Annotated in this window: 199 protein-coding genes, 2 tRNA genes, 7 pseudogenes and 1 CRISPR repeat array (2 of these 209 cut by a window edge); of the genes and pseudogenes, 117 read left to right on the forward strand and 91 right to left on the reverse strand. The window is 68.8% G+C overall.

From position 1 onward, the window contains the following. The 4 genes from EDC02_RS10545 to EDC02_RS10560 form a co-directional block, all read left to right on the forward strand. Window positions 1-357 carry the 3' end of a Rossmann-like and DUF2520 domain-containing protein gene (locus tag EDC02_RS10545; protein ID WP_199757575.1) on the forward strand. 540 nt of this gene lie to the left of the window's left edge, so only the last 357 of its 897 coding nucleotides appear in the window; its start codon lies beyond the left edge, outside the window; it ends in the stop codon at window positions 355-357. A 25-nt stretch (window positions 358-382) separates the two neighbouring features. Next, on the forward strand, window positions 383-2,860 hold the full coding sequence (fxsT, locus tag EDC02_RS10550; protein ID WP_148083393.1) for an FxSxx-COOH system tetratricopeptide repeat protein: 2,478 nt from the start codon (window positions 383-385) through the stop codon (window positions 2,858-2,860). A 116-nt stretch (window positions 2,861-2,976) separates the two neighbouring features. Then, on the forward strand, window positions 2,977-3,261 hold the full coding sequence (locus EDC02_RS10555; RefSeq protein WP_199757576.1) for a hypothetical protein: 285 nt from the start codon (window positions 2,977-2,979) through the stop codon (window positions 3,259-3,261). A gap of 18 nt (window positions 3,262-3,279) precedes the next feature. Then, window positions 3,280-4,588: a CRISPR direct-repeat array (repeat unit 37 nt; unit sequence GTTGCGATCCTCGCCGGACCCGGAGGTCCGGCGCAGC). A 253-nt stretch (window positions 4,589-4,841) separates the two neighbouring features. After that, window positions 4,842-6,062, forward strand: a complete 1,221-nt coding sequence (locus tag EDC02_RS10560; RefSeq protein ID WP_370461441.1) for an IS110 family transposase — start codon at window positions 4,842-4,844, stop codon at window positions 6,060-6,062. 735 nt (window positions 6,063-6,797) lie between these two features. On the opposite strand, the gene EDC02_RS40140 is transcribed toward EDC02_RS10560, so the two are convergent. Further along, on the reverse strand, window positions 6,798-6,965 hold the full coding sequence (locus tag EDC02_RS40140; protein ID WP_158632124.1) for a hypothetical protein: 168 nt from the start codon (window positions 6,963-6,965) through the stop codon (window positions 6,798-6,800). A gap of 739 nt (window positions 6,966-7,704) precedes the next feature. Between EDC02_RS40140 and EDC02_RS40145 the strand changes: the two genes are divergently transcribed. Next, complete coding sequence (locus EDC02_RS40145; RefSeq protein ID WP_158632125.1) at window positions 7,705-7,857, forward strand: hypothetical protein; 153 nt, start codon at window positions 7,705-7,707, stop codon at window positions 7,855-7,857. A 392-nt stretch (window positions 7,858-8,249) separates the two neighbouring features. On the opposite strand, the gene EDC02_RS40150 is transcribed toward EDC02_RS40145, so the two are convergent. Further along, window positions 8,250-8,459, reverse strand: a complete 210-nt coding sequence (locus tag EDC02_RS40150; protein ID WP_158632126.1) for a hypothetical protein — start codon at window positions 8,457-8,459, stop codon at window positions 8,250-8,252. A gap of 1,640 nt (window positions 8,460-10,099) precedes the next feature. Between EDC02_RS40150 and EDC02_RS42330 the strand changes: the two genes are divergently transcribed. Beyond that, window positions 10,100-10,222, forward strand: a complete 123-nt coding sequence (locus EDC02_RS42330) for a hypothetical protein (protein WP_255500149.1) — start codon at window positions 10,100-10,102, stop codon at window positions 10,220-10,222. Between the two features lie 1,169 nt (window positions 10,223-11,391). Here the strand turns inward: EDC02_RS42330 and EDC02_RS40155 are convergent. The 3 genes from EDC02_RS40155 to EDC02_RS10570 all read right to left on the reverse strand — a co-directional run bounded on the left by EDC02_RS40155 (window position 11,392) and on the right by EDC02_RS10570 (window position 13,449). Beyond that, a tRNA-Asn gene (locus EDC02_RS40155) sits at window positions 11,392-11,470 on the reverse strand. An 871-nt stretch (window positions 11,471-12,341) separates the two neighbouring features. Continuing rightward, on the reverse strand, window positions 12,342-12,539 hold the full coding sequence (locus EDC02_RS10565) for a DUF397 domain-containing protein (RefSeq protein ID WP_123601787.1): 198 nt from the start codon (window positions 12,537-12,539) through the stop codon (window positions 12,342-12,344). Beyond that, window positions 12,502-13,449, reverse strand: coding sequence for a helix-turn-helix transcriptional regulator (locus EDC02_RS10570; protein WP_123601788.1), 948 nt, complete (start codon window positions 13,447-13,449; stop codon window positions 12,502-12,504). Before EDC02_RS10570 ends, EDC02_RS10565 begins: the two co-directional genes overlap by 38 nt. A gap of 291 nt (window positions 13,450-13,740) precedes the next feature. Here EDC02_RS10570 and EDC02_RS10575 point away from each other — a divergent pair, with 291 nt between their 5' ends. Genes EDC02_RS10575 through EDC02_RS10585 form a run of 3 tightly spaced genes read left to right on the forward strand, consistent with a single transcriptional unit; the run spans window position 13,741 to window position 14,941 of the window. Further along, on the forward strand, window positions 13,741-13,962 hold the full coding sequence (locus EDC02_RS10575; RefSeq protein ID WP_123601789.1) for a hypothetical protein: 222 nt from the start codon (window positions 13,741-13,743) through the stop codon (window positions 13,960-13,962). Continuing rightward, window positions 13,959-14,207 (forward strand): hypothetical protein, encoded by a 249-nt coding sequence (locus EDC02_RS10580; RefSeq protein ID WP_123601790.1) that lies wholly within the window; start codon window positions 13,959-13,961, stop codon window positions 14,205-14,207. The genes EDC02_RS10575 and EDC02_RS10580 overlap by 4 nt, the downstream gene beginning before the upstream one ends. Then, window positions 14,207-14,941: a hypothetical protein gene (locus EDC02_RS10585; RefSeq protein WP_123601791.1), complete on the forward strand. Its 735-nt coding sequence runs from the start codon at window positions 14,207-14,209 to the stop codon at window positions 14,939-14,941. The genes EDC02_RS10580 and EDC02_RS10585 overlap by 1 nt, the downstream gene beginning before the upstream one ends. Here EDC02_RS10585 and EDC02_RS40795 read toward each other — a convergent pair. Further along, a complete protein-coding gene (locus EDC02_RS40795; protein ID WP_199757577.1) occupies window positions 14,919-16,073 on the reverse strand; it encodes an AbfB domain-containing protein in 1,155 nt (384 codons plus the stop codon). The genes EDC02_RS10585 and EDC02_RS40795 overlap by 23 nt on opposite strands. A 250-nt stretch (window positions 16,074-16,323) precedes the next feature. On the opposite strand from EDC02_RS40795, the gene EDC02_RS10595 reads away from it, so the two are divergent. Together EDC02_RS10595 and EDC02_RS42765 are read left to right on the forward strand one after the other, a co-directional pair. Then, window positions 16,324-16,680 (forward strand): hypothetical protein, encoded by a 357-nt coding sequence (locus tag EDC02_RS10595; protein ID WP_123601792.1) that lies wholly within the window; start codon window positions 16,324-16,326, stop codon window positions 16,678-16,680. Further along, entirely contained in the window at window positions 16,667-17,707 is a 1,041-nt protein-coding gene (locus EDC02_RS42765) for a hypothetical protein (RefSeq protein ID WP_123601793.1), read from the forward strand. Before EDC02_RS10595 ends, EDC02_RS42765 begins: the two co-directional genes overlap by 14 nt. A gap of 33 nt (window positions 17,708-17,740) precedes the next feature. Here EDC02_RS42765 and EDC02_RS10605 read toward each other — a convergent pair whose 3' ends face one another. The 6 genes from EDC02_RS10605 to EDC02_RS10630 all read right to left on the reverse strand — a co-directional run bounded on the left by EDC02_RS10605 (window position 17,741) and on the right by EDC02_RS10630 (window position 24,330). Continuing rightward, complete coding sequence (locus tag EDC02_RS10605; protein WP_123601794.1) at window positions 17,741-18,289, reverse strand: copper resistance CopC family protein; 549 nt, start codon at window positions 18,287-18,289, stop codon at window positions 17,741-17,743. Then, complete coding sequence (locus EDC02_RS10610; protein ID WP_199757578.1) at window positions 18,274-18,891, reverse strand: superoxide dismutase family protein; 618 nt, start codon at window positions 18,889-18,891, stop codon at window positions 18,274-18,276. The genes EDC02_RS10605 and EDC02_RS10610 overlap by 16 nt, the downstream gene beginning before the upstream one ends. A gap of 263 nt (window positions 18,892-19,154) precedes the next feature. Beyond that, window positions 19,155-20,309 (reverse strand): mechanosensitive ion channel family protein, encoded by a 1,155-nt coding sequence (locus EDC02_RS10615; protein ID WP_123601795.1) that lies wholly within the window; start codon window positions 20,307-20,309, stop codon window positions 19,155-19,157. Window positions 20,310-20,341: 32 nt separating this feature from the next. Continuing rightward, window positions 20,342-21,382: a potassium channel family protein gene (locus EDC02_RS10620; RefSeq protein ID WP_158632127.1), complete on the reverse strand. Its 1,041-nt coding sequence runs from the start codon at window positions 21,380-21,382 to the stop codon at window positions 20,342-20,344. 138 nt (window positions 21,383-21,520) lie between these two features. Beyond that, window positions 21,521-21,835, reverse strand: coding sequence for an antibiotic biosynthesis monooxygenase (locus EDC02_RS10625; RefSeq protein WP_123601797.1), 315 nt, complete (start codon window positions 21,833-21,835; stop codon window positions 21,521-21,523). Between the two features lie 29 nt (window positions 21,836-21,864). Beyond that, window positions 21,865-24,330, reverse strand: coding sequence for a phosphoketolase family protein (locus EDC02_RS10630; protein WP_123601798.1), 2,466 nt, complete (start codon window positions 24,328-24,330; stop codon window positions 21,865-21,867). Between the two features lie 274 nt (window positions 24,331-24,604). Here EDC02_RS10630 and EDC02_RS10635 point away from each other — a divergent pair, with 274 nt between their 5' ends. The 5 genes from EDC02_RS10635 (at window position 24,605) to EDC02_RS10655 (ending at window position 27,718) form a co-directional block, all read left to right on the forward strand. Next, window positions 24,605-25,597 (forward strand): helix-turn-helix domain-containing protein, encoded by a 993-nt coding sequence (locus tag EDC02_RS10635; protein ID WP_123601799.1) that lies wholly within the window; start codon window positions 24,605-24,607, stop codon window positions 25,595-25,597. Next, window positions 25,594-25,863: a hypothetical protein gene (locus EDC02_RS10640; protein WP_148083394.1), complete on the forward strand. Its 270-nt coding sequence runs from the start codon at window positions 25,594-25,596 to the stop codon at window positions 25,861-25,863. The genes EDC02_RS10635 and EDC02_RS10640 overlap by 4 nt, the downstream gene beginning before the upstream one ends. A 155-nt stretch (window positions 25,864-26,018) precedes the next feature. Then, window positions 26,019-26,102: transfer RNA gene (locus tag EDC02_RS10645), tRNA-Leu, on the forward strand. A gap of 222 nt (window positions 26,103-26,324) precedes the next feature. Beyond that, on the forward strand, window positions 26,325-26,693 hold the full coding sequence (locus tag EDC02_RS10650; RefSeq protein WP_199757579.1) for an AbrB/MazE/SpoVT family DNA-binding domain-containing protein: 369 nt from the start codon (window positions 26,325-26,327) through the stop codon (window positions 26,691-26,693). Then, the gene (locus tag EDC02_RS10655; RefSeq protein WP_233605852.1) at window positions 26,690-27,718 is read left to right on the forward strand and encodes a site-specific integrase; all 1,029 of its coding nucleotides are present in this window, start codon (window positions 26,690-26,692) and stop codon (window positions 27,716-27,718) included. Before EDC02_RS10650 ends, EDC02_RS10655 begins: the two co-directional genes overlap by 4 nt. 107 nt (window positions 27,719-27,825) lie before the next feature. Here the strand turns inward: EDC02_RS10655 and EDC02_RS10660 are convergent, their stop codons facing one another. From EDC02_RS10660 to EDC02_RS10670, 3 genes are read right to left on the reverse strand one after another with little or no spacing between them, the layout of a single operon-like run. Beyond that, on the reverse strand, window positions 27,826-28,902 hold the full coding sequence (locus tag EDC02_RS10660) for a site-specific integrase (protein ID WP_233605853.1): 1,077 nt from the start codon (window positions 28,900-28,902) through the stop codon (window positions 27,826-27,828). After that, entirely contained in the window at window positions 28,899-29,468 is a 570-nt protein-coding gene (locus EDC02_RS39495; RefSeq protein ID WP_148083395.1) for a hypothetical protein, read from the reverse strand. The genes EDC02_RS10660 and EDC02_RS39495 overlap by 4 nt, the downstream gene beginning before the upstream one ends. A 42-nt stretch (window positions 29,469-29,510) precedes the next feature. Further along, window positions 29,511-30,212 (reverse strand): hypothetical protein, encoded by a 702-nt coding sequence (locus EDC02_RS10670; protein WP_123601803.1) that lies wholly within the window; start codon window positions 30,210-30,212, stop codon window positions 29,511-29,513. A gap of 709 nt (window positions 30,213-30,921) precedes the next feature. Here EDC02_RS10670 and EDC02_RS10675 point away from each other — a divergent pair. From EDC02_RS10675 to EDC02_RS10815, 30 genes are all read left to right on the forward strand, one after another. Further along, a complete protein-coding gene (locus tag EDC02_RS10675; RefSeq protein WP_123601804.1) occupies window positions 30,922-31,911 on the forward strand; it encodes a hypothetical protein in 990 nt (329 codons plus the stop codon). A gap of 124 nt (window positions 31,912-32,035) precedes the next feature. Then, on the forward strand, window positions 32,036-32,374 hold the full coding sequence (locus EDC02_RS10680) for a pilin (protein WP_123601805.1): 339 nt from the start codon (window positions 32,036-32,038) through the stop codon (window positions 32,372-32,374). A 1-nt stretch (window position 32,375) separates the two neighbouring features. Then, window positions 32,376-33,767 carry a hypothetical protein gene (locus EDC02_RS10685; RefSeq protein WP_123601806.1) on the forward strand — a complete coding sequence of 464 codons (1,392 nt, stop codon included), beginning with the start codon at window positions 32,376-32,378 and terminating at the stop codon, window positions 33,765-33,767. Between the two features lie 112 nt (window positions 33,768-33,879). Then, the gene (locus tag EDC02_RS10690; protein WP_148083396.1) at window positions 33,880-34,104 is read left to right on the forward strand and encodes a hypothetical protein; all 225 of its coding nucleotides are present in this window, start codon (window positions 33,880-33,882) and stop codon (window positions 34,102-34,104) included. Beyond that, complete coding sequence (locus EDC02_RS10695; RefSeq protein WP_123601808.1) at window positions 34,091-35,029, forward strand: PrgI family protein; 939 nt, start codon at window positions 34,091-34,093, stop codon at window positions 35,027-35,029. Before EDC02_RS10690 ends, EDC02_RS10695 begins: the two co-directional genes overlap by 14 nt. 1 nt (window position 35,030) lies before the next feature. Further along, window positions 35,031-36,812: a VirB4 family type IV secretion system protein gene (locus EDC02_RS10700; RefSeq protein ID WP_123601809.1), complete on the forward strand. Its 1,782-nt coding sequence runs from the start codon at window positions 35,031-35,033 to the stop codon at window positions 36,810-36,812. 274 nt (window positions 36,813-37,086) lie between these two features. Further along, a complete protein-coding gene (locus EDC02_RS10705) occupies window positions 37,087-39,507 on the forward strand; it encodes a helicase HerA domain-containing protein (RefSeq protein ID WP_123604699.1) in 2,421 nt (806 codons plus the stop codon). Between the two features lie 332 nt (window positions 39,508-39,839). Then, window positions 39,840-40,817, forward strand: coding sequence for a replication-relaxation family protein (locus EDC02_RS10710; RefSeq protein ID WP_123601810.1), 978 nt, complete (start codon window positions 39,840-39,842; stop codon window positions 40,815-40,817). 589 nt (window positions 40,818-41,406) lie between these two features. Next, complete coding sequence (locus EDC02_RS10715) at window positions 41,407-42,069, forward strand: hypothetical protein (protein ID WP_123601811.1); 663 nt, start codon at window positions 41,407-41,409, stop codon at window positions 42,067-42,069. Window positions 42,070-42,306: 237 nt separating this feature from the next. After that, entirely contained in the window at window positions 42,307-42,936 is a 630-nt protein-coding gene (locus EDC02_RS10720; RefSeq protein WP_233606377.1) for a GGDEF domain-containing protein, read from the forward strand. A 62-nt stretch (window positions 42,937-42,998) separates the two neighbouring features. Then, window positions 42,999-43,514, forward strand: a complete 516-nt coding sequence (locus EDC02_RS10725) for a hypothetical protein (RefSeq protein WP_148083397.1) — start codon at window positions 42,999-43,001, stop codon at window positions 43,512-43,514. A gap of 29 nt (window positions 43,515-43,543) precedes the next feature. After that, the gene (locus EDC02_RS40160; protein WP_158632129.1) at window positions 43,544-43,885 is read left to right on the forward strand and encodes a hypothetical protein; all 342 of its coding nucleotides are present in this window, start codon (window positions 43,544-43,546) and stop codon (window positions 43,883-43,885) included. Then, window positions 43,860-44,408: a hypothetical protein gene (locus EDC02_RS10735; RefSeq protein ID WP_148083398.1), complete on the forward strand. Its 549-nt coding sequence runs from the start codon at window positions 43,860-43,862 to the stop codon at window positions 44,406-44,408. Before EDC02_RS40160 ends, EDC02_RS10735 begins: the two co-directional genes overlap by 26 nt. A 183-nt stretch (window positions 44,409-44,591) precedes the next feature. Continuing rightward, on the forward strand, window positions 44,592-45,020 hold the full coding sequence (locus EDC02_RS10740; RefSeq protein WP_148083399.1) for a hypothetical protein: 429 nt from the start codon (window positions 44,592-44,594) through the stop codon (window positions 45,018-45,020). A 142-nt stretch (window positions 45,021-45,162) separates the two neighbouring features. After that, complete coding sequence (locus EDC02_RS10745; protein WP_123601816.1) at window positions 45,163-45,840, forward strand: hypothetical protein; 678 nt, start codon at window positions 45,163-45,165, stop codon at window positions 45,838-45,840. 67 nt (window positions 45,841-45,907) lie between these two features. Beyond that, the gene (locus EDC02_RS10750) at window positions 45,908-46,663 is read left to right on the forward strand and encodes a hypothetical protein (protein WP_123601817.1); all 756 of its coding nucleotides are present in this window, start codon (window positions 45,908-45,910) and stop codon (window positions 46,661-46,663) included. A 98-nt stretch (window positions 46,664-46,761) separates the two neighbouring features. Beyond that, complete coding sequence (locus EDC02_RS40165) at window positions 46,762-47,115, forward strand: hypothetical protein (protein WP_158632130.1); 354 nt, start codon at window positions 46,762-46,764, stop codon at window positions 47,113-47,115. Window positions 47,116-47,182: 67 nt separating this feature from the next. Beyond that, the gene (locus tag EDC02_RS10755) at window positions 47,183-48,202 is read left to right on the forward strand and encodes a DUF4192 domain-containing protein (RefSeq protein ID WP_158632131.1); all 1,020 of its coding nucleotides are present in this window, start codon (window positions 47,183-47,185) and stop codon (window positions 48,200-48,202) included. 351 nt (window positions 48,203-48,553) lie between these two features. Beyond that, a complete protein-coding gene (locus EDC02_RS10760) occupies window positions 48,554-48,892 on the forward strand; it encodes a hypothetical protein (RefSeq protein WP_148083400.1) in 339 nt (112 codons plus the stop codon). After that, the gene (locus EDC02_RS10765) at window positions 48,889-49,197 is read left to right on the forward strand and encodes a hypothetical protein (RefSeq protein ID WP_123601820.1); all 309 of its coding nucleotides are present in this window, start codon (window positions 48,889-48,891) and stop codon (window positions 49,195-49,197) included. The genes EDC02_RS10760 and EDC02_RS10765 overlap by 4 nt, the downstream gene beginning before the upstream one ends. A 394-nt stretch (window positions 49,198-49,591) precedes the next feature. Beyond that, window positions 49,592-50,680, forward strand: coding sequence for an ImmA/IrrE family metallo-endopeptidase (locus EDC02_RS10770; RefSeq protein WP_123601821.1), 1,089 nt, complete (start codon window positions 49,592-49,594; stop codon window positions 50,678-50,680). Next, on the forward strand, window positions 50,680-51,615 hold the full coding sequence (locus EDC02_RS10775; protein ID WP_123601822.1) for a DNA-processing protein DprA: 936 nt from the start codon (window positions 50,680-50,682) through the stop codon (window positions 51,613-51,615). The genes EDC02_RS10770 and EDC02_RS10775 overlap by 1 nt, the downstream gene beginning before the upstream one ends. Window positions 51,616-51,827: 212 nt before the next feature. Continuing rightward, complete coding sequence (locus EDC02_RS10780) at window positions 51,828-53,303, forward strand: hypothetical protein (protein ID WP_123601823.1); 1,476 nt, start codon at window positions 51,828-51,830, stop codon at window positions 53,301-53,303. A gap of 146 nt (window positions 53,304-53,449) precedes the next feature. Beyond that, window positions 53,450-54,739 (forward strand): IS701 family transposase, encoded by a 1,290-nt coding sequence (locus EDC02_RS10785; RefSeq protein ID WP_123604700.1) that lies wholly within the window; start codon window positions 53,450-53,452, stop codon window positions 54,737-54,739. An 81-nt stretch (window positions 54,740-54,820) separates the two neighbouring features. After that, window positions 54,821-55,051 carry a hypothetical protein gene (locus tag EDC02_RS10790; RefSeq protein WP_123601824.1) on the forward strand — a complete coding sequence of 77 codons (231 nt, stop codon included), beginning with the start codon at window positions 54,821-54,823 and terminating at the stop codon, window positions 55,049-55,051. Between the two features lie 173 nt (window positions 55,052-55,224). After that, window positions 55,225-56,337, forward strand: coding sequence for a hypothetical protein (locus tag EDC02_RS10795; protein ID WP_123601825.1), 1,113 nt, complete (start codon window positions 55,225-55,227; stop codon window positions 56,335-56,337). Between the two features lie 152 nt (window positions 56,338-56,489). Continuing rightward, window positions 56,490-57,485 (forward strand): M23 family metallopeptidase, encoded by a 996-nt coding sequence (locus tag EDC02_RS10800; RefSeq protein WP_123601826.1) that lies wholly within the window; start codon window positions 56,490-56,492, stop codon window positions 57,483-57,485. After that, window positions 57,385-58,572, forward strand: a complete 1,188-nt coding sequence (locus EDC02_RS10805; protein ID WP_123601827.1) for a tyrosine-type recombinase/integrase — start codon at window positions 57,385-57,387, stop codon at window positions 58,570-58,572. The genes EDC02_RS10800 and EDC02_RS10805 overlap by 101 nt, the downstream gene beginning before the upstream one ends. Further along, complete coding sequence (locus tag EDC02_RS10810; protein WP_123601828.1) at window positions 58,565-60,970, forward strand: site-specific integrase; 2,406 nt, start codon at window positions 58,565-58,567, stop codon at window positions 60,968-60,970. Before EDC02_RS10805 ends, EDC02_RS10810 begins: the two co-directional genes overlap by 8 nt. Before the next feature lie 75 nt (window positions 60,971-61,045). Then, window positions 61,046-62,143 (forward strand): M23 family metallopeptidase, encoded by a 1,098-nt coding sequence (locus tag EDC02_RS10815; protein ID WP_123601829.1) that lies wholly within the window; start codon window positions 61,046-61,048, stop codon window positions 62,141-62,143. A 417-nt stretch (window positions 62,144-62,560) separates the two neighbouring features. Here the strand turns inward: EDC02_RS10815 and EDC02_RS10820 are convergent, their stop codons facing one another. After that, on the reverse strand, window positions 62,561-63,043 hold the full coding sequence (locus EDC02_RS10820; protein WP_148083402.1) for a hypothetical protein: 483 nt from the start codon (window positions 63,041-63,043) through the stop codon (window positions 62,561-62,563). Between the two features lie 263 nt (window positions 63,044-63,306). Here EDC02_RS10820 and EDC02_RS42335 point away from each other — a divergent pair, with 263 nt between their 5' ends. Together EDC02_RS42335 and EDC02_RS10830 are read left to right on the forward strand one after the other, a co-directional pair. Then, on the forward strand, window positions 63,307-63,642 hold the full coding sequence (locus EDC02_RS42335) for a M23 family metallopeptidase (protein WP_255500156.1): 336 nt from the start codon (window positions 63,307-63,309) through the stop codon (window positions 63,640-63,642). Window positions 63,643-63,808: 166 nt separating this feature from the next. Beyond that, window positions 63,809-64,555 carry a hypothetical protein gene (locus tag EDC02_RS10830; RefSeq protein WP_123601832.1) on the forward strand — a complete coding sequence of 249 codons (747 nt, stop codon included), beginning with the start codon at window positions 63,809-63,811 and terminating at the stop codon, window positions 64,553-64,555. Between the two features lie 148 nt (window positions 64,556-64,703). On the opposite strand, the gene EDC02_RS10835 is transcribed toward EDC02_RS10830, so the two are convergent. The 3 genes from EDC02_RS10835 to EDC02_RS10845 form a co-directional block, all read right to left on the reverse strand. After that, a complete protein-coding gene (locus EDC02_RS10835; RefSeq protein ID WP_148083403.1) occupies window positions 64,704-65,165 on the reverse strand; it encodes a hypothetical protein in 462 nt (153 codons plus the stop codon). A 122-nt stretch (window positions 65,166-65,287) separates the two neighbouring features. Further along, complete coding sequence (locus EDC02_RS10840; RefSeq protein WP_123601834.1) at window positions 65,288-66,403, reverse strand: hypothetical protein; 1,116 nt, start codon at window positions 66,401-66,403, stop codon at window positions 65,288-65,290. 465 nt (window positions 66,404-66,868) lie between these two features. Next, window positions 66,869-67,762, reverse strand: coding sequence for a hypothetical protein (locus EDC02_RS10845; protein ID WP_123601835.1), 894 nt, complete (start codon window positions 67,760-67,762; stop codon window positions 66,869-66,871). A gap of 603 nt (window positions 67,763-68,365) precedes the next feature. On the opposite strand from EDC02_RS10845, the gene EDC02_RS10850 reads away from it, so the two are divergent. The 5 genes from EDC02_RS10850 (at window position 68,366) to EDC02_RS10870 (ending at window position 73,999) form a co-directional block, all read left to right on the forward strand. Further along, window positions 68,366-69,016: a hypothetical protein gene (locus EDC02_RS10850; protein WP_123601836.1), complete on the forward strand. Its 651-nt coding sequence runs from the start codon at window positions 68,366-68,368 to the stop codon at window positions 69,014-69,016. Window positions 69,017-69,430: 414 nt separating this feature from the next. After that, on the forward strand, window positions 69,431-70,177 hold the full coding sequence (locus tag EDC02_RS10855; protein ID WP_158632132.1) for a hypothetical protein: 747 nt from the start codon (window positions 69,431-69,433) through the stop codon (window positions 70,175-70,177). Between the two features lie 147 nt (window positions 70,178-70,324). Beyond that, window positions 70,325-71,821: an ATP-binding protein gene (locus EDC02_RS10860; protein WP_123601838.1), complete on the forward strand. Its 1,497-nt coding sequence runs from the start codon at window positions 70,325-70,327 to the stop codon at window positions 71,819-71,821. A gap of 99 nt (window positions 71,822-71,920) precedes the next feature. Beyond that, entirely contained in the window at window positions 71,921-73,012 is a 1,092-nt protein-coding gene (locus EDC02_RS10865; RefSeq protein WP_148083404.1) for a hypothetical protein, read from the forward strand. Window positions 73,013-73,117: 105 nt separating this feature from the next. Further along, window positions 73,118-73,999: a hypothetical protein gene (locus tag EDC02_RS10870; RefSeq protein WP_123601840.1), complete on the forward strand. Its 882-nt coding sequence runs from the start codon at window positions 73,118-73,120 to the stop codon at window positions 73,997-73,999. Window positions 74,000-74,216: 217 nt separating this feature from the next. Here the strand turns inward: EDC02_RS10870 and EDC02_RS10875 are convergent, their stop codons facing one another. Then, entirely contained in the window at window positions 74,217-74,696 is a 480-nt protein-coding gene (locus tag EDC02_RS10875; protein WP_148083405.1) for a hypothetical protein, read from the reverse strand. Between the two features lie 299 nt (window positions 74,697-74,995). Between EDC02_RS10875 and EDC02_RS10880 the strand changes: the two genes are divergently transcribed. Both EDC02_RS10880 and EDC02_RS10885 read left to right on the forward strand, forming a co-directional pair. Continuing rightward, window positions 74,996-76,339 carry a hypothetical protein gene (locus tag EDC02_RS10880; RefSeq protein ID WP_148083406.1) on the forward strand — a complete coding sequence of 448 codons (1,344 nt, stop codon included), beginning with the start codon at window positions 74,996-74,998 and terminating at the stop codon, window positions 76,337-76,339. A gap of 233 nt (window positions 76,340-76,572) precedes the next feature. Then, window positions 76,573-77,889, forward strand: coding sequence for an ISL3 family transposase (locus EDC02_RS10885; RefSeq protein WP_123601843.1), 1,317 nt, complete (start codon window positions 76,573-76,575; stop codon window positions 77,887-77,889). Here EDC02_RS10885 and EDC02_RS10890 read toward each other — a convergent pair. From EDC02_RS10890 to EDC02_RS10950, 14 genes are all read right to left on the reverse strand, one after another. Then, window positions 77,833-78,471 (reverse strand): restriction endonuclease, encoded by a 639-nt coding sequence (locus EDC02_RS10890; protein ID WP_158632133.1) that lies wholly within the window; start codon window positions 78,469-78,471, stop codon window positions 77,833-77,835. The two genes, EDC02_RS10885 and EDC02_RS10890, sit on opposite strands and share 57 nt — an antisense overlap. Before the next feature lie 25 nt (window positions 78,472-78,496). Next, entirely contained in the window at window positions 78,497-81,646 is a 3,150-nt protein-coding gene (locus tag EDC02_RS10895; protein WP_123601845.1) for a DEAD/DEAH box helicase, read from the reverse strand. Window positions 81,647-81,958: 312 nt separating this feature from the next. Next, the gene (locus tag EDC02_RS10900; RefSeq protein WP_148083407.1) at window positions 81,959-82,378 is read right to left on the reverse strand and encodes a DUF6334 family protein; all 420 of its coding nucleotides are present in this window, start codon (window positions 82,376-82,378) and stop codon (window positions 81,959-81,961) included. Window positions 82,379-82,837: 459 nt separating this feature from the next. Beyond that, window positions 82,838-85,777 carry a LysM peptidoglycan-binding domain-containing protein gene (locus EDC02_RS10905; protein WP_123601847.1) on the reverse strand — a complete coding sequence of 980 codons (2,940 nt, stop codon included), beginning with the start codon at window positions 85,775-85,777 and terminating at the stop codon, window positions 82,838-82,840. Between the two features lie 19 nt (window positions 85,778-85,796). Further along, window positions 85,797-86,228, reverse strand: a complete 432-nt coding sequence (locus tag EDC02_RS10910; RefSeq protein WP_123601848.1) for a pilus assembly protein TadG-related protein — start codon at window positions 86,226-86,228, stop codon at window positions 85,797-85,799. Further along, the gene (locus EDC02_RS10915; RefSeq protein ID WP_148083408.1) at window positions 86,225-88,009 is read right to left on the reverse strand and encodes a hypothetical protein; all 1,785 of its coding nucleotides are present in this window, start codon (window positions 88,007-88,009) and stop codon (window positions 86,225-86,227) included. The genes EDC02_RS10910 and EDC02_RS10915 overlap by 4 nt, the downstream gene beginning before the upstream one ends. Beyond that, on the reverse strand, window positions 88,006-88,509 hold the full coding sequence (locus tag EDC02_RS10920; RefSeq protein WP_123601850.1) for a hypothetical protein: 504 nt from the start codon (window positions 88,507-88,509) through the stop codon (window positions 88,006-88,008). Before EDC02_RS10920 ends, EDC02_RS10915 begins: the two co-directional genes overlap by 4 nt. Window position 88,510: 1 nt before the next feature. Further along, a complete protein-coding gene (locus EDC02_RS10925; RefSeq protein ID WP_123601851.1) occupies window positions 88,511-88,903 on the reverse strand; it encodes a TadE family protein in 393 nt (130 codons plus the stop codon). Then, entirely contained in the window at window positions 88,900-89,103 is a 204-nt protein-coding gene (locus tag EDC02_RS39500; RefSeq protein ID WP_148083409.1) for a hypothetical protein, read from the reverse strand. The genes EDC02_RS10925 and EDC02_RS39500 overlap by 4 nt, the downstream gene beginning before the upstream one ends. 10 nt (window positions 89,104-89,113) lie before the next feature. Beyond that, window positions 89,114-89,998, reverse strand: coding sequence for a type II secretion protein F (locus EDC02_RS10930; protein WP_123601852.1), 885 nt, complete (start codon window positions 89,996-89,998; stop codon window positions 89,114-89,116). Further along, entirely contained in the window at window positions 89,995-90,852 is an 858-nt protein-coding gene (locus tag EDC02_RS10935) for a type II secretion system F family protein (RefSeq protein ID WP_123601853.1), read from the reverse strand. The genes EDC02_RS10930 and EDC02_RS10935 overlap by 4 nt, the downstream gene beginning before the upstream one ends. Window positions 90,853-90,855: 3 nt before the next feature. After that, a complete protein-coding gene (locus EDC02_RS10940; protein ID WP_123601854.1) occupies window positions 90,856-92,148 on the reverse strand; it encodes a CpaF family protein in 1,293 nt (430 codons plus the stop codon). Further along, the gene (locus EDC02_RS10945) at window positions 92,145-92,972 is read right to left on the reverse strand and encodes a chromosome partitioning protein (RefSeq protein ID WP_123601855.1); all 828 of its coding nucleotides are present in this window, start codon (window positions 92,970-92,972) and stop codon (window positions 92,145-92,147) included. The genes EDC02_RS10940 and EDC02_RS10945 overlap by 4 nt, the downstream gene beginning before the upstream one ends. 7 nt (window positions 92,973-92,979) lie before the next feature. Continuing rightward, a complete protein-coding gene (locus EDC02_RS10950; RefSeq protein ID WP_233606379.1) occupies window positions 92,980-93,510 on the reverse strand; it encodes an SAF domain-containing protein in 531 nt (176 codons plus the stop codon). A gap of 156 nt (window positions 93,511-93,666) precedes the next feature. Between EDC02_RS10950 and EDC02_RS40170 the strand changes: the two genes are divergently transcribed. Further along, the gene (locus EDC02_RS40170; RefSeq protein ID WP_158632135.1) at window positions 93,667-93,828 is read left to right on the forward strand and encodes a hypothetical protein; all 162 of its coding nucleotides are present in this window, start codon (window positions 93,667-93,669) and stop codon (window positions 93,826-93,828) included. A 658-nt stretch (window positions 93,829-94,486) separates the two neighbouring features. Here EDC02_RS40170 and EDC02_RS10960 read toward each other — a convergent pair. The 3 genes from EDC02_RS10960 to EDC02_RS10970 form a co-directional block, all read right to left on the reverse strand. Continuing rightward, complete coding sequence (locus EDC02_RS10960) at window positions 94,487-95,044, reverse strand: hypothetical protein (protein ID WP_233605855.1); 558 nt, start codon at window positions 95,042-95,044, stop codon at window positions 94,487-94,489. Window positions 95,045-95,063: 19 nt separating this feature from the next. Then, complete coding sequence (locus tag EDC02_RS10965; RefSeq protein WP_148083410.1) at window positions 95,064-95,345, reverse strand: hypothetical protein; 282 nt, start codon at window positions 95,343-95,345, stop codon at window positions 95,064-95,066. Between the two features lie 180 nt (window positions 95,346-95,525). Then, the gene (locus tag EDC02_RS10970) at window positions 95,526-96,200 is read right to left on the reverse strand and encodes a GPP34 family phosphoprotein (RefSeq protein WP_123601859.1); all 675 of its coding nucleotides are present in this window, start codon (window positions 96,198-96,200) and stop codon (window positions 95,526-95,528) included. A 1,006-nt stretch (window positions 96,201-97,206) separates the two neighbouring features. Between EDC02_RS10970 and EDC02_RS10975 the strand changes: the two genes are divergently transcribed. Further along, window positions 97,207-100,029 carry a BTAD domain-containing putative transcriptional regulator gene (locus EDC02_RS10975; protein ID WP_123601860.1) on the forward strand — a complete coding sequence of 941 codons (2,823 nt, stop codon included), beginning with the start codon at window positions 97,207-97,209 and terminating at the stop codon, window positions 100,027-100,029. Between the two features lie 147 nt (window positions 100,030-100,176). Further along, window positions 100,177-101,409, forward strand: a complete 1,233-nt coding sequence (locus tag EDC02_RS10980; protein WP_123601861.1) for an MFS transporter — start codon at window positions 100,177-100,179, stop codon at window positions 101,407-101,409. 7 nt (window positions 101,410-101,416) lie between these two features. Here the strand turns inward: EDC02_RS10980 and EDC02_RS10985 are convergent, their stop codons facing one another. Continuing rightward, window positions 101,417-102,055, reverse strand: coding sequence for an Imm1 family immunity protein (locus EDC02_RS10985; protein ID WP_370461442.1), 639 nt, complete (start codon window positions 102,053-102,055; stop codon window positions 101,417-101,419). 110 nt (window positions 102,056-102,165) lie between these two features. On the opposite strand from EDC02_RS10985, the gene EDC02_RS41530 reads away from it, so the two are divergent. Then, the gene (locus tag EDC02_RS41530; protein WP_233605857.1) at window positions 102,166-102,372 is read left to right on the forward strand and encodes a hypothetical protein; all 207 of its coding nucleotides are present in this window, start codon (window positions 102,166-102,168) and stop codon (window positions 102,370-102,372) included. A 69-nt stretch (window positions 102,373-102,441) separates the two neighbouring features. On the opposite strand, the gene EDC02_RS10995 is transcribed toward EDC02_RS41530, so the two are convergent. Further along, on the reverse strand, window positions 102,442-102,723 hold the full coding sequence (locus tag EDC02_RS10995; RefSeq protein WP_123601863.1) for a hypothetical protein: 282 nt from the start codon (window positions 102,721-102,723) through the stop codon (window positions 102,442-102,444). Between the two features lie 728 nt (window positions 102,724-103,451). On the opposite strand from EDC02_RS10995, the gene EDC02_RS11005 reads away from it, so the two are divergent. Further along, a complete protein-coding gene (locus tag EDC02_RS11005; protein WP_158632137.1) occupies window positions 103,452-104,786 on the forward strand; it encodes a helix-turn-helix domain-containing protein in 1,335 nt (444 codons plus the stop codon). 2 nt (window positions 104,787-104,788) lie between these two features. Next, a complete protein-coding gene (locus tag EDC02_RS11010; protein WP_123601865.1) occupies window positions 104,789-105,532 on the forward strand; it encodes a creatininase family protein in 744 nt (247 codons plus the stop codon). Window positions 105,533-105,739: 207 nt separating this feature from the next. Here the strand turns inward: EDC02_RS11010 and EDC02_RS11015 are convergent, their stop codons facing one another. Beyond that, a complete protein-coding gene (locus EDC02_RS11015) occupies window positions 105,740-106,672 on the reverse strand; it encodes a DUF6602 domain-containing protein (protein ID WP_123601866.1) in 933 nt (310 codons plus the stop codon). A gap of 458 nt (window positions 106,673-107,130) precedes the next feature. On the opposite strand from EDC02_RS11015, the gene EDC02_RS11020 reads away from it, so the two are divergent. Further along, entirely contained in the window at window positions 107,131-108,921 is a 1,791-nt protein-coding gene (locus EDC02_RS11020) for a diadenylate cyclase (RefSeq protein WP_123601867.1), read from the forward strand. 186 nt (window positions 108,922-109,107) lie between these two features. Here EDC02_RS11020 and EDC02_RS11025 read toward each other — a convergent pair whose 3' ends face one another. The 3 genes from EDC02_RS11025 to EDC02_RS11035 form a co-directional block, all read right to left on the reverse strand. Continuing rightward, window positions 109,108-110,166 (reverse strand): hypothetical protein, encoded by a 1,059-nt coding sequence (locus tag EDC02_RS11025; RefSeq protein ID WP_148083412.1) that lies wholly within the window; start codon window positions 110,164-110,166, stop codon window positions 109,108-109,110. Window positions 110,167-110,258: 92 nt separating this feature from the next. Further along, window positions 110,259-111,479, reverse strand: a complete 1,221-nt coding sequence (locus tag EDC02_RS11030; RefSeq protein ID WP_148083413.1) for a hypothetical protein — start codon at window positions 111,477-111,479, stop codon at window positions 110,259-110,261. 223 nt (window positions 111,480-111,702) lie between these two features. Next, window positions 111,703-112,251, reverse strand: a complete 549-nt coding sequence (locus tag EDC02_RS11035; RefSeq protein WP_148083414.1) for a hypothetical protein — start codon at window positions 112,249-112,251, stop codon at window positions 111,703-111,705. 841 nt (window positions 112,252-113,092) lie between these two features. Here EDC02_RS11035 and EDC02_RS39505 point away from each other — a divergent pair. Next, entirely contained in the window at window positions 113,093-113,419 is a 327-nt protein-coding gene (locus EDC02_RS39505; protein WP_148083415.1) for a hypothetical protein, read from the forward strand. A gap of 95 nt (window positions 113,420-113,514) precedes the next feature. Here the strand turns inward: EDC02_RS39505 and EDC02_RS11040 are convergent, their stop codons facing one another. From EDC02_RS11040 to ltrA (EDC02_RS11090), 11 genes are all read right to left on the reverse strand, one after another. Continuing rightward, complete coding sequence (locus EDC02_RS11040) at window positions 113,515-114,831, reverse strand: ISL3 family transposase (RefSeq protein ID WP_123601843.1); 1,317 nt, start codon at window positions 114,829-114,831, stop codon at window positions 113,515-113,517. A gap of 167 nt (window positions 114,832-114,998) precedes the next feature. Then, window positions 114,999-115,817, reverse strand: a complete 819-nt coding sequence (locus EDC02_RS11045) for an NYN domain-containing protein (protein WP_123601871.1) — start codon at window positions 115,815-115,817, stop codon at window positions 114,999-115,001. A gap of 244 nt (window positions 115,818-116,061) precedes the next feature. After that, window positions 116,062-116,538, reverse strand: a complete 477-nt coding sequence (locus EDC02_RS11050; protein ID WP_123601872.1) for a PPC domain-containing DNA-binding protein — start codon at window positions 116,536-116,538, stop codon at window positions 116,062-116,064. Beyond that, entirely contained in the window at window positions 116,531-117,616 is a 1,086-nt protein-coding gene (locus tag EDC02_RS11055) for an asparaginase (RefSeq protein WP_255500164.1), read from the reverse strand. Before EDC02_RS11055 ends, EDC02_RS11050 begins: the two co-directional genes overlap by 8 nt. A gap of 48 nt (window positions 117,617-117,664) precedes the next feature. Further along, window positions 117,665-119,254 (reverse strand): helix-turn-helix transcriptional regulator, encoded by a 1,590-nt coding sequence (locus tag EDC02_RS11060; RefSeq protein ID WP_123601873.1) that lies wholly within the window; start codon window positions 119,252-119,254, stop codon window positions 117,665-117,667. A gap of 15 nt (window positions 119,255-119,269) precedes the next feature. Further along, window positions 119,270-120,124 carry a thiopeptide-type bacteriocin biosynthesis protein gene (locus EDC02_RS11065; protein ID WP_123601874.1) on the reverse strand — a complete coding sequence of 285 codons (855 nt, stop codon included), beginning with the start codon at window positions 120,122-120,124 and terminating at the stop codon, window positions 119,270-119,272. Between the two features lie 13 nt (window positions 120,125-120,137). After that, a complete protein-coding gene (locus tag EDC02_RS11070; protein WP_123601875.1) occupies window positions 120,138-121,217 on the reverse strand; it encodes a lanthionine synthetase C family protein in 1,080 nt (359 codons plus the stop codon). Then, window positions 121,214-123,970: a lantibiotic dehydratase gene (locus tag EDC02_RS11075; RefSeq protein ID WP_123601876.1), complete on the reverse strand. Its 2,757-nt coding sequence runs from the start codon at window positions 123,968-123,970 to the stop codon at window positions 121,214-121,216. The genes EDC02_RS11070 and EDC02_RS11075 overlap by 4 nt, the downstream gene beginning before the upstream one ends. A gap of 72 nt (window positions 123,971-124,042) precedes the next feature. Then, the gene (locus EDC02_RS11080) at window positions 124,043-124,183 is read right to left on the reverse strand and encodes an FxLD family lanthipeptide (protein WP_123601877.1); all 141 of its coding nucleotides are present in this window, start codon (window positions 124,181-124,183) and stop codon (window positions 124,043-124,045) included. 12 nt (window positions 124,184-124,195) lie between these two features. Continuing rightward, window positions 124,196-125,434: a methyltransferase, FxLD system gene (gene fxlM, locus EDC02_RS11085; protein ID WP_123601878.1), complete on the reverse strand. Its 1,239-nt coding sequence runs from the start codon at window positions 125,432-125,434 to the stop codon at window positions 124,196-124,198. 1,194 nt (window positions 125,435-126,628) lie between these two features. Then, entirely contained in the window at window positions 126,629-127,888 is a 1,260-nt protein-coding gene (ltrA, locus tag EDC02_RS11090) for a group II intron reverse transcriptase/maturase (protein ID WP_123601879.1), read from the reverse strand. A gap of 737 nt (window positions 127,889-128,625) precedes the next feature. Here ltrA (EDC02_RS11090) and EDC02_RS11095 point away from each other — a divergent pair. The 12 genes from EDC02_RS11095 (at window position 128,626) to EDC02_RS11140 (ending at window position 139,525) form a co-directional block, all read left to right on the forward strand. After that, window positions 128,626-129,954 (forward strand): IS4 family transposase, encoded by a 1,329-nt coding sequence (locus EDC02_RS11095; protein ID WP_233605858.1) that lies wholly within the window; start codon window positions 128,626-128,628, stop codon window positions 129,952-129,954. A 481-nt stretch (window positions 129,955-130,435) separates the two neighbouring features. Continuing rightward, a complete protein-coding gene (locus EDC02_RS11100) occupies window positions 130,436-131,119 on the forward strand; it encodes a GPP34 family phosphoprotein (protein ID WP_158632138.1) in 684 nt (227 codons plus the stop codon). A 93-nt stretch (window positions 131,120-131,212) separates the two neighbouring features. Beyond that, window positions 131,213-132,730: an APC family permease gene (locus EDC02_RS11105; RefSeq protein WP_233605859.1), complete on the forward strand. Its 1,518-nt coding sequence runs from the start codon at window positions 131,213-131,215 to the stop codon at window positions 132,728-132,730. Then, window positions 132,727-133,356: a GNAT family N-acetyltransferase gene (locus EDC02_RS11110; RefSeq protein ID WP_158632139.1), complete on the forward strand. Its 630-nt coding sequence runs from the start codon at window positions 132,727-132,729 to the stop codon at window positions 133,354-133,356. The genes EDC02_RS11105 and EDC02_RS11110 overlap by 4 nt, the downstream gene beginning before the upstream one ends. Further along, entirely contained in the window at window positions 133,356-134,231 is an 876-nt protein-coding gene (locus EDC02_RS11115; protein ID WP_123601882.1) for an SAM-dependent methyltransferase, read from the forward strand. The genes EDC02_RS11110 and EDC02_RS11115 overlap by 1 nt, the downstream gene beginning before the upstream one ends. After that, the gene (locus tag EDC02_RS11120; RefSeq protein WP_123601883.1) at window positions 134,231-134,605 is read left to right on the forward strand and encodes a hypothetical protein; all 375 of its coding nucleotides are present in this window, start codon (window positions 134,231-134,233) and stop codon (window positions 134,603-134,605) included. The genes EDC02_RS11115 and EDC02_RS11120 overlap by 1 nt, the downstream gene beginning before the upstream one ends. Beyond that, window positions 134,602-134,778 (forward strand): hypothetical protein, encoded by a 177-nt coding sequence (locus EDC02_RS40175; RefSeq protein ID WP_158632140.1) that lies wholly within the window; start codon window positions 134,602-134,604, stop codon window positions 134,776-134,778. Before EDC02_RS11120 ends, EDC02_RS40175 begins: the two co-directional genes overlap by 4 nt. Window positions 134,779-134,819: 41 nt before the next feature. Next, window positions 134,820-135,119, forward strand: coding sequence for a hypothetical protein (locus EDC02_RS11125; protein ID WP_123601884.1), 300 nt, complete (start codon window positions 134,820-134,822; stop codon window positions 135,117-135,119). Continuing rightward, entirely contained in the window at window positions 135,116-135,283 is a 168-nt protein-coding gene (locus tag EDC02_RS40180; RefSeq protein WP_158632141.1) for a hypothetical protein, read from the forward strand. Before EDC02_RS11125 ends, EDC02_RS40180 begins: the two co-directional genes overlap by 4 nt. A gap of 201 nt (window positions 135,284-135,484) precedes the next feature. After that, complete coding sequence (locus EDC02_RS11130) at window positions 135,485-136,228, forward strand: hypothetical protein (RefSeq protein ID WP_148083417.1); 744 nt, start codon at window positions 135,485-135,487, stop codon at window positions 136,226-136,228. Between the two features lie 208 nt (window positions 136,229-136,436). Further along, the gene (locus EDC02_RS11135; RefSeq protein WP_233605860.1) at window positions 136,437-136,802 is read left to right on the forward strand and encodes a hypothetical protein; all 366 of its coding nucleotides are present in this window, start codon (window positions 136,437-136,439) and stop codon (window positions 136,800-136,802) included. Window positions 136,803-136,900: 98 nt separating this feature from the next. Further along, window positions 136,901-139,525: a tetratricopeptide repeat protein gene (locus EDC02_RS11140; RefSeq protein WP_158632142.1), complete on the forward strand. Its 2,625-nt coding sequence runs from the start codon at window positions 136,901-136,903 to the stop codon at window positions 139,523-139,525. On the opposite strand, the gene EDC02_RS11145 is transcribed toward EDC02_RS11140, so the two are convergent. Next, window positions 139,522-140,016, reverse strand: a complete 495-nt coding sequence (locus EDC02_RS11145) for a response regulator transcription factor (RefSeq protein WP_199757581.1) — start codon at window positions 140,014-140,016, stop codon at window positions 139,522-139,524. The two genes, EDC02_RS11140 and EDC02_RS11145, sit on opposite strands and share 4 nt — an antisense overlap. Window positions 140,017-140,316: 300 nt before the next feature. Here EDC02_RS11145 and EDC02_RS11150 point away from each other — a divergent pair, with 300 nt between their 5' ends. Then, a complete protein-coding gene (locus EDC02_RS11150) occupies window positions 140,317-140,613 on the forward strand; it encodes a hypothetical protein (RefSeq protein ID WP_123601888.1) in 297 nt (98 codons plus the stop codon). 369 nt (window positions 140,614-140,982) lie between these two features. Here EDC02_RS11150 and EDC02_RS11155 read toward each other — a convergent pair whose 3' ends face one another. Then, window positions 140,983-141,924, reverse strand: coding sequence for a restriction endonuclease (locus EDC02_RS11155; RefSeq protein ID WP_123601889.1), 942 nt, complete (start codon window positions 141,922-141,924; stop codon window positions 140,983-140,985). A gap of 256 nt (window positions 141,925-142,180) precedes the next feature. After that, window positions 142,181-142,399 carry a hypothetical protein gene (locus EDC02_RS11160; protein WP_123601890.1) on the reverse strand — a complete coding sequence of 73 codons (219 nt, stop codon included), beginning with the start codon at window positions 142,397-142,399 and terminating at the stop codon, window positions 142,181-142,183. 393 nt (window positions 142,400-142,792) lie between these two features. Here EDC02_RS11160 and EDC02_RS41540 point away from each other — a divergent pair. Both EDC02_RS41540 and EDC02_RS41545 read left to right on the forward strand, forming a co-directional pair. Beyond that, window positions 142,793-143,194, forward strand: a pseudogene (locus tag EDC02_RS41540) (macro domain-containing protein); the annotation flags it as partial. A 53-nt stretch (window positions 143,195-143,247) separates the two neighbouring features. Next, the gene (locus EDC02_RS41545) at window positions 143,248-143,736 is read left to right on the forward strand and encodes a DUF6508 domain-containing protein (RefSeq protein ID WP_233605861.1); all 489 of its coding nucleotides are present in this window, start codon (window positions 143,248-143,250) and stop codon (window positions 143,734-143,736) included. Window positions 143,737-143,839: 103 nt separating this feature from the next. Here the strand turns inward: EDC02_RS41545 and EDC02_RS11175 are convergent, their stop codons facing one another. Beyond that, a complete protein-coding gene (locus tag EDC02_RS11175) occupies window positions 143,840-144,382 on the reverse strand; it encodes an integrase core domain-containing protein (RefSeq protein ID WP_233606380.1) in 543 nt (180 codons plus the stop codon). 138 nt (window positions 144,383-144,520) lie between these two features. Between EDC02_RS11175 and EDC02_RS11180 the strand changes: the two genes are divergently transcribed. Next, a complete protein-coding gene (locus EDC02_RS11180; RefSeq protein ID WP_158632143.1) occupies window positions 144,521-145,852 on the forward strand; it encodes a restriction endonuclease in 1,332 nt (443 codons plus the stop codon). A 202-nt stretch (window positions 145,853-146,054) separates the two neighbouring features. On the opposite strand, the gene hemC is transcribed toward EDC02_RS11180, so the two are convergent. From hemC to EDC02_RS42770, 4 genes are all read right to left on the reverse strand, one after another. Next, entirely contained in the window at window positions 146,055-146,789 is a 735-nt protein-coding gene (hemC, locus tag EDC02_RS11185; protein ID WP_158632144.1) for a hydroxymethylbilane synthase, read from the reverse strand. Between the two features lie 40 nt (window positions 146,790-146,829). Further along, window positions 146,830-148,599 (reverse strand): group II intron reverse transcriptase/maturase, encoded by a 1,770-nt coding sequence (ltrA, locus tag EDC02_RS11190; protein WP_233605862.1) that lies wholly within the window; start codon window positions 148,597-148,599, stop codon window positions 146,830-146,832. A gap of 620 nt (window positions 148,600-149,219) precedes the next feature. Beyond that, window positions 149,220-150,104, reverse strand: coding sequence for an IS3 family transposase (locus tag EDC02_RS11195; RefSeq protein ID WP_199757918.1), 885 nt, complete (start codon window positions 150,102-150,104; stop codon window positions 149,220-149,222). A 5-nt stretch (window positions 150,105-150,109) separates the two neighbouring features. Beyond that, window positions 150,110-150,403, reverse strand: coding sequence for a transposase (locus tag EDC02_RS42770; protein ID WP_370461403.1), 294 nt, complete (start codon window positions 150,401-150,403; stop codon window positions 150,110-150,112). A 95-nt stretch (window positions 150,404-150,498) separates the two neighbouring features. On the opposite strand from EDC02_RS42770, the gene EDC02_RS11200 reads away from it, so the two are divergent. From EDC02_RS11200 to EDC02_RS11220, 5 genes are all read left to right on the forward strand, one after another. Further along, complete coding sequence (locus EDC02_RS11200) at window positions 150,499-151,038, forward strand: hypothetical protein (protein ID WP_199757583.1); 540 nt, start codon at window positions 150,499-150,501, stop codon at window positions 151,036-151,038. Further along, on the forward strand, window positions 151,035-151,670 hold the full coding sequence (locus tag EDC02_RS11205; protein WP_123601895.1) for an AAA family ATPase: 636 nt from the start codon (window positions 151,035-151,037) through the stop codon (window positions 151,668-151,670). The genes EDC02_RS11200 and EDC02_RS11205 overlap by 4 nt, the downstream gene beginning before the upstream one ends. 289 nt (window positions 151,671-151,959) lie before the next feature. Further along, window positions 151,960-152,478: a DUF6624 domain-containing protein gene (locus tag EDC02_RS11210; RefSeq protein WP_199757584.1), complete on the forward strand. Its 519-nt coding sequence runs from the start codon at window positions 151,960-151,962 to the stop codon at window positions 152,476-152,478. A 162-nt stretch (window positions 152,479-152,640) separates the two neighbouring features. Next, the gene (locus EDC02_RS11215) at window positions 152,641-153,444 is read left to right on the forward strand and encodes a DddA-like double-stranded DNA deaminase toxin (RefSeq protein WP_158632145.1); all 804 of its coding nucleotides are present in this window, start codon (window positions 152,641-152,643) and stop codon (window positions 153,442-153,444) included. After that, window positions 153,441-153,878 carry an Imm1 family immunity protein gene (locus tag EDC02_RS11220; protein WP_123601898.1) on the forward strand — a complete coding sequence of 146 codons (438 nt, stop codon included), beginning with the start codon at window positions 153,441-153,443 and terminating at the stop codon, window positions 153,876-153,878. The genes EDC02_RS11215 and EDC02_RS11220 overlap by 4 nt, the downstream gene beginning before the upstream one ends. Window positions 153,879-153,992: 114 nt before the next feature. On the opposite strand, the gene EDC02_RS40805 is transcribed toward EDC02_RS11220, so the two are convergent. Next, complete coding sequence (locus EDC02_RS40805) at window positions 153,993-154,151, reverse strand: hypothetical protein (RefSeq protein ID WP_199757920.1); 159 nt, start codon at window positions 154,149-154,151, stop codon at window positions 153,993-153,995. A gap of 341 nt (window positions 154,152-154,492) precedes the next feature. Further along, window positions 154,493-155,011: a hypothetical protein gene (locus tag EDC02_RS11230; RefSeq protein WP_233605863.1), complete on the reverse strand. Its 519-nt coding sequence runs from the start codon at window positions 155,009-155,011 to the stop codon at window positions 154,493-154,495. Window positions 155,012-155,219: 208 nt separating this feature from the next. Here EDC02_RS11230 and EDC02_RS11235 point away from each other — a divergent pair, with 208 nt between their 5' ends. The 5 genes from EDC02_RS11235 to EDC02_RS11260 all read left to right on the forward strand — a co-directional run bounded on the left by EDC02_RS11235 (window position 155,220) and on the right by EDC02_RS11260 (window position 162,116). Continuing rightward, complete coding sequence (locus EDC02_RS11235) at window positions 155,220-156,209, forward strand: hypothetical protein (protein ID WP_123601900.1); 990 nt, start codon at window positions 155,220-155,222, stop codon at window positions 156,207-156,209. Between the two features lie 11 nt (window positions 156,210-156,220). Next, window positions 156,221-156,889, forward strand: a complete 669-nt coding sequence (locus tag EDC02_RS11240) for a hypothetical protein (protein ID WP_123601901.1) — start codon at window positions 156,221-156,223, stop codon at window positions 156,887-156,889. Between the two features lie 334 nt (window positions 156,890-157,223). Continuing rightward, window positions 157,224-159,149 carry an ATP-dependent endonuclease gene (locus tag EDC02_RS11245; RefSeq protein WP_199757585.1) on the forward strand — a complete coding sequence of 642 codons (1,926 nt, stop codon included), beginning with the start codon at window positions 157,224-157,226 and terminating at the stop codon, window positions 159,147-159,149. Window positions 159,150-159,155: 6 nt separating this feature from the next. Continuing rightward, window positions 159,156-160,916 carry a UvrD-helicase domain-containing protein gene (locus EDC02_RS11250; protein WP_123601903.1) on the forward strand — a complete coding sequence of 587 codons (1,761 nt, stop codon included), beginning with the start codon at window positions 159,156-159,158 and terminating at the stop codon, window positions 160,914-160,916. An 828-nt stretch (window positions 160,917-161,744) separates the two neighbouring features. Continuing rightward, window positions 161,745-162,116 carry a helix-turn-helix transcriptional regulator gene (locus EDC02_RS11260; protein WP_123601904.1) on the forward strand — a complete coding sequence of 124 codons (372 nt, stop codon included), beginning with the start codon at window positions 161,745-161,747 and terminating at the stop codon, window positions 162,114-162,116. A 360-nt stretch (window positions 162,117-162,476) separates the two neighbouring features. On the opposite strand, the pseudogene EDC02_RS11265 reads toward EDC02_RS11260, so the two are convergent. Next, window positions 162,477-163,159 (reverse strand): annotated as a pseudogene (locus EDC02_RS11265) (IS6 family transposase). 232 nt (window positions 163,160-163,391) lie between these two features. Continuing rightward, complete coding sequence (locus EDC02_RS41550) at window positions 163,392-164,426, reverse strand: hypothetical protein (protein WP_233605864.1); 1,035 nt, start codon at window positions 164,424-164,426, stop codon at window positions 163,392-163,394. A 164-nt stretch (window positions 164,427-164,590) separates the two neighbouring features. On the opposite strand from EDC02_RS41550, the gene EDC02_RS11275 reads away from it, so the two are divergent. After that, window positions 164,591-164,944, forward strand: coding sequence for an HNH endonuclease (locus EDC02_RS11275; protein ID WP_199757586.1), 354 nt, complete (start codon window positions 164,591-164,593; stop codon window positions 164,942-164,944). Here the strand turns inward: EDC02_RS11275 and EDC02_RS11280 are convergent. Next, the gene (locus EDC02_RS11280) at window positions 164,941-166,257 is read right to left on the reverse strand and encodes an ISL3 family transposase (RefSeq protein ID WP_123601905.1); all 1,317 of its coding nucleotides are present in this window, start codon (window positions 166,255-166,257) and stop codon (window positions 164,941-164,943) included. The genes EDC02_RS11275 and EDC02_RS11280 overlap by 4 nt on opposite strands. A gap of 185 nt (window positions 166,258-166,442) precedes the next feature. Here EDC02_RS11280 and EDC02_RS11285 point away from each other — a divergent pair, with 185 nt between their 5' ends. After that, window positions 166,443-167,120: a hypothetical protein gene (locus EDC02_RS11285; RefSeq protein WP_199757587.1), complete on the forward strand. Its 678-nt coding sequence runs from the start codon at window positions 166,443-166,445 to the stop codon at window positions 167,118-167,120. 849 nt (window positions 167,121-167,969) lie between these two features. Next, a complete protein-coding gene (locus EDC02_RS11295; RefSeq protein WP_123601906.1) occupies window positions 167,970-168,572 on the forward strand; it encodes a hypothetical protein in 603 nt (200 codons plus the stop codon). Between the two features lie 522 nt (window positions 168,573-169,094). Here EDC02_RS11295 and EDC02_RS11305 read toward each other — a convergent pair. The 5 genes and pseudogenes from EDC02_RS11305 to ltrA (EDC02_RS11325) all read right to left on the reverse strand — a co-directional run bounded on the left by EDC02_RS11305 (window position 169,095) and on the right by ltrA (EDC02_RS11325) (window position 174,792). After that, entirely contained in the window at window positions 169,095-169,856 is a 762-nt protein-coding gene (locus EDC02_RS11305) for a transposase family protein (protein ID WP_199757588.1), read from the reverse strand. A 92-nt stretch (window positions 169,857-169,948) separates the two neighbouring features. Next, complete coding sequence (locus EDC02_RS11310; RefSeq protein WP_123601908.1) at window positions 169,949-171,163, reverse strand: hypothetical protein; 1,215 nt, start codon at window positions 171,161-171,163, stop codon at window positions 169,949-169,951. Next, on the reverse strand, window positions 171,163-172,578 hold the full coding sequence (locus EDC02_RS11315; RefSeq protein WP_158632147.1) for a DUF4365 domain-containing protein: 1,416 nt from the start codon (window positions 172,576-172,578) through the stop codon (window positions 171,163-171,165). Before EDC02_RS11315 ends, EDC02_RS11310 begins: the two co-directional genes overlap by 1 nt. Before the next feature lie 256 nt (window positions 172,579-172,834). After that, window positions 172,835-173,029 (reverse strand): annotated as a pseudogene (locus EDC02_RS11320) (IS630 family transposase); the annotation flags it as partial. Between the two features lie 74 nt (window positions 173,030-173,103). Continuing rightward, window positions 173,104-174,792, reverse strand: coding sequence for a group II intron reverse transcriptase/maturase (ltrA, locus tag EDC02_RS11325; RefSeq protein ID WP_123601911.1), 1,689 nt, complete (start codon window positions 174,790-174,792; stop codon window positions 173,104-173,106). A gap of 103 nt (window positions 174,793-174,895) precedes the next feature. Between ltrA (EDC02_RS11325) and EDC02_RS11330 the strand changes: the two are divergent. Beyond that, a pseudogene (locus EDC02_RS11330) lies at window positions 174,896-176,283 on the forward strand (IS1380 family transposase). Window positions 176,284-177,272: 989 nt separating this feature from the next. Here the strand turns inward: EDC02_RS11330 and EDC02_RS11335 are convergent. Both EDC02_RS11335 and EDC02_RS11340 read right to left on the reverse strand, forming a co-directional pair. Then, a pseudogene (locus EDC02_RS11335) lies at window positions 177,273-178,100 on the reverse strand (IS630 family transposase); the annotation flags it as partial. A 29-nt stretch (window positions 178,101-178,129) separates the two neighbouring features. Further along, complete coding sequence (locus EDC02_RS11340) at window positions 178,130-179,446, reverse strand: ISL3 family transposase (RefSeq protein WP_123601913.1); 1,317 nt, start codon at window positions 179,444-179,446, stop codon at window positions 178,130-178,132. Between the two features lie 189 nt (window positions 179,447-179,635). Here EDC02_RS11340 and EDC02_RS11345 point away from each other — a divergent pair, with 189 nt between their 5' ends. Next, the gene (locus tag EDC02_RS11345; RefSeq protein WP_233605866.1) at window positions 179,636-180,355 is read left to right on the forward strand and encodes a group II intron maturase-specific domain-containing protein; all 720 of its coding nucleotides are present in this window, start codon (window positions 179,636-179,638) and stop codon (window positions 180,353-180,355) included. Window positions 180,356-180,428: 73 nt separating this feature from the next. On the opposite strand, the pseudogene EDC02_RS11350 reads toward EDC02_RS11345, so the two are convergent. The 3 genes and pseudogenes from EDC02_RS11350 to EDC02_RS42775 all read right to left on the reverse strand — a co-directional run. Next, window positions 180,429-181,433, reverse strand: a pseudogene (locus EDC02_RS11350) (IS256 family transposase); the annotation flags it as partial. A 180-nt stretch (window positions 181,434-181,613) separates the two neighbouring features. Next, window positions 181,614-181,799, reverse strand: coding sequence for a hypothetical protein (locus EDC02_RS39510; protein ID WP_148083421.1), 186 nt, complete (start codon window positions 181,797-181,799; stop codon window positions 181,614-181,616). A 371-nt stretch (window positions 181,800-182,170) separates the two neighbouring features. Then, a complete protein-coding gene (locus tag EDC02_RS42775; RefSeq protein ID WP_123604708.1) occupies window positions 182,171-182,512 on the reverse strand; it encodes a recombinase family protein in 342 nt (113 codons plus the stop codon). Between EDC02_RS42775 and EDC02_RS41555 the strand changes: the two are divergent. The 4 genes and pseudogenes from EDC02_RS41555 to EDC02_RS41565 all read left to right on the forward strand — a co-directional run. Then, window positions 182,414-182,632: pseudogene (locus EDC02_RS41555) on the forward strand (glycosyl hydrolase); the annotation flags it as partial. The gene EDC02_RS42775 and the pseudogene EDC02_RS41555 sit on opposite strands and share 99 nt — an antisense overlap. A 451-nt stretch (window positions 182,633-183,083) precedes the next feature. Next, a complete protein-coding gene (locus EDC02_RS11370; RefSeq protein WP_148083422.1) occupies window positions 183,084-184,607 on the forward strand; it encodes a fibronectin type III domain-containing protein in 1,524 nt (507 codons plus the stop codon). A 266-nt stretch (window positions 184,608-184,873) separates the two neighbouring features. Continuing rightward, the gene (locus tag EDC02_RS41560; protein WP_148083423.1) at window positions 184,874-185,359 is read left to right on the forward strand and encodes a hypothetical protein; all 486 of its coding nucleotides are present in this window, start codon (window positions 184,874-184,876) and stop codon (window positions 185,357-185,359) included. A gap of 173 nt (window positions 185,360-185,532) precedes the next feature. Continuing rightward, on the forward strand, window positions 185,533-185,988 hold the full coding sequence (locus EDC02_RS41565; protein ID WP_233606381.1) for a site-specific integrase: 456 nt from the start codon (window positions 185,533-185,535) through the stop codon (window positions 185,986-185,988). 494 nt (window positions 185,989-186,482) lie between these two features. Here the strand turns inward: EDC02_RS41565 and EDC02_RS11380 are convergent, their stop codons facing one another. The 8 genes from EDC02_RS11380 to EDC02_RS11415 all read right to left on the reverse strand — a co-directional run bounded on the left by EDC02_RS11380 (window position 186,483) and on the right by EDC02_RS11415 (window position 197,597). Next, window positions 186,483-187,604 carry a salicylate synthase gene (locus tag EDC02_RS11380; protein ID WP_233605867.1) on the reverse strand — a complete coding sequence of 374 codons (1,122 nt, stop codon included), beginning with the start codon at window positions 187,602-187,604 and terminating at the stop codon, window positions 186,483-186,485. Between the two features lie 86 nt (window positions 187,605-187,690). Next, window positions 187,691-189,235, reverse strand: coding sequence for a (2,3-dihydroxybenzoyl)adenylate synthase (locus tag EDC02_RS11385; RefSeq protein ID WP_123601918.1), 1,545 nt, complete (start codon window positions 189,233-189,235; stop codon window positions 187,691-187,693). After that, window positions 189,235-190,701 carry an ABC transporter ATP-binding protein gene (locus EDC02_RS11390; protein WP_123601919.1) on the reverse strand — a complete coding sequence of 489 codons (1,467 nt, stop codon included), beginning with the start codon at window positions 190,699-190,701 and terminating at the stop codon, window positions 189,235-189,237. Before EDC02_RS11390 ends, EDC02_RS11385 begins: the two co-directional genes overlap by 1 nt. Further along, a complete protein-coding gene (locus EDC02_RS11395) occupies window positions 190,698-191,483 on the reverse strand; it encodes an ABC transporter permease subunit (RefSeq protein ID WP_123601920.1) in 786 nt (261 codons plus the stop codon). The genes EDC02_RS11390 and EDC02_RS11395 overlap by 4 nt, the downstream gene beginning before the upstream one ends. Before the next feature lie 40 nt (window positions 191,484-191,523). Next, window positions 191,524-192,468: an ABC transporter permease gene (locus EDC02_RS11400; protein ID WP_123601921.1), complete on the reverse strand. Its 945-nt coding sequence runs from the start codon at window positions 192,466-192,468 to the stop codon at window positions 191,524-191,526. Next, window positions 192,465-194,006 (reverse strand): ABC transporter substrate-binding protein, encoded by a 1,542-nt coding sequence (locus tag EDC02_RS11405; RefSeq protein WP_123601922.1) that lies wholly within the window; start codon window positions 194,004-194,006, stop codon window positions 192,465-192,467. Before EDC02_RS11405 ends, EDC02_RS11400 begins: the two co-directional genes overlap by 4 nt. Window positions 194,007-194,079: 73 nt before the next feature. Further along, window positions 194,080-195,819, reverse strand: a complete 1,740-nt coding sequence (locus EDC02_RS11410) for an ABC transporter ATP-binding protein (protein ID WP_123601923.1) — start codon at window positions 195,817-195,819, stop codon at window positions 194,080-194,082. Next, window positions 195,816-197,597, reverse strand: coding sequence for an ABC transporter ATP-binding protein (locus tag EDC02_RS11415; RefSeq protein WP_123601924.1), 1,782 nt, complete (start codon window positions 197,595-197,597; stop codon window positions 195,816-195,818). Before EDC02_RS11415 ends, EDC02_RS11410 begins: the two co-directional genes overlap by 4 nt. Before the next feature lie 27 nt (window positions 197,598-197,624). Between EDC02_RS11415 and EDC02_RS11420 the strand changes: the two genes are divergently transcribed. The 15 genes from EDC02_RS11420 (at window position 197,625) to EDC02_RS42340 (ending at window position 220,869) form a co-directional block, all read left to right on the forward strand. Further along, entirely contained in the window at window positions 197,625-198,443 is an 819-nt protein-coding gene (locus EDC02_RS11420) for a TetR/AcrR family transcriptional regulator (protein ID WP_123601925.1), read from the forward strand. Between the two features lie 378 nt (window positions 198,444-198,821). Beyond that, the gene (locus EDC02_RS11425) at window positions 198,822-199,562 is read left to right on the forward strand and encodes a thioesterase II family protein (RefSeq protein WP_123601926.1); all 741 of its coding nucleotides are present in this window, start codon (window positions 198,822-198,824) and stop codon (window positions 199,560-199,562) included. After that, entirely contained in the window at window positions 199,559-200,644 is a 1,086-nt protein-coding gene (locus EDC02_RS11430; protein ID WP_123601927.1) for a Gfo/Idh/MocA family oxidoreductase, read from the forward strand. Before EDC02_RS11425 ends, EDC02_RS11430 begins: the two co-directional genes overlap by 4 nt. Further along, window positions 200,631-201,344, forward strand: coding sequence for a VOC family protein (locus tag EDC02_RS11435; protein WP_123601928.1), 714 nt, complete (start codon window positions 200,631-200,633; stop codon window positions 201,342-201,344). The genes EDC02_RS11430 and EDC02_RS11435 overlap by 14 nt, the downstream gene beginning before the upstream one ends. Next, window positions 201,341-206,782: a non-ribosomal peptide synthetase gene (locus tag EDC02_RS11440; RefSeq protein ID WP_123601929.1), complete on the forward strand. Its 5,442-nt coding sequence runs from the start codon at window positions 201,341-201,343 to the stop codon at window positions 206,780-206,782. The genes EDC02_RS11435 and EDC02_RS11440 overlap by 4 nt, the downstream gene beginning before the upstream one ends. Continuing rightward, on the forward strand, window positions 206,779-207,828 hold the full coding sequence (locus tag EDC02_RS11445) for a saccharopine dehydrogenase NADP-binding domain-containing protein (RefSeq protein WP_158632149.1): 1,050 nt from the start codon (window positions 206,779-206,781) through the stop codon (window positions 207,826-207,828). The genes EDC02_RS11440 and EDC02_RS11445 overlap by 4 nt, the downstream gene beginning before the upstream one ends. Further along, window positions 207,825-208,826: a class I SAM-dependent methyltransferase gene (locus EDC02_RS11450; RefSeq protein ID WP_123601931.1), complete on the forward strand. Its 1,002-nt coding sequence runs from the start codon at window positions 207,825-207,827 to the stop codon at window positions 208,824-208,826. Before EDC02_RS11445 ends, EDC02_RS11450 begins: the two co-directional genes overlap by 4 nt. After that, complete coding sequence (locus EDC02_RS11455) at window positions 208,823-210,220, forward strand: class I SAM-dependent methyltransferase (protein WP_123601932.1); 1,398 nt, start codon at window positions 208,823-208,825, stop codon at window positions 210,218-210,220. Before EDC02_RS11450 ends, EDC02_RS11455 begins: the two co-directional genes overlap by 4 nt. Beyond that, a complete protein-coding gene (locus tag EDC02_RS11460; protein ID WP_123601933.1) occupies window positions 210,207-210,677 on the forward strand; it encodes a methyltransferase domain-containing protein in 471 nt (156 codons plus the stop codon). The genes EDC02_RS11455 and EDC02_RS11460 overlap by 14 nt, the downstream gene beginning before the upstream one ends. 8 nt (window positions 210,678-210,685) lie before the next feature. After that, window positions 210,686-212,503, forward strand: coding sequence for an asparagine synthase (glutamine-hydrolyzing) (gene asnB / locus EDC02_RS11465; protein ID WP_233605869.1), 1,818 nt, complete (start codon window positions 210,686-210,688; stop codon window positions 212,501-212,503). Window positions 212,504-212,511: 8 nt separating this feature from the next. Further along, window positions 212,512-213,732: a cytochrome P450 gene (locus EDC02_RS11470; RefSeq protein WP_199757590.1), complete on the forward strand. Its 1,221-nt coding sequence runs from the start codon at window positions 212,512-212,514 to the stop codon at window positions 213,730-213,732. A 26-nt stretch (window positions 213,733-213,758) separates the two neighbouring features. Then, window positions 213,759-220,040 carry a non-ribosomal peptide synthetase gene (locus tag EDC02_RS11475; RefSeq protein WP_199757591.1) on the forward strand — a complete coding sequence of 2,094 codons (6,282 nt, stop codon included), beginning with the start codon at window positions 213,759-213,761 and terminating at the stop codon, window positions 220,038-220,040. A gap of 46 nt (window positions 220,041-220,086) precedes the next feature. Then, on the forward strand, window positions 220,087-220,257 hold the full coding sequence (locus EDC02_RS40190; RefSeq protein WP_158632150.1) for a hypothetical protein: 171 nt from the start codon (window positions 220,087-220,089) through the stop codon (window positions 220,255-220,257). Then, a complete protein-coding gene (locus EDC02_RS42780; protein ID WP_370461443.1) occupies window positions 220,206-220,541 on the forward strand; it encodes a hypothetical protein in 336 nt (111 codons plus the stop codon). The genes EDC02_RS40190 and EDC02_RS42780 overlap by 52 nt, the downstream gene beginning before the upstream one ends. A gap of 202 nt (window positions 220,542-220,743) precedes the next feature. Then, window positions 220,744-220,869, forward strand: coding sequence for a hypothetical protein (locus EDC02_RS42340; protein ID WP_255500175.1), 126 nt, complete (start codon window positions 220,744-220,746; stop codon window positions 220,867-220,869). Between the two features lie 88 nt (window positions 220,870-220,957). Here EDC02_RS42340 and EDC02_RS11485 read toward each other — a convergent pair whose 3' ends face one another. The 3 genes from EDC02_RS11485 to EDC02_RS11495 all read right to left on the reverse strand — a co-directional run bounded on the left by EDC02_RS11485 (window position 220,958) and on the right by EDC02_RS11495 (window position 225,634). Further along, the gene (locus tag EDC02_RS11485) at window positions 220,958-221,653 is read right to left on the reverse strand and encodes a class I SAM-dependent methyltransferase (protein WP_123601937.1); all 696 of its coding nucleotides are present in this window, start codon (window positions 221,651-221,653) and stop codon (window positions 220,958-220,960) included. A gap of 223 nt (window positions 221,654-221,876) precedes the next feature. Continuing rightward, entirely contained in the window at window positions 221,877-223,622 is a 1,746-nt protein-coding gene (locus EDC02_RS11490) for an ABC transporter ATP-binding protein (protein WP_158632151.1), read from the reverse strand. A 125-nt stretch (window positions 223,623-223,747) separates the two neighbouring features. After that, on the reverse strand, window positions 223,748-225,634 hold the full coding sequence (locus EDC02_RS11495) for an ABC transporter ATP-binding protein (protein WP_123601939.1): 1,887 nt from the start codon (window positions 225,632-225,634) through the stop codon (window positions 223,748-223,750). Between the two features lie 158 nt (window positions 225,635-225,792). Between EDC02_RS11495 and rpmF the strand changes: the two genes are divergently transcribed. The 3 genes from rpmF (at window position 225,793) to EDC02_RS11510 (ending at window position 227,103) form a co-directional block, all read left to right on the forward strand. Beyond that, window positions 225,793-225,972, forward strand: a complete 180-nt coding sequence (rpmF, locus tag EDC02_RS11500; RefSeq protein WP_123604709.1) for a 50S ribosomal protein L32 — start codon at window positions 225,793-225,795, stop codon at window positions 225,970-225,972. A gap of 73 nt (window positions 225,973-226,045) precedes the next feature. Next, entirely contained in the window at window positions 226,046-226,771 is a 726-nt protein-coding gene (locus tag EDC02_RS11505) for a trans-aconitate 2-methyltransferase (protein WP_123601940.1), read from the forward strand. Further along, window positions 226,768-227,103 (forward strand): (2Fe-2S) ferredoxin domain-containing protein, encoded by a 336-nt coding sequence (locus EDC02_RS11510; protein WP_123601941.1) that lies wholly within the window; start codon window positions 226,768-226,770, stop codon window positions 227,101-227,103. The genes EDC02_RS11505 and EDC02_RS11510 overlap by 4 nt, the downstream gene beginning before the upstream one ends. Window positions 227,104-227,139: 36 nt before the next feature. On the opposite strand, the gene EDC02_RS11515 is transcribed toward EDC02_RS11510, so the two are convergent. The 3 genes from EDC02_RS11515 to EDC02_RS11525 are packed head-to-tail and all read right to left on the reverse strand — an operon-like array spanning window position 227,140 to window position 229,591. Continuing rightward, window positions 227,140-228,021: a class I SAM-dependent methyltransferase gene (locus EDC02_RS11515; RefSeq protein WP_233605870.1), complete on the reverse strand. Its 882-nt coding sequence runs from the start codon at window positions 228,019-228,021 to the stop codon at window positions 227,140-227,142. An 8-nt stretch (window positions 228,022-228,029) separates the two neighbouring features. Beyond that, on the reverse strand, window positions 228,030-228,293 hold the full coding sequence (locus EDC02_RS11520; RefSeq protein WP_123601943.1) for a type B 50S ribosomal protein L31: 264 nt from the start codon (window positions 228,291-228,293) through the stop codon (window positions 228,030-228,032). Continuing rightward, window positions 228,290-229,591 carry a GTP-binding protein gene (locus EDC02_RS11525; RefSeq protein WP_123601944.1) on the reverse strand — a complete coding sequence of 434 codons (1,302 nt, stop codon included), beginning with the start codon at window positions 229,589-229,591 and terminating at the stop codon, window positions 228,290-228,292. Before EDC02_RS11525 ends, EDC02_RS11520 begins: the two co-directional genes overlap by 4 nt. A gap of 220 nt (window positions 229,592-229,811) precedes the next feature. On the opposite strand from EDC02_RS11525, the gene EDC02_RS11530 reads away from it, so the two are divergent. Next, a protein-coding gene (locus EDC02_RS11530; protein ID WP_123601945.1) for an ABC transporter ATP-binding protein crosses the window boundary here: on the forward strand, window positions 229,812-230,686 show its beginning. Its footprint extends 973 nt past the window's final position; the window shows 875 of its 1,848 coding nt (coding positions 1-875); its start codon is at window positions 229,812-229,814; the stop codon falls past the right edge of the window.

The following is a 230,686-nucleotide window of genomic DNA, read 5'->3' on the forward strand; positions in this document are numbered from 1 at the left end:
GCGAACAACCTCATCACCCTGCTGGCCGCCGCGATGGAGGCACTGATGACTGCCGGCGTGCCGGAGCCCGGATTCGTGCTGGCCCCGCTGGTGCGTGCCTCGATGGAGAACGCCCTGCGTCATGGGGACCACGCGTTGACCGGGCCGGTACGCCGTGCAGACGTCGGGACGATCGAGGCTCACCTGCGGGCACTGCGCGATCGTGCACCCCACCTGCTGCCGGCCTATCTCGATTTCGGGCTCAACACCGCGCGTCGATCCCGGCGGGCCGCGCTGAACGAGGCGGGCCGGCTCGACGAGGTCATCGCGTTACTGGAAGCAAGATCGGCCGAGGCCCGCGACAACACCGACCGGTGAACGGCCCGCTGCGGTGGGCGGCACGATGAGACGTCGTCGTTGGAGCGTCCGCCCGGGGCGGCGGCTCGATCCGCAGTTGTCGGCATCCGGGATCGTCTGCGTCGCGGCCGCGATCGCAGCCGGCGGGGTGGAGATGCTCGGCGTCCGCATCCCGGTTGTCGACTCGCCGGTACGCCAGTTGCTGCTCGCGGGGTTGGGGCTCGCGCTCGTAGCGGCGTCGGTGTTCGTGACGACACGCGACATTGCAGCGGAGGAGATGACGATGGCGACCGACCGGGTACCGCTTCCGCCCAGCACCCCACGACCGAAGCTCACCCCTCGGTTCACTGGCCGGGTCGGGCTTCTCACCGAGGCGCACGAGTCGCTGACCGAGCAGCGACGGTTGGCCCTCGCAGGGCTTGGCGGGGTCGGCAAGACCCAACTCGCCCTCGCGTACGTGGAGAACTACCGGTCCGAGTACCCGGTCGTCTGGTGGCTACGGGCGGAGAACCGTCTCACCCTCGACGACGACTTTCTCGGGCTGGCCGGCGCGCACGGACTGCCCGTCGATCCGGCGAGTCCGCAACCTCAGCAGATCGACGTCATCCGACACTGGTTGGAGGAGCGCGACAACTGGCTGCTGGTCTTCGACAATGCCGAAGCAGAGGACCTGGTCGACGACTACCTGCCGCAGCGGCGATCCGGGCACGTTCTCGTGACCACGAGGAACCAGCACTGGCGCAACGCCGCCGTCATCATCGTGCCGCCGTGGAAGCGGTCGGAGTCCATCGCGTTTCTGGCGCCGCCGGCCAGCCAGCGCAACGACGCCGACGCGCTCGCCGCCTTCCTCGGCGATCTGCCGTTGGCCCTTGACCAGGCGTCGTCGTACATGCAGGAGACCTCGACGTCGATCCGTGACTACCTGGATCTGCTGCGGTCGCGCACCGCCGACGTACTGGCTCTCGGCTCCCTGTCGAACTATCCGCGCACGGTGGCGTCCACCTGGCTGACGGCGGTGGCGACGATCCGCAAGGAGCTGCCGATCGCGCAGGAGCTGCTGAACCTCTGCGCTTTCCTGAGCCCGGAGGGAATCCCGCACACCATGCTGCGGTCGTGGTCGCCGGAGCATCCACGCCGGCTGCGTCCCCTGCATGACGACCGGATCGTCTACAACCAGGCGGTCAGCATCCTCAGCCGGTACTCGCTGCTGCAGGCAAGCCCGGACGGCCTGACCGTACACCGGCTGGTGCAGACGTTGGCCCGGCAGTCGCTGACTGCCGCTGACCGTCGGCGCTGCGCGGGCATCGCAGCGATCTATGCCGAACACGCGCTGCCGCTCGATGTCACGGCAGCCGACAACTGGCCGGTCAGCGACACTGTCGTCCCGCACGCGCTCGCCGCCGCCAGACACGCCGCCGAGCACAACGTCGCGCTCCGCCAGGTGGTCTCGCTGTACGCCCGGGTCGGCGAGTATCTCCGAATCCAGGGGCAGTACGCGCAGGCCCTCGGCGTCTTGGGCGCGGCCACGGACATTCTGCGCCGGCCGCACGACTTCACCACCCCCGACCTGCCGGAGATCCTGACCCGCACCGGAATGGCGCTGCGGGCGAGCGGACGACTTCCGGAAGCTTTCGCCGCGCTCGAAGAAGCGATCCAGTTGGGGCAAGCCAACCTCGGCCAGGATCATCCCCGGTTGGCGGTCACCCTCAACGCCGCCGGTACGGTCCTGCGGGGTCTAGGTTCGCTTGGCAAGGCGCGGGACTACCACCTCCGAGCGCTGACGATCCTGGAGCGCGCGCTCGGTGGGGATCACCCCGCCTGCGCGACGACGCTGAACAACCTCGGCAACGTGGAACGGCAGGCCGGCGACGCCGACGGCGCAGTTCGAGCGCACGAGCGCGCTGTCGACATCCGGCGGGCCCATTTCGGGGTCAGCCACCCCGATGTCGCCACCTCGCTGAACAACCTGTCGAACGCGTACGCCGACGCAGGAAACTTCGCTGCTGCCCGCCGCTGCGCCGAACAGGCAGTCGAGATCGACACCGAGACTCTGGGCACCCGGCATCCTGCCCTGGCCGCCGACCTGATCAACCACGGTGTGATCCTGCACGAACTGGGCAGGTCAGAGGAGGCGAGCCAGGTGCTGGAGCAGTCACTCGGCATCTACGAAAAGGCGTTCGGTGCCGCCCACCCCGACGTTGCCGTGATCCTCAACGACCTCGCCGCCGTCCGCCAGGCGTTGGGCGAGCCGGAACAGGCAAACGATCTACTCGCCCGCGCGGCTTCCATCCTGGATACGGGGACCGACACCGATCCCAACCTCGCTGCAGTGCTACACAACCTGAGCAGAGCATGCGCAGCGGCCGGCGACAGCGCCGGCGCTCAGGATGCCCTCCGACGCAGCCAGGTCATCCGAGCCGAGCCGGCGGTCACCGACCCACCTGCCGGAGCCGGAGTGATCGACGCGTCCTGGCTGCTGCGGCTGGACAAGGATGTCGCCACCGCCGAGTTCGACCTGGAGTAGACCCGCCGGACGCCATGCTCTCGCCGGAACCAGCCAGCAGGATGAGCCCCACGAGCTATGAGGAACTGCGTCGGCGGGTGGCTGATGAGGGCGGGGTCCTCGGTACGACTGCACAGGTGCTGCGGGACATCGAGGGCGCTGGGCGACTCGGCTCGACCGTACGTGCCGAGATCAGTCAGAAGCTTGAAGCGTACGGACTGCGGCATCTTCCGGCTGATCTGCCCCAATACCAGGAGCAGGAGGTGGTCGTGTACCTGGCCTCTGGTCCTATAGCTGCCGTAGTCAACGCGGTTCTCAACCCCAGCAGGAGCACGGCCAAGGTGTTGCGCCAGCTTGCCGACAACAACGCGCAGGAGACGCTGGACAAGATCCGCCAGCTCGTCGGTCCACCGACCGAATAGTCGACGGACACGTCCGGCGTTGTGATCCTCGCCGGACCCGGAGGTCCGGCGCAGCGCGCGCAGGATGAGCGCCTGGGGTGCGTAGTCGACGACGTGTTGCGATCCTCGCCGGACCCGGAGGTCCGGCGCAGCTCCGACACCACATCCGGATCGACGCCGCCGATTTCGGAGTTGCGATCCTCGCCGGACCCGGAGGTCCGGCGCAGCGATCATCGGGTACGCGTACAAGTTCCGGACGCTGTCACAGTTGCGATCCTCGCCGGACCCGGAGGTCCGGCGCAGCCGCAACGACGGCGGCGGCACGGTGGTCACGCCGACGCAGTTGCGATCCTCGCCGGACCCGGAGGTCCGGCGCAGCGGAGTGACGCCGTGAGCGACCTGATCACCTGGCTGCGGTTGCGATCCTCGCCGGACCCGGAGGTCCGGCGCAGCACTAGCGGAGTCCGGCCGCCGGATGATCATCAATGCCGGTTGCGATCCTCGCCGGACCCGGAGGTCCGGCGCAGCGCTGGTCACCACGTCGATGCGACCCCCGTCGCCGACGCGTTGCGATCCTCGCCGGACCCGGAGGTCCGGCGCAGCGTCCACGGGCATCGTCGAAATCAGATCAGCGCGCAGACGTTGCGATCCTCGCCGGACCCGGAGGTCCGGCGCAGCTCGCAATGCACGTGCACGCCGTTGTAATGCTGATCTTGTTGCGATCCTCGCCGGACCCGGAGGTCCGGCGCAGCTACTGCGTGTTAATCCGGTAGCACCGCGCAGAGATGTTGCGATCCTCGCCGGACCCGGAGGTCCGGCGCAGCGTGCCCGAGTAGGCGTCCCGGCCGATGTTCTTCGTGTCGTTGCGATCCTCGCCGGACCCGGAGGTCCGGCGCAGCCGACACCCCCTGACGGATCGCCGCCAGGATCGGCCCCCGTTGCGATCCTCGCCGGACCCGGAGGTCCGGCGCAGCATCTGTGGTACACCCGGGCATCGGGCGGCGGCACCGACGTCGTTGCGATCCTCGCCGGACCCGGAGGTCCGGCGCAGCGCCGACCCTGGCCGGTACGCCGATCGACCTGTCGCCGGCGTTGCGATCCTCGCCGGACCCGGAGGTCCGGCGCAGCGGCACCTTCCAACCGAGACAGGAGACAGAGATGCGGTTGCGATCCTCGCCGGACCCGGAGGTCCGGCGCAGCCCGATGTGATGATCATCGACGACCCGCACAAGGGCCGGTTGCGATCCTCACCGGACCCGGAGGTCCGGCGCAGCGCAGGTCAGGCACCGCGAGCACCGACGACACTGGGGCGTTGCGATCCTCGCCGGACCCGGAGGTCCGGCGCAGCTACTGGGCGAGGTGAATGTCAAACGCCCCCGTTACCTTTTTGATCGTCCCCAGCCGGGGACGGCTCGGTCGCCCGGCTCGGTATGACTGAATGCCCCTGTCGTACGCATGATCCGGGGGGTGTTGTCGCCGGGCCGGGTGGCGTCGGCGGACCGCTGATAGGGACCCGGCCACCCCGTCGCGGGGTAGGTCTCTCCGTAACGTGGATGCCGGCAGTCCGGCGCCGTGACCAGCGGCCGAGCCAGGCCATCGCCGTGAGGAGGCAAGCTGTGCACGACGGGTTCGGCGTCTTCATCGGACTCGACGTCGGTAAGGAAGGACACCACGCGGTCGCGTTGAACCGCGAGGGCAAGAGGCTGCACGACGCGACCCTGCCCAACACCGAAGCCGGGCTGCGGAAACTGTTCGACAAACTCGCCCGGCACGGCCGGATCCTGGCCGTGGTCGACCAGCCCGCCTCGATCGGCGCGCTGCCGGTCGCGGTCGCCCGCGCCTGCGGCCACCAGGTGGCCTACCTGCCCGGGCTGGTCATGCGCCGGCTGGCCGACCTGCACCCCGGGACAGCGAAGACCGACGCCCGCGACGCGTACGTCATCGCCGACGCCGCCCGTACCCTGCCTCACACCCTGCGTCGGGTCGACACCGGCGATGAGGCCCTGGCAGAGCTGGAGGTGATGGTCGGCTATGACGACGACCTCGCCGGCGAGGTCACCCGCGTGGGCAACCGCATCCGGGGCCTGCTCACCCAGATCCACCCACCCCTGGAACGTGTTCTGGGACCGAAACTGCAGCACCCCGCCGTCCTGGAGGCCATCTCGCGGTGCGGCGGACCCACCGGACTCCGCAGGGCCGGACGGGCGAAACTCACCGAGATCGTCAAGGCCCGCGCGCCACGCATGGGTGCCCGCCTGGTCGAACAGATCTTCACCGCGCTCGATGCGCAGACCGTCGTGGTCCCCGGCACCACAGCCGCCGAAACCGTCCTTCCCCGACTCGCCGACAGCCTGCGTGACCTGCTGCGACAACGCGACCAGGTCGCCGAACAGGTCGAGGGGATGCTTGATGCGCACCCTCTCGCCCCGGTCCTGACCTCGATGCCCGGCATCGGCGTCAGGACCGCGGCCCGCATCCTGCTCGAAGTCGGCGACGGCAGCTCGTTCCCCACTCCCGGGCACCTGGCCGCCTACGCCGGCCTGGCTCCGGTCACCCGCCGCTCCGGCACCAGCATCCGTGGTGAACACCCGCCCAAGGGCGGCAACAAGCAGCTGAAACGCGCGTTCTTCCTGTCCGCGTTCGCCGCTCTCGCCGACCCGCTCAGCCGCGCCTACTACGACCGCAAACGCGCTGAGGGCAAGAAGCACAACGCCGCCCTCATCTGCCTCGCCCGCCGCCGCGTCGACGTCCTCCACGCCATGCTCCGCACCCAACGGCCATACCAGCCCACACCGGCGGACGAACCCCGCCTCGCCGCTTGACACAACCCATAGGGACACCCGTCTGGTTGCGATCCTCGCCGGACCCGGAGGTCCGGCGCAGCCCGTCAGCCCGTACCCGGGCGCTGTCGTGGGCTCGTTGCGATCCTCGCCGGACCCGGAGGTCCGGCGCAGCGCGGCTCCGACTCCGCAGCCCTAGCCGCGCCACCAGTTGCGATCCTCGCCGGACCCGGAGGTCCGGCGCAGCCCACGCTGCATCGCCTGCCACGTCAGCCGCGCCTCAGCGTTGCGATCCTCGCCGGACCCGGAGGTCCGGCGCAGCCACCAAGGCCTACCGGCAAGCCGCCGACCCCGACGACGTTGCGATCCTCGCCGGACCCGGAGGTCCGGCGCAGCGCGTACCAGCGGGCCACCGAGCAGCTTGCGTTCCAGATGTTGCGATCCTCGCCGGACCCGGAGGTCCGGCGCAGCCACGTCAGAGTGCCCACGACATCAGATAGGGCACCTCGCGTTGCGATCCTCGCCGGACCCGGAGGTCCGGCGCAGCGACCGTCGGAGCGGAAGCGCGTGCCTTCGCCGCGCTCGTTGCGATCCTCGCCGGACCCGGAGGTCCGGCGCAGCATCTGTGGTACACCCGGGCATCGGGCGGCGGCACCGACGTCGTTGCGATCCTCGCCGGACCCGGAGGTCCGGCGCAGCCCGGTGGACGGTAGGGCAGCACCGTGCTGCCCCGGGTTGCGATCCTCGCCGGACCCGGAGGTCCGGCGCAGCCACCTACTACCGGTGCCGCTGCGACAGGTGCAGGGCTGCGTTGCGATCCTCGCCGGACCCGGAGGTCCGGCGCAGCAATCTGCCGGACGCCGCGCGCCGGGCGGCCGACATCGTGTTGCGATCCTCGCCGGACCCGGAGGTCCGGCGCAGCCGCCACCACCTGACCAGCACCACGGGGGAACGATGACGTTGCGATCCTCGCCGGACCCGGAGGTCCGGCGCAGCAATATGAATCTGACCACCACTCCGACGGCTGTTTCTGGTTGCGATCCTCGCCGGACCCGGAGGTCCGGCGCAGCTCTCTGCTCCTTTGGGTTGGGGGAACACCTGCTGCTGTGTTGCGATCCTCGCCGGACCCGGAGGTCCGGCGCAGCCCTCCGGCGGTGACGTCGACTGGCGGGCCACCGCAGTGGTTGCGATCCTCGCCGGACCCGGAGGTCCGGCGCAGCCAGCGCCGATCAGCGCCAGTGTTCGCCACCATGGCGTTGCGATCCTCGCCGGACCCGGAGGTCCGGCGCAGCGCGGGTCAGTTGCCCTTGATCACCGCTGGTGGTCAACTGTTGCGATCCTCGCCGGACCCGGAGGTCCGGCGCAGCGTCGGGCTGCAGGTCCAAGAGCCGCGCCATTCCTGCCTGTTGCGATCCTCGCCGGACCCGGAGGTCCGGCGCAGCACGGCACCGCCCGCGCCTGGCGGCAGCGGATGCAGGTTGCGATCCTCGCCGGACCCGGAGGTCCGGCGCAGCTGGCACGGCCTGGCCCGACAGGTCGACGACGGCATCCGCGTTGCGATCCTCGCCGGACCCGGAGGTCCGGCGCAGCCTGGCGGCATGCCCAAGGACTCGGCGACGGAGCCGCCGTTGCGATCCTCGCCGGACCCGGAGGTCCGGCGCAGCGGTGCGACCGGAGGGCGTTCATGATGGCGATGCCGTCGTTGCGATCCTCGCCGGACCCGGAGGTCCGGCGCAGCGTGGTGGTGGATCGCGTCGCCCGTCGCCACGACCGGTTGCGATCCTCGCCGGACCCGGAGGTCCGGCGCAGCGGCCCCCACGACGCCTCGATCCTGTAGTCGACCTGCGCGTTGCGATCCTCGCCGGACCCGGAGGTCCGGCGCAGCTCATCAAGTACTGGGATCAAATCGTTGAGTGGACTAAGTTGCGATCCTCGCCGGACCCGGAGGTCCGGCGCAGCGCCTCGTGCCAGGGATGTTCCGAGTCGGCCGGGATGCCGTTGCGATCCTCGCCGGACCCGGAGGTCCGGCGCAGCCGCCCTCGGTAAGGCCCGAGAAGACGCCAAGCGCGAGTTGCGATCCTCGCCGGACCCGGAGGTCCGGCGCAGCAGCGGCGGCGACCAGGCGGTCCGCGACATCCGCCGGGTTGCGATCCTCGCCGGACCCGGAGGTCCGGCGCAGCCGGTTCGGGCATCGGCGATCCTCGGATCTTCGCCAACGCGTTGCGATCCTCACCGGACCCGGAGGTCCGGCGCAGCCACGATGCTGGGTAGGCCGTCTTGGTGGAGCTGCACGCGGTTGCGATCCTCGCCGGACCCGGAGGTCCGGCGCAGCACGTCGACCGGCGTCACGAGCGCGGGCACGGGCCTGTTGCGATCCTCGCCGGACCCGGAGGTCCGGCGCAGCACCGGCGCGGCAGCACGCCGGTCCGGCTTCACCATCGGCGTTGCGATCCTCGCCGGACCCGGAGGTCCGGCGCAGCGCTCCGATCAGGTCTGCGAGGCGTAGACGGTCGCGATGTTGCGATCCTCGCCGGACCCGGAGGTCCGGCGCAGCCTTCAACCCGGCGCACTCAGACCACCGCAGCCCGGTTGCGATCCTCGCCGGACCCGGAGGTCCGGCGCAGCTGCGGCCGACCACTGACGAGAGGAACCACTGTGCAGTTGCGATCCTCGCCGGACCCGGAGGTCCGGCGCAGCAGCTTTCGATCACTGACCAATGGTCCACCGAAAGCAGTTGCGATCCTCGCCGGACCCGGAGGTCCGGCGCAGCCCGCGTCCATCCGGGCGACGTCGATGACCAGCTCGACCGAGTTGCGATCCTCGCCGGACCCGGAGGTCCGGCGCAGCACCCGCGTGGCCGAGCGGTACGCGGAGATGTTCAAAGGGGTTGCGATCCTCGCCGGACCCGGAGGTCCGGCGCAGCATGTCCCGGATATCGCAGGGGTAGGGGTAGGGGTTGCGATCCTCGCCGGACCCGGAGGTCCGGCGCAGCGGCCCGCCGCCGTCGACGGGCACCTGCCAAGAAGGCAGGGTTGCGATCCTCGCCGGACCCGGAGGTCCGGCGCAGCCGGGGCGGCGCCGCGCCGGTCCGGCTTCACGATCGGCGTTGCGATCCTCGCCGGACCCGGAGGTCCGGCGCAGCCGGCCGAGGAGCTGGGCATGGTGGTCCCGTTGACCGACCACGTTGCGATCCTCGCCGGACCCGGAGGTCCGGCGCAGCAGCGCTGCGCGGCCAGATCGACGAGGTGCTGTGCGGGCGTTGCGATCCTCGCCGGACCCGGAGGTCCGGCGCAGCGACACGGTTCATAATGTTTGCTTCTCCTTCGGGAGGGTTGCGATCCTCGCCGGACCCGGAGGTCCGGCGCAGCCGCCCCTCCTACGATTCGTCGCCCGCGCCGTCCTGGTTGTTGCGATCCTCGCCGGACCCGGAGGTCCGGCGCAGCCCTGTGTTTCGAACTCGGCTGGCCGGTGCCGCCGTCCGTTGCGATCCTCGCCGGACCCGGAGGTCCGGCGCAGCCTGCGGGCGCTGCGCGAGCAGGCTGGCCTGTCACTGCGGGTTGCGATCCTCGCCGGACCCGGAGGTCCGGCGCAGCCGCCCCGATCTCCAGGACAACCGGGTTCAGGTGCTGATGTTGCGATCCTCGCCGGACCCGGAGGTCCGGCGCAGCCAGGGCGACGTCGACGCCGACGCCCTGCACGAAGGTCCGTTGCGATCCTCGCCGGACCCGGAGGTCCGGCGCAGCGCCCTGCGGCAGTTGCCGACCGCCAGCGATCTGGTCGGCGTTGCGATCCTCGCCGGACCCGGAGGTCCGGCGCAGCTCTGCAGCTGTGGGGCAGCGCGGCGGCTGCCGCCCGTTGCGATCCTCGCCGGACCCGGAGGTCCGGCGCAGCCGCTGTGCAACTGGGTGCGCCGCGCAGGCGGTGGAAACGTTGCGATCCTCGCCGGACCCGGAGGTCCGGCGCAGCCGTCTCCGTTGCTCTGGGCTGGCTTGTCGCCGCCAACCGGTTGCGATCCTCGCCGGACCCGGAGGTCCGGCGCAGCACAACCCACCCACCACGCCCGAGGAGGCCACCCCAGCATGTTGCGATCCTCGCCGGACCCGGAGGTCCGGCGCAGCCACCTGCTGCAGGTGTCGTCGCCGCTCGCACCGCACGAGGTTGCGATCCTCGCCGGACCCGGAGGTCCGGCGCAGCACGCGTAGCAGCTCGGCGCGCAGGGTTTCCGGGATGAGGTTGCGATCCTCGCCGGACCCGGAGGTCCGGCGCAGCCCACCGGTCAGCCCGGGGCACGGTGAGCTGCGCAGCGTTGCGATCCTCGCCGGACCCGGAGGTCCGGCGCAGCGGAGGCGCTGATGCAGTGCGGCAACCGCTTCCCCGTTGCGATCCTCGCCGGACCCGGAGGTCCGGCGCAGCCTACTACGCCATCTGGACCGCGACCGACGGCGACGACCAAGTTGCGATCCTCGCCGGACCCGGAGGTCCGGCGCAGCTGAGTCGATGAACCTGCGCCACGACGACGGACGCACGGCGTTGCGATCCTCGCCGGACCCGGAGGTCCGGCGCAGCAGAGCGCGGTTCCAGCCATCCTGCGCGCGCGCCGCTGGTTGCGATCCTCGCCGGACCCGGAGGTCCGGCGCAGCCGTCCTCGTCGAGGCCCAACTGCTTGGCGTGCTCCACGTTGCGATCCTCGCCGGACCCGGAGGTCCGGCGCAGCTCGAATGTGCGCTGCAAGTAACGACTGAGGCTCACTCGTTGCGATCCTCGCCGGACCCGGAGGTCCGGCGCAGCCGGGGTCGCCGGCATGGAATAGCACCCGCTGGTTGAAGTTGCGATCCTCGCCGGACCCGGAGGTCCGGCGCAGCGGGTTGTCGCGGTTGTGTCGGCGGTCGAGAGCGTGCGCGTTGCGATCCTCGCCGGACCCGGAGGTCCGGCGCAGCGTCGGAGTCCTCTCATCGCTGGTCACCCCTGACCCGAGTTGCGATCCTCGCCGGACCCGGAGGTCCGGCGCAGCGGATGTGGCCGGGGTTGAGGGGCCGCCGGACCGCAACGTTGCGATCCTCGCCGGACCCGGAGGTCCGGCGCAGCAACGATCCGGAGTTGCTGCGGGCCGCCTTGGTGGATGTTGCGATCCTCGCCGGACCCGGAGGTCCGGCGCAGCGACTGCCGCACCGCCGCACTGGCGGTATCCGCGACGTTGCGATCCTCGCCGGACCCGGAGGTCCGGCGCAGCTCGGCGCGCACATCCAAACCGGTGACCAGGTCCCAGCGGTTGCGATCCTCGCCGGACCCGGAGGTCCGGCGCAGCCGACAGTTGCAACCCGTCGATTAGGCACGTCGCGGCCGTTGCGATCCTCGCCGGACCCGGAGGTCCGGCGCAGCGACGGGACTCGAACCCGCAACCCGCCCATTAACAGTGGTTGCGATCCTCGCCGGACCCGGAGGTCCGGCGCAGCGGTCGATCGCCACCATCACGACCTACAACACCAAGGTTGCGATCCTCGCCGGACCCGGAGGTCCGGCGCAGCTGGTGTTCCAACAACCAAAACACTACTCTCCCCGTTGTTGCGATCCTCGCCGGACCCGGAGGTCCGGCGCAGCCAACATCAGCACGTATCTAGTCACCGGCGTTGAACCGTTGCGATCCTCGCCGGACCCGGAGGTCCGGCGCAGCGACGGCGGCCAACTCACCCCGCGCGGTGCCGCGTACATGTTGCGATCCTCGCCGGACCCGGAGGTCCGGCGCAGCAGATCGACGCCGTGTTCGTCGGCGGCAGCACCGAATGGTTGCGATCCTCGCCGGACCCGGAGGTCCGGCGCAGCCTGCAACAACACTGGACGTTGCCCCAGATGCTCGTCCGGTTGCGATCCTCGCCGGACCCGGAGGTCCGGCGCAGCGACATAACCGTCTCGGGTCTACTCGGGTCCGGTTCGGCGTTGCGATCCTCGCCGGACCCGGAGGTCCGGCGCAGCACTCCCGTGGCCGTACCGCAGGTGTCCGCACCCGCCTGGTTGCGATCCTCGCCGGACCCGGAGGTCCGGCGCAGCGCCGAACCGATGAGCCTCGACTGGAACGAACTCCAGCAGTTGCGATCCTCGCCGGACCCGGAGGTCCGGCGCAGCGGCTCGCGAGCTGCAAGTATTCATCAATCACGATTGACTTGACGTCGCTCACGAGCAGTTTATGTCCCAATCGTAGGGGTTTGGCGGTTCGGAACCTCACGCTTGGAGCGTGGTCACCGGAGGTTCCTAGATCAACTTCATACGGCGGAATGTACGTATTGGTGGCGGCTGGCCGGGTACGGCCAGCCGCCACCAACAGTCTCAGCGGGCGTCAGGCGTGGGCAGGTGGGTGGTGAAGGTGGCCCACTGGGCGGGCGCGAAGGTCAGGACCGGGCCGGTCGTGTCCTTGCTGTCCCGTACGGCGATGACGTCGGGCAGGTTCGTCGCCACTTCAACGCAGGCTCCGGCGTTGCCGCTGCGGCTACTCTTGCGCCACGTCGCGCTGGTCAGGTCGACCACTGGTCAGTGCCTCCAATGCATTCTCTATCATTTCCCTGGACGAGGCTTCGTCGAGGGCACGGCTTTCGAGGTCGCTCCAGACCAGATCGTAGGCTCGAATTTCCTCGGCCTTGTTCAGGTAGAGCGCCCCGGTCAACGTGTCCACGTAGGCCAACGGTGGTTCGACTGGCTCGGTAGCAAGCGGGGCGTTCGGGAAGCTGAGCAGGGTGAACGTCGAGGTCATTCCCGCGTGCTCCCCAGCCGAGTAGGGCAGGACCCGCACAGAGACGCTGTGCCGTTTCATGGCGTCAAGAATGTGTTCAAGCTGAGCCACCATGACTTCCGGACCGCCAACCAGACGATCGAGAACCGCCTGGTTGATGATCGTACGCAGATGAGGTGGTCGAGGCGAGTTCAACAACGCTTGCCGTTCGAGCCTGATCTTGACTCGTCGTTCGACCTCTTCATCGGTGAGCAGGCCGACCGGTAGACGCGTTACCGCCTCGGCGTACTCACGGGTCTGCAAGAGCCCTGGAACCGACTCGGAGACGAAGTGCCGGATCGTGGCTGCGCTGTCTTCGAGGGAGACGTAGAGGCCGAACCAGGCGGGTAGGGCCGATTCGGTGTAGTCGTGCCACCAGGCACGCCTCGGGGCTTCGCGGGTCTCTCTGGTCATGGTGAGCAGGCGGTGGCGGGTCTCCGGGGAGACCCGGTAGAGGGTGCACATGGCGTCGACGTCGACGTCGCGGAAGCGGATCCGCGAGTCGCCGGCCTCGATGCGCCAGATGGTGGAGGAGCCGCGTTGCAGTGCCCGAGCTGCGGCGTCCTGGCTGATGCCGGCGGACTCCCGCAACACGGTGAGCCAGCGGCCGATGTGTCGGCGGAGCAGGGTTGTGCCGATGGAGCCGGACAAATCGCTCGCCCCCTTCATCCTCTGTGGTGAGTGTAGTCACCCACGTGGCGGACAATCAACTGACGAGCGCCTTCATAATCGTGAAGGCGCTCGGCACTGAAATGATTGACCTCGACCAGGGGTTGCCCATGACGATGAGGGCGCATCGCGCCTTGTCTTATGCATGCGGTCCAACTTAGATAACTGATGCCGGTGCTGTCCATAGTCACCCGCCGCAGTCGGAGAACCCCCCCGTGACCGGCTGCGGCGGGGCCGGCGCATGCGCTCCTGCCCGTACGACTAATTGATCTTCGCTCGGGAGGAAATGAAATGTCCACCGCCCTCGCGTTCATTACCGCCGGCTTTGTGCTCGGCATTCCGCCGGGTCTGCTGCTGTGCCGGCTGCGGCGACGCTGGTGCCCGGCCTGCGGGCAGACGCTCCGCTGCCCCGACTGCGGCTCCCGGCAGTTCGTCACCCTCGACGTGCGGCCGACCACCGGACGGCGCTGGTCGCCCCGGGCTCGGTCGGCGACCCGGGCCGCCGGCCGGTGACCGTCGAGCACGTGGCGGCGCGGCCGTCGTGGCGGTGCCGGGAGTGCCGGGCACCGTGGCCGTGCCAGCCGGCGAAGACGCAACTTGTCGCCGCGTACGACCGGATCGGTCTGTGCATGTACGTGGCTGAGCGGTCCGCGGAGGCCGCCCTCGACCTGCCGGGGCTGACCCCGGCGGCGGCGTACGCCCGGTTCCTCGGCTGGGCGCGGGCCGCCACCCGTTCCGAACCCACTGGAGAGACCTGATGGAATCCGAGATGACCGTCCGGGCCGCCGACGTCACCGACATCGCCGAGCTGTCGGCGCTGCTCGCCGAGGCGTTCGTGACCAACCCGGTGGCCGGCTGGCTGATCGCCGACGTGTCCAACCGGTACACCACGTTCCTGCGGCTGTTCGACGTCGAGTTGACGCACGGGCTGGCGCACGGCGTCGTCCACGTCGCCGGCAACCGGGAAGGGGTGGCGCTGTGGCAGCCGTACCCGATGCGGTTGACGACGGTGACCGACCACGAGCGGGAGGTGCTCGGTGCGGCCGGCATCTACCGGCGGCGGGTCGCGCACCTGCGGGCGGTGCGTGACGAGCACCGGGCGGCGGCGTTGCGGCTGCCGGGCGGGCCGTCGGCCGGGCTGGCGGCCGGGCTGGCGGCCGGGCTGGCGGCCGGGCTGGCGGCGGAGCCGGCCGACGGGTCCGCGCCGGAGCCGGTCGTCGGCCACGAGCTGGTGTACCTGGCGGCGGCGCCGTGGCTGCGCCGCCGCCGCATCGGCGCGGCGCTGCTCGACCACCATCAGCGCACGTTGGACGCCGCCGGGCTGGTCGGGCACACCGTCACCGACCAGGAGTACGCCCGGGACCTGCTGGCGGTGCGGGGTTGGCGCACGCCCGGCCCGCGCCACCTCTCCCCCGGCGGGCCGCCGCTGTGGTCGATGCGCCGCGAGCCCGGCACCCGGCCGATTCCGCCTACAGCGGGGTACGGACGATGAAGGTGGCGTTGGAGGCGTTGGCGCCCTTTCCGATCTCGGCGAGTTTCAGGTATCTGCCGTCGTGGTGCAGGTACTGCTGCGGGTAGTTGTAGGAGCGCAGTGAGGTGTGCTGCCCGGTCAGTCCGGCGACCGGGCAGAACGTGGCGTCGGCCCGGAACAGGGCGCTGCCGTCGATCCGGTGCAGGAAGAAGCGGAAGTTCTGGTGGCGCAGGTAGTAGCCGGGGAAGTTGACCGATTCCAGGGAGATGCAGCTCGACTTGGCCAGGCCGCGGCGGACCACGAACGCGGCGTCGGCCTTGCCGCGCCGGTCGACGATGTCGACGCGGCCCTCGAACTCGAAGTGCCGCACCCGGCGGCCGGCCAGGTTGACCGGCTCCAGCCCGTACGTCCCGCCGACGGTCAGGGTGAGGTGCGCGGGCGCGGTCGGTTTCGGGTCGGTGGCCGGCGGCGGTGGTACCGGTACGGCCGGGGTCGATCCGCCGCCGGGTGCGGCGGCGTCGGGCGTGGTGGTGTGTACGCCGTCACCGACCGGGCCGGCCTGCCCGGCCTGGTCGGTCGGCTCGCCGGACGGCGGTGCGCCGTACGGGCTGGCGGTCGGGTCGGTGCCGGTTGGGTAGTCGTCGGGGCCGGCCCCGGTGTCGACGCCGCTCGGGGCTCCGGCGACGAACTCGCCCCGGATCGGCTCCTGCTGGGCACCCCGGTTGGTGGCCACGGTCGCGGCGATGACGGCGGCGGTGAGCACCGCCACGGCACCGATCGCGGTACGGCGTTGCGGGATCGCCGGGCGGTCGGCGTGGCTGACCGGCGTGGCGGGCAGAGCATGGGCACCGGGTGCTCCGCCGCCCGATTCTCCGCCGCCCGATCCTCTGCCGCCCGGTGCCGTGCCGCCCGGTGCCGTGCCGCCGGCTGCGGTGCCGTCGGCGACCTCGCCGTCGATCGCCGGGGAGGCCGACCAGCTGACCCGGCCGAGTCGGGCGGTGGTCAGCGGCAGTGGGCTCTCCGCCGGTGGCCGGGGCCAGCGTGGGGTGGAGCCGGCCCGCCGGGACAGCTCGCCGCCGGGTGTCCGCTCGCCCTCGGACGTCAGCCAGCGCCCGACGCGCAGCGGATCCTGCTGGGTGTCCTCGTCGGACATCGAAGCCCTCCCACTTTCCGGATCACAGACTGTTCCGGTTTTGTCACTGCATCGCGGCGCATACATTCTCATTTCGCCCCTGGGCTGCGCCAGTACCCGGAGCCACTGAGTTGATCTCTTTTCGGTGTTCGCCGGGTTCGTTGCCGGGGTCGGTTACCGTTACAGGGGTGACCGGTCGACTCACGGTAGCGAAGTCGATCAGGTCGGTCCCCGCAAGTGAACGGGCGACCACGATCAGTAGAGTGGGGACGTGCCTCTGTGGATCGCAGCGACGTGGGGACTGGTCGGCAGCGTAGTCGCCGAAGCGCTCAATCTCTACGCCATGATGCGCCCGACCACCGAGTCGAAGGGGCGTTGGCAGTGGCCGTGGCGCACCCGGGCGGACCAGCCCATCATCATCTTCGCCGTCACGCTGCGGGCCGTCGCGGGCACCGGGCTGGCCGCCGCAGCGGCGGCCGGTGGGGTGGCCACCACGGCGTTCGCGACGTTCGTCTTCGGCGTCGCCGCGCCGCTGTTCATCGCGCGGATGTTCGACCAGGTCCGGGTGGTGGACCGGGGCACGCCGCCATCGATCAACGGGCAGGAGTCTGGCGATGAGAGCCCGTGACGGTTTCCTGTCCCGGCTGGTCGCGGCGCTGGCCGCCCGACCGGCCGAGACCACGACGTCGGTGCCGCTGCCGGCGCGGACCAGGCTGGCGGCGGCGCTCGCCGCCCGGCCGGTCGTCGGGCAGCCGGTCGACCGGCCCGCCGACAATGCCGTCGTCGGCACGGCGGCCGGCGCGGTGTCCGCCGGGGACAAGCTGACCGGCCAGGTCAAGCTGGTCGTCGCGGAGCTGCTGAAAACCACCGTGGACCAGCTGCTGCTGGACTCCGACGGTGACATCGGCATCCGCGCCGGTTCGGCGATGATCCTGGTACGCGCCCAGGAGGACCCGCCGCTGGTGGAGGTCTTCTCGCCGCTGCTGACCGGAGTGCAGCCGTCCGAGACGCTGCTGCGGCGGCTGACCGATCTGACCGTGACGATGCCGGTCGGCCGGATCTACTGCACCGGCGACACGGTGTGGGCGTCGATCCCGGTGCTCGGCGTCGACTTCCAGCCCACCCATCTGCTGCTGGCGATCCGGGCGATGCTGCGCCTGGCCGACGACCTCGACGACCGGTTGCAGCAGGAGTTCGGTGGCAGCCGGGCGGCCGGGCCGGAGTCACCGGGCATGGAGGCGCTGCCAGACCCGACCGGCTACCTGCGGGACCTGGCGGCGGCCGGCGAGTCGCCGGCCGGGCGGATCCTGGTCGACCTGCTCGCCGACCGGGGCCACCTGGACCAGTTGCGGACCCTGGCGGCCAGCGGCGACTGGCATGCGGCGTCGCGGCTGGCGACCCTGCTGTACGCGCGGGGCAAGCAGGCCGAGGCGGAGCACTTCTGGCGGTTGGCGGCCGACAAGGGCGAGCCGTCAGCGCGTACCGAGTTGGCGACGGTGCTGGCCGGTCGGGGCGACGTCGACGAGGCGATCGCGTTGCTGCAGGCCGGGGTGGCCGCCGACGACTGGCACGGGGTGGGTCTGCTGGTGACCCTGCTGGCCCGGCAGGGTCGCGCCGACGAGGCGGTGGCGTTGCTGCGCGACCGGGCAGGCTGAGCCCGGCCGGCTCGACGTCGAGCCGGCCGGGCGTTACCGGGCCCGCCGACGGAGCAGCCAGCCGGCGAGCAGCAGCACGAGCAGTCCCCCGCCGCCGGCGGCGACCCCGGCCAGCAGCGGCCCACTGCCCCGGTCGTCCGACCCGGCGGCGACGCCCGGTGCCGGCAGCACCGCCCGGGCGCAGTCGGCCGGGTCGGCGCTGTCGGTGCCGCCGTCGACGACCTCGAAGTAGAACTTGCCGTTGATCGCGTGCCCGTCGGCCGACGTCGCCTCGTAGGCGAGTGTGTGCACGCCGGTGGTCAGCGGGTCGACGGTGGCGCACAGGGTCTTCGCGTTGACCACGACCGCCTCCCCCACCGCGACGCTGGTGTCGTCGGGGCCGGTGACGGTGATCCGCCGTTCGCCGGTGCCGGCCAGCGGGCCGAACGTCAACGCGATGGTCGCCACCCCGGGGGCGACCTCGTCGCCCGGCCCGGGGGCGGCGGAGACCAGCTCGGTGTGCGCCCACGCGGGAGCGGCGAACGCGACCGCCGCCACCCCCGCGCAGGCCAGGGCCGTGGCGCGGCTCAGAAGTCGGCGCATGCCAGCCGGTTGTCCATGGCTTCCATCGGGTGGATGACCACCGACTTGGCGGCGTCGCCGACCTGCTGCTCGTTGGTGACGGTCGCGGTGCCGGTGCCGTCGGTGGCGGCGGTGAAGCCGAGGTGGACCTCGTTGGGCGGGGTCTCCGGGCCGCTCTCGTCGAACTTGAAGTGCGGTCCGCCGTTGTCGGCGGCGCACTCCTGGGCGTGCAGGTGGCCCATGTACTGCGCGCCGGGTTCCAGCCCGGTCATGGTGACGGTGACCGTCGTACCGTCGTCGGTCTGCGCCAGCCAGGCGGTCCCGGCGGCGTCGTCGGTGCCCGGTGGCCGGGTGTCGAGCAGGGCGAACGTGGCCTCCACCGCACCGTCGATCTGGTCGGCCGGGGTGGCGGACGGGTCGTTCATCATCCCGTCCATCCCGTCCATGCCCTCGGAGTCCATGTTGTCGGACATCGCGGAGGCCGACGCCGTCGGTTCCGGGGTCGCGACGGCGGCGTCGGTGGTGCCGGACGAGTCGTCGCCGCAGCCGGCGAGGACGCCGACGGCAGCGAAGCCGACCACCGCGACAGCGGTACGCCAGCGGTCCGATCCGTTGATCTTCACGTGTCGTGTTCTCCCTGTTCGGATACGAGGGTAGGCCGGCCACCCGGGCGATCCGGTTGCCGGCACATGTCTGACCGTTCGGGCGGTCCGTGCGCTTTTGGGGCCGTCCCTGTATTGAGTCGGACGCGGCCGCGCGGAGGTTCCCGCGAGATCGACTCCGTAGTGTCAGGGTTGTGATGCAGTCGGCTTACTCCTGGTCACGGCACCGTTCCCCGTGCCGACCCAGACACTCGGTGGCGCTGCACGCGACCGTGCAGGTGCCGCTACCGGTGGTCGGCGGACGAGTTCTGGTCGCCGACGCCGGGGGTGGTCTCGACCGCCGAGGGGTCGGACAGGTTGACCCGCTGCAGCGGGGCCGCCGGGTGCGACGTACCGCCGTCATGGCCGCCGACCTCGGCGCGGACCCGGGGCCGCGACTGCGGGTGCTGCTCCTGCACCCAGGCGACCAACTGCTCTCTGACCAGGCACCTCAGGTCCCACAACGCCGAGGAGTTCGCCGCCGACACGAGCGCGCGGGTCCGGATGTTGCCGTCGGTGGCCCCGGTCACCTGCAGCCCGCAGACCCGACCGTCCCACAGCGGCGCGGCCGCCTCCGACTCGACGATGCGGCGCAGTTCCTGACGCATCGTCTCGACCGGCAGACTCCAGTCGACGTCGATCTCAGCGGTGCCGAGCACCGACGACGCGGTCCGGGTCCAGTTCTGGAACGGCGTGGTGGTGAAGTAGTTCGACGGCAGGATCAGCCGGCGTTCGTCCCAGATCTTCACCACGACGTAGCCGAGGGTCATCTCCTCGATGCGACCCCATTCACCTTCGACGACGACCACGTCGTCGAGGCGCAGCGCGTCGCCAAAGGCCAACTGCAGACCGGCGAAGATGTTGCCGAGCATGCTCTGCGCGGCGAGCGCGGCGACCACGCCGACCAGGCCGGCGGAGGCGAGCACGCTGGCTCCGGCGGCGCGGGCCCCCGGGAAGGTGATCAGCATCGCGCCGACGGTGAGGACGCCGACGACGGCGAACGCGACCCGGCGGATCACGGTGATCTGGGTGTGCGCGCGGCGGGCTGCGAGGTTGTCGTTGACCTCGATCGGGAAGCGGCGCAGCGCGGTGTCGGCGGCCAGCCCGAGCAGGGTGGCGACCAGCCAGCCGCCGGTGGCGATGGTGGCCAGCAGGATCGCGTGCTGCACCGGCTCGTGCCAGCCGTTGGTGGTGGCGATGGGGATGGTGAACCGGGCGGCGAGCAGCGCGGCGATGATCGCCGTCGGCCAGAAGGCGCGCCGGGAGATGTCGGTGAGCAGCGTGGAGCGGCGGCCCGCGAAGCGGAGAATGCGGTAGGCGACGGTGACGGCGAGGGCCGCGGCAGCCGCCGATCCGATCACGATCGCGGCGCTGACCAGGGCGTCGGACACGTCCGACATCTCCTTCCCATCGGTTTGTCGGCAGCGGCCAGCTAATCACATCGACCGGCGCCGGCCGGGGACCGGTCGACGTCGCGCAGCGTGACCAACGGCGCGGACCAGCCGCGCAGACCGGCCAGGAACGGCACGGACCGGGCCAACACCACCCCGACCAGCCCGTCCTGAGACGCCGGCTGGTCATACCGGTCACCTAGCTCGGCGGCGAGCCGCGACTGCAGCCGCCGCAGCATCTGGTCGGCGTCGTCGGAAAGCGCGCCACCCTGGCCGCCGGTGGCGCCCTGGTCGACGGTGCCCTCGCCAGCGGCACCCTCGTCCGTGTCACCGTGGCCGGTGCGCGACACGGTGCGGTCCAGGTAGCGGCGGGCGATCGTGTCCTGGGCGCGCAGCAACGCGTACGCCAACTCCTCGGCCCGTGGCCCGAGACCACGCCAGGTGGCGCAGCGGGCGGTGAGCAGCGCGGCGACCGTCGCCTCGATGACATGTTCCAGGGCCGGCTCGAGATCGTAGTCCGGCCGCCGCGGCCGGTAGGTGAGCGCCACCAGCGGGTACCGGCGGACGGTGTCGTCGATCGCGCGCAGATCGGCCGCCCAGTCGGCACAGCGCTGCCGGGTGGCGTCGACCCCTTCGGCGGTCAGGCTGCGGACGATCAGCCCGACGCCGTCGCTGCCGCGGACCTGGTCGTGCACGGCGAGCGCGAACCGGTTCCGCACCGTCAACCCGGTGATCAGTTCGATCAGGTACGTCGCCAGCGCGGCGAACAACGCGAAGCCGAGCGCCGCGACACACACCGCGAGGAATTTCTGCGCCGGGGTGTCCGGGGTGAGATCGCCGAAGCCGAGCACCGTCAGCGTGCCGGCGGAGAAGTACAGGGCGTCGTCGAAACCGGCCGGGCCGTAGCCGGCGACCCGGTGGTAGCCGTCCAGGTGGGGCCACACCACCAACGCGACGCCGACCACCAGCGGCACGATCCAGGCCAGGAAAGTACCGGTCACCAGCACCGGACCGGCCCAGACCAGCAGCGTACGCTCGGGCCGCCGGCGCCGGTTGGCGGCGAACGACGACAGCCGCCACACCGACCGCCGGACCGCGCCGGCGCCGGGCCCTCCGCGTCCGGGTGCAGGATCGTCAGCCAGACGTCGACCACCACCACGGCAATCAACACGCCGCCCGGTATCGCCCACAGCCACGTCATGGGCGCAGGTATACCCCGTTTACCGGCTGGTCGACTGCACCACCTCGAACTCCAGCAGGCTGGCGCCGGTCGCCACCGGCGGGCGGGGCCGTTCGCCGTCCCCGGCGGCGTGGGCCTGCCGGGCCGGGCCGGCCGCCCACGCCTGGTAGGCCTCCTCGCTCTCCCAGCGGGTGTAGACGAAGTAGCGGCCCTCCCCCGCGACCGGGCGCAGCAGCTCGAACGCCAGGAACCCGGGCGCGTTCTCCACCGCCCCCTGGCGGGCGGCGAACCGTCGCTCCAGCTCGCCGCCAGCGCCGTCGGGGACCTCGATCGCGTTGATCTTCACGACTGCCATGTGGACAGCCTAGTCGGGGGTGGGTGCGGTCAGCCCTGCTTGGCCCAGTCGCCCAGGGACCAGTCCCGTACCTCGGGCATGTCCTCCAGATGCTCCACCACGTACGCCTCGTGCTTGGCGAGCTGCTGCTCGCACCAGACCTTCAGGTCGGCGGCGCCGCGCGGCAGCCGCCGGGCGTTGTTGATCGCGTCCATCACCAGGTGGTAGCGCGACGCCCGGTTGCGGACCGTCATGTCGAACGGGGTGGTAGTGGTGCCCTCCTCGATGAAGCCCCGCACCCGGAACCGGTCGGCGTCCGGCCGGCCGTGCACCAGTTGGTGGATGGCACCCGGGTAGCCGTGGAAGGCGAACACCACATCGACCGAGTCGGTGAACAGCTCGGTGAACATCGTCTCGCTCATGCCGTGCGGGTGGTCCTTCTGCCGGGGCAGCCGCATCAGGTTGACCACGTTGACCACCCGGACCTTCATGCCGGGCAGCCGCTCCCGCAGGATCTGCGCGGCGGCCACCGTCTCCATGGTGACCACGTCGCCGGCGCAGGCCAGCACGATGTCCGGCTCGGAGCTGCCGTCGTCGGTGCCGGCCCACTCCCAGATGTCAGCACCCTTGGCGCAGTGTTCGATCGCCTGGTCCATGGTCAGCCACTGCAGCTGCGGCTGCTTGTCGATGACGATCAGGTTCACGTACGACTTGGACCGCAGGCAGTGGTCGGCGACCGACAGCAGGCAGTTGGCGTCCGGCGGCAGGTAGACCCGCGACACGGTGCCGCGCTGGTTGAGCACCACCTGGATCAGACCGGGACCCTGGTGGGAGAAGCCGTTGTGGTCGTTGCGCCAGGCCGTCGAGGTCAGCAGGATGTTGAGGCTCGGCACCTTGGCCCGCCAGGGCAGGTGCGCCGCCTCCTGCAACCACTTGCCGTGCTGCACCGTCTGCGACGCGCTGACCATGGCGAACGCCTCGTAGGTGGCGAACATGCCGTACCGGCCGGTCAGGTTGTAGCCCTCCAGCCAGCCGTGGCAGTTGTGTTCGGACAGCACCTCCATTACCCGGCCGTTGCGGCTGATCGCGGTGTCCGTCGGGTACACCTGCTCCATGAATCCGCGGTCGGAGACGTCGAAGACCGAGCCGAGCCGGTTGCTGTTCGTCTCGTCCGGGCAGAACAGCCGGAACCGGTCCGGGTTGCGGGTATAGATGTCGCGCATCAGCTCGCCGAGTTTGCGGGTCGACTCGGCGCGTAGCCGCGCCGGCTGCGGCACGTCGACGGCGTACTCGCGGAAGTCGGGCATGTCCAGGTCGCGGGTGAGCAGGCCACCGTTGGCGTGCGGGCTGGCGCTCATCCGCAGGTCGCCGTCGGGGTTGACGCCGGTCACCGTCGCGGTCGGCGCGCCGTCCGCGTCGAACAGCTCCTCCGGGCGGTACGAGCGCAGCCAGGTTTCCAGGATCGCCAGGTGGTCGGCGTTGTCCCGGACGCCGGACAGCGGCACCTGGTGCGACCGCCAGGTGCCGGTGACGGTGATGCCGTCGACCTTCTCCGGGCCGGTCCAGCCCTTCGGCGACCGCAGGATGATCATCGGCCAGCGGGGGCGGGAGCCGTCCCAGTCGCCGGAGCGGGCGGCTTCCTGGATCCTGCGGATCTTGCCCCAGGCGTCGGCGAGGGCGGCGGCGAACCGGTAGTGCATGCCGGGCAGGTCGTCGCCTTCGACCTCGATGACCTCGTACCCGTGGCCTTCCAGCAGCGAACGGACCTCGCCGCGGTCCTTGCGTCCCAGCACCGTCGGCCCGGCGATCTTCGCGCCGTTGAGGTGCAGGATCGGCAGTACGGCGCCGTCGTGGGCCGGGTTGATGAACGACACGCCCTTCCAGGAGCCTTCCAGCGGGCCGGTCTCCGCCTCGCCGTCGCCGACCACGGCGATGGCCAGCAGGTCCGGGTTGTCCATCACCGCACCGAAGGCGTGCACCAGGACGTAGCCGAGCTCGCCGCCCTCATGGATGGAGCCGGGGGTGGTGACCGAGACGTGGCTGGGGATGCCGCCGGGGCTGGAGAACTGCCGGAACAGCCGCAGCATGCCGGCCTCGTCCCGGGTGACGTCCGGGTAGATCTCGGTGTAGGTGCCCTCCAGGTAGCCGGCGGCGACCAGCGCCGGGCCGCCGTGACCCGGGCCGGTGAGGTAGATGGTCTGCTGCCCGGTGTGCCGGATCAGCCGGGACACGTGGGCGTAGATCAACGACAGGCCGGGGCTGGTGCCCCAGTGGCCGAGCAGCCGCGGCTTGATGTGCTCCGGGGCGAGTGGCTCGCGCAGCAGCGGGTTGCCCCGCAGGTAGATCTGCCCGACGGTCAGGTAGTTGGCGGCCCGCCACCAGGCGTCCAGCTGCGCCAGCTCGGCGTCGTCGGGCGCGGCGAGGACCCGCAGCAGCCCGTCGTCCACGCCGGCACGGCCGGCCAGGGTCGGGGTGCGCTGATCGGTCACGGCAGTCACGAGCGGATTCCTCCTCATCAAGGGGTACGTCCACGACTGATGGTAGAGGGGCCGCTGAGGTTTTTCGCGGCTCCAGTGCCTGCTGGGCAGGGGCACAACGACCCTTGACATGCCCCTGACGTGCCTCTGGCCGGCCGTTGCGGGCCACCCCCGTCGGCCACGGTGAGCCGGGAAGGCTGCCAGCCGATCGATGTACGGCAGTGTGATTTGTGCGTCCACAGCCAACTCCACCCGGCCCACAGTGCCCGACACTTTTCTTGTCAGAGGAGTTTCGAGTAGGAAGTGATCTGCCGTGCGTACCCTCTACGACACTGGGTCGGTCCATCCTCTGGACCGCTACGAGTACTACCGAACCGAAGCGACGGCCGAGGTGGCGCCGGTGGAAATCCGTGGCCGGTCGTCGCTGTCCCTGACCGCCGCGATGCGGGTCGCCCAGGTCGGCCAATATGAGATTGAGGCGACGAGCTGGCTGTCCGACACCGAAGGCGTGGCCCTCCGGACGCAACGGCTGATCCGGGCCAGTGATCCGGAGTCCTACCGAATCTGCGTCCTCATCAGCGGGGAGCTCGGGGTCGAGCAGAACGGTAACCAGGGATGGTTACGCCCCCGTGACATCGCGCTCTACGACACGTCACGCCCCTGGGACGCCCGACACGTGCCCGGGCGTACCCCTATGAGGTTGGCCATGGTGACCTTCCCCCGGGCTCTGGTACCGGTGGCCGAGACGGCGGTACGGCCGATCGTCGGTACGACCGTACCGAGACGGATGCGGGGACGCGGGCTCGTCGCGGCGTTCCTGGTCGGAATCGCCGAGGCCGCAGATCCGTCGGCGGACCCCCACCTCGCCGACGCTCTCGGCGAATGTGTGGTCGGCATCATCCGGCAACGACTCGGCCTGCGTCCCGGGATCAGCCCCGGCACGCGCCGGATGCTGCACCGCGCCCACGTCACGGCGGTGATCCGCCGGAAACTCGCCGATCCGCATCTCGACGCGGACGGGATCGCCAGAGCCGCCAGCATCTCGCCACGCTACCTGTACAGGATCTTCGAAGACACCGGAACGACACCGATGCAAATCGTCAAGAAACTGCGGCTGACGGAATGCCACCGCAGCCTGCGCGACCCGAAACTGTCGTCGACCGCCATCAACGAGATCGTTTCCGCCCATGGCTACTCCCGTCCGGACCAGTTCGCTCGGGACTTCAAGCAGTTGTTCGGCATGTCGGCCACACAGGTACGTCAGTCGGTCCGAGACCGGTCGGCCGGGAATCGGGACCGGTCATGATGACCGGACGAGGACGGGTCGGACGCGGTGGCCGACGCCGACGCGGCCCCGGCCACCGCGCGGACGTCGGCGGCGATGGCACGGTCGGAGCCAGCCGGGCGGCCCGGCCCCTGCCGCCGGTCGAATTCCACGTCACCGTCCGGGTCGTGTTGAACCGTCGAGGAGCATGGCTGCTGCTCGGTGTGGCGATCTGCCGGCTCGCGGACGCCCCGCTCGACGCGGTGACCGCAGTGGCCGGCACCATCCAGGTGCTCCTGTCCGGTTAGCCGCCATGCCTGCCGACAGCCCGTCAGCACGGTTGTGCATGATCCACTCCCTTCGTGTACAGTCTTGCCCCGTGCGGCCCTCAGCTGCCGGCCCCACGGCGTCGACGTACCAGATGTCGTCGTACCGGATGGGGGCGGTAGAGTGGTTCGGGCAGGTCCGGGTGGCGGAATGGCAGACGCGCTAGCTTGAGGTGCTAGTGCCCGTATAGGGCGTGGGGGTTCAAGTCCCCCCTCGGACACAAGTTTTCCGCAGCTATGCGCAGGTTCACGTGTTCGTGTTCAAGCGTCTTTGAACACCTCATCTACCCTGTCTCGTCCCGATCGCTAATCACCTGCTGCGGGCGGGGGTGGTCGTGGTGACCACCTCGTTCGTGCCGCCGGTGATCCCCAAGGTGGCCTCGGGCGGTGGTGGCGGCACCGGCCCTGCGGGTCGGGCTCGAGGGCCGCTTCCCATACCGGCTTTGGCAGCCGGATACCCACGGGTGTCGGACACCGCGTACGCGTTGAGCGCGGTGGACAAGAGCGGCCGGGTCGCCGATCGCAGTATCGTCCGTGTGCTCTGCTGGATGCCGGGCACCCGGCTGGACATCCGCGAGAAGGCCGGCACCATCGTGGCCCGCCCAGCGGCTGACGCTGTGCACTTCATCGACGATCGCGGCCATCTACACCTGCCGTTGGCGGTGCGTCGGTGGTGCGGCCTGACCCCCGGGGACCGCGTGCTGCTCGCTGCCATCCGTGCCAGCGGTGTGCTGGTGGCGCATCCCCTCGCGGTGCTCGACCGGCTGCTCGCCGATGTTCACGCCGCCGTCGAGGGAGGTGAGGCGTCGTGAGTCGCAGCGTTGCCGGGCGGCCGGAGTTGGAGGCGGCCCGGCTGTTGCTGGAGCGGATGGGCATCGCCCCGTCCGACCTGTTGGAGGTACGGCCGACCCGTCCACCGGCCCCGACATTCGCCGAGTACGTGCCGGTCGTGGCCGCCGCAGTGTCGCCAGGTACCCGGCGTGCGTACGGCTCGTACTGGAACCGCGTCGTACAGGCATGGGGCGACCGGCGCATCGACGAACCTCGCCCCTCTGAAATCGAACAGCTACGCGCCCAGGTGCAGGCCAACGTGGTGGCCCGACGCAACAACCGGGGCGGCCGATCCGCCGCCGAGCACTTGGTGGCCGCGCTGCGCTGCCTGTACCGACGAGCCGTGGCGGACGGGTACCTGGATGCGGCCGACAACCCGGCGCTGAAGGTCGACAAGCCGCGCCGGCTACCCAGCACCCGACGCGCGATCGGAGACGCACGCCTGGCCCAGATCAACGAGGTGGCGGCCAGCACCGGCGATGACCCGGCTCTGGACGCTCTGCTGATCCGGCTGCACACCGAGACGGCCTGCCGCCGCGGCGGGGCGCTGGGGCTACGCCTGAAGGATCTGGACACCGATCAGTGTCTGATCTTCTTGCGGGAGAAGGGCGGCACCTCCCGCTGGCAGCCGGTCTCGCCGACGCTGACGCGACACCTGTTAGCCCACCACGCTGAGCGCGGCGACGGCGACCGGGAGGGGCCGCTGTTGCGCTACCGCGACGGTCGGGCGCTGACCTACCGGCGCTACGACTATCTGTGGGCGCGGATCGGGCAGCATCTGCGGTGGGTGCACACCCAGCAGATCAGCACCCACTGGCTACGGCACACCACCCTGACCTGGGTGGAGCGCACCTACGGTCACGCCGTGGCCAGCGCCTACGCCGGCCACACCGACGGCGGCGCCAGCGGATCGACAGCAACCTACGTGCGGGCAACACTTCACGAGGTCGCGGTGGCGTTGGCCGGCCTGACCGGTGAGGAGCACCCGCTCGCCGCGGAAGCCTAGAGATGATCACGGGTGGCCTCCCTCGCTCGCGGGCAAGGGAGGCCACCCATTTCTGCCGGGGTACAGGGCGGCATCCGAATGGCGCGGGCCGCACCCAGGGGCTGATGTCAATCCGCAGCGAATTGTGCCCTCGGCGGATGATCCTGCCTGCTCGGATCGGAGGCCAGCGGGTGCGGCTCGCCGGTCAGCGCAGCCAGGGCAGCGGCGACTTCCTGAACTTCGGCCCGTACGTAGGTCATCGTCGTACCGACGTCGTTCTTGCCGCTGTGTCCGGCGTAGGCGCGGGCCACGGCATAGCTGAAGGCGCGCTCCACCCAGGTCAGCGTGGTGTGCCGTAGCCAGTGGGTGCTGACCTGCTGCGCCACGACCCAGGGCAGGTGGGTACCGACGCGGCGCCACAGATAGTCGTAGCGCCGGTAGGTCAGCGCCCGACCATCGCGGTAGCGCAGCAGCGGTGCGTTCTGGTCGCCGTCGCCGCGCTCAGCGTGGTGGGTCAGCAGGTGCCGCGTCAGCGTCGGCGAGACCGGCTGCCAGCGGGAGGTGCCACCCTTCTCCCGCAGGTAGACCAGACAGTTGTCCGGATCGAGGTCTCGCCGTCGCAGGGCCAGCGCCCCGCCGCGGCGGCAGGCCGTCTCCATGTGCAGCCGGATCAGCAGGCCATCCAGGTGCGGGTCGTTCCCGGTCGTCGTGGCGATGTTGCTGATCGCGGCCAGCTGCGTCTCGGTCAAGGCGCGTCGGGTGCTGGCCAGCCGGCGGGGCTTGGCGACCCTGGCGGCAGGGTTGTCGGCCTGGCGGATCAGCCCGTCCATGACCGCATGCCGGTAGATGCACCGCATCGCGGCGATCAGGTGTTCGGCTGCGGTACGGCCACCACGGGCGTTGCGCCGCACGACGACGTCGCGGCGGATCTCTTCGGCCAGCCGTTTGATCTCAAGCGGCGTGGGCTCGGTGATACGGCGGGTGCCCCAGTGCTGGCAGATCCGTTGCCAGTACGAGCCGTAGACCCGGCGGGTACCGGGTGAGACAGCCTCGGCAACCTGCCACACGTATTCGTCGAACGTCGGTACCGCCACCGACGCTGCCGTCGTACCGTGCAGCAACTGCTCGGGGGTGATATCAAGCTGCTTGAGCAGGTTACGCAGGGTCTCCAGCTGCGCGGTGCGCTGATCCATCCCCCCGGTCATCGTTCATCCTCGATGTCGCGTGAATGGCGGTATGCATCGACAATGTCATCGAGCACCGCCATCGGGACCACCAGCAGTTCGCCGTGTCGCTGGTTCGCGACGACCAGCACGCGGTCTCCAGGGGCGATCCGACATCTACGGCGTACCGCCAGAGGAAGCCGTAGATAGCCGCGTGGGTTGATGCGGAGGGTACGACCGGTGCGGGCAACCACGATCGGGCCGGGCTCGGTCGTCAAATCCATTGCCTGCCCGGCGGACCACCCCATCAAGGTCACCACCGACCGGGCGGCTAACCGCCCATCGCGGTCGACCGGTGTGACCACCCCGTAGCCCCGAGCCGTGAACGTGGCATCTGCCAGCACCGGAATCGGCAGCCCTGGCGGGGTCAGCCTCTCCGCGCCAGCACCGAGTTGCCGCGGAGAGGCTTGGCGGGAACGTCCCTCGAACAGTGCGTCGTCGGCTTCAAACCGGTCGTTGGTAACAGACCCGTGGGTTGCAGCATGGTCGTTGGCGACTCGCGCTGACTCGCGCGGGTCGCTGCGGCGACCCGATGCGGGTCGCCGCACGTCGCTGTGAATACTCCGTGAGTCGCGGTGTGTCATGGCGGCCTACCGGGTGAATGCGAGCAGGTCGATGTGGCACACACGGTCGGCAGCAGCTGGGTCGTCGGCGGCGTCCGCAGCTTGACCGCTGGTCGCGTGGTACAGGAACTGGTCACCGGTGTCGCAACCGCCGACGGCGACGATCTGCAACACGTGATCAAAGCCGGCCGCCTGGGCGACGGGCAACAGCCGCGCCATGTGCTCGGCGTGACTGGCACCCGCCTGGCCCGGCTCAGCGGAGCGAACGGCGGCGATCACGCAACCGTCCAAATCGGTGATCAGCCGGCAGGCGGCAAACAGCGTGGTCGGCTTGCTCGGCCACACCGCATCGCGGGGCCAGCGCCACACCACCAGCGTTGCCGGCGACATCGACACCTCGTGGTCGCTGAGCAGCGCTGGGCTGGTGATAGCCCGGTAGGTCCGAGCAGCGGCCTCGGCCGCGATGTTCAGATGAGGGTCGCCGTCGAAGTCTGCGACAACCTCGTGCGGGTCTGTGTAGATCTCGATGAGTCGCCGGGCAAGCCGCGACGCGAAGGACGCGTCTCGTTCGCCCTCAGACGAGTCGCCGCTGCTGTCGTCGAGTCGCCACACCGCAATCGGAACCAGCGCGGCGGCGATGGCGTCGTCGCCGAACTGGGCCTCACTGTCCGGAGTGGTACTCGTCGCGTCGGGCTTTGTCTTTCGGGAGTGGTCGTCGCGCGTTGTCATGGGGCTGTGTGGCTCCCGCGCCGACTGGCCGTGTTCGCACCCTCTAAATGCCCAACAACCCAGCCCTGCGCGAGCCCGGGACCCCACCACGGACCCAACAGGCACCCAACAGCACTGCGGCTCTCCTGCACAGAGGCCACCCAACAGCACCAGTCACCACAACAGCCTGTTGGCCAACAGACGCCCAGCTAGCCCAGTACTACCCAACAGTTGCGTCCCGTTATCCAGGAGTCGGCGAGCTGAGCCATCGAGATCAGCAGCCCCTGCTGCGCTTGTTCCACCTTCACAAACGCATTCAGCCGGCGGACAGCGTCTACGCCCGCGAGCCGCGCGGCGGGATCAGTCGTCTGCGCTCGTCAGGCTGCTGCGGAACTGGACCCGGGTGGCTCCCGCAGGACACCTACTCTGTATGTTCCGCCGCTGCCCGAAGGGGTGCTGCTGGCGGGGTGAGTGTCGAGAAGCCCTCGGCTGTGCGGATCTTTCCACCCAACATCCGCCCAACAGGGCCGTGAGCTGCACTGTTGAGCTGCCGCGTCCGACGACGCCGGGTGTCGTACTTCGGCTGCCTGTGGGTGGACATGCCCCCTGAGCAGGCCCAACAGGTTTTTCGTCGCGTCCGCGTGATCGTGGACTGTTCGGTAGGCATGCGCGGATAGGGGTCTCGCACCGCCGACAGGGTGCGGTGCCCGAGCCTCTCGCAAGGGATGCCATGTCTGCTCGATCCTGGCCGTCATCGCCGCTGGCCGCGGCCGAACGCGCCTTCACCCTCCTGGTCCAGCCGCCCACGCACGTCGGATTCGACGGCCGCGGCTTCGATGGTCTGCCCGACGACATCCTGCCGTTGGAGCGGTTACGAACCTTCCTGCTGTCGCCGCAGGCCAGCGCCGAGGTGCGCGACGCCGTGTGGCGTGAACTGGTCATCCGCGCCCGCCGGGACGGCCCCGCCTGGGTCGTGGCCGCGGTAGGCATAGCTATGCCCGGCCTGCGTCACGTCGCCGGGCTACTCGCCGCGGGATGGCGCGGCGACACCAGCGACCTGGACGCCGAACTGCTGGTCGGCTTCGTCGCGCGGCTCAAGACCATCGATTTGGAGCCGGCTCGGATCTGCGGCCGACTGATCGATGCCGGTTTGCGTGCCGCCCGCAAGGCCCGGGACGCCGACTCCGACGCTCAGCTGATCCATATCGACGCGACCGGGCCGATCGCGCCGATCCACCCATGGGACCACCCGGACCTGGTGCTGGCCCGCGCCGTCGCGGCCGGGGTGCTCGACGCCGACGAGGCGAAACTCATCGCCGCCACCCGCCTCGAAAACGCCACCCTCGCCCAGGCTGCGGCGGCGCTGGGCATCAGCTCCAGCTTGGCCTCCTCCTGGCGGTTGAAGGCCGAGCGCCGGCTCCTGGAGGCGATCCGCGAGGGCGACCTCGCGTTCGTACCGCTGCGGCCCCGGCGCCCCCGCCGCCGCTGCGGCGCGACCCAACAACGGGTCGCCGCGACCCAGCAGCACGTCGCAGGCACCCAACAGGGAATCGATGACTCGGACGCGCACCAACAGCGACCGGGTGTTGGGTCGCTGTTGGGTTCGGCTGCGGCGGCGGACGTCGTGTTGGCCGCCCAACGGCAGGCCTTCGTGGGCAAGGCATCGGACCGAGAAGCGGCCGGTGTCGGCGCCCCGGGGATCGGGGCGCGGCCGGCCTGAGTGGCTGTGTTCGCACCCGATCACCCACGGCTGGAAGGAGCGACGCTCCCACGGCTCTGCCCCGGTTCCCGGTGGCGCACCTCACCCATTTCGAGCCCCGTACGCGGGGCGGGAGGTGCCTACCATGTTCCGCCGCAACCTTTACCGCATTGCCGCTGTCACGGTCGTGTTCCTGGCGACCGTGGCCGGCTCGGCCCCGGCGTACGCGGCCGACCCAGAGAACCGGGCGCCGTATTCGCTGCCCGTGATCATCACGAACATCACGAACTGGATCATCGGGATCCTGGTCGGCGTCGCCACCCTGTTCCTCACCATCGGCGGTCTGCGCCGTCTGGCCGCGGGTGGCGACCCGACCGAGATCGAGAAGTCCAACTCCGCGTTCAAGAACGCTCTCCTCGGCTACGCGTTGGCGGTCCTCGCGCCGATCCTGCTCGCGATCGTGCGCAGCTGGATCGGCGGCTGAGATGGGCGACTGGCTCGCCGATCAGCTCATCGGCCCCATCCTCACCTGGTTCGCCGAGACCGTGATCGGCGTACTGAATGCTCTGTGGGACCTGCTGCGGGTCACCGCGTTCGTCAGCCCCGACGTGACCGCACTGCCGCAGGTCACCGCGTTCGCCAGCACCTCGTTGGGCATCGTGAACGTCTGCTACGTGCTGGCGTTTTTGTGGACGGCGATCCTGGTGATGGGCCGCGACACCGTTCAATCGCAGGTCGGGCCAGGTGAGCTGATCCCTCGCCTGGTCATCGGCCTGATCGCCGCGAACTTCGCCATCCCGCTGTCGTCCACGATCATCGGGCTGGCCAACGCGTTGACCGCCGCGTTGACCAGCCAGGACATCACCGCGTCCGGGTCGATGGAACATCTGCGGAGCACCACGGTCGGCGCGTTGAACGGCCAGGTCGGCGCCAGCCCGGTGAGCTTCCTGCTGCTGTTCATCGGTCTGCTGATCGCGGTGTTCGCCGGGATCCTCCTCGTGCAGTGGATCATTCGCATCGGAGTGCTCGTCGTCGCTGTCGGCATCGCGCCGATCGCGCTGGCGCTGCACGGGACCCCGCAGACCGAAGGTGCCGCCAAGCTGTGGTGGCGCACGATCCTCGGCACGCTCGGCACGGTGGTTCTGCAGGCGGTCGCCCTGCACACCACGCTGACGGTCTTCCTCGCTCCCGACAGCAATCTGCAGGTGCTCGGGCTGCCGATACCCGGTGGTGACCCCGCCGCGATCATGAACCTGCTGATTGTGGTGTGCCTGCTGTTCGGCGTGGTCAAGATCCCCGGACTGATGAGTCGCTACATCACCCGGACCCCGTCGAATCCGGTGGGCACGGTCCTGCGCGTCGTACTCGTACAGCAGGTGACCCGCGGGATCTCACGTGTGTTCAATGCCGGCAAGGGTGCTATGACGGCCACCGGCCGCAGCAGCGGCGGTGCCGGCGGTGCCGCCGCTGCCAGCGGGCCGTGGCCGGTGAGTTCGGGCGGCGGAGGCCAGGTGCGTTCTCGTCCCGCCGCGTCGTCTCCGGGGCCCCTTGCTGCCGGTTCCGCGCCCCGACCCTCGCCGCGGCCGACGGGTGCAGGGCCCGGCCGCGCCGGCGCCGCTTCCCCGACCGGCCGCGCCGTACGCCCCTACACCCGCGACGAGATCGCCGGCGGCGTCGACCTCTATACCCGCACCGTGCGGAAGCGGGCCGCACCAGCTGTTCCTGCCTCGGCACGGCCGCAGGCCGTCGCGGAACCGACGCGGTCGGAGCCCTCACCGGTCTCCCCCAGGGTCACCCCGGCGACCGCGATGCCTCGTACCCGGCCCGTGCGCCAGCCGGTCACCGGCAAAGGAAGCCGCCCCGTCCACACCCGCTGACCTGCGCCCCTCGCCCCGCCACGCAAGAACCTCCCATGCCACGACGCGGACGTCTCTCGCCCACGCCGTGCACGGGAATCACCTACCGAACCTGTCTGAAAAGGGAAACATGATGGAGACGCCACAGCACACCGCTGACGCGGCGATGACCGACCCGACTACGTCCCGCCTCCCGGCCGGCAGCGCCGACATTGTCGCGTTCGCCTGGCCGACGAACCGTCCCGTCTACGCCTACACGCCGGAGGAGATCGCCGAAGGTGTGGACCTCTACACCCAGGCGATGAAGGCCCGTGCCAGGGGCGCGCGGGCTGCCGGGGGCGACGATGCGTCCGAGTGATGACGTCACCCCGACCGCCCGCATTCCCACCGACGTCGACACCCCAGACAAGATCGTCTATGGACTGACCGCCCGGCAGTTGGCCATCCTGGCCGTGGCCGGGGTGATCGGCTACGGCATCTTCCGCGCCGTGGGTGACCTGCTGCCGCAGCCGGTCCTGTTCGCGATCCTCACCCCCCTCGCAGGGGCTGCGGTGGTACTGGCCTTGGGACGCCGCGACGGACTGTCCATGGACGCCTGGCTGTTCGCCGCGGTGCGGCATACCCGCAGTCCCAAACGGTCAGCCCCCGCTGCGACTGGCCGACCCGTCGCGGCGCCGGCCTGGGCGCCGGACACCGCCGCGCCCACCACGGCGGTGCCGGTGCTGCGGCTGCCGGCCACCGCGGTCAGCCACACCGGTGTCATCGACGCCGGCTCGCACGCGGTGGCGCTGGTGGCCTGCACCACCGTGAACATCGGGCTGCGCACCGGCGACGAGCAGGCCGCGCTGATCGGAAGCTACGGACGGTGGCTCAACTCGCTGGCCGGGCCGGTGCAGATCGTGATCTCCGCGCAGCGGGTCGATCTGTCCAGCCACGCCCAACGCATCGCCGACAACGCCGAGACCATCGGCAACGACGCGTTGGCCGACGCCGCCCGGGACTACGCCGACTTCCTCTTCGAGGTCGCGGCAGGGCGGGACCCGCTGTGGCGCACGGTCACCATCGCCGTCACCGCAGCCGGCGACACCGGCCGCGACACCGAGGTCCTGCGCCGCGCCGAACACGCGGCGTCCGCGCTGTCCGCGCTCGGCGCGCAGACCGCCGTCCTCGACGGAGGCCGGACCGCCGCCGTGTTGACCTGCGCCACCGACCCCTACAGCCCGGCCGACGTCACCTGGGCCCGTGCCCTGCCCGACGAGGCCATCACCGGACCAGGAGACTGACATGCCCCTGCGGAAGCGAAAGCCCACCACCGGTGTGAGCCCGGCCGACGCGGCCGGCCTCGCGGCCGTCGTCGGCCCGGCCGCGATCGAACACACCCCCCGCTGGCTGCGCGTCGGCGACGGATACGCGGCAACGCTGATCGTCACCGGCTACCCCGCGGCGGTCGGACCCGCCTGGTTGGACCCGCTGCTGGCCTGGCCCGGCCGACTCGACGTCGTCGTCTACATCGACCCCCTCCCCCCACCGATCGCCGCCGCCCGGCTCCGCAAGCAGCGGGCCCGGCTGGAGTCCAACCGACGCACCGACACCGAGAAAGGCCGCCTGATCGATCCGATCACCGAGGCCGCCGCCGACGACGCCGCGGACCTGGCCGACCGGATCGCCCGCGGTCACAGCAAACTCTTCCGCGTCGGCCTGTACCTGTGCGTGCACGCCACCAGCCTCGACGAGCTCGACGACGCGGTCGCGCACGTACGGGCCACCGCCGCCTCGGTCCTGTTGGACACCCAGCCGGCGACGTGGCGACAACTGCAAGGCTGGACCAGCACCCTTCCCCTCGCGACTGACGGGATCGGCATGCGGCGGGTGATGGACACCGACGCCATCGCGACCGCGTTCCCCCTCGCCTCGGCCGACCTGCCCGCGCCGCTACCGGGTGAACCCGGCGCCACCGGCGGCATGCTCTACGGCCTCAACCCCGACTCCAACGGCGTCGTGTGGTGGGACCGGTGGGCACAACACAACGCCAACAGCGTCGTGTTGGCGCGATCCGGGGCAGGCAAAAGCTACTTCGTCAAACTCGAAGTGCTCCGCTCCCTCGCCGACGGCGTGCACGTCGCGGTGATCGACCCCGACAACGAGTACATCCGCCTCGCCGAAGCGGTCGGCGGCGTCACCATCACCCTCGGCGCCGGCGGCGTACGCATCAACCCCCTGGACATCCCGCCCAGCGACCGCCGCCCGCAGGCACGCACCTACCGGGCGTTGTTCCTCCACACGCTGATCTCGGTCCTACTCGGGCAGCAGCCGCCGCCGTCGGAACGGGCCGCGTTAGACAAGGCCATCAACGACGCCTACGACGCCGCGGGAATATCCAACGACCCCGACACCTGGCGCCGGCAGGCGCCCCTGCTGCGCGACGTCGCCGCAGCCCTCACCGCCCAGAGCACCGACGCCGCCGACACCCTCGCCGCCAGATTGACGCCATGGACCACCGGATCGTTCCGGGACCTCTTCGACGGTCCGACCACCACAGTGCCCAGCGGGCAGTTGGTGTGCTGGTCGACACGCCAACTCGCGGACGAGCTACGCGCCCCCGGCATGCTCCTCGCCCTCGACGCGATCTGGCGCGAGGTAGACACCCCGGCGATCCGATCGGCGCACACCCCGCGGCGGCTGGTCGTCGTCGACGAAGCCTGGACACTGCTACGCGACGGCGAGGGCGCCAAGTTCCTCTCCCGGCTGGCGAAGTCCGCACGCAAGCGGCGGGCCGGGTTGGCGGTCATCACCCAGGACGTCGGTGACCTGCTCGGCTCCGACCTCGGACAGGTCGTCATCGCCAACGCCGCCACCCAGGTGCTGCTCCGCCAAGCGCCGCAGGCGATCGACATCGTCGCCGACGTGTTCGGCCTGACCGGCGGTGAGGCACGGATGCTCCTCGCCGCCCGCCGCGGCGAGGGCCTCCTCATGTCCGGCTCCCACCGAGTGGGCTTCCAGGCCGTGGCCTCCAGACAGGAACACCGGCTGTGTATCGGAGACCTGGAGTTGCCCGACGACGAATGAACCCGGCAACGAAACGATACGGCCGGAACCGGCCGTGACCTGAGCAGACACTCCGAAGGGCCGTGGGCCGCCAGTCATGGCGGGTCCACGGCCCTCTTTTTCGTCCTGCAGAGAGGACACATTCGTGAACAGCCCCATCTCCGCCCGGCGTTTCCCCGCTTTCGACCTCACACCAACGCCAGATCCCACCACCCCCTCGGTGCCGTCGGCCCCGCCGCTGCCGGGACCATCGCAGTGGCTTGTCGACACCGTCGACACCGCCATCACCTGGGGCATGGACCGGCCTTGGCTGGCGCTCGTCGCCGTGTCCCTCATCGCTGCCGGCTACGCCGCGCATCTGGTCGTGACCGACCGGCGGCACCGCCGGATGACCCGGCACGCGCAGCTGATCACCGTGAAACCACCGCCGGAGGTCGACCACGCCGGTACCGCGACGTTCTGGACCACCCTCGCGGAGATCCTGCACCCGGGCCGACGGCGCAGACTCCGCGACGGCCGTGCGCACATCGCTGTCGAATACCGGTGGAGCGGCCGTGAGCTGACCATCGCGGTCTGGGTGCCGCGCACCATCCAGACCGGGCCCATCCAGGCGGCGATCCGCGGCGCATGGCCCGGCGCGGCCTGCACCGTCACCGACGCCGGTCCACCGCTCCCGCTGGACGCCGTCGACGTCGGCGGCGCCCTGGCACCGACCCTGCCCGCCTGGTACCCGCTGGAGACCGACCACGACAACGACCCGATGCGCACCCTGATCGTCGCGGCGTCCGGACTGCACCCCGCCGAGTCGGCGTGCGTGCAGGTCCTCGCCCGCCCCGCCACCACCCGGCAGATCCGGCGACTACGCCGCGGCGTGCAGGGCCTACGCACCGGCCGGCCACCGCGCGACCTGATCGACCCCGCCACCTGGCTACGCGTCGCCCTCGACCTGGGGTTGGAACTGTTCAGCCCGACCCGGCGCACCCGTCCTACGGGACGGCAGAGCCCGGTCCCTGGCGCCGACCCGCGACGGGAACGCGACGCCCGCGCGGGCATCGACAAGCTCGCCGGTACCCAGTGGGAAGTGGCCCTACGCTTCGGCGTCGCACACACCAACCCCCGCGGCAGCGATCCCGACGACCTCACACCGCGGCTGGTCACCCTTGCCCACGGCATCGCCTCGGCCTTTGGAGCGTGGACCGGCCGTAACCGGCTCCGCCGGCTCCGCACCGCCCATCCCGCCCGTGTCCTCGACGCCCGGGTGCTGCGACGCGGATTCCTGCTGTCCACCGCTGAACTCGCGGCCATCGCCGCGCTACCCCAGGACATCGCCGTGCCTGGTCTGGACCGGGCTCGCGCCAAGCCGATGCCCGCGCCTGTCGCCGTCGCCTCCGGCGGCCGAGGAACGAAGGTGCTCGGCAAGGCGGACGTCGGTAGCCACTCCGTCGCACTCAACGTCGTCGATGCCCGGCAGCACCTCCACGTCCTCGGTTCCACCGGCTCCGGCAAGAGCACCCTGCTGCTGAACATGATCCTCGACGACATCCACGCCCGGCGCGGCACGATCGTCATCGACCCCAAAGGCGACCTGATCCTCGACCTGCTCGACCGCATCCCGGTCCGTCACGCGAAACGACTCGTGATCATCGACCCGGATCAGCCCGCCGGCACCACCCTCAACCCGTTGCAGGGCGACGACCCGGACCTGGTCGTGGACAACATCGTGAGCATCTTCGGGAAGATCTTCGCCAAGCACTGGGGTCCCCGCATGGATGACGTGCTGCGAGTCGCGTGCCTGACCCTGCTGCGCAAGGCCAACGCCACACTGACCCTGATCCCGTCACTGTTGCAGGATCGGCAGTTCCGCAACGCCTTCACCGCCGATCTCGACGACCCGGAAGGACTACGCGGCTTCTGGCAGTGGTACGAGACCGCACCGGCCCCACTGCGGTCGCAAGTCATCGCCCCGCTGCTATCCCGGCTGCGTAACGTGCTGCTGCGCGAGTTCCCCCGCCGCACGTTCGGGGCCCCGTACAGCTCGTTCGACATGCGCCGCATCCTCGACGGCGGCATCCTGCTCGCCCGCCTACCCAAGGGGCAGATCGGAGAGGAAACCGCCCGGCTGACAGGCTCGTTCATCCTCGCCTCCGCGTGGCAGGCCGCCACCGGGCGGGCACGGCTACCCGAGCCGCAACGTCGGGACGCGTTCGCGTACATCGACGAAGCGCACAACTTTCTCACCCTGCCCGGCAGCATCGGAGACATGCTCGCCGAGGCCCGCGGCTACCACTTCGGGCTCACCCTGGCCCACCAGAACCTCTCCCAGATGCCCAGGGAGACGCAGCAGGCGATCTCTGCCAACGCGAGAAACAAGGTCTTCTTCAGCTGCGCCCCCGAGGACGCCCACCAGCTGGCCCGACACACCATGCCCGAACTCGACGAACACGACCTGTCCCACCTGGACGCCTACCGGGCCGGATGCCGGGTGGTCGTCAACAGCCGCGAAACCGCCGCCTTCACCCTACGGACCAACCCACCCCGGCCGCTGGTCGGCGAGGCGACCGCGGTCCGGCAAGCCGCCGCAGCCGCAGCGACGAGACCGAAATCCGGCGAGAACACGTCGGCCATCGCCCAACTCGCCGGCGTCGCCGACCCACCACCAGATGGCAACGAGGCCGACCCGGCGAACCCAACAACCACCCAACAAGACGTCAGGTAGCCCAACAGATACGCAGCGCGTCGGCTGCGTAACTCCGGTCGGCCGGAGCAATCCATACCGGCGGGCCGGACAGCCGACGCGATGACTGGCGGTCCTTTAGCGACAAGGTCCCTCAGCAGCCACGGGGGGAGCCACTGAGGGACACCCGGAGCGTACGCCCTGTCACCAGCAGTGGCCAGACCGGAGCACACCCCGCCGACGAACCCGTCCGGCGTCTGCCGTCCCCGCCAAGACCCGGTCACCGCAACGGCCACCCGCCCGGCCACCACCCGGCACCGTACTGCCGAGCCTAGGCCGACCCAACCCGCCCAATAGCCCAGCTAGGAGCCGTCATGTCCGCAAGCGCCGAACCCCGACAGTCCCCCACAGGGGAACCCTCCACGGGGAACCCGCCCCCTCTCACCGTCCGCACAACTGGCGTCCGCCGGCCCTCAACCCCCACCCTCATCGACATCTCCCACCGCCTGCGTCCCCGCGACTACACCATCGCCTCCCTCCTCGACGAACTCACCACCCTGACCACCCATCAGCTCACCTCGATCCTGTTCGCCAACCCGACCACCTGCCGCCACCGCCTCCAACTCCTCCGCCGTCTCGGCTTCATCGACCGATTCATCCGCAACCGACCCGGCGCACCAAACCCAGTCTGCTGGCTTCCCGGTCTGCTCTCCGCCCGCTACATGGCCCTGGCCCGCGAGGACAGCCCGCCGACGGCAAAGGCGCTACGGGAACGACAGGACCGGGTCTACTCCAGCCCGACCCTGGACCACCTGCTGGCAGTCAACGACTTCTTCGTATCGCTGCTGGTCCACGCCCGGCACCGGCCCAACGCGGCGCTGACCCGCTTGTGGTCCGAACGCAGCACCACGGGCAGCTTCGGACACCGGATCAAGCCCGACGGACACGGCGTCTGGCGCGACGGCGACCGCGAAACAGGATTTTTCCTCGAACTGGACCGCGGCACCGAACCGATCGGACGACTGATCGACAAACTCACCTCCCACCGCCGGCTGCGCGCCGAAGGCGGCCCGCAGTACCCGATCCTGTTCGCCCTACCCGGCCGGCTCAGAGAACAGAACCTGCACCGCAAACTCGCCGACCGACCCGAGCCAAGCCTCATCATCGCGACCACCTCGCCGGAATCCGGGCCCGACCCGGCCGGCCCGGTGTGGCGACTGGCCGGCAACGGCCGACACCGGCTCACTTTGGCCGACCTACCCAGCAACCACGGCGAGCCCGGCCCACTCAACCCCGGGCCGACGCGCCCCGAGGACCATCCCCTCCGCCTGATCCTCGATCCCTCCGCCTGACCACCTCGGCCGGCGAGAGTCGACATCAGGCCTACCGTCACAGACTGGGCCCTCGCGAGCTGAGCCTGAGGTCAAACCGCCTCTGCCGTCGTACCGGTTCCGGTGCACCTAAAGTCCATAGTGGGTGACTTCACGGCCGCGCTGCAGCCGGCGGTTGTACCCAACAGCGAGCCGAACTACCCAACAGTGCCGCGACGTCAACGGGGTCAGTCGCCGCAGCTATCCAACAGCACAGGTCAACGGTGGTGCCGGCCAATCGGAGGCATCGGCCGGCTGTTGGGTGGCGGGGCTACGGTGAAGGCTCATTCATTGAAACCCCCAAACAGCACCACCCGGGCCGCGCCGCCCACGACCTCGGTTGCAACCGCCCACTCGCCATCCGGCCGGTCGGCCTGCTCCGCCCGTAGGCGCCTCCGCCCACCACCTGCACCACCACAGCACCACCGCGCGGCCTCTACGCGCCCCACGCGGTTCTACCCCGCGTTCTCCTGACCGCTCTGCGGTCGATCCCCACCTACTCCATGCCTCCCCGCGCGGAGGCCGCTCTCGGCATGCCTGCCGACCTACTCAACCCCTTCTGGAGGATCCTGTGCCCAACACGTCCCTGACCATCGTGTGCCTACCCAAAGGCACCCCCACCGATCAGCTGGCCGCCACGGCCAAGAACCGCCTCGCAGGCACACCGCTGATCAGTCTCGGCACCGCCGGACACTTCGCCGTCAGCACCCGTCTTCGTCGCGGAAGCCTCCTCCAGCCTTGGAAGGACACTGCTGCCGGCGGCCCTGTCCGCCTCCTCGACCTCGACACCATGCGCACCGCTGCCCGCAACACCTACGGGTACCGCTGGACCATCTGGAACCAGGTCATCGCCGGCACCCGGCCCGCCCAGCCCTACTGGATCTTCGCCGAACGGCACCTTGCCGACCCGGTCAAGTACCCGGTCTCCAAGGCCCAAGAGCACTATCTTGCCCAGCCCCGCATCGCGAACATGCTCACCTACAACGCGCTCCCCAACAAGATCATGGCGCTACCCACCAGCCACCTGGAGGCCTTCCAGGCTGGCGTACGCGGCTACGCCCACTTCGGTTGGCTCTGCGCCGTCCCCGGCGACGGGCTGCTCTGTCTGGACGGTACCTACCTGGCCGCCGCAAGCGACCAACTGTCCACCCGCCTGTTCTACCTGGCTACCGCCAACCAGCGCATCACCGCGCTCAGCAGCCACGACGTCCTCGTCGCACTGTGCACCCGCTGAACCCCCGCACAGCAACTCCTACACGCCAGGCGAACCGGCTTTCCGGTTCGCCTGTTCTGCGCTTCCACCCCATCCTCTGCCCCAAAAGGAGGCCTTCTCATGATTCCCAGACCATCCGTCGCGGCCCTGCGATGGACATCGGTAATCACCATGTCACTCGTTGAAGCCGCAGCCTTGCATCTGCTGCTGGTTGACCGTGATGCCCTGGCCGCTGTCGTCGCCATGTTCGGCATCGCCATGCTGGCGGCCCAGTTGGCCCTTTTCAACGAGCGGGCCGTCCGCGCCGAGCGCCGTGCCGAAGAGTTGGAGGGTGAGCTCGAAGTGGCACGTACGGACCCCGTCACCGGGCTCGCGGTGCGCCGGGTCGCCGAACAGCACCTGCGCGACACCGCCGGATCCGACGTCACCGTTGCCCTTATTGACGTCGACGATCTGCACGCAATCAACGACGCCATCGGCCACGACGGCGGCGATGTTTTCCTCGCCGCGGTAGCCGAACGCCTCGTGCACGCCGCCGAGCCGGGCGACCTCGTGGCCCGCCTCGGCGGAGACGAGTTCGTACTCATCACCGGCCGCGATCCGCACGAGCTGGCACGGGGACTGTCCGCCGCTATCACGCAACCCGTCACGATCGGCTCGGCGACGCTGCCGATGCACGTCAGCATCGGGATCTGCCGCGTAGCGGGTGGCGACCCGCGTATCGCGTTCGGATGTTCCGACCTGGCCATGTTCACCGCCAAATGGCAGGGCAGCGTCATCGAGCACTACGACCCGGTCCGCGACGGTGTGCCGTTGTCGCACGGCGTCCGCCCGTCGGTTCGGCACCGCGACCGGGGCAGCGGCCGTCGCCCCGACAGCAGCGCCTGACCTCGTTCGACCAGTGGCCGGCCGGCCTCTGTGATCCGTCAACCGCGAGGAGGCGACCCGTTATGGGCGCAGACATGTCCCTGCGCAGTTTGTACCTGCCCCACGGAAGCACCATCAACCGCACCGCCGCCGCCGAGAGGATCCGCCAACTATGCCGCGAGGCCACCATCGACGACCTCACCTGCCTGCTCGACGGCGGTTGGTTCGACGATGAGGTCCGCCGCAGCGAGCAGACCTGGACCGACGACATCGTGGCCGCACACGCGGCCAGTCTGCGGCAGGCCGCCGAGGCCCTACTGCTTCAACTGTTCGACCAGTTCGTCCAATCGCTGGGGCACCGCGACGTCACGTACCACCGCTTCGGCCACGCCGACGAGGCCGGTGTCGACGTCTATGCGACCGGTGGTCTCAGCAGCGGCGACAGCCCGACCGAGGCATTCGACGCCTGGGACATCGTCTACGGCAGCATCCGTCTCCCGGACACCTGGCCCGGCGAGATCGGCGCCGCCGCCGGCCTGCTGCGCCCCTGGGGTGACGGCCCGGCCACCGCCACCGTCAGTTTCCGCGCCTGGGCCTGACACCCGAAACAGAGCAAGGAGGACCGCCGATGAGCAACGTCATTCGCGGCATCGACCGCGGCACCCGCACCGTCGACCACGTCGAGGTGCGCCTCACCGAACTGATCTGGAACGACGACGGTCGCTGCTTCGAAGTCCACCGCACAGACACCGACGTCGACCTCGCCGACGTCTGCTTCGACACCTGGCCCACCGATGAACAGATCGCCGTCCTTGTTCGCGAGCACGACGGCTACTGGTCCTGCCCCGGCTGCGGCGCCGCCATCACCAGCAGCCGAGGCGACCTCATCACCGACCATATCCGCGACTGTGGCCCGACCGGCCGGAACGGGGAGGCCAGCCGGGATGACCGCTGCGGCAACCCCGTCTAGCCCGTTGCCGAGCGACACACCGGTCTGCTCGGGATGCGCAACGGTCAGCGAGCAAGTCCGTGAAGGCCACCCGTGGTGCGACGTCTGTGGCTGGTACCTCGTCTACGACCCCGACCACAGCGACTGGACGAGCTTCGCCGAACGGAAGTACCGCCGGCGAGCCGCGGACTACGAACGGCGCGTCACCGCCAGCGCCGAGCAGGTGCACCGCGCGTCGGCGGCCCTGCGCGACAGGGTCCCCGATGGCTGGCGCGTCTCAGCGTGCCAACACGGCGACGGCGCCATCCACACCGTTGACATCAGGCCACCCACCGGAACCATCGACGCGACGGCATGCCTGACGCCACCCGACGACGACGGCGGCTGGCACGTACGGGTCCACAACCGCGCCCAGAGGATCGACTTCCCGCTCTACCGCGCCGGCGGGGCGCGCGCGGCATCGTTCGCCAGTCCTGGCGACGCCCTTGACGCCGCGGTCAACGCGCTGCGCGTCGAGATCGCCGGGGCCACCACCCGCCGCTGACACCCGCCACCCGCACCGCGCCGCACCCCAGCGACGCCGAACGCGGGTTTCGTCCGCGCCCTGCAAGGCCCCTCCTGTTGTCCATCGGCCGTAGCCCGGCCTGAGCACGCGCGTTCCTGCGCACACCCGGGCGCGGCCGCATGGCCGCGCCCGGGTTCCCTTCTGTCCCCAAAGGAGCCCGTCATGCCTGAGATGTTCGCTCTCCCCTGGAACGTGCCACTGTCCGCCGATCTGCACCTGGGGCAGGCCGTGCACGTCAACGCCCGCGCCGCATGGCTGCCGGCCACCGTCACCTCCATCACCCACACCCGCATCGGCATCGCGTACCTCACGCACCAGCGGCCGATCAGCCCGCTTGTCCCCGCGGTCGCGCCGTGGGTGGTGCGACCAGCCGACGGTGTCCGCCTCCAGCCGGTACACAAGCTGCGCATCGGCGATGTCGCCGTGACCTTCGACGGCACCCCCCTCGCGATCGACCACGTCTGGCAGAGCCGCAGCGGGTGGTGGGTCATCGACTACACCGACGGAGACAGGGCCGCCGTCCCGCCGAAGGCGATCCTGCGCCTGACCGACCCGACACCGACGGTCACCGTCAACGGCCTCCCGCTCTGAGCCGGTCGCGAGACCGGCCATGGACGTCGCACGACGTCGGCCGACAACCAGAACCTCACGACTGCCGACCACCGCGACGAGGAGGGGCCGCAGCCGCCCTCTCCCCCGGCATCGCCGGGGTCAACCTCGGAAAGGCATCCCCATGACCCAACCCTCCACCCTGCAAGCGCCCACCGTCGGGGACGACACGCAGCGCGCACAGGGCACCGAGCCGCAGCCGATCGCGACGTTCGCCGCGTCGGCGCCAGGCCAGGTCGTCACCATCCTGAACGGCTACCTCATCAAAAACGCCGTCGTCCTTGGCCAACGCGACGACGCGCCCAAAGTCCGCGTGCTGGTCGACGGACAGCTACGCACTGTGTCCAGCGACATCACCGCTGTGCCGATCTCCGACCCCGCAACCGGGCAGGCGCTGGCCCAGCAGGCCCTGGCGTGGTTGCTGGCACGGCACCGCCTCATCGAGGACCAGGTACGAGGCCAGACCGAGCAGATTGCCGAGCAGCGCCGTGCATACGACAGCAAGCTGGCGGAGGTCCGTTCCTACGCCATCGACCGCTGCCGCGGAGGCGACCTCTACCGCGATGTGCTCAACGAACTCCTGGCCCGTCTCGGCCTCAGCCCATACCAGCCACGGCAGAAGGTCCAATTCACGATCACCGGCGAGTTCGAGGTCAATCCGGACTCCGACCGCGACACCAGCGACACCGTGTCCGACGTCCGCGACTACCTGCGCATCAACACCGACCAGGTGGACAACGTCGACGAAGACACGATCAACATCTCGATCGAAGCCGACGCCGACGAGATCGACGACGAATGACCACAGAAGACCGCAGCCGGTCGGACATCGCCCCGCTCCGCCCATGACCGATGGAGGAGGACCCTCGATGGGCACGCAAGCCGTCGTCACGATCATCGACCAGTTCGGCGCCACCCGTTCGTTCTGGGGCGCCTGGGCGAGTCCCGAATATCTGATCCCGTACGTGGCCGACTTCCTCACCTGGGTCGACCACGACCAGCACCAGCTCACCACGCACACCTGGCTCACCTATGCCGACACCTTTCCCGGGACGCTGCCCCGGGTGGAGGTCACCGGCACCCAGGCCGCGCTCGACGATCACATCGGTGACCTGGACTACCGGTACCGCCTCAGCCTGCATCAGGACTCCAACGGCGTGCTGCTGCAGGTGTACAACCTCCGGGACACGGCGAGGCACCGACAAGGGGAACCGACGCTCATCGCCGAACTGACCCGCGCGAACCTGTTCGCGGAAGCTGCGCGGCTGTGCGACGTACAGGCCGAGCGGGCATATCGGCAGGCCGATCTCACCGGTAGTGGCCAGCCCTCGGACGGCGATCCTGCCGGGTGGCGGCGGCGCGCCAACCGCTTCCGTGAAGTCCATGCGTCCACGCCGGTGACCGCGCTCAACGCGAACCTCGCCGCTCAGTTCCACCCGGCGACCTACGACGTCCAGTACCCCTCGGTGCGGGTCGCCGGTATCTGGATCTTCGGCTACGTCCACCGGGACGGCACCGTACGGATCGCCGTCCACCTCGACGAGGTCGAACCGTGGCTGCTGCGCCCGGATCGCACGGTACCCATGCGGGTCGCGATCCAGGACACGACCGTATTCGAGGCCTGACAGCCACTCCTTGCGCTCCTGGCCGACGCCCGGCCAACCACCCGCGCCGGGCATGGCCAGACGGTCATGCCCGGCCTCTCCATCGACAGGGGAAGCACATGACCGGCACCACCTTCACCTACCTCGTGATCGCCGAGGACGGCACCAGCCACGAACACCACGCCCGGCTTCGCACCGGCGGGCCCGATGATCTCCTGCGCCGGACGGTCGGCGGATGGCCACAGACGCTCACGCTCCCTGACCCGGACCTGTACGCGTGGCGCGACGGAGACGGCGGACCCACTGCCCGTCAACCCAACCCCGTCGGAAGCCGACTGGTCGCCGACCTCGGCGGTCGACCGCTGCCGATCGTCGGCCCGATCGTCATCACCGGCAGGCGTGGCAGCAGCACGACCAGCCTCACCGACACCCAGGTTGCGGCACTGCTGGCAGCACTCGTTCAGTGCCGCTGACCCCGACCCGACGGGCGGTTCACCGACCCGCCCGGCATCCAATCCAACACCCTCGGAGGTTCATTCCGTGTCCGAGAAAGACCAGATTCGGGTCAAGGACCGTAACGATCTCATCGCCGCTGTTCCCTACCTCCTCGGCTTCCCTCCAGAGGACAGCCTGGTATGCGTCGTCGTCGACGACGACAGGATCCGATTCCTCGCGCGACTCGACCTCTCGGTCGCAGCCGAGGGGCCAGAGTTGCCGGAGGCGACATCCCACCTCGCCGAGCTGCTCGCACGGTACGGCCAACAGGCGATCATCCTCGGGTACGGCACACCCGACCGCGTCGGCCCCGTCGCCGAACTGCTCCGTGCGGCGCTGCTCGCCGCGAACGTCGAACTGTTCGACGCGATACGAGTCACCGACGACCGCTACTACTGCCTGAACTGTGACGGCGAATGCCCACCGGAAGGGATTGCGTACAACCCCTCGACAAGCACACTCCCCGCTGAAGCGACGTACGAGGGCATCGCCCCGATGCCGAGCCGCACAGCGCTGGAAGACCTCATCGCGCCGATCACCGGACCACGCCGAGAGGCGATGCGAACAGCCAGCCTGGCGGCATTCCAACGGCTCCACACCATGCTGTTCAACAGCGCCGCAACCCGCGCCGACGTGACCGACGGAGAGTCGTCCGGATCACCGGCACACGTCCTACAGAACGGCGTCGAGGCCGTGCAGCAGGCCATCGGAGTCGCCGCTCGCGGCGAGCTCCTGTCGGACGACGCTGCCGCATGGCTCACCGCGGTACTCACGATTCCCGAGGTTCGCGACCACGCCTGGAGAGCGATCGACGGCAGCGAACCGCATCGTCGACTGTGGATCGATGTCACTCGACGGGCGATCCTCGAGGCGACTGCGGCGCCCGCCTGCCTGCTCGCGATTGCCGCCTACCTCGGCGGCGACGGAGCTCTGGCGAACATCGCCGTTTACCGGTCGCTGCAAGCCGACCCGGGGTACTCGCTCGCACGGCTGCTCCATGGCTCGTTGATCGCCGGTGTCGCGCCCCAGGTGTGGCGGGACGCGACCATCGGGACGACTGACTGACGCACGTCCGGTGCCCGCAGGGCACCACCGGCATTCCCACCGGCGCGGTGGGGCCACCGCACTCATGAGGTGAGGGCAGCCGGTGGCAGCCGGCTGTCCTCGACACCTCCCACCCAGGGATTGGAGGGCACCAATGTCCACCCCCGCACAGATCGTCGCCGTGATCGCGGCGACGATTTCCACCGCCGAAGTCACCTACCGCCCGCTCAGACGCCGCTTCCACACACGCCGGTTCGCGGCGTTGATCGCAGCAGCGCGCCTGGCCCGACCTGTAACCGCGATGGCGCATCAATCATCCGACCCACGGCAACTGCCTTCGGCACCTGGTAATACCGAGGACGGAGGGACGCGATGAAGGCCCGCAGCTGGATTTGCCCGGTCGGGCCACCCGAAGCAGCAGCGCCGATCGGGCACCATGTGTATGGCCTGGTCGACTGGGACGACACCCCAATCTTGATCGTCGGCCGCAGCGCGGACGCCGTCAAACGGGAAGCGATACGAATCTTCGCCAGCACCGTGGCCAGTGCCGGAGACCTGACCGAGGACGACCCAGCCTGCACCGACCGGTATCCGCTGCCAGACCCGGACGATCCCGCCACCGACATCGACAACTGGCTGGCCCAGCTGCGCCGGGCAACGGCCGACCCATGGTTCGCCATCCCCGACGACGAGGTGGTGATCGCACCATGACCGCCTCCCCCCTGACCTGCAGTCACCACATCGCCGCGTCAGCCCTGCCGCCCATCACCGAACACCCCGTCGAGGTCGCCGACCTGCTCGTCGGTGGTCAACGGATCGCGGTGTGGGCCGACCGGCCGGCTCGCGGACTCACCAAGATCATGCTGGTCGACGCGTCGAGCAATGGCAGTGGCGACGCCACGCTGCACGGCGTGACCCTGGCAGTGAGTCTGCCTGATACCTGGTCTGCCGCCGACCGCGCGGCCGTGACCTGCTTCATCAGCCATTACGTCCACCAGGACGAGGTGAACAGGTGAGGCGCCAAGGAAGCGTCGGTGGCGTCTTGCGAACCGCCGGGGGTCACGCTGATCGCCGCCGCGCTCACGCGGCTGCACGTCTCACTGCCACAGGAACCGTTGTGGCCGGCCGAGGCTTCTGCATCACCGACAGGTGCCCGCCGACGAGGCACCTCACGGCGCGGACATCGCCGAGCCTGCCCCTGCCCCTGCCCGAACTCCTGACCGACCCCGGCACCCGTCCCCTGTAGTTCTCGGACGGTAGGCGCTCCGGCACCCGCCCGGTGCGCTACCGGTGCCGGTCATCTGTCGCGCCTGGCGATGGGCTGCGGCCTCACCTCGTGCCTACGGGCAGGTTGGGGCTGCGGTCCCAACCTGTCCGCCGCCACGAGGCGGGGATAGGAGGGCCACCCTGATGGCCAAGAAAAAGGCAACGGTCACGAGCGGCCGCGACGACGAGCGCGCCGAACTCCTGGTGAAGTTCAAAGCGGACTTCGACGCCCGGCTGGCGCGAATGGCTGCCGAGCCGACGCAGTGGATCGAGTTCATCGACCACGTCGCCACGTTCGGCGCTCAGTACAGCCTCGGCAACCAGATCCTGCTCCTGGTCCAGGCCGAGGAGCGCGGTATCGAGCCGCGCTACTTCCTGCCCTACGGCAACAAGGACGGATCAACCGGCTGGAAGGCCCAGAAACGGTTCGTCCGCGAAGGCGAGTCTGCGTTCAAGATCTGGGCGCCGGTCCGGCGCCGACCGACAGAGGAGCAGGCCAGCGAATGGGCAGCCGCTGGACGCAAGGTCAAGCGGGACCCGTCCGGACGTCCAGCCGTTCAGGTGGTCGGGTTCCGATTGGCCAACACCTTCGAACTGTCGCAGACCGATGGCGAGCCGTTCGAGCCGCCCACCGTGCTGACGCGCCGGCGCGTCCAGAACCGCGGCAAGGTCGGCCCCCAGTTGTTGACCGGGGACGATCCGACGGGTGCCTTCGAGGACCTCGTCACGCTGATCACCGACGAGGGGTACGCCTTCGAGCTCACAGCGCCGTACACCGGTCGCCTCGGCACAGCAAACGGCGTCACGGTCCGCGGTACGGGGATCCGGATGGTGCAGGTCCGCGATGATGTCGCCCCAGCGCAGCGGATCAAGACCACCCTGCACGAGTTGGCGCACATCCGCTGCGGACACCTCGACGACGCCACCGCTCGGGGGAACCTGCATCGTGGCCGGTACGAGACCGAGGCCGAAAGCGTCGCGCACATCGTGCTGCGGGCGCTGGGGATGGACACCTCGGCCTACAGCGACGCCTACGTGTTCGGGTGGGCCGACGGTGACATGGACCTGGTCAAGGAGTGCGCCGAGACAGTCCTGCGGGTCGCCAAGAAGATCCTGCTCGACCTCACGCCTGCCGACGACGTGACGGACCCGACGCGGGCCGAGCCCGGCGAGGCCGAAGTGGCCGGGTTCGCGCTGGCCGGTACGGCAGCGGCTCACGGGCGGGCCTCGTGATGGATGCCTTCCGCGACGAACGGATCGCGCGGGCGACGCTCGGGTGGCTGTCCGAACCCGGCGACGCCCACCTGCGGCAACTGCTGGCCACACACGGGCCGGTCGAGAGCCTCCACATGCTGCCGATGCGGGGCCTGCCGTTCGTTGCTCGGACGGAGATCCGACACCTGTCCGGCGCACGGCTATGGGAAGAGGCTGCGGTCGCCGTGAACCACGCGCAGCGCGGCACCGGACGGGTCGTGATCCCGGCCGATCCAGACTGGCCGACCGGACTCCGTGACCTCGACGGCGCGGAACCGGTGTGTCTGTGGGCGCAAGGACCGGCCCCGATCCCACCGCAGGCGACGTCGGTCACCATCATCGGCTCACGGGCCAGCAGCGACTACGGCAAACACGTAGCCGCTGACCTCGCCAGTCAGCTCACGACGTGGCGCTGGACAGTGGTGTCCACCGGAGGGCTGGGAGTTGACGGTGTTGCCCTGCGGGCCGCGCTCGTCGTGAATGGTGAGCCGGTCGCTGTCCTGCCGCACGGAATCGACCAGATGTTCCCGGCGGCACACCGTCCCCTCTTCGAGCACCTCGCCGACAAGGGGCTGCTACTCAGCGCATGGCCGCCGGGAGCCCGACCCACCCTTCAGCGCATGCGAGCCAACCAGAGCCTGCTGGCCACGCTCACCGCGGGCACGGTCGTGGTCGAGGCGAGCGTTCGCAGCAACGCATTGGAGGTCGTCCGGCAAGCCGTCAACCGGGGCCGCGTCGGCATGGTCGTGCCTGGCCCGGTCACATCCGCCATATCGGCCGGCTGCCACGACCTGCTGCGCGCCGAACCGCGTATCCGACCGGTCACGAACCTGGCCGACATCCTCGCCGACCTCGCCCTCAGACCGCAGCCGACAGCCGGGGGCGCGGATACGACCGGTGCCGGGAACGCCTGACCTTCCGCCCCACACGGTCTGCGACATCTGCACGCTCACCCCCGTTGACCATCCCGACCTGCCAGCTAGCGACTGGTAGCCACCACACCCCACGACCCACCCACTTGACCCTTCCGGGACCACCATGCCGGCCATGTGCCGCAACCCCGGGAGCGACCCCGGGGTGAGGTACGCGGTCCGGCGTGGCGACCCGGTCAACCAGGAAAGGATGCGTGGTCATGATCGAGCCATCCGCGCAGATCGAGTCCCTTCTCACCGCCGTCGCGTTGAAGCCGGGCGCCGCCGAGGGAATGCGAGCGATGATGCAACGGGAGTCCGATTTCCCGAACCCGTTGGAGGCGAAGCTCACCGGTATCGCCCTCGACCCGTACGGCCGCTGTTTCGCTGACCAGGTGTTGGACGCCTACTGGTCCGACGAGCCACGCAAGCAGAACACGTTGAGCTCCATCGGCGTCGAACGCGAGGTCATCATCGGCAGCGGCTTCCACGCCGCAGTGTACGCGGCGGTCCGCGTCCTCAGCGGATACCCGAAACCACTGGTGCTGGAACGAGACGAGCGCGCCGGTGGCACGTTCGCGATGACCACGCGGCCGACGTTCCATCTCAACTCCCGCAACCGCGGAGGAAGCGCGGGGCTGGCGGGCGACCAGAGCGCCAGCCTGAACTACCTGCCTGGCGCGCCGATCCAGGCGGCCAACCTGTCCATGCTGGAGTACCAGACGAACACGGACATGGCGTTCGTGATTCGGTTGGCACTGGCCCAGTACGCCGACGTGGTGACCAACGCGACGGTCTTGTCCGTCTCCCGTTCCGGAACGGGGGCGGAGATTGAGGTCGAGGGCCGTGACCCTCTGATGGCCGGGCGGGTCATCGACGCCAGGGGGTTGGGCGATCCGGACGAGGACGGCATCGCCAATGGCACGACGATCCTCACCTTCCCGCAGTTCATGAAGCGCATGGCCGGCATGTGGCCGCTGCGTGGCATGCGACGCGTTGCGGTTGTCGGCGGCGGGGACTCCGCCAAGTGCGCCGTCGAGGCGCTCCTCGGCATCGGCCCACAGCCGTTCATGGCCGCCGCCGCGCTCGACACCGTGGACCGGATCGACTGGTACTCCGACGCGCTGCCGACCACGTGCGAGGCGTGGCAGCTCGGCATCCGTGGCAGGTACCAGGCCATCGGTCGATACCTCCGGCCGGACCGTCTCGGTGCCCGACGGCTCACCGTGATGGATCGGCGGGCACGGCCCATCGCGCTGCCCGGCACCGGACTCATCGATGGTCGCACCTACGACATCGTTGTCCTCTGCACGGGCAACAAGGAAACACCTATCGAGGGTCTTGGCTTCGACGCGTTCGACGAATTCGAGATTCCGGATGCGAATGTCGTAGCCACCACGCACTACAACCTGCCCGCGTTCCGCATCGGTCCACACGCAAAGCTGCCGTTCACTCGCCGGGAACAAGAGGACGGAGTCGCCGATATCACCGCCAACGCCGTATCGATGTTCCGGACAGCGCCCATGACGGCAGCACTGGCGGCAACGCTTCCGGCACCGCAGCGGGACTGGGGCGGACCCTGCCGGCTGCTGCGTGACGGGGCGCACCTGAACGGCGCCTACCAACGCGGCCGCACGGATTCCGTTCCGAGCTCGTCACCACTAATACGGCAGCCCGGGTTCGTTATGTAGATGACTGGCGATGAGTTCAGCTCGGTCGGGAGTGGTCGGCGTGTCTGCGGGCACGAGGACGGCCGCCGGTTGATCATGCACTGTTTGTGAAGACAAGCGAAGATCGCGCGGCGGCCGCTGGGCACAGCGTAGACGCCGAAAGTTGGCTGACGGAGTTCGACGCCGGGTTCGCGTGGATCGCGGGCCGGTTCGGGCGGGTGGAACCGCGCCGGCAGGCCCGCTCGTTCCTGCTCGGGCTGCTGTCGGATGTGGACACCCGATCGTGCTGGCAGTTGGCGGAGCGGGCGGGGGACGCCTCACCGCACGCGATGCAGCGATTGTTGGGTGAGGCGGTGTGGGACGCCGACGCAGTGCGTGACGACGTGCGTGGGTACGTCATCGACGCGATCGGCGACCCGGGCGGGGTACTGATCCTGGACGACACCGGTGATCTGAAGAAGGGCGTACACACCGTCGGGGTGCAGCGGCAGTACACCGGCACGGCGGGGCGGGTGGAGAACGCGCAGGTCGCGGTATACCTCGCCTACGCCGCCCCGGGCGGTCACACGTTGATCGACAGGGAGGTCTACCTGCCCAAGGCATGGACCGACGACCCGGACCGGTGCGCCGCCGCCGGTGTCCCCGCCGATGTCGAGTTCGCGACCAAGCTCGTTCTGGCCCGGCGGATGCTCACCCGTGCCCTCGACGCGAACGTGCCCGCGGCGTGGGTCACCGCGGACGAGGCCTACGGCGGTGACCGGCACCTGCGCCGCGGTCTGCAGGCCAGGGGGATCGGCTACGTCCTGGCCGTGGCGAAGAGCCACCGGGTCACCGCCCGTCCGGTCGACGGCCCACGGCGTGCTGACCGGCTCGCCGCCGACCTGCCCACCCGAGCCTGGAACCGCCTGCCCGCCGGCGTCGGGTCGAAAGGCTCCCGCTACTACGACTGGGCCTGGATCGCCATCACCGCACCCGCCGACGAGACCTCCGGCCGGCACACCCTGCTGATCCGCCGCCGGATCAGCGACGGCGAGTTGGCCTTCTACCGCTGCTGGTCGGCTCGCCTAACTCCGCTGCGCACGCTCGTGCGCGTGGCCGGGACCCGATGGTCGATCGAGACCTGCTTCCAGACCGGTAAGGCCATCGGCTTGGACGAGCCCCAGGTCCGCCGATGGCACGCCTGGCACCGCCACGTCACCCTCGTCATGCTCGCCCACGCGATCCTGACCGTGATCGCAGCCCGCGAACACCGTGACCGCACCGCAGCCGATCAGACAGTGGTCGCGTTGACCCTGCCCGAGATCCGCCGTCTCTTCGCGAAGCTGATCACCAACACCGTCCACCCGATCAGCCACTGGCTGACCTGGTCACACTGGCGGCGTCGACACCAGGCACGCGCCCGGACCAGCCACTACCGCCGCCGCGACCAGGCAATCCATCAACCAGCATCTACATAACGAACCCGGGCTGCCGTACTAACTGGCCCGATCGCCGCGCTGGCTTGTCGGCTCGCGCCTGCCCTGTAAACAGGAGGCCAATTGACCATTCGTGACCGCAACAGACGATCGCGGCTGGCCGACGGCCAGCTCACCGCCCTGGTGCTGGACCACATGCGCACCTGGCCGCACCTCGACTTCAGCCCGTACGAACTGGGAACCGTGCTGGGCCACTCCCACGGCACGATCCGCCGCACTCTGCTGCGTCTCGCGGAAGCCGGCACGGTGACCCGCACCCGCCAGCGGCCCGCCCGCTTCCGCATCACCGCCTGAAACACCACACCGCCCGTCGCCGGACACCCCACCCGGGTCACTCGTCCTGACGGGACGCCTACGCCCATCTGGGCCCAGCGTCCCGCACCGGGGCGCTGGGCCTGCGTCAACTCGCAGGAGGACCCTATGACCTTCACGTCCGCAACCATCACAGCAGCAGCGGCGGCTGAGCAATGAACCCGACCACCACCCCCCACGACGGCACACCAGGGAACCGACCCCGCGGCCGGGCCGCCGAACACACCGCCTGGGTCTTCTATGTCATCGCCGCGCTCGGCTCCACCATCGGCCAGATCTGGGTCGGCGTACAAACCCCGCCCTGGCCCGACAGCCTCGGCTGGTGGTGGCGCGCCGTCTTCGTTGCCCCGTTCGCCGTCGTCATCGACCTCGGCGGAGCCGTGACGGCAGCGTTCGCCGACTGGCGGCAGCGCCTCGGCGAAACCGCCTACGGCTGGCGGGCCCTGTCGGTCGGCTCGGTCACCGTCGGCGTCGCCATCAACATCATCGGCCACCGCGACGTGCCCTACCTGGCCGTCGTCTTCGGCGGCCTCGGAATCTACGCATACGCGGTGTGGCTACTGCACAGCGCGGCCCGACGCCGCGACGCGCTCCGAGCCGTCGGGAAACTCGCCGTCACCGCACCCGCCTTCGGCATCGCCCAGTGGTGGCGCGAGCCCGCCGTCACCCGCCGGGCCCGATCCCTCGCGGTCGCGCAGCAACTCCCACTCCACCAAGCCCTCGACATCGCCCGACAGCAGATACGTGGCGACAAGCGCCGCGCCGCGCTCGCCATCCACGTGGAGACGCTGATCCGGTCCCAGCACGACAACCCCGCCGTTGCAGACATCGCCGCCACCACGCTCGATCTCGACGCGGTCGCCGCCGCGCTCACCGCCCAAGCCGATGTGCCCGGCTGGGCCCGCGTCATCGGCGCCGACCTACTACCCCCGACCCCACCACACAGCGACGCCGACCCGGACACCGACAGGAACCCCACCGGCCTGCCGGCCGGGCCGATGCCGCCCGCCGACGTGCTCCGCCGGGTGCCACAGGACCAGGCCTCCTACGACCGCTGGCGGCAGCTGTGGACCGAGCTCAAGGCCAACCCCGACCTCGAACTCGCCGAATTCGCGCAACGACACCACATCTCTCTGCGGCAGGTCCAGTGGATCCGCCGCACAGGAGCCAGCGGCCTGCTCGACTCACCGCTCACTCTGATCGACCGCATCGCGCTCATGGCCACCAGCAACGGCCACACCCCGCACGACCCGGCATCCGCCTCATAACCCCCTGCCGCTGGTGGCGGATCACCGACCGGTGTCCGCCACCAGCACGCCTGCCGAGGCCGACGCCGGGACCAACCGGCGCCCGCACGGCAGACCACCGCGGGCACACCACGAAGGGACAACGTCATGCCCGCACACACCCGGCGGCTACCGTGACCAGCCGCGTCATCGCCCTGATCGTTTCCATCGTCGTCGGCGTCGTGTTCCTGTGCGTCGCCGGCCCGCTCGCCCTCACCGGTGCCGCGTCAGGCTGCTCCGTGGTCACCACCCCGAGCGGCACCACCGACCGCTACGACGCCAAACAGCTGCACCACGCGCAGGTCATCGTCACCGTCGGCGCCCGCCTCGGCGTCCCCGTCCGCGGGCAGGTCATCGCGATCGCCACCGCACTGCAGGAAAGCGGGTTACGCAACCTCGGTCACCTCGGCGACCGCAACGACCACGACTCCCTCGGCCTGTTCCAGCAACGACCAAGCCAAGGCTGGGGCACCCCCGCACAGATCATGGACCCCGAGTACGCGGCAGAGGCGTTCTACCGCAAACTCGTCACCGTCCCCGGTTGGCAGACGATGCCGCTGACCGTTGCCGCCCAAGCGGTGCAACGCTCGGCATATCCCGACGCCTACGCCAAATGGGAAAACGACGCGACCGTCCTCGTCGGGCTCGTCTCCGGCCAACCGGCCGGCCCAGGCGGGCCCGGCGAGCAGTGCATCAGCATCGGCGGCTGGATGAAGCCCGTCCAGGGGATATTCGTATCCGGATTCCGGACCGACAGCCGACCCGGCCACGACGGTGTCGACATCGCCGCACCCAAAGGCACCCCGATCCACGCCGCCGCTTCCGGACTGGTCATCCGGGTTGTCTGCAACGCGTACCTGGTCACCGGATCACCGTACTCCTGCGACGTGGACGGCCACCCGGTCAACGTCCGAGGCTGCGGCATGTTGACTGCACCAACGATCCGTGAGCTGCACGTGTATCCGTCATGGACTCTCGCTCGTTCCCTCATCGATGTTCGCGGTTCGAGTGATGGGAGCGGGCGCTGCGATGGGTGTACGCGAGGAGTTGTTGGAGGGCTGTGGTGGGCTGCCGCAGTTGGGCGAGGTGGTGGCTACCGGTCGCGGTTCGCTGCCGTTCGCGTTGGTTGACGCCGCCGGTGCTGAAGTGGAGGTGGTCAGCGGGTTTCTTCGGGATTTGTCGCTGTCGGACTGTAGCCCGTTGACGGTCCGCTCATATGCGATGGATCTGCTGCGCTGGTGGCGGATCCTGGTCGCGTTGCAGGTCGACTGGCAGCAGGCGACGGCGGACGAGGTCGCGGTGATGGTGGGCTGGCTACGCAGCGCGCCGAACCCGCAGCGGCGCCCGACGGCGGACCATGCGGCGGTCAATCCGAGGACCGGCAAGCCGCTGCTGCGGGCGGGGTATGCGCCGGCCACGATCAATCACGCGTTGTCGGTGGTGTCGGCGTTCTACACGTTCCATGCCCAGCATGGTCGAGGGCCAGTGGTCAACCCTGTGCCGGTGTCGTTTCGGCGGAGGGCGTTGTTGTCGCATCGCAGCCCGATGGAGCCGGTGCCGGTGGTGCGGCGGGCACCGCTGCGGCAGAAGCAGCCCGATGCTCCGCCGCGGGCGATCCCAGATCCGTTGTGGGATGAGTTGTTCGCGGCGCTGGCGTGTGTGCGGGATCAGGCGCTGATGGCGCTGTTCGTGTCGTCAGCGGCGCGGGCCAGCGAACTGCTCGGGCTGACTGGTGATCGGATCGACTGGGCCGGTCAACGCTTCTGGGTGGTGTCGAAAGGGTCGCGGCTGGTGGAACCAGTGCCGGCGTCGCCGCAGGCGTTGACGCTGTTGGCGTTGTACTTGGACGAGGCGGGGTTGCCCGCACCGGGGCAGCCGGTATGGCGGACCCTGCGCGGCGAGCCACGCGCGCTGTCGTACTGGGCTCTGCGGCGGATGTTGCAGCGGGTCAACACGCGGCTGGGCACCAACTGGACGTTTCATGACCTGAGGCACACGGCGGCCACCCGGATGGCCAACGACCCGGCACTGACGTTGCCGCAGGTGCAGACGATCCTTCGGCACCGCAACATCGCCGACACCCTGCGCTATGTGCGTACCGACATCGACGAGTTGTTCAGTCGGTTGCAGCAGCACTTCCGCCGACCCCGGGTAGAGCAGATGCGTCCGGCGGCCGGGTACACGGCCGAGGACGTGGCGGTGGTGTTCGGTGGCTGAGCTGACCAGTACCGGTAAGGTGCACCGCACGCTGCCGGTGGATCCGTCGCTGGTCGACGGCAGCCGCTACCGCCGAGGCCGGATAGTCCCCGATGTCCCGGCACCGTCGCCTGCGGCGATGCCCCACGGGAACCTGTCGAAGGCGAACGAGCAGCAGCTGGGCGACCTGGCCGAACAGGTATGGGCCGGACCGCCCCGGGCACTCGCCGAGCGCCGCCGCGACCTGCGAGGGCTGCTGCGCTTCCTCGGCGGGTTCGACGGCGACACCTGGCAGCAGCGGTGGGACGGCTGCGGCTTCGCCGACGGTGGCCTGCCTCGCGCAGGGCTGGAGCCGCTGCCGCAGGCCCGCTTGATCTACGCGTTCAGGATGCTGATCAGCCTCCGTGTCATCCGGCCCCGGCTGGCGGCGGTCAACCGCGCCCACGCGGCCGGGTTCGCCGAGATGTTCCGCCAGGCTCAACGCGATCCTGCGCTGGACGCCTACTTCGCCGCGATCGCCGCAACCGGCTCCAGCAAGGCGGCGAAGGCGACCGCGTTGTTCGATATCGCGCGGGTGCTGGCGGTGTTCGGCATCCCGCTGGCGCAGCTGACTCCGGCAGGGCTTCTGGCCTACTCGTGGCAGTGCCGGGACAGCGGAGCAGGGTTGTATCGCAGCGGCGACCGCAGCAGCTTCTCCGCGCGGCTGGCGTGGGCGATGCTGGCCGAGACCGGCCACTTCCCGCCCGGCACCCCGCCGACGATCAACGCCGCCGGGCAACGCGGCCAGCTCACCGTCACCGAACTGGTCGACCAGTACCCGATCGCCAACCGCGATGTCCGCCAACTGCTGATCGACTACCTGACCCGCCGCGAACTCGGCATGGACTACAGCACCATGCGCAACCTGTCCCGGATGCTGGCCGGCCTGTTCTGGTTGAAAATCGAGCACCTGCTACCCGGAATCGTTGACCTGAAGATCCCCGATCACGTCTATGAGCAGTGGCGGGAGGCGATCCGGCTGCGTGAGGACGGACGGGAACGACTATCGGTCGACCCGATCCTGCTGGCGGTACGCAGCTTCTACCTCGACCTGCACACCTGGTCGGCCAGCGAACCCGATCGATGGGCCCCCTGGGTCGCGCCCTGCCCGATCTCCGGCCGGGAGCTGGCCGGCAGCGCCCGCCGCGACCGCAGACGCATCGAACGCTCCCAGGAACGCACCCGTTCCCGCCAACCCCTACTGCCCGTCCTGGTCGCACACGTCGAGGACCGCCTGACCAACCACCGGCAGCTACTCGCCGCCGCCACCGCGGCGCAACCCGGACAGCGGTTCACCGTCGCGGGCCGCGCCTACGAGCGAGTCTGGACCGACTACGACCAGCAGCGAAAGGCCAACGATCCGATCCGGGCCCGCGACCTTGCCACCGGGAAGATCAGCAACGTCCGTCTGATCGAAGACGCCTGCTTCTGGGACTGGGCCCTGGTCGAGGTGCTACGACACACCGGCTGCCGCATCGAGGAAGCCCTGGAGCTGACACAGCTGTCCATCCGCCGCTACCTGCGGCCGAACGGAGAGACGATCGGCCTTCTGGTAGTCGCCCCGTCGAAGACCGAACGCGAACGGATCATCCCCATGTCCGGTGAACTGTTCGCCGTCATCGCCGCGATCATCCGCCGCCACCAGGACACCACCGGATCGGTGCCGATCCTGCCCCGCTACGACTACAACGAACGCGTCCACACCGATCCGATGCCGTTCCTGTTCTCACGCCGGCACGGCCACGCCCGACAGGTACTGGGCCAACACCAGGCCGTCGCGATGCTGGCCCGTCTGTGCCACGACCTGTCGGCGACCCACCCCGAGTTCGGCCACTCCAGGTTCACACCGCACGACTTCCGCCGCCTGTTCGCTACTGACCTGGTCAACAACGGGCTACCTATCCACATCGGCGCCGCCCTGCTCGGCCACCTCGACCTGAACACCACCCGCGGCTACGTCGCCGTCTTCGACGACGACCTCGTCCGCCACTACCAGACCTTCCTGGCCAACCGGCGCGCCCTGCGACCAACGGAGGAATACCGGCCCGCCACCAAGGACGAATGGCGTGAGTTCGAGACCCACTTCGACAAACGCAAGGTCGAACTCGGCAACTGCGGCCGCCCCTACGGCACCGGCTGCGCCCACGAACACGCCTGCCTGCGCTGCCCCATGCTGCACGTGCACCCCGACGCCCTACCCCGCCTGGACACCATCGAAGCCGACCTGCACGACCGCCGCGCCCGCGCCGAGGCCGAACAGTGGCTCGGCGAGATCGAAGGCATCGACATCACCCTGGACCACCTCCGCCGCAAACGCACGCAGACCATCCGGCTCACCACCGGACCCACGATCCCAATCGGCCCACCCCACGAACCCTGACCCACGCACCGAGGAGACCACCACGACCACCCCTCACCTCAACCCCCGCCGCCCCCACCACGCCCAGAGCCGGCGATGACACCCCTACGCATCGGTATCGCCGCCGGCCTCGGCGGCCTGCTGCTACTCATCTGCACCCCCGCGCTGCTGTTCAGCACCATCGCCAACGCCTGCATCCCACCGACCACTCCGACATCAGCAGCCACGACACCGAGCACGAACCCGCCCAATCTGTCCGATCTAGACGCGCGGCAGGCAGCTAATGCCGTCACCATCCACCAGACCGCCATTGCGCTCAATCTGCCCGCCCGAGCCGCGGTCATCGCCATCGCGACCGCGATACAGGAAAGCAACCTGCGCAACCTCGCCAACAGCAACGTGCCCGCCTCACTCCAGCAGCCACACGAAGGCGTCGGACACGACCACGACTCCGTCGGCCTGTTCCAACAACGCCCCCTGCCACCCGACGGCGACGGCACATGGGGCACCGTGGCAGAACTCATGACCCCCACCATCGCGGCAACCAAGTTCTACCAAAAGATGATCACCATCACGGGTTGGCAGTCCCTGCCGCTGACCGACGTCGCCCAACGCGTTCAGCGATCGGCCTACCCCGACGCCTACGCCACACACGAACCCAGGGCCACCGCGATCATCACCGCCCTCGCTGGCGGCTTTGCCACCTGCGACGACAGCGTGGTCTCGGCCGCCGGATGGACCCACCCGCTGCCCGGCCACCCCATCGTCTCCGGCTTCCGCACCACCGACCGGCCCGGTCACGACGGCATCGACATCACCGCCCCGAAAGAAACGCCGATCCGGGCCGCCGCCACAGGCACGGTCATCACGGTCCGCTGCAACGCCAGCCTCAACGGCAAGCCCTACCCCTGCGACCAGGACGGATCACCAGCCGTGGCCGGATGCGGCTACTACAGCGAAATCCTCACCGGCAGACACGTCCACCGCTACTGCCACCAACTCGTCCAACCCCACGTCACCGTCGGCCAGCACGTCACCGCCGGGCAAATCATCGGTCTCGTCGGCACGTCCGGAAACTCATCCGGACCCCATCTCCACTGGGAGATACACGACGGCAACCCCGCCACACCCGACAACGCCATCGACCCCGTGGCGTTCCTCCGCAGCGTCGGCATCACCAACCCCGCTTCATGAGGCATGTAGGTTCTCATTAGATCTTTCGGTTCCGTCATTTCGTTGAGAAACCGTTGGGGTGGCGTTGTGGTACTCGGTGACCGTTCGGTGAGGATTCTACCGTGTCCACCGCGCTTCGTAGTCGCCCTGCATCCGTTGGAGTGGCGTATCGCCCGCCGATGGAGCGCTGGTAGAGACCACGCTGGAACGGGTTTCGGTTGAGGAGCTGATGAAGGCCAGGCCGGTGTGACTGTAGGTCCTCAGTGATCTTGGCACCGTCCCAACGATTTGGCGCCGAACTTGGCGCTTGCGCCAGATCGCTGCGGACCACGGCGGCGTTGTTGTTGGTTGGCCAGGCTCAGCTCTGACGAAAGGATCTTGTTCATGCTCGACAAGGCGCCGCGAACAAGATCGTCGCGTCGTGAAAACTCCGCAGCCTCACCCTCGAGCGATCGGCGGCCCAGCTGGAGCGGGTGGCACAGCCGGGGCGGCGGCTCGTGAGCGCGCCACCGACAGCACCAACGCCGCGGCGAAGAACGTGACCACCTTGCCGATGGCCAGGATGAGCGCGGTGGTCGGAAGCCAGTTCGGAATCAGCTTGACGAAGACGAACCATCTGAACATGCCAGAGCCGCCAGGATCCGAGTACAAGCTGGCGCCGGTGAACCACCCCGGCGTGAAGAAGGCGGTGCACACCACGATCCCGAGCAGCACCCAGGCGGCGTTCACGGCCGCTGACACGGTGCGCGAGCCCACGAAGTAGTACCACATACCAAAGGCGATCATGAGCACGCTCACGATGATGGTGATGGCCACACCGAAGGTCATCGCCCCCGTGGGGGGACTCCCGTAGTTGCGATCGAACTGCTCGTTGATTGATCCGATCACAGTAGCGGCGACTACCACCACGGCGATGCCCATGGCCGCACTTAGAAAGATGAGCACACTAGCCCAGACCTGGGTGCAAGAGCGGCGCCGTGGAATCAAGGGGCTCGTCATGCGAAGGATCGTGTCACGGCATTGACCCGCGTGGGTAGCCCAACCGGGCGCGCATCGCTTCGTCCACGGCCATCTCGGCGGCGTGGGCGTCGACGCGGACCTTCCGCATCCAGTTCGCTCGGCACTGCCCACACGGCGGTACTCGCGCCCAAAGCGAGCAGCCAAGATCGCGAAACGACACGATCTTGAGAAAATGTCGCCGACGAACAAGCGACAACGATCTTCACGGCCCCGGCTCAGCTGCATCTCCCAAGATCAAGTGCAGAGAAGGCTGGTACCTGGAACTGCTGCACCCCGACTCAACGGTCACCCGCTACTGCCACATGCTCCGCCGCCCGCCCGTCGAAGTAGGCCAGCAGGTCGCCATCGGCCAAATCGTCGGCCACATCGGCAGCAGCGGCAACTCCTCCGGACCTCACCTACACCTGGAAACCCATACCGGGCAGCCCGCGACCGAGTCCAACGCCGTTGACCCCGTTGGCTTTTTCGCGATACGCGGTATCGATCTGACCGCCACGTAAATGTAGGTTCTCAGTGGATCTTTCGGTTTCTCATCGATCTGTCGGTGTACTTGTCGGTTCCGACAGATCGGTGAGAGGCCGATGGTGCGGCGGCGGCAGCCCACCCGGTCCCGGTGAAGTTGGCGGGTTCCAAGGATCCTTGCGTGCAGCACTATAGTTCGGCGACATGGGGCGCATCAAGGGGCACTACGAGTGGGACGACGACGACCTCACCCCGGGACAGAAGAAGGAAGGCGGCCTCCACCAGAACCTCTTCGACAGCGAGGGCAACCTCAAGGGCAGCGCTCGGTTCATCCCCGACGACGGAAGCGAGCCCGAGCCTCTTGTCGTCACCGAGACGGTCTACGTCCCCGTCGAACAGCGCCGCCGAACTCGGGAAGAGGAAGAACTAGCCCAGGCCATCGCTGTCCTGGTCTCCCACTTGATCGACCGTGGGATCGCCAAAGCCAAGCCCCTCGCAGAGCAGTGGTGGCGGGAAACGGCTCGTCCAGCCATCGACGCTCAGCGGGCCAAGATGCTTGAGCGTCGCTCGCGACGCAAGGCACAGAAGAAGGCCCCTGTTATGGAGGGGACCGTTGTCGAGCCGTTTCAGAAACTGACTGAGGCGTCGGAAGAAGACCGCCCCAACATGTCGAGTGCAGAGGCGCAGGCCCGCTACCTAGCAGCCCTCGCTGCTCGAGCATATAGCGACGAGCAGATGAGGCTCATTACTAGCGCCGACATCGTCGATGGCGAAGGCACCGCGGAGTTGAGGCGCTCGCTGGCAGAACTCCCGTCCGATCAGGTCAAGCGCTTGCTCGAGGCAATAGCGACCAACCCCTCCATGCTGGGCGAGAAAACCCTGGCAGAACTGGCAAGCATCCTCGGGCGACGAGACCGCTCGGGATCTGACAAGTTGCGTCAACTTCGCTGAGGCGGATCGCTGGCCCTGCCTCTCGCTCGATCTGACGGCACCGCCAAGAAAACGACAGATCGATGAGAAAGAACGACCGACAAACCGGTGAGAACTCCCGACGCGGCCCAAGGTCAGCCAGCTGTCCGCCGACAAGATCGCCGAGAACCTACATCTCGGTTCCGAGACCCGTCTTTCGCATGTCGATCTCGGCAGTCACGTATCGGATGGTCTGAGCGGCCGCGCGGATGTGGACCATCGATTTCGTCCAATCGCGGTGAAGCTCACGGACGGCCTCCGAGCCGTAGGCGGTCACCAGCGCTTGGACTCGAACCTGCTTTTCCAATGACGGCAGCGGCGGCAGCTCCTGGGGCGGATCCGTATCCATCATCGGGTAGAGCGCCGCACTCCAATAGCCAACGCCCTCGACAACGTCGAGTAGCTCGACATACGCCTCGGATAGGCGCTGCTGCCGACGTGCATCGGCAGCCAGGACCCTCTCGTGCTGAAGCCGCGCGTTCGCCAGCCGCTCCGCGTGCAGATGTCCCATACGGGCCCCCAACAGCGTCCCTCCGACCGCGATCGAGGAGGCCACGCCGGCCGTCACAACCGGAACCCATTCCCAAGCCATGCGGACATCGTCCCGTATCCTGTCCAGCTGGCCAGGTCGGCTACTACGCGAGCGCAGGTCTTCCTCGGCAGTAAGACCCACTTCGCGCTGGCGCAAGGAGCACGAGCCACAGGGAGTCGGCCCTACGCGTCCGCGATAGTGGCCTGCACCTCCTCGCGGAGTGTGTCGAGGGCGGAGATGACATGGGCTTGCACCGCCCACCATGCCTCCTGGTAGTTGGTGATCGGATAGGAGAGGCCGAATGCCGGCAGCGCCTGCGCCGCCTTTCCTGCCGCGCCGACGTGCTGACCGGCATTGCGGAGGTGGGTGACCTTCTGCAACAGGTCCAGCGCGGCCGTCACACGCACCATCGCCTCGTCGGGCAAATGGTTGGGCAGATGGCTACGCAGCCGGTCGAACGGCCCGGCGCCCGTGCCGGGTACGTCCAGGGCCTTGAACATCTCGCCAAGAGCGCTGAGCCGGTCGGTGAACTCGTCCGAGCTGGTGACCTCGAAGACGAGCTTCGCGGCCCGCTCGGTGCTGGGCACATGCACGAGCTTGCGTCCGAAACGCAGCCGCCACACGACATCGAGGTAGTCGAAGGCGGTGACCAGGCCGAGCGGGGACGTCGGCTGCGGTATCGCGGCCGGGGCGGCCGGAGCCAGCCAGTTGCGCATGCGGCTGAGGTAGTCGTTGACGTCGTTGACAGTGCGGAAGCGCCGGATGAACGTGCTGGGCTGGTGGAACCAGCCGTCGTCGTTGGTGCCGCGGGCGCCGATCCAGGTTGACGGCTCACCCTGCAGCAGTTCCGGCAGCAGGTCGACCAGGGGCTCGCCGGTGAGGCCGAGGGTGTCAATGAGCTGACGCCCGGGGACGTCGACGGTGATGACCTTGGTCGGGTCGTAGACCGCTTTGACGCGCTGCTCGGCCAGCTCGCGGACGACCCGCAGGAACATGTCCACAGTCGAGGCCATCGCCGGCAGATGCGCCATACCGGCGATGGTCAGCTTGACCAGCTCCTGCTCGTGACCGGTCCGATCTCGGCGCGCGGGTGCGTACCCGTTGGCCAGGACCGGAAGCCGGCCGAATACCACGTCAATGTCGTAGTCGAGATCGTCGAGCTTGGCTTGGACGTACTGGTAGATCGGCCAGGTGCCAACGGCCAGCACGGCGTCGCCGATGATCTGCAGCAGGGCCTGCTGGTCGGCGGGGAGCGGGGCGTTCAGGGGGTCGATGTGATCACGGGCTTGCTCGGTCATAGTCGTCGCCTCACGTGTGGCGGAAGCGGTCCGCGCCACAGGGCTCGGTTGTCGCTGCTGCCGTCGACCGGGCAGCCGATCAGGATAGCGCCGGCGAGCTCTGTCGGGTGGGGAATTACATCGCAGCGAGCGCGATGGAAAAGGTGCTGGCGCAGCGCGTGGTGGACGTCCTCAACGCGGGTGGCCATCAACCGTGGTTCCCGCCCCATGACGCACTCCTCGTGAAGCACCACGTTCGGTACGCACGAGTCTGAGCCGACCAGCGTCGCCAAGCAGGCGAGGCATGGTCGCAGTGGTGGGAAGCCGACCCGGTTGTCCCGGCGCTGATGGAGCCGACCTGAGGTGAGCGGGCGTCGACATGCCGAACAGCGCCGAGGCCGCGAGCAGCTTGCCGCGCAGATCAATCCGGAGCGTTCGACCCCGGCTAACCTGACTCTCGCCCGCACACGGGCGGTCGCTAGCCTGTCAGGGCCGATGCGGCCTCTCGGCTTCGTCAGCCTCGCGGGCCAACGCGTCCAGGTCCAGCTCTGCCGCCCACTCCGCCATTGCCGCGTCGTCGTAGTCAGGCAATCTTCGCTGCGGCTCGTGCACGTGGGCGTCCGGATCGATCCCCTCAGATGTTGCGATCAGCTGCAGTAGGAACTCCTCGGCGCCTCGCAGTAGGACCGGCTCCTCCGTCCAGAATCCGAACTCCAGACTCCGCCGAGACGCTGCGGTAAAGTTCGCCGACCCGACCCACAGCCGCTTCGCCGTGAACCGAGTGACGTCGGCCGGGCCCAAGTCGTCCTCGTCGTGATCCCACAGCCGGCCGAGTAACGCCAGCTTGGCGTGCAGTAGCGGCGGCATACTCCCGTTCCCGCCGAAACCTTTGCGGAAGCCGATCGTCCGCACCGTTGGGATCGTGCGGTCCTGGTCTGGCAGAGTCCAGCCGGGACCGATGATCGGGGGCTTGCCGTCGACCAGGGTCGTTAGCTGCTCCAACTGGGGAAAGTACTCAACGGGCAGTCCGTGGGTGCGCTTGTTGAACTCAGCGAGGCGCCGCAGCTTATCGGGCAGCGCCGACGGTTGCAGACCCTTGCCCCGAGGCTGCTTGGTGACCACCACACAGGCCGCCTCCAAGCCGGCAATCTCGTCGAGCAACTCCGAGTCGTCCATCCACATCGCGCAGCCCAGCAGGGTAGTGCCAGGCCCGTGATACTGCTCCCAGCGCTCCTGACGGCGCTCCTGGAAGTCCCGGATCCCCTGCACCAGGCCGGTGAGCACCTCCCGGCCGAAGAAGGCCTGGTTGCCCTCAGCGCCGACGTCTACGGCCGCGTCGTACCACTGGTCGAAGTGAGGTGCCGCATCGTCTTCTGCCACTCCAGCAGGCTAGCTGGGTCACCTACTTCGTTGGCTGACGCGCGGCGAAGTCCAGCGAGCTCCGTGAAGGTACGCACGTCAAATTTGCGGATCCAGCGCCTCGAAGCCGACATTGGCGCGCCCATCCTGCAACGAGTACCACACTGCAACGCACCGATGGCTCCCACCAGCCGGGGGCAACACCTGCTCGACTACCTCGCTCGGCCAGACATCCATGAGCTGCTGCACCGCTACGCCGACGCGAACGCCCGCCCCAAATGCGGACCATACAGGCGTTCCACTCAGCAGTAACGCACCCGACAACCGTAACGGATACGCCGCCGCTAACCGCCGGGCGGACAGTCAGCCCTGCGCTCTACAACCTCCGCGCCGGAACAGACCAAGATCACGAGGATTCCGTCAGACCGATGAGAAAACACCACCGACACAACGGCGAGAAACGCCGACTCAACCCCAGCTCAACCAAGCAGGCTCCGCCATCTTCAACGCGAACCTACAGTAAACAATCCAACCGCCTCACCTTACCAGCAGGCTGATCCCCGGTGTCGCCGAACAATCCGCCCTTTTGTATCCGCACGGTTCACAACAATGCAGAGGAGCATCATGCCGACCCTCACCATCTACCACAACTGCGACGCACGATTCATGCCGTACCAGGACGGTCATCAACTCGTCGCAGTGATGTCCCACCGGCTCGCTGCCAGCGTCAGCCGCGACGCGCAAGGAGCGGCCGACTGGGCGTTTCACACCTTCAACATCGACCTCGACCAACTGGAGGCCAGTCGCGACACCCGCGACGGCGAGACCGCTTTCCTCGCCGCCTGCGTATACCGGCTCCTCGGACTCCGGTCACTGTCGGTCGGCGACGTCATCCACATCCAAGGCGAGGGCGAAAATCACTGGCTGGCCTGCGAACCGTCCGGCTGGCGTCGCATCGCCCCGCCATCCACCACACAGGGCCAAACGCTCACCACAGCGGTATACGAACGGATGCGATCACCGCGTACCGATGCCGGGACGACGCAACAGTCCTTCACCAGGGACCAGGTCAACGAGGCCCTCAACCAGGCATCCGACGAAATTCTCGACGCGGTCGACGCCGGTGCTGAAGGCCTCCGCGACGCACTCAACCTCGTCGTCAACGCCACCGCCAGCTATCTCGCCGGTGAAGCCGAGACCCTACGCGAGGTCGTCGAGCAGAACTACAGCGAGGACTACGACACCGTCCTGAGCCAGATCGAAACGGCCCTCTGAGTCGCTCACCGCTCACCGCCGGCCTGCTTTCGGGGGTCGCGACTCAAACCGGTGTCGTCGCTGAGTCGTGATCGACGGACGCGACGCGATCGCAGGTCGCGACGACGGCGCTAGACAACCGCACTGACGGCGTCGCCGCGCGCCTTCGACGCCCACCGCTACGAACGGAGAGGGTTCAGCACCGACGCGTTCTCCATCGACCAGAAATCCCGGCGGCCCGGCCACGACATCGACGCGTTTCGCCGCCCGTCGCACACCACATGACCAGCGCCGTCCGCGCCACCAGCGGAGATCGCTAGGCATTGACGCCACCGCCACACCGACCCACTGAACACCCCTTATGGGCGCTGCGATCGGCTGCTCAACCCTTACGGGCCGGCAGTCGATCGCAGCGTCCATCCGAACAGGATGGACGTGCGAATGGCCGACCGACGGCACCAACCTGAACCCGCTACGACCCAGCCGCCAGACAGCCATGGAAACACCGACGACGACGCGTTGACGGCGTTGATCGCCTCAGTCACCGCAGACGTCACGGGAACGGCCGACATGATGGACTGGGCCGAGGACGAAATCGCGAAAGCCGCCCGCCGTCACCCCGACCAGGCTGACGCGCTGTACCACGCGTTCAGCCTCATCCGTCCCCGCGACATCGGCCCGGGAATGACCAGCGAGTTCGTGTACCGGTCCCACGCCGCCGAACTGCTGGAACGCATCGCCACCGCCGCCGACACGAGACCGGCGACAGCGGCGGAACTGTGCCTGGTCTGCTCGCAGGTAAGCCAGTTCACGCCCATGCACGGCGCCGCCGCCGGACTCTACGTCCGCCTATGGCAGACCGCGTTCCCCCACCACCCGAGCAGTCCCGATATGGCCGACCAGCAGGTGCACTACGAGAAGCTGTTCGGCTCCCGCATCGACGACCTCGAACAGGAGCTACGCCGCAAGTGCGCCGACGCGAACCGGCGGCCGACCGCTATCGATTGCGCTGGCACCCACCACGGTCAGCGCGTCGCCTGCCGCTATGCCACCGCGCCGACGGAGGGCAACCACAGCCGCAACCGCGGACCGTCGAGCCGGCACGGCACTGACGTACCGACCCAGCCGCCGGGGACTACCGGACCGGCGACATCGAGCGCCCCCGCGCCGGACGCCCCGTGACCCGGCGCAGGGACCGGCAGGCCCACGGCGTACCGACCTGGAATCCGCAACCCATAGCCACAAGGCCCCACCGCTGCCGGTTCGGCAGAGGCGCAGGCCTGACGCGCCGCCCCTGACCCACGACCGAACCACGACAGGAGATCAACGGTGAACACACCGAGCCACACGGTGGTGACCGTCCCCACCGTCGCCGCCACCAGCGGCACCGTCCGCATGATCCGCATCCGCGCCAGCATCGGCACCGCGCAGCAGGCCACCGACATCACCGGCCTGCCCTCCGCCAGCCTCGTCCCCACCCTGGACCGGCTCCGCGCAGCCGTGGTCAACGCCGGCCTGCGCTGGCCCGCCACCCCGATCCGGCTCGACGTCTTCCCGACCGATGCGCCAACCGCGGACTTCGGCATCGACGCCGCCCTGGCGGTCGCACTGCTCGCCGCCACCGGCCAACTCCCCACCGACCGCCTGCCGGAACTCGTGGTCCTCGCCGAACTCGGGCCGGACGGCAGCCTACGCACCCCACAGTCCCTACCGGAGCGGCTGGCCTGCGCCGCCGCTGCCGCGTTCCGAGTCGCGGTGGTCGCAACGACCAGCCTGGCCGTCACCACCACCGTCCCCAGCATCACCGCCTGGCCGATACGTCATCTGCGGGAACTGGTCGACACGCTGCGTGCCGCCGCAGGGGAAGACACGCAATGGCCGACGCCAGGCGTGCCGATCGGCGACCTGGCCGACGTGCCCGCAACGCACCACCACGCCCGCCGGGTCCTGGAGATCGCGGCCGCCGGCGGACACCACCTCGCGCTGATCGGCCCGGCGACGGCCGCGACGACGACGCTTGCCCACCGACTGCCAGGCCTGCTGCCCGACCTCGACGACCACACCGGCCGGCAGGTAGCCCACCTTCACCACACGGCCGGACTCCTGCCCCCGCCAGTGCAGGTCCTCCGCCGGCCGCCGTGGCAGGCGCCCCACCACACCAGCACCGCCGCGGCGCTGATCGGCAGCCATCGCCGGCCCGGCGCGATCAGCCTCGCCCACGGCGGCCTGCTGTTCCTCAACGAGGCACCCGAGTTCACCAACCTGGCGATCGAGTCCCTGCTGCCGCCCCTGAGCTCCGGACAGGTCGTACTCACCGGCGCCGGCCGTACGGTCACCCGCCCCGCCAGAACACAACTCCTGCTCGCCAGCCGAGACTGCCCGTGCGGCGTCGCCGACAAATGCGCCTGCACACCGGCACAGCGCCGCCGGCACCTGCGCGGCCTGCAACAGTTACTCGACCGGGTCGCCATCCGGGCGAACCTTTCCCCGATGCCGCCACCCGAGGCCGCGCCGGGAGAACCAACCGCCATGGTCGCTTCCCGGGTGGCACAGGCCCGGGCCGCAGCCGTCGCACGCTGGGCGACCCAGCGCGTCACCGCCAACCACGACGTACCCACCGAGGCGCTGCGAGCCAGCCTGCGCCGGCACGCCATCAGCGACCTCGGGCCGCTACGCGCCCAGGTCGACGCTGGCGCCGTCACCGCACGCGGAGCGTCGCACATCCTGCGCTTGGCATGGACGATCACCGACCTCGCCGGCCGGGAGCGGCCCGAGCACGACGACCTGGTCGAGGCCGTCACCCTGCACACCGGCCGCAGCGCGTAATACGACACCCCGAACGGTCCTCTCCGCACCACACCGACACACGTCGACGCCACCCGGACCCGGGTGGCGTTTCGCATTCCACAAACAGGAGGCATCCTCATGACCTCGAACCCGGCCGACGATCGGGCTTTCCGACGCCGGCTACTCACGCACGTGGACACTCTCGCCCCGACCGTCACCCTCAACCCGGACCGGCCCATCCCGGCATCACGCCAACACCGCGCCGAGAATGCGCCGCGGGCGGTCGCCGCAGCCTGGGTGTACATGTCCTGCGTCGCCGCGTGGGCCGAAGACCACGACCTTGTCCGTCCGCTAATGCGCCGCGCCCCCGACGGCCTGACTCGCGCCCCCACCAGCGGCACCGTCTGGCTGGGCCGCGCGTTCGAGCAACTCGCCCGTCACCCGGCCACACAATGGCTACTGCACCCCGCCTACCAGCCGGCACTGTGGGCAGGCGCGCCAAGCCCGGCGGCGTGCACAACGCTGATCGACTGGTGGGCCGACGAGGCACCCAGCCTCGCCTACCCGGCCACCGGCACAGCACCCGGCTCCATCACCGGCTGGCCCATCGGCGACCTGCTACCGGTCCTGCATGACGACCGGCGGACGTCCAACGCCCTCGTCCAGACGCCGTACTGGGTCGCCGACCTCATCCTCGACGAGACCCTCGTCCCCGCCGTCGACGAGTTCCGCCACGAACGGCTGATCCGCACGATCGACCCGACCTGCGGCACCGGACACTTCCTGATCAGAGCGGTCGACTACCTGTGGCGGTGGTGGACCACCGGCACCATCACCAGCCGCGCCGTCACCACACGTACACCCATCATCGGCGGCGCTGCCCTACCACCCGCGCAGGCAGCCAACCGGATCCTCGCCAGCGTCGACGGAGTCGACATCGACCCACTCACCGCCGCTGTCGCCCGTCTCCGCATGACCATCTACATCGGGCATCTCTTGGCGGAAGCCGACGTCCTGCCGCGTCCGTTGCGGCTCGACCGCATACCCCACACGATCCTGCCGCGAATCGCGGTCGGTGACTCACTGCTGGTCGGCCGCATCAGCCGCCACGAGTACGCACAAGCGCATCCCGCCCTGGCCTCGCTGCCCGGAGCCGCCTTCCCCCTCGACGACTTCGCATGGCCACCCGAACCCGACACCCCACAGTCGAACACCCCGGCCAACCCCTGACCGCACGACACCACTGGTCAACACCGCACCACCATCCCGCCCGCATGGTGCGTCGCCCGCACTGGGCGAGGACGGAACGTCACTCGATGCAAAAGGGAGCCACCGATGCACTACCAACTACCAGCAGAGCAGCCGCCGATCGTGGTGGTCGGACCGGACGACACCACGTTCTGGACCGCGCTCGGCGACGACGCCGCGAACCGACTCGCCCTCGTAATCGGCGACCGGACAGACCTCACCACCGCCACCGTGGTCAGTGGCACACCGTCCGACCTTGTCCGCTACCTCGATACCACACGCGCATCCCTGTACCGGGCCGTCATCGGTCTCGCCGTGCACACCCGCGCCGAAAACCAGCTGGGCCAGCTACATCCCGCACTCACCGAGGCCCTAACCGGTGATCCCTACGAGGAAGTCGACACCGGAAAGCGAATCGCCCTACCCCACAGCGGGCTGCGCGTCCCGGCCGAATTCCGCAACCTGCGGATCTCCTCCTACCGGGCCATCGACACCCCGGACGGTCATGCGTTCAACGCCACCCTCCGGCTCGGTCGCGACGCGGTCGGCACCATCCGCAACAGCGGAGTCGGCGGACCATCCAGCTACGACGCGGAACCACACTCGCGGTTCAGACCGCAGGAACTTCGAGCATTCGTCGCGCTGTGTCGCACCAGATCCAATCGTGAACCCAACGAGGAGGAAGTCCTCGACGCCCTACTCGACGAATACCAGGGAAACCTGCGAGTCCGTCAAGCCACCCGTGCCGGGCTCATCGCCCTGCGAATGCTCGTCCCACTCGGCGACGATTTCTACACCCCGGCGGTAGCCACTGCCAAGCCCGTCCATACCGACGCCGACCGCACCGAACTCGCTCGCCAACTCGACGCCAGCATGCCCGCCGACGACGGCGGCCGATGGCAAATCTGGACCGGCGAGCAATGGGACGACCTCAACACCACACCGCCCCTGCCAAGCGAACCCGAGTAGCACGCCGAGCCCGGTCATGGTGCCAGCGCCAGCGCCGCAACAACCAGCTGACGCACCACCAGGAGCACCGCCCTGCCGATAGCGGGCGCTCTTGAGCGATGCGTGTCCCATGTGTACCAGCGAGAAGAGCTCTCGATGGCAACAGTGATCGCCTACGCCTCTTCCGATCGACCCGACGCACCGCCGCCACCGGCCGATGGAACTGGTACCGCTGACGTCAAGGCGTGACCACCATGTCGTACGCAAACGACATGGTGGTCACCAGTCGCCTCCCGGCTGCAGCCAAGGTGACCGACAGGAATTGCCCCGGGCCCAGCCGGTCGCTGATCGCGACACGACAGTGCTTTTTTGCATCCATGATGACTACTCTAAGCTGGCATACAATCACAAAAGGTGATCTGCTTATGCGGACCAGCAGCTGACGTACAGTCACCGTTCCGGCCCCGGCAGCAGACAGGCAAGCATTGACGTCGATGTCGAAAGCGATCGCCGCAGCGACGAACAGCCGCAGCGTGCCGAACGCGGCGACATGCTTGCTGATGGAGCACGCTGGGAACAGTAGGTCGTGACCAGCAGTCCAGCCGTCACCGTCGGGCCTACCCACCGCGACCCTGATGCTGGGAATCCGGTCGGCTTCCGGAATCACATGAAGCCAGTCCTCTTCAAAGCCCACGGCTCCCGAGTACGCCGCCGGCACGCCACGCTGCTGAATTCAGCAGTCGGGCCGCAACCGCCCACGGAGGGCGACGACCTCCGGAAAGGCGGTCACCGCTGGCGGCATCCGTCTCTCCCTGCCCAAGGCACGGGACGGTGCAGCCGCCGATCAACAGTAGAATGGGCCGCACCACTTCGCGGCCGATCCGGACGTCGTGCCCAGCAGGTCACTACCTCGCAGCACGCTGCAGCCAGAGGATCCGCAGCGGCGAATTCGTTTGCCGACACGGTGAGCTATACCGATGATGCGAATGCCAACCCGTCGGCAGTGCAGGAGGTACGGTGCGCGCCACGTTGATGGATCGCGCGGACAGCGACCAGATCGACGTCATCCTGACGCATCCGGCGCACCAGCAGACCCTGCACGCCTTGATCGACCTGGTCCAGGCGCTACGCGCCTGCCGCTCCGCCGAGGACATGTACCACTTCCAGGGCCGGCTCCGCGGCATGGTTCTCGACACCGAGAAGCACCGCGCCGCGATCAGCCAACAGATCAAACGACTGGATAAGCACCGCAACCTCACAGCCGACGCGCCCGAACTCGGAACTGCCCTCGACCGCACCGACCGAGCATCCTGGGCGTTGGAAGGTGACGTCTACGAGCGAATCTGGCGCCAGCTCAAGTCGATCGCGGACGCGCTTGCCTGGAAGGTCTTCGGCTACCAGCGCAACATCATCGTGGCACTGTCGCGAGCCGACGCCCCCGGCCCGATGTTCGGCAAGACCGGCCTGGCCGCAGAGCTGGAGTTCATCGAGACGGCCTGGCGCGAGAACCGCGAGTTCGTGCTGCACCACGACCTGACCAACGTGATCCGGGTTGGCGACGTCACCGTCCTCGACCGTGACGGCTGGGCTTGGCTCCGGGAGATCAAAACCAACCAGCGATACCGGATTCCCGCCCAGGAGCGGCTGCTGGCCGACACGTCGCAAGTCCTCTCCGACGAGGCAGGCGAGTTGCCCAGCGGCTACGTACCGGTGCGCACCACAATCGACTACCGCAGCAACCTGGCCGGCCTGCGTGACATCCTCGGCTTGGCGCACGCGCGGTCGGGGATCGCCGGCGGCGTGGTCTCATCCGGCCGCGCGGTCGTGGCGGCCAGTCAATTCACCGCCGCCGGCCGGTACACCGCTGAGGAATTCAGCATCCGGTTCAGCGCCGAACTCGCCCGGGTCCGCCGCCGCATCGGCACCGACGACCCCACGCACACGCTGACGCTGCTGAGCATCGACCAGGCCGGCCGTACCCTCGTGCGCCCACCCTGGGCGATTTACCCGATCGCAGCCAACGTCGCGGCCAGCCTCATCGCCGACGGCATGTTCTTCGCCGTCTGCATGAACCCGGACAAGATCATCGAATCGCTGGCCAAGGCCGGTGTCGAAGCTTCCTGGCTGCAGCGCCTCGACGGCACTGAGAACCCCGCGAAGCCGTTGTTGAAGGTCGCCGCACGGTCTGGCAACCGGCTCTGTTCGACGTCGCTGAACCTCGCCGCGATCGCGGAGCTGATGCTTGAGCTGATCGATCTAGGCACCTGGAGCCGGCAGATCGCCGCGATGCTCAGCGGTGAGTTCCCTGCCGGCATCCGGCCCTGGCCGTGCTTCGCCAAGGAGGCCATAGTCTGGGCCTGATCGTCCCGACCGCCAGGTGTTGTCTTGACGCCTTCACCCGCAGATGGGATCGCTCGCGAAGTGTCCTATAGCGCCGTCAGACACGGCTGAGGCCTTGCCTAGGCCGGGGTAATCAGGCTCTTCGAAGTTGAGCGGGGTGCACTGATCGATCCGACCCGGAGATGAGGGCTCGCAGCCCTTCGATGATCATCTGAGTGTCGAGTTCGGATGGCCACAAGTAAAGAGCTGCGAGCATGGTCAACGATACGACCCGGCTGCTGGGCCTGGACGGCCTGGTGGTGGAGCGGGTCGAGCTGCACCCGGACGGTTCCCCCGTCGTTCACCTGTCCACCGGTAGTGAGCAGGCGCAATGCTGCCCTCAGTGCGGTGTCCGGGCCGCCCGGGTCAAGGGCTGGGTGTTCACCCGACCCCGGGATCTGCCGGTGGCCGGCCGCACCACCCGGTTGCGGTGGCGTAAACGCCGCTGGTACTGCGATCAGCCCGGATGCCCGCGCACGTCGTTCACCGAACACGTGCCACAGATCCCGGCACGGGCACGGACCACCGTCCGGTTGCGGCAGGCGGCCGGCGCGGCGGTCGCCGACGGCAACCGAACGATCGTGCAGGCCGCCCGTGATCTGGGCATCTCCTGGCCAGTCGTCGCGGCCGCGTTCACCGCGCACACCGCAGCGGTGCTGCCTGCCGAGCCCGAACCAGTGAGCGTGCTGGGCATCGACGAGGTCCGCCGAGGCAAGCCTCGCTGGAGCTTCGACGAGGTCACCGCGTCGTGGACCACCACCGTCGACCGCTGGCACGTCGGCTTCTGCGACCTCGTCGGCGGGCAGGGCCTACTCGCCCAGGTCGAAGGCCGGACCAGCAAGGCGGTAACCGACTGGCTCACCCAACGCCCCACCGCCTGGCGCCAACACGTCCAGGCCGTCGCGATCGACATGTGCACCGTGTTCAAGGCCGCCGTCCGCGAGGCGCTGCCGCACGCGACGCTGGTCGTGGACCACTTCCACGTCGTCCAGCTGGCCAACCGGGCCGTCACCGAGGTCCGCCGCCGCATGACAGTCACACACCGCGGCCGGCGCGGCCGGGCCACCGACCCGGAATGGCAGCAACGCAACCGGCTGACCAGATCAGCAGCCCGCATGCACGCCGAGCACGTCGACCGGCTGGCCGACACCCTCAGCAACCTGCCGGCGAAGATCGGCGCACCGATCCTCACCGCCTGGAACGCCAAAGAAGACCTGCTCGACCTACTCGCGCTCGCCCGCACCCACCCGAACCGGGAGACCACCGCCCGGCTGCTGCACCGCTTCTACACCCGCTGCGCCGACTCTGACCTGCCCGAACTCCACCGCCTCGCCACCACGATCGAGACCTGGTGGCCAGAAATCCTCGCGTTCCTGCACACCGGCATCACCAACGCCGGCTCCGAAGGAACCAACCGTGTCATCAAGACCGTCGCCCGCGACGCCTACGGATTCCGTAACCCCGAGAACCAGCGGCTACGCACCCGCGCAGCCACCACCCGCCGCCACCGCGGACACCTCAACCCCGCTTAACTTCGAAGAGCCGGTAATCAACGCCGAGCGGGTGTTGTCGGGGCTGCCGGTGAGCAGTGTGAACTCGTAGTCGCCGTCGCCGTCGGGCGTCATCGCGTAGCCGGAGTACGTGCCGGTGAGCACGGGTGGGGCCGTCGTTGGGGTGTGGCGCGAGATGTACGTCCAGGCGTTGTCGACGAGGCGGACGCAAGCGACGCCGTGGGCCTTGGCGAATTCGAGGGCGCCGCTCTGGAATCCGGTGGCGGCCACCACGACGCCCTTCTGCGCGCCGGTGGACTGGAGTTTGGTGAGCAGCACCTGGATATCGGAGCGTTTGACGGGGTCCTTGTGACGCTTGCACTCGAACAGGATAAGGAAGTCCATGCCCGCCAACTGGAAGCGGGCCGTGACGTCCATGGTGTAGGTCCCGTCCAGCCCTTCGACCCGATCGAGGTGTTTGACCTCCCAGCCGACCAGGTCCAGGTTCATCGACTTGGCGATCGCGGCGACCGCTTCCTCGTATGCCTTGGGCGTGATGTCGAACGACGGCCAGTGATCTTCCTCGCCGGCAGCGGTGGTCGCGGCCGGGGTGTCGTCGCTCATGGTGGCGCTCGCTCTCGGTGGGGAGTTAGTCGATGGAGGCCGGTAGCAGGTCGGCGAAGTCAGTGCTGTCGTCGCCGTCACGCGCGGCGCGAGCGGCCTGCCGTAGCGCCTTGAGCTTGCTGGTGTTGCCGTTGAGGCACGGCAGCAGGATGTCATCGTCGGCGTCGAGGACTGCCTCGGGCTCGGTGAGTGACCGGGAGGCGAGCCGCAGGTAGTCCGTCCGGTCCAGCGCGGCACCGGCACGCTGGGCCAGCGACACCAACTCGGGCGGGATGCCGAATTCGAGCTGGACGGGCAGGACGCGGGCGAGGTCGTCGAGATGGGCGTCGGGATGTAGGCACCGGGCGATGTCGATGACGGTGCCGACGACGCTTTGCGTGCGGTCCGCCGAGGCCCGGGTGGCGCCGGCTGCGTCCTTGGAAGGCATGTGCACCATGAGCTGCTGCTCAATGCGGCCGATCGGGACGCCGGCCATCCACCAGATGCAGGCCACCGCCCGTTTCGCCCGCTCGGCGGCCGTCTTGCGCTCCCGGCCGGGCAAAGCCGCCAGCACGGGGCCGGCGAGACCGTGGCGCTGCAACTCGCCGATATAGGTCGTCTGCTCCTTCTGCCATCCTCTTCCGTTGACCGGGGGACGAGCAGTGGCCACCTCGTCGGTCAGCTGGGCCGCAGCGATGATGGTGACGCGATTCAGCGCGCCCGGGTAAACGGCCCGCAGCGCGCGGGCGACCCGCACGGCCGACGACACCCTCAGACCGCTCTGCGAGACGTAGGTCCCGAGCTCGGTCAGCTCGATCCCTGACGGGTCGGATGACAGCAGCCCGGCACCGACGAGGTCGCTTAGGACGGCGGAGACGGTGGCCGCGGGGAACGGGTCCGGTGCGCCCGCCATCCGCTGCTGGTGCGCGGCGAAGCTGTTGGACAGGTACGCGATGACGTCGGCCTCGCTCAGGCCCGTCACACCCTCCCGCCGTGCGGCGACCGCCACGACGCGCAACAACAACGTCGCGGCATCCTGCTGCGGATCCAGCAGTTGCGACCGCAGATCCTCGGGCGTGCCCAGCACGTAGTCGCGCCACCGGTGGTCGCCATCGATGCCGCCGGCAGCGATCAAGACGGCGCGGCCCCCGGCGGTCAGCCCCAGCCGACCGGCCCGCCCGGCGATGTTCTTGTACTCGGCGACCGAGTACGGAGCAGTCTGGGCCGGTCCGGTCGGGTGATCCAGCTCGACGATGATCACGGTCTCGGCGGGCAGGTTGACGCCCTGGGCCAGCGTCGTGGTGCACACCAGCACCCGGATGCCGCTGCCCGTAGCACGGAACTGGTCCTCGATGGCGATCTTCTCGTCCCGGGCCAGGTCGGAGATGTGGAAGGCGACCCCGCCGGCCAGGCATTGGCGCAGGTCCGCCAGTACAGCACTGGGGTCGGCGCCGGCCAAGCTCTCCAGCGCCGCCTTCGCCTCGGGCAGGCCCAGGCTCCGCGCAAGATACCGAGCGCAGCCACGGGTCAATCCCCGAGTGCTGCGGAAGATGATGACCTGCTGATCCTGGCCCACGAGTTTGCGGACTAGCGGAATGATCAGGTCTTGGTTGCGCTGCGTCCATCCGGTCGGCGTGATGAGCCGCTCGGATACCTCCTCGCCGTCGGCGTTGACGTGCCGGTAGATCCCATCGGGGCCGAGTACCCCTTCGAGCAGCGGGACAGGCCGCTCGGTCCGGGCGATGACGTTCGCGTCGAGCCAGCTGTCGAGACCGCCGAGGTCGCCGAGCACCGCAGACAGCGCGACGACCTGCGGTGCGACCCCTTCGGGCCGGCGCGCCTTGAGCACGGTGAGGAGGAACTCGAGGTAGGCGCCACGGCCAGGGTCGACGATCGTCTGGACCTCGTCGATGACGACGACGGAGATCAGCTTGAGCAGGTGCGGGTTCCCCAGAGCCAGGCCCGCGAACTTCTCGTAGGTCAGCACGGCCAAGTCGAACTGCCCCTGAAGCAGCGCTGGCACGTCGTCAGCGGTTTCCCCGGTGGCTCGGATGGTCTGCAACCCGGCCGGCACGTACGTGCGCGTGAACCTCGCGTACTGCTCGTTGACCAACGCGCGGGTCGGCAGCAGGAACACCGACCGCCCGCCCAGCCGGGCAGCGCGGACGGCGGCGAGTTCCCCGATCATGGTCTTGCCGGAGGACGTAGGGGCCGTCACCAGAACGTTCGCCCCGGCGAGCAGCCGCCCTTGATTGATCGTGTCGACCTGAAGATCATTGAGCTCGTCGATGCGCGCCGCCCAGGCGTCCAGCACCACCTGCGGGATGCCGTGACCGCGCAGGCTCGCGAGGTCCCGGGTGACAGGATCCAGCACGGACGACGGGAACTGCGCCGAGTAGAGCGGGCCGGTATCGGTGAAGACCGGCCACTGCAGCTCGCCGTCCATCTGGCCCCGCAGGCTCGGATCCTGCTCGGCGGCCACCGTGCCAGATGCCTTCGCCTTAACCTCGCGGGTCACGAACGCCAGCAGGTCATACAGGCGAACCTGCCCGCCGTCCCCGGCGCCCGCGCCTAGCAAGGCCCGTAGCAGATGGTACGTAAGCAGCCCGTGCCCCAGGTGCGGGTCCTCCCACGCCTCCTGCTCGCCGGTCGCTGCGGCGAGGATCAACCGCCCGGTCCCCGCCATCCGCTCCAGCCGGGCATCCGTGGACTCCGGCAAGCCGGTCACACCGCCGCGTGGCACCAGCGGGGCGTTGAGAACTTTCGCGCCCGCGCCTCCGGCGAAGCAGCAGTCCAGGACCACGACCAACTGCCGAGCCGGGATCGCGCTCACCAGGTCCGTGAACTGGCCAAGCGGCAACGACGTCGAGGGCAAGTTGTCCGGGTCAGCGTCGTGCGTGACCAGCTCGTGGGTCGTACTGCCGTGCCCAGAGAACGAGATCACCACGACGTCCTCGGGCTTGCTGCAGGTCTGGAGCTGCACGAGGGCAGCCACGAGAGCGTCGCGGGTGGCGTCCCGGTCCACCAGCAACGTGGTGTTGGCGTCGCCGAGGTTGTCGGAGAAGACGGCATACAGCGCCTTCGCGTCACGCGCCGCCGACGCCAACCGCCGCACCGACTTGGACCGGTACCGGTTGATACCTACGAAAAGACCATGGAACTGCCGCGCCGAGCCCGTAGCCGGACTGCCCACCATTCAACGCCTCATATGTGGAAGTAGTTTGTGCCGATTTCCGGTGGAAGCTGTGCTCGGCCGCTACCTACGTGGCCGCCTCCAGACTGGTCCATGGCACTCGAATCGAACGATGGCAGAAAAGGCTAGCAGGCGCAGGCCAGATCAAAACCGTCGGGAACGGGGCTAGCGCAAATGGCGAGGATCGCTCATGTTCTCACGCGGTGCCCAGCGGGCACCGGGCACGGACACCTCGCCCGACACCTCTCTGCGGCATGAGAGCACATCGAGGCAGGACCCTGGGCATGGGCACTACCAAAGCTGATGGAGGACCCTCTACGGATTCGGTCCATCGTTCACGTGGCGGAGGTGGAGGCGCGAGGCCATCGCGAGGTACTGCAACGTCGTGGTTGACGACGGTGTGCTCAGTTCAATCTGGAAGGCATCCTCGTATCCCTGCTGATTGCGGAGCACCCACCGCCAGTCGGACGTCATGCCGAGCAGGCCGGCATAGTGCTGATCCGTCGGGGTCGGCACCGAATCTGACACCCAGTGGCGAAGTGGCGGTCGTTGCCGCGGATCGAAGGAAACCTCGACCGTGTCGTCGTCCGGATCAATCTCCACCTGAAGATATCCCTCGTCGAAGCGGAACTGGACCGACACGAGCCAGGAAGGGTCGTTCGTGTACGCCAGATGCATGACTTCGGCCAGATCGGTCAACACGGAGGGCCCAGAGGAAGGCAAGTAGTGCGCCACACGGAGATCATGGCATCGACTGCGTCAGCCGATGCGTCCGCTATTCGGCATGAGCGGAAGCCGAGGGAACGGCCGGCTCAACAACACCAGTCACGCAACGTCACCGACCTGGAGCGCCGCCAGATCAGCGAGCGAGTCGGCGGACGTAGACCCACCGAGCTCGGCGGGTGTGCCTGCAGCCGTACCTACCCCCTGTGCTCGGACCTGTACGTCGACAGCAGCCATCCGAGCGGCGCGATCCGTCCGCGGCAAGGATGATAGCGGCCTGGCAAGTTAGGGCAGGCCCGTTGTGGGGATGGCCGTATGGAAACGCTGAGGGCAAGTACCCAGGCTCGCACGGGTCCGGCTACGGCCGTGGCGGCAATGGCGTAGGCGAGTGCCCGTCCAACGGTCTTGGCCCTTGTTCTGTCCGGCCACGAGTGTGCGGGCGTGGCAGGTCTGGCGTCGGGGCTGGGCTGTTCACGGGTTCGCCAGGTCGCGTAGGAGGCTGGTGGCGAGTTCCTCGGTGTCTGGGTCGATGTCGATGCCAGCGTCGTCGAGTTCGCGGCGCAACAGTCTGAGCCGTTCCCGCACGCCGGGGGCGTCGCCGAGCCGCGCGGCGGTGCGCATCGCCCGGCGGGTTAGTTCGTCGGAGAGTGGGTCGAGCGCGCGGGCGGTGTCGTAGAGGGTGAGTGCGGCGGCCGGGTCGGTGTCGGCTTGCAGGCCCGCCGCGTGGGCGTAGATCTTCACGAGGTGGCGTCGGGCGTGTTCTCGGTCGGTGTCGATCCACTCGTAGTCACTTCCGTCGGCGAGGCCGCCTTTGGCTGCCGCGATCGCGGTGTGCAGGTGGGTCAGGCGGGCGTGGTCGTCGCTGGCGGTGGCGACCCGGGCGTAGGCGTCCTGGACGGTCCACCAATCGACCTGCAGCAGGGTCGGGTCGAGGTGGTAGTGGCCACCGGTGTTGATCACTGGTTCGATCTTCGGAGCGTCGTCGGCCGGTTCGGTGTCCGCCTGGGCGATCGAGCGGATGGTGCTGCGCAGGTTGGCCACGCAGGTGGACAGGCGGTCGCCGGCGCGGGAGACGGTCACGTCGGGCCAGAGCGCTTCCATGATGTCGTCGAGGGCTGCTCCGCTGCGGTGGACGGCCAGGTAGACGAACAGTTCCAGGCTCTTGGAGCGCAGGCCGCGTACGGGCTTGCCGTCGGTGCCGAGGATCGCGGGTTCACCGAGGACTCGGGCGTGCACCGGTGGTCCGGGATCCTGCGGCGGCTCAGCCTCGTCGGCCAGGGTGCCGGGGTCGGGGTGTGGCGGGTCGGCAGGCGCGGGGGCGGGGGCGCTGTTTTCGGTCTCGGTGGATCTGCCGGCTGCGGCTGCAGTTGTTGCCGGTCGGCGCCCGGTGGTGGTGGGCCGGGGCCGGGTGGGGGGTTGGGCGTCGCCGTGGGACTCGGCGAGCATGGTCAGGATGTCGGTGGTCGCGGCGGTGTCGAGTACGGCGACGCGTTCACCGTCGCTGCCGGTGGTGGTGCCGTCGGCGGCGCCGGTCAGCGTGGTGCCTTCGGGCCAGACCCCGATCAGGGTGGTGCCGATGTCAAGGTTCGTGCCGATACGGATGGCGGTGGCCAGTCTGGTGTGCCAGGTCTGGTCGGGGACGTCGGCGATGAGTAGCAGTTGGGGCAGGGGTTCGCCGAAGGTCCACTCTTGTCGCAGGGCGTGGACGGAGGCGATCTCCTGATCGGCGACGATCCGGCTGCGGCGGATGATCTCCTCTTCGAGCAGGGCGAGCGCCGCGGCGAAGGTTGGGGCGACGGTGAGGCGGTGCATCGGGTTGAGGTCGACCGCGGCGACGCCGAGCAGGGTGGCCAGGGTCGAGGCCGGGATGATGACGCGGCCTTGCGCGTGCGGGTCGTCGGCGTCACCGGAGGTAAGGGTGGCGACCAGGAGGGCGCGGGCGGCGTCGAGGGCGGCCGGGCCGTCGAGGCCCAGTCCTGCGGTGACCGGGAGCGCGCCGACGCCGGCCAGGTCGGCGCCGCTGGGCCCGGTTGGCGGCAGCGGGGGTTTCACGTCTGCGGTGACGTACTCGCGGACGGTTGGACCGCGGTCGGGCTTGCGGTCCAACAGGTGAGGCGCGGCGCGGCGAACACCTTGTCGGAGTCGGGTCAACGCTCCGAGGGGTGGTGTCAGGTCGGGGTCGCGTAGGACGGGGCTGGTGATGGGTGTGGGCCGGTACTGATGGCGTCGGCGCTTCCATACCAACGCGGCGGCGTAGATCAGTCCGGTGGCGAGTCCGACGCCCATGGCGCCGCCGGTGATGGCGACCCAGTCCGGTGACGCGGTCGAGGACTCGTCATCGTCCGACTCGGGTGCGGTGTCGTGGAATGTGGAAGGGCTTGATGTGGCTGTTGACGCGGACGGGCTGGCCGAGCTTGCCGGCGGTGAGATGGGTACCGTCGCTGAGGGTGGTACGAAGACTCCGTCGTCGCCCGGTGCTGGTGGGCTCGTCGGTGTGGCGGGGCTTGCCGTGGCCGATGCACTCGGTGCCGGTGGGCTGGTGCTTGGCGCGGGTGGGCTGGTGCTCGGTGCCGTCGTCGGTCCGGTGGTCGGTGGCACGGAGGGCCCGCCTGGTGGCTTCTGGCTGGCGGGGCTTTCCTGCGATGGGGTTGTGGATGGGGCACTACTCGGCATTGTCAGAACCCAGCCGGGGAAGATCAGGTCCGGGTTGCTGAACGTGGTACGGCCGGAGATGTGAGGCCAGTAGCGGCCCTTGTTGAGTTCCCAGATCTCGGTCCACCGGTTGCCGTCGCCGAGGTATTCGTCGGCGATGCGCCACAGGGAGTCGCCGCGGGTCACTGTGTGGTCGACCTTTTTGCCGTCGATTAGCAGGGTGACCGTGCCGACCGGCTTGAGCACGGGCGCAGTCGTTCCGCTGCCGTCCAGGCGTTCGCCGGAGCTGGCCGCCGGGGAGCGCGGATTAGCGTCTGCCTGGATGACGACGGCCGCGGCCGGGGAGGCGTGAGCGGGTGGGTTGGTGAAGGAGGCGGTCAGTGATGCGGCGGGTGCGGCGACGACGATACTGGTGGTGATCCCGGCGATGAGGGCTGCGGCCAGGCCTTGGGCTGGTGCCAGCAGTCGGTAGCGGGGAGCGCGGACGCCGCGGACGGTGGCCCAGATCTCGATGGCGACGGATACCGCGAACAGCAGCCACAGCAGCCACAGCAGGATGGACAGTCCGTTGAGGTAGGTGGCGTCGGTGAGCCAGTCGCGGCTGGTCAACGCTGTGCGGAGCTCGGCCAGGGTGGGCGGGTGGTCGGGCAGCGGTAGGCCGATGTAGTGCAGTTGGGCGAGTGGGACGCCGAGCAGCAGGGCAAGTAGGCCGACGGCGTTGGCGAGCCGCTGACCGGCGCGGGTGGCTGCTGTCCACATGGCGCGCGCTCCTTGCCCTTTATCCGGTGATTGGTGCTGCGGTGGCGGTGGCGCGGACGGTGAGTGTGTCGATGCCGAGAACTGGCACGAGAATTCCGGGTCGGGTGACGGTGACGGTGACGCTGACCTGCTCGGTGGTTGCGGTGACGGTTCCCTGCTCACCGAGTTGGGCGAGGAAGGCGGTGGCTGCGGCCTGCGCGGCGGCGGGGTCGATCTGCACCACGCCGGTGTCGCGCAGCGCGGCGAGGTTCAGTTGGTTGGCGCCAGCGCGGGCGGCTTGTTGGGCGATGTGGGTGGCGTGGCCACGGGCGCTCATGGCGTTACCGCCTTCGAGGATGGCGCCGGCGAGGACGAGGACGACCACGATGAGGAACAGGCCGAAGGCGGTGGCGGAGCCTCGGTCCCGACCTGCTGTGGGTCGCCGAGCTGTCCAGGATGGGGATAGGGTCATAGGTTCTCCCTGGGCTGCGGGCCGGGCCGGTCCGTGGGCTGCCGGTACGAGTCGGTATCGAGCCAGGGGTAGTCGTGGCCGTCGGCGATCCGGGCGCGCGCGGCGCTGACGGCCACCTCGGTGGCCGAGGGCGCGCCGGCCTGCCGATCATCGAGGAGCTGCCACCAGTCGACGGTGACGATGGCGGGGGCGAGATGGTAGTGACCGCCGGTGTTCACGATGGGCTCTGGTCGGAGGCCGTCGGCGGTCTCGTCGCGGTCTGTGGGATTGGCGGACTCCAGTGCGCCGCGGATGACGCCGCGCAGGTTGCTCAGGCAGGTGGACAGCCGCTGGTTTGCCTTCTGCAGGGCGACGTCCGGCCATACCGCGTCGAGGATCTCCATCAGCGGGGCTCCGTCTCGGTGGATGGTCAGGAAGACCAGCAGTTCCATGCTCTTGGCGCGCAGTCCACGGACCGGTTGGCCGGTCGCGTCCAGCACCGCTGGTTCGCCGATGACGGTGATGCGGACCCGGTCACCCGGTGGCAGCCCGAGGCGTCCGGACCACCGGGTTGTGGCGCGGGCCGGTGGACCAGCCTGCGGGGCACCCACTTGGTCGGGGCCGCTGTTGTCGTCGGGCCCGGCGCGCGTGACCGTGCCTTCGACCGTGGACGTCCGGGCCGGCACACCCGGCCGTGTGCCGGACGGTGGGAGCACGGCTCGACCATTGCCCGTTGGGTCACCTGCTGGCGATCGGGCGCCCGTGGGGGACGGCGCCCGCGCCGGCGTGTGGTCCGCGGCTCGCCCGGGGTGGTCCGGTGCGGCGTGCGGTGTCGACAGGTGGTCGGCGTCGGCGACCTCGGCGTGGTGGGCCGGCGGTGTGGGTTCGTCGGGGCCTGCGTCGGTCCCGGTGAGTGTCGGGCGGGCCTGCGCCTGCCGGGCGAGGAAGGCTCGGGCCGCGACGGCGGCGTGGTCGTCGCGGCCGTGGAGGACATGCTCTGCGGTCAGTTCGGCCCCGAGCAGCCCGGTCAGGCCGTCGTAGTCGGCGTTGGCGCGCAGCCGGCGGGCGACCTCGTCCATGTCGTAGGTGAGCACGGCGATGTCAGCCATCCGCTTGCCGGCTGCGGCCCGAATACGGGCGCGCAGGACATCGGCGAGTGCGGCGTCGCGTCGTTCCCGGCTGCGGACGATGAGCGCGGCGTGCAGTGAGCCGTACAGGCCCAGCTGCGGGTACGCCTTGGCGAAGCCGCGTGCTTGAGCGGTGATCAACGGGTGGCGGACCCAGTGGGCCCACAGCTCGTAACGCGGTGTCGGTGCGGGTAGCAGCCCTCGGGCACGCAGCCGGTCGCGGCGCTTGTTCTCCACATCGACCCACCAGCCGACGAACCCGAGCACGCTCATCAGGGCGAAGAAGCCGCCGAGCAGCCGGTTGCCGTGCGTCACGACGTTGAAGGTGGCCGCCGCGGCGGCGATGAGCCCGCCGAGCAGCCACGAGGTGGTGGCGTGCTCGCCGACACGGCGGCGCACGTCGGCGTTGGACAGGAACGTCACCCCGCCAAGCTCCAGTGCGAAGATGCCGCCGATCGCGATCCACCATGGCAGGTCGAACGCGGCGACCGCGCCGGTGGCCGTCCCGTACAGCGCGACGATCAGCACCGCGGCATAGAAGAGCCGGCGCATGAACGCCGCGCGCCGCACCGCCTTGGCGAGGTCGTCATCCAGTTCCTCGGCGACGGCGGTCGCCTTCGGGTCATCGAGCCGGGCCAGCCGTTCCAGCAGCTCCAGGTCCAGCGCAACGATCATGCCGGTCCTCCGACCGGCGGCTGGCCGACGGCTCCCCACGCAACCGACCGGTAGGTGTCGATGGGAGCGGTCGAGGTCGATGAAGAAGTCATTCTTCCGGGGATGACGTTCATCATTGCCAGCGTCGACAGGTCGACGGTGCACGTGACGGTAACGGTCACCGAACCGCCGCGCTGCCACCGGCTGGTGTCGACGCCGACCACGAGGGTGGCACAGGTGATCGACCGGTCGGCCAGGTCGTTCTCAGCGGCCTGCCGGGCGGCTGCGGTCGCCGCGGTGGGACTGCGTTGCAGGGACGCGGCGCGGGCCGCCGCCGCGGAGGCGGAGTCCAGGTCCATGCGGGAGATGGCGAGGTGGAAGGCTGCCGTGACCACGACGATGGCCAGGAGCATGCAGGGGAGAAAGAAGCCGGCCACCTCCACCGACCACGCGCCGCGGTCGCCGCGTGCCGCTACTGCGACGGCACGGCGGAGCCGGACGGTGGTCGGCTGCCTGGACATGTCAGTTGATCCTCTCCACGGGCGCGTGGACGGTGACGGTGACCGGGGGGCGGAATCCGGGAATGACCGGGGTCGCCGTGCCGCGTACGGTGACGGTGACCTCGGTGGCGCCGCGGTCGATGGTGACCTGCGGATCGGTGAGTGCCGCGCCGACCGCCGAGGTCAGGATGGCGGTGGCGTCGGCCTCTCCGGCGGCGACGGTACCGCCGTGGACGCGGGTTTGCTGCGCGGCGTGGTTGGCGGTGTAGCGGGCGCCCAGGGCCGCCCAGCCCCAGGTGACCGCCTGGACGCCGATCATCAGCGCCAGCAGCATCAACGCGGTGTAGCCGGCGACCTCGACGGTGACCGCGCCTCGGTCACCGTCAGGTCGTCGCCGACGCGGTCGCATGGTCATTCGCCGGTGAAGCCGATGGTGTACGAGATGTTCTCGAAGAACGCCTTGAGGTCGTCACGCAGGATCACGCCGACCACGCCGACGATGACGATGACCGCCGCGATCCAGAGCATGACCTCGACGGTTTGGGCGCCGCGGTCCGGCCTCGCACGCATAGCCACGCTGCCTCTGGTCAGCAGCCGGATGAAGGGGTCGCGCATCGGTGCCTCCTTACTGGGTCAGGCTGGCGCTGATCGCGCCCATCGCCGCGTACAGAAGAAAGATCAGGTAGCCGAGGCCGAACAGCATGATCGGGATCGCCATCTGCGCCGAGGCGGCGTGTGCCTGACGTTCCATGTCGGCGGTCATCCGTGCCCGCATGGACCGTGCGACCACGGACATGGTCTCGGCTACCGGTGCCCCGCCGGCGGCCTGTTCCATCGCCGTGGCGAGTTCGGTGAGCTCGTCGACACCGACCTGCGTGCCCAGGTCCCGCAACGCGGTCCAGGCATGGACGCGTTGCCGGCCCCGGGTCTGTGCCGCGGCGGCCAGTTCCCGGCGGATCCGGATGGCGGCCCAGCCGGACAGCTCGTCCATCGTGTCGCCCAGGGACTGCTCGACACCGGCTCCGCCGGACAGGCCGCCACCGACGAGATCCAGCAGGGTCGACAGGGTTTCGCGCATCTCTGCGCGGCGGGCCTCGGCTGCCGTGTGCAGCCGGCTGTGGGTCAGCCGGACGGCGATCGCGGCTCCGAGCAACGCCAGCCAGAGCGGCAGTTGCCCGCCGAGTCCCCACACCGCCGGCAGCGCGCCGAGAATCAGCATGCCGGAGACCGCGATGACGACCTGTTGGGCCAGGTACTCGGCGGGGTCGCGGTCGAGGATCGTGAGATCCCGCAGCGTACGGTCACGGGGCAGGCCGAAGTGGCGCAGCGGCGCGGCGATCGCGACGTCGAGCCGGCGGCGTCGACCGAACGGGGCGACCTGCGGCCGGGAGAGGCGATCGAGGGCGTCGGACAGCGCAGGGCGGGGCGGGTTGAATCCCGAGACGAAGACGGCGAGCCCGGCACCGGCCAGACCACCGGCGGTGACCATGAGGGTCAGAGCGTTGCTCATGCTGTTCCCGTCTCGGGGTCGTCGCGTAGGACCCGGGTGGCCTGCGGAATGCGGGTCAGCCGTTGCAGCCAGACGGCCGCGAGTGTCCAGATCGCGCCGACGATGAGCAGGACCACCTGCCCGGTAGGGCTGTCGAACGGCGCCAGCAGTGGCCGGTTGAACAGGTACAGGCCGACACCGACGACGACCACGATGATGATCACGAGCCGGGCGCTGGCCTTGGCCTCGGTCCGGGCGGTCTCCACCCGCTGCACCGCGGCGACCCGTTCCCGGACCGCGTGGGCGAGCCACCCGAGTTGGGCTGCGAGGTTGCCGGTGTGGCTGCCGGACGCCTTACGTAACGCGGTGGCGACCAGGTCGGCGGCGTGGTGGTCAACGTCGCGTTTGAACCCGGTCATCGCCGCCGGCAGGCGCACGCCCGCGTCGAGCGCGGCGGCCAGGGCGGTCGACTGAGCGTGGATCGGCGGCTTGGCCAGGTCTGCGGTGTCCCGGATTGCCTGCTCGATACCGGCATACGAGCGCAGGCTGCCGCGCAGTGCCTCCGTCCACGACGCGATCGCTTCCAGCTTGGCCAGGGAGGCCGCCTCGGCCCGGCCGCCCCCGAGCATCGACGGTGCCGCGTAGGTGAACATCGCCGCCAGCAGCGCGGCCACCGGCCAGCGGGTGAACCCGGCGACCAGCACGCCGACCGCCACTGCGGCGGCGAGCCGATATCGGTTCCGGTCGGTAATGAACTCACGCAGGCGGGGCGGGCCGCCGGCACGGTCCGGGCGTTCGACGCGGCGTGCCCCGGTGGCCACTAGCCACACGCCGAGGCCCACCGCAAGTCCGCACAGGATGTTGACTCCGGTCACGCGTCACCACCCTCTGCCCAGCGTCGTGGGGTCGAATCCGACGTCGAGCAGCTTGTCGATGGTCACATCGCTGAATCGGCTGGCCGGGACCGCGCGACGGTTCGGTCCCGGCGTGTAGATCTCGTTCGAGCGGACCTGGGTCGCGTCGGCGTCGACGACTTCTCGGACGCCGGTGACCACGCGGGCGCCGTCGGTGGTCTTGCCCAGCTGCACCACGACGTGCACCCCGCCGGAAATGAGCTGGTAGGTGACGTCGAACGGCAGCTGCTCCTTGGACTGGCGGGCGTATCCGGCGATCTTCTTGAACGCCTCCCTCGTCGACGATGCGTGGATGGTCGTCATCGACCCGTCGGTGCCCTGGTTCAACGCGTTCAGCAGTGGAATGACCTCCGAGCCGCGGACCTCGCCCACGATGACCCGGCTCGGGTTCATCCGGGTCGCCCAGCGCACCAGCTCGACCATGTCGATGCCGCCCGAGCCCTCGATGTTCGGATCGCGGGGCTGCATCGGTACCACATCCGGATGGGCGGGGTCGGTGTTCAGGCTCAGCTCGTACGGGTCCTCGACGGTGATGATCCGTTCGTGCGGCCCGATCGCCGAGCACAACGCCCGCACCATCGTGGTCTTGCCGGTGTCCATCCCGCCCGACACGACGATGTTGAGCCGGGCGGCGACCATCGCCTCGAACAGCTGCGCCATCGCCGGGGGCATGGTGCCCAGACCCGCCAACTCGGCCAACGTCAGCTGCATGAACCGGTGCCGGCGGATGGACACGTGCACCCGATCGGTCACCGACATCACCGCGAACAGCCGCGCCCCGCCCGGCAGACGCAGATTCAGCCGAGGCAGGCCCGGATCGAACCGCCGTTCCTGCACGCCCAACGACGCGGCGACCTTGCGCAGCGTGTCGACCAGTTCCTCGTCCGAGAAGGCGACGGGACCCACCCGGACCCGTTTGCCACCAGCAAACGTGACGAACACGTTCTCGGCCCCGTTGACGTCGATGTTCTCGATGTCGGGGTCGTCGATGAGTGGCTGGAGGTCACCGAGTCCGATGAAGGCGTCCAGCAGCGACCGCCGCAGTTGCTCGCGGATCTCATCCGCGACCGCCGGCTGGCCGCGCCGCAACGCGCTGACCGTGTACTCGCGGACCACGTCCGCCACCAGCGCTTCGACGATCGTCACCCGGTCGTCGACCTCGCCACGGCGCACCGCAGCCGCCAGCCGGTTGGACACATCGGCATGCAGCTCGTCGCGCAGCACGGCGACCTGCGCCGGCATCGGGCTCGTCGTCATGACGTGACCTCCAGCCTCTCCCGGACAGCCTGCGTGACGTTGCGTCTGGTAGCTGTGGCGTTGCGTCTGGCGGTGGTGTCCGGTGTGGGCTCCGAGGGACGGTAGGCCAGCGTGAGGGTTCGGGCCGCCGCGAGCAGCGGACGTCGCGTCCAGCCTGCCTCCCGTCGGGCGCCGGGCTGGCCCCACCGCCGGGGCCGCTTGCGCCCGGCAAGGATGTCGGCGGCCAGTGGGTCGTACGGAACCGTGGCCGCGACCTCGATCTGCAGGTAATCGGCGATGTCATCAGGGTGATACGGACCATCACCGACGAGCACCAGACACACAGCCGGACACCGTCGGCTCAGGATCGGAACCCGCATCCGCAGATGCCGCAGTTCCTCCGGGACCGGCCGCGCGACCAGCAGCAACTCGTCGGCCTTGTCGAGGTAGCCGAGCGCCGGTGACCGCGCGTCCAGACGGCCGAGATCGGCGAAGACCGGCCTCACCGCGGCGAGTTCACGCAGAACGCCGGGGCCCCTGGCCCGAAGCTCGTCAACCGTCGCGGCGGCGGCGTCACTCGGCGGGGCCACGATCACATCGGCACCCACCCGCAGATGCTGGGTGAACCATGCGCCGTCGCCGATCGGGCCGGCATGGGAGCCCGACGCCAGGCTCGCGAGCCCTGGTTCGTCGTAGGTGTCCCAGCGGCTTCCCAGATCCCCGCCGGCCGCGTCGACCTCGACCACCACCGGTGGGACACCCGGGTGCGGCCAGCGGGCCGCCATGGCGAGCGCCAGGGTGGTCGTGCCTGGCGAGCCCTTCACTGATCCGAAACACAGCAGCATGCCGGACTCACCGTCCGGGATTCTGCAGGATCAACGCGACGTCACCGGTCGCGGAGGCGATCCGCACCGCGGACTCGGCTGACATCTGCAGCGACACGACCGTGACCCCGGAGCTGTCGGTCAGATCGACCGCCCGGACCACCGCTGGCGCCTGCGGCGGAGTATCGGCGTCACCGCCCTGCGGCACGATGACCACCAGGACCGACGCGCCCGGCGCCAGCGCGGACGGCGCCCGGCCGGTCTTGACCCCGACGGCGATGATCGACTGGCCCGGCGGCGGGTCGGTCGCCGTACCGAGCTGATCGGCGGTCAGCAAGGCGCCGGCGACGAGTGGAACCGCGGCTGTACGGCCCACCACCGTGCTGCGCTCGTCTGCCCGGACCACCCGTAGCGCCTGATCGGGCACGATCCGCACCACGCGCAGATCGGCGTCGCTGAGCTGCATACCCGCTATGACCGGACGCGCCACCGCGAGGACCTCAACCCCGGGATCCGCCCGCAGCCCGATCACCCCGAACGCCACCGCACCCAGCACCACCAGCAACGCGCCACCCAGCAAACGCGGAACCGAACGTCGGCGTCGTGTGCCGGGCGAATCCACCACCGCCCGGTTATCCAGCGGTGGTGGCCTGCGGCTCACGGGCCTGGTTGACGTCGCGGTACTCATCGCCGAGGCGCTCCTCACGAGTTGGTGTTGACGGCCGAGGCTTCGATCACCTGGACCGGGACGCTCGCGGTCGAGGTGAGATCCGGTTCCGTACCTGACGTGCCGCCGCCCGACCAGGTAACCCGCCATGTGATCGTGGCCGTCACCGTGTACGTGCCGCCGGCACTCCCCCGCGACGGCGAGGTGTAGGTGTGACCACAATCAGGCGACGCGCTCGCCGGATCCGCACCCGCAACCCATGGCGTGCCCTTCCCGCACTGCCGGGACCCCCCGTCGCCGGTGGACCACGTCACCCTCGTCGGCGTCGCGATCGCCGTCACGCTCATACCCGGCACCGACGCCGTCGCCCGACGATCACCCCACGTCGAATCGTCCACCCACAGCCACACCGGCACGTGAACTAGCAAACTCGCCGAATCCGGGTTCGTCCGGATCGCCGGAGCGGGAAGTCTCAATCGGGACACCGCCTCCTGCGCCACTGCACGCGGGTCGGTCGTCTCGTGCCAGACCGGCGGGCTCACGGCCATACCCGTGCCGATCTGGCACATCCGCTCGTACCAGGCACCCCCACCAGCACCCACCGGGGGCGATGCCTGCGGCTCGACACGCTCCCAGGTGCAGGTCGGCTCCTGCCCGCCGGTGGAGCCCGAACCAGCGCTGTCCCCGCCGCTGCCGCCGCCGTCAGCGGGCGTACCCGGCGCGCCGACGCTGACATCGCATCCCGGCGCGGTTGGGTTCTCGTCGCAGTCGACGTGGCCCCACCCGTCGCCGGCAAAGGCCGATGACGCCCACAGGGTGTTGCCCGCGATGAGGATCGTCGCTCCGAGGAGCGCCGTCAGTGATCGTCTCAACATGTGCCGACCTCCTGGATCGCGAACCCGGTCACCTTCCAGCCCTCCGTGCCGAGGTTGCTCACCGTGGCCGTCGTGGACCGCCGGCCGCCCGGCTCGTCATCGGCCAGCGCGCCCGTCGTCGTGTAGGTCAGGAAGTTCGTGCCGTCGAGGCAGTCGCTGATGTGGATGGTCGTGGGCTGGCCCGTCGGCGACGCAGAAGTGACGGCAGGGGCGGAGCCATACTCGCCCTTGAGAACCTGCCTCTTGTCCTTGATCGCCGTCAGGCCCTGGCGCAGGGTCGCCAGCGCCCGGCCGCTGGCATACCGCGCCAGATCCGGATCGTGCGGATTCGCGGTCGCGCCCGCCTCGGCGTAGGCGCGCCACATACCGCTGTAGGCGTCCATCGCAAGCTGTTCCGCACTGGCGGACGCCGTGGGCGCCGCTGGCGGCGTCGACGTGACGCCTGCGGGCTCGGCTCCGGCGCAGGCGGCGAGGGTGATCGCCAGGCACGCCAGCGGGCTGATCCTCAGTACACGTACACGATCCGCGCGCGACGCGTTGTCGCTCATCATGCTTGTCCTCCCTGCACGATCAGGTCACTGGGTCGAGAATCCTGCGAAAGCCGCCTTGGTTGAGGGCGAGCTGCTGATGAAACGGTCCGGACCGTGAGGCCCACATCGACGCCGCCGACGCGATGACCACAGGCGCGGTCAGGGACGGCCCGGACGCAGCCAGCACGAGACCGATGACGGCGGCGACGATCTGCGCCCCGGTGCACACCAGCGCGGCGAACGCTGTCGCCAGGGGAACCGACGCCACAACGACAGCGACCCACGCCAGGATCGCGGCGGGTCCGGCGGCGTCGACGGCCATGTTCGGCAGCACCACAACCCCAGTTCCCAGTGCCCCGCTGACGTACAAGACCGTCCCTTGGGCCGCGCTGAACCCGCTCACCGCACATCCCCGACAGCGACGATCAGCGGTCGCCGTCGACACGGGCAACAAGACAACTGCGGACATTGAAACTCCCCTGAGTGGGTAACGGGGGCGGCTTCAGCCGCGCCCCGTGAGAACGGCGCCCACGGCCGCGGCGCGCAGCAGCGCGACGACGTCGTATGCGGGTGGCCAGATGGCCTCGACGACGCGGTCCACATGACGGCGGACGTGCGGTTCCGCGTCCCGCACGAGACGCCGCTCCAGGCCCATGGTTGCGGCCAGGCCGACCAGGAACAGCTCTCGGTGGGTGAGCATCTCCCGTCGACGCAGACGAGTGGCGAGCCAGGCGTGCGGGGTCGCGGCCGCGCACCGGTCGGTCGGCACGTACCTCACCGACCGCCCACCCGGGCCGAGGGTCGACATCCGCTGCAGATGCCCGGCCGCGCGCAACCGCTCGGCGACCATCCCCGGAGCGGTATCCGCAACGCGGACAAGCCAACCGCGCGCATCCACCTGCCGGTTCGCCGAGATCTGCTTCAACAGGACGTAAGTGGTGTCGTCTGGCGCGAAGGGGTACCGGATCGTCACCGTGACGCCGTCGACCCAGACGCCGCCCGCGAAGACCAGCTCGCCGAGCAGCGCGGCAGCCAGACCCAGGCCGGTCAGCCGCACCGACAGCCGGGGCTCGCCCGTCACATCGTCATGCGCCAGCCGCCAAAGGTCGTCCGCGACTGGACGAGCGGACGAAGTCGAGGATCCGGGCAGGAAAAATCCGGTCTCCTGGCTCGTCATAGCGTCCCCTTTTCATCCGACACTGGCCGTACGAGTCCGTCATTTCTGGAACTGGCCCAAGGGCTGGGCCAGCCACGAGCTGTTGGGCAACTAGCGCTTACGGTCCATCGGCGGCGACCATCGCGATGCCGGTCACGGCCGGGCTGCGGCAGGTCATTGCGGCACTTGCTCATGGGGGTGGCCAGCCGCCGAGGGTGTGGTTGAGGACGGCCGCGACGTCGCGGGTCCGGTTGTGTAGCGTGACAAAGCAGCCATTCGGCGTCGTGGTCCGGCGCAGCGGGACTCGTCCACCGCGGCCTGCAGCGCCCGCGTCTGGTCATGGACATGGACATGGGTGAAAGTGCCGGCGTAGGCTGCGCCTGCGTTCTGGACTGGCCTGGCGGCGACGGATGGTGCAGCCGGGTAGGGACACGGTCATCATCGCTCCGATTTGGTGCTTGGGGGATCAGTTCCTTGGTCGGGATCTCGCCGGTCACCATGTAAGGCGTGGCGATGGACCACTCCGTCGAGTTCAAGGACAGTCTCAGCACCCCATAGCCATCCGGGCGGGCGTGCCGTCCCTTCGACCTCCGTACCGCGTCAGCACCTGTAACCATCGACCTGTTCGGATGTAGGAACGTCTCGCTCAGCACTTGACGGACGCTACTGTGGTGGCAGACAGAGCGCCGATCGGTATCCAACAGATTGTCGATAGAGGGTCGCGATTTCTGTTTGGCGCCTCCGGTATTCGCTACTCGCTGCAACGGGCACGACGGTCACGGCGCGGTGGTTGGTTCGTCCAGTCTGGTCCACAACAGGGGTAGCATCGCGCGTCTGAACAAGGCGATGACGATGCGGCCGTGACAGGCACGCTCTCGTGGCAGTGTTGACACACGATTCCGGTATGTCGGAGACTGCGCTGCCCTGAACCACAACCACTTCCGGTCAGAAACATGACCACATCCACCGTTCGGGCATCTGTAGCCTAGCTGCAAGGTTTGTTGACTGGCGTCACTGTTTGGGGGGCATGGTGCGGGTACGGGTGCTCGGGGCGCTGGAGCTGTGGAGCGGGGCGGAGCCGGTGTTGCTGGGCTCGCCGAAACAGCGGACGGCTCTGGCGCTGCTGCTGGTGCGGGCGGGCACCGTAGTCCCCACCGAGGTGCTCGTAGACGAGTTGTGGGAGCAAGCGCCGCCATCCGCGCTGGACAATCTGCGCTCCTACACCGCCAGCCTTCGCCGCCTGTTGAACGCGGCGGCGGACGCGCCGATTGTGGAAAAGCGCGGCGCCGGCTACATAGCGAAGGTCGATCCGGTTCATTTCGACCTTGCGAGCTTCGAGGAACTGGCCACCGCAGGGCGGGCCGCGCTTGATCGTGGTGACCTGCGGGCGGCTGCGGGACGGCTACAGGAAGGGCTGGACTTGTGGCGGGGGCCGGCATTGGCCGACGTGCTGCTCGGCCCGGCGCTGAGCCGATGGCGAGTGGCGGTCCATGAACAGCGGCTGGCCGCGATGGAGGCACACGCCGAGGCGCTGCTCGGGCTGGGCTCGGTCGACCGGGCTGCGGCGCGGGCCCGCGACCTGCTGGCGGTGGAGCCGCTGCGGGAGCGGGCGCATGCGCTGCTTGTCCAGGCACGCCATGCGGCCGGGGATGTGGCAGGGGCACTCGCAGCTTTCGACACGGCGCGACGCAGTCTAGTCGAACAGCTGGGGGTGGAGCCTAGCGAGGAGCTACGCCGGTTGCAGAAAGCGATCCTCAACCGTGAGCGGCCGGCGGTACCCGCAGCATCCTTGCACGTTACCGCGGCCGGAGCACCGCGGCGGGCCGAGTCCGTGGTTCCGCGGCAGCTACCCGCGGACGTCGCTGGCTTCACCGGTCGCTCCGCGTACCTGGAGCGGCTCGACTCGTTGTCCGCCGCCACGCTACCCGATGCTGGCAAGCGACCCGCGACGGTGGTGATCTCGGCGATCGCGGGAACGGCGGGCGTAGGCAAGACCGCCCTCTCGGTGCGCTGGGCGCACCGGGTTGCCGACCGGTTCCCCGACGGGCAGGTGTATGTCAACCTACGCGGGTTCGCCCCCAGCGGAGCGGCCGTGTCACCATCGGACGCCGTACGGACCCTGCTGGAGGCGTTCGAGGTCGCCCCACAGCGGATTCCTGCCAGCCTGGACGGACAGATCGGGCTGTACCGCAGTCTGCTCGCCGGTAGGCGGGTGCTGATCCTGTTGGACAACGCCCGCGACGCCGAGCAGGTCCGCCCCCTACTCCCCGGCACACCGGGCTGCCTGGTGCTGGTCACCAGTCGCAGCCAGCTGTCCGGGCTGATCACCCTCGATGGCGCCCATACGCTCACAGTGGACCTGCTCACCGCCAGCGAGGCATGGGACATGCTCGCCCACCGGGTCGGTCACGACCGGGTCGCTGCCGAGCCCAAGGCTGTCGAGGACATCATCACCTCCTGCGCGCGGCTGCCCATGGCCCTGGCGATCGTGGCTGCCCGCGCCGCAGCCCACCCCGGCTTCCGCCTCACCGCCATAGCCGATCAACTGCGCCAGGCACGGGGAGGACTGGACGGATTCGACAACGGGGACCCCGCCAACATGCGGGCCGTATTCTCCTGGTCCTACCACACTCTCACCCCAGCGGCGGCCGCACTGTTCAGGCTGCTGGGGCTGCATCCCGGGCTCGATGTCACAGCCCCGGCTGCGGCCAGCCTCGCCGACCTTCCGGCACGCCACGTACGCTCGGCGCTGGCCGAACTCGCCCACGCACACCTGCTCACCGAACACGCACCGGGTCGGTACACCTTCCACGACCTGCTGCGCGCCTACGCCGCCGAACTGGCCGAAGAAGTGGACCCCGACACCACGCGACAGGCTGCGGCGCGCCGAATACTCGACCACTACCTGCACACCGCTCACGGCGCCGACCGGTTGTTGCGCCCGGACCGCGAGCCCATCGACATCGACCCGCCGGAGCCGGGCGTCACACCCGAGGCCCTCGGGGACCACCGCGCCGCGCTGACCTGGTTCGCCACCGAGCACCCCGCGCTACTAGCCGCGATCCACCACGCCGCGCATGCCGGGTTCCATGCCCATGCCTGGCGGCTGGCTTGGACCCTGGAGAGCTTCTTCGACTGGCGCGGGCACTGGCACGAACTGGCCGCCACCCAGCGGACCGCGCTGGATGCAGCACAACGCCAAGCCAACCCGGCCGGACAGGCCCACACCCACCGCGGGCTGGCCCGCGCCCACACCCGGACCGGCCGCTACGATGACGCGCTCACCCACCTGAGGCTCGCCCTCGACCTGTTCATCAAACTCGGTGACCGCGCTGGCCAGGCCGCCACCCACCGCAGCCTCGGCATGGTCCTCATACGCCAAGGCCGCCACCAGGAAGCGCTCAACCATGACAAACAGGCACTCGACCTCCACCGCGCCACAGGCGACCTGGCCGGACAGGCGCTGACCTTGAACAATATCGGCCATCATCACAGCCAGATCGGCGACTACCACCAGGCACTCACGTACTGCGAACGAGCCCTGACCTTGAGCAGGGAGATCGGTGACCGGGACGCCGAGGCCCGTACCTGGGCCAGTCTCGGCTACGCACACTCGCATCTCGACAATCACACAGACGCCGTCGCGTGCAACAAACGAGCCGTCGAGCTGTTCCGAGACATTGGCGACCGGACCACCGAGGCAGAGACCCTCACCAATCTCGGCGACGCGCACCGCGCCGCAGGTGACACGACCGCTGCCCGCGCAGCCTGGCGGGAAGCCCTGGACATACTCAACGATCTCGGCCACCCCGACGCCACTCACGTCCGCGCCCGACTCAACGACCGGTGAACGTCAGCCGGCGGACGCCCAGCACAAACCTCACTACCGTCTTCGTCGATTACCCCTCGGTTAACGATCAGGGATCACTGACAGACATCGGGTACGGTCGGCTTCGTGACCATGGGGAGGCGCAACGGAACAGGCCAGGAATCCTCCATGCCCGCACACGCCGGGCCGTTCTCGGTAGCTGAGTTCCGCATCCTGTGGCTGGCGTACGCCCAATCGATCATCGGAGACCAGTTCGCCCGGGTGGCCCTGTCCATCCTCGTGTACACGCGCACCGGCTCACCAGCATGGACGGCCGCGACCTACGCGCTGACCTATCTACCAGCTTTGCTCGGCGGCATACTGCTGTCCGGCCTGGCCGATCGGTTTCCCCGTCGCACCGTCATGGTCAGCGCTGACCTGGTCCGAGCGACGCTGGTCGGCGTGATGGCACTGCCCGGGGTGCCGCTGCCGGTGCTGGCGGGCCTGCTGGTGCTGGTCGAGTTGGCGGAGGCGCCATTCGGCGCCGCACAAGGGGCGACCCTGCCCTCGGTCCTCGGCGGACACCGCTACGAGCAGGGACAACGCGCCATGCTCATCACCTTCCAAGCAGGACAATTGGTCGGCTTCGCCGCCGGCGGCGTCCTCATCGCCTGGCTCGGCATCCACCTGTCGCTCGCCGTAAACGCGCTGACGTTCCTCCTCTCAGCGATCCTGATCTACACCGGGGTTCGGGCTCGTTCCGCGACCGCCCGGTCAGCAGCCACTGCCGCCCGGCACAACGTCGGCTCACAAGTCAGCGCTGGCATTCGTCTTATCTGGACGGACTCTCGACTGCGCACGCTGGTCGGGCTGGCCTGGCTAGCCGGATTCACGATCGTCCCTGAAGGCCTGGCCGTACCCTTCGCCGACCAGGTCGGAGCACAGCCGTCCGCAATCGGGCTGCTCATGGCGGCGAAACCGGCCGGAATCATGCTCGGCGCCTACCTTCTCGGCCGAGCCTGGATCGGACAGGCGCGCAGGTTACGCTGGCTCGGCCCGCTAGCGGTTGGCGCGAGCCTGCCTTACGTCTTCTACCTCCTAGGCCCGCCCCTCGGCGCTGCACTGCTGCTGCTGGCGGTGTCCGGGGCGTGTAGCGCCTACCAGATCACCGCAGGAGCAACCTTCGTCCAGTTGACTCCTGACCACCAGCGCGGCCAAGCACTGGGACTCGCCCGTTCCGGGCTGACCGCGGTCCAGGGAATCGGCATCGTCGCTGGCGGCCTGGTCGCACAATGGACCGGGACAGCAGCCGGGACGATCGGCGCAGCCGGGATCGCAGGAACGCTGTTCGCCCTCATAGCCGCCACCGCTTGGTCACGCGTCAACCCGCAAGGGGTCGCAATGGCCCTCGCACGAACATAGGGGGCCATCATCTGACAAGGGTCATCACCAGCCGTCGCCGCGCATCGAACTCACCTCCCGGGCCCAGCGAGAACAAGCAAAACGTCCCCACATCATCCCGCAACATCGCATCCCCCGCGATCGGCCGGACCGGCGCGATCGCCGGACGGCCGGCTACGGTGGGCGACCGGAACCGACTACAGCATGACGGTGCGGCGGCCGTTGGCCCGTACGGAGAAAACGCGCGGGCGCGGTGCGGGCTAATGCGAGTGCGGTCAGGTGGCACCTCGCTCCAGTCTCGGTCGAAGTCGAAGGCGATCGCCACGGCGGCTGGAGCCAGGTCCGGGCCGATGGCGTGCCGGTTGCCGCTACCGTGGGGTTGGCTGCGGTCAAGCCAGTCGACGAAGGACCGCTCGCGGTGACCAATGCCGATCATGATGGCGCCGTGCCGGCCGGGTCGGTAGATCTGGACCGCGTAGGGCAGGTCCTCGGCAGCCGCTTGCGCGTGGACACGGTCGAGGACCAGGTCGAGCTCCTCGACGGTTGACACCGCGACCTCGTTGCCGCAGTGTGACTCCGCCGCGGAAGGGCCGTCCCAGGCCACGGTGTAGCCCGGCGCCGTCAAACGCACTAGCCGGGCCCGGGAGGCCGTCGTCGACGTCACCACCGACCACGCGCTAGCTGCGATCTACGGCCGGGGCGGTCGCCGGCAAGACCGTGCCTGGTTACCGACACCAGTTCCGGCCTGCTCATTGACTCGCCACCACCGGCCTGCCGGTGGCGACCGAGACCAACCCGCTCCCCGCCTCGTCCGAGCCGGAGGCCGGTGACGGCGAGGAGCCGCCCGAATCGACCGAGTGGTTCGGTGACGACCTCACCCTGCCGGACACCGGTGCCACGGTCGTCCAGCCGCCCGACAGCATCGGCGGTGCCGTGGGCGATGGCATGGGCGATGAGGTCGTCGCGGCGCATCGGCCCGGGTAGGCGGGTGGTGGTGTCTCAGGTCGGTTCGTCAGTGGTCGGCCGGCTCGTTCATCCCGTGGCGCACGATGATCACGGCGGCCAGGATGAGGACGGCGGTGGTGAGGAGCCGGCGGCCCGGTATTTGGCGTAGGCCCAGGTCACGGTGTTGCCGGCGTGGAGGATGGCGAGGGAGATCAGGATGATGCCGACCGCGACGCCGGCGCTCTCGGTCATCGGTCGGTCGTCCAGGGGGGTCGCGGAGACCGTGACGGTGTACGCGTCGGCGATCAGCGGAAGCCCCACCGCGACGACAACGGCGGCGCGGACGATGACGGTGCGGTCCGGCGGGGCCGGCACCATGGTGGTGGTCATGCTGGGGTCACCGCCGTCGGGCCGGTGGTCCGGCTGCGGACGACCAGGAGGGTGAGTAGGGCACCGAACAGTGCGAACGGCGCCAGCGTCGCTCGGGAAATCATCGCCTCCCGGCCCTGATCCACCAGGTTTCGAGCCGGTAACCCATTAAGGGACGTAATGACGCCGGTTCCTCGCGTACTCCTCTTCGTCTCGCTCGCCGGACCCGCACCATCTGGCAGTGCTGGCACGTCCCGGCTTTGTCAGGGCCGCTTCCACCCGCTCCGGCACCACCCGGACCAGGCTGCCCTCGCCTACGCCCACCTGCTGCGACAGGAAGACGGTGACGGTCTTTCACCTCCACTCGAACAACAGCGCCTCACGGCGCACCGGATCAGAAGGTTAGGGTTAGAGTCCCTTCGGGCGCGCAAGATCAACAGGGGTCTGACCTACCAAAACGGCAGTCAGACCCCTTCGCCTTTCCATCCCTTGTGGTCGATTGGGTGCTCCGTGGGTGCTCGTGCGACGAGCATCCCTCACGTCCCGCCCGGTCCGGCCACAGGCGGTCCCGTCCGGCCGGGTTTTGATCATGGCGGGTGGCCGTCGGGGTCCGGAAACCGGGGCGGTGTTTCCAGGGCCCGGCGTGGTTCCCATTCACCCGTCTGCGCGCCGGCCGGTTACGGTGGTTTCGCTCTGCGTCGAACGGTTATCGTGCCCTTCCAACGTGTGGTGGAGAGTCGGGGACTTTCGTGATCGATCCGCGGCAGGTCCAGGACGGCAAACGAGAGCTCGGTGCCGCGCTCGCGCACCGTCGAAGGTCGCGTGGTCTGACACAGGCCGATGTCGCCGGGCGGGTGTACAGCACCCGCAGCACCATCGCCGGAGTCGAACGGGGCCAGCAGATAGCCGATCGGATCTTCTGGCAGCGGTGCGATCAATCCCTGGACGCCGGCGGCGCACTACTCGCCGGCTACGACGCCTACGTGAGACTGAAGCAGCGGTTCGACCACGAAAGGGCCAAGGCGAGGCAGCTTGCCCGTTGGGGCGAGACCGATGCCGGTGTACCGCCGGCACCCGACGCCCTCCAGACGCCAGGGCAGGCGTCAACGAGCGGCCTACTGGCCGCGGCCCGGCCGGTGGCGGTGTCCGCCCTCGATCCGGCTCCCGGCCCGGCGGGTGTCGATCCCGCCCTGGCGCTGCACTGGAGCGAACTGCTACGGCTCCTGGCCGCCTCGCACAACGTCTTCGGCTCACGCCAGGTGTACGGCGCTGTCTGCCGAGAGCTGGCCATCGTCCGCCGCTACCGCCACGAGGCCCCGGACGACCTCACACCACGTCTCCTCGCGGTGGAGGCACGATGGGCGGAGTTCGCGTCCTGGACCGCCGACAACCTCGCCGACGTCAACGCCGCCACCCACTGGCTCAACCACGCACTCACCCTGGCACACCGGGCGGGTGACAAACGGATGGCCGCCTACGTCATCATGCGCCAAGCGCAGCAGGCCGTCGACCGCCTCGACGGCACCCACGCGACGGGACTCGCCGAAACCGCCGAGACACTCGTGCCACTCACCGACCGCGACCGCGCCCTGTGCCTGATCCGCCAGGCCCAGGGACATGCCATCCGCAACGACCAACCGCGGTCTCTCACCGCGATCAAGGCCGCACACCAACTCGTCGACCGGTCAACGGGCCACACCGCCGATGACCCGGACACCATCGGCCGCCACTGCACCCACGCCTACCTCCGCGCCCACGAGGGCTACTGCCTACTCCAACTCGGCCACGCCGCCGCAGCGACCGACACCCTGGAAACCGTCCTGACCGACTGGCCCGGCGACTACCGACAGGACGAAGCGCTCACCCGGAGCTGGCTCGCCCGGTCCTACGCCGCGACGAACCGGCTGGCCGAAGCCGGTGCTGAAGGCAGCCGCGCGCTGACTTTGGCCGCTGCGACCTCGGCGGCCAGGGCGATGACCTCCCTCAGTCACCTCCACGGTCGGCTCGCGGGGACGTCGGGACCTACCGAGGCCATCGAATTCCGCAACGCCTTCTCCCTCGTCGCGTCAACGACCAGACTGTGATCATGGACCTGATCTCCACCGCGACCACCACAGACGAGGCACACCGCGCCGCCGACGTCGCCGTCCTCCCGGTGGGCAGCTTCGAACAACACGGCACCCACCTCCCGCTGGCCACCGACACCATCGTGGCCTGCGCCATCGCGAAAGCCGCCGCGACCGCCTACGACCTGATGCTGCTGCCCCCGGTGACCATCAGCTGCTCCCAGGAACACACCGGATGGCCCGGCACCGTCAGCATCCGCTCCTCCACCCTGACCCACATCATCACCGACATCGCCCAGTCACTAGAGCAGGCCGGCGTCAACCGGCTGATCGTCGTCAACGGCCACGGCGGCAACTACGTGCTGTCCAACATCGTCCAGGAAGCCAACACCAACCGACGGCGCATGGCCCTCTACCCGAGACGACCAGACTGGGAAACCGCCCGCCAACACGCCGGCCTCGACAGCACCAGCCACGACGACATGCACGCCGGCGAGATCGAAACCTCCCTGCTCCTACACCTGTGCCCTGAACTCGTCCGCCCCGGCTACCAGACCGCCGACCACCTCACCGAACGACCCGACCTCCTCGTACTCGGCATGCGCGGCTACACCCACACCGGCGTCATCGGCGCACCATCCACCGCCACCGCCACCAAAGGCAAAGCAGTCCTCGACAGCCTGACCACCACCTTCGCCACCAGTCTCACCGCACTCAACAGCACACCCAACCCTGACCAACCACGCCCGCAGCCGTCAGCTTGACCTCCCCCAACACCTCAACGACCGACGTGCGCTCCAGCGCAGAACCGACCACACAACGATCGGCTGCAGAGACGGGCTCCTGAAGTGCAGCAAGATCACCAGATCACCGTGCACAACGATCAACTATCCGCCGACGCGCTCAGCGTCCGGATCTGCCGAGTTGAGTGCGTCGCGATGCGCAGCAAGGGTTTTACGCGGGAAGATGAATCACTCGAGACTGAATGCCCACTCGTCCCAGCGCCAAGGACGGTTATCGAGGAAATTGTCCGATCGCTCGCGTGCGGCCGCCTCCGTCTCTGACGTCAGTCCAGTCGGGTCCAGATTCGCCGCTCCTCCGAAAGACCTCGACAGCATGCGGGCCAACCTGAAATACTCGGCGAACGGCCGGACGTGCGCATCTTCCCAGCCAAGTCGGATCAAAAGATAGGCCAGTAGTGAGCCGATTGAGGGCGATCCCGTACAAGCAAAGTAGTTTCCAACCAGACATAACAGCTGGTCGGGCGAGTCGCCCGGCAGATTGGTAAGCTTCTTGAATTCAACAGATTTCAATGCAATGCACGTATCCGCTACGCAGACGAGATCGATATTTTCGCGTGGATGGGCTACGTTCTTCATCTCGCCCCGATGAACGTACTCCTGAATCTTTTCTACGGCGGTCTGTGCCGTTGACCAGCTGTGCGAGTGCGCGAGGATTCCGTATACGATTGGACCGACCAACTCCCGATACGGGCTGCCCGTTCGAGGCGCGGCCATTCGGGCGATTTCGGCGGCGGTTCGGGTAGCCTCAGTGATATGCGCGCTAGACAGAGTTAGCTTGCATTCGAATGCTGCAGCCACACCCGATGTGACATAGAGTTTCTTGTCGAGGAGCTTCTTCGGATATCCCGGTCGGAGCACAACAACATCAACCTGTCGGCTGGCGACGCCATCATGAGCTAAGATTCGGCCCTTTGTGCGGACCTCATAACTGGCTGGCAACCATTCCTTGAGCAGTTGCGCCCAGTTCTCTTCCCCCTGGTCGCCGGCCGTGCCGGGATCTTCTAGGGCTCGGGACCTGATCCTCTCGTACTCGCTGGCCATCTCGTTGGTGGTCTGAGTGACCCAGGTGCTCAACTCGTGCGTACGGCCCGGCTCGTCCATCCTGACATTGTGCCAGAGAGACCACCTCTGCTAGGGAATCCACGAGACACATAGCTGCTAGGTTCTCACGCTGACCGCGGGCGGCGAGTTAGAGTCCAGGAACCGCCCGTCGATCCGGATGTAGCACGGTAAACCGCCCCCGAGATGACGTGGCTCCGGCCGCGCTCTTCGATGCCAGGCGCACGAATCTGCCGCCGAACGGGCGCGCCCCGATGGTAATGCCTCCGTCACTCCCGGTAGCCGTCCTGGTTGGCGTCGACCGCCGCAAGGACGCTCAGACCTGCCGAGAGTAGTGCACCGTGCGAGGCTGAGCGGTGCACGACGCTCGGGAACCGGCAGCGTCGATTTTCGGGTCCTCGTGCGCCAGTGCAGGCCGACTGGACTTAGTCGGACGGGTTCTGGATCTGTTTATCGTCAGTGCGGTTGACCCGGCGGGTCCGAACCTGAATGATGGGTCTGTGAGAAGGTCGATTACGCAGTTCATGTGGGGTTTTCAGCCTTACTTCAGAAATGGCATGGAGCGCGTAGCGCGGGACGTGTTCGAGCAGATCGGGTTCGGTCTCGGCGCCCGGGCGTTCCTCGTTGGTTTCGCCGATGACCCGGACCAGGCTTTCCCCGTGTGCTTCGAGCCTGAGCACGACCCACTGGCGGCAGTCGACCTGTCGTCAGTCGCCGCGGACGCACAGCAGCGATACGAGGAGAGCGACGAATCGCGAGTGATGTATGGCAGTCACCGGCACCATGAGCGAATTCATCGTGGCTATCTAGACTCGTTCCGCGCGGAAACTGTCCGGGATGCATTGGCCCGCTCTCCGGAGGGGGCCGGCCTGACGTTCTTCGTGGGTTCGTCGGCGATCGTCGACGGCACCTACGCGGTTCATCCGGTTGTTGCTGTCCCGACGACACGGTGGGAGTCGAAGCCGACTTTGAGCAGGGTGCGGATCGACCGGTACACGGTGGTCCCATCCTTCCAGGACTCGTTGATGCGGGAGCTGCTTGCTGCAGCCACGGCCGACCTCGGTCGCAGCTCTCCGCCGGAGGACTTCTCGATCCGATGGTCTGACCGATCAGAGCTCATCCGGAAGGCAGCGCGTGCGTTTGTCCAGTCGGTGTCAGTGTTCAGCGGGTACGAGTTCACGTCCGAGCTGACTGTCGCCCTCGATGAGATCTCCGTACAGCCGTACGAGGGCCGTTCTGGGTCCGGTGGGTTATTGCTGGCGTCTGAGGCGAACCCACATGTGGAGCCGGTTCTAGAATTCGTGAAGCCAATCCGGGTTTCGGAGACCCGTTCGATGCGCAAGGCGCTCGAGATGGCAGATCCGCAGCATCATCTCTTGTGCGACGGCGAGAAGGTTGTGGGGTTGGCACGTCTGCGCGACACCTACGCACCTGCAGACGAGAACGCGTTCGTGTTTAACGTGATGACGCGGGGCGTCTGGGAACTGAGCCATGACCAGGTGCCGCTGCTTCGAGTATCGAATACGCGGCCGTCACTGCCGCAGCCCAGGTTGGATGCACAGCAACTCAAGTCCGTGGCGCGCCGGGTGTTCCGCGAGATCGGCGAGAGCGAGGCGGATGTCCTGTGGGGCCTCGCTGAATCGGCATCTGCGGCGTCGCACGGAACGATGCTTGTTGTCCACAGGAATGCCAGCGAGGAAGCTATGCGCCTGATCCCACAAGCGCAGCAGGTACGGCCGCAGCTTCTCGGTGCGAAGGTCCTAGCAGCCGTGACAAGCATCGACGGTGCCATCCTTGTCGATCCGACGGGAGCGTGCCATGCCGTGGGCGTCATCCTCGATGGACATGCTTCCGGGAAAGGTGACTCGAGCCGAGGTGCCCGATTTAACTCCGCAGTGCGGTATCACGACACCCAGAGCGGTCAATGCCTCGTGATCATCGTCAGCGAGGACGGCATGATCAACCTGCTACCCAACCTTCGTAGACAGGTGGCAGGCGGATCTGTTGAGTCAGTGGTGCGCCAGCTGGAGGAGTCGCTGACCGATGACCCTGACTACGAGGTCTTCTTCCGGCACTGGGAGCATCTCGAGTCTCTGGCGTTCTACCTGACGGCGGAACAGTGCAACCGGATCAATGTGGCACGGACACGGCTTGAGGAGCACCGCGCCCGGCCAGACCCGGATGACCGCGACCCGAATGAAGGGCCTGTCGGACGCATTACGCACGTTGGGTGGACGCCCTTCGCCCCGGATCCGGAGATGAACGCGAGCTACTTCCTCGACGCCGAATAGGGCGTCCAGCTCGGTGACGATACTGTATGGGTCGACCCTCACGCGAGCGTCTGAGCTGGTCAGTCGGTAATGGTTTCTCTGCCGCGAAATTGGGCTCATCGCCCAAACGCACGCTCATGCCGCGCTGAGCGCGCTTGGGCGACTCGTCCCATGGCGCGGCCACCGGATGCTGACCATGACAATCCTCTAAGGGCTTGCCCCCGTGGTCGACGAATCTGAGTCGACGAGATCTGTGGACCGGCTACACAGCGGCTCGCTCGACGCGCAGCCGGGTGCCTGGTGTCGATATAACTGAACTGGCACCTGACCGCCTCGTCCGGCAATGTCGATCTCATCAACATACATCACGGCGGCGGCAGGTACTGCGCCTCGGCAGTCGACCCCGCACACGCTGCTGAGTCCAATTGGCCGTCCGTGGATCCGGGCCAATACGAAGAGCAGTGCAGCTTCGACGGTGTGCCGATTGACCTCACTGTGGCGGAACTTGACGATGCAACTCCGCGCCCGTGCTTCGAATCGTGCCTGTAGGCCGAGCCCGAGACACCGTGCAATGTCCTCGATAATCTCTGGAGACTTTAGGTAGTCATGCTGACCATCGATCGGATCGAGCGCATGGTCGCGCACCAGCGATGCGTACGGGCCGTGGTGGAACTCACTGGCGAACTTCAGGCGGTACAACCAGGCACCATCTTCAGCGCGCAGCGTCGAGCCGGTTTCGCCTTCAAGATCCTGACGCAGGGCCCTCCACTGAGCAGGGGTCACCTGACCGTCGCACAGGCCGTACAAATCATCCCAGAGCCGGTCGAGGATCGTGCCAAGCGGCAAGATCCCGCCCTGAAGGAACGCATGCGGTCGCAGGACGCAGGTACCATGGAAGTAGTACGCGCCGTCGAAGCTGACGTCGCCGATGTCCACGTCCAGCTCGGCGAATAGCGCCCTTGGAACCGCCACCCACGGATCCTCGTCTTCTGCCCAATCGATCCGGTCCGGGTCGCACGCGAGTAGCACCGCGCGAAGTGTCGCCTCGTCGACGCCTGCCGCTGCGGCAAGCGACCGCAGCGCCGTGTCGACGTCCTCGCAGTCCAGGAAGAGCATCGGCACTCCGATCTCCGAGAAGTCATCGAACCTCGGCGCGGGGAACGTCGCGCCTAAGAGCGGCGCCAGCAACCGAAATCCAGCGATGTAATAGTGCCACGAAGGATGGCCCCAGTTCGATCGTCTGAGCGAGGTCACTTGCCCGCGCACCGGGCCACCCCCAGCCCCAGGTGGTCGACCTCGATCGGCTTCGAACCTCGGCTCGCAGGCTGTCCAGTTGAGTTACGGATGGTCGATTTGAGCTACTGGGTGGTGATGCCGGCGGACAGTCCTCGGGTTGTTGAGGCGCCGGTAGCGCTGGTGGTGAAGGTGAACGGTAGGTAGACGAGCTTGATTGGTTGGGCGGGGTCGCCGGTGGCGTGGTAATGGAAGTTGCTGCGCCACAGGCCGTCTGGCATGTCCTGGTCAACGCAGTTGGTGTGTTCCAGGAGCCACTGCTTGGTCTTGGCGATGACGGTGCTGACTCTTTCGTTGCGGATCAGCAGGACGATCGCTGCCCGGGTGTCGCGGTAGGTCAGGTAGCTGAGCAGTTGGTCGACGCCGTCCTTGAAGTTCTGCTCGCTGCTCCAGTTCTTGAGTTCGATCACGCCGACGACCCTGTCGTTGTGCCGCACGTGGATGTCGTTCTTCCCCTGGCCGTGCAACGTCTCGGCGGTGAACACGCACTCCGGCACTGCGCTCTTCAGGCAGACGATGAGGACGTCGCGGGTGTGTTCCTCCCGTTGGAGGTGAGTGGTCAAGCCGGTGAACGCCTCCAACTCGTGCCCGATCTCGCGCATCGCGGCCACCACGCGCTCAAAGAGGGCATCCAGCTCATCCTCGCTCTGAGCCGAGGGTACGCGCTGAACTGGCGGCTGAGCCGGTGCGGGTGTGCTGGGAACCGGCTGCGGGGCGAGCCGGATCGGCAGTCCCAGCCCTTCCCGCTGCCGCTCGCCGGCTTCATGGGCGGAGCCCATCTGGGCGACCACCGACGTGACTACCTGCATGAGGTCGTCGCGGTACTTAGCCAGCGCGTGTCTCCCGTGCGCGAGGTGTTCGGCGGCGTCCGTCACTCGGGCGTCAATCTTGGCCCTGAGCTGTTCCGGCGGTGTTTGCGGTTCCGTGGTGAACGTCGCCCGCAGCTCCGCGTCCCTGACTCCCCAGGTTGGGGCGTGCGTACAGCTGCTCAGCAGCGCTCTGACGATCTGAGGGTCGCCTTCGAACGGCACGGCGACCGTGTAGTCCTTTCGCCACACGTTAACGGTCCGATCTGGAACAAAGCGATCGGGGACCTGCGCGTTGTGCTCACGCTCGCCGATCAGCTCGAGCGCCTCCACGCGTAGCTCAACTTGCGCCACGCCAAACCTGCTGAGCAGTTCGGCCACGCCGAGGACCGGGCCGGCTACGGTCACCTGTCGGGCTGCGGCCGCCGCCCGACGGAGGCGCTCGCGAAGCAGTTCGCTGACATGCTGGGGCTCGAACACGCCGACCATTGTCTCCCACGGCGTGCCGACGCCCGGAACAGCATGGATGATGGCGGGGTCGTCGACCCGAAAGTCGCTGCAAACGTGCCGACGCCAGGGCATGCCGCAGCCGTCCCAAGGCATCCAAGCGTGCGTCGGCGCGTCCCGCAACAAGACAAGATCACGTTTACGGATCTGCCGCTGATGGTGCGTCAGGACGCGGGAAGACGCCGTAGCGCTGTGATCAGCGGTGGCGGCCCAGTGTGGCGAGGGCGGCTGTCATCAGCAGGTCCTGGCATACCTGGTCGGGGTCCTGCGCGCCGTCGACAGGGACAGCGCCGAGCCGCCGCCAGGTCGCGACAAACCCCTGGTAGCTGGCAATCGCGCTGATCAGCGAGGCATCGGCTCGGCAGACGCCGTCACTCGGTTCGATGTCATTCAACCGCCTCCGCATCGTGGTCTGGTCGATCTCCAGCAGCAGACAGGCGTCGAACCGGTCTCTGAGCTCGGATGCGTTGGCTGACTGGCCACACAGCCACAGTGTCTGCACGCCGCCACGGCGGGCGGTGGAGATGATCTCGTCGAGTCGGTCCGGGTTCCACGTTCGCTGAAGTGGCAGCGGCGAGGAGCTGTTGTTCCGGTGGTCGGGCTGCGGGTCCTGGAGACCGTCGGGGTATGGCCAGGAACAGGTGCTGTTGTCGTCGTCCAAGCTGATGCTCGTGTGGCCCCAGTCAGACAGCTTACGGGCGACGGTCGATTTGCCGGCTGCTGGCACGCCGGTCACCAGAAGCACCAACATGTGTCCACTTTCGCATGTCCCGTAGACCTGCGGTGTACCTCGGCCGCGCTGGCGTCGCTGCCGGTATCGCTCTGGACACGATTCGGGTTCCTTGTCGCCCTTCGGGTGGTGCGTGGCTGCTCTTTCCTGCCGGGGAGTTCAGGGCTGGCGGAAGTGGCTACGAGAAGTAGGAGTACAGGTGCGCCACGTGTTGCCGGGGCCAGCGGGTCCTGGGTGGACCGTGCAGTGTCCATGTCGCGCTGCGGTATGCGATCCGGCGCCTCGGCCAGGCTTGCTGGTTGAGCGGCGGTTCACTGGATCAGTCTATCGGGTGAGGTGGCTGAGCGGTTCACGGTGTTCTTCCGGCAGTGGCTGGATCCGCTGCGTCGGGCGGTGGTGGCGTGAGCGGAGATTCGCGCCGCCGTCGGACATGCTGTCCGTCGTCGCAGCGCTTGACGGCGTAGCGTATGCGCCACCTTCCGCACTCAATGTGCGTGGGTGTCTTCGCCTTCCGCTCGCCCCGTATGATCAAACACCACTCGGGCGTAACCGACTGCCTGTCCCGATCGTTGGACTGGCGGCCGCAACCGCCCCGTCCCGGAGTGACAGTGACCCATCTGTACGGAAACCCGCCTCACGCAGAACCCCCGATCGACCAAGCGTTGGAGGACCTTGAAGCACGCGGATTCAGTATCAGGTGGCGGGCTCGGTGGTATAAGGTCACCTGCCCCTGCGGGGAACACGCCCGGCAGGTCCACCACAACCCCAAGCATCCATCTGACTACGCTACGGAACTGCTGCGCTGGGCGTTCTTCCTTCCCTGTATCGTCCGAGCCGATTGGAGCCGAGGTCAGGCATGCGGGTACGCATCCACGTGCAGTTCGCACCCGCAGGACCAGACGGACAGCAACTACCTGGGCGCGAACTCGACGAGCGAGCCGAGATCCTCATGGATCAACTACTCACCTTCGAGCAGAGTCAAGATCCGGAACTCACGGATGTTGCAACAGCGCATGATGGGATTGTCGGCGTCATCACCGCCGAGGGAACCCTGGATTCCTCAGATCTAGAAGTTCCGGTCGCAATCGATACATTTAGGGACATTCTCGAACGCGCGATCGGAAACGTCCACGATTTTCCTCCCTTCCGTATCAAACGCATACTCGCTGAAGAGCTGACGTGACGGTGGGTTGTTGAAGGTGCAGCAACGCGGGTGGGATCCATCCGGTCGTGGCGGACCCGCAGGTCGCAAAGCCGACCTTTCACGGCTCTTCGAAGTTAAGCGGGGTTGAGGTGTCCGCGGTGGCGGCGGGTGGTGGCTGCGCGGGTGCGTAGCCGCTGGTTCTCGGGGTTACGGAATCCGTAGGCGTCGCGGGCGACGGTCTTGATGACACGGTTGGTTCCTTCGGAGCCGGCGTTGGTGATGCCGGTGTGCAGGAACGCGAGGATTTCTGGCCACCAGGTCTCGATCGTGGTGGCGAGGCGGTGGAGTTCGGGCAGGTCAGAGTCGGCGCAGCGGGTGTAGAAGCGGTGCAGCAGCCGGGCGGTGGTCTCCCGGTTCGGGTGGGTGCGGGCGAGCGCGAGTAGGTCGAGCAGGTCTTCTTTGGCGTTCCAGGCGGTGAGGATCGGTGCGCCGATCTTCGCCGGCAGGTTGCTGAGGGTGTCGGCCAGCCGGTCGACGTGCTCGGCGTGCATGCGGGCTGCTGATCTGGTCAGCCGGTTGCGTTGCTGCCATTCCGGGTCGGTGGCCCGGCCGCGCCGGCCGCGGTGTGTGACTGTCATGCGGCGGCGGACCTCGGTGACGGCCCGGTTGGCCAGCTGGACGACGTGGAAGTGGTCCACGACCAGCGTCGCGTGCGGCAGCGCCTCGCGGACGGCGGCCTTGAACACGGTGCACATGTCGATCGCGACGGCCTGGACGTGTTGGCGCCAGGCGGTGGGGCGTTGGGTGAGCCAGTCGGTTACCGCCTTGCTGGTCCGGCCTTCGACCTGGGCGAGTAGGCCCTGCCCGCCGACGAGGTCGCAGAAGCCGACGTGCCAGCGGTCGACGGTGGTGGTCCACGACGCGGTGACCTCGTCGAAGCTCCAGCGAGGCTTGCCTCGGCGGACCTCGTCGATGCCCAGCACGCTCACTGGTTCGGGCTCGGCAGGCAGCACCGCTGCGGTGTGCGCGGTGAACGCGGCCGCGACGACTGGCCAGGAGATGCCCAGATCACGGGCGGCCTGCACGATCGTTCGGTTGCCGTCGGCGACCGCCGCGCCGGCCGCCTGCCGCAACCGGACGGTGGTCCGTGCCCGTGCCGGGATCTGTGGCACGTGTTCGGTGAACGACGTGCGCGGGCATCCGGGCTGATCGCAGTACCAGCGGCGTTTACGCCACCGCAACCGGGTGGTGCGGCCGGCCACCGGCAGATCCCGGGGTCGGGTGAACACCCAGCCCTTGACCCGGGCGGCCCGGACACCGCACTGAGGGCAGCATTGCGCCTGCTCACTACCGGTGGACAGGTGAACGACGGGGGAACCGTCCGGGTGCAGCTCGACCCGCTCCACCACCAGGCCGTCCAGGCCCAGCAGCCGGGTCGTATCGTTGACCATGCTCGCAGCTCTTTACTTGTGGCCATCCGAACTCGACACTCAGATGATCATCGAAGGGCTGCGAGCCCTCATCTCCGGGCCGGATCGCTCAGCACACCCCGCTCAACTTCGAAGAGCCCCTTTCACCGAGCGATGCTCACTGTGCCAGTTGATTCTGACCGCCGCGTTCAGCCTGCGGTCGTCGAGCTTGGGGCGCTGTCGGTCGCTGAAGCTGCGCGGGATTTCGGAGTCCTTGCTGACGACTGGCGTTTGTCGCGGATGTAGATGACGCCGGGCTTGCCGCCTCCGGGGTTGCGTCGCTCCGTGTCGAACAAGGTGGTCGCGGTGACAAGGTCGCTGAGTTTGCCGTAGCCGTAGCTGCGCGGGTCGAAGTCGGGGCGCTGCTTGAGGATGATGTTGCCGACGCTGGACAAGGATGCCCAGCCGTCGTCGTCGGAGGCGGCCTCGACGGCGTTGCGCAGAAGAGCGACGAGGGCGGTGTCGTTCTTGGGTGGGGCGATGGTCGGAGCGGCTCTCGACGGCGTGATGTCCTCTGGCGAGGGGTCGCCGGTGTAGTTCAGGTTCTCGGTGTAGACGAACTTGTCGCAGGCGGCGACGAACGGTTTCGGGGTCTTGCGTTCGCCGAAGCCGTAAACGGTGAGTCCGGACTCGCGTAGCCGTGACGCCAGGCGGGTGAAATCGCTGTCGCTGGACACGATGCAGAACCCGTCGAAGCGCCCGGAGTACAGCAGGTCCATCGCGTCGATGATCAACGCCGAGTCGGTGGCGTTCTTGCCGGTGGTGTAGGCGAACTGCTGGATCGGCTGGATCGACTGGGACAGCAGCAGCTCCTTCCAGCCTCGAAGGCCGGTGCCGGTCCAGTCGCCGTAGGCGCGTTTGACGTGGGCTGTGCCGTACTTGGCGACCTCGGCCAACAGCGCCTCGATCGCCGACGGTTGCGCGTTGTCCGCGTCGATCAAAACGGCGAGTTTAGCGGCGGTGTCCATCGTGTGTTCCGTTCTGGAGTCTCTCTGAGGCCGGCTACCACCCGGGCCCAGCGCTTCCACCCTGGTGGATGGCTTCCTGGTGATCTGCCACGTCTGTCCGGACGGACCAGCGCGACCCCTCCCGGCGGCTCTCACACTGATCTTTCCACGCGGTCCCAGGAAATCTGCAGTGGGCAACGCGCGTGGGCAGACTCGATGCCTGCATGACTTCACCGGTGGACCGGGGACCTGTGGTCATGTTCCGTCAGTTCCCGTGCCCTGTCGGTCCGAGGTGCAGTTGTGGTACGTCGTACAGGTTGGGGTTCGGTAGCCGGTGCATGGTCGGTGCGGTGACTTCGATGATGAGCATTTCGGTGAGGAACTGGACGGTGGCGTTAAGGAGGTGGCTGGTGTGGGCGGTGGCGCTGTGTTCCTTGAGTCCGACGGTGAGGTGGATGTGGGGTGTGATGGTCCCGGTGGTGTCGTCCCAGGCGATGGTGCCGCCGCCGAGGGCTTCGATGTTGGTGAGGTCGACGTGTGACCAGACGGGTGCGTCGGGGTTGTCGAGGCGTTGGCAGGTGCCGACGAGTTTCGCCTGGCTGAGGCCGGCGATGAACATCGGGATGTAGCCCTGTCGGATGTTGTGGGTGCGGCAGGCGTCGGTGAGGGCGGTGAAGAAGTCGTCGCCGTGGTCGAAGACGACGCCGATCATGCGGCCGGGGGTCAGGTCGTGGCTACGCATCCGTACGGCTCGTTCCCGGCCGGTCGTCGTTGCTGGTGGTGGTCCAGGGCCAGGTGGTGGGTTCGGTGAGTCCACCGGCTGTGGTGACCGCGGCCGCGATGTCGTGTGGTTTCGTGTCGGCGGTGAGGAGTGCGCGGAGCAGGACGCGGGCCTTGTAGGGGTGGAGCCAGCCTGCGGGGATGAGACCGCGGGCGATGAGGTCCTGCTCGGAGCCAGGGAAGCCGTAGGTGTGGGTGAGGGTGGGTCCGGCGGGGGTGCGGGAGGCGAGGACGACGGGGATTCGTCCGGCGAGGGTGGTGAGGGTGTCGACGAGGGGTTCGGGGACGTGGCCGACGCCGAATCCGGCGATGACGAGGCCGTCGCAGTGCCGGCCGATGGCGTCGATGATCGTGGGGTCGTCGTCGAGGGTGACGGTGTGTAGGGCGACGGTGGCGGTGTCTGTCCGGTGCGGGGCGGGGATGGTCAGCCGGTGGGGCACCCGGTTGAGCATCCGTACGGTGCCTTCGAGGACGTAGCCGAGGGGGCCGGTGTCCAGGGATCGGAAGGTGGCGCCGCTGGTGGAGTGGGTCTTGGTCACCCATCGTGCGGCGTGGATCTCGTCGGCGAAGGCGACGAGGCAGCCCTGGTCCCGCGCCTGTGGGGAGGCGGCGGTGTGGATGGCGGCGAGGATGTTCGCGGGGCCGTCGGCGCCAGCGAGGGTGGGGTTACGCATCGCGCCGGTGACCACTATCGGTTCGGGGCGGTGGTGGAGCAGGTCGAGCAGGTAGGCGGTTTCCTCGATGGTGTCGGTGCCCTGGGTGACGACGACACCGGTCGCGCCGTCGGCCAGGGCGTGCGTCGCGGCGGTGTGCAGGTCGGTGAGGTCGGCGACGGTGAGGCTCGCGCCGGGTCGGCGGCGGAAGTCGACGACGTCGACTGCGATTGGCGCGTCCGCGAGTCCGGGTACGGCGTCGACGAGTTGCTGGGCGGTCAGGGTGGGGCTGACCGCGCCGCCGCCGGTGCCGCTGGTCATGGCGATGGTGCCGCCGAGGCCGAACACCACCACCCGTGGCGTGGGCGTTGCCGGAGTTGAGGACACCGGGTTCCTTCCGTACGGACGCTTGTTCGTGGTGGTGTCGGGAGCCTATTACGGCAGGGAGCCGACGAAGCGGCACGCCCGGTCGACGCCGTCGAGGCAGAGCAGGCGGCTGCGGGGGTCGGCGATGCCGGACAGGCCGTGGTCGCCGAGTTCGGCGCACCGGTGGCGCAGGCGGGTCCAGTCCAGGTTCAGGTAGTCGGCGAGGGCCTGCATTCGGGAGCCGGTGGTGTCGCCGGCGATGACGGAGTGGGCCTGTACGTGTGCGGCGGCGTCGCGGTATTCGGCGATGGCGGCGCGCTGGTCGGTGACGTCGACGTGCCATACGCCGTCCGCGCGGAGCCAGGTGGCGACGATCGCCCGCTGGGGGGTGAGGACGAGGCCGGGTAGCGTGCCGTACTCGGGTTCGTCGGTGACCGCGGTGTCGATGCCGAAGGATTCCATCAACGCGACCGCCAACAGCAGGAGTATCCGTTCCGACTCGGTGGAGGCTTCCACAGCGGATCGGGGGACGCAGAACATCCTTGTCGCCCGTTGGGAGCTGGTGGCGGTCCGCGTCGCGGTCGCGTCGAGGTAGCGCAGCTTGTGGCGGAAGAGCAGCCAGGTGCTGGCCTCCTCACCGGTCTGTTCCCGTGTCCAGAAGGTGGGGGTCTCGGTGAGCCGGTCCCATTGGCGGCTGATGTGGTCGGCGCAGAACGCCGAGCCGAGCCACATCCGTGACACGGTGTCCAGGTCGTTGCCGATGTCTGCGCTGACGGCGGACCGGGCGAGGCGGCTGTACTCGGCTGCGGCGGTCCGGGTGGTTTCGAGGCGGGCGTCGTCGAGCAGGAGCGACTGGTCCAGGTTCGCCACGGCCCACAGCACCGCTGCGGTGATGGCGTCGAGCTGGTAAGCGCGGGGAATGAGTAGGCGGACGTCGTCTCCGGTGTCGACCAGCCGCTGCGACGCCTGCCGGGAGTCCAGCCCGAACAGCCCGTCGCTGGTGGACGTGACGGTCCGTCCCGCGACGATCCGGCGCTGCAGCGGATGCCGCCACTGTCTACCGGCATCGGTCCGGGGGATGGTCGCGACGATCCGGCCGTCGTCGGTCGCCGGGTAGATCTCCACCTCGACGGACGCGCCGGGGAAATGCCGTCCGCCTGGTGCGGGAATGGTGTGGTCCGCTCTGGCGGACTGGGCCGGTTCGCCGATCGCTGACGCGATCATCGCCGAGAGATCGCCGCCAGCCGGTTCGGCGGGATGCGACCGTGGGTGGACCGACAGGAGATTAGAGACTGGTGGGCGGTCCAGGGCTGCCTCGGCTGCCGCGCCCCACCGGGCGCGCAGTGCCGCTTCTGATCGCTGCGTCTGGTACTGCTTCTCCAACCGGCGGTAGGCGTCATAGGCGTCAAGCAGGCCACCGCCAGCGTTGAGGATCGTGTCGCACTGCTGCCAGAAGACCCGGTCAACCACCTGCCGGCCGGCTTCCACGTTCGCCACGGTGCTGCGGGTGCTGAAAACCCGCTGCGCGACGTCCTTCTGCACGAGGCCACACGCCGTACGCAGCTCGCGGAGCTTCCGGCCGAGCGTGTGCTTCGCGTCCTGCAGGTGTCGTTGCTCGATGGTCGCGGAGTCCTTCTCGCCGTGGTCGGTCTCGTCCATTGGGCTATCGTCCCGTCAACCGTGGTTGGCGTCTGGTGAGCTGACCGTAGTCAACCGTGGGGCGGGATCCGGTGCTCGGCCCGCCGTCTGCTGGTCGGTTGGCGGTGGCGGGGTGTTGCCGAGGATTGCTTCGGTTGCGGCTTGGGCGAGGGTGGCCTGGCTGGTGGCAGGTAGTCCGATCCGGTTCCAGTGGAAGATCACGTGGTCGGTGATGACCGCCCGTAGTCCACGGGTCAGTGTGCCGGTGGTGCGCAGGTCGCCGAGGGTGGTGCCGGCGTTTGCGAAGGCGTTCTGCCAGTCGCTCGGGTGGCGGGGGTTTCCGAGTAGCAGGTGGCGGACCTTGTCGGTGAACGATTCCCAGGTGGCGAGGTCGGTCCGGACGGCCGGGTGGGGGTGGAGGTGGTCGGCGCGGTGCTGGGCGGCGCGGGCCCAGACGTCGGCTTGTTCGTTGAGGTCGAGTCCGGCGGCGCGCATCAGTGCGGTGTTGAGGATGAGTGAGTGTTCGCGTCGGTTGGTGGGCTGGCCGTGGAGGTAGGTGAGGAGGTAGTGGCTGTCGTGGTGGAACAGGATGTGGGCGGTGTCCATCGCGGCGGGGCCGCCGAAAGTGTGGGTTTCGGGTTCGTAGATGTCACTGGTCCAGGGAACATTCTGGGTGAGGAGGCGGTGTACGGCGTCGGGGTGCTCGGTGGGTGTGGCGGGCAGGTAGCGGATGCGCCAGGGTCCTTTGCGGATGAACCACCATGAGGTGATGAGGCCCGCGGTTTCGGCGGCGGGCAGCACGCTGCGGAGGTGGGGTACGGCGTTGTGTTCGCGTTCGTGGCGGCTGCGGCCGGGGTAGTCGATAGTCACCTGTTTCCAGGCGGTGTCCATGGCGGGCCTTTCGTCAGTGCAAGAGGAGGCAGGCGTCCCACCCGGTCGTGGTGGTCGCTGCGGTGGCGAGTCGGGTGCCGGTGGTGCCGTCGAGAAGTCCGGCGGGTTCCCCGGCTGTGGAGCTGGTGATGTGCTGGTGCAGGCGGGTCAGCGGCGTGACGGGTGTCGGGGTGAGCGCGTCGGCGGCGATGCGTCGGCCGGTCGCGAGGAGGCCGGCGGTGCCGTGGCAGAGGCTGCGGTCGGTGAGTCGGCGGATCTGCGCGGAGTCGTTCACGCAGGTGGTGAACGCGGTGTCAGCGAGGTGCCGTCGGGTTATGTCGTCCAGGGCGATGCCGGCGAGTTGCTGGGCGCGGGCGATGCCGGGGGTGCCGTAGCACCAGGAGGGTCGCAGCGGGTGTCGCTGCGCTGGTGTGCCCCGGTGCAGGTCGTCGAGGGTGAGGGTTTGCGGCCACCAGGTGGCGCTGTCGGTGTGCTGCTGCCACCGGTCCAGCCACCGGCAGATGCGGGTGATCGCGGTGGTGTGTCCGTTGACGCTGATGCCGTCGCGGTGGGTGAGGGCGAGTAGGGCGAGGGGTCCGGTGATGCCGTGGGCGAGGCCGTGGTTGGCGTGGCCTCCGGGTGGTGGCGGCTGGTGGCGGTCGGGTCCGTTGGCGCACCACCAGCCGGGGAGGTCGTCGACCGGTTCGGTGAGGCGGACCAGGTAGTCGAGGACGTGGCGGAGCAGGTCGTGGTCGCCGAGGCGGCGTAGGGCGACGCCGAGTCCGGTCAGGCCACGGATGAGGTCGTACTCGGCGTAGTGCGGCTGCTGGCGGGAGTCGATGCGGCGGTGAGCGGTGTCGAGGCGTCGGCGGGTCACGGTGGCGGTGCCGGTCGCGGCGATGGTTCGGGCCCGCGCGAGGTGGGGGTGGTCGGTGGTGGCGAGGACGAAGGCGAGCGCGGGTGCGCCGTGGAAGAGGCTTGCGCCGTCGGCGATGCTGACGCCGTCGGCGGTGGCTTCCCGCAGGGCGGCGTACGCGGCCGGCCAGTCGCCGGTTTCCAGATGCAGCAGGGCGACCCCGGCGGCGCCGTCGGCGAGTGACTGCCCGGTGCTCATGAGGTCGCCTGGTGGGTGCGGGCGACGGCGCGGGCCAGACGCAGGCAGTGCCGTTCGGAGGCGGTGTCGACGCCGATCATGCGGGCGTGGTGCAGGTGGAGCAGGTCAGCCAGCACCTGGTCGAGGTCGAGGCCGTCCGTGTCGGCGAGGTCCCGGTAGACGGCCAGCGCCGCCGCACGGTCATCGTCGCGGTGTGGGGTGCGGGCGAGGTCGAGTTGGGTGGGGTCGAGTCGCGGACCACTGCGGTGCGGGACCTGGTCGGTGAGCCAGCGCAGCCCGTCGCCGGTGAACGCGTCGGCGATGGCGATCATGCCGGCGGCGGTGACGGCCTGGCGGTCGCCGGTCAACTGCCGTAGCGCTGTGCGGGAGTCAGCGGCGAACACCGCCTCGGCGGCGGCGAGCGTGGGCCCGGTGCCGTGACGGGTCTCGGGCCGGTAGGTGTGCAGGCTGTAGTCGTGCACGACGCCGTCGTGTTCCAGCCGGTGTGTCCACTCGGCGAGGCGTCCCGCGACGTCGGCGAAGCTCGCCGTGTCGGGCAGTGGGATGCGTAGCCGCAGGTGGGGCTCAGGGGCCGGGTAGCGCAGGAACCACCAGCCCACCGGCAGCAGGGGCGCGGTCTGTCGGGTGAGGTCGGTGAGGATGTCGTCGAGCCGCCCGTACAGCCGGGTTTCCAGCCACGGCGACGACGGCGCGGGCCGGTGCGCCGCAGCGGTCACGGCCCGGACCGGCCTGGCGCGCCGGGTGGGGCGGGTGGCGGGTGGGGTGTCGGTGAGGGTGAGCAGGATTTCGGCGGGCCGGTCGCCGATCCAGCCGGCCGGGCCGGGCGCTTCGGTGACGACCGTACGGGGATGCCGGTCGAGGTGTCGGCGCAGCACGACGAGGTGGGTGTCGTCGTCGAGGTTCAGGCGCAGCCGCACGTCATCGCCGCCGACCAGGATCTCGGCGGGGAGCTGGTGCTGGTCGCGGTGCCGCTGCCAGGCGTCACGCCACACCGGCCAGGAGGACCCACCGGGTGGGAGGGCGTGCCGGTCGATGATCCACCGGGCGGGGTGCAGCACGCTACGTCCGCGTCGCACCCGGGGCAGGAACGGCAGGTCGTGTGACTGTCCCCAGTCGAACCTGCCGCAGGGTGCCGTCCACGCCGTCGAGATCTCGGTCAGGAACCGCGTCAACGGCGGCTGCAGATCGGGCAGCAGCACGCTGTTGAACAACAGCGGCTCGACCGGCCTGCCGCTGCTGGCCGATACCAGCCACAGCCGGCGGCCGTCGCCGGTCACCGCGAGATCCGCGACCGTGTACGCCGGGTCGGGGTGAAAGTCCCCGACGGGCAGGACGGGCAGCAGCCCAGGTGCCTGCGCGACCGGGGTCAGACGCGGGTCCAGCGGCGGACCGGACAGCTGCACCACGTCCGCGTCGGGCAACACGGTCGGCAGACTCCGATATACCTGCTGGAACGACGCCAACTCGCCGGGGGTGAGCAGGTGCAGGAACCGGCCGGCGGACACCCCGGCGTGGCGGGCACCGCTGGCCACCGTCAACGTGAACCTGCCCTGATCCAGATCCCGCAGGGCCGCGGCCGCGAGCGTGAACCGCAGCTCCGTGTGCGGCGTCGGCGGCCGGTCGTCGTCTCCCCGTAGCCGGCCCACCAGGTCGTCGTCGAGGACGACCTCCGCCCGGCCGTCCACCGCCGACCGCTGAGCCAGGTGGGCGAGCAGCCGGTCACGGGCAGAGAACACCGCCCGCGCCCGCCGGGTCGACCCCCGGTAGCCGGCGGGAAAACCCAACACGTTCACCACATCCCGCAGCGGCACCGCCGCGCCCGGACCCCACCGTTGGATGAACGCGCCGTGGTACTCCACCCACCCGGGCGCGGGCGGCGCCACCGCCGCCAACGTCGCCGCGGCCCGACCCGCCTCCCGCAGGACCGCCTCGGGCAGCGTCACCGAAGCGTCCAGACGCACATCGGCCGTGACCCGACCGCCGGGGTCGGGAACCGCACCGTGGCGGGCCAGGTGGGCCACCGGGTCGGTGACCGTCATCGCCGGCCGCAGCTCCGACAGCAGCACACCCGACCGCACCAGCGCGGCCAGCATCCGCTCGGCCGCAGCCACCCTGGCCGGCGACGGACCGCCGACCCGCTCCGCCAACACGGCGAACGCGATCGGGCGGGCGGCGGCGGTAATCGCCGCCCGCACCGGCCCGGTCAACCGGACCTCGACGTCCCATCTGCGGTCACCGTCGGCGTGCGCGTAGGGCACCACCCAGACCCCGCCCCGCCGGTACCCCACCGCGTTCGTCACCACCGCCACACCTCGCAGGACGGTCACGTCCTGCTCCGCGCGGGCGGTGATCTCAGCGACGAACTCCCCGTCCGGGCGCACGACCACCCGGTGCGCCCCACCCCACCGCACAGCGGCGTGGGTGCCGAACTCGACCGGCGCCACCCCGGCGAAGACACCGAACGGTGTCGCCCGTGTCGTCCACCGCAGCAGATACCGGACGACCGTCTCCACCAGGCGACGCCACCGGCGACCCGACATCGGATCGCCGGCGACCGCCTGGCCGATCCGTTCGGCGAGCTGCGGCGTGGCGGAGGTGACAGCCGCCGGAAACCCCGGCAACGCCCATACCTGTACCAGCCAAGCCTGCCACCGCTCCGGCTGCTCGGATGTCAGGTCGGGCCAGGCCGGCACGGTCAGCCCGTCCGGGTAGGCGGCGGCTCTGACCAGGGCCGCGCCCGCCGCAGGAACCATGACACACCACCGGAAGAAATTGGGGGCCCGGCGTCCGTGTGGACGCCGGGCCCGAACGGCGTCGAATCCGTGCTACTTGCCGGAGCAGGCGTTCGACCCGGTGTTACCCGAGCCGCAGTTGTCGTCGGTGTTGGTGGCGTACCCGCCCGTGGCGGGGCCGGCGTCGACCAGGGTGATGTCCAGGTCGAACTCCTCGATTTCCGTGGTCTCCACTCGTTTCCCTTCTCATGCGGGGTTGAAGGTGAGGACGACACGGCTGTGCCGCTTGTCCAGCACCGTCCCGGCCGGCAGGTCGCCGTCGGGAGTAGCCGCGGGCAGCACCTGCAACGCCGGGGACGGCTCGCCGCCGTCCACCCAGTCGCGCATGTGCGCCACCATCCGCTCCGCCGCAGCGGCGGCGTCCGGCCCGTGCGCGCACGCACCCACATCGAACCGGCCGTCGGTCCAGGCCAGCGCCGACCGGTAGGAGAAGGTGCCCTCGTGCAGCGCGGCCGGCGTGCCGAACCGCCACGCGGGCGCCACTACGCCCGCGTCGACCGATTCCTGCTGCGCCGACAGCACCACGAACTGATCCACCTCAGCGGACAGATGCACCGCCAGCCACAGATCCAGATCCGCCAGCACGGTACGGGGCGGCAGACTCACCCCTGCCCAGACCTGCTCACGCGGCTGCGGCAGCAACCCGGCGACCGACTCCGCCGTAATCTGCTCGCCCTCATCCAGCCGCAGATGCACCCCGTCGGCGATGTCGACGTACCGCATCTCGTGCGCCCCGGCGCCCTGCATCGCCACGAACCCACACAGACGCTGACTGTGGCTCACCAACCGGTCACCGACCCGACGCAACGCCCACGACCGGGTCATCCCGAACGTCCGCAGCGGCACTACCAACACGCCGTCCTCGGCGAGCTGCGCGATCCACGACTCCGGGACATCCCACGCCCCCGCCGTCACGATGATCAGGTCGAACCGGCGACGCGGCTCGATCAGCTGCTCGGCGTCGGCGCACACCACCGTCACATCGCCGTAGCCCGCCGCCGCCAAACAGGCCACCGCCCGCTCCGTCACATCCGGATCGATGTCCACCGTCGTCACCGAACCCGACGGGCCCACCAGCTCCCGCAGCAACGACGCGTTGTAGCCACCCGAACCGACCTCCAACACGTGCCGACCGAGCAGGCCGCCGTCGAAGGCGTCAGCAGCCTGACCCAGCATCTCCGCGATCAACCACGGCGCCGACACCGAACTCACGGTCTCCGCACCCCGCCGCTTCGTGATGACCGCGTTGTCACCCCGATACGCCTCCTCCAACGCCACACCCGGCGTGTACAACTCACGCGGCACCGCCCGCAACGCCGCCTCCACCTCCGGCCGCATCGTCAGACCCTTCGCCACATGATCAGCGACCAACCCATCCACCATCGCCGCCCGCAGACCCTCGCTGGTCACCATGTCGACACTCATCCGCTACGCCACTCCCCCACCTGTCACGGCCGCCCACCTGGACGACCCGCTGTGTCTGTTGCTGCCCGATCCCGAAGTCAACTCCGGGACCTCCGTCTGAAGCCCCACCGCTCCCGTAGGTCGCGGAGCCCGTGCGCCACAATCCCCAGACGCCGCCGAGACGCTGAATCACTTGAGGTTGGTCGCATCCACTCAACGCCTGAACGTCGATGTCGAACACCCTCGACACGAAACCTCGACAGCCCCGACCGGCGATTGTCCGGGATCTACGCGCCGATCGCGCGACGCGCCGAGCACCCAGCCAAGGATGACCACGCCGCCTACGCCTACCTCGCCGCAGCCGCTGGCTACACCTTCTCACCGAACATCAGGCACGTCACGGGCTGCCTGCGGTCCACGCGAGCGACGGCTGCGCCCGTACGAAGGAACTCGCGGGCGCCACGCGGACGCAATGCGGGCTGATGTCGCGGGCTGCTGCCGCCAGGTGAGTACGGCGAACGCGGCGGCGACGAACCCGGCGAGTGCCGGCCACGGCGGGCCGAAACGGCTGCCGCAGTCCCGGCAGTGGTGGCTGGTGGTGTGGTTCTCGGCCGACTCCTGGAGATCACCCCCGCGTGCGCGGGGGTGATCCCGACGCACCCCGACACGCCCTCGCCGCCGTCAACTGCTCCCAGCGCACGCGGGGGTGATCCCGCCCCGGGTGTACGGCTTCATCGTCTGGGCCGGTCAGCGGCCCCTTCGCCCAGGATGGGATGGCGTACGAGTAGGCAACGTTCAGCTGCGACCAGCTCAGGACGAAAGTGGAGACTTCTCCGGCGCGCTGCAGGCCAACGGTGTAGCTCAACATCCGGCCACAGGCCGCCAACACAGGTTCGGACGAACGCAGGTTCCGGCCGACTCACCGAGCACGAGTAGCCCCGCACTGACGTTCACTATCCACCGCCGTGTTTCGGGCGAGAAGTTGCCGACGATCCTGCCCACCTCCACGTCCGGCATGCCCGGCATCCGCTGCTGTCGAGACTCCTCGACGACGATTCCAGCACGGCCATTTGCCGAGGACACAGACGTCAGCGTCCCTCGACACCTCGCACGTGGACACCCGCTAGACCGCCGAGTAGCCCGGGGGATCTCACCCCCGGGCCCTCACAGAACCGTACGTAACAGTCTCCCGTTATACGGCTCTTGTCGCTCTTGTCACCAGACCGTAGGCGCGTGGGTGACCCACGCCCAGTGGGCGAAGGCCCTCGGGCGTTTCTGGACGGCTCTGTTCCATGCCGAACGGGCTTTCCTCTTGCCCCGCAACCGTTTGTACTTCCGACGGACCCACCGCAACAGGTAGGCGTTGATGCGTTCCAGGAGGGGATACAGGGATGATCGATAGAACGCCCCGTAGTAGTTCATCCACCCCCGCACAATGGGGTTTATCCATTGTGCGAGTTCCGCTTCGGTAAGGCTGGTGCGATGGTGCAGTCGCCATGACCGCACCTGGGAACCGATCTTCTTCAGAGCCTGGTTACTGATCGCCGGGAGGAACGACAGAAACATCACTCCTTCCTTTGTTCTCGCGGATCGCCTCCGAAACCCGTAGCCGAGAAACACAAAGTCGGTGTGTTCGTACGATCCACGCCGATTGTCGTCCTGGCAGTAGACGATCCGGGTCTTTTCCGGATGCAGAGCAAGCCCGACCTCGGTCATCCGTTTCGTGATCTCGGCCAGCACGTAACGCGCCTGCCGTTCACTGACGCAATGCACGACCACGTCATCCACGTACCGCTCGAACCGGACGACGGGGAATACCTTTGTCATCCACGCGTCGAACGCGTAATGGAGGAACAGATTAGCCAGGACCGGTGAAATCGCGGACCCTTGCGGAGTGCCTCGATCTCTTTCTTGAAGAACGCCGTCGGGTAGTTGCAGCGGAGCCTTCAGCCAGCGCTCCACGTACAACCAAACCCAGGGCTTGTCGGTATGCGCAGCGACCGCTTTCAGCAGCAGCTCCCACGAGACCGTGTCGAAGAACTTCCGGATGTCCAAATCGATCACCCAGTCGTTCTGCCAGCACCGCCTCCGGCAGGCAGCTACCGCGTCGGTCGCCGACCGCCCAGGCCGGTAGCCGTACGAGTCCGGATGGAAGATCGGTTCGACCCGCGCTTCCACCTCCCGCGCCGCCACCGTCTGCGCGATCCTGTCCCCGACCGTGGGAACACCGAGCGTTCGCACGCCTCCCCCAGTCTTCGGGATCTCGACCGCCCGCACCGGAGGAGGAAAATACGTCCCTGACGACATCCGATTCCAGATCTTGTAGAGATTGTTTTTCAGATCCTTCTCGAACTCCGCCAAAGACACCGCATCCACCCCCGGCGCCCCCTTGTTCGCTTTCACCTTCTCGTACGCCTCCCAGACAGCCCGCTTCGAAACAACGAACGGCTTGCCTGGTGCTTTCAACTCATCCACACGACTCCTCCCAGCAATCGCCGGTTGATCGGGTAAACCAGCCACGAACGACCCGACCCCTTCGCTCCACCCCCGTTACAGGAGCTTCGTCACTACTACGAGTCGGTCCGCCAGCGCGATCGGCAACGGTACTCAATCCCTCACGGCTTCGGGCCGCCCGGAACGCTCCCTCTCACCCACCAGACCTGCCGTGGGTAGTTTCCTCACGCGCCTTCTCCCGTTCCGCACGAAAGCCGCAGGTCGGGCTCGCGTCGCCTGTATGCCGGACACCACCTGGCCAGTAAACTGGTCCCCGCCAGACTCATCCCGGGATCGCATTGACACCCCGGTTTCGATGTCACCTTCTAATTTTCGACACGTCATCAGCGATTCGCTTTCGCTCGCCTTCCCGACCCCCACCTGACAATCTCGAACGGATTGCCTTTTCCCCATCGTTCACCACAACAGTCTTCAGCTAATGCAGCATGAGGTGGTTTGAAGCCTCCCCCAGCAGGGCGACTCCGAAGGGCCAAACCTTCATCTTCCGTGCAGCATCGCTACCAGACGGACATTCCTACATATTCCTGTCCTTTCGCGTTCGGGACACAACAACGCCGCTCGGTTAAGCCGTTGCGGGGGCGGTCAAGGGTGTGTCGGTCGAACATGGGAAAGCGGAGTTCCTGTAACGAGGTGAGTCACTCCAAGACGCCTCGAGACCAGGAACTCCGCTTTGGTCGATCAGATGCCATAACCGGACGGTGCGGGTAGCCGCAGGTGTGTTCGCGCCGGGTCATCTGGGTGATTTGACCCAGTTCCTGCCCTTCGAGATGGTCGATGAGGTCCTCGCCGCGACCCGTCGTACCCAGCAGCGGGTCCGGCTACTCCCGGCCCGGGTCGTGGTCTACCTCGTCCTGGCAGGCTGCTTGTTCGCCGAACTCGGCTACGGGCAGGTGTGGCGGAAACTGACTGCCGGTCTGACCGGGCTGGATCTGACCGAGCCGTCCTCAGGCACGTTACGGGAGGCGCGTCAGCGGCTCGGGTCGACGCCGTTGCGGGCCTTGTTCGATCTGCTGCGCGGCCCGGCGGTCACCACGGCGACGCACGCCGTGCGGTGGCGGGGCCTGCTGGTGACCGCGACCGACGGGACCACGATGTCGGTCGCCGACGCCGAGGCGGTCCGGGTCCGTTACCACAAACAACGGGGGAACCACGGCGGCGCGGGCTACCCGGCACTACGGCTGAGTGTCCTGCTGACCTGCGGCACCCGCTCGATCATCGACGCCGTGTTCGCTCCACTCGGCACCAGCGAACTCGACCAGGCCCGCTCCCTGGCCCGGAGCCTGGCCGCCGGGATGCTGCTGTTGGCCGACCGTAACTACGCCGCCGCCGACCTCATCCAGACACTCGCCGCCACCAGGGCCGACCTGCTGATCCGCTGCAAGAACGGCCGCCGCCTGCCGGTGATCCGCCGGTACCACGACGGATCCTGGCTGTCGACCATCGGCACGGTACGGGTGCGGGTCGTCGACGCTGAGATCAGCGTCCAGACCATCGACGGCGTCCGCACGGGCAGCTACCGGCTGATCACTACCCTGCTCGACCCACGCACCCACCCGGCCAGCGAACTGGTAAAGCTGTACCACCGCCGGTGGGAGGTCGAAACCGCCTACCTGGAGATCAAATCCAGCATCCTCGGCGGCCGGGTCCTGCGCGCGCGTACTCCCGACGGCATCGATCAGGAGGTCTACGCCCTGCTGGTCGTCTATCAGATCCTGCGTACCGCCATGACCGACGCCACCGACAGCCGGCCCGGCACCGGCCCTGACCGGGCCAGCTTCACCACCGCCCTGAACGCCGCCCGCGACCAGGTCACCCACGCCGCCGGCGTCCTCGCCGACACCGTCATCGACCTGGTCGGTGCCATCGGTCGTGCGGTTCTGGCCCACCTGCTACCTGAGCGTCGGATCCGGGTGAAGACCCGCATGATCAAACGCTCGAACTCCAAGTACCAAGCCCGCGGACCCAACGTAGACCGACGCAGCTACAAAGCCACCATAGCCATCGATATCATTACAAACACTTGCTAACCATCCACCCGCCCTAACCGAGCGGCGTTGCCGCTAGACCAGGCCAAAGTCACACAGCGTCCGCAGCTGAGGTAACCCGGCGTCGAGTATTCGTGTCGAGGCTGTCCGACACCCACCACCTTGCCCAGGCTGTTTGCAGCGGGTCGATCAGCACTCCGCTCGGGCCTACCGCATGCCGCCGACCACGGGCGTCCTTGCGGCGCTCGGGACTACGGCGACCAGCCACGTGCCATCCACGATCGCTGACCACCTCGTCAGACAGCCTGCCGTGCCAGTGCCCCCGTCACCGGCACGGCAGGCCCTACCCATCGCAGCAGCCGAAGAGGTCCTCCATGTTGCCATCCAGCGGGATACCGGCCGCCCTCGCCTCCGCCCCAACCTGCGCGAACGGGCCGGACCGACGCCGATCGGCCGCCGATGTACGCGACCGGCGAGCCGTAGCGCACCGGTCGAGCCCACACTGGACAGGACAGCACCCCCGATGACCGTCTACCGCTCCGGGGCACCTCGGCGGTCGGCGTTGTCGTTGCCGGTTGATCGTCGTCTGTTGGCGGATGAGTTCTTCCTGATGGCGCACCATGACGTGTCGGGTCAGTCGCGGTTGGCGCCGCGGATCGCCGGATTCGGGGTGGCGGCCGCCGTACTGGCGGACCTGGTCGTGGCCGGTGTGCTGACGGTGACACCAGCAGGTCATCTTGCGTGCCCGCCACCGGCGGTGCGGGTGCGCGGGTTCGAACGGCAGGTCGCCGCGTGGGTGGCGGCCGAGCCGGATCAACCGGTCCCGGTCTGGCTCGAGGTTCTCGCCGAGGCGTCGGTTCCCGCCATCGGCCAGCGGTTGGCCGACGCCGGCGTGGTGCGTCCGGTGCGGATCCGGCGGCTGATGACGTCCCGGACGGTGTGGGCGCCGGCGGACATAAACGTGGCGGCGTGGCCGTGGGCCAGGTTGTCGACCCGGATCCGCTGCGGTGAACTGCTGGATCCGTTCGACAGCGCCTTGGCGCGGCTGTGCATCGGCACTGGTGTCGAGGGCCGGTTCCTCGACGGTGAGCCGCAGGCGCGGCAGCGTCTCGACGAGTTGCTGAGTCCGGTGCCAGTACAGGTCGACGCCCTGTTGGTCGAGTTGTCGGCGGCGGTGGGTCGGGCCGTGTTGGGTGGCCGGACCTGACCTCCGTCGACCCGGCTCAGGCGTCTGCCTGAACGCTACCGGCCCGGCTGAACCCCTTCTTCTCGTCTCGCTTGTTCTCCTCGGGAGTGTGTTGTGTCTGTTTCGTATGGTGTGCCGCGTCCGCGTCCGCGTCGGGGTGGGGTCGCCGCCGTCCTGGCCAGGTCGCGGCTCGGGGTGCCGCAGGTGGTGTTCTTCGTGTTGGCGGCCGCGGCGCCGATGACGGTGGTCGCGTCGGCGGTGCCGACGGCGTACGCGGTGACCGGCCTGTCCGGGGTGCCGGTCGCCTACGCGGCGACCGCCGTGGTGATGGTGGTGTTCGCGGTCGGCTACGTCGCGATGTCGCGGCATGTCGTGAATGCCGGGTCGATGTACTCCTACGTCGCCCACGCTCTCGGGCCCGCCAGCGGTGTGGCGGCGGCGTTCGTGGCGGTCGTGGCCTACAACCTGATGCAGATCGGCTTGTACGGGGCGTTCGGTGTCGTCGCGGCCGCCGCCGCGTCGGCGGTGGCCGGCGTCGGCGTGCCGTGGTGGGCGTGGGCCCTCGGAGGCTGGCTGCTGGTCGCTGTTCTGGGGTTGGCGCGGGTCGACCTCAACGGCCGGGTCCTGGGTGTGCTGCTGGTGGCGGAGGTCGCCGTGGTGGTGCTCTTCGACGCGGTGATGGTGGTCGCTGACCCTGCTGGTGGGGTGGTGTCGCTGCACGGGTTGGAGCCGTCGCATCTGGCGGTGCCGGGGATGGCGGCGATCCTTGTCGGCGGGATCGCCGGCTACGTCGGCGTCGAAGCCACCACCGTGTTGGCGGAGGAGACCCGCGACCCGCGGCGGACGGTCGCCTACGCCACCTACATCGCGATCGCGGTTACCGCGCTGTTGTATGCGGGGTCGGCGTGGGCGATGCAGGTCGCGGCCGGCTCCGACCGGGTCGTCGACGAGGCTGTCCGGCACGGGCCGGAGTTGATGTTCGTCCTGGTCGACGGCCACCTCCCACGCCTACTCGTCGACGTCGGCCGGTTGTTGTTGGTGACGAGCCTGTTCGCCGCCCTGCTGGCCTTCCACAACATGGTCGCCCGCTACCTGTTCGCGCTCGGCCGCGAACAGGTCCTCCCCGTCGCGTTGGGCCGTACGAACGGGCGGACCGGGGCGCCGAAACTCGGCTCTCTGACCCAAACCGCCATCGCAGGTCTGGTCATCGCCGGATACGCGCTGGCTGGGCTTGATCCGATCACGCATCTGTTCTTCTGGTTGACCGTCACGGGCGGCCTCGGGGTGCTGATCCTGATGACCGCGACCAGCCTCGCCGTGCTCGTCTACTTCCGCTCCGACCGGCGGGGTGAGAGCCGTTGGTCGATCGCGTTCGCCCCCGGCATCGCGCTCAACCTGCTGGTGTTCATTCTCGGCGGCACCCTCATCGGCTTCGGCGACCTCCTCAACGTCCCTGCCGGATCGGCTGCCCGGTGGACGCTGCCCGGCCTGTACGCCGCCGCCATCGCCTGCGGTGTCGGCTGGGCCGCTGTGCTGCGCGTGAAACGGCCGACTGTCTGGGCGTCCGTCGGCGCGGGAGCCGACGCCGTCATCCACCCCACCGCCCTACTTCGTCAGGAGACCCGCCGGTGACCACCGCCTCCACCACCCTGATCCGTGTCGCCGACCGCAACGACATCAACCCACTCACACCCGTCCTGGTCGACGCGTTCGTCGACACCCCCGACGCCTCCTGGCTCATCCCCGACCCAGACGAACGCCGACGGATCTACCAGCAACTCTGCCCGGCGATCCTCACCCACGGCATCACCGCCGGCACCGTTTACACCAGCGACGACCACGCCGGCGCCGCGCTGTGGCTGCCCCACACCGTCGCCCACAGCCCTGACCCCCACCACGCCGCCACAGTCGACCGCGTCACCGGCCCACACGCTCCACGGTTCGCCCGCCTCGCCGCGCTGCTGCACAACCACACCCCGCCCCGCCCGCACACCTACCTCGCCTACCTCGGCGTCGCCCCCGACCGGCAACGCCACGGCACCGGCACCGCTCTCCTCACCCACCGGCACGCCACCTGCGACACCGCCGGCACCCCCGTCCACCTCATCGCCACCACCCCCGACGCCCGCCGCCTCTACCAACGACTCGGCTACTACGACACCACCCCCACACCGGTACACCTCCCCGACGGCGGACCACCCCTGTGGCCCATGTGGCGCCAACCCCACACCCACACCAACACCCGCAGGGAGCGGTGATGACGGTTCTCCTGCACACCCCACCCGTCCCCACCGAGTCCCCCACCTACCGAGGCACCCCGACCGTCCTGGACACCAACCGGCCTGCCCTCGCCCGGCTGGTGAACTACTGGGCCGGCGGCAAGGACCACTTCGCCACCGACCGCCACCTCGGCGACCAGATCACCCAAGCCCACCCCGACCTGCCCTCCAGCTACCAGGCGGCACGCCAGGCGGCCGCCCGTGCCGTCACCGCCCTCGCCGCCAGCGGAGTACGTCAGTTCGTCGACCTCTGTCCAGGGTTGCCCGACCCGGACGGCACCGACACCCACCTCATCGCCCAACACACCGCCCCGACCAGCACCGTCGTGTACGTCGACCCGGATCCCCTCGTCCTGGCCCACTGCCGCGCCCTGCACATCAGCCACACCGCCGGAACCGTCACCATCATCGACGCCGACCCCACCCAGCCAGCGAACCTCGCTACCGCCGTCACCAACCATCTGGACCTCACCGCGCCGGTCGCCGTCCTGGCCACCAGCCTCGTCCACCACCTCGACGACCACCTCCTCCACAACCTGGTCACCCAGCTGGCACGACGCCTACCCGACGGCAGCCGGATCGTGGTCACCACCCACACCATCCGCCGAGGCGACGACCGCCTCCGCCAGGTCCAGCATCGATTCACCCGCGCTGGGATTCCGTACCACCCGCGTACCCCCGCCCAGATCGCTGACCTTCTCCACCGTTGCGGCCTGACCCCGTCGCCTCATGCCGGTACGCCGCCGACCGCGCCCACCCGGCCAGCCCTCGACGACGGCCGCAGCCCGTGCGTCGACGTCCAGACCGGTCAGATCAACAGCCACACCCCGACCCGCCACCCAAGGCACCGCTGATGGCCGGCGACATCCGTCTGACCAGCACCGCAGGCGTCGCCCCAGCCGAGGTGCCGCAGATCATGCGGCCACTGCACGGAGCCGAGCCCATCGACGCGGCACTCGCCCACGGCCGCCACCGGCTCACCGCACACGCCAGCGGCGTCGATGTCGACACCGTCACCGATCAGGGCGTCCCCGACGCCCAGCTGATGCAGGTGGTCCGCCCCGCCCCCGCCGCCGGCGACAGCCCACCCGACGGCCCCTACAGCGATGCCGCCCTGCCCGGCATCCTCGCCAGGCACCAGACCAGCGCCGCCATCCACCCACAGGACGCATCACACCCGCAGACCCGTGGCACCCGGCAATCACCCCGCCGACAGGCGAGCCCGTGACCGGCCCCTCCGCCGTCGCGGTCGGCATCCTCCTGCTCGCCATCGCCGTACTCCACGCCGGCAACAGCGCGACCTGGGCATACACCAAATACCGGGCCAGGCGGCTCCTCACCGCAGGACTCCTCATCCTCACCGCCGTCGTCATCCTGCGCCACACCACCACAACCGAATAGCCAGCCAACCCCTCCACGCTCCAAAGGACCCGAAACCCCCGATGCACCACCACCCGCCACCGGCGCCGACACCCGGCCGGCCCGCAAAGAAGTGCCCCCGCGCCACCGGTGACAACCGGACCGCGTTGACCGCCGCCCTCACCAGGCGACACCAGGACGGTCACTCCATCCGCCGCATCGTCCGCGACACCCGCCTGTCCCACAGCTACCTGCGCCGCCTGCCACCGGACGCCGACGTGACCATCACCCAGGACCCGACCGACGCCACCACCCCAGGCGACGCACGACGCCCGCAGGCGCGGTCCACCCTGCCAGCAGCCACGCCGGAAGCCACCCCGTGATCGCCCTCGCCGCCGTCATCATCCCGCTCACCTTCGCCGTACTCCACGCAGGCGACAGTCTGACCTGGGCATACGCCAGATTCCGGGTCAGCTGGCTCCTCACCACCGGACTCCTCATCCGCGCCGCCGTCGTCGTCCTGGGTCATCTGGGCGGACCCGAATGAACCCACCTCCACCCGCACACCACACCGCCCGGGCGCCACCAGCACCGCCCGACTGCCCACCACCCGCGCCCCAACCCACCCGACCAGGAACCATGACTCCCTACCTGAAGATCACAACCCGCCGACCGTCGACGCCGGCCCGTCATCCAGACCCCGGTCACCCCCTTCACCCACCCCGCCACCGGCCGCCGCATCGTGGTCGTGTCCACCGCGCACTACGGCGAAGCCGGCTACTACCACACCCTGCTCGACGACATCACCACCTCCATGAACGACGGCTTCACCGTCCACTACGAGAACGCCAACCACCAACGACCCGACGACCAACCCACCCCAACCGAACAAACCGTCCTCGCCGACCTCGCCACCATGCGCGAACTCGCCACGCTACGGATGTCGGCACTCGGCTGGATCCACCAACCCACCCTGCTGCACCACCCCGCCTGGCAGCGACACGACCTCACCGACCTCGACATCATCCGCCAGATCGGAACCGAGACGATGCGCCGCTACACCAGCCGCCGGATCCGGTCACTCACCTGGCCCGACCATGAGCCCTGGCGACTCGCCCGACACCACGCCATGTTCACCGCCGGCAACCGCATCGTCATCCGCCTTCCACCACCCGACCCCGCCCGCACCACCCATGCTGACCCGTTCACCCAGGTCCTGCTCCACAACCGCACCCACACCGCTGTCACAGCGGCCACCGCCACCACCGACAATCTCGTCATGATCTGGGGAGCCCGACACCTCCCCGGCATCACCACCGCCCTCGGCGCAGCCGGCTACCGACCCGACCACGACCAACAGCGGTGGCACACCATCGGACACCTCCCACCCATCGCCGCCAACATCGCCCGGTACCTCCTACGCCGGCCACCCGCACCCCACCCCCGCTACTACCAGTCCGACAACGCCAGCACCCGCGACCCCAAGCCCTGAACCACCACCACGACCGGCCACGTCGCCGGTCGCCCTCTCGACCATGACGCCCTCGCCCAACCTGCCGATATGCTGCACCCGGGCGGCGCGGCACCATCTCCATGTCGATCTCCCGCAAGAGTCGACCGCGCCGCCCCGCACCAACCCGGCGGCATCCACATACCGCCGATCTCGTCGTGTCCGCCGCCGCTCACGCGAGGATGGTCCGGTGGACGAGTTCGTTGACCTTCGCCGGGAGGTGGATCGGCTACGGGCGGAGAACGCCCGGCTGGCCCGGCTGCTGGACCTACACGGCCAGAACACGATGCCGCGACCGGAGCAGCTGTCCGCGCCGGTCGCGGCACCGGGGCTGGTCACCATGGCATCGTCGACGGCGGACAAACTGGCGCTGTTCAGCGACCGGTTCCAGGCCCGAACCGACGTGTACGCCGTACGGTGGGAGAACGCCCGTACCGGCACCGCCGGCTGGATGCCCGCAGTCGCCGGCGGCTGGCGCAAGGGCATCGACCGACGCGGCGCCGGGCCAAGCGGGTCGCGAGATCGTGCCCACCCTGCTTATCGGGCACAGCCGTAGCGGCTCTCACTGGATGCGGCGGTCCCCGCCCTTTATTTTTGCTCCTGTAGCGGCATGATTACCGAATGGCTCGCAGGTGGCGTCGACCGCTGTACGCGGTGTTCGGCCTAGCCGCTCTGACGCTGACCGTCGCCCTCGGGACGCGGTTCGGCTGGTGGCGGGCGTTCGGTGATCCGCAGAAGGGCGCCTGGCCATGGATCGAGGCCGCCAGCTGGATCGTGGCATCTGCTTCCGGCCTCGCCGGCATCGGCGTCGGCGTCGCGTCCCTTGTGGTAGCGCTGCGTTCGACGCGGAACCAGGCCGACCGGCCAACGGCGGCACCGCAGCCACGGGCCGACAGGACCGCTGCGGTACCGCAGCCAAGGCGAGACCCTCTACTTCTGGACCGCGACAGCGAGTATGAGCGCCTCCGCGAACGGCTGACAGAAGGCCCATGGGGCGTCGTCGCCGTCACCGGTCCTCCCGGCATCGGTAAGACCAGACTGGTCGACGCTGTGCTCGACGACGTCATGCACGCCGACAGGACCGTGCAGGTGTACAAGCATGAGGCGGAGCCGTACGGCCGACTGGACGCGCTCACGCTCATCGCGGATATTGAGGGCCGGCACGGCAGGCCCGCCGTGCTCCGGCCCGGCGAGCCGCTGCTCGGCCGCCTGGAAGCGGCGCTGGAGGGGACGGAGCAGAGTCACATCATCATCGTCGTCGACTCCGCCCAGCACTTGGTCGTCCCGGGCGAGCGCAGGTTCGTCGACCTTCAGCTCGACGAGGCACTGGACGCGTTCGCCACCAACCATCGGCACCGCGTGGCGGTGGTGCTCCTCAGCCGGGACCCGCTGGAGGCCGGGGCCGGAGGCGTCTGGTCCACGGCCGATCCACCGATTGCTCTGGGCCGCCTACCGAAGCAGGACTTCACCAGCCTCCTGCGCGCCGCCCTGGGCAAGCGGGGCCAACTCGGGCCGACAGATTTGTCCTCGGCGGACCTGACCATGCTGTACCGGAAGCTGCATGGAAATCCGCGCTGCGCCCAGCTGATGCAGGCGATTGTCATGCACTCCGAGCCCGCCGTCGGCATGGCGTCCCTCCGCGCGAGCGTCGCGCAGATGGAGTCGTCGGACGTGCCGCGGCGCCTCGCCGACCTCCTGTTCCAGCATCTCCCCGACCCCCGCCGCCGCGTCATCGAGGCGCTCGCCGCCTTCGCGACACCAGTCGACGCCGCCGCTGTGGCGGCCGCGCTGGCCAACACGCCCAACCGGCGTGATGTCGAGGCCATCCTGGAGGTGCTGGCCAAGAGCGAGTTCGTCACCGCGACGCACGGCGGGCGCTACCACCTGGAGATGACTGACGTTGACGCGTTGCTGCCCCGAGACGCCGGTGAACGGCGAGCCCTGCTGCGCCGCGCCGCGGACGTGCTGGGCCGACAGCGCGTGACCGAGCCTTCCAGTATCGACGACCTTAATATCCACTTTGCTCAACTACGCGTACTGCTCAGGAGCCACCGGTATCCGGTAGCGCACGAAGTGATCGAGCTGACCGCCGACATCCTGAACCGGTGGGACTGCGGCACCCTCCTCCTCGACCAACGCGTGAAGGTCTGCGGCAAGCTCGGCGATCCCACGTTGGAGATGGCCAACGACAACGTGCTGGGCGACCTCTACGGCCGACGCGGCGACTTCGGCCGGGCCAACCAGGCCTACGGCCGTGCGCTGGACCGAGCCAACGAGATCGGCACGCCCGAGATCCGCACCAGGATCCGCGCCAACCTCGGAGCGATGTACTGGCAGAACAACGACGCGGATAACGCCTACAACTACTACGAACAGGCGCGGTCGGAAGCGGAAGCGCAGGGCGCGTTGGTGGTGTTGATGGGCACGCTCGAAGGCCTGGCCAACTGCCACCGACGCTCGGGACAGTACGATCAGGCCTTCCGCCGAGCGGAGGAGGCACTCGCCATCGCGGCGCGCCCCGACTTCGTGGACGCACCCGGCGCCGCAGACGACGGCTACGCGCGAACGGTTCGCATCGTGTTGCGGCTCGCCCGCTGGCATACCGAGATGAAGAACACCGACCGGGCCGAGAAGTACATCGAGGACGCCCAGCTAATGGCGGCATCCCGCCTGGACGATTGGCAGATGCCCGCCTGCCAGGATGCCCACGCCGACCTCCTGCTCGCCAAGGGCAGCCTCAGCAAGGCGATCGAGATGGCGACGGACGCGGTCGAGCAGGCGGTGCGGGTGCACGATCCGGTAACCATCCTGCAGGCCCGCACCACCCTCGCCATGGCGTATCTGACAAAGGACGAGATCCCGGCCGCCAGGAAGCACATCGAGAAAGCGGGCCGGTACCGGCGGGCGGGGAAGGCCCTCATCGTGCTCGCACTTCAGGCACTCACGACCCGACAGTCGCATCATCCTGCCGCCCGGCAGCTCTTCGACGACCTCGCCGAGCAGGCACGCAAGCGAATCGACCGGAACGCAAAAGACTTCGGAGCGCACCACATGCTCGGATTCGCCATCTGTGGCCAACGCCTGGACACGACCGAGTCCCTCCGCCCCGCCCGCGACGAGTTCACGGTAGCCAACGACCTGACCAAAGCGGCCGCACCGTACCTCCGTGAACGGATGCGGATGCTCGTGAACCGCCTCGACAGTTGCGCTCAGCGGCCCGGCCGGCTGCGGCCTGTACTCGACGCCCTAGCCGACACCGGGTCACGGCCGGCAGGCTAACCAACCGGCGGCGAGAGAAACCATCCAAGCTCCTGCGCCCGCAGCACGGCCTGCGTCCTCGTCCGCACGCCCATGTCCCGGTACAGCGACCGCAGCATCCGGAACATCGCACGCTCCGAGTAGCCGACCTGGCCAGCCAGCTCAGCCACCGTCGAACCAGCCGCGAGCTGGCGCAACCACGACAGCCGATCATCCGCTTTCAGGTCCAGCGAACCACCACTCGGGAGGCTCGCACTGGCCAGCGCGGTGAGCACCTCGACGGGCAGCACGGCTTGACCGCCGGCGGTGGCCTCCACCGTCCGCAAGACCTCCTCTCCTCCGCAGCTGCGGGACAGCACAGACGTCGCCCCGGCCCGTATCGCCCGGACACCGGCCATGCCTAGCGTTCCCTCACCTGCCTGCTCCTCCAGCAGCGCCATGACGCGGGCGGACCCGGCATCGTGCAGCGCGCCGAGCAGCTCCCAGCCCTGCTGGGACGACAGCGTGACCATGACGACCGCGCCCTCGCGGGAACTCGCCCACGCCAGGACATCCTCCGGTGTGTCAACTCGGTGACCGGCAGCGGACAACACCGTCGCCACGCCTCGCCGGAACATCGGAAGCGGATCGACGACCGCGACATGCAGGACCACCGGCAAGAGCTAAGCACCCACAGCCGAAGAACAGCCGGACCGCCGCGCGCAGGCAGGGTCATGCCGCGTTCCACGTCACGATCACGCCGCAGCCTGGCATGGACCGGCATCGAAACTTGCACCTAGCGTGGTCACTGGATTGCCGACCCGGAGGTTTCCATGGTCCATGACGACGACACCAGCGAGCCGGTGCATAACGTCATCCGCGACAGCGATTTCGCGCCGGTCGAGCGACCCGCCGATCTAACGAACGGCAGATACGACTTCATCAAGCACATCGTGGTCAACGAGCCGAGCTGGTGGGCACGGCGAATCCATGAGTGGATCTGTGAGGAGAGAAACAGACACGACATCACCCTCGCGATGATCCACTACGTGCTGAAGCGGGAGCGTCCCGCGATACGGTCGAATATCGCTCGCCATCCGGCCGCTCGGCGGCCAGGTACCAACATTTAAGATCCGGATCTCGGTCGATCAAGGTTTCGCGAAATTGAGTTATGCCCGTTTTGGGTAAATTCTAAGAGTTGTACGTTTCGATACAGTTCTCGGCTGCTCCAAAGCAATCGAGGTAACGCCATCCAGGCGGAGGAGGGAGGACGGTGTTGCGGTAAAGCTGCTATGGTCTCGGGTCCAGCACCGCTGCGGATCTGGCTGCTTCCTCGCAGCAGGCAACGTCGCAGAATCAGTGGCCCTTGCTCTTAAGCGACCAGTACCCGCAAGTCCACGCCGCTGCCCGTTGCCGGTTCCGCCCGATGGACGCGAAGGCCGATCATGACCTAGGCGGTCTAGCCTGGGACCCCAGCCAGCGGCTGGATGGGCGAGGTTTTATGGCCTCTTCGCTCCGACGAGAGCAGAGAGAATGCCGACTGTCAGGGCAACGCCCCCCGACACGGCAAGCCAGGCCAGCCAAGCACCGCCATCGGTAGCCCCGTAGCCACAAGCGGCTAGGGCAAGCGCTCCCAGGCCACCGATCCCCAGACAGCCAGAGGCAGACGGCTGAGGCTGCCGGGAAATGGCGGTTGACTGAAACGTCGGGCTGCGCTGCTCTGCGGCAACTGATGCATCCTGCGGTGCGGGAACCGCCCCCGCCCGCGCGTCCCGCTTCTGACGCAGATTCTGGAACATCTCGCCTTCTTGAAAGGGGTGATACTCAGAGGAGACATGCTCGACGACGGGCGGTGACGGATTGTCCGATCCCCTTCGCTGCTGCCGAGCCGCAGACGAATACCCTCTGGGCTGGGCGCCGGGTGGGCTTTTCTGGTTGGTTCCTGTCGCCGACGCCTCGCTGGTCCGGCTCTTTTGCCGCTGCCGTGGCGGCTCTGTCGGACTCGCTGCGGGATGGGAGCGCCGCTCGCCCGTGCGGCTGCCATCCCTGGCAGATTGGAAGATCAGCCGAGCAGCGCTACTGACAGGCGTGATCATTCCATCAGCCGGAGAGTAGACGAAGGCAGCCATCCCGACCTGCTCGGCGTAAGCCAACGCGGCCTGCGTGTAGCGGTTGTTCACAAAGAAGTAGAGCGTGCCCGGACGGTTCGCTCGCGCGCCCGCGAGTTCGCGGAGCGGCCGTGGACCGACTGGCTTTCCGTACCATTTGACCTGCGCGAAGGCGCCCATCGCGATGGCGTCGATGCCTCCGTCAGCACCCGGCTTCGTCGGATGGGCATCAGGATGGCCGAGCCACTTCATCCACGCCACGGCGTTCGCCTCGGCGGCGGCCCAATCTTCGACCTGTTGCGGCCGGGGCGCACCCTCCGGTCGGCCCTCCATCCCGCCCCTCTCCTATGCTGATCGCGGAACGGTAGCAGGACGCCGATGGTCGCGGCTGCCCTCCTCGGTCTACGGCCGTTTGTGGGGCCTGTATGGTGTCAAATGGGGTTCCGGTCGTTGACCTGCGGATTCGCAGGGCTGCCCATACTCGTTGATCAACGCATGGACGACCGTCCTTGCCGGCACTCGGACGGCACCCAGATCCGTCTTATCGCGACCATCCGTAACGCGTACGCGGACTTCGTCAGATCTCCCGTCAATCTTGGACAGACTCGGCTCGCCCGTGGTTGGCGTCGCGCTGGTCGACGAAGAGCAGCTGCGCCGCCAAGCGCACAACGTCGTCGTCGATATCGTCACTTGCCCACTTGTCGAGCGGCACGGCTTCGGGAAGCTCGGCATGAACGGCATCAACCGCAGCCTGGCTCTCCTTCCATCGCTGGATCTCGTCCCACGCTTCAATGTCACTGGTCGACATGGCTCTCGTACGCTGCCATACCGTCTCCTCGGATGCCACGGAGGTGCCGCCACCGGGCTTCTGACGGACGGCCCGCCTCTACCAGGCCAGGTGGAGGCCGACGACAACGGTGCCCTCAAGGTATTGGCAGGATGCGGTGGTCAGGCAGGGCGGGTGGGTTCGCCCCGAATGGCGGGCGCTTGATCACGTGTCCTCATCTAGCCGCGAGGGGCGCGGTCGCCGCTCGGCGCGTTGTTCGTCAGCTGCGGGGCCCTGAGGCAGTATTGCCGGGCTTCGCGCGCGACCGAGGTGACGGCGGACAGCGCCGCTGGCATGGTCGGCGGTCGAGGTGGGCCGACGGCCCGACGACGGTGCTGAAGACGGTCCGGTCGCTGTCTGACATCCTTCGCAGTCATGCGGATCGTGCTCCAGCGGGGCGACCTGACCGACCAGGGCGTCGATGCGATCGTCAACCCGACCAACGGCAGACTCAGAGGAGCTGGTGGTGTCGACGCGGTGGTCCACCGACGGGGTGGTCCGGCGCTGCGCGCCGACTGCCGGACGCTGCTCGCGGGCCGCTACGGCGACGGGCTGCCGGTCGGGCAGGCGGTAGCTACCACCGGCGGCAATCTCCCGGCCCGCTGGGTTATCCACACAGTCGGACCGGCGTACTCGCCCTCCGAGGATCGCACCGCGTTGCTCGTGTCCTGCTATCGGCAGAGCCTGCAGGTCGCGGACGCCCTCGGCGCGGTCACGGTGTCGTTCCCGGCGATCTCCACCGGTGCTCACCGGTGGCCGGTCGAGGATGCCGCCCAGATAGCGATCGGCGCGGTGCGAGGCAGCGCTACCGGAGTGACCGAGGTGCGGTTGTGTTGGCCAGCGAGGACGTTCATGCGGCGTTCCGCGCCGACCTTGGACCCACCGATGAGGAGATCGCGCTCGCTCTTGCCGCGCATCCTGCCGTCCGATGGCGGAAACTGTTCGCGCTGGCCGACCGGCTCACCCCGCAGGATCTGCGAGTGGAGTGGACTGGTGGCGGCGATCCCGAGTCGGGTGTGTTCCTGCTCCACCACCCGGACTACAGCCCGCTCGTCCGAGAAGTCATCACGATGTTGAGCGAACTCGATGTAGTGGTGCCGTTCAACTGGTCTGACTGGCACACCTCCACCCCGCTGTTCCCGGAGGCGACCGGGTTGGCCGAGGCGCCGGTGGCCGACGCGGCCCGGCTGGCCACGACGTACATCCGCGGCGAACGGTTCGGTGACGGCGCGACCCAGCAGGCCCTACAGAACGGCGCGCTGCTCGCAATCCTCGCCAGGCTACGCCGATGGTTCGAGACCGAACGTCCCGAAGCCTGACATGACCCGACCCCTTCCAACGTCGTTGGACGCAGCTAAGTCCACTGCGTACCTATCTGGCGATGCGGGCAGCGCGATGCTGTCCTTGTACCTGCCGAGAATGTCATCCGGGCAGCTCAGGCAGCATGTTCGTACTCGTGGAGGAGGCTGCCGAGGCAGTCACGTCGGTGGATTTCAGGCGGGCGAGACAGTTTGGGTCGGTGATCGGTTCGGGCAGTGGCGCGAGTGGCCGGACGTTGGCGATGCCCTGATGAGGGCGATGCTCGTTGTAGAAGACCTCGTATTCGCAGAGCGCGTGCCGCAAGTGCAGCTGGTTGAGAATCAGCGTCCGGCCGAGGAGTTCACGCCGGCAGGTCCGGACCCAGCGTTCCGTCACCGCGTTCATCCCGGGTACCCGGACTCCGCTGAGGACCATGTCGATACCGGCGTCGGCGAAGACGGTGTCGAACAGGACCGGGAACTTGCCGTCCCGGTCCCGGATCATGTATTTCACCTGGCAGCCGGCGTCTTCCTTGCTGGTGTTCGAGGCCAGGCGCAGGACCAGCCGGCGGATCGACCGGACGGTTCGTGGCCGCCCGGCCTGGCGGGGCCGGGAACGGCGGGCGATCAGGTCCCGGTGCCAGCGCAACACGGTATCCGGGCGCACCAGCAACCGCAGATGGTTCAGCGCGGACGGCGCCGACAGCGGGCGTCTTGCGGCTTGCTCCGTCAGGGGACCGTGCCCGGCGGCTGGGATACTGACGCGGTGCCCACCGATCCCGGACCGCAGATTAACACCAGTCTCGTGAGCCGGTACGCCGACCTGCGCAAGCAGGTCGGCGGGATGACTGAGTCGGTACGCGGGATGCGGTTCAACAGCCTGCTCGCCGACGCGTTGGTTCGCGACGGGATCGACGCCGAGGCCGATCAGCGGGGGCCGCACGGCGAAGTCGACGTCGCGTTCTGTTACGGCGGCACCTGGTGGCTGCTGGAGGCGAAGTGGTACGCCGACCCGATCACCGACGAGCCGCTACGCCACCTGAGTGATGTGCTGACCGAGCGGCTACCGGGCACCATGGGCATCCTCGCCTCGTGGTCGGGGTTCGCCGCCAGCGCGCTACGCCGCGCCGAACGATCCCGCGACGTCGTACTGCTCGACCGCACCCACGTGGAAGCGTTGATCAGCGGTACCGTGTCCGGACCCGAACTAATCGACGCTGTGAACCGGTCGCTGTCGGTGTTCGGCCACCCGAGCCTGCCGTTGGCGGCGCTTCTGCGCCCACGACGCCCGGACCCGGCACCGCTATGGTCGGGTGCCCCCGATGGCTTCACCCCGGCTGCCGTCGCAGCACCCGGCGCGGTAGATCCCACCGTGACCGCCTACGGCGCCACGATCGCCGGCATCACCGCCGACCACGGCCGACTGCTCATCACCGTGGACGACGGCATCATGAACCTCGCCGTCGGTCGCCGCGCCCAGCCTCGCCGGCGTCTAGAACTCACCGACTGCGTCGGCAGCCCGTTAGCCACGACCGATGGTGACCTCTTCGTGGTCCGCAACGGCGGGGTGCTGCGCCACCGGCAGGACGCCTTGGAAGTGGCCGCAGGCGGCTTCACCCGCCCGCCGATCATCGTCCCCGGCCCGCACGGCACGCCGTGGCTGCTGGACCGCGACACGGTCGGCTGGCCCGGCACCGAGCACGCCAGCCTGGTGCAGATCGGTGACCACCTCGGCGACCAGCAGCGATGGCCCGCAGGGCTCCCGGCGGGCGTCTATCAGGCAGCGTGCTGGCTGCACGAACGCACATTCTTCGTGCTCGGCGACGGGCACAGCGCGATCACCGACGTCGACACCGGCGAGCACCGGTGGATCGAGACCCCGGTCGGCCGGCCACACGGCCTCATCCGTCTCGACGAGCGCCACGTCCTGATCGTCGGTGCCGATCGCCACGTCCTCATCACGGTCCTCGACACCGCCACCGGGCAGGCGACCGAACCCACGCCGATCAACCTGACCGGCCCGGTGCGCGGAGCGGCGCGAATCCGCGATGCCCTGATCATCCTGGCCGGCGCACCTGTCGACCACGCCACCGTCGTGCCGGTAGTCGCTCGACTTGACCTGCCCAGCCTGGTTTAGTTCCCACCCGACAACCGGCGCTGATGACTGCACGGTCACGCCCTCGCGAGCGGGCCGCCGCCTGTCCGACGAGGCGGGCTGGGTACGCGCGAGCGGGATCACCGCCCTGCCCGGTACCGTAGTTCGGGCCCTGCTTTTCCCTTGTCCTGTGGACAGACCAGGCGGACCCGCAGGGCAGAGATTTCGTGGTCCTGCTTCTGTATCAGCTGGCCGCGGAGGCGATGAGGTCACGCGCCCCGGCCCGCAGCAGGGCGTCGGCGACTCGGCGTCCCAGGTCGTCGGCGTCCGAGTGGGGTCCTCGCATGATCGCGGTGACCTGCTTGGCGCCGTCGGGGCTGTAGACGGCACCGTGCAGTCGTACCGCGTTCGACTCGACCTGGGCGAGCCCGCCGATCGGGCTGTGGCAGTGACCGGTGAGCGCGCGGAGCATGGCGCGTTCGGCGGTGGCCGCCAGCGCGGTGGCCGGGTCGGTCAGCTGGGCGACGAGGCGGGTGGTCGCGGTGTCGCTGGTGCGGGTGGTGACCACGATCGTGCCGGCGCCGACGGCGGGCAGCATGTCCTCGACCGGCAGCACCTGGGTGATCCGGGCAGTCTGGCCGATGCGGCGCAGCCCGGCGACGGCGAGGATCATCGCGTCGCACTCGCCTAGGTCGAGCTTGCGCAGTCTGGTGTTCGTGTTACCGCGAACGGCGGTCACCCGTAGGTGTGGCCAGCGGGCGGTAAGTTGGGCGCGGCGGCGCGGCGAGCTGGTCGCCACGGTCGCGTCGGCGGGCAGGTCGTCGAGCGTGCCGCCGTGGCGGGACACCACCGCGTCGTGCACATCCTCGCGCGGCAGGTAGGCGGCGATCGTCAACCCCTCGGGCAGGGCGACGTCGCCGGGGTCGGGTAGCCGGAGCGCATTGCTGCGCCCCGGCCCCCTCAGAACCGTGCTTGCCACTCGTCGCGGCACACGGCTCAAGCGAGCCACGGAGGGCTGCTCAGCCGAGCTTTGCTGCCCTCCCACGTTCGCGGGCCAGGTGGCCGCGATGGCAGGAGGTGTGCACGAGGTGGGTTCGAACGTCACCTGCTGGGCTCCGCCCGCCCCGATAGACGAGGTAGTCTCGCGCGATTGCCTTGCGGGCAACCGCCAGCCACCATCGTTCCCATTCCGCGGGTCCCTGTGGCGGCTGCTCCGGGGTTAGTAGGTGCTCGCCGCACAGTGCGCAGCGTCCGTCCTGGCGGTCGAGCGCGCGGAGCGTGTAGTCGTCGAGCGGCGGTTTGACGCGCCGTCGTCGCTTCTTCCAGTAGTCGGCAAGGGTCGGGTCGTCGGGTGACGCTCCGCCCTTGACCATGGTGTGGCGTTCAATCGGCGTCCAGGAGAACTTCAACAGGTAGGCCCCGGTGTCGTGGTTGCCGAACACCCAGCGGTCGTTGCGGAACTTGTTGAACCTGCCGTAGTGCCGGTCCACGATCCATCGGGTGGGCCTGTTGCGGTGGCTGCGGCGCGCCCAGCTGTAGGTGAGGTGCCACATGTAGTTGTCCAAGGCATTGAAAGTCTTGGACGACACCACCGTCCGGTAGTATGCCGACCATCCCCGGATGATGGGGTTGAGCCTGGCCATGACGGCTGCCGAATTTGAGCCGCGCAGCGTGCGCATTTCCTCGGCGAGCCGTCCCCGGAGTCTCTTGATCGCTTTCTTGCTCGGTTTGATCAGCAGCTTGTCGCCCGTGTAGCGGCGGACATTCATGCCCAGAAAATCGAACCCCTCGGAGGCGTGGACGATGGTCGTCTTCTCCTCGTTGAAGCTGAGCCCACGGGGCGTGAGCCACGTGGCGAGCCGCGCCTTGACCTCTTGTGCCTCCTGCAACGATTGGCAGCAGACCACCAGATCGTCGGCGTACCTGATCAATACCGGGCTGTCGCCCTTGGCCGCTCCGGCCCGCGTTCTTGCTGTGCTGTAGCGGACCCCAGCGACCTCCTCCAGCCCGTGAAGTGCGATGTTCAGCAGCAGCGGCGAGATGACGCCGCCCTGCGGGGTTCCCTCCACCGTCGGGGCGAACCCCTTGCCCGGCTCGAACACGCCTGCCTTCAGCCAGTGCCCGATCATGTCCCGCGCGGGGAACGATCCGATCATCGACATCAGGTGATGGTGGTCGATCAGGTCGAACGCCGCAGCCAAGTCCGAGTCGAGGATCCACAGCCGCGTCGAGTTCTTCCGGCACAGCGTCTGGAAGATGGACTCGATCGCGTCATGGCAGCCCCGGCCCGGCCTGAACCCGTAGGATCGCGGTTCGAAACGTGCTTCCCACTCGGGCTCCAGCGCGTTGCGCACCCGGGCCTGATGGCAGCGATCCGCCATCACCGGGATGCCCAGCGGCCGTAGCTTGGTCTTGTCACGTGCCTTCGGGATGTGCACCCGCTTGACCGCCAAGGGCTTCCATGAGCCGATCGTGGCATGCACCTGCACCGCCAACTCGGCCCTGGACTCGGGAGTCACGGCGATTTTCCCGTCGATCCCGGCAGTCTTGCGTCCAGCGTTGCGCTGCGCGACCTGGCGCACACTGACCAGAGTGTTCGCCCTGCTGCGCAGCATCAGCTTCTGCAGGCTCCTGACCTTCGGCCAGTCCTGCTGCTGAGTCGCCTTGAAGATTCTGCTGCGTAGCTGCTGTACCTGCTGCTCCTGGGTCGGCCAGTGGACCGTCCGCCAGCCCGGGCCGTCGATCGTCAGCGGTGGGTCCTTCGGTCCGTTCACCTTCTCGGTGTCCAACTTGTCCTCGGGTTCCAGCGGCTTCGTCGCGTCGTCGTCAAAGGCTCACCTGCCCACGTCAGCCCTCTTTCGAGGTCAAGCCCTTGGCTCGTATCCGGCCAGTTATACGAAGCGGCCGGGGTAGGTCCGTGTGCTCCGCTTTCCCGCTGCCTTTCGGCCGCCGGCATTAGCTTCTTGGGCATCCTGTGCCCGCCAGGGAACTGAGCCTCCCTCACGGTCGGCCTACCACGCCGTGAGTCACAGCGTGGACCCTGTCGGGGTTTCCATGTTCCGCACGCATGAGATGCGACCGGGTTTGGGCACCCTCTCAGCCCCGGGGACGACGGTGTCCCAGCGAGGGCCACATCGAGCCTCGCCGTCTGCCGCCTTTCAGCGACCGGTCCCTGTTCTCCCTGGTGTTGTTGGTTCCGCCCCAGGGAGTCTAAATCACGAGGTGTCATCAAGGGTTCACTTGCGTTTGCCCGTCCGGCCTTCCCCTCACCTGTAGCTCCCAGACGGAGTGGGCGCCCTTGGGCTTTCCCCCGAGCTTCGCACCTCGCAGTTACCCGCGACGCACGTCGGGGAGGGGACGGATCTGTGAGGGGCCTCGCGTTTTCCGGACAGTGGTTCGGCCGGTTCTTTCACGCCGCGATTTGAAGGTTCTCGAACTCTGCGTGGACTTCCCGGGGAGGTCGGTAGCCCACCGCTGAATGCAGACGCTGACGATTGTACCAGAATTCGATGTAGGCAGTAACGTCCCGACGTGCCGCCTCACGCGTGGGATACTTCACACGCGACACGCGTTCGTTCTTCAGTGCACCGAAGAACGATTCCGCCATCGCATTGTCGAAACAAATTCCGGTCCGGCCAGCAGATCGCCGCAACCTCAGATCCCGAAGCGTTCTGCCGTAGTCGTCCGACATGTAGTTGCTGCCCCGGTCCGAATGAAAGATGGCGTTCTTCCTGAGTTCGCGATTCCGGGCGGCGTTACGGATGGCGCGGGAGATCAACGGCGTCTGGTAGTGGTCGTCCATCGCGTACCCGATGACTTCCTTCGTGCAGCAGTCGATGACGGTCGCCAGATACAGCCACCCCTCGCCGGTCGGGATGTACGTGATGTCGCCGACGAGCTTCTCCCCAGGCGCGTCGGCGGTGAACTCCCGGCCGACGAGGTCAGGCACCGTGCCGGACGACGACTGGGTGAGTCCCCACCGCCTCGGGCGGGGCTGGCACGGCACGAGCCCGAGCTCGCGCATCAGCTGGCGGACGAGTTCCGGCCCGGCGGACACGCCCTGGCGCCGCAGTTGCGCGTGGACACGTCGATGCCCGTAGGTGCCGTCAGACGCGGCGAACACCTCCTCGATGGCCGATCGAAGGTGGGCGCGGCGGGTGGCGGTCGCGGAGTCGGGGCGGGTTCGCCATTCGTAGTATCCGGACCTGGACACGCCGAGTTGTTCGCACATGAAGTCGACGGGGTAGGCGTACTTCGCGGTGTCGAGTCGCATCGTCTCGATGAACTCGTACAAGCTCGTTACCGAGGGTCCTTCGCGAAGTACGCCGCGGCTTTTTTCAGGAAGCTGTTCTCCATTTCGAGTTCCCGGTTGCGGCGTTCGAGTTCCTTCAGTCGAGCGCGCTCGTCGATGCCGATCTGTGGGCTGTTCTGGGCGCCGCTGTTTTCCCGCCGGTACTGGCGGACCCAGGAACGCAGCGTCTCCGGATGAACGTCGATCTCCCGGGCAACCTGCGACACTGGCTTGTTCGACTGTAGAACGAGTTGCACTGCTTCTTCACGGAACTCTGGGGTGTATGAGCTTATGCGTGCCATCGCGCTTCTTCCCTCGACTTTCCTAACAGGGTAACCTTATTGGCTCCCTGTCCGGAATCCTCGGGGCACCTCACCATCCCACCCGCCGCCTGTCCATGCATGGCGACGACGTCGTCCTGATCCTGGACGACACCACCACCGAGGTGAACCCGGACGCACTCGCGGCGGCGCTGCACTCCCCGCGGCGGGAGGCCTGGTCGCCGGTCACCATCACGATGCAGGAAGGCCCTTCTTTCGAGTCACTGCACCTGTGGCTGGCCAGCCAACCCCGGCCCTTCGGCACCCTCGTCGTAGACCGCGAACGCGCCGCCGGCCTGGTCGACCCGCAGGACCGGTTCTTCTGCCCGACCCTGCTCACCGCCGACAGCTTCGCCTACCTCGCGATGCGCAAGCTCGACGACACCACCTGGCAGTTCGGCGTCCACGGCTTCGGACCCGACGCCGACACCCTCACCGCCGACATGCTCGACCTCATCACGGTCTGGGAACACGACCACCGGCACCACCCCGGTCCGACGATCACCGTGCACCCCACCGGCACACACCCGCCTACACCCGATGGACCCCAGCTGCTCGTGACCCGCCGCCACGCCACGACCGCCGTCACCTGGCCCGCCCCAGGCAACCCGCGATGACCGCCGACCCGCCGCGCATCGAACGGTTCTCCCCGCAGTTCCCGACACTCGTCATCGTGCGCGGAAACTCGGCAAGCGGAAAGACGACCGCGGCCAGAGAAGCCCGACACCGATACGGGCGCGGCTGCGCCCTGCTGGAACAGGACTACCTACGCAGGACCCTGCTACGGGAGCACGACAGCACCCACATCCAGCCGGTCGCCCCAGCGTTCATCACCGCGACCGCCCGCACCGCCCTCGACCTGGGCTACCACGTCATCCTCGAAGGCATCCTGCACACCGAACGCTACGCCACTGTCCTGCTCCAACTCATCGACAGTCATCCCGGACCGGTCGCCGTGTTCTACCTGGACGTCTCCTTCGACGAAACCGTCCGCCGCCACCTCAACCGGGCCGAGCCCATCCCCGTGACCCCTGACGAGATGCGCGACTGGTACGCCCATCGCGACCTGCTCGGCGTCCCCGGCGAAACGGTCATCGGCGAAACCAGCACCTTCGAACAGACGGTCACCACCATCCTGCACGCCAGCGGCCTCACCAGGGCGTCATCGCAGACGCCATGCCCCGGGCGTTGCCGGCGCTGCGCCCGCGAATCCGACCAGGCCGCTGCCACCACCGCAGCAGGCGGGTGACCCATCGTGCGGACGGGCGGTGCGTGAGCCAACGATGAAGCCGAGGTTGTCGTCGTCGAGTTCGCGCAGGTTGATCGAGCCTCGACGTGGATGCTAACCGGTTCACAGTGGCCCACGACCCGCCTGCCCTGTCCGCCCCCGGGGCGCCCTGGCCTTGTCTCAGGCCAACATCCTCAGTGTCTGCCAGCGACTCACCGCGACCAACCTACCGCCACCACTGCCCTACCCGTAGCACAATGTGACTCAGCGGAACGAGAGAAAACCGCTACGATTGTTGGGGCGAACCAGGGTGAACGACGAGCTGCGGCATGAGCTGCTAGCCCTTGCGGATGAGGACCAGCATGTCCGGAAGGCCGCAGGTGAGCGGGCAGGGCCCGGTGAGGAGATCCCCGACGACCTCGCCCGGGAGTGGGCGCGGGTCGATGGACGTAACACCGCCCGGCTGGCTGAGGTCGTCGGCGAGCACGGGTGGCCCACCCGCAGTCTCGTCGGCGACGACGGTGCCAACGCCGCCTGGCTGCTGGCCCAACACGCCGACCGCAACCTGGACCGGCAGAAGCGCTTCCTCGACCTCATGCGCGCCGCCGTAGCCGCGAACGAGGCCAGCGCCGTCGACTTGGCCTACCTGACTGACCGGGTAGCCACGCATGCCGGCCAGCCGCAGATCTACGGCACCCAACTGCGCCCCGGCCCAGACGGCCGGCTGACTGCTTACCCGATCGCCGACTCAGACATGGTTGACCAGCGGCGAGCCGCGCTCGGCCTTGACCCATTGGTCGACTACATCGCGGCTAGCCAGCAAAGGTAGGCAGGGCGCCAGGTGGGCACGCGACCCCCGCAGACGCGACGGCCGAGCCGGGCCGACGACGGAATGCCAGCACCACCAACGCATCCAGCAGACCTACCGCTCGTCCTGCCTACGGCCGCGGTAGGAGTCGAACCTTGTGGGACGGGGCGAAGGACGGTACGGGTGGGTCTTGATGAGGTCGCCGCCGGGCTGCAGACCGTGCTCGAACAGATCGCTCGGCAACGCGCCGGTCTGGCCGCCGCCGTGTCCTCGGTCAACGCCGCATCGAATCGGCTACGAGCCGTCACCGCCGGCAGCGGTCACATCCTCGTGCGACAGACTCTCGCGGCGGCGGCCGCCTCCACCACGCGACTACGTGAGGCAGACCGCCAACTTGCCGAAGCAACGATGGCGATCATCGAGTACGGAAAGGCCATCGGCGTCGTCCTCACCCCGCCCCGGGACAGTGCACCGCCGGCGGCGGCAGCATCAACGCGCCCTGAAGCAACGGGTAGCCGGCGTGAGGTCAGCCCGCCAGCGCGGGCGGCGGCTGAGACTGCGTCCGGCCAATCAACACCGACGGGTGACGCCGCGCCGGCTCCATACGTGCCGGGGTTCCTGGAATCCTTGCCCGTGCGCCGGTCGGCGGACGCCCCGACCGACGGGGTCATCACCACGACGGACGGCGAGAGGATCAGTGATGTGCACAGCGGCAAGGGCGGGCCAGGTAAGGGCGGCCCCGGCCTCCGTCCGCCGTTCACGCACTACGTGTCCGCCCTCGACCATGCCGAAGGCCACGCGGCAGCGCTGATGCGCACCCATGGCCTCACGGCGGCCACCTTGTACCTGAACAACACGCCATGCGTGGAACCGATGGGCTGTGACCGGGTCCTACCGTATGTGCTGCCGGAAGACGCGACACTCACCGTCTACGGCCCGAACCGGTATGTCACCGTGTACCGGGGCAACGGAAAGGGGTTGGCATGAGCAGTGAACCGGTCACGGTCTCCTACGATCGCACCGAGCCGATGGCCATCGACCGGCTCGACGACCTCGACGCGCTACTCGACCGGATAGCCGCCACCCCCGAGTACCAGCGGTTCCCCGTCATGGTGTCACTGGAGACGAACGACAGAGAACACGTCCTGGAAGTCTGTCTCGGCCGGCACGACCTCAGCGTCCTGGTCTGGCATCACACGTTCGTCGAGATCGCCACCAGCAAAGGCACCCTCGACCAGCCCGCCGATCTCGCCTACAACTTCGGCGGCTCCCGCACCGACGCCTACAACAATTCGGCCATTCCCGTGACCACCGCGCGGCAGGCCGTACGGGAGTTCTTCACCACCAACGGCCAGCGGCCCACCTGCCTCGGCTGGCAGACACCCAGCTACGACGAGCAGGACGAGCCGGCCAAGGGCTGACGCTCCTCGCAACTGACAGGATCACCGAGGCGAACTGCCTCCTGCACGGTGCCGGACATCGCGTGCCCGGAGAACGGCAGCAGGTGGTGGGCGCACACCGAGGTGAACGGGATGTCACGCGACAGGCACCTGTCCACCGCCCTGCGTCTCGCCACAGCATTCGGTGACAGACAGTTCAGCGCCGAACATCGTCGCTCTACTCGACTCCCCCAAGTCCTCGACCTTGGGGAACGCCGCCTCGTCATCCAGCTTCTCCGGGATCGATGGGTCCACGGTGCCCACCGCCAACGTCGAGCTACCCGACCGACGCCATCTCGACCATCGCATCCTCCGCACCGCAGCCCTTCGCGCCGCCTACTCGGCCTCATGGCGAATCGACCGAATCGGCGCCCGTACGACTGGCGAACGGAAGGATTTCGCCGCGCACAGGCGGAGACGCCCTGGCGACGGCCCTTCAGGGCTCAACCGGGGCTTACGGCGGCTTTCAGCACTGGTACCGGGCATCAGTCCTGCGGGAGTTTCTGTAGATCCGTGGTCATTCGGGTGGCCACGCCAGCGTCCATTTCCGCTCCGAACCCAAACGACCACGCGCCGCTGCGTAGGTTCTCAACGGTTCATGTCAGGGCGCGTCGCGCGTGGACGACGCTCTCGCCGCTCCAGAGGACGGCGACACCGTGGGGTGCCGGGTGGTGCTTCTCCAATGCCTCACCGACGAGGGTCAGCCCGTTGCTCGCATCGTCGAGGACTCCGATCGCATCCCACCTGTCGCTGTCCCCGCGCATCAGCTGCTCGTGGTTCCGGCTGACGCAGCGGACCGCTTGGGCGAGTGACGCCACGAGCCGACCAGTGGCTTCGAGGCCGATCACTGCGGGTGAAGCCTCTGCAACCTCTCGTTTCCGCGCCTCGTCTGCTCGCGCGAGGTCCTCTACCATAGCGGCGACATCAATGGTATCGAGGTAGGTGCGTACGACCGTCTCCTCACGCACGCCGAGACCACTCGCCATGATCTGAACCATGCCGGCCACAGCGTCCTCCGCAGCGGCCGGTGCCAGGGTGAGTCCCTGCGCCCGGCATTCATCTCGAAGTCGTTCGACCATCTGCCGGAACTGCGCACGCTTACGCACCTGCTCCACCCTTCTGAGTGTCCACCGGCGCACGCGATCCCGAGTCGAGGAAACGATCGCCGGTGGCAGTCTGTGGTTTGTCGGCCGTCCCGCCGCCCCTCGCATCAGGACGATCGTCGACACCCCGCACGGGGGGCCGTAGCTCGGGGTGTCGACCAGGATAATGCTCGACGGGGTCCGACGGGGACCCACCGGCAGGACTCGAGAGGACCGGCCCATGCCGAAAAAGCGCACGCCTCGCCAGCGCCTCGCCGCCCAGCAGCGAGCACGTCTACAACGACGTGAACTGGCCAGGCAGGAGGAGTTCCGGGAGCAACACACCCGAAAGGTCCTGGAGCGCCAGGGAGACCCCCGGTTCGTCCAGCGCACACGGCACCCGGACGGCACCGCCACCCTCACCTGGGACAGCGAATCCGGCCTGGGCCAGGAGATGCGCGAAGGGTTCCAGGCCCAGCGCGAGGCGTTCCGCGCGAAGTTCGGCCGAGACCCGGGACCCGAAGATCCGGTGTTCTTCGACCCGGACGCGGACGAGCCCACCCCGATGGGCAAGCGCCACTGGGACGAGGACCCGACCGCGATGATCGCCGCCGCCGAGGAAACCGGGGTCGATCCGGCGTTCATCCACGCCTGGCGGGAGATCGGCTACATCGTCACCAGCGAAAGCGAGCACCTGTTCAGCGCGACCGAGGTACAGGCCTACCACGACGCCGTCGCCCGACACCGAGACGACGACGATGACGAGGAGATCGACTTCGCAGACAGCGTCGAGTTCTCCGCCGAGGGCCTCCGTGAACTCGTCAACGAGACGATCACCATTGCGTCGGACGAGCCCGCCTGGCGGATCCCGGAGGCGCTCGAAGCCGCCGACGACCCGGAGGCCGCCGGCCTGGCCGCCAGCACCATGATCGCGGTGCTGATGATGTGGCTGACCGGGGCGAAAGAGAACGCGAACGGCGACATAGCGGGTCCGGCGATGGAGTGGATCCGGGAGCATCTGGGAGGCGAGGCTGCCGACTATGCCTTCCAACTCGCCGGCCTCCTGGGCAGTCCTCTCGCCCCGAACACCACAGTCGAGGAAGCTTTCAAGCGTTTGGGCGACGCGTTCCTGCCCACGTTGGTGTGGCTCGCCGCGGGCATGGTCGCGACACAGGCGAACGGCGACGTGGAATGGCTCAGCCAGTTCGACCCCGAGCCGAACGCGGATTGAAGCGACACCGTGTGGAGGACCGGCTGATGGTCAACAGCCCATACGACAGCGGGGCCGACCCCGACGATCGTGAAGATCAGGCCAAGGCGGTTGCGGCGGTCGAATCGGTTCTGGGTGGCGCGCAGGTCGAGATCCGAACCGCCGGGGAACTGGCGGCGCTGATGGCGAGGCTGCCGGCGGAGACTCCGATCAGCGTGGCCACCCACGCCCGCGTCGATCGCGACCCGGCGCTCGACGCGGTGGAGGACCGAACCGCCGCCGTGGCGACAGCCATTCCCGTCCTCGTGCCCCAGAACAGCGGCCCCACGGCGCACGCCCGAGAGCACCAAGGTGGGCCGTGGGCCGCAGCCGGCGTCGAACTCGGCGCGGTCATCGTCGCCGAGGACGCGCAGGTGCCAGACCGAACCAGAGCCTTCTGCCCGTACTGGCAGGCCGTGGAAGCCAAGCATGACGACGACGCAGTAGGCCTGTTCGACGCGCACAACGAACTGCTCACCTTCGTCGCCGAAACGTTGGAAGGCGACGTCCAGGCCATCCTGCACGAGCGGGTCCCCGACGACGACCTGCGCCAGCAGATGCGGATTGAGGGACAGCGGCTCCGCCACACCATCGACCGCCTGACCGCGCTCGGCAACAGGGTCAACACCTACCTGCGCGGCGAACGGAGGGAAGCGCGCTGAGCCGACGAAACGGAAAGGCAGCAAACAGCGATGAGGCCCAAGCCAGGCTCGGCACCGTATCCATCCTCGCGGTCACCGCATGGCATGCTGCTCGTCGAGTACGGGTGGCGTACCCGCTCGTCCGGCCGTGCCGTTCGGCCTGGGGTCAGGTGTTCTCGATCGGGACATGCCCGCGAACGTGTACGCCTCATCGCGAACCCGTGCCGGTCGCGTACCCCGCAGTAGACCGGGCGCAAACACGACGGGTCAGCAAGGGCACTGCACTCTTCCGCATTGCGCCCATCTGACACTCATGCAATATATGTCCCCATTTTAGGCGGGAGTTCCGGCCAGCATGTCCGCAGCACCGACCACGCTCAGCGCGCCGACCACGGGGGACGGCATGTATCTCGCCGGCCTGCGGCTCACGAACTTTCGCTCGTGTCGCGACGTGGAGATCAAGCTCCAGCCCGGCCTGACGCTACTTGTCGGCGACAACAACTCCGGCAAGTCCAACGTCATCGACGCGATGCGGCTGCTCACCACGCCGCTGAGCGGGCGACGGGTCCGCTACCTGGAGACCGACGACGTCTCCACCGGCGCGGACGGACCCATCGAGATCGTGAGCGAGTTCGATGGCCTGACGCGGTTCCAGCAAGGCCAGTACATCGGCGCGCTCGATATCGCGACGAACAAGGCGTACTACATGACCCGGTTCCGGCCGGACGTGGACGTACCCCGCCGGTCCAAGGTGGAAAACCTAGTCGGCCGGGCCGCCGGGTCCGACGCCGAACCCGAGAAGCGGGACCAGATCAGGCACGTCTACCTGGCGCCGCTGCGCGACGCCAAGCGTGAGCTGGACTCCGCCACCGGCAACCGCATGGCGCTCATCATCAAGTACCTGACGAGCGAGGCGTCCCGCACGGACTTCCTCGACCAGGCGATCGACGGACTGCGCAAGCTCGAGGAACACGACGTCATCACCGGCACCCAGAAGCGGCTGCAGGAGCACGTCAGCGACCTCACCGATCCGGTCCGGGGACAGGTCATCGGTCTGAGCTTCCGCGATGTCCGGCTGCAGCGGCTCGCCCGTGGCCTTCGCCTGAAGATGGCCGAGCACGGCGTCGACCTCGCCGACATCGAGGACTCGGGCCTCGGCTACGCCAACCTTCTCTACATGGCGTCGGTCATCATCGAGCTACGCAACGCCCAGGACGCCGAGCTCACTCTCTTCCTCGTGGAGGAGCCGGAGGCCCACCTCCACCCGCAACTGCAGGCCGTGCTCCTGGACTACCTCCAAGAGCAGTCCGTCAAGTCGCTGCGCGACGACACCGACGGCCCGGCGGGTCGCATCCAGGTGGTCGCCACGACCCACTCGCCGAACCTGGCCAGCGCGGTGGGCATCCGCAGTATCGTGGTCCTGCGTACCCAGGAGACCCAGACCACCGAAGAGTCCCCGGTAACTGAGGCTGAGGGAGCGCCGACCGGCGTCCAGCGCGGCACCGCCGCGATCGCCCTGTGCGACATCGACCTGACCAACGAGGAATGCCGCAAGATCGACCAGTATCTCGACGTCAGCCGCGCCGAGTTACTGTTCACCCGGCGCGCGGTCCTTGTGGAGGGTGTCTCCGAGGCCGTCATCCTGCCGCCGCTCGCACGCCACTGCGTCTTCGACAGGGCGGCGGCCGACTACGGGGCGAAGTGCCGCGAATTCCGGGCTGTGTCGATCATCAGCATCGGCAGCGTCGACTTCGGCCCCTACCTTAGGCTCCTCCTACAGCAGGTCAACGGCGTTCGGCTCGTCGACCGGCTGGTGGTCATCACCGACGGCGATCCCGACATCGTTGACGAGGTCGACCAAGACGACGGTCTCGAAGATGAGCCCGAGGCCGACGAGCCCGCGTCGGAGGACGAACCGGCCGCCACACTCAGCCGCAAGGACCGCCTGGAAGAGATCGCCACCCAGCTGGGCGCCGGCTCGGTCCTCGCCGTGTTCGCCGCCGAGTTCACACTCGAGGCCGACCTGATGAACCCGTTCACGGTCAACGGCCCGCTGCTGGAGACCGCGTTCAAGCGCCAAAAGCCCAGGTCAGGTAAGTTCTGGAACACGCTCGCGATGAGCACGAACCCGGCGGAGGTCTTCTACCGCAAACTGCGCACCACCAAGCGGTACATCGGCAAGGGCGAGTTCGCCCACGATGTCGCCGAGCTGATCCAGAGCGGCGGCACGCTCAAGTGCCCCGCCTACCTCGCACAGGCCATCCAGTCGGCGATGCGGTAGGCGGGCATGGACGAGATCGACTTCTCGCCGGCGCAGCGCGCCCTCATCGACAAGCCGGGCAGCGTCTTCGTCCCGGCTTGCCCGGGCGCTGGTAAGACTCAGAGCATCGTCGAGCGCTTCACCCAGCGCCCCGGCGTTCCCGCCCGGCAGGGCGTCGCCCTGTTGTCGTTCACCAACGCGGCGATCAACGAGGCGCGTCAGCGGTGCGCCCAGCGGCCAGACCTCCTCACGGCCCCGAACTACGTCGGCACCATCGACGGCTTCATCAACCGGTTCATCGTCACGCCCCTGTACAAGGCGTTGACGGGCACGGTCCCCACGTTCAAGGACTCGTGGCACACCGTCCAGGGCACCACGTTCAGGGTGGCTGGGGTGCCGCTGGAGTTCCAGCTCGGCTGGTTCGCCTTCGACCACGACGGCGGCAACGCCCGGCTGGTCAGCCACCAGGTCCCGTACGCCCAGCGCAGCATCGTCACCAACCTCTCGGACTGGCAGCGGAATACGGCCAACACCAATGCCTCACGCCTGGCTCGCCGGTTCCTCGCGAATGGGGTGATGGACTGCGCGGCGACGCGGGTGCTGATGGAGCACTACCTCACCGACCCGACCAACCGGGCCCGGTTGGGCCAGCTGATGAGCGCCCGGTTCGGGTCGGTCATCGTCGACGAGGTACAGGACTGCGACAGCAGCGACATCTTCCTCATCAACTTCCTGCTGGACTCCGGCATCGAGACCGTCATGGTGGGCGACCTCGACCAGTCCATCTACGGCTTCCGCGGCTCCACCATCGAGGCGGTCCAGAACCTCGTCGGCCGAGTCCCCGAAGGAACCCGGTTCGACGGCAACTACCGAAGCTCCCCGGCGATCTGCGCCGTCGTCAACAGCTTGCGCGCCGATACAGGCAGCGACATCCCGCTCGGGAAATGGAAGGACGACCAGTACCCCGTCGTGGTCCTGCCCGTGAGCGGGTTCGACCACGCTCGCTCGAAGATCATCGAGGTCGCCGGGTCGATGGGCTTCAACCGCGAGGAGATCAAGGTGCTCGCCTACGGTGAGAAGGACGCCCGCGAGTGCGCCGGCGCCTCACCGCCGGGCGACAAAAGCGGTGGCAAACTCGTCCAGCTCGCCCAGGCCGCAGCGACCCTTCAAGATCTGCGCGCCAGCGCCCGGGCCCGGACCGAGGCCATGCAGACGATCGAAGGCATCCTCCGCGGGCTCGGCCACGACGACGACCGTGTGCTCGCCGACGCCGAGTTCCTCGGCTCCGTCGGACTCACCCCACGCACGTTTCGGGACGGTTGCCTGCGGCTCGCCAGCAGGACCTCACCCTTCGACGGCCCACCCAGCGACTTCCGCGCCGAGTTGCGCAACGGCATCAAGGCGTTGGGGTGGGACGGCTGGATCAACACCGGAGGCCTCCGCTCCCCGAACGGCGACACCTGGCCCGTCCTCATGATTGACGAACCCGATGCGCTCGACTGGTCGACGGTCCACGGCTTCAAGGGCCTCCAAGCAACGGTCACCGCAGTCGCGATCCCGCCGCTGCCGAGACGCGCCACCTCCGCCGACGGGGTCGGGCTCTGGAGCAAGGGCGATCCCGGCGAAAGCCGGCGGGTGCTGTACGTCGGCGCATCCCGCGCCCAGCGCCTGCTCATCCTGGTTACAGCCGACCCGCAGGTGCCCGCCGTAACGTCCTGCCTTCAACGGGACGCGGTGCCGTTCATGGTCGTCCAGAACACCCGAGACACCGGGGGCACGAATGCCTGACACCCCAGCCTCAGCGCTGCAGTTCCATGGCCTCGACCGCAGGCAGATCGCAGGCCGCCCCGTGCCGCATCCCGTGCTGCCGAACCGCGACGCACCGGTTCTTCGCACACCATACGAAGGCCTCCACACCGCGCCGTCGGGCAAGCCTGGGCTTGAACCGCCTGGACGTCGAACTGACAGGCAGTGGCTACCCCCCGAATTGCCCCCGCCGACGATCACGACCCGCTGGCCCCGGAACTGCTCGGGCGAGGTGTGTGCCGACCGGCGAACTCAGCACGGCCTGGGATGTCGGGCACGTACGGGCACTCCCACGTGCCGGTCGCGGAAATGACGTACCGAGCCAGCCACCTCCCGGCGTCAGTTTTCCACCGCCAGGCGGTCCCCCGCTGCTCGCACCTGGTGTACCCGGACCGGCCGGCGCACTGGGAGTTCGTATCGCTGCTCGTAGGCCCACAGGTAGTCCACGACGTGACCGGCGGTCGGGAAGTCCTCGCCCTCCTAGCTCGGCATTCCCCATCCCGGTAGCGGGCTGTACTCCGCCGGGGAGAACAGCCGCAACGAGTCCCAGGCGTGCCGCCACGCGCCGCCCGGCTGCGACGAGGATGACGTAATCCACGCCGGCCCGACGCAGGTAGTAACCCGCTGCCAGGCCAGCCTGCCCACCCCTGCTACCACCACATCACATGATCCGGTCAAACCCGACACACCTCCATCGATCCGCCAATCATCATGGCAACACGGCCGCTACCGACGCGGCCGGCTCCCGCCAGCGAACTCAGCGTGATTCAGCCCTCGTTTCACCAGTCTGAAGGTGGTGTTGCTGCAACTATGCAAGGCGTGGGAACTGCGGAAACTACAACGCCTGCCATCTCGCCCCTTGCCGGCGAGCCGATCAAGCGGGCCGATGCTGAGCGGCTCGCGGGAGTGCTGAAGGCATTCGCCGACCCGGCCCGGCTGCGTCTGCTCAGCCTGATCCAGTCGGCCCCGGAGGGCGAGGCGTCCGTGAGTGACCTCACCACGCCGCTCGGGCTATCTCAACCGACGGTGAGTCACCACCTTCGCATCCTCACCGAGGCCGGCCTGCTCGAGCGTGAGAAGCGCGGCGTCTGGGCGTACTACCGCCTGGTGCCGTCCGCGATCGCCGCGATCGCCGAGTTGTTGACGCCGCCCCGCAAGCGGGCGACGAAGAAAACCCGCTGAGCTGGCAGCGTCGAAGACCTGCGCCGGGTCAGCTGACCCGGCACCTACCCGGCGCGTCGCAATCGAACGCACGGACGTCGCGATCGGAAGCAGAAAGGTAACCTTGACAGCCTGCCACGAGCAGTCGACACCTGCTCCGCGCGTCTCACCCGGATCGTAGGGTGGCCTCATGCCGGGTGGCCTCGGCTGTGCGCGACACGTGTTTCCAGTCCGCCCACGTGTTGGTACTTCCCGAAGCCCGAGTTGGCCCAATCAGCGTAGGCAAGCCGAGCGGTGGGCGATTGAGCCTGCGTCGGCGCCAGTGGCGCTGTTGCATTGGCTGATCGGTGGACACGCCGAGCCGCCTCAGCCAGGCAGTGATCAAATCCCTCGCGCCAGCTCCGTGACCGCGACCGTCACCCGCAAAGCGCGCGGGACGTCAGTGGCGAGTTCGTAGTGTCCGCGTCGGAGGTTCTGCACGAAAGCATGGCCGGCGATGATCGTCTGCGCGGTGCGGTCGGTGCGTAGCCCGCGCATCGGTCTGAGCCGGTGCTTGAGTTGACTGTGGTCGGCCTCGATCGGATTGTTGGCTTGCCGTTCGACGTGGTGCCACGCCGACGGGACCAGGTCATCGAGCACCCTCGGATAGACCGGGTTCACGTCGGTGACCGCCTCGGTGGGCATGACCTTCTGCGTGGTCAGCGCCCGGTGAAAGAACCGCCGGGCCGCAGCGGCGTCCCGACGTGCCGATACGAGCACGTCGATGACCTGCCCGTACTGGTCGACGGCGCGGTAGACGTATCGCCAGATGCCGTTGACCTTGACGTAGGTCTCGTCGACGTGCCAACGGTCACCAGGTGAGTGACGAGCGAACCGGGCGGCGTCCGCGAGTAGCGGGGTGAACCGCTGCACCCACCGGTAGACGATGACGTGATGGCCTCGACACCGCGTTCGAGCGGCAGCTCCTCCACATCCCGGTACGAGAGGTTGAACCGCAGGTACCAGCGGATCGCCAGGACGATCACTTCGGGCGGGAACCGGAAGCCGACGGCTTCGGGGACCAGGACCGAACACGAGACAACGACATCACCGGCCGAGCAGACCACACCGGCAGGCCGAAGTCGATCATGCTCTCGCCCAACGCAACAGACCCTCTTCCTTCCTCCTGTTGTGATCGGCGGGTACCCGGGGCCGGGCACCCGCCCATTCACGCCTACCCTCACCAACCGATCGAGCCAGGCCAAAGTCACAGAACGCCGGCGGGCGGCTGCTCCGCACGAGTTAGCCACGCAGCCCTTACGAACCGTCCCTAAACTCAAGTTGCTCCTGAATGCCCCGCAGCACTGACGCGACCATCATGACCGCGACGGCAGCGTTGCCCGGCGAGTAATGCGCAACGTGAGCCTGGTGCACGGTGACGTGCCGGCTCAGCTCCTCCGGGGCAGGGTCGCCCCGGTCGGGATACCACGGGACGAAGAACGGGCTGATTGGTGCCATAGCGGCGCGGAACCGCATGTTCCCGACGGTCAGATCCTTCGGGCTGTCGACCCTCAGCTCGGCGGCGATCCGCTGGTACTTGCTCGCCCGCTGGCCCGGCAGCTGCGCCTTCGGCTTGATCAGCCGCGTGACGACCGTCTCAACGACCACGACGGCCAGAGCCTGCGCCGACTCGCAATGCCCCGCAGCAAACGCGTCGACCGCTTTGAAACCGAGCGGCACCTGCTCAGCCAACTCGGAATGCGTCACCTCGGTCAGGACAGCGCGGCAGTCGTCTGCCACCGCAGCGTCGTGCGCCACGAGGATCTTGAGACGGGCCGCCCGGTCCGGAGCGGCGAGCAGCTCGGCCAGGATCTCCGCGCGTGGAACCCATACCAGCGGAATGCCTTCCTCCTGCAGCACTGACCATGCATCGATCAGTTTGATGCCGGAGCCACGCCAGTTCGGCGGGAGCTTCTCGGCCAACAACTGCATCTGCCCGCGCAGGCCACGCAGGTTCGGAACCTCGAACGACAGCTGCGCCATCAGCGACTTCACGTTCGGCATCGCCGCGTTCACGACCCGAGCAACGTACTCGTCGAAGTTTGGCACGGCCGCCCGCGGAATCTCTATTTGCGGCAGCTGCACCCGCACTTGCTCGGCCAGCACCTTGACCTGCGGCTGCAGTGCGCGGCTGAGCGCATCCTGGAGCCGGGCGAGCACCTCCGGTGGGATCGTCCGGTCGTCGTACTCTTCTCCGTCCTTGTCTGCGGCCTGGCCACGAACGGGTTCGTTGTCCAGGTACTTGTCCGGGCCCTCATGTTCTTGCCGACCGGTCATGCCTATGGTGTTCACCTTCGGTCTTTCCCAACACACGTTCGGTACGGCATGATCGTACCGGCATTCGGAGCGTGCCAAGGGGCGGAGATGGCCATGGCTCTGGTCGTAGGGCTAGCTAGGGGCATCGATGCGCTCGGCGGTACCATGAAGGGCTGCGACAACGGGAGGCACGCTCCTACGTGGCGGTGTTCCTGGCGGTCGGGCCAGGCGGCAGAGTGAAGGTCCCTGTGGCGATATCCGAGAGAACGCTGAAAATCGTCTGGTCCGAGGCTGGCGGGAAGTGTTCACTCTGCAGAGTGCTTGTGCTCACACCCGGAACCGAGGCCGATGATCCATCGGTCTTCGGCGAACTGGCGCACATCGTCGCCAAGAGCCCCGGTGGTCCCCGAGCTGGCGGCCTGGACCCGGACAAGCTTGACCTCCACGACAACCTGATGTTGCTGTGCAACAAGCACCACAAGCAGGTGGACGACCAGCCGAACCACTTCACTGTGGAGAAGCTGCGCCGGCTCAAACGGGCTCTTCGAAGTTAAGCGGGGTTGAGGTGTCCGCGGCTTTTCCGGGTGGTCGCGCAGCGGGTTCGTAGGCGTTGGTTGATCGGGTTGCGGAAGCCGTAGGCGTCGCGGGCGACGGTTTTGATGACTCGGTTGGTGCCTTCGGAGCCGGCGTTGGTGATGCCGGTGTGCAGGAACGCGAGGATCTGGGGCCACCAGATCTCGATCGTGGTCGCGAGGCGGGCGAGTTCGGGTAGACCGCTGTCGGCGCAGCGTTGGTAGAAGCGGTGCAGCAGTCGAGCGACGTTTTCCCGGTCCGGGTGGGTGCGGGCCAGGGCCAGCAGGTCGAGGAGGTCTTCCTTGGCGTTCCACGCGGCGAGGACCGGCACGCTGATGCCGGCGGGTAGCCCGGCGATCTCGTCGCAGAGCTTGTCGACGCGTTCCGCGCGCATCCGCCTCGCGGAGCGGGTCAGCCGGTTACGCAGGTCCCATTCGCGGTCACCGGCGCGGCCCCGGCGGCCCCGGACCTGCACGGTGACCCGGCGGCGGACCTCGTTGAGGGCCTGGTGGGCGAGTTGCACGACGTGGAAGTGATCGACGACGAGGATCGCGTGCGGCAGCGCCTCACGGACCGCGGACTTGAAGATCGTGCACATGTCGATCGCGACGTACCGGACCTGATCGCGCCACGTCTGGCTGCGGTGGCCGAGCCAGTCGATGACCACCTGGGCGGTGCGGCCCTCGACCTGGCCCAGTAGTCCCTGACCGCCGGACAGGTCACACATCCCGACGTGCCACCGGTCCACACTGCTCTGCCACGCCTGGCTGACCTGGTCGAAGACCCACTTCGGCCGGCCCCGGCGGGTCTCGTCGATCCCGAGGACCTCCACCGGTTCCGGTTCGTCGGGCAGCACCACGCCCGCGTGGGCGGTGAACGCCGCCGCGACCACCGGCCAGGACAGGTCATGGTCACGGGCGGACTGTACGACCGTGCGGGCGCCGTCGGCGACCGCCGCCGCGGCGGCCTGCCGCAACCGGGCGGTCACCCGATGCCGGGCTGGGACCTGCGCCACCTGCTCGGTGAACGTCCGGCGTCGGCATCCGCCGTGGTCGCAATGCCAGCGGCGTTTACGCCACCGTAGCCGCGTCGCACGGCCCGCCACGGGCAGGTCCCTCGGCCGGGTCGTCACCCAGTCCTTGACCCGCCGGGCCCGCACACCGCAGTCCGGGCAGCATTGTGCCTGCTCATCGGCGGTAGACAGAGCAACCACCGGGACACCGTCGGGGTCCAACCTGACCCGATCCACCACCAGGCCGTCCAGGCCCAGCAGCCGGGTCGTATCGTTGACCATGCTCGCAGCTCTCCGCTTGTGACCATCCGATCTAGACACTCAGATGATCACCGAAGGGCTGCGAGCCCTCTACGCCAGGGTCGCCGTCAACCGCGAACCCCGCTCAACTTCGAAGAGCCCTCAAACGTGAGCATGCCGAGTGGGTGGCTACGCAGGGCGAAGGCCCAGAGCCAATGAGGTTGATCTTGGATCCGTCTTATCCAGTGCCACGGAAGCTGAACATCATCGCCACTGGTCACCAGCTCTGGCCGATGGTCCAGGAGTGTGTAGCGACCAGCTACGTGCTCCCCGACTACATGCCCGAAGAGGACGAAGACCTGATGGTCGAGTTCCTGGATATGGTCAAGGACTACGGCGACATCTCCGAGGACCTGCACAGCGTCCGAGAGCACCGGGATGCGGCAAAGGCCCTGGGCGAGTACATCAGTCAGCTTGGCCAGCGGAACTACTTCGTGGGCGCATACATGAGGCGACTTCTCCTAACCGGCGGCGTGACCAGAGAGGGTTCGCCCTGGCCTGAGCTGCATATCGAAATCCATCCTGGTGATCACGCGCACCTCGTGGACAAGAGCGGCAAGCCCATGGGCACGACGGCGGGCGCTGTCAGCCGTGAGGTCGGGCGTCTGCTGTTCCTCCGATGGCTCGATCAGTACGGTTCCGAGCATCCGGGCGAGCCGGCGTCGCTTTCCGAGTTCTTCCCCGAAGGCGGACTGTCTGGGCACCCGGAGGTGCTGTGGCGGGACCTGATCCGCGGCCTACGCAACGACGGCTTGATCCTCTGCTTCGAGAGCCTGGAGTTTTGGTCCAGCAGTGCAACCCTGACCGACAGAGGCAGAGCTGAGCTCGAGCCGCGCCAGCCGTAGACCCGACTGTCTATCGCCTCGCGACCCTGCTTGGTTCAGAGGCGTGGGTTTATGCCCGTTTCTGTCGACGACGCGCTGAGACTGGCTCTGGCGCACATTCTGTGATTGGTCTTGGCAGTCGCTCAGGCTGCTGCGAGGACGCGTTTGCGGAGGAGGTCGAGGTTCGCGCGGCCGTACATCTTGTAGGGTGCCAAAACGGGGTTCCGGTCGTTGACCTGCGGATCCGCAGATCGATTTATGCGGCCCGGTGGTACTCGTTGATGGTTCCTCCCAGCCGTCGTCGGCGTTGGACGACGCCGTCGATCGGTACAAGTACCTTCGGACCTGGTTAGGTTGCAGCTGTCGGCGCCCCCGGCAAGGACGCCCCGAATCTGGTGTCACGGTCGCGGATCAGGAACTGGAACGCGCTGGTTCGTTCTCCGAGGCCCATGACCAGGTTGCGGGTCTGTTGGGTCACCCAGGCATGGGTCCGGGTGCTCGGTCACGCCGAGGATGTGCACTCGGCGGGTGGCGATCTCCATCACGACCAGCACGTGGAGCCGGCGCGGCGTGATCGTGTCGAGATGGAAGAAGTCGGTGGCCAGTAGCCCTGCCGCCTGGGTACGGAGGAACGTCCGCCACGAGTGTCGACCCCGCGTGGCGTGGGGCCGGCCGGCGAGGATTCGCGGTCGTCGTCTCCGACGCCGGCATGCGCTCTCCGACCAACCTGCGCAAACTCGACGGCGGCTTCGTGGCGTGGCCGGGCGGTCGGTGGGGCCTGTCCTCATTCGTTGGCCAGCCATGAGCAGTTGGCGGTGACCGCCCCACCCGGTGGCTACGAGTGGTGAGGTGCATCGGCATCATGGTTCGATGCACTACGAACTGCCAGATCCAGCCGATCGGAACGCCGCCTGGGTGAATGAGACTCCGGCCTATCTGGTGTGGTGGCAGGCATGGCAGGCGGCGGGGAACCCACGCGGACTCGCTGGACGCGAACTCCAGGATTTGCTACGGCTCTACTCGTACGCCGTACCCTCGCTGGAGGCCCTCGACCGGCTGGCTGAGCTGGGGGCGCTGGTTGAGATCGGTGCGGGCTCCGGCTACTGGGCACGGCTACTGCGCGATCGCGGCGTAGACGTCGTCGCCTATGACCACCTGCTACCTGGAGACAACGGGTACATCGCTGATGCTCCGAGATGGAGCCCGGTCACAACCGGCGACGAGCGTGCGGTCCGCACACATCCCGACCGGACACTCTTCGTGTGCTGGCCGGAGCGTCCCGGCGGCTTCTTGCCGCATGTCCTCGACGCGTACGAACCTGCTCGGCTAGCTCTCATCACCGACGGCCGTCAGCGGGGAGACATAGATCCGCTCTACGACCGGCTCGACGCCGGGTGGCGGCAGACCGCCCAGGTATCGATCCCGCAATGGCCGTACCGCTTCGATTCGCTCGTGATCTTCCGACGCCGGTAGGCTCCATCGAGCGCCGGACGCGTTGGCGCGAATTCGAGCGCGGCCCAGATCCTCAAAGTCGGGCGTCGACTCGCCCCAGGGTGCCCGAGGTGCTCACCCAGCCGGTTCAAGTCGTGCAGCACCGGACCACCGCAGGCATTCTCGGGGGTGCCCCTGCTCCTAGAGCCTCCGCTAAGCATCGAGGGCTACCGAGGGCGTTCCGGCGCGGGCGCGCGCTCGGCGACAGATCCGGGTAAGGCGTGAGGCCAATGTGTCCTGGTTACATGTACTGAGCGTAACGTGTTGCGATTTCCTCAGCCGGGTCGCAGAACCGTAGTATTTGCTTGACTTGGTCGGCTGTGCGCAGGGTGATGGGGAAGCGGCCATCAAGTTGCGACTGGTTCCAGTTCATCTTGCTCAGCGCGAGAACCTCGGTGGCAAGCTCACGTGGGCTGACGGTGAGCCGCGCCGGGCGGAGGCCGACCGGCCGAGGCACGTACATCCCGGGGTAGGTGGAGTAGAAATCGACGCTGCCCTTGAGGCTTATTCACAGGCGATCCTGTAGAACTGCAGACCGATGACACAGGAGATAGTTTCTCTGAAGGTTCCGAGGGGTCTGCGGTAGTCGGTGTGCAGGATCCGCCAGGTCTTCAGATTCGCGATGACCTGCTCGACGACCCAGCGGATCTTGTTGACCTGCCGGTTGTATTCCTTCTGCCACTCCGTGAGTTCGCCGCCCTTGGGCTTTTTGTACGGGGTGATCATGCCGTTTCCGACGTAACCCTTGTCACCGATCCAGTCTCCAGGGTTGAGGGTGACGAGGACCTCGGCGTCGTTGATCGCGTACGAGTCGTGGCGGTTGCCGGCGACTGGGTCGGAGATCCAGGCGAGTGCACCGTCGAGAGTGCATGCGACCTGAACGCTCATGCCCGTGGTCTTGTGTTTGCCGGAGAACAGACAGCGGTCCGTGCGCCATGACCAGCAAGGGAGCAGCGTGCCGTCGACGAGGTACTGGACGCTGGGGCTGAGCTCGTCGGCGGTCGGCACGAATCCTGTGAGCACGCGCTTAAGTACGGGAGTGACGCCGGTGATCGCTCGGGAGATTGTCGCCTGCGAGACGCTGTGCGCCTCGGCGATTTCCGCTTGGACGCGGTTTCGGCGCAGGTACGTCAACGCGACGACGACCGCGCGGTAGAGACCGAGGATCGGCGGCCAGGGTTCCACTTCCAGGTCCTGGCATTCGGTGCGGATGAGCGCGCAGAGGTCGCGGATCTGGTCGGTAGTAAAGCCGGTGGTATGATACATGTTCGGCGGTCCGTTTTTCTACTTGGGTGTTGTGTGGTAACTCCATCCTATAGAGAGGCGGACCGTCACTTTCCGTTGGGGTCCACTGTGGCTTACTGAAGCTTTGCTGAATAAGCCTCCTTGGTGTAGACGAGGTGTTCCGTTGCCGAAAGCGTCATGAACGTTCCCCGCAGGGGTGGCGCGGCCCCCGGCCGGAACAGCAGCGCGTCTTCGCTGTTGGTGATCCAGATCAGGTCGAGGGCGTACAGTTCCCGGTCGTCGGCTGCGGCGCTGAACCCGTCGACCTCGTCGGGGTTGAATCGAGACGACTTGTGTATGGCTACCCGGGCGGGGAGCGTGCGGTGTTCCCGCTTGTAGACGGCGAGGGCGTTGAGGAGCAGGTTCTTGGCGTCTGCGGCGAGGAGGTGGGGCTGTTTGTCGTCCCGGCTCACGTGGGCAGTGCCGCCTCGGACGATGACGCCGTCGCCGCGCTCGTTGAATATGTGGGCGACCGCGGTGTCGAGGGCGTCTGCGGACGCGGTTCGGTAGAAGGAGATGCCCACGTAGCAGGTGGGTAGGTCGGTTGACGTCCGTCGGAGACGCCATGGCACGCCACCGGCCTTGTAGTAGAGCGCGACGTGCAGGTTCCATGCCCGGGTCGCCTCGTCCTGGCGGCTGCGCCTTGGGGGCGGCGGTGCTGACTCGTCCCAGGTGCTGCGCCTCAGGATCTGTAGCGGTTTGCCGAGTCGTAGCGCCCGGGCTTTGAGGAGGTCGTGGAAGTTGGCGATGACTGACGCGGTGGCCCGGCTTCGCCGACGGCTGGTGTCATCGTCTTCGGGTTTCGGCGCGGCGGCGAGGTGGACGTCGTCGAGGGTGTCGGGGCGGGCTACCACGATGACGTCGACTCGATTGTCCTCCGCGATCGCCTCCAACTCGTCCATGTAGGCATCGACCATGGCCTTGACCGCGAGCTCGCCCGGCAAGGCGGCCGCCTGTTCAAGCGCCCGAGGGGACACCTCGCGGCAGTTGCGGTCGGCGAAGGTCAGGGTGGTGAAGAGGCCCACCTCGGTGTCGCAACCTGGGAAAGCGGGAAACAGGTGCGGATACTTCGCATCCTTGGCGTCGATCGGCTGACGGCAGCGGTCGATCCATCGTCGGATGCCGTCGAGGTGGTCTCGGGGACCGACGAGGCCGAGTCGGATGGTGCTCGGCGCGCCGTCGAGTCCGAGGTCGGCTGGACCGTAGGCCGAGATGCCGAACCGGGGATCGACGTGCCGCTGCCCGCCGCCGAACTCAAGTTCGGGTTCGTTGAGAACGTCGATCTGCATCAGTCACTGCTCCGGCTGTCGCGGCCTCGGGGACGTGGCACTCGCTTCGTCACTCGGCGGGGCGAGCGAGAGTTCTTCGGTTGGGTAGGGGTATCGGCGGCTTCGGTCATCTCGTTCAGCAGCGAGAGAAGGTCGTCCTGGTCGACCCCGGCCCGGGTTAGCGCCGCGTCCACCCCCGCGTCGGCACGGTCGTCGGTGGGATCGTCGTCGGCGCCAGTACCGGGAGCTGGCCCCCACCAGTCATCGTCGATGCCACGGTCGACCTCGAATGTCAGCAGCCTGCCGAAGGTGAGCAGAGACCCGGAGGTTAGGAGGTCGCCCTGGAGGTAGCCTTCCCACATTCGGGTCCAGCCGAGCACCGATGGGTGACGCTCCAGCCGCTTGATGCCGGCGAGCAGCCCGTCGGCGAACGACGACTCCTTCCACCCGTCATGGGTAAAGCAGTAGTCGACGCCGAGCTGGCAGAGCCACTGCCCGTCGATCCGACGAAACCTCGGCTTGAGAGCGGCGTGGTGGTAGTAGCTCACCCGTTCCGGCTCGGCCTTCGAGTAGTGGGGCCCGAACACCGTACGACCTCGCCTGCCGTTACCTCGCCCGACCACGCGGGGAGCCAGGTCGTGAGAGGCACGGAAGTGCAGGTGATGGCGGTCCTGGTGCCACTGCACATCGCGTCTGCGGTCGTTGACGAGTGTCCTCCGCAGCAGGTCACCGAAACGGTGCAGACGATCATCGTCGTGGCTGTCGGCCCACTCGGCGCTGTCGTGCCGCTCGACCCCGCCATCACACAGTCGACGAAGAGGACGGCTGCGTAGGTCGCCGAAGCTAATGATCATCTTGTCGTGCAGGATCCAGGCCGCGGCCCCGCCCGGCGTGTCTCGCAGAATCTCCCAGGCCGTGCCGTAGTCGTCCACCACCGCGGGCGCGACGAAGATGTGCTCCGGAAAGGCTTCGACCGGCAGCAGGTTCGAGGTCAGCAGTTCCTTCTTCGGCGGCGGTGGTAGGAAGAGGCCGGAGTCGCGGGGCACGCCGATGCGCAGCATCGCGGGGGCGGCGGACTTGTCGAAGACCTGGGTGTGCTTGTTGACGGTCACCGTCCGTTCGGCGCGTCGCCGTGGGTCGCTGAACTCGGCCCGGATGTCTACCCACCAGGCCAGGTCCTCATTCGGGCGGGACAGCACCACGATGACCGGCGCGTTGCCGCCGAGCCAGTAGTCGAGGTCCTCTGGCCTCGGCGTCCACTGGAAGCTATCGGCCGTCTCGAAGGTGTGGGGACGGTTGCTGGCCTTGCTCTGCACCATGATGACCTGGTTGAGCGCGTTGCCGTCGGCGACGAGCTCGATCTCCCCGTCGATGCCGTGGTCCACCCGCCGGTCGTGGTACAGGAAGCCCATCTCGTTGACGCGACGGCTGATCATCGAGACCCCGCCCTCGCCGATTAACGTCTGCGGACTTACCCTCTTGCCCCGCTTGGGCGGCACGGCCATCACCCCACGTCTCTGCCTGACCCGCCCGTCAGGAAGGACGTACGAGCCGCCTTCCGATTATCGGTGCGCGGTACGACAGTCCCGAGCCGTCGTCAACTAGGGCCATTCCCGCCTCTACCTTTGCGACCCAGCCAGATTCCGGCGTGCTCGTTAGCGAATCCGGCGATAGCTTTGAGTAGCGGCTCGGCTAGTGTCCCGTGTCTGAAGTCTTTTTGCGGTTGGCTTTGGTAAGGATCTGGTCGGCGGTTTTGGTCCAGGCGAAAGGTTTGCATCGCTGGTTGTAGCCGTCGATGAAGGCGCGGATCGCGGCGGTCAGGTCGGGCACGGAGGTGAAGGTGCCACGGCGGATGGCCTGGCGGGTGATGATCCCGAAGAAGATCTCGTCGGGTAGCCCCGGCGCATTGCTGCGCCGGGGCCCCCTCAGAACCGGCCGTGCCCGCTTTCCGGGCAACCGGCTCAAGCAAACCCTGAAGGCTTGCGGGTGGGCAGAAGTGCTGGATTGCTGCCGTTGCCGGTGATCCGGCGGTGGCAGTGGGCGTGTATGAGACGGGTAGCGACGCGTTCGTCCGGTGTTCCCGCTCCCCAGGCGGTGACCGCGTGTCGGCGGACCGCTGTGCGGGTCGCGGTGAGCCATTGCTCCCACTCGCGTGGGCTTTGCGGCTCGTGGTCGGCGTGCAGCAGCAGGTCCCGGCAGATCGGACACCGGCCACGCTGGGCTCGCAGGAGCCGTTGCATGATGGTGTCCACCGGGGGCCGGTTGCGGCGGTGCCGTTGGGTCCAGTAGTCGGTCAGGGCCGGGTCGTCGGGTGACGCCGTCCCTGCGACCATCCGGTGCCGGACGATCGGTGTCCAGGCGAACTTGCGCAGGTAGTAGCCGGTTTCCCGGCTCCCGAATACCCACCTGTCACGCCGGGACGGGTTGAACAAGCCGAAGTACCGGGCGGTCACCCAGCGTCTCGGCTTGTTCGCGTGGGTGAATCTGGCCCACTTATAGACCAGCTTCCACGCGTGGGCGTCCAGCGCGTTGAACACGCGTTTGGACACCCCGATCCGGTAGTAGGCGCACCATCCGTTGATGATCGGGTTGAGCTTGCCGATCACCGCGTCGGCGTTGGACCCACGCAGGGCCCGCACCTCCGTGGACAGCCGCCTGCGGATCCGTCGCACCGCGTCGTTGCTCGGCTTGGTCAGCAACTTCCCGTTGGGATAACGGCGGATGTTGAAGCCCAGGAAATCCACGCCCTGCGTGAGGTGCGTGATCCGGGTCTTGTCCTCGTTGAAGACCAGCCCTCTGGGCGCCAGCCATCCAGCCAGTGCCGCTTTGACCTGTTCGGCCTGCTCACGGGAGTGACACAGAGCGATAAGATCATCAGCGTAGCGGACCACCGCCGGGCAGCCGTCCCTCGTCTTCCCGGCACGGGTGCCGGTGACGTGGTAGCGGACCCCGGCGGCGGCCTCCATGCCGTGCAGAGCAACGTTCATGAGCAATGGACTGATCACCCCGCCCTGGGGCGCCCCGTCGTGGGTGGGGGTGAACCGGCCGTCCTCGGCCACACCGGCTTTCAGCCACTGCCGGACCAGGCCCCTGCCGGGGAACCCGCCCAGCGACCGGTAGATGTGATCGTGATCGAGCCGGTCGAACGCCGCTTGCAGGTCGGCGTCGAGCACCCACAACCGTTTCGCGTCGGTGCGGTTCGACGTCGTGTGGATCGCCACGATGGCGTCGTGGCAGCCACGACCCGGCCGGAAGCCATACGACTTCGGCTCGAACCGGGCCTCCCACTCGGGTTCCAGCGCATTGACCGTCACCGCTTGCAGGGCGCGGTCAGCGATCACGGGAATCCCGAGGCCGCGACGGCGGCCGTTGCTCTTGGGCACATACACGCGCTTGACCGGCAAGGGTGTCCACGGCCTCGCATGGTGCTGGATCCAGTCGGCCAAATCGGCCTTCTGCTCCCCGGTCACCACGACTTTCCGGTCCACCCCGGCCGTCTTGCGGCCAGCATTGCGCTCCGTCACCCGCCGCACCGCCACCACGGCGTTGCTGCGCGAGCGGAGCATCAACTTCTGCAAATTCCGGACCTTCTTCAGGTCCCCGTCCCGCGACGCCGCGAAGATCCGCTGCCGTAGCCTCGATCCACCGATGAAGGTTGGACCGGCAGGACCCCGGCTATAGAAAGTGCCCTCTGAACTGGAAGGATAGGAGTTCTGACGCTTCTATCACCCGGTTCGAGAGGGCACCTCGCAGGTGAGATTACGCCATGACGCGCCGGTGGTGCGCGCGACGTTCGACGATCCGAATCTGGTGTCGTGTGCCGGCCTGGTTCCGGTGATGCGCCTTGCCGAGCAGGCCGGCCTACACGACGCGGTCGCAGACCGGGTCAGCCTGCCGACCGACAAAGGTGCGAACCCGGCCGGCAAGGTCGCCACGATCGTGGCCGGGATGCTCGCGGGCGCGGACAGCATCGACGACCTCGACATCGCCCGACACGGCGGCATGCGCTCACTGTTCGGCGGCGTGTACGCGCCATCGACACTCGGCTCGTTCCTACGCACGTTCACCCACGGCCATGTCCGGCAGTTGCACGCCGCCGCCCGCGACACCCTGATCGGCCTCGCCGCCCGGGTGCCGATCCTGGCCGGCGCGGACGTGCTGACCTTCGTGGACATCGACTCGATGCTGCGCCGGGTCTACGGCAGACAGAAACAAGACATCGGGTTCGGCCACACCAGGATCGGCGGCTACAACGTACGGCTACGCGGCTACAACCCCCTGGTCGCGACGGTGTCGACACCACTGTCCGCGCCGGTCGTCGCGGCCACCCGGCTACGCGCCGGCAACGCCGGCTCCAGCCGCGGCGCCGCGAGCATGATCGCCGAAACGATCACCACCGCCCGATCCTGCGGCGCGACCGGCGAGATCGTGGTCCGGGCCGACTCCGCCTTCTACTCCAAGACGGTCATCGCCACCTGCCGACGCCACAAGGTGCGGTTCTCCGTCACCGCCCGGATCGACGCCAAGGTCCACACCGCATGCGACAGCATCGCCGACGACCAGTGGACCGACATCCGATACCCCCAAGCCGTCTGGGACGAGGAAGAACAGCGGTGGATCTCCGACGCGCAGATCGCCGAAACCGAATACACCGCGTTCGCCGGCACCCGGCAACAGGTGACCGCCCGGCTGATCGTGCGCCGCATCCGCCGCGACGACCCCACCCAAGCTCCCGGCCAGCAGGAACTCCTGCCCCCTACCGGTACCACGCGGTGCTCACCGACAGCCCGTACACCCTCGTGCAGGCCGAAGCCCAGCACCGCCAGCACGCGGTCATCGAGCAGATCAACGCGGATCTGATCGCCGGACCCCTCGCGCACCTGCCATCAGGCCGATTCTCAGCGAACGACGCCTGGCTGACCTGCACCGCCATCGCCCACAACCTCACCCGCGCCGCCGGGCACCTCGCCGCCGGCACCTGGACCACCGCCCGAACCGCGACCATCCGCACCCGGATCATCACCGTCGCCGCCCGCCTCGCACACCGGGCCCGCACCATCCACCTGCACCTACCCGAGCACTGGCCCTGGCAGGCCGCGTTCGACAACCTGTTCACCGCCGTCCACCCAGCACCCGGCTGACCACGGGCGCACCAACCACAACCCGGCGGCCCGACCACAGGCCACAAACCCCCGCCCCAACCCCCGAACGACAACATCCCGGAGCAAGCCGACCACGTAATCGGCGATTCAGCCACGCCCCGAAACCACCCAATACCGAAACCATTCAACCGAGCTCAAGACGAACCGCGTCGGTGGATCGAGGCGTAGCCGCCGTACGTTGTCCTCACAGGTCCGCCAATCAACGGCGTCCCAGCCAGCACGATCGTCCTCCGGTCCGTTCACGCCGAGAGCCGCCATCGCCATCGCGAAGGCATGAGCCGTCATCGTGTCTAACTTGCCCTTCGGTTCCGAAGCTGTGGTCAGCAATCACTCCGCAGGCTCACCCGACCCGCGTCAGCGCCCTTTCAGGCCAGGACACGCAGTCCCTATCCGGCCGGTTATCCGGAGACCGCCGACGGAGGAGCCGGCATCGTGGTCACCGGTTTCCCGCTGCCTTTCGGCCACCGGCATTCGCTTCTCGGGTCGTCCTGCGCCCGCTGGGACATCGTCCACCCTCACGGGTGGCCTACCAGCCGAAACACTGTCCGGCTGGACCCCATCGGGGTTGTCACGTTCCGCATGGAACAGATTCGACCGGGGTGGGCGCCCTCTGAACCCCGGGGACGGTGGTGCGCTCCCGCCCGGCCAAGCTCCTCCGGGCGGCACCTGCCGCCTTGCAACGGCCGGTCCCTATCTCCCGCTGGAGCATCCCATCGAGCGGAAGTGCTAATGACGAGGCGTCATCGAGGATTCACTTGCGTTCACCCGTCCGGTCTTCCCCAGCCGGTAACCCCTGGATGGAACAGGGATCCTTGGGCCTTTCCCCGGGCTTCGCACCCCGCGGTTACCCGCGACGCACGCCGAGGCGGGGACGATCCTTGCGCACGGGACCGGACACTACATCCGCGACGTCAAGCCGCACCTCCTTCGATGCATGTCGCTGTACTCATGCGACTTACGTGTCGCACCACCATGTTCAGCCAGGAACAGCTGGTGGGGGTGAAGTGCATGGTGATGCGCGGGTGGCGGGCCAGCCAGGCTTTGACGTTCGGGTGGTTGTGGGTGGCGTAGTTGTCGACCACGACGTGGAGCTTCACTCGGGGGTGGGCCTTGGCGACCTGCTTGAGGAAGGCCAGGAACTCCACGTTGGAGTGCCGGTCGAAGCAGGCGTCGGCGCTGACGCGTCCGGTGGCCACCTCCAGGGCGGCGAACAGGGTGGTGGTGCCGTTGCGGACGTAGTCGTGGGTCCGGCGCTCTGCCAGTCCGGGGCGAAGCGGCAGGATCGGCGCGGTCCGGTCGAGCGCCTGGACCTGGGACTTCTCGTCGACCGAGACCACCACCGCGCCGGCCGGCGGGTTCAGGTACAGGCCGACCACGTCCCGGATCCGGGCTTCCAGTTGAGGATCGGTGGAGAACTTGAAGGTCTCCGACCGGTGCGGCTGCAGGCCCCATTTGCGCCAGACACGGGAAACGGTGGCGAAGCTGACCGGGGTTCCTTCCCGGCGCATCTGGTCGGCCAGCAGTCGCGCCGACCAGTGCGTCACTCCAAGGTCCGTTGGTGGTCGTCCGTCGTCGGAGACGGTGCGCACCACGATGGCGACCTCGTCGACCACCGACGGTCGGCCCGAGCGTCCCAGGTCGGCCAACGCGTCGATGCCGCCGGCGTCGTAGCGGTTACGCCACGCCAGGACTGTCGGGGTAGACACCCCGACCTGACGGCCGATCGCCGCGTTCGGCATACCTTCAGCGGCGAGCAGAACGATCCTCGCCCGCTGCGCCAGACCGCCGCCGACTGTGATGACCGGGTCAACGCGGCTCTTCGAAGTTAAGCGGGGTTGAGGTGTCCGCGGCTTTTCCGGGTGGTCGCGCAGCGGGTTCGTAGGCGTTGGTTGATCGGGTTGCGGAAGCCGTAGGCGTCGCGGGCGACGGTTTTGATGACTCGGTTGGTGCCTTCGGAGCCGGCGTTGGTGATGCCGGTGTGCAGGAACGCGAGGATCTGGGGCCACCAGATCTCGATCGTGGTCGCGAGGCGGGCGAGTTCGGGTAGACCGCTGTCGGCGCAGCGTTGGTAGAAGCGGTGCAGCAGTCGAGCGACGTTTTCCCGGTCCGGGTGGGTGCGGGCCAGGGCCAGCAGGTCGAGGAGGTCTTCCTTGGCGTTCCACGCGGCGAGGACCGGCACGCTGATGCCGGCGGGTAGCCCGGCGATCTCGTCGCAGAGCTTGTCGACGCGTTCCGCGCGCATCCGCCTCGCGGAGCGGGTCAGCCGGTTACGCAGGTCCCATTCGCGGTCACCGGCGCGGCCCCGGCGGCCCCGGACCTGCACGGTGACCCGGCGGCGGACCTCGTTGAGGGCCTGGTGGGCGAGTTGCACGACGTGGAAGTGATCGACGACGAGGATCGCGTGCGGCAGCGCCTCACGGACCGCGGACTTGAAGATCGTGCACATGTCGATCGCGACGTACCGGACCTGATCGCGCCACGTCTGGCTGCGGTGGCCGAGCCAGTCGATGACCACCTGGGCGGTGCGGCCCTCGACCTGGCCCAGTAGTCCCTGACCGCCGGACAGGTCACACATCCCGACGTGCCACCGGTCCACACTGCTCTGCCACGCCTGGCTGACCTGGTCGAAGACCCACTTCGGCCGGCCCCGGCGGGTCTCGTCGATCCCGAGGACCTCCACCGGTTCCGGTTCGTCGGGCAGCACCACGCCCGCGTGGGCGGTGAACGCCGCCGCGACCACCGGCCAGGACAGGTCATGGCCACGGGCGGACTGTACGACCGTGCGGGCGCCGTCGGCGACCGCCGCCCCGGCGGCCTGCCGCAACCGGGCGGTCACCCGATGCCGGGCTGGGACCTGCGCCACCTGCTCGGTGAACGTCCGGCGCCGACATCCGCCGTGGTCGCAATGCCAGCGGCGTTTACGCCACCGTAGCCGCGTCGCACGGCCCGCCACGGGCAGGTCCCTCGGCCGGGTCGTCACCCAGTCCTTGACCCGCCGGGCCCGCACACCGCAGTCCGGGCAGCATTGTGCCTGCTCATCGGCGGTAGACAGAGCAACCACCGGGACACCGTCGGGGTCCAACCTGACCCGATCCACCACCAGGCCGTCCAGGCCCAGCAGCCGGGTCGTATCGTTGACCATGCTCGCAGCTCTCCGCTTGTGACCATCCGATCTAGACACTCAGATGATCACCGAAGGGCTGCGAGCCCTCTACGCCAGGGTCGCCGTCAACCGCGAACCCCGCTCAACTTCGAAGAGCCCGACTTCCTCGGATTCCACGTCCGCCGGTACTCGAACGGCAAGCTGATCATCAAGCCGAGCAAGGCGGCCGTGAAGCGGTTCCGGCGTCGGCTGCGCGCCGAGATGCGGGATCTGCGTGGCGGTAACGCCGCGATGGTCATCTCGCGTCTCAACCCGATTCTTCGGGGGTGGGCGGCCTACTACCGGACGGTGGTCTCCAAGCACACGTTCACCACGATCGACAGCTACCTGTGGTGGCTGACGTTCAAATGGGCGGTGCGCGGCCACCGGAACAAGCCGAAGAAGTGGGTGACCGCCCGCTACTACGACGCGTTCAACAAGGCCAGGTCCGACCGGTGGGTGTTCGGCGACCGCGACAGCGGCGCCTATCTCACCAAGACGGCCTGGACGAAGATCGTCCGGCACCAGATGGTCGACGGGTTCGCCTCTCCGGACGACCCCGACCGATCCGGCTACTGGGCGGCCCGTAAGCGGCGCAGGAAACCACCCATCGACCGGTGGGGACTGATCCAGCTGGAACGACAGCGCGGACGATGTCCGCTCTGCCACCAGCTGCTCCTGCACGCTGACCACGAACCGCAGTCCCCCGACGAATGGGAACAGTGGATCACCGTGGTCCGGTCGGCGATCCGCCGTCAGGCGATCACCGCCGACCGGCAGGCCGTGGCACCGAACGGTCCGCTCGCTTCACGCCTCGTGCACACCCACTGTGCCCGCAAGGCCGCGCGGCGCAAGGAACACGCACGACACCCCGACGCAGAATCCCGTGACACCTCTGGGTTTGCTTGAGCCGGATGCGGGGACGACTCGCACGTCCGGTTCTGAGGGGGCTCCGGCGCGGCAACGCGCCGGAGCTACCCGCCCAGGCGTTCTCCCACAGCTTCACGATCGCCGGGTACTTCCGCCCCCAGGCCTCGGCGAACTCCATGAACCGCTCCGTCGCCGCCTCCTCCGTCGGGGCGGCGTAGACCGGCTTGAGCGCCCTGGCGATCTTCTCCCAGTCCTGCCGTGCCGCGTAGCGGAACGAGTTACGCAGCAGGTGGATCACACACGTCTGCACGATGGTGCGCGGCCACACCGCCTCGACCGCCTCCGGCAGGCCCTTGAGCCCGTCGCAGACGAGCATCAGCACATCGGCCACACCCCGGTTCTTCAGCTCGGTCAGCACATGCAGCCAGTGCTTCGCGCCCTCACCGCCGTCACCGGCCCACAGGCCGAGGATGTCCCGGTGGCCGTCCACGGTGACCGCCATCGCCAGGTAGATGGGCCGGTTCGCGACCTTCCCGTCCCGGATCTTCACATTAATCGCATCAACGAACACGACCGGGTAGACCGGGTCGAGTGGCCTGTTCTGCCACTCGGTCATCCCGTCGATGACCTTGTCCGTGATCGTCGAGATCGTCTGCTTCGACACCTCGGCGCCGTACACCTCGGCCAGGTGCGCGGCGATCTCCCCGTGCGTCAGCCCCCGGGCCGACAACGACAGCACGAGCTCATCCACCCCGGACAACCTGCGCTGGCGCTTACGCACGATCCGCGGCTCGAACGTCCCCGCGACATCCCGCGGGACCCGCACCTCGACCGGGCCGACGTCGGTCAGCACGGTCTTCGTCCGGGTGCCGTTACGGGAGTTCCCGGTGCCCTTGCCCGCCGGGTCGTGCTTGTCGTAGCCGACATGGTCGGTGATCTCGCCCTCCAGGGCGGACTCCAGGACCCGCTTGGTCAGCTGCTGCAGCAGACCGCCCTCCCCGGTGAGCTTCAGCCCTTCACCGCGTGCCCGGTCCACCAGCAGCGCGATCAGCTGCTCATCCGTGGCCGCACCAACCGACTCTGCCTGCTCCTGCTCGATGATGGTCTCGGTCGTCATCTGGCGCATCTCCCTTGATCAGCAGATCCGCCGTTAGTTGTACACACCCCCCGGAGGCCACACCCTGCAATGCGTTCTCGTTACGTGAGCACCAGTTCCTCGCGCAGGACGATTATGTAGTTGGGGTTCAGCTCGGGCTCGGACACGTTATTTCCACACGAAGCGTGATACTCGCTCGCTTTACTGGTGATCCCCGCCGCGCTGGACGGGGATCTTCGCTGTGGTGGTGGCGGGGAAGCTCCCTGCCAGATCGAGCAGGTATGTCGCGGTCGCGGTGTCGACAACCCAGGCGAAGTGGTCACACACGACGATCATGTCGTTGTCACGAAGGTAGGCGACAACCCTGTCCGGGTCCACGCTTCGCAACGCGGGATGGTGACGGTGCAGCCTGCGGTCACGGCGGATGCCGTCGAGGAGATGATCTTCCCGGACGTAGAGGGTCCTCGGTCGGGGCGAGACCGTCGTACGGCTACTCGTGTGGCCGTGGCGGCAACGGCAACCGGGACGGCCATGCACCCAATGGGAGTCCATGCACCGGCCACAGACCTCGCAACACACCAACCCCGCCAGGAGATACGGGCGAGAAACGCCATCCGCAGGGACGGGCGCGGTGCGCACCGCCTGGACCGCGATGAACCGCTCCTCACTCACCAACGGCGGATGAGCGACCTGACCGGAAACGACCCTGCGGGGCCCCGTTGCGTCGCTGCACCTCGCGGCCTCGAGCAACAGGGCCCTCAGGCTCGACACCGTTCGCGGTCGGTACGCTGCCGGTTCCACACCTGACGGCCGGTGTAACGGGGATTGGCCAGGATCGCCGCGACCACCGTCAGCATCCGCTGGTGGCCGCTGCGGTGCCGGTTACGTCCCGTATCAACGGCGGACGGGCAGGCAACGCCGGCATCGTTGAGAGCACGAGCGATACGGGCCACACTGCGACCGGCAAGCCGCTGGGCGGAGATCCACCGCACGTGCGACACGTCCGTAACAACGGTTGCACACCGCAGAATCCACCTGAGCCGGCAGCGGGTAGCCGCACGCACATCACCACCGTCTACTCGGGATGCCGGACCGGACATCCGGTGCGGTGGGGCGCGTTCGACGGAGGTCACACTCCTGGTCACGTGGACGGTGGCGAGGACAGCGGCGCCAGGACCTGGACCAAGGGTGAGGTGTGGCAGTTCTTCTCGCAGTTCTAGTCACCCCGACCGGAGCCTTGGCGTGACGCAGGAGTCCGCCCAACTCGTGCACTCTGTTCACGCGCCGAACTGATCCGCTCCGTTGCCGGGCCCGCGGTGGACGTCCCGCTGCGGGCCCGGCCGCCACCCGGCCGCACCGAAGGGCATCGGCCAGCTCAGCTGCACGCCACCCGCATCAATGCGCTTTCTGGAACATGATCGACAGCCGACGGAGCGCGCGGGTCGGCTGAACCCTTCCCCGACGGGTCGTCGGCGTGCGCCGCCGCAGATCAGCAGCATGCACTTCATCGTCTTCTCTTCCTGCCGGGCCTCACCCGTCCGACGAACGGGAACCGGCGAAACGGACCGGGCCGCCCTGGCAAGGCAACTTCATCACAGGACCGCCCGCGCTTGACACGGAGTCGACGCACCAGTTCACTTGGTGTGATCGATCGAAGTCGATCACCGGTCGGTGCCAATGGAGGGACAGCCGTGCGTACCCCACCGCGCTGGCGCGGCGCCACCGCGCTGGCGCGGCGCCGCCGCGCTGACCACCGCTGCACTCATCGCCGTCATCCTGCTCGGCGCCTCCCCCGCCGCCGCGCGGCACGGCGGGCCGGCGACCCCGACCGCGCTCTGGGCCAGCACCAACGGCACCGCGATCAGCCTGACCTGGCAGCAGCCGCCCACCGGGCCGCAGGTCCGCTCCTTCCGGGTGTACGAGGGCGGAGAAGTGGTCGCCCGCACCAGCACCACGTCGACGACGATGAACGTGCCCTTCGGCTCGTCGCACGCGTACACCGTCACCGCCGTCGACCGGCACGGGCGGGAGTCGGCGCCGACCGACCCGGTAACCGGCCGCTCCTGGCTCTCCGGGGTCAACCCGGAGTGCCTGCCGACCCCGACCCTGCCGATCACCGTCACCGCCGCCACCGCGTCTGCGATCTCGCTCTCCTGGCCCCGGCACCCGCTCGGCGGCGAGCTGGAACTGCGGGTGGACGGCGTCAGCCTGGGCTGGACATCGCTGACCAGCGCCCGGGTCGGCGGTCTGGCGCCCGCCACCGATCACCAGATCGGGCTCTACCGGCTCAACCAATGCGGTCCCGGATCCACCGAACCGGTCGGCTCGACCGCCGCCACGACCGCCGCCGGCGATCCCGCGCGGCCCGCCCCGCCTGCCGGACTCACCGTCACCGGGCGCACCGACACCACCATCAGCCTGGCCTGGACCGCACCGGCCGGACCGCCGCCGGCCCGGTACGCGGTCTACGCGGGCGGCACCCGGGTCGCCGTCAGCGCCGGCACAACGGCCACCGTCCAGCGGCTCTTCCACGCCACCTGGCACCGCTTCACCATCGCCGCGCTCGATTCCGCCGGCAACGGGTCGACGCACAGCCCAGCGGTGTCGGCCGGGACCGAGACCTGCCTGAGCAGCCCGCCCAAGCCGGTCGAGCTGACGGCGACCGCGCTCTCCCCGTCGTCGGTGCGGCTGAGCTGGACCTTCGACGCCACCGCCACCTCGTACACGATTTGGGACGGTGACACGGCGGTCGCCACCTCCCGCTACCCGGACACGGTCGTCTCCGGCCTGCCGTCCGCGTCCCGGCACGTCTACCGGGTCAGCGCGACCCTCCCCCAGTCCTGCGGCGAGACCCCCCGCTCCGCCCGGGTGCAGGTCACCACCGCACCCGGTCCCGCCGCCCGGCCGGCGGCACCGGCGTCGCTCGAGGTGACCGGAAACGCCCCCGGCAACTGGCCCACCGACGCCCGGCTCACCCTGGAATGGTCCGCCTCCACCGGAGGCGAGCCCGCCATCAGCTACCGGGTGTACGAGGGCGCGACCGTCGCCGGCGCGACCGACGGGACCCAGCTGACGCTGGCGGTGGGCGGGGCGACCTGGCACACGTACACGGTGGTCGCCGTCGACGCCGCCGGCAACGAGTCAGCGGCCAGCCCGCCGGTGACCGCGCAGGGCATGTTCTTTCCGCCGCCGTAGGGCAGGCGACGCCGCACGGCTGGTAGAGCAGCTTCAGGTTGCAGGGATCAATGACGCCGGTGGCCTGCTGGGACGTGTGCCGTTCGAGAAGTCGGTTTCAACTCCGGCCTCGGACACCAGTTCTGGTGGAGTTCCACCGATCATGAGTCGGACTCAACTCCGCAGCTGTGCGCACACGACATACCTGCTGTTACAGGTGATCGTCGGCACCGGCGAGCCGCACATCGCTGCCGGCGCGCAGCGGCGTGCTCACGGTTGGACCGACCATGACATCACCTCGTCGCCGCGACCGTGAGCAGTTCATCGGCGCGCTCATCCCCACCCCACTTCCCGACCGACCGCGGCCCCGCCCCGCGCCGATACCGGCGCTGCCCGCACCACGCCCGCCAGCGACCGGCCCATCGGAGGAGATCCTGATCGGCACGGCCCGTCCGGACCATCCGGGTCGGGTGACCGAACGCGGCCTGCTACGCGCGCTGCGCTGGGACCCGGGCCACCCCATCGACATCCACCCGCACGACGGGATGCTGGTCATCGCGTCAACGCCGGCGGGGCAGCACGCGGTGGGCAGCCGAGGAGAGCTGCCGCTACCTGCCAGCGTCCGCCAGATGTGCGCGATCGTTGCCGGGCAGCCGCTACTGCTCGCCGCCCTCATCGACCACGACCTGCTGGTGATCCATCCCGCCAGCACCGTCAAACGGCTACTCGCCGACCTCCACACCCGGATCACCGGTGGCCGTCGTGCCGGCTGACCCCGCCCGCGTCGCCGCCGCCCGAGAGATACTGGCCCACTTGGCGTCACCCTCACCGATCTGCAGGCCGAACCCGGTCCACGCCTGCCGACCCTCGCCGAGTACCTGCCAAACGTTATCGCCGCGGCCGGGCCAGCGGCAACGACGTCATCCTCGACGCCCTGCTGCTACGCCTGCACACCGAGACCGCCTGCCGCCGCGGCGGCGCACTCGGACTCCGGCTGACCGACCTGGACACCCACCGCGGGCTCGTGCGACTCACCGAGAAAGGCGCCGCCCTGCGCTGGCAACCGATCACCCTCGACCTCGCCGCGCACCTCGACGACCACGCCCGGACTCGGGGCGCAGTCCTGCCCAGCGACCAACTGTTGCGCTACCGCAACGGCCGACCGATCACCAGCCGCCGCTACGACCACCTGTGGAAACGCATCGGCGAACAACTCCCCTGGGTCGCCACCCAAGGCATCTCCGCCCACTGGCTACGCCACGCCACCCCACCTGGGTCGAACGCCACCACGGCTGCGGCATCGCCCGCGCCTACGCCGGACACACCGACTCCACCGGCCCAGCCACCACCACCTACATCAAAGCCGACCTGCAAACCGTCGCCGCCGCGCTGGCCACCATGACCGGCCGGCCCCACCCACTCGCCACCACCGCATGGACCAACCGGCCTCCCACCGATCGACTCCCGCGACACCCTCAGAACCGGCCGAAGTACCCGACTGGTGACTTCCTCGCCGCTGACCGCGATCACGCGGAACCACGGTTGGAGGTACATCCGCGAGGAATTCGGCGGGAACCGACATGGTCAGCCCCAGCCGATTCCGTCGGTGGGCGTGGACCATGTTGCGCGCGCCGGCCCAGGCGCCACAGGACCGAACTACTCGATCGGAGGGCGTGGCCGACCCGCGCCGCCGCCATTCCACGTTGGACTACGTTAGTCCCGGCGAGTATGTGGCAACGGCATACTCCCGCAGGCCAGCGAGCAAGGTAGCGTGAGATCGATTCACCTACCCTGTCCGTCAAACCGGGTCAGTCCCACTTGACACTCCCTCTCGACCGCCGGATCGGCGTCGCCCCCTCGGCCCTGAGGTCCGAATCTGGTTCCGGCTGATCGGCGTCAGCCGGCCGGCACCAGGAAGCGGGAGACGCTGAGGAGCTTTTCGCGGGTTTCCTCGAGTTCACGTTCGGGGTCCGACTGGGCGACCACCCCGGCACCGGCCCGCAGCCAGGTCCGGCCGGAGCGGCGGAAGATGCTGCGCAACACCAGCGCCGCATCGAGGCTGCCGTCCGAGTCCGCCATCAACACGGCTCCGCTGTAGAGGCCACGTTCCGTCTCGACGCCGCGGATCAGGTCACAGGCGTCGCGCTTCGGGACGCCTGAGGCGGTGATCGCCGGGAAGAGCACCGCCAGCGCGTCCCATCCGGTGGTGTCCGTCGTGAGCCGCCCGCTGACCTCCGACGCAAGGTGCTGGACGCTGCCGCGTTCCTTCACGGACATGAAGTCCTGGACGGTCACCGTGCCGGGCTCGCAGATGCCGGCCAGCTCCGTAGTGGCGTAGTGCACCGAAATGGCGTGCTCGAACACCTCCTTGGCGTCGCGGTAGAGCTCTCCACGCCGGGCGGCGTCCTGGTCGGGGATGCCGTCGAACGCGCGGGTGCCCGCCAGCGGCTGTGTGACGACCCGGCCGTCCGAGTTGACCCCGGCGACGATCTCGGGGCTGAACCCGGCCGCCTCCCAGCCGCCCAGGTCTAGCAGGAAGGAACGCGCGGGGTTGTTGCCGCGACGCCCCTCCAGGTAGGTCGCCGCGAGGTCGATCCGGGTCTGGACGGCAACCACCCGGGACAGGATGACCTTGTCCAGGCGGCCACCACGGATGCTCGCGATCGCCTCGGCGACCGCCTTGCAGTACAGGTCCACCTCGGGGCCGTTCAGGTCGATCTCCACGCGGCCAGGTGTGGACGGCCGGGCGGCAACCTGGGTCGCCGCCATCAGCCTCTCCTGCAAGGCGTCCAGCTCCGGCTCGGTGTCGGCAAGCAGAAGCGCGGAATCCTTGGAGAGCCTGATCTCGCGCTCCGGGACCGCCAGATGGACGGCGTACTCAAAGGTCACCCACCCGTAAGCCCGCCATCTCTCGTAGGGGAGGGCTGCCATCGCCTCCTGCACGCCCTCGAAACCGGGCATGACGACGTTCGCCCGTTCACCCTCGGCGAAGCACAACGCCTCGGGGTACTCGTACAAGACGAAAGGTTGCTTCGTACCTGCCGCGAGCGCCGCGGCGGTGGCGAACCGATCGGCATTGAGCGCAACCCGACGATGTCCCAGAGTCATGACGTTTCCTTGACCAGGCGCTCAACCAGAGCGGCCTTGCTCACCTTGCCGACATTGGTCAGCGGCAGCGCGTCGACGATCTCAAGCCGATCGGGCAGCTTGTACGCAGCCACGCCTCGCTCCCGCAGGAACGCCTTTATCTCGCGCAGCGCAGGTGCGGCTCCTCTGGCGACAACGCAAGCGCAGATCACCTCGCCCATGACCGCGTCGGGCAACCCGACCACCGCGACGTCGTGCACGGACTCATGCGCGAGTAGGTGGTTCTCCAGCTCCTGCGCTGGAACTTTCTCGCCACCGCGATTGATCTGGTCCTTGTTGCGACCCTCGACGATCAGATGCCCGGTCGGCAGCACTCGAACGATGTCTCCGGTGCGGAAGAATCCGTCCGGCGTGAAGGACCGCGAGTCGGCCCGATAGTAGCCACGCAACGTGTACGGCCCTCGGGTCAGCAGCTCACCGTCGACCACCTGGATCTCGTCGCCAGGGCTGAGCGGCCTCCCCTGCGTACCGATGACAAGGTCCTCGGGGTCGTCTAGGCGGGTGAAGTTCAGCAGCCCTTCCGCCATCCCGAAAACCTGCTGCAACGCGCAACCCAGCGTGCCGCGCACCCGCCCGGCGGGCTCCGGGTTCAGCCGGGCACCACCCACCTGCAACAGCTCCAGACTGGACAGGTCAGCACCCATCACGTCCGCGACGTCCATCCACAGCAATGCCACCGGTGGGACGACCGCCGTCACGGTGATCCGCTCACGCTCGATCAGCGCGAACGCGGTGTCCGGGCTCGGATCGGGCGCGAGCACCACCGTGGCGCCCGCGGCCATCGCACCGAGCAACCCGGGGCACGCGAGCGCGAAGTTGTGGGCCGCCGGCAACGCGACCAGGTAGCGGGTTTCTTCGGTGAAGCCGCAGACCTCAGCGCTCGCCCGCGCGTTGTACAGATAGTCGTTGTGCGTACGGGGAATGAGCTTGGGGGTCCCGGTCGTACCGCCGGAAAGCAGAAACAGTGCCGGTTCCGCCGGATCGGCCGCGGGTAGCGACACCGGCTCGCCCTGCGGCACGGCCTCGAACTCACCCGGCTCGCCGACAACGAACACGTGCCGCACAAGCCCGCTTACCGTGCGCGCCAGCGCTCGATGCTCAGGGCTCGAACCGTCGATGATGTAGATCGCTGCCTGGCTCAGCTCGCACAACGGCACGATCTCGCTTTCCCGGTGCGCGGGCAGCGCCAGCACGGGCAGCAGCCGGGCACGCAGCAACGCGAACAGCACCGCCACAAACTCCGGCACGTTCGGCAACTGCACCAGCACTCGCGTGTACGGGTCCAGTCCGATCCCGGCCAGCCCTGCGGCGAGGCGGTCGGCCCACTCGTCAAGCTCCGCCCAGCTCCACCGCCGCCCGTCTGCGGCGATCAGCACCGTACGGGCAGGATGCTTGCGGGCACCTTCGCGCAGCAGCACATCGAGTGGCTCACCGGTCCAGTAGCCGGCCTCACGGTAGTGGTCCGCTAGGTCTTGCGGCCAGGGCTTACAGCCATCCAGCATCAGGGTCCTCCTGTCACGCAGATCGCGTCCGCGGGCGTCCGATCGGCCGCCGGGCGTTCGAAGGTTCCGTTCTCGAGGGTCAGCACGTCGTCCGAGATCCGCCGCACGACGTGGTTGTCATGGGTGATCGAGAGGACGGCCAGCGCCTGGGTGGCGCACAGCTCCCGCAGCAGGTCGAGCACTGCCGCCCGGGTCACCGAGTCCAGCGCCGAGGTGACCTCGTCGCAGATCAGCACACGGGGCCCGGCGGCCAGGGCCCGGGCGATCGCGACCCGCTGCCGTTGCCCGCCGGATATCTCACCCGGTAGCCGCCGGGCATGGTCGACGGGCAGCCCTACCAGCCCGAGTAGCCGGTCGATCTCCGCAGCGAGCTCGGTCCGGTCCGTGATGCCGCGCAGCAGTTTCAGCGGGCGGACGAGCGCCGTCTGGATCTGCTGCCCGGGATGGAGGGTGTCGGCCGGGTTCTGGGGCACCAGTTGGATCGCCGCGCGCTGCCGGGTCGGGCGTCGGCGGGCGCTCGACGCGAGCGGCGTTCCGTCGAGCAGCAACTCGCCGCCCTCCGGCCGGTGCAGCCCGGCGAGGCACCGGGCAAGCGTGGTCTTGCCGCTGCCGGACGAGCCCACCACCGTCAAGCACCGCCCGGGGCGCAGCTCCAAGTCGACACCGTCGAGCACGCGCCGGCCCGCGTATCCGGCTTGCAGCCGCCGGGCCCGCAGAATCGGCGGTTCCAGTGGCGGCTCCGGCCGGGGGCCGGGTTGCGCGACGGCGGCCACGAGCGCGGCCGCCGCCGGGGACTCGGGTCTGGTCAGGACATCCGCCGCCGGCCGGTGCTCCACCACCCGGCCGGCGTCGAGCACCACGATCTGGTCGACAAGGCCCGCGGTGGAGTCGATGTCGTGTGTGATCCAGAGCAGTGCGACTCCGTCGGCGCGCAACCTGCCCAGCTCCGCCCGGAACTCCTCGACCGCGCGAGGGTCGAGCGCCGACGTAGGTTCGTCGAGGACCAGCAGGCGAGGGTTGCGTGACAGCGCCACGGCGAGGGCGCCGCGTTGCTGCTGGCCGCCGGAGAGCTCGGCGGGTCGGCGGTCGCCTAGGGCGGGGTCCAGCCCGGCACGGCGTAGCACGTGGTCGACCGGTCCTCGCAGACCGGCGGCGCTGCGCACGGTGGCCCGCAGTTTCCGGTACGGGTTAAGGCTGCTGCCGGGGTCCTGCCCGACGTAGCCGACGCTGTCCGGCCGGTGGCGCAGGACGTCGCGGCCGTCGACGGTGACGGTTCCCCCGGCGTGCCAGATTCCGTCACGCAGCCGGCCGAGGCAGGCCAGCGCCAGGGTGGTCTTGCCCGAGCCCGACGCGCCGACGACGGCCACCGCCGCGCCGGGTCCGATTTCGAGGTCGACGCCGTCGATGATCGGGCCTGCGGCCGCGTACAGGCGCAGGCCGTTGACTTTGACCAGCGGCTCGCTCATCGCGCCACCAGAGCATCGGAGGCAAGATTCAGCGGTACGGTCAGCGCTGCGATCAGCGCCAGCGGTGCCAGCAACGCGACCGGCTGTAGTGCCGCGCCCGGCAATGCCTGCGCGATCAGGGTCCCCCAGTCGGTGCCGGCGTCGCCCAGTCCCAGGAAACCGGCGGCCGTGACCATGTAGAGCGACACCACGAACCGCAGTCCGGCGTCGGCGGCGACGGTGCCGGCGATCAGCGGCAGGACTTCCTGGCGCAACACCCAACCCCAGCGCTCACCTCGTGCTATCGCGAGTTCGATGTGCGGGCGCCCGATCACGAGGCTGGCGGCGGCGTAGGTGACCCGTGCGGTGAGTGGCACACCCGCCGCGGCGACCGCGATGACCACGCCGCGCCGGTCGGGCAGTGCGGTCAACGCGAGGACCAGCACCAGAATCGGCGGCAGCGCGACTACGGCGTCGAGCGGTCGCAGCACCAGACCTTCGAGGATCCGCCGGTGGGCTCCGGCGAACGCGGCGACCACCCCGGCCGTCACGCCGAGCCCCACCGCGACCGCTGTGCCGAGTGCCGTGGTGGCCAGCATCCCGGGCCCACCGTCCAGGATGCGCGACAACACGTCCCGGCCGAGATGATCGGTGCCGAGCCACGCCTGCGGTCCTGGACCCGCATATGGCGCCCCCACCGGCGTGATCGCCGGATACGGCGCGAACACGGGCCCGGCCAACGCCACGACGACCACCACCGCAGCCACCGCCGTCAACGGCACAACCCGGGCGCGCGGCGTCATGCCGACCTCCGACGAGTTGCCACGGGGAAAACATGCGGGGTCATGTCAGCCTCTTGCGGGTAGTGACCGTGCCGGCGATGTCGGCGGCGACCATGCCGAGCAGGGTGACGGTGCCGAGGACCATGGCCACGGCCTGCGCGACCGGCAGATCACCGCCGCGCACCGAGGTGACCAGCAGCGCGCCGATCCCGGGATAGCCGTAGACCAGCTCGACCAGCACCGCGCCGCCGACCATCGAGGTGGCCGTGACCGCCCAGACCTGGGCCGCGGTCGGCAGGATCGCGGGCAGCACGGCTTGCCGGAAGACCGTCGCCGCGGCGACCCCGTTCAGGCGGAGGAACTCCACGTGCGGTGCCTTCAGGGCGGTCACGGTCGCCGCCCTGATGATCCGGGCGGCGTAGGCGAGGCTGACGATCACCAGACTGGCCACCGGCAGGACCAGCACCTCCGGGTGCGCCAGCGGGCTGTCCCCCGCCGGTACGAGCGAGACCGCGGGAAAGAGGCCGAGGCCGATGGCGAGGGTGGTCACCAGCACGGCGGCGATGACGAACTCCGGCACGGAGACGGTGAGCAGCAGCGCGGCCGATCCGGCCCGGTCGGCCGCCGATCCCCGGCGGGCACCGAGCAGGACCCCGACCAGCAGGGACAGCGGGATCACTACGACGACCGCGGTGGCGGTGAGGACCGCCGAGTTGGCGAGCCGGCCCGCTACCATGCCGGCCACCGGTTGCCCCGTCGCGGAGGTGCCGAGATCGCCGCGGGCCAGGCCGGCCGCCCACTCCTGGTAGCGGTCGAGCACCGGCCGGTCGAGCCCCAGCCGCTCCCGGGCCTGCTCGATTTGCTGCGGCGAGGCTCCGGGACCGAGCCTCGCCGTCACCGGGTCGCCGGGCAGCACGTCGGTGCCGACGAAGACCACCAGGGAGAGCAGCATCAGGAGCAGGACCACCGAGCCGGCCCGGCCGGCGACATAGCGTGCCGGTCTCATCCGGTGAAGCCGGTCTTGCCCAGCCAGGGATACTTCGGCGACTCGCGGGCGAGCAGACCGGTGAGGTTCTCCCTGGCGACGCTGAGCACGTCGCCGCGTCCCCACGCGATCCAGTTGCCCCGGTCGGTCATGACCTTTTGCGCGGTGGCCCACGCCTCGGCCCGCTCCTGCTCGACCGTCGCAGCCAGGGCCACGGCGACGGCGGTTTTGAGCTCGTCGTCCGGGAAAGCGAGTGCCTCGAACGCCGCCGACCGGGTGTAGGTCACCGAGAGCGAGAACGGCCCGAGCGGGAAGGTGACGGCGTCGGCGGTGGCGAGCCCTTCCTGGTCGAAGTACTCGGTCAGGCCGACGATGTCGACGCGGGCGTCCAGGCCCAGTTCCTTGAGCTGCGCAACCCACAGCTCGGCGGAGGAGTTGAGGCCGACCTCGTATTCGGCGGTGCGTACCACGAAGGGCTTGCCGGCCGCTCCGGCCTGCTCGATCAGCTGCTTGGCCTTTGCCACGTCGCGGGCGACGGGGTCGACGCCCTCGACGAAGTACTTGGCGCCGTAACCGAACAGGTCGTTGGCGACGGCGCCGTAGCCGAGGAAGACGGCGTCGACCAGTGCCTGCCGGTCGATGCCGGTACGCAGTGCGGTCCGGACGCGCGGGTCCTTGATCAGCGGCCGGGTCATGTTCAGCACGAACCCGTATGTGGTGCGGGCCTTCTCTGCGGCGGCACGGATCTGCAGGCCGGCGCCGGGCGAGCCGGACTTGGCTGTGGCGTACGGGATGTCGGAGGCGTAGTCGGCCTGCCCGCCACGGACGGCGTTCACCCGGGCAGCCGGGTCGTCGAGGCTGAGTAGGACGATCTCGTCGGCGTACCCGGGGCCGTCCCAGTAGGTCTCCACCCGGGAGAGGCGGGCCTCGCTGCCGGCCTGGTAGGCGGTGAGCTGGTAGGGGCCGGTGCCGACCACCTTGCCGGTCTCGAAGGCCGCCGTGCCCTCCTTGATCACCATGAGTCCGGCGCTGGCGAGGACGGTGGCGGGATCGCCGACGGGCTGGATCGTCGGCACCACGACGGTGTGGGTCCCGGTGGCGCGGGCTGCGGCGAGGTTGAAGTACATCGACAGCTCGCTCGGCATCTGCCGGTCGGGCGCGGCGCGGTGTTTGAAGGTGTGCACCACGTCGGCGGCGGTGAACGGTGATCCGTCGTGCCAGGTGACGTCGGTGCGCAGGGTCAGTGTGCAGTCCGTGCCCCCGGCGCCCGGCTCTGCCTTGAGCGCCAGCGCCGGCTGTGGGCTGCCGTCGGCGAAGACGAAGAGTTGGTCGTAGACGAGCAGAAACCGGGCGAGTTCGACCGGCGTGGTGCCGACGGTTGGGTCGAGCGATTCGTTCGCGCCGCCGCCGGCGAAGGCCAGCCGTACGGTGCCACCGCGGTGGGGGGTGCCGGTCGGCTCGCCGTCACCGGCGCGGGTCAGGGTGGCCGCGGTGCCGTCGCCGCCCGTGCAGGCGGTGAGCAGCGGCGTGGCTACGGCTGTGGCTCCGAGCCCGATCATGCCGAGGAGGCGACGACGGGTGAGGGGTCCGGTGACGAGGGGCGGCATCGAGTTATGTGCCATGTTGTTCCAATCATTTTTGGGGTGTAGCGGTTCGGATGATCTGCCAGCCTTCGGCGGAGCTGCGTTCGTGCCACAGCGCGGCGTACCGGCCGCCGAGGGCGAGCAGTTCCTCGTGGGTGCCGCGTTCGGCGATCCGGCCACGGTCGAGGTAGAGGCTCTGGTCGGCGTCACGGATGGTGGCGAGGCGGTGGGCGATGACCAAGACGGTCCGGTCGCGGGCCAGGTCCCGTACCGCTGCGGTGACCGCGGCCTCGTTCTCGGCATCCAGGGCCGAGGTGACCTCGTCGAGCAGCACGATCGGGGCGTCCTTGAGCAGGGCGCGGGCGATGGAGACGCGCTGGCGCTCGCCGCCGGACAGCAACGATCCGCCCTCGCCGACCCGGGTCTCCCAGCCGTCCGGCAGCCGGTCGACCACCTCGTCGAGGCGGGCGGCCAAGGCTGCGGCGCGTACTTGTTCCTCGTCCGCATCGGGGCGGGCGATGCGGACGTTGTCCCCGATCGTGCCGTCGAAGAGGTAGACGTGCTGAAAGACCATGGCGACGCGGGAGGCCAGCGCACCGGAGCCGATCGCGCGGACGTCGATGCCGCCGATCGTGACGGATCCGGTGCCGGTGTCCCAGAAGCGCCCGGCGAGCCGGGTCAGGGTGGTCTTGCCCGAGCCGGACGGGCCGACCAGAGCGGTCAGAGTGTTCGCCGGCAGTGTCGCGGTGATCTCGTGCAGCACGGTCTCGTCGCCGTACCCGAATGTCACGTCGGTGAAGGCGACTTCGTTGGTGGCGGGGGTCCGCGGCTCGGCGGGCTCGGTCAGCGGCTGCACGTCGAGGACCTCGCTGATCCCGCGCAGCGAGACTCGGGCCAGCGCGGTGCCCTTGCCGAAGGCCGCCAGCATGCTCATCGGCTCGACGAACCGTACGGCGAGGACCAGGATGACGATCAGAGCGGCGGGCTCGATGCCGCCGGTGGTCACGAGCAGCGCGCCGACCGCGATCACCAGCAGGAGGCCGAGCTGCACGATCACCATGAAGAGCGTGTTCGGGCCGGTGGTGCCGTCCAGCTCACGCAGGTTGGCGTCGCGATTCTCGATCAGCGCCTCATCGAGCCGCTGCCAGCCTTCCTGCTGTCGTCCCGCCGCGCGCAGCACATGCTGGGCACGGGCGAACTCGACGATCCGGCCGGCCAGTTCGGACTCCGTGGTGTCGATCGCCTCGTACTCGGGGCGGACCGCCCGCTGCACCCGCCGGTAGGCCCAGACGCCCAGGGGGACGAACGCGACCAGGGCCAGCGCCATCCGCACGTCGACGAAGAGGACCGCGACGAAGACGGTCAGCGGGGTGACCACGACGGTGACGAGTTGGGAGAGGATGGTCCCCGGGACCGTCATGAGGATGGCGGTGGACTCAGTGACCAGTTGCACCAGGCGGCCCTTGGTGGCCTTGTCGAACCAGCCGAGCGGGATCCGGGTCGCGTGCTCGCCGAGCCGGTGCAGCACTCCACCGGCGAGGTTCACGATGCCCACCCGGTAGGCGCGGGCCTCCGTCCACCAGCGCACGACGCCGTGCAGGACGGCGAGCACCCCGGCCGATACGATCCAGGGCCACGCCGCATCGACGTCGCCGCCGAGCAGGGCACGCAGGATCGGGAAGAGCGCCGCGAAGGTCAGACCCTGTAGGACTCCGGCGAGGGCGTAACCGGCGATCTGGCCGCGCAACCCGTGGCCGCGCCCGAGAATCCGATCAAGATCGTCGATCACCGCACGATGCCTTCCGTATGCGTGGTCTGCTGGGCACGCCACATGCGTGCGTAGAGGCCGTCCTGGGCAACCAGGTCGTCGTGCGTCCCGCGTTGGACGACCCGGCCGCCGTCGAGCACCACGATCTGGTCGGCGAAGCGGATCGTGTGCAACCGGTGCGCGATGACCATCAGGGTGTTGCCTTGCGCGGCGAGTTCGCCGAGCGCACGTTGGACCGCCGCTTCGCTGTGCGGGTCGGCGTGGGCGGTGGCCTCGTCGAGGATCACGATCCGTGGGTTCTGGACGATCGCGCGGGCGATGGTGATCCGCTGCTGCTCACCGCCGGACAAGTCGCCGCCGCCAGCCCCGAGGACGGTGTCGTAACCCGCCGGCAGTGCTTCGATCACGGCGTGGATCTGGGCCCGCCGGGCCGCCGCCACCACGTCGTCGTCGCTCGCCCGCGGCGAACCGATCCGGATGTTCTCCCGTACGGTGTCACGCAGCAGAGCGATGTCCTGGAAGACGATCGCCATCGTCCGCAGCAGGTCGGCGGAGTCCAGCTCGCGCAGGTCTGCGCCGCCGAGGCGGATAGCGCCCGAGTCCACGTCCCAGAAGCGGGGCAGCAGCCGGGCCAGGGTGGTCTTGCCGGAGCCCGAGGGGCCGACGATTGCGGTCACCGTCCCGGCCGGGATGGTGAACGAGACGTCCCGCAGCACCGGGTGGCCGGGGTCGTACCCGAAGGACACGGCGTCGAACTCAATGTCGGTCCCGGCGGGGGTCACCGGCATGACCGGTTCGGGCAGGCCGGGCTCGGCGAAGACGCGCCCGATGCGGGTGGCACCGAGCTGACCCTCGCGGTAAAGGTTCGCCATTGTGCCGATGTGTAGGGCGGCGGCCGGCACACCCAGGCCAAGGACGAGGAACGCGACGAGGCCGGCCGGTGTCGCCCAGCCCGCCGGGAGCATCGCGGCACCCGCGGCGGTCAGGAAGACGATCATCGAGGCGGGCGAGAAGAGGACCGTCAGCAGCGAGGTCGATCGGCCCATCTGGGACATCCAGCGCAGGCAGACCTCGACCATGGTGTCGACCGCACGGGTGTAGCGGTCGAACGCGCGGGCACCGGACCCGTACGACTTGACCACTTCGATGCCGTCACCGAGCTCGACCGCCGCCGCCGCGAGGTCGCTGGTGGACCTGTTCCAGGCGGCGATGTTCTCCCGGTAGCCACGGCTCATCGCCGGGGCCGCGATCATCATGCAGGCGATAAGGTAGCCGACGAAGACTAGGCCCAGACGCCAGTCGACGGCCAGGAGGTAGCCCACGGAGACGACCGGGGTCAGCACGGCGGGGATCAGATCGGCGGGCAGGTGCGCGACGAGCAGGTGCATGCGTTTCACGTCGTCGGTCATCGCCTGTTTGATCGCACCCGAGCCGCTGGTGGTGAACCAGCCGAGCCGGACGCCGGTGAGGTGCCGGGCGAGCCTCGATCGGATCAGGTACTTGAAGTTGGCGTCGGCGACGTGGCAGATGGCGATCGCCGCGACGTAGAGACCGAAACCAATGGCGGCACCGGCCGCGCCGACCGCCGTCCAGACCCAGATCGCCCGGTCGCTGCCGTCCTGCAGGAGCTGCCGGGAGATCTCGACGAGCGCGACGTAGGGCATCAGCCGCAGGGGCACGGAGAGTGCCGAGAGCAGTGCGCCGAAGACCAGGCGCCCCCGCACCAACGCGAGGGTCCGGCCCAGGGCACCCTTGGTGACCAGATTGTCCGGTCCACTGTCCGGTGGAGCGGGGTTCAAGGCAGGTCCTTCCGTGGTGCCTAAGCCGTGGCGGCGGCCCAGATAGAATTGGAACGGTGTTCGCTTCTGGGCGACTGTACCCAGACGAGAGAACTTAGGCAACCCTTACTTGCCAACCGAGTTTATACGGAGAGTGACATCATCGCCGCAAAGAAGTACAAGACGGGTGTCACGCGTGACGCGGTGGTCGCCACCGCCCTGGAGTTGACCCGGCAGCACGGCCTCTACGGCTGGTCCGTCCGCGACCTGGTCAGGACACTCGGAACGGCCACCTCCGTGGTCTACACAAAGGTCGGCGGCAAGGATGCGCTCTGCGAGGCGGTGGTCGAGCACATCTTCACTACCCGTGAGTTGATTGTGACCGACGACACGCTCAGCTGGCAGGAGTGGTTCAGCCGGACACTCCTCACCCTTCGCGACGAGCTGGTGCACTATCCCGGGGTGGCCAAATGGCTGACCCTGCACGGTGGACCCACTTTTCCGGGTGTCGTCGAGCGTCTGCACCACGGCCTGGAGAAGCTGCATGCCGCCGGCTTCGGTGACAACTCGGTTTCGGTCTTCGCGGCCCTGATGACCACGGCGATGAACACCATCACGATGTCGGACGAGCGGCTGAGCCACGAGGACGACGGCCCCCGCGATCACAGCCACATCGTCGACCGGCTCTCGCGCGCTGGCGACGAGAGCACGGCGGTCCAGGGCTTCCGCGAGTTCAGCGAGGGTTTCGCCGGCCGGCCGGAGGAAAGCGACGCGCGTCGCCGGGAGTACTTCACTCTCGTCATCACCACGATGATCACCGGCTTCGCCCACCAAGGGGACGGCATGCGAACGAACAGGCCAAACTGACCTGTATGGACAGTAGACCGCCGGGTCGGAGCCGCCCGAACGATCCTTGGCACAACTTACCCCTTGACATTCCCGGGCTGCGGACTCCAGGCTAGGAACGCCTTACCCACCAAGGGAAGATGCGCGCCGAGTCGCGCCGTCGCCCGGGTCGCGATCCGCTGACGCATCGTGGTGTGGCGGGCATCGCCCTGGCGGGGGCGACGGCGGAGAGCCGCACCGGTGTTCACCCGAACGAGCCTGTCTCCAGCGCCGTGAGCACTTTTCTGCCCATCTACTGTGACTCGTCGGGGTCATCCGCTTGGTTCTTTTCTCATCCCGGCGACTTGCAGCCAGCTAACGAGAATGATTGTCATTGTCTATGATCCGAAGGACCCTTCGATGAGTTCCCTGTGGCTGCGGTGCCAGCGGCGCCGACCTAACGCCAGCACCCGCCTCGTCTGCCTGCCGCACGCCGGTGGCACGGCGGCCTTCTTCACGCCCTGGGCGGACCGGGTGCCGGCACCACTGGAAGTCACCGCGGTCCAGTACCCGGGACGTCAGGACCGGCGCACCGACCCGCCCGCCGCCACGGTCCGCGACCTCGCCACCAGCGTCGCCGGGGCGATCGACCTGACCGACCCACGGTCGATCGTCCTTTTCGGGCACAGTCTCGGCGCGCTGGTCGCTTACGAACTCGCCCGTGTTCTCACGGCTTGGGGCCGGGCACCGGACCGGCTGGTCGTGTCCGGGCGCCGGCCACCGGGCGAGAGCACCGGCCGCAGCTGGCACACCCGGTCCGACGCCGACCTCATCGCCGAGCTGGTTCGTCTCGGCGGCATGGCGGACATCCGATTCTTCGAGGACGCCGAGACTCGCCGGCTCTTCCTGCCCGCGATCCGCGACGACTTCCGGCTCGCCGAGACCTACCGGCACCGCGCCGATCCCGTCCTCAGCTGTCCCGTCACCGCCGTGATCGGCGCCGACGACCCCGAGGTCGATGCCGGGCAGGCCGCCCGCTGGGCCGACTGCACCACCGGGCGCTTCGACGCGCATGTGCTGCCCGGCGACCACTTCTACCTGGTGCCGCATCGCGGCAGGGTGCTGTCGTTGCTGTCCGCCGAGGGGGCAAGACTGCCGTGAGCAAACCTCGCCGAGTCCTGATCGCCGGCACCGCGTTCGGCCGCTTCTACCTCGACGCAATCGACGCCGACCCGAAACACTTCACGTTGGCGGGCATCCTCAGCCGTGGTGGCGAGTTCTCCCGTGAGCTGGCGCGGCAGCGCAACGTGCCGCTGCACACGACGACCGACGAAATCCCCGGCGACATCGACCTGGCCTGCGTCGTCGTGAGGTCCGGCGCAACCGGCGGCCCCGGTACGGAACTCGCGCTGAGCCTGCTCACCCGGGGCATACCCGTCCTGCAGGAGCATCCCGTCCACGCCGGCGAGATCGCCGAATGCCTGCGCGCGGCCCGCCGCCACGGCGTGCCCTACGCGGTCGAGACGATGTATCCACAACTGCAGCCGGTCAGGCAGTTCCTGGCGGCGGCCGAAGTACTACGAGACCGCGTCGGGCTGACCTACGTGGACGCGTCGGCGAACAGTCAGGTCCTCTATCCCCTGCTCGACATCCTCGCCCGGCTGACCGCGACCCCGCGGCCCTGGCATTTCGCCGAGCCGGCACCCGCCGCCGCCGGCTACCCCTTCACCGAGGTGCAGGCGGTCGTCGGCGGCACGCCCGTCAGCCTGCGCATTCAGAACCAGGTGCACCCCGACGACCCGGACAACCACTCGTACTTGTTCCATAGGCTGGCCGCCGGCACGCCTGCCGGGGTGCTCACCCTGGCGGACACCCACGGACCCGTGCTCTGGCAGCCCCGCCTGCACTCTCCCCGCGACCATACCGGCCGGTTGCTCACCCGCGGACCGGGCACGCACCGCCTCGATGTCCCGAGCACCTCCTCGCTGAGCGCCAGACCGGGGACATTCCACGAGGTCTTCGCCGAGCTCTGGCCGGACGCGCTCGCGCACCGGATGCGCCAGTTCTGCCGGCTCCTCGACGAACCCGCCGGCCGGGCCGCCTCCGGCCAATGGGACCTGGCGGTTTCGACGATGTGGGCACAGTTGACCGGCCGGATCGGGCTGCCTGAGCTGATCCGACCGGGCGAGCCTCCCCCCGTACCGATGACGGACCTCGAGGAGGCCGCACGTGCCGCCGCTTGACCGAACACCGCGCCGGTGCAGCCACGTCCTGCTCCGGGTCGCCGATCTGGCCGCCGCGGTCGCTAATTTCGAAACGGCGGGTTTCACGGTGACCTTCGCCTCCCGGCGTGAATCGGCCCGCCACGCGCACATCTGGTTCCGCAGCGGACCGATCATCGAGCTGCTCGACCCACCGGCGCGGGCGGGGCTCTACCGCGTGCCGCTTGAGCTGGCGTTCGGGCGGGGTGCTGGACGGCGGATGATCCGCTGGGCGCGGCAGCCCGAGGGGTTCTGCGACGCGGCAGTCCTCGTCGACAGCCCCGACCTCGGTGAGCAACGCGCGGCGCTGGCGCAGGCCGGAGTCCCCACCGGCCGCGCCGTGCGGTGGACGCGACGCCGCGAGGACGGTGAGAGCACCCGGTTCCAGTTCAGCTATCCCCGCAACGACCGGCTGCCGTTCCTGGTGACCCCCTACTCCCCCGCGCAGCACCCGCCGGACGTCCGGCATGTCAACGGTGCGACCGCGCTCAGCCGTGTCGTCCTGGGTGTACGGCCTGACGACCGAGCCGCGCTGCTCGCGGTCACCGGCTCCGATCCGACCTTCCTCTTGGAAGAGGCTGCCGTGACCGGAGTACGGGCCATCGAGCTGGACGGCCTGCGCCAATCCCTCGACCCGGGGCTGCTGCACGGCGCCGTGATCCGACCAAGGAGTTCGACATGAGTACACGTCAGATCGTCGCGGAACTCTCCGCTCTGGGCGTCGAGTTGTGGGAGGACGGTGGCGCCCTCAAGTTCCGCGCCCCCGCCGGGGTGCTGACCGACCAGCGACGACAGCGGGTACGTGAACACCGGGACGAGATCCTGGCCCTGTTGGCCGCCGACCGGTCGGCGGTCACCGTGCGCACTGATCCGGCCTCGGCGCACGAGCCGTTCCCGCTCACCGACGTACAGACCGCCTACCTGGTGGGCCGGCGGGAGTCCTTCGGCTTCGGCGGCGTCGCCTGTCACGGCTACCTCGAAGTCACGTACCCGCGCATCGAACCGACTGCGCTACAGGACGCCTGGAACCTCCTGATCGACCGGCACGGCATGCTGCGCGCGGTCGTCGAGGCGGACGGCTATCAGCGGGTGCTCCCGGAGGTGCCCCGCGTCGTCGTCGAGGTCTGCGACCTGCGCGAGGCGGGGACCGAGGCGGTCGACGCGGAGCTCGCCCGGATCCGGGAAGAGCTGGGCCACCGGCGGTACGACCCGGCCAGGTGGCCGCTGCACACGCTGCGCCTGACCCGCACCCCGGCCGGTGACGTCCTGCACTTCTCCATGGATTCGCTGGTCGCAGACTGGGGCAGCGCCGGCGTCCTGCTCGACGAGCTGGACGCCGTGCTCGCCGGAGACGCCGCCGCCCTGCCACCGCTGGAAATCGGGTTTCGCGACTATCTGACCGCCGAACGCGGCCTGCGCGAGACCGAGCGCTACCGGCGTGACCGCGCCTACTGGCTGGAGCGGATCGACGAGCTGCCGCCCGCCCCCGAGTTGCCGACGGTCCCCGCGATCGATCAGCCGCAGGCAGCCGTCCGGTTCCGCCGCCACCACGCCCGGATCGCGCAACCCCGATGGTCCGCTCTACGCGAACGGGCCCAGGCCGCGGGAACCACGCCGACCGCCGCGGTGCTGAGCGCGTACGCGATGGTTCTCGGCCGGTGGAGCCGCACCGAGCGGTTCACGCTCGACCTGACGCTGCTCAACCGGCTGCCCCTGCATCCCGACGTCGACCGGCTGGTCGGCGACTTCACCTCGGTCAGCCTGCTCGCGGTCGACGGCACCGCCGGCTCCTTCAGCGAGCTCTCCCGTTCGCTGGGCGCGCAGCTATTCGCCGGACTGGAGCACCGGTTGTTCTCCGGCGTGCAGGTGCTGCGCGAGGTTGCCCGCCGCCGGGGCCGGGAGGCGGCGCTGATGCCGGTCGTCTTCACCAGCGCGATCGGTCTGGGTCCACGGGCAACCGGCGGGCGACGCATCACCCACGGCATCACCCAGACCCCGCAGGTGACTCTGGACTGCCAGGTCGGTGACGGCCCCGACGGCTTGGAGGTCAACTGGGACGTCCGTGACGGCGTGTTCCCGCCCGGACTGATCGAAGACGCGTTCGACGCCTTCGTCACGCTGCTGGACAGGCTGGCCGACGACTGGGACGCCACCGAGGAGCTGCCCGAGTACCAGCTGCGTGAGCGGGCCGAGGCGAACGACACCGACGGGCCGCTGCCGGACGGGCTGCTGCACGACGGCTTCCGCACCATGGTCGACGAGGCACCCGACCGGTACGCGATCACCGGCCCGGGTGGCGCGGTCACGTACCGGCAATTGCTGCGGCGTGCCCACGGTGTCGCAGCGGCGTTGCAGGCGCACGGTTGCCGTCCCGGTGACCGCGTGCCCATCGTGCTGGACAAGAGCGCCGAGCAGGTGGTGGCCGTGCTGGGTGTACTGCTCGCCGGCGCCGCGTACGTTCCGGTCGACACCACCCAGCCACGACTGCGCAGGGAGAAGCTGATCGCCGACGTCGGCGCCCGGCACGTCCTCACGCACTCGCACCTCGCCGCGCACATCACCTGGCCACAGGAGGCGACCGTCCTGCATGTCGACGGGCTGCCCGAGGCCGATCAGGCGCCGCGGCCCGAGCCCGGCGACCCGGACGGTCTCGCCTATGTCATCTACACCTCCGGATCGACCGGCACACCGAAGGGCGTGATGATCAGCCACCGGGCCGCGCTGAACACCGTCGAGGACATCAACCGCCGGTACGCCTTCGGGCCGGGCGACCGGGTGCTCGGCCTCGCCCAGCTCGGCTTCGACCTCTCCGTTCACGACATCTTCGGCACCCTCGCCGCCGGCGCGACCCTGGTCCTGCCCGACCACCGCCGCCCCGCCGACCCCTCGCACTGGGCCGAGCTGATCACCGCGTACGGCGTGACGATCTGGAACTCCGTCCCAGCGCTGTTGAACATGCTCACCGACTACCTGGAGAGCGAACCGGTCGTGCTGGACTCGCTGCGGCTGGCGATGCTCTCCGGCGACTGGATCCCCGTGACGCTGCCCGACCGGATCCGGCGGCTGATCCCCGGCTTGCGGCTCAACTCGCTCGGCGGCGCCACCGAAGCGGCCATTTGGTCGATCCAGTTCCCGATCGACCGGGTCGACCCGGGATGGCCGAGCATCCCGTACGGTTTCCCGCTGACCAACCAGTCCTTCCGGGTGCTGGACGCCGCCCTGCGGGACCGGCCCGTCTGGGTGCCCGGCGAACTCTACATCGGCGGGCACGGGCTCGCCCTCGGCTACCATGGCGACGCCGCGACGACCGCAGCCCGCTTCGTGGACCTGCCCGACGGCACTCGGCTCTACCGCACCGGGGACCTCGGCCGTTATCTGCCCGGCGGGGTCCTCGAGTTCCTCGGCCGCGAGGACGACCAGGTGAAAATCCGCGGGCACCGGATCGAGCTCGGCGAGATCGAGGCGGCGCTGCTTGCTCACCCGCACGTCGATGGCGCGGCGGTGGTGATCGGCGGCACCGACCGTTTCGACCGGCACCTGCTCGGCTTCGTCTCGCCCGCCGCCGGCCAGGCCGCCCCCGCGCCGCGCAACCTGGACGCCGCGGTGAGCCGCTACGCCGACCGGCAGGCCGCCGGGTTGAGTACGGAGCAGGTATCGGCGCAGGTGTCGGCGTTGCACGATGCGGCGCTGGCGTCGATGCTGCACGGCTTGGCCGCCTGCGGTGCCTTCGACCGCGGCCCGGTCACCCCCGACGAGTTGCTGGACCGGGCCCGGATCCACGACCGGCACCGCTGGCTCGTGCGGCGCTGGCTGCACCTACTCACCGCCGACGGCCGGCTCACCCAGGACACCGAGGGGCGGCTGACCCCGGCACCGACCGCACCGGTCTCCGTAACCGGGCTGTGGTCGGCGATCGAGCGTGACGCGGTCGCGGCGGGGTTGTGCACGGCGGACTTCGTCGGATACCACCTGGCGCACGTGGAGCGCCTGCCCGAGTTGCTGCGGAACCAGCAGAATCCGTTCGAGCTGCTCTTCCCCGAGGGCCGCACGGACCAGGCCCGCGCCGTCTACCGCGACGATTCGATCGCCCGTTACCTCAACCACGCGGCGGCCGCCCTGCTCAACCGGATCGCGGCCGCCGCGCCTGAGCAGCAGCGCCTGCGGGTGCTGGAGCTCGGCGCGGGCACCGGCGCCACCAGTGCCGCCGTCCTGCCCGCCCTGGCCGGCTTCGAGGTGGACTACCTCTACACGGACCTGACGCCCTTCTTCCTGCCGGAGGCCCGCGTTGAGTTCGGTGACCGGCCGGGCGTGCGGTTCGCAGTGTTCGATCTCGACCGGGACCCGCGCGTCCAGGGCCGGGCGCCGAACAGCGCTGACGTGGTGCTCTGCGCCGGGATGCTGAACAGCACCGCAGACCCGGTCGCAGCGGTGCGGGCGGCGGCCCGGCTCTGCGCGCCGGGCGGCTGGCTGGTGCTCATCGAACCTACCGGGGAACACCCGCACATTCTGCTCACCCAGGGCTTCATGATGGACCCGGCCGACGGCGACCGCGAGTACGGCAGCAGCACGCTGTTGTCGTTGGACCGGTGGCGCGACGCCCTTGCCGGTGCCGGCGCGCAGGAGCTGCTCTGCCTGCCGGGCGACGATCACCCGCTGGCCCCGTACGGCATGCGACTGCTCGCGGCCCGGGTCAAGACGGGGCGCCTGCCCGTCCGTACGGAGGAACTGACCGCGTTTCTCGCCGAAAGGCTCCCCGCGCACATGGTCCCGGGCCGGCTGCAGGTGATCGACGAACTGCCGATCACCGCCAACGGCAAGACGGACCGGCGCACCCTCGCCGGGTGGGGCGTGGGCGAACTGGCTGGAACCGGCTCCGCCGACGGCGGTGACGAGGCCCTCGACGACCTGGAACGGCGGCTTGCCCAGCTGTGGAACGAAGCGCTCGGCACCACCGCCCTGGGCCGCCTGGACAGTTTCTACGACCACGGCGCGGACTCACTGATCATGGCTCGGGTCGCCGGCCGGCTGCGCGAGCAGATTCCCGAGGCCGCCGCGTTCAGCTACGACGCCCTGCTGCGGCAGATGCTGAACGAGCCGACCCTGGCCGCGCTGGCTCAACTGCTGCGGACCGATTCCGGCGAGTCCGCGACGGCCGCTGCGCAGGCCGGCGGCAACTGCCTGCTCGTGCCGTTCGGCGGCGCGGGTGACGGCCCGGTACGGGTACTCTTCCACGCCGCCCTCGGCACCCTCGACTACTTCCAGACGCTAGGCCGAGGCCTCGCCGCGCAGAACCTCGGCCCGGTCATCGGCGTTGCGGTGGCCGACGCGGAAGCCTACTGCGCGACCGCACCGCAGGAGTTGCTGGCGCAGATCGCCGAGGACTACACCGACCGGCTGCTCGCCGAGGGGTACACGCGTTTCCAGCTGATCGGCTACTGCCTCGGCGGGCTGCTCGCCACCGAGGTGGGCCGGCGGCTGGCCGAACGTGGTGTCGCCGTGCAGGACCTGACCCTGGTCGACAGCATCCCGATGTTCCTGGACACCGACGAGGAGCTGGCCTTCGAGGCGATCTTCGTACCGAACCTCGGCCTGGACCCGGTGACGACGGTGTTCGGCCCGCACGTCGACCCGGCGGATGTCTACCGGGCCATCGACGGCCTGATGGCCGCCAACGACAATAGGGTGGCCGCCGGCGCGCTGGGCGGGTTGACCGGTGACGCCGGAATCGAGGCGGTCGCGGCGGCGGCCCGGGAACGCACCGCCCTCGGTCAGGAAGCCCGACTGGCCTTGTACGCCGAGGCTGCAGCCGGACAGACAGGGCTGCCGATCGACCCGCGGCTCGTCCCGGCGCTATTCCGCGTCTGCCGGCACAGCATGCGGGCAGCTCGGTACACCCCCGAGCCGTACGCGGGCGACATGACGTTCCTGCGCGCGACCGAGAACCAGTCCTTCGGCATCTCGGCGGGGGTCGGGCATCTGGCCGCGCCGTTCTGGGAGCGGACCTGCGTCGGCGAGTTCAGGGTGATCGACGTGCCGGGCAACCACTTCAGCGTCGTCGAGCAGCCACACGTCGACGTCGTCACCGAGCACCTCGCCGCGCCGCTGCGGGCGGCACAGTGATCGGGATTCTCGGCGGATACGGGGACGTCGGACGCTTCGCGACCCTGGCGCTGCACACGGCCGGCGCGGGTCCGCTGCGCGTCGGCGGACGGCGGCCTGAGATCGGGCGGCGGCTGCTCGACGGGATCGATGCCTCGTTCACGGCGGTGGACCACGCCGACGATGACGCCGTACGCCGTTTCGTGACCGGCTGCGATGTGGTGCTCAACTGCGCCGGCCCGGCCCACCGGATCGGCACCAGAATCCTGGACGAGGCCGTACGCGGCGGTGCCGCCTACGTCGACGTCTCCGACCTCGCAGCCGTGGACGTTACGGGCACAGTGGTGCTGGCTGCGGGTTTGCGGCCCGGGCTCACCGGCTTGCTGCCGCGCTGGCTGGCCCGCGCCGAGTTCGCGACGGTACGGCGGATGAGCTGCTACTTCGGGCTGCGGGACCGGTTCACCGAGGTGGCCGCCGACGACTACGTGCACGCCTCGTCCGGCGGCGGTTTGCATCCGTTGGCGGCCTGGCGGGACGGGCCCCGGGCACGGGTGCACACCCGGCGTACCGACGTCGAGGTGCCGTTCTTTCCCGAACCGGCGGCGTTACTTCCCTATTTGGACAGCGAGGGTGAATCACTGGCCAGCACGCTCGGTCTCACCGCCGGAGACTGGTTCTCCGTGCTCTGCGGGCCGGCGGTGCGGGCCGCGTTCGACCGTGTCCACGGGTTGCCCCGAGCCGACGCCGTTGCCCAGTTGTGCCGCGCGGCCCGGCTCGACCTCGTCGGCAGGGAGCCCTTCGTGCTGTTGCTCGTCGAGGCCCACGGCGAGCCGGGCATCCGTACCGGGGTGTTCCGCGGCAGATCGAACGCGGAGCTCACCGGATTGACGGCGGCCCTGGCCACCGTGGCGGTCGCGCGCGGCAACGTGCCGCCGGGGGTGCATCACGCCGCGGATGTTCTCGACCCGCATGCCGTCGTCGAAGGACTGCGGGATGGCCCGCTGGAGGTGACGGTCTTCGCCGGAACCGTCGATTCGCTGGGTCGGGTCGAAGGTGGTGTGCTGTGACCCGGATCGCCGCCGCGCTGCAGGATCTGCGCGCCGTGAGCCTTGCGGCGATGGCGACCGTGCTGCCCTCGACAGACCCGGGCACCGCGGCGGAGGTGGTCGACCGTATCGGTGCGGCACCGCGGCACGCCTGGCTGGTCCGGCGCTGGCTGGTAGCGCTGACCGAGGCAAAACTGCTCCGGCGCGACGGCGACCGGTATCGATGGGCCACGGTCGCGGCCGCCACGGCCGACCTCGCCGACGCGTACGCGGAGCTTGGTTTTCCGCCGAGGATGGCCGCCTTCCACCGAACGGCGCTCACCCTGCTGCCCGAGCTGGTGCGCGACGAGGTCACCGTGCAGGAGTTGTTGTTCGCCGACGGGGACGTGGTGGAGGCGCTCGCCGCGTACCAGGACAATGTCATCACCGCCGAACTCAACGAGCGCTGCGGCCGGCTGGCTCGCGAGGTCTGCGATGCCGTCAGCGGGCCGGCGCAAATAGTCGAACTGGGCGGCGGTGCGGGACTGACCACGGCCGCGATGCTGCGTGCCCTCGACGGGACGGACGTCGACTACCTCTTCACCGACCTGTCCCGCATCCTTGTCTCCGCTGCCCGGCAACGGTACGCGGACCGGCCCGAGATGACATTTCGGCAGCTGGACATCGACGCCGCCTTCGAAGGGCAGGGACTGCTACCCGGATCGGCGGACATCGTCGTGGCCGGCAATGTCCTGCACAACGCGGCGGAGCGCTGCCGGACTCTCACCGAGATCCACCGCTTGCTCGGACCCGGCGGGTCGCTGCTGTTCACCGAGTCGATCGGCGACGACCCGGCGGTGCTGACCTCGATGCAGTTTCTGCTCTCCCCGGCCCAGGGAACCGCGCGCACCGACGAGTTCTTCCCTGGCCCCGACGAGTGGGCGGCCGAGCTGATCAAGGTTGGATTCGCGGCGCCCGCTGTCACCACGAGCCACTTCCAGGCGCTCTTCCACGTACGCCGCGAGGAGGCAGCTCCGTGACGGCACCACCGCTGATCGTCGGCCCGGCCGCCGCCGACGCCGTCCGGTCCGGCCTGATCCGCCTCGGCGACCACCCGGCGCTGACGGCCGCGCAGTCAACCTGGAACGGCACCCAGCTGCTCACCGCAAGCTCCACAGACACCACCGCCACCCCCGGCGCGGGCGGCGCGTTGCTGGCACGGCTGGCGCTGGGCGCGCAGGTTACCGCGCCGGCCGCCGAGGTGCTGGTGGCGGCCTTGGCGGAGCCGAATGCACGGACGGCGGTGTTGACGCCGACCGTCGGGGTCGGTGGGGACGTCGCCCTGACCAGTTGGGCGGCGGGGACGAACGTGTACTGCGGCCACGGCGATGGGCCCGCCGTTGTCGTACGCGAGCTCGAGCGCTGCGGCGCAACGGTCGCGGTGGTGCCACTGGCGACTCTGCGCGCCCTCCCGGACGAGCCGGCCGCCCTGATGGCCGACCTGTCCGAGCTTCAGCTGCTGCTCTATGACGCCGCCGACGGGATGCTCACCGACTCGCAGGAGCGGGCCGTTCGCGACACCCTGGGGATCACTCCTCGGGGTGTCCTGTCCGGGTCGGCCAGCAGTGAGGGAGCTGTCATCGCTCGGCTCGTGCGGGCCTGCACCGGCGTAGGTGACGTGCGCGTGGACCGCGGCCGCGACAGCTGGTCGGTACGGGTCACTCCGGTCCGTCGTCACGCGCATGCGGACCCGGCCGGTGACGCGGCACTGGCCGGCAGCGTGCAGTCAGCGGCGGACAAGGCCATCTCCACCATGAACGCCGAGGCAGCTCTGGACGCGCTTCGCTGCCTCGATCGAACCGCCCTGCTGTCCATGCTCGCCGCCCTGGACCGCTGTGGCGACACCTTGGCTGACACGCCACACAAAGCGCTCGTACGACGCTGGCACACTGTCCTCGCCGCTCAAAATCTTGCAACCCCCGACTCGGCCGCACTTGAGCGGGCCTGGCGGGACACCGCCCAGCGGTGGCGGGTCGCCGTCGGCGGCACCGGAACCATCGACTACGCCCGGCGCACCTGCGACCGGCTCCCGGAGTTGCTCCGCGGCGAGGTCCAGGCCGTGCACCTGTTGTTCCCCAAGGGCGACGCCACAGCGGCCGAGGCGCTCTACCGCGAGAGCATCACCGCCCGATACCAGCATCACGGCGTCGCCGCGGCGGTCGCCGAAATCGTCCGCCGCCGGCCCGGCCCGGTGCGAGTACTCGAGGTCGGCGCGGGCACCGGAGCGACCACCGACGCCGTGCTCCCCGAACTCGCCGGTCTGCCCGTGGACTATCTCTTCACCGACGTCTCCCGTTACTTCATTGACCGCGCGCGTCCGGTACGCGGCCTATCCCTGGGTCCGGTACGCGACCTTCGACATGGACGCTCCTGAGGGTCAACGGCCAGACTCGATCGATGTGATCGTCGCCGGTGGTTCCCTCAACGCGGCCGCCGACACCGACGCCACGATCGGCCATCTCGTCCGCCTGCTCAGCCCCGGGGGTTGGCTGGTGATCACGGAGCCCACCACCGAGCAGCACTGGGTGCTGGCCTCCCAGGCGTTCATGCTCGCCGAGCCCCGAAACCGGCGGACGGGAACATTTCTCAGCCATGAACAGTGGATGGACGTGCTGACCGAGGCCGGTCTCCGGCCGGTAGTTGACCTGCCCGAGCCAGGTCATCCGCTGGATCCCCTGGGCCATCGCATCCTCGTCGCCCAGGCTAAGACCGACCGGATGCCGCTGAGCCCGGCCGCCGTCGCCGCGACCGTCGCACCGCTGCCTGTGGACGTCACGGTGCACGACCACCTGCCCGACAATCAGAGAGGCACTTCGGAATGTGCGGAATAACGGGCTGGGTGGCGTTCGACGCCGACCTGCGGGCGCACCCGCAGGTCATCGACGCGATGACCGCGACCATGGCCGATCGAGGACCCGACGAGGGCGGCACCTGGCTGGGCCGACACGCCGTGTTGGGGCATCGGCGGCTTGCCGTCATCGACCTCGCCGGCGGGCGCCAGCCGATGACCGCCGCGACACCCACCGGTGACGTGGTGCTGGTTTACTCCGGCGAGGTCTACAACTTCCGGGATCTGCGCGCCGACCTCACCGGCCGCGGCCACCGTTTCCACACCGGTAGCGACACCGAGGTCGTGCTGCACGGCTACCTCGAGTGGGGTGACGCGGTCGCCGAGCGACTCAACGGCATGTACGCCTTTGCGATCTGGGACCAACGTGCCGAGCGGCTGGTGCTGGTCCGGGACCGGATGGGTGTCAAGCCGCTCTATCTGCACCGCACCCCGGACGGCGTGCTCTTCGGCTCCGAACCCAAGGCCATCCTCGCCAACCCTCGCTACCGCCGCGTCGTAGAGACCGCGGATCTACGGGAGCTGGTCGGCTTCACCAAGGCGCCGGGCTGGTCGATCTGGAAGGACTTGGTTGAAGTCGAGCCGGCCACGACGGTCACGGTCGACCGCAACGGCACTCGCGTGCGCACCTATTGGCAGTTGGAGACAGCACCGCACCCGGACGACGCACCGACCTCGGTGGCTCGCGTCGGTGAATTACTCGATGACATCGTACGCAGGCAAATGGTCTCCGATGTTCCGCAATGTGTTCTGCTCTCCGGCGGCCTGGACTCCAGCGCCATCACCGCCCTCGCCGCTGCCGCCGCGGCCGACGAAGGCGAGCAGTTGCGGTCGTTCGCGGTCGACTTCGCGGGCTACGAGGAGAACTTCCGCCCCGACGAGCTGCGGGACACGCCCGATTCGCCGTTCATCCGCGACGTGGTCAAGCATGTCGGGTCGGCGCATCACGACGTGGTGCTCAGCTCCCGTGACCTGCTCGACCCGGCGCTGCGCCGTCGTGTGGTGGGCGCCCGGGACATGCCGATCGGCCTCGGCGACATCGACGCCTCGATGCTGCTGCTGTTCCAGGCGATCCGGGCCGAGTCGACGGTCGCGCTCTCCGGCGAGTTCGCCGACGAGCTCTTCGGCGGCTATATCTGGTTCCACCATCCGGCCGCCCGCGACGCCGACACCTTCCCCTGGCTGGCCTTCCAGAACACCTATACCGCCGACCGTGCGCAGCCGCTGCGCCCCGCACTGCGCGACGCCCTCGACATCGGCACCTACGTCGCGGACGAATACAAGGCCGCCGTCGCCCGTGTGCAACCCCTCGATGGTGAGGACGCTTTCGCGCACCGGATGCGAGTGAGCAGCCACCTGCACATCACCCGGCTGGTCCGGGCGATGCTCGACCGCAAGGACCGTACGTCGATGGCCGTCGGGCTCGAGGTGCGGGTGCCGTTCGCCGATCACCGGCTGGTCGAGTACGTCTACAACACCCCGTGGTCGTTGAAAACCGCCGACGGTCGCGAAAAGGGTCTGCTCCGGCAGGCCGTGGCGCCGCTGCTGCCCGCCTCGGTCGTCGAGCGGGTGAAGAGCCCGTACCCATCCGCTCAGGACGCTGCCTATCCGGCCGCCTTGCAGCATCAATGCCGGGAGTTGCTGGCCGATCCGGGTGCCGCGGTGTTCGAGGTGTTCGACCCGGCCTGGGTGCGTGACGTCGTCGCGCGTGATCCGACGAACGTGACGATGGGCGTACGCACGGGCCTTGAACGGGTTCTGGATTTCCACCACTGGGCGGACATCTACCGCCCCGACCTTCAGCTCTAGGAGACATAGTGACGACCATTCCCGTCGAGCCGATGGTTCTCGGTGACGACTTCATTCAGGAAGCGCACCGGGTGGCGGCGGACATGCGGCAGAGCACGCCGGTGCGGTTCGTGGTGCTGCCGGGCGGTTTCCCGGTCTGGCTCATCACCGGCTACGCCGAGGCACGCGCCGCGATGACCGACCCCCGGTTCAGCAGCCACCGCGTGTACGACAGGCTCGAACGCCTACGTCTGGGCGACGACAACGCCGAGAGCCAGTTCTCCCCTGATCTGGCCGAGAACCTGCTCAACCTCGACCCGCCGAACCACACGCGGCTGCGCAAGCTGGTCGCGAAGGTGTTCACCACCGGTTCGGTCGCTCCGCTGCGTCCCCGCATCGAGCAGATCACCGACGAACTGCTGGACGAGATGGCCGCGACGATGGCCGCAGACGGTGTGGTCGAGTTGCTGACCGACTATGCGTACCCATTGCCGATCAGGGTCATCTGCGAGTTGCTCGGCATACCCGCCACCGACCGTAAGGATTTCATCGGCTGGTCCCGCACAATGGTCGCGACCACGACACCGGAGGAAATTGGCGCGGCGTCGATGCACATGGCCGGCTATCTGCGCACGCTGGTCGAGGCGAAGCGGCACGACCCCGGCGACGACCTGCTCTCCCGGCTGGTGCACGTCAGCGAGGACGGCGACCGGATAACCGTACCGGAGCTGATCTCGACGGCCGTGGTGCTGCTCACCGGCGGCTTCGAAACCACCGTCAACCTGATCAGCAGTGGCCTGCTCGCCTTGGTGCGCCACCCGGATCAACTGCGACTGCTGCGGGACCAGCCCACGCTGTTGCCGCAGGCTGTCGAGGAACTGCTGCGCTACGAGACCCCGAACAATCTTTCGTCGCCGCGCTACACCACCGAACCGGTCGAGCTCGGCGGCATCACGATCCCCGCCGGCCATTTCGTGATGGTGTCCTGGCTCGCCGCCAACCGCTCGGAACGCTTCGCCGAGCCGGACCGGTTGGACCTGACCCGGCCAGGCACCGGTCACCTGGCCTTCGGACACGGCATCCACCGCTGCCTCGGCGCACCGCTGGCCCGCCTCGAGGGTGAGATCGCGTTCGGCCGCTTGCTGGACCGCTTCGGCCACATCGAGCTGGCCGCCGATCCGGAGACCCTGCGCTGGCGCTACAGCACCGCCATGCACGGCCTCGAAACGTTGCCGGTGCGTTTGTCATGAGCCCCGTATCCCAAGGAGAGCAAGCCATGTCACCGGATACCCTCGCCGACGAGCTGTCGGCGGTACTGGGCCTGCCGGCCGGCACGATCGGCGACGACGACAACCTGATCGAGCTCGGCATGGACTCGATGGCCACCATGCGGCTGGCGGGCGCATGGCGGCGGGCCGGAATCGTGGTCCGCTTCGGTGACCTGTTCGCCCGCCCGACCCTCGGCGCATGGCGGGACCTACTGGCCGCGAGCGTCCCTCGGCCGGAGCCGGCGACCGAGCCCGACGTCGCGGAGGACGAGCCCTTCCCTCTCGCGTTGATGCAGCACGCCTACTGGGTCGGCCGCACGCCGGGCCAGCGCCTGGGTGGTGTCGCCGCGCACTTCTACGAGGAGTTCGACGGCAAGGACATCGACCCCGCCCGGCTCGAGCAGGCGGTGCGGCAGGTCCTGGCAAGGCACGGCATGCTCCGCGTCCGGGTGAACGACGACGGGACGCAGCAGATCCTGCCCACCAGCCCGTGGCCCGGCTTGCGAATCCACGACCTGACCGGATGCACGCCCGAGGAAGCCGAGCAACGCCTCGCCGAACTGCGCAGCCGCCTCTCCCACCGCCAACTGGACGCCTCGACGGGTGAGGTCTTCGACGTACGCCTGTCGCTGCTGCCCTCCGGCGGCACCCGCGTCCACGTCAACCTCGACATGATCGCCGCCGACGCGCTGAGCCTTCGGGTGCTGATGGCCGACCTCGCCACGTACTACACCGACGGGACACCACCGCCACCGCTCGGCTACAGCTATCCCCGCTACCTTGCCGACCGCGACCGCCACCGGGATGACGTCGAGGCGGACCGCTCGTACTGGCGTCTCAGAGACCTGCCAGGCGCCCCCGAACTGCCGGTCGTCACGCAGCATGCGCGGACGGCGACCCGGGTGGTCCGGCGACACCGCATCCTGGACTCCTCGGAGTTCGCCGTGCTGAGCCGCCGCGCCCAGCAGCACGCCCTGACCCCCGCGATGGCCCTCGCAGCCGTGTTCGCCGAGACGTTGACCCAGTGGAGCGCCGAGCCCCGGTTCCTGCTCAACCTGCCGCTGTTCGACCGGGAGCCGCTGCACCCCGACGTGGCGTCGCTGGTCGGCGACTTCACCTCCTCGGTACTGCTGGCCTGGGACGGCACCGCCGGTGGCGGATTCGCCGACCGGGCCCGCCGCCTCCAGGAGCAGTTCCAGGCCGACGCGGCACACACCGGCTATTCCGGGGTCGAGGTGCTGCGCGACGCCAGCCGTCGACAGGGCTCCCAGATGCTGGCGCCGGTGGTCTACACCAGCGCGCTCGGGCTGGGCCCGCTGTTCACCGAGGAGGTGCGGCAGTGCTTCGGCGAGGCCACCTGGATCGTCTCGCAGGGGCCGCAGGTGTTGCTGGACGCGCAGGTCACCGAGCTGGACGGCGGGGTGCTGGTCAACTGGGACGCCCGGGAAGACGCGTTCCTGCCCGGCGTGCTCGACGCCATGTTCGCCGCGTACGGCACGTTGCTCGACCGGCTACTCGGGGAGCCGCAAGCGTGGTCGGCGTTGTTTTCTGACGGCCGACGGGTCGTCACCTTCGAGCCACCTGCCGATGTCACCCACCGACTTCATGATGCATTCTTCGTACGGGCCGCGCAGTCACCGCAAGCACCGGCCCTGATCTGGGCGCGTGACGGCTGGCTCAGCTACGGTGACCTCGCCGACCGGGTGCTACGGATGGCCGGGACACTGCGGGCCCGCGGCGCCGGCCGGGGTGACCTGGTCGCGATCTCGTTGCCCAAGGGGCCGGACCAGATCGTCGCCGCGCTGGCTGTGCTCGCCGCAGGCGCCGCCTACCTGCCCGTCGGGGTCGACCAGCCGCCAGCGCGCCGCGAGCGCATCCTGTCCGGGGCCGGGACCACACTGCTGATCGACGAGTCCTTCGAGGTCACCGGTCCGCCGCTGACGACGCCCGTCGACGGCGAGCCCGGTGACCTGGCGTACGTGCTCTACACCTCGGGCTCCACCGGCGAGCCCAAGGGTGTCGAGGTCACGCACGCGGCCGCGCAAAACACCGTCGCCGACCTAAGCGACCGGTTCGGGCTCGGCCCCGGCGACCGGACCCTCGCGGTCTCGGCGCTGGAGTTCGACCTGTCGGTTTTCGACATGTTTGCGACCCTGGGCAGCGGCGGCTCACTGGTGTGCGTCGACCAGCGGGACCGGCGCGATGCGACAGCCTGGGCTGAGCTCGTACGCCGGCACGAAGTCACCGTCCTCAACTGTGTGCCCCCGCTGCTGGACGCGTTGCTGACCGCGCTCGATGGCAACGCCGTACCGCTGCGGGTGGTGCTTCTCGGGGGCGATCGGGTAACGGTTGATCTGCCCGGACGGCTCGCGGCAGTGGCTCCTCAATGCCGGTTCGTCGCGGCGGGCGGCACCACCGAGACCGCGATCCACTCGACGATCTGTGAGGTCACCGACGTGCCCGCCGACTGGGCACTGGTTCCCTACGGCGTGCCGCTGCGCGGCGTCCGATGTCGGGTGGTGGACCCGCTCGGCCGGGACTGCCCCGACTGGGTCACCGGCGAGCTGTGGATCGGCGGGGCGGGGGTGGCGCGCGGCTACCGCGGCGATCCGACGCGTACGAGCGAACGCTTTGTCATTCATGATGGAGTCCGCTGGTATCGGACCGGTGATCGGGCCAGGTATCGCCCCGGCGCGGTCATCGAGTTCCTCGGCCGCACCGACCACCAGGTGAAGATTCGCGGCTACCGGGTCGAGCTGGGTGAGGTCGAGGCGGCGCTGAGCAGCCACCCGCAGGTGACCGGCAGTGTCGTGGTGCGCACGGCGGACGGTCGGCTCGGTGCGGCCGTCACCGGCACCGCCGATCCGGACTCGGTCTCCAAGACCTTGGCCACGCTACTGCCGGAGCCGATGCGCCCGGACCTGATCGTGCACGTCGCCGAGCTACCCCTGACCCGCAACGGCAAAATCGACCGATCCGCAGCAGCGGGGCTGCTCGATGGCTACGTCGTCGACCGCCGCCCAGCGACGCCGCCGCGCGGACTTGTCGAGCAGCGGGTCGCCGAGGCGTGGCGTGATGTACTCGGCGCGGATCCGGTGGGGCGCGAGGACGACTTCTTCGCCCTGGGCGGCGACTCCCTCCTGGCGACGAAGTTGCTCGGCCGGTTGCGCTCGGCGGGGTTCACCGGTGTCGCCCTGAGTGCGCTCTTCGCCCATCCGGTGCTGGCCGACTTCGCCGAGACGCTACGGGTCGGCTCGGAGCCGGCGGTCCGGCAGATCACCGCCGACCCGGCCGCCGCACACGAGCCATTTCCGCCCACCGACGTGCAGCGCGCCTACTGGCTGGGCCGCTCCCCGGAATTCACCCTCGGCGGCGTCGGCTGCCACTTCTACCGCGAGTTCGACACGCCGACGATCGACGTGGCGCGGCTGGAGGCGGCCGCGAACCGGTTGGTCCAACGACACCCGATGCTGCGAGCAGTCTTCGCAGACAACGGCGTGCAACGGGTCCTTCCCCACGTGCCGCAATTCCGCGTACGGGTGCTGCCGGATGTTCGAGAAGCCATGGCTCACCGGGTCTTCGATCCTTCCGTATGGCCGCTGTTCGACATCGGGGTCGAGCAGACGCCGACCGGTGCCCGGATCGGTCTCGGCATCGACACGCTTGTCGCGGACGCGCTGAGCATCCTTATGATCTACTCCGAGCTGTCCGCTCTGTACGCTGATCTGGGTGCGGCGCTGCCGCCCGTGGAGCTCACGTTCCGCGACTACCTGCTCGGCAGCCGTCCGTCGCCCGCTGCGCTACGGAAGGCCACCGACTATTGGCGGTCAAGGCTCGACACTCTGCCGCCTGCGCCGCAGCTGCCACTCGCGGTGGACCCGGCGACGACCGGGGTGCCCCGGTTCACGCGCCGCTCGTCGAGCATCGGCCCATCCGACTGGCAGCGGTTGCGGGATCGGGCCCGGGAGCACGGCGTTACCCCGTCGGCTCTGCTGCTGACCGCGTACGCGGAAATTCTCGGTCGGTGGAGTGCTCGGACCGACCTGACCCTCAACCTCACGCTCTTCGACCGCGACGGACACCCGCACGTGGACCGGGTCGTCGGCGACTTCACCTCGCTCGTGCTGGTGGCCTACCAGCCCGAGACGGGCGACAGCTGGCTCGACCGGGTGCGGCGCGTCCAGCGCGATCTGTGGCAGGGCTTGGACCACCGGGAGCTCTCCGCGGTCGGGGTCCTGCGCGAGCTCGCCCGCCACACCGGCGACGGCGCGGTCACCATGCCGGTCGTGTTCACCAGTGCGCTCGGTGTGCCCGGCGAGGCGGCAAGCTCTGGCCTGTTTGCCGAGCCGGTCTGGGGGCTGTCCCAGACGCCGCAGGTCTGGCTCGACCACCAGGTGGTGGAACGGCACGACCCCGACGGGCTCGGCGTCGACCTGTACTGGGACGCCGTGGAAGGGCTCTTCCCACCGGGCGTGCTCGACGACATGTTCGGCGCATACCTGGCGCTGGTGACCGCCCTCGCCGATTCACCCTGGGACGCACCGGCACCCACCGCGCTGCCATCGGATCAGGTGCGGCAGCGGCAACTGGTCAATGCGACCGCGGCGCCGGAGCGGGAGCGGACGCTGCACCTGCCATTCTTCGCTATGGCCCGCGACGATCCGGATGAGCCCGCGGTTGTTGACCACACCGGGGCCGTGCTCACCCGTGGGCAGCTTGCCGACAAAGCGCTGCGGGTCGCCGCACTGCTGCGCGCCAAGGGGGTCAGCCCGGCCGAGCCGGTCGCGGTGTCGCTGCCGAAGGGTCCGGACCAGATCGTCGCGGTCCTCGGCGTGCTCGCGGCGGGCGCGGCTTACGTGCCGGTCGGCGTCGACCAGCCACCGGCCCGCCGGGACCGCACACTGGCCACCGCCGACGCCCGGATCGTGCTCACCGGCGCCACGTTGCAGGAGGCGCGACGGTTCGAGCCGCTGCCGACTCCCGCACCTGCCGACCCTGAGGCGCTCGCCTACCTGATCTTCACCTCGGGTTCCACCGGCGAGCCGAGGGGCGTAGAGATCACGCACCGGGCTGCCGCCAACACCGTTGAGGACATCAACGACCGCTACGGTGTCGGTCCGGAAGACCGGGTCCTCGCCGTCTCGGCTTTGGACTTCGACCTTTCCGTGTACGACATCTTCGGGCTGCTCGGCGCGGGCGGCGCGGTCGTAACCATCGGCGAGGAACATCGACGTGACGCCCAGGCGTGGCACCGGATCGCCTCGGAACACGGGGTGACCGTGTGGAACTCCGTACCCACGCTGCTCGAAATGCTCCTCGTCGTCGGTGACGTGGGGTCGCTGCGGCTGGCGCTGGTTTCCGGTGACTGGGTCGGGCTGGACCTTCGTGTTCCCGGCGCGCGACTGGTGGCGCTCGGCGGGGCCACAGAGGCCTCGATCTGGTCGAACGCCTTCGACGTCGCCGATCTGGACCCGGAATGGCCGTCGGTGCCCTACGGCTATCCCCTACGGAATCAGCGTTTCCGCGTGGTCGACGGCCTCGGCCGGGACTGCCCGGACTGGGTGCCCGGGGAACTCTGGATCGGCGGTGCCGGTGTCGCCCGTCGTTACCGCGACGCTCCGGAGCTGACCTCGGCCAGGTTCGTCGTGGCAGACGGCGAACGCTGGTACCGGACCGGCGACCTGGGCCGCTACCGCCCCGGCGCCATCCTGGAATTCCTGGGCCGTGCCGATCACCAGGTCAAACTCCGTGGCCACCGAATCGAGCTCGGCGAGATCGAAGCCGCCCTCTGCGCCCATCCGGCCATCGCCTCGGCCGTCGCCGTGTTCACCGGCTCCGCGATCACCGCCGCCGCTGTACCAGCCGCCGATACCGTGGACGAGGACGCCCTGGTGAGGTGGGTCGTGGACCGGTTGCCGGCGCACATGGTGCCGGCTCGGATCGCGGTCATCGAGGCGTTGCCGTTGAGCGCGAACGGAAAAATCGACCGGCGGCGCATCGCCGAACTGTCCGCCGACACCCGCCCCGACCAGGCGACGGCACCCGAAGGCCCGCTCGAGGTCGCCTTGGCCGAAACCTGGTCCACGCTGCTCAACCAACCGACAATCGGTCGCGACGATAACTTCTTCACCCTAGGCGGCGACAGCCTCGCAGCCACTCGCATCATCGAGCAGATCCGCCGCGCGGGCCTCGGCGAAGTGACCCTCGCCGTCTTTTTCTCGGCCGCCACAATCCGCCGAGTCGCCGCCCACCTAGCTGCCGTCGGCCCATACGAGTCAGGAGAGATCTAACGATCAGGGCAGGTGCTCAGGCGGATCGCTGAGCTTGAGGCCCGGGGTGTACCTGCTGCACGGGCCGTTCCTGTCGGTGTCGAGGACCGAGGGCGTGCGGCCCGTGATCCGGGACCGGATCACCGACCTCCATGTTCATCAGGCGAAACCGGCGCAACTGGCGGCGTGGATCCGGGGGCACTGGTCGATCGAGAACAAGGCAGGCAACCACTGGTAGCACGGTTCGGGGGCATTCCACTCAAGCGACAGAAAACGGCGGTCACCTCCGACCGCCGGCCGCCCCAGGTCAGTTTTCCGCACAAGGAGCTGATCAGCAGGCTCCTGGCGGACATCTGCAAAATCTGCAAGCAGACGGACAACATTCAGGTGCATCACGTCCGGAAGCTCGCTGACCTCGCCAGAACCGGAGACGCACAACCCGACTGGGTGCAGCTCATGGCACGGCGACGCCGCAAGTCCCTCGTGGTCTGCGGCTCATGCTACGAACGCATCCAGGGCTGACAGTCGGCCTGAACGCTCACGCAGCAGTCACTGGAGAGCCGGATGATCAGGAAACTATCATGTCCGGTTCGGAGGGAGGCCGCATGGAAAAGGACCTGCCCAACAGGCACCTCGCCATGCGGCCGACCCTACCCACTGGGTCCGCGACGTCACCTACGATGAGGCCCGCAGCCAGATCCGCACCGGCACCGGACCCGAGGTCATGGCAGCTTTACTCAACGCCGCGATCGGCGCCCTTCGCCTGAGCGGGGTCACCAACATCGCCGCCGCCAACCGGCATCACGCCCGCGACAGCACCCGCCCGCTGGCACGGCTCGGCATCACCTGACGACTTTGCCGGGACCCTGCGGGTGATGCCGGCACCGCTGACCGGGCAACGCCGTCGCCGAGTCACGAGACAACCTTTATAGGCTGTCTCATCTCGCTGCGGTGACAAGATACTGCAAGCGAACCTGGGATGACTCGGCACCATCGGTCTCCGCGCTGTGCCGAAGCTCGATCTCGTAGAGTTCGGTGAGTTCTTGCACTGCGACATCACGATAGCCTGCGGCTTCGATCGCGGCGGTGTATTCTTCGGCGGAAGTTGCGCTGGCCAAGGTCAGGACAGCCGTCGTGTCCTGGTCGTAGGTGCTCGTGTACATATCCCCCCATGCGCCATCTACGATTGCGATTCGACCGCCGGGCCTCAGGAGTCGTCTCCAGTTGCTCAGCGCTCGTTCGGGCTCGCGCAAGGTCCAGAGCACGTAACGCGCCGTGATCGCGTCGAAACTGCCCTCCGGGAAAGGTGGCGAGACAGCGTCGCCGACCGCGAAGACAGGCGCGTTCTGTACTTGACGTGCTTTGGCACGTGCGAAGTCGAGCATGCCCTCGGCGAGGTCGACGCCGGTCACGCGATAGCCGAGTCGCCACAACTCCATCGCCACCAGCCCGGTGCCGGTGCCCACGTCGAGCACATCGGCCGGCGGATTCGGCAGCCCCGAGGCCCAGATGCCACGCCAAAGTCCGGCCGCCTCACCGGTGTGCAGCACGCTGGTCGGATGTACGTCGTAGGCATCTCCCGCTTTGCTCCAGTACTCCGTGACAACAGCCTGGGCACTTTCCGAGTTTGTCATTGCATTCTTGTCCTTCCGATTTTCGATTAGTTATAGAGTGCGATGAGACTTTCGGCAACCTGGGGAACGGCGTAGGCGAAAGACGACTCCATGTCGCGGCCTGGATGATAAAGCGATCGTTCTTCACCGCGTCCAGGTTTCTCGTCAGCGGATCGCTCTTGAGCATTGCGATCTTCTCCTCGGCCGCATCGCCCGGCTATCCGCTCAACGTTCGGCGGCTCGGTCAGTGACCTGACCGACTCGCTGTTCGCGAGTCCGGATCGAGGATCCCGTCGAGCTGGGACGCGAGTAGCTCGACGTACGCTCCGCCAGCCGCGAGAAGCTCCTCATGCGTGCCGGACTCCGCCACCCGCCCTTCGGAGATGACGACGATACGGTCGGCGGTGCGGATCGTGGACAGCCGGTGGGCGATCACGAGGGTGGTACGACCATGCCGGGCTTCCTCCATCGCCCGAGCGACAGCGTGTTCGCTCGCTGCGTCGAGGTTAGACACCGCCTCATCCATGACAAGAATCGGAGCGTCTTTCAGCAGAGCCCGTGCTATCGCGATCCGTTGTCGCTGCCCGCCGGACATCAGCGCGCCGAGCTCGCCTGCGACGGTGTCGTAGCCGTCCGGCAGGCCACTGATGAACTCATGCGCCTGAGCGTCCCGCGCGGCGGCCTCGACCTCCTCGTCGGAGGCGTCGGCGCGGCCGAGGCGGATGTTGTCACGGATGGTGGTGTTGAACAGGAACGTGTTCTGTGGGACCAGCGTCATCAGCTGACGCAGGTCCTCCTGCGGGAAATCCCGGACGTCGTGTCCGCCCACGGTCACCGAGCCGGCGGTGACGTCCCAGAATCGCAGCAGCAGATTCGCGCATGTCGACTTGCCAGCTCCGGAGTGCCCCACCAGCGCGACCGTCTCTCCAGGATGAATCTCGAAACTCACGTCCCGCACTGCCGGCGACAGGTCGCTGCGATAGGCAAATGTCACGCCGTCGAACTGGACATGCGGTTCAATCGATCCAGCCGGCGGCCGCGTGACCAGGTCGGACACAGGTGCAGGCTCATCGAGCAGGACGTTGATGCGTTCGGCTGCGGACGCAACCACGGACAACTCGCGCGCGACCTCGGTCACCTTCAGCACCGGCGCCATCGCCATCGCCGCGAGAACGACGGCTACGGGATACACCGAGCGATCGAGTTCCCCCGCGACGACGAGCCGGGCACCCAGGACGAGTACGACAAGTATTCCCACGAGTGCGATCGTGTCCGTGGCGGCGTACTCGATGCCCCCACGGCGGCCGTGGGCGGTCTTCGCCTTGGCCAGCCGAACGCTCTGCTGGCGCAGCAGGCCGAGACGCTGGGAGTGTGCGCCGAAGTTCACCAGTTCGCGCAACCCTTGGAAGGTATCGGTACTGTCGGCGCTCATTCGGCCGAGAGAATCGCGCAGTTCACGCCCGTGCAGTTCAGCGCGGTGCCGCAGCCAGGCCGGGACCGACGCCAGCAGTAGCAGCACGGGCAGCAGCGCACAGGCCAGTGACCAGTGGAACGACGCCAGGACGACGGTGGTTGCCACCGGAACCGTCGACGCGACGGCCAACGGGCTGAGGGTATGGGCGAAGAAGATCTCGATCTCTTCCACGTCGGAGACGGCGGCCGCACCGAGGTCACCGGAGCGTCGCTCGACCATGTAGCCGGGTGAGAGCCGTTCGAAGGCGGTGAACACCTTTGCGCGGATGTCGGCCAGCGCTCGGAAAGCGGCGACATGGGCGAAGGTGTTGTCTGCCACGTTCATGACGACCAACGGCACGATCAGGCACCCGAGGAGGACAAGCCAGCCGGTGAGTTGCCCCGGCGACGCCCCGGCGGCCGCCCGCGCCACCACGTAGGCGCCCACTCCGGCCGAGGCGATCAGCAGCAACTGATGCAGCACCCCCGCCAGATAGGCGACGGCGATGAGGTTGCGGTGCTCGCCCAACAGGGGCATCAGGCTCCTCAGCCTGGTTACCAGCGATCGACGCGAACTCGGACCGTCTGCACGTTCATGGACATGACCGTGGCTGTGACCGTCGGGGTGTCCAGAGGTAGGCGGGTGCGCGTGCGTGGTCGCGGTCATGCCGGTGCTCCAGTCTGCGTCGCGACGAGTTCGGCGTAGACACCTTCGCGAGCGACGAGTTCGACGTGGCGGCCAGACTCGACGATCCGCCCGGCCTCCATCACCACGATTCTGTCTGCGTCACGAACAGTGGACAGCCGATGGGCGATGATGATCGTCGTACGGCCGCGGGTCAACTCGCCGAGCGCCCGGGTGATCTCCGCTTCGTTGGCGGCGTCGATGCTCGATGTCGGCTCGTCGAGGATGAGTACGGGGGCGTCCTTGAGCAGGGCGCGGGCGATCGCGATGCGTTGGCGCTCGCCGCCGGACAGCTTCAGACCTCGTTCACCGACTACCGTGTCGAATCCCTGAGGCAGGCGGGAGATGAATTCGGCGGCCTGGGCTGCGGTCACCGCGCGAGCGATCTCGTCGTCGGTGGCGTCCGGTCTGGCGAGCAGCAGGTTCTCGCGGACAGTGCCGTGGAACAGGTAGGTGTCCTGCGACACGACACCGACGAGCGACCGCAGGTCGGCCAGCGGGAACGTGCGCGTGTCGTGACCGCCGACACGGATGGACCCGGCGTCGGCGTCGAAGTAGCGCATCAGCAGACCGACCACGGTGCTCTTACCCGCACCCGAGCGCCCCACGATGGCAACCCGCTCCCCCGGCGCGACGACCAGGCTGAACCCGTCGAGCGCGGGTGCCCGCCGCGTCGGGTAGCAGAACCGAAGATCGTCAAATTCCAGGCTCGGCGGATTCTGCCGCAGCTGCGGTGCCGTTGTCGCGTCGTCTCGCACGTCCGGCTCGAGTCGTAGAACGTCGGCGATGGCGCGGCTGGCCGGGATCGCGGAGTACGCCGCGTGATAGGCCGCCTCGAGGTCGTGCATTGGCCTGAACGTCTCCCGCGTCAGGATCAGGATCGTGAACAGCCCTGCGATGCTGACGGCCCCGGTGGCGGCATGCCATGCGCCGAGACCGACCGCGGCCGCGGTACCGATCGGCACCATCAGTTCCCCGACGCTGGAGGACGCGCACCACGCCATCATGAGCCGAATCGAGTCCCGGCAGAACGCCTCACCTCGGTCGACCAGTTCCCGGCCGCGCCGGGCGCTGGCGTTGAACGCCTTCAGGGTGGCCATCCCTTGGACCGCGTCCAGGCTCTCGGCGTAGAGGCCGCGGTAGGAGATCATCCAGCGATCGCCACGATCCTTGATCCAACGGTCGCCGACCATCTTTGACAATGGAGCCAGCAGCGCGCACGCGAGCACCACGATTCCCACCACCGGGTCGACCGCGATCACGTAGACCGCAGCAAGGCAGGCCCCGAGCACGGAGGCCACCACGGCGGGCACGAACCGGCCCATCAGCGGATCGAGCAGTTCGACGGAGTCCACGATCGTCGACTGCAGGTCACCCGTGCGCATTCGCTGCGCCTGGCCGGGGCCGATTTCCATCAACTTCAACGCGAGGCCCTCGCGCACCGCCTCCTTGACCCGCGCAGACACCCGCTGCGCCCACGAGTCCTTCACCACGATCAGGGCGCCGCGCGCCAACTGGAGAACACCGATCACGACCAGGGGTACCACCAGCTCGCCGAGCTCGGTTGACGAGAACACCCGGGCCAGCAGGTCCGCGATCAGCAGTCCCTGGCCAACGTAGGTCGCCGTGATGAGCAGCATCAGCCCGACCAGGCCGGCTATCTCCAGCCGGGCCTGCGGCCGCAGCGACAGGAACAGCTTGATCGTCGACCACACGGCCGCACCCCCAGAACACGTATCGGTCGCACTCGACCCGGCGATACCAACGGGCCAATTCCCCATCAGCCAACGGAGCATCCTCAGGCTGCGCAAGGCGCGCGTCGGCACCCGAGCCCATCTTTGCCCCAGACGGTTTTCGTTGTGCATGGACCGCCCATCGACGGACACCTCGCACACACATGGACCACCTCACCCCCCGCACGCCCACTTCGACGCCGTCGCGGTCCAAGAACCAGAGCCCCAAGAGCAACATGATAATCAGTACCGATAAGCTGACGCCAGACCCTCTCGTGAAGGAGATCCTGATGGCCGTACCGAAGCGGAAGATGTCGCGGTCGAACACCCGGCACCGGCGGGCGCGGTGGAAGGCGACGGCGACGCAGGTGACCCCGTGCCCATGCCCCCGCAAGGAGATGGTGGTGCCACACCAGGCCTGCACGCACTGCGGTCTGTACAAGGGGCGTCAGGTGGTGGACCGGCCGTGACCGGACGCCTGCCGGTGACCGCCTTCGGACTCGGCGATCCGTCTGACCACGCCGAGCCGGTCCCGGACGGACGATGACCGCCCTCACCCGGGATGACGCCAACCGGTGGCGGCGCGACTGGGAAACCATGATGTGTCACTACCAGCCCGGCCGCACCGAGCTGCACGACGCCGGCCTCGCAGCCACTGAGCGGGTCCACGGGCGGGCACCCGGTCGGGTGCTCGATGTCGGAGGCGGCCCTGGCACCACCGCGGAGTCGATCCTGCGGCGGTGGCCCGAGGCGCAGCTCACCGTGCTGGATGTCGATCCGGCTCTGCTCGCCCTGGCCGACACCGCGCTGCCGACGGTGCGTACCGTACGGGCCGACATCGGCTCGCCCGACTGGACCTCGTTGGCGGGCGGCCCGTACGACCTGGTGCTGGCTCTGATGACCGTGCACTACCTACCCGAAAACCGGTTGCGAGACTGGTACGCCGAGGCCCGACAGGTGCTCCGCCCGGACGGTTTGCTCCTCGTCGGCGATGCCATGCCTGCTGCCCCCATGCTTGCGCGGCGGCGGGACGATGGAAGCGATCTGTGGACCGCCTGGTGGGTCAGGCTGGCCCGCGAGCCAGCGATGGCATCGCTGCTGGACGAGCGGACGGCGGCCCTGGCTGGACTCGCCTGCGCGGAGTTCGTCGCTTCCACCGACTGGCACCGTGCGGCGGCCCGGCAAGCCGGATTCGGCGAGGCGGCGCTTTTACACCAGCGGGCCGACCATGCCCTGATCGCGTTCCGCCGACGTGCGGACCCTCGATGAACTCCGCCGAGCCAGCCCACAGCGGGCTGACCGTCGTCTACTGCGACGGCCACCGCTGCCACGCCCTGCGCCACCGCAGCTGTTCACGCGCGCCCGACCGTGAGTCGCAGGATCTCGCTGCAGCCCTGCGGGAGGCCGTGCGTTGCAGCCACGGAGCCATTCTGGTCCGGGCCGGATGCCTCGGCGTCTGCCACCGCGCACCTGCCCTACTCCTGGTCAGCAGGACGGAGTCTGCGGGGCAGCGCGGAAAGCTGATCGGCCCGGTGGAGGAGCCTGGGCAGCTGGACGCGGTCGTCGAACTCATCCGGCACGCGGACAGGAAATCACCCTGACTCGAGGACATAGTCGTCAGCCAGCAGACGCGGTTGTCACCAGCGGTTCACGGATGGTCCCGGGGGGCGTACGCCGAGGTGCACGCTGCGGGCGGAGAGCCGGAACAGGTCGTTTCGGTGGCCCAGCCAATGCTCCCCTGACCGATCGAGGAGGCGATCCCAGGCGTCGAGATCACCGGTGGCGACAAGGCCGGTGGGCCGCAGCCAGCCGACCCGCCGGGTGAGATCCGCTAGCACGGCCTTGCGTGCGGCGTTGTCGAGCGGCGGCGGCCGTTCGTCCAGGGTGGTCCGGGTGGTCACCGGCGACAGCCCGGCCAGGCGTAACGCTTCGGGCCAGCCGTACGGCATCCGCCGACTGTCGGGTAGTTCTGCCCGCATCCTGGCGAACCATCGGTCCTGGGCTGCGTTCAGCCGGCCTTCCAGCCCGGGTTCGCCCAGGCCGACGTCCCACGGCAGGTGTTGCTCCGGTAGGCCGCCCTCGGCAAGGGCCAACCGCCCGCCGGGGTCGAGCAGGCTGGCGAGGGCGGTGACCGCCGCCTGCTGGTCGCCGACATGGTGCAGCGCGGCAGATGCCCAGACCAGATCGGCCGGGCCGCCGAGCGTCTCGCGCAGGGCGGCCGTGTCGGCGGGAATGTCAACGAGTACCGGCTCCACCCGGACCCGGGGGTCCGACCAGGCGGTACGGATGTGGTCTCGGGCGGTGTCGAGTACCGCCGGGCTAGCGTCCACCGCGACGACCCTGCCGCAGGTCATCATCCGGGCGATGGCCAGCGACATCCCGCCAGCGCCGCAGCCGACGTCGACCGCGAGTCGGTCTGCGGGATCGACCAGCTCGCGGGCAAGCGTCAGGTACCAGGCCCGGTCGTGCCGGGCCGCATCGAGCAGCTGTGGTGCCAGTTCGGTCCAGTCGACAGGCACCCCGGTGCTCATTTGCTGGCCTGCGGTCCCTTGCGGGCGTACTTCTTGCGGAACTTCTCGACCCGACCAGCGGTGTCGAGCAGGCGCTGCTTGCCGGTCCAGAAAGGGTGACTGGCGGACGAGATCTGGACGTCGATGACCGGGTAGGTGTTGCCGTCGGTCCACTCGATCGCCTGGTCGCTGGTGGCGGTGGAACGGGTGAGGAAGGCGAAGTCGGCGCCCTTGTCGCGGTAGACGACAGGTCGGTACTCGGGGTGGATTCCAGGCTTCATACGGGCTGCGCTCCTTCGGTGTCGGTGCCGGTGTCGGTCAACTCCCCCGCGTCGAGGGGGAAGCACCCGGCGAACGGGTCGTGGTACGTCCGCCAGGTCTCCTCCCCGTCGGCGAGTTCAGCGTCGGTGAGTAGGCAGCCGGTGAGGGTGCGGTGCAACTCGGCCGGATCGGCGTCGAGGCCGATGAAGACCAGATGCTGGTGCCGGTCGCCGTAGTAGGGGTCCCACTGCAGGGCCGCGGCGAGCCGGCGCTGGTCGTGGACATGCTCCCAGCGGTCCTCGGGCAGGCTGACCAGCCAGTGTCCGAGCGACCCCATGGACAGGCCGCCGCCAGCGAACTCCCAGGCCACCACGGTGTCTGGTTGGCTGGCCAGCCAGAGGTGACCCCGCGAGCGGACCATCTCGGCGTTGACCTCTTCCAGTACGTCGTGCAGGCGCTGCGGATGAAACGGCCGACAGGCACGGAAGACGACGGAGACCACCCCGCAGTCGGACTCCGGCTCATGGGTGCCCAGCGGGTAGCCCTGCAGTCCTCGGGCAAGCATTCCGGGAGTCTCCGGCTGGTACCGATGGGTGTGCCGCAGCTGACGGTTCAGTGTGCCGGCGTCCACGGAGTCGCCGTCGACCCGGATGCGCACCGCCCAGGGCGCCATCCGCTGCAGCAGGACCGACAACCTGCTGGTGTCGAAGGCACCTTCCCGGGACTGCCCCCAGAGCACCAGGGTGTCGGCGTACTCGATCTGCCGGACAACGACGTCGGCGAGCGCGCGATGATCGTCCTCCGCGGTCTGGATACCGAGCGCGGTGAGATCGTCGGTGCTGGCAAGGCCGTCGAGCAGAAGCTCGGCGTCGAGGACCGTGATGAACGAGTCGACGCGGATGAGTTCGGCGACCGGCGCCCCGTCGACGAGGCAGTGGTCGCAGGCGGCGGCGACCGCTTCGGGCTCCACCGCCTCCGGCAGCATCAGCACAAGGTCGTGACCGGGATTGCCACGAGCGAGCCGCACGAGGGTGGGCAGCACATCCTCCCGCAGGGTGCAGGAGACACAGCCGTGCACCAGATCCACCCGCTGGTCCTCGACGATGCCGGCTCCCGAGCGGATCACCCGACGGACCACACCGTTACGGATCGCGGTGAGGTCGTGCCGCACCAGCAACAACGACGGATCAGCAGCGAGCAGCGTACGGGCAACGGCGAAGGTCGCCGCCGGCCAGAATCCGGACAGCACGGTCAGCGACGGGCGGGTATCGGCGTCGGTTGTCCGGGCGTGGGCAGGTGCCCGTGGTGACGAGGACATCGCACCCCTCTCGAGCTACTTGAAAACGATTGTCATTCTAGACGCACGCAGTCACCGAAGCGAACGGCAGGGCAAAAGCGTGGCACCGGTGCCACGCAGACCCGGCGCCACCAAACTTCCAGCATGAGGTAAGGTCACCCTAACTCGGAACTGAGAATCATTTACTGGCGGTCCGGATCGGACTCACCCGAGGGCGCACGTCGCGGTGAAGGGACAGCGCATGCAGGTAACGGACGAGCAGAGCGGGGCGGTCGCGGACTCGACCATCGACGCTGCGCAGGTACGACGCCAGGCTAAGACCGCCGGGGAGTCACTGAATTCCCTGCTGCGTCCGGTCGCCGGCTCGATCAGGTTCGCGATCGGTATGCAGCTCGTCGCCTCGGTGGCAACGATCGCGCCCTACGTCGCGATCGCGGAACTGGGCAAACTGTTCCTGGCGGACGGGCCGGTCGAGGCCGGACGGGTGTGGCTGGTCGTCGGTCTCGTGACCGGTGCCCTCGGTCTGCGGGTGCTGTTCGGCGGGGGCGCGCTCGTGGTCACCCATTTCGCCGACGCCCGGATGCAGGCGGTGCTGCGCCGACGGATCACCGCGCACCTGGGACGGGTGCCACTGGGCTGGTTCACCCGCAACTCCTCGGGGCTGGTGCGTAAGGCGACCCAGAACGACATAAACGACCTGCACTACCTCGTCGCGCACGGCGCGGTCGAGACGACCGCCGCGCTGACCGTCCCGCTCGTCGGACTGGTCTATCTCGTGGTCCTCGACTGGCGCCTGGCGCTGCTGGGCATCTGCACCCTGCCGGTCTACGCGATCGCCTACGCGGTCATGGCCCGCGGGATGACGGCGAAGATGATCGAGATGGACCGCGGCATCGCGGCGATCAGCGCAACGATCATCGAGTTCGTCGCCGGCATCTCGGTCGTCAAGACCTTCGGGCAGGCGGGCAAGGCACATGAGCGCTACCGCAAGGCGGCCACCGGCTTCGGCGAGGCGTACACCGCGTGGGTGCAGCCGATGCTGCGCACCGACGCGATCACGAGCATCGCACTCAGCGCCCCGGTAGTGCTGCTGGTAACCCTGGCCGGTGGCACATG

Source organism: Micromonospora sp. Llam0 (assembly GCF_003751085.1).
Lineage (GTDB): Bacteria > Actinomycetota > Actinomycetes > Mycobacteriales > Micromonosporaceae > Micromonospora_E.

What these genes read in the sequence shown, in the direction of transcription:
- EDC02_RS10805 (WP_123601827.1), top strand. Translation starts at nt 57,385, where the DNA reads ATGGGTGTACGCGAGGAGTTGTTGGAGGGCTGTGGTGGGCTGCCGCAG.
- EDC02_RS10910 (WP_123601848.1), bottom strand. Translation starts at nt 86,228, where the DNA reads ATGACCCTATCCCCATCCTGGACAGCTCGGCGACCCACAGCAGGTCGG.
- EDC02_RS10690 (WP_148083396.1), top strand. Translation starts at nt 33,880, where the DNA reads ATGGAGACGCCACAGCACACCGCTGACGCGGCGATGACCGACCCGACT.
- EDC02_RS10720 (WP_233606377.1), top strand. Translation starts at nt 42,307, where the DNA reads ATGCTGGCGGCCCAGTTGGCCCTTTTCAACGAGCGGGCCGTCCGCGCC.
- EDC02_RS11040 (WP_123601843.1), bottom strand. Translation starts at nt 114,831, where the DNA reads ATGGTCAACGATACGACCCGGCTGCTGGGCCTGGACGGCCTGGTGGTG.
- EDC02_RS11505 (WP_123601940.1), top strand. Translation starts at nt 226,046, where the DNA reads ATGACCGCCCTCACCCGGGATGACGCCAACCGGTGGCGGCGCGACTGG.
- EDC02_RS11400 (WP_123601921.1), bottom strand. Translation starts at nt 192,468, where the DNA reads ATGAGACCGGCACGCTATGTCGCCGGCCGGGCCGGCTCGGTGGTCCTG.
- EDC02_RS10675 (WP_123601804.1), top strand. Translation starts at nt 30,922, where the DNA reads ATGTCTGCTCGATCCTGGCCGTCATCGCCGCTGGCCGCGGCCGAACGC.
- EDC02_RS11510 (WP_123601941.1), top strand. Translation starts at nt 226,768, where the DNA reads ATGAACTCCGCCGAGCCAGCCCACAGCGGGCTGACCGTCGTCTACTGC.
- EDC02_RS10835 (WP_148083403.1), bottom strand. Translation starts at nt 65,165, where the DNA reads ATGGCTTGGGAATGGGTTCCGGTTGTGACGGCCGGCGTGGCCTCCTCG.
- EDC02_RS10585 (WP_123601791.1), top strand. Translation starts at nt 14,207, where the DNA reads ATGGAATCCGAGATGACCGTCCGGGCCGCCGACGTCACCGACATCGCC.
- EDC02_RS11015 (WP_123601866.1), bottom strand. Translation starts at nt 106,672, where the DNA reads ATGGACGAGCCGGGCCGTACGCACGAGTTGAGCACCTGGGTCACTCAG.
- EDC02_RS10865 (WP_148083404.1), top strand. Translation starts at nt 71,921, where the DNA reads ATGACCTCGAACCCGGCCGACGATCGGGCTTTCCGACGCCGGCTACTC.
- EDC02_RS10965 (WP_148083410.1), bottom strand. Translation starts at nt 95,345, where the DNA reads ATGGCCGTCGACGCCGCCGGACCCGCCGCGATCCTGGCGTGGGTCGCT.
- fxsT (WP_148083393.1), top strand. Translation starts at nt 383, where the DNA reads ATGAGACGTCGTCGTTGGAGCGTCCGCCCGGGGCGGCGGCTCGATCCG.
- EDC02_RS11395 (WP_123601920.1), bottom strand. Translation starts at nt 191,483, where the DNA reads ATGACGCCGCGCGCCCGGGTTGTGCCGTTGACGGCGGTGGCTGCGGTG.
- EDC02_RS10980 (WP_123601861.1), top strand. Translation starts at nt 100,177, where the DNA reads ATGCCCGCACACGCCGGGCCGTTCTCGGTAGCTGAGTTCCGCATCCTG.
- fxlM (WP_123601878.1), bottom strand. Translation starts at nt 125,434, where the DNA reads ATGAGTGTCGACATGGTGACCAGCGAGGGTCTGCGGGCGGCGATGGTG.
- EDC02_RS10830 (WP_123601832.1), top strand. Translation starts at nt 63,809, where the DNA reads ATGGGGCGCATCAAGGGGCACTACGAGTGGGACGACGACGACCTCACC.
- EDC02_RS10660 (WP_233605853.1), bottom strand. Translation starts at nt 28,902, where the DNA reads ATGACCGGGGGGATGGATCAGCGCACCGCGCAGCTGGAGACCCTGCGT.
- EDC02_RS10750 (WP_123601817.1), top strand. Translation starts at nt 45,908, where the DNA reads ATGGGCACGCAAGCCGTCGTCACGATCATCGACCAGTTCGGCGCCACC.
- EDC02_RS10915 (WP_148083408.1), bottom strand. Translation starts at nt 88,009, where the DNA reads ATGATCGTTGCGCTGGACCTGGAGCTGCTGGAACGGCTGGCCCGGCTC.
- EDC02_RS11115 (WP_123601882.1), top strand. Translation starts at nt 133,356, where the DNA reads ATGACGGTTCTCCTGCACACCCCACCCGTCCCCACCGAGTCCCCCACC.
- EDC02_RS11485 (WP_123601937.1), bottom strand. Translation starts at nt 221,653, where the DNA reads ATGACAAACTCGGAAAGTGCCCAGGCTGTTGTCACGGAGTACTGGAGC.
- EDC02_RS10760 (WP_148083400.1), top strand. Translation starts at nt 48,554, where the DNA reads ATGAAGGCCCGCAGCTGGATTTGCCCGGTCGGGCCACCCGAAGCAGCA.
- EDC02_RS11385 (WP_123601918.1), bottom strand. Translation starts at nt 189,235, where the DNA reads ATGCTGGATGGCTGTAAGCCCTGGCCGCAAGACCTAGCGGACCACTAC.
- EDC02_RS39505 (WP_148083415.1), top strand. Translation starts at nt 113,093, where the DNA reads ATGCGGGTACGCATCCACGTGCAGTTCGCACCCGCAGGACCAGACGGA.
- EDC02_RS11070 (WP_123601875.1), bottom strand. Translation starts at nt 121,217, where the DNA reads ATGAGCACCGGGCAGTCACTCGCCGACGGCGCCGCCGGGGTCGCCCTG.
- EDC02_RS11520 (WP_123601943.1), bottom strand. Translation starts at nt 228,293, where the DNA reads ATGAAGCCTGGAATCCACCCCGAGTACCGACCTGTCGTCTACCGCGAC.
- EDC02_RS11100 (WP_158632138.1), top strand. Translation starts at nt 130,436, where the DNA reads ATGACCGTCTACCGCTCCGGGGCACCTCGGCGGTCGGCGTTGTCGTTG.
- EDC02_RS10680 (WP_123601805.1), top strand. Translation starts at nt 32,036, where the DNA reads ATGTTCCGCCGCAACCTTTACCGCATTGCCGCTGTCACGGTCGTGTTC.
- EDC02_RS10890 (WP_158632133.1), bottom strand. Translation starts at nt 78,471, where the DNA reads ATGAGCGACGACACCCCGGCCGCGACCACCGCTGCCGGCGAGGAAGAT.
- EDC02_RS11310 (WP_123601908.1), bottom strand. Translation starts at nt 171,163, where the DNA reads ATGCAGATCGACGTTCTCAACGAACCCGAACTTGAGTTCGGCGGCGGG.
- EDC02_RS11045 (WP_123601871.1), bottom strand. Translation starts at nt 115,817, where the DNA reads ATGGACACCGCCGCTAAACTCGCCGTTTTGATCGACGCGGACAACGCG.
- EDC02_RS10885 (WP_123601843.1), top strand. Translation starts at nt 76,573, where the DNA reads ATGGTCAACGATACGACCCGGCTGCTGGGCCTGGACGGCCTGGTGGTG.
- EDC02_RS10765 (WP_123601820.1), top strand. Translation starts at nt 48,889, where the DNA reads ATGACCGCCTCCCCCCTGACCTGCAGTCACCACATCGCCGCGTCAGCC.
- EDC02_RS11260 (WP_123601904.1), top strand. Translation starts at nt 161,745, where the DNA reads ATGCAAGGCGTGGGAACTGCGGAAACTACAACGCCTGCCATCTCGCCC.
- EDC02_RS10970 (WP_123601859.1), bottom strand. Translation starts at nt 96,200, where the DNA reads ATGACGAGCCAGGAGACCGGATTTTTCCTGCCCGGATCCTCGACTTCG.
- EDC02_RS10905 (WP_123601847.1), bottom strand. Translation starts at nt 85,777, where the DNA reads ATGTGGACAGCAGCCACCCGCGCCGGTCAGCGGCTCGCCAACGCCGTC.
- EDC02_RS39500 (WP_148083409.1), bottom strand. Translation starts at nt 89,103, where the DNA reads ATGCGCGACCCCTTCATCCGGCTGCTGACCAGAGGCAGCGTGGCTATG.
- EDC02_RS11460 (WP_123601933.1), top strand. Translation starts at nt 210,207, where the DNA reads ATGGACGCTCCTGAGGGTCAACGGCCAGACTCGATCGATGTGATCGTC.
- EDC02_RS10925 (WP_123601851.1), bottom strand. Translation starts at nt 88,903, where the DNA reads ATGACCATGCGACCGCGTCGGCGACGACCTGACGGTGACCGAGGCGCG.
- EDC02_RS10725 (WP_148083397.1), top strand. Translation starts at nt 42,999, where the DNA reads ATGGGCGCAGACATGTCCCTGCGCAGTTTGTACCTGCCCCACGGAAGC.
- EDC02_RS10940 (WP_123601854.1), bottom strand. Translation starts at nt 92,148, where the DNA reads ATGACGACGAGCCCGATGCCGGCGCAGGTCGCCGTGCTGCGCGACGAG.
- EDC02_RS10615 (WP_123601795.1), bottom strand. Translation starts at nt 20,309, where the DNA reads ATGTCGGACGTGTCCGACGCCCTGGTCAGCGCCGCGATCGTGATCGGA.
- EDC02_RS11145 (WP_199757581.1), bottom strand. Translation starts at nt 140,016, where the DNA reads ATGGTCACGCTGTCGTCCCAGCAGGGCTGGGAGCTGCTCGGCGCGCTG.
- EDC02_RS10820 (WP_148083402.1), bottom strand. Translation starts at nt 63,043, where the DNA reads ATGGGCATCGCCGTGGTGGTAGTCGCCGCTACTGTGATCGGATCAATC.
- EDC02_RS11525 (WP_123601944.1), bottom strand. Translation starts at nt 229,591, where the DNA reads ATGTCCTCGTCACCACGGGCACCTGCCCACGCCCGGACAACCGACGCC.
- EDC02_RS42340 (WP_255500175.1), top strand. Translation starts at nt 220,744, where the DNA reads ATGGCAGCTTTACTCAACGCCGCGATCGGCGCCCTTCGCCTGAGCGGG.
- EDC02_RS10930 (WP_123601852.1), bottom strand. Translation starts at nt 89,998, where the DNA reads ATGAGCAACGCTCTGACCCTCATGGTCACCGCCGGTGGTCTGGCCGGT.
- EDC02_RS10740 (WP_148083399.1), top strand. Translation starts at nt 44,592, where the DNA reads ATGCCTGAGATGTTCGCTCTCCCCTGGAACGTGCCACTGTCCGCCGAT.
- EDC02_RS11050 (WP_123601872.1), bottom strand. Translation starts at nt 116,538, where the DNA reads ATGCGTAGCCACGACCTGACCCCCGGCCGCATGATCGGCGTCGTCTTC.
- EDC02_RS10605 (WP_123601794.1), bottom strand. Translation starts at nt 18,289, where the DNA reads ATGCGCCGACTTCTGAGCCGCGCCACGGCCCTGGCCTGCGCGGGGGTG.
- EDC02_RS10640 (WP_148083394.1), top strand. Translation starts at nt 25,594, where the DNA reads ATGATGACCGGACGAGGACGGGTCGGACGCGGTGGCCGACGCCGACGC.
- EDC02_RS42765 (WP_123601793.1), top strand. Translation starts at nt 16,667, where the DNA reads ATGAGAGCCCGTGACGGTTTCCTGTCCCGGCTGGTCGCGGCGCTGGCC.
- EDC02_RS42330 (WP_255500149.1), top strand. Translation starts at nt 10,100, where the DNA reads ATGTTGCGATCCTCGCCGGACCCGGAGGTCCGGCGCAGCCACCTGCTG.
- EDC02_RS10870 (WP_123601840.1), top strand. Translation starts at nt 73,118, where the DNA reads ATGCACTACCAACTACCAGCAGAGCAGCCGCCGATCGTGGTGGTCGGA.
- EDC02_RS10975 (WP_123601860.1), top strand. Translation starts at nt 97,207, where the DNA reads ATGGTGCGGGTACGGGTGCTCGGGGCGCTGGAGCTGTGGAGCGGGGCG.
- EDC02_RS10840 (WP_123601834.1), bottom strand. Translation starts at nt 66,403, where the DNA reads ATGACCGAGCAAGCCCGTGATCACATCGACCCCCTGAACGCCCCGCTC.
- EDC02_RS11340 (WP_123601913.1), bottom strand. Translation starts at nt 179,446, where the DNA reads ATGGTCAACGATACGACCCGGCTGCTGGGCCTGGACGGCCTGGTGGTG.
- EDC02_RS10920 (WP_123601850.1), bottom strand. Translation starts at nt 88,509, where the DNA reads ATGTCCAGGCAGCCGACCACCGTCCGGCTCCGCCGTGCCGTCGCAGTA.
- EDC02_RS41560 (WP_148083423.1), top strand. Translation starts at nt 184,874, where the DNA reads ATGACATCACCTCGTCGCCGCGACCGTGAGCAGTTCATCGGCGCGCTC.
- EDC02_RS10570 (WP_123601788.1), bottom strand. Translation starts at nt 13,449, where the DNA reads ATGAAGGGGGCGAGCGATTTGTCCGGCTCCATCGGCACAACCCTGCTC.
- EDC02_RS10705 (WP_123604699.1), top strand. Translation starts at nt 37,087, where the DNA reads ATGGACCGGCCTTGGCTGGCGCTCGTCGCCGTGTCCCTCATCGCTGCC.
- EDC02_RS11295 (WP_123601906.1), top strand. Translation starts at nt 167,970, where the DNA reads ATGCACTACGAACTGCCAGATCCAGCCGATCGGAACGCCGCCTGGGTG.
- EDC02_RS40145 (WP_158632125.1), top strand. Translation starts at nt 7,705, where the DNA reads ATGATGGCGATGCCGTCGTTGCGATCCTCGCCGGACCCGGAGGTCCGG.
- EDC02_RS11495 (WP_123601939.1), bottom strand. Translation starts at nt 225,634, where the DNA reads ATGCACAACGAAAACCGTCTGGGGCAAAGATGGGCTCGGGTGCCGACG.
- EDC02_RS10815 (WP_123601829.1), top strand. Translation starts at nt 61,046, where the DNA reads ATGACACCCCTACGCATCGGTATCGCCGCCGGCCTCGGCGGCCTGCTG.
- EDC02_RS11250 (WP_123601903.1), top strand. Translation starts at nt 159,156, where the DNA reads ATGGACGAGATCGACTTCTCGCCGGCGCAGCGCGCCCTCATCGACAAG.
- EDC02_RS40795 (WP_199757577.1), bottom strand. Translation starts at nt 16,073, where the DNA reads ATGTCCGACGAGGACACCCAGCAGGATCCGCTGCGCGTCGGGCGCTGG.
- EDC02_RS11155 (WP_123601889.1), bottom strand. Translation starts at nt 141,924, where the DNA reads ATGGAGGGCCGACCGGAGGGTGCGCCCCGGCCGCAACAGGTCGAAGAT.
- EDC02_RS10895 (WP_123601845.1), bottom strand. Translation starts at nt 81,646, where the DNA reads ATGGTGGGCAGTCCGGCTACGGGCTCGGCGCGGCAGTTCCATGGTCTT.
- EDC02_RS11060 (WP_123601873.1), bottom strand. Translation starts at nt 119,254, where the DNA reads ATGGACGAGACCGACCACGGCGAGAAGGACTCCGCGACCATCGAGCAA.
- EDC02_RS11120 (WP_123601883.1), top strand. Translation starts at nt 134,231, where the DNA reads ATGGCCGGCGACATCCGTCTGACCAGCACCGCAGGCGTCGCCCCAGCC.
- EDC02_RS11075 (WP_123601876.1), bottom strand. Translation starts at nt 123,970, where the DNA reads ATGGTTCCTGCGGCGGGCGCGGCCCTGGTCAGAGCCGCCGCCTACCCG.
- EDC02_RS10735 (WP_148083398.1), top strand. Translation starts at nt 43,860, where the DNA reads ATGACCGCTGCGGCAACCCCGTCTAGCCCGTTGCCGAGCGACACACCG.
- EDC02_RS11490 (WP_158632151.1), bottom strand. Translation starts at nt 223,622, where the DNA reads ATGCCCCTGTTGGGCGAGCACCGCAACCTCATCGCCGTCGCCTATCTG.
- EDC02_RS11280 (WP_123601905.1), bottom strand. Translation starts at nt 166,257, where the DNA reads ATGGTCAACGATACGACCCGGCTGCTGGGCCTGGACGGCCTGGTGGTG.
- EDC02_RS10795 (WP_123601825.1), top strand. Translation starts at nt 55,225, where the DNA reads ATGAACCCGACCACCACCCCCCACGACGGCACACCAGGGAACCGACCC.
- EDC02_RS10630 (WP_123601798.1), bottom strand. Translation starts at nt 24,330, where the DNA reads ATGAGGAGGAATCCGCTCGTGACTGCCGTGACCGATCAGCGCACCCCG.
- EDC02_RS10770 (WP_123601821.1), top strand. Translation starts at nt 49,592, where the DNA reads ATGGCCAAGAAAAAGGCAACGGTCACGAGCGGCCGCGACGACGAGCGC.
- EDC02_RS11440 (WP_123601929.1), top strand. Translation starts at nt 201,341, where the DNA reads ATGAGTACACGTCAGATCGTCGCGGAACTCTCCGCTCTGGGCGTCGAG.
- EDC02_RS11305 (WP_199757588.1), bottom strand. Translation starts at nt 169,856, where the DNA reads ATGTATCATACCACCGGCTTTACTACCGACCAGATCCGCGACCTCTGC.
- EDC02_RS11205 (WP_123601895.1), top strand. Translation starts at nt 151,035, where the DNA reads ATGACCGCCGACCCGCCGCGCATCGAACGGTTCTCCCCGCAGTTCCCG.
- EDC02_RS10575 (WP_123601789.1), top strand. Translation starts at nt 13,741, where the DNA reads ATGTCCACCGCCCTCGCGTTCATTACCGCCGGCTTTGTGCTCGGCATT.
- EDC02_RS10625 (WP_123601797.1), bottom strand. Translation starts at nt 21,835, where the DNA reads ATGGCAGTCGTGAAGATCAACGCGATCGAGGTCCCCGACGGCGCTGGC.
- EDC02_RS11245 (WP_199757585.1), top strand. Translation starts at nt 157,224, where the DNA reads ATGTCCGCAGCACCGACCACGCTCAGCGCGCCGACCACGGGGGACGGC.
- EDC02_RS10775 (WP_123601822.1), top strand. Translation starts at nt 50,680, where the DNA reads ATGGATGCCTTCCGCGACGAACGGATCGCGCGGGCGACGCTCGGGTGG.
- EDC02_RS11200 (WP_199757583.1), top strand. Translation starts at nt 150,499, where the DNA reads ATGCATGGCGACGACGTCGTCCTGATCCTGGACGACACCACCACCGAG.
- EDC02_RS10995 (WP_123601863.1), bottom strand. Translation starts at nt 102,723, where the DNA reads ATGACCACCACCATGGTGCCGGCCCCGCCGGACCGCACCGTCATCGTC.
- EDC02_RS11065 (WP_123601874.1), bottom strand. Translation starts at nt 120,124, where the DNA reads ATGGACACCGCCTGGAAACAGGTGACTATCGACTACCCCGGCCGCAGC.
- EDC02_RS40150 (WP_158632126.1), bottom strand. Translation starts at nt 8,459, where the DNA reads ATGGTGAAGCCGGACCGGCGTGCTGCCGCGCCGGTGCTGCGCCGGACC.
- EDC02_RS11125 (WP_123601884.1), top strand. Translation starts at nt 134,820, where the DNA reads ATGCACCACCACCCGCCACCGGCGCCGACACCCGGCCGGCCCGCAAAG.
- EDC02_RS10945 (WP_123601855.1), bottom strand. Translation starts at nt 92,972, where the DNA reads ATGCTGCTGTGTTTCGGATCAGTGAAGGGCTCGCCAGGCACGACCACC.
- EDC02_RS11475 (WP_199757591.1), top strand. Translation starts at nt 213,759, where the DNA reads ATGTCACCGGATACCCTCGCCGACGAGCTGTCGGCGGTACTGGGCCTG.
- EDC02_RS11405 (WP_123601922.1), bottom strand. Translation starts at nt 194,006, where the DNA reads ATGATCGGGCTCGGAGCCACAGCCGTAGCCACGCCGCTGCTCACCGCC.
- EDC02_RS10695 (WP_123601808.1), top strand. Translation starts at nt 34,091, where the DNA reads ATGCGTCCGAGTGATGACGTCACCCCGACCGCCCGCATTCCCACCGAC.
- rpmF (WP_123604709.1), top strand. Translation starts at nt 225,793, where the DNA reads ATGGCCGTACCGAAGCGGAAGATGTCGCGGTCGAACACCCGGCACCGG.
- EDC02_RS11010 (WP_123601865.1), top strand. Translation starts at nt 104,789, where the DNA reads ATGGACCTGATCTCCACCGCGACCACCACAGACGAGGCACACCGCGCC.
- EDC02_RS11160 (WP_123601890.1), bottom strand. Translation starts at nt 142,399, where the DNA reads ATGTCGACCAGTGACATTGAAGCGTGGGACGAGATCCAGCGATGGAAG.
- EDC02_RS10670 (WP_123601803.1), bottom strand. Translation starts at nt 30,212, where the DNA reads ATGACAACGCGCGACGACCACTCCCGAAAGACAAAGCCCGACGCGACG.
- EDC02_RS10745 (WP_123601816.1), top strand. Translation starts at nt 45,163, where the DNA reads ATGACCCAACCCTCCACCCTGCAAGCGCCCACCGTCGGGGACGACACG.
- EDC02_RS10960 (WP_233605855.1), bottom strand. Translation starts at nt 95,044, where the DNA reads ATGATGAGCGACAACGCGTCGCGCGCGGATCGTGTACGTGTACTGAGG.
- EDC02_RS11220 (WP_123601898.1), top strand. Translation starts at nt 153,441, where the DNA reads ATGAGCAGTGAACCGGTCACGGTCTCCTACGATCGCACCGAGCCGATG.
- EDC02_RS10700 (WP_123601809.1), top strand. Translation starts at nt 35,031, where the DNA reads ATGCCCCTGCGGAAGCGAAAGCCCACCACCGGTGTGAGCCCGGCCGAC.
- EDC02_RS11425 (WP_123601926.1), top strand. Translation starts at nt 198,822, where the DNA reads ATGAGTTCCCTGTGGCTGCGGTGCCAGCGGCGCCGACCTAACGCCAGC.
- EDC02_RS40160 (WP_158632129.1), top strand. Translation starts at nt 43,544, where the DNA reads ATGAGCAACGTCATTCGCGGCATCGACCGCGGCACCCGCACCGTCGAC.
- EDC02_RS10710 (WP_123601810.1), top strand. Translation starts at nt 39,840, where the DNA reads ATGTCCGCAAGCGCCGAACCCCGACAGTCCCCCACAGGGGAACCCTCC.
- EDC02_RS11390 (WP_123601919.1), bottom strand. Translation starts at nt 190,701, where the DNA reads ATGAGCGAGCCGCTGGTCAAAGTCAACGGCCTGCGCCTGTACGCGGCC.
- EDC02_RS42770 (WP_370461403.1), bottom strand. Translation starts at nt 150,403, where the DNA reads ATGGCACGCATAAGCTCATACACCCCAGAGTTCCGTGAAGAAGCAGTG.
- EDC02_RS11150 (WP_123601888.1), top strand. Translation starts at nt 140,317, where the DNA reads ATGGTCCATGACGACGACACCAGCGAGCCGGTGCATAACGTCATCCGC.
- EDC02_RS40165 (WP_158632130.1), top strand. Translation starts at nt 46,762, where the DNA reads ATGACCGGCACCACCTTCACCTACCTCGTGATCGCCGAGGACGGCACC.
- EDC02_RS11315 (WP_158632147.1), bottom strand. Translation starts at nt 172,578, where the DNA reads ATGATCAGCCGTCGCGTCAACGAGATGGGCTTCCTGTACCACGACCGG.
- EDC02_RS11235 (WP_123601900.1), top strand. Translation starts at nt 155,220, where the DNA reads ATGCCGAAAAAGCGCACGCCTCGCCAGCGCCTCGCCGCCCAGCAGCGA.
- EDC02_RS10850 (WP_123601836.1), top strand. Translation starts at nt 68,366, where the DNA reads ATGCCGACCCTCACCATCTACCACAACTGCGACGCACGATTCATGCCG.
- EDC02_RS42775 (WP_123604708.1), bottom strand. Translation starts at nt 182,512, where the DNA reads ATGTCCGGTCCGGCATCCCGAGTAGACGGTGGTGATGTGCGTGCGGCT.
- EDC02_RS10685 (WP_123601806.1), top strand. Translation starts at nt 32,376, where the DNA reads ATGGGCGACTGGCTCGCCGATCAGCTCATCGGCCCCATCCTCACCTGG.